Origin of the sequence: Parabacteroides caecihominis (assembly GCF_023656785.1) — a bacterium.
Lineage (GTDB): Bacteria > Bacteroidota > Bacteroidia > Bacteroidales > Tannerellaceae > Parabacteroides > Parabacteroides segnis.
Window position 1 is genome coordinate 1 of sequence record NZ_JAMOKS010000008.1, and the last position, 230686, is coordinate 230686.

Here is a 230686-nt window from a genome sequence, read left to right on the forward strand (position 1 = left end):
TTAAATTATTGTAATTTTACGCTCGTCGGGACGGGTGGTCTCGCCCCTTGGCGATGGCCGTTCCCCGACCGATGAGTTTTATAGAGAAAAATAATGCGTGACACAGTTTATTTTACACTACCTTTCACTTGCTTAATAGCAATCAGCGATTTGAGAACCTCTTTCCTCATAAGTTTTCCTTTATTTTAGGACCAAAAAAACATTTTCTTTCCTAAAATAAAGGAAACTTTTTTCATACGTCCCCCCTTTCTCTTTCAATCAGGTAATCCCCTATTTACCATTTTTAATTATTCAATCACCGGTCTGTCATCATCCGGATTTTCTTCTTTTTTAGGTTTCGTGTCTTCATCCTCTTCAAACTTCACGATCTCACTCATCCACCGTAGACTAGTCCCCGGCAAGAATATCACCCGTGCCTTTTTTATCAGGGAAGCATTGAAAGCATCTGCCGTCTCCGCCCCTTTCGAACGAATCGAAAGACGAAAACTACCGAACTCACCCACCTGTACAATACTACCCGAACGAAGCTCCAGGCTCATCGCCCAGTTTAACGAATCGAGTATTGCCTTCACATCAGCACTCGACATCGCCGAGCGGCTGGAGATCAATTCACACAACTTATCCATATCGCAATAGTTCGACGACCGTGCCATCGCATAAGTCTTCACCTTGTCCTTATCGTCACCGCTAAGAACCTTGCGCTGCACCTTTCTAAATTTCAGTGTCATAGCTTTTTTATTTTAATGATTAATACTACTGTTTCCAGGGGAACGATACAAAGGTACAGGTAGGAATATATGCAAAGATCGGCGCGGTAGCATCGTGTAAAACAGTATATAATAAGACTTTAGGAACATCCAAAATCTTAAAACACCATTTTTCACGAACTATCACACCGATAGGTACAGGTTCTTATTTAACGTTTATCAGGGAAATAATGATTATTACGTGAGATTCTTAGGGATAGATTTAGGTTATTTAATGACTTCTCTTAACAAATCTGATACCCCTTCGGGTACTCTTTTTAATATAATCACGTAATAAATACCCGAGAGGGTATCGAATAACAGAATATAAGTCATTTATAGAAAACAAGTGATGCCAGTACACTGTATGCGGAGATTAGCACTTATATTCTCCGCATATTATACGGTAAATACAGACATTAATCTCCGCAAACAATCACATTACAAGTTCATAATTGGTACTTCTTCCACCTTCATCCGTTTTATGCAACACACCTTTTGTCATCAAATCCTGTATATCACGTAAAGCCGTATCAGCAGAACATTTTGTAATCTTACCCCATTTAGAAGAGGTTAATTTTCCATCAAAACCATCCCAAAGCAAATTCACCATTTTTATTTGCCGTTCATTCATGGAGACTAACCGATACCTATCCCAGAAAGCCGCTTTCTGTAAAACCGTACTGATTGATTTTTCAGTATTGACCAATGCCGCTTCCAAACAATCAAGAAACCATTCAAGCCACCCCGTTATATCTACACCACCTTTTTGTGTTTTCTCCAATATCTCGTAATAACCTTTACGCTGTTTACGTATCTCTGCCGACATACTATAAAAACGATGTGGCATTTCATCGGCACGGGCTAAGAATAAATCCATTATAGTACGAGCTATACGTCCATTTCCGTCATCGAACGGATGGATAGTCACAAACCACAAATGAGCAATAGCAGCTTTTAAAACCGGATCTATCTTCTGATCATCATTCACCCAATCCAAAAACAATTTCATTTGGAAAGGTATATTATCCGAATCAGGAGCTTGATAATGAACTTTCTCTTTTCCCATCGCACCCGATATAACCTGCATAGGTTCTACACCTTGCCTCCAATCTGCAACCGTAATTTTATACATGCCACTTCTACCTGTTGGAAACAACGCTGCATGCCAGTTAAAAAGACGTTCATCCGTTAACGGCTTCATATAATTTTGAGTCGCATCCATCATTAGCTGCACTACTCCATCGACATAACGATCAGCTTCAGGTAGCCCTTCAGTTTCTATACCCAAATGACGAGCTACAGAAGAACGTACCTGATCACTATTCAATATTTCTCCCTCAATTTCTGAAGATTTGGTGATATCAGCCGTCAATGTATCAAGTATTGCACTATTTTTCAGATCAAAGCCTAACGCACTCATTTTACCTACAAGTTTACCTTGTAGCCCTCGTACCTTACCTAATTTATAGGATAGCTTTGCATCATCCCAAGTAAAGTTGGGCCAGTCTGTTTGTTGCCAAATGTAGATAGCATTCATATTCTCCGTATATTTTGCGGTAAATATAATAATCAAAACAGACATTACAACATAATTTATAGAAATTCGCATAGTCGTATATAACTTAGTCTTTTTCCAATCGTTTTAATTGTCTGCCTCAATTAATATCATCCATAACTGTTTACATTTTCAACAACGTATATCTCCCATTGGAGATAACCGACAAGATAAAATAGTCATTACCATGCTTTCCGAGCCGTACATCCATTGTCCACAAACAATTCGATATACTATTCAAAATAGTTTTTCTACTGTCCATAGACTGCCCTTAATGAGATTTTAATAGACTTGATAGTAACACAAAAATCAAAATCTATGTAGATATCACAATAAAATGACCTTTTTCTAATAAATTTATCTATTACAAATTGAAAACTGCGTACAAAGTTTTGCCTTTTATTCAATTATAATTACTTTTGTCTATAGAAATAATGGGATATACTTATGAATAAAGACTATAGTTGGCTCAATAGAAGATATGATCGATCTGTAAATCAATTACGGTTATGGGATGAAAACCCACGACTTGATCCATCCGATTCTTATATTTATCTAAGAGATTTTATAGAAGGTATGCTGATAAAAGAAGCTGACAAAACTAGTTTCATCGATTTAGCTCAATCTATTGTTGAAAAATCGTTCATTCCAGCTGATCCTATTGTTGTGTGGCAAAATAGAGAAAATAATCGTTTTTATGTTGCTGAAGGGAATAGAAGAGTTGCTGTCCTCAAATTGTTATTAGATCCAACTAAAGCTCCTAAATCTATTAAAAGAAGCATGGAATTACTTTCTAAAAAAATAAAACCATCATTAATAGAAAAAATTCCTGTCGCAATAGCGCCTTCTTTTGAAGATGCTATATGGTATATAAACCAAAGACATACCCCTAGTAGTAATCAAAAAAAATGGGTTAGAGAAAATTATCTTAAATGGATTGGAGATTTATATGAAAAGTTTAACAAAGATATCGAAGTCATAAAAGAATATACAGATGTAACAGAAAGTGAATTAAACAATGCTATATGTGTATTAAAATTTAAGGAATTATTTGCAGATTTTGGCAACAGATTAACCACAGAAGAACTTACAGAAGCAAAATCAAAACGTTTCCCTATATCGACATTAGAACGTTTTATATGTAAAGATTTTGTTCAAAAAAAAATGGGCTTTTATTTTTCTGGAACTAATATTATTTTAAATGCTAAATATGAAAGTTTTCTTGATTCTTTAAGTGTTTTAATAAAACGTATGTTACTTCCTAAAAAGGATTCCAACAGACTGGATTCTCGTCAGTTAAATACAAATGAAGATATCAATAAGATTTTAGAGGAACTTCCTATTGTAGAAATGAAAGAAAATCCACAGGAAAAAGACTCTAATATCTCAGATAAAAAAGATAATAAAAATTCTAATTCAGACAATAAGAATCAAATAAAAAAAGAGAATCAATCTGAGCTTGCACTACCTATCGATGATCCTAATAGAAAAAATGTTATCCCGTCTATTTATTCGTTAACAACAGTCGATTATCGACTACATTCTTTATTTCTTGAATTGAAAAAATTACCTGTAAAATCCTATCCTAATATTGCAGCAGCATCTATTAGAATATTCTTAGATATTGCAGTAAGAAATTATATTGTAGGAAAAGGATGGGAATCTGCTATTTCAACAAAATTCAAATGTGATTTTAAAAATGTAAAACTTAGCGGACGACTAGATTTCATAAAAGATAAAATCAGTCAATCAAAATCTAAAAAAGCCGTTACAATCCTGCTTGATGCTAATCACATGTATAGTCTTGATACACTGAATGGATATATTCATGGAAGCGATAACTACACTATAAATAGACAGTTTATAAATTCTTTCTGGAATTTCTTGTTTCCTTTATTTGAAGAAATTTTAGATATTCATAAAGAAGAGGAATAACTAATGATAACTAATACACCTTTAAGGTATCCTGGAGGCAAATCTGTAATGAGTTCTTTTTTTAAAGAATTTATTACTGTTAATCATATGCAAGATATTATATATGTAGAGCCTTACGCAGGAGGTGCAGGTGCTGCATTAAACCTTCTTTTTAATGATGATGTCAACAAGATTATTATTAATGACGCTAGTATTCCTGTATTTTCATTTTGGAATAGTTTAATAAATCATTCTGATGAATTTATGGAAATTTTTGAAAGTACAGATATTAATCTTAATGAATGGTATCAACAGAAAAATATATTTATAAATAGAAACCAACAATTCTCCATTGAATTAGGATTTGCTACATTTTTCTTAAATAGATGTAATAGATCTGGTATATTAAGTGCTGGTCCAATTGGAGGAAATACTCAAGAAAAACAAAATATAGCAACATATAAAATTGATGTAAGATACAACAAAACTCTATTAAGATCTAAACTTAAAAAAATAATAAGTAGAAAGACTCAAATAATAGTAAAAAACGAGGATGCTTTAAATCTATTAAAACAAATTGATGCCTTACCTGAACACGCAAAAGAAAATTATCTATTATACTTAGATCCGCCTTATTACATACATGGCTATGAGTTATATTTAAACTCTTACACTCATCAAAATCATGTAGAGTTAGCTGATTTTTTAACAAATATGCCTATAGTAAAATGGATTTTATCATATGATAATGTTCAAGAAATTTGTGATTTATATAACCATTTTCAACTATATAGATTTAATTTAGCGTATAGTGTTCAAGAAAAGAAACAAGGTAGAGAGCTTTTATTACATAGTAAAAATACAATACTTCCTAATTCTTTAGCAATTAAACGTTCAAGTAAATCTATCCCATTAGTTCCAATTTAACAATATTAATTTAATAAAAATTTCGGGATACTTGATATGTATATACCAATCCGCATTTTGGTATGATTAGGATACAATTATAAATTAAATTTCAAAAACTATAACCTATAGCCCCTATCCCTAAACATTAAAATCCCGATAAAAAATCTCATCTACATCTCCTGTATATTTATTGACAGCTAACGGCAAACAACTGTTATTTCTATATCTTTCTGAATTCATAACTAGATTTTTTATATCAATCGAAAAATTATCTTCTTCCATCTGTTTCTCAAACAACATATCCTTTGAGACAAAGGTCTTTGCTAAGAGTTGAGTTTTATCACCTACATATTCACCCAGGACAATTCCTTGATCGATATGCATAACAAACTTATTCTCTTCCGGTGGATAATAATAGGTGGGTAATTCAGTATTCCTGAATAAATGACAAAAAACTTCATCCACAGAAAATTTACATTTATCATCTTTCAAATATCTTTCACGATAACGTCTGATACAATGTGGAGTAAAAGTTATTGTCATAACCCCCTCTTCCATTCGTCGAACATAGAAAATTCCCGTTCCGTAGGATTGATATCTTACATAAGGAATTATTTTAGGAATGGTTTGTTCTTTTTTCTTTCTAGCTAATATAATAATATTCCACTCAATCTGTGTTACGCGAGACTTCCAACTAAATATTTTATATATTGGAAATTTCTTTGATTTAACGAAAAAACGTCGATTTTCTGCAAACAAATAATATATTTTTGTATATAATGAATCAATATCTTTTTTGACTTCCTTTTGCATTTCCTCAATACTCATGCTATCTATTATCATATCTGTCTTAGATTTTAGATTATTGTTGGTGGAACAAAGATACTAACAATATAGATCAACTCTCATTCACATCTTGTGTTTTATGGCAGATAGAAACCTTCTATTTTTTTGTACAAATTAAATTCCACCATAATTATACTGTTTTACTAAAAAAAGCAGAAAACTCCCCCACCCTCACCTTCCCCGCCAACACCAGTACCTCTTCGCAAGTAAACCCTCCTTTACTGATATGTCCGGCAAGCGTGCCGATCTTGCCGCAAATTAGGAAACAGATAAGAACAGACATCGATAAATGATTTATTGAAGTTTGCGCAGTACGCTCTACTACTTCCGTTAAATGGAGCATCCGGATAAACAAGACGGGAAACTGGAGGGGGTAACGGAGACAGGTCATCACTGTTTTTTCAATGATGAAATCAACATATGACTGGCGATCATGGACGATTACCTCTTCGATAAACTTCTGATGTTTTTTAGGCAAGGTTGACCATACAGTAAATGCAATTTTGTAAATCTTTTCTAGCAAATGGTTACGACCTTCCTTCGACATTTTATCAAGACTGCGGTTAAACTCGTTTACGTCTGGGAGTTTTCCGTTGGGGAATAAGGCTTCTAATTTGTTTTGTTTCTTCATGATGTATCTAATAGGCGTTAATACTAATTGAGGGGAAAATCAAAAACAGAAACATGGAGGCACAAAAGCGATTTCTATAAGGCTAATCACCTCTGTATCTCCATGCTATTCGTATTCAGGCGTTCAAATCCCTTAGCAAAAACTTTCCAGGTTTGAACTTGACACTTGTACGTGGCGGTATCACACAGGAAATACCTGTTTTCGGGTTTCGTCCTTCACGTTCTTTTTGTATCCAGGGAGTAAAACTTCCGAAACCTTGAAGCATAACAGGGTTATCCTGCTTAATCGCTTCGGTCAACACATCCTGAAAGGTGTTTAGAAACTCTCGCGACTGGGTCTGAGTTATATGCATTTTTATTGCTAGCTTATTCACTAAATCTGCTTTATTCATAATATGTCGTATTTAATAGTTATGTGCCTTATTTATTTTTATTTCAATAATTTTACGACAGCCTTGGATTATCTAATCCGGACACAGCGAGCAATGTTGCTGTTACCGTCTAAATCACTGCCTTCAAGACCATTAGTAAAGATCCGAATCCAACGATCGTAGTTACCACCAGGAGTACTACTCCAGTGGTAGTAATCTGTTCTGAACGGAGTAAAGCCAATTACGGATTGTAACGAAAGTCTATAAGTAAATATAGTACCTAGTTCTCCCCTTGTAGGTAAACGCCAATCACTATGCCCTTCCGCAACCAAGCTACTACAATAAATATTGTTAGCTGAATTAAAATTCATCAAACCGCCATCTGTCTTACAAACTTGGAGGTTACCAACACAAGCCGGGATTTCTGCTACTTGTGTAGCCGTAACCGTAACTGTACGCACTGGGTTTGTTCCTGTTACTGCCACAGTAAATGAACCCACACGTTCTGCACCGGTATTGACGGAAGCCATAAACGTTAATGCAGCATTACCCATTCCACTGGTTGGACTCACGGTTATTCCATTATCTGTTTCCGGAGATATAGTCCATGCCAAACCGGTAGTAGCAGTAACCGAACCGGTTGAAGCAGCAGTAGCCGCAGCATCTATTGTTGTAGTTGCATTAGTTGTACTAAATTCCGAAGCATCCTGGTTTATGGTGATCGTTCCTATTGGACCATCAATCACATCACCCGCACGAATAGAGATTTCACCGGTCCGTGAGGTTGATAACAGATTTAAAGAAACATCAAAAGTTATGTTCTGAATACTACCTGTTGTCGGATAACCTGACGTTGTTCCAGTGAGTGTGAACCAATCCCCATTCGTTATACTGGCCGCCCAGTCCAAACCGGCTGTGGCAGTAAATGCCGATAACTGATTACTTGCTACCTCCGCATTCATATTAACAGTAGAGCTACTTACCACAGCCCCCATCTGTTCGACAACGATCTCCTGTTTCAGATTTGTATAACCGGCATCTCCCACCGAAGCACCAGCTTTCACCGTGATTTTACCGCTACGCACCTGTGCTCGCGGATTAACGGCAGTAGTTTTTACTTTTAGCGGTTGCGCTTCGTCCTGTGCTTCAGTTCCCGAAGAACCCGGATTAGATGCAGACCAGTCCAACCAGCCATCACCACTTAAAGAAGCCAACCACTGCAAACCTTCGGTAGCCGTAAAAGAAGAAGCCCCTTCAGAACCGGCTTCCGCATCCAGTGTAATATCATTTCCTTTTGTCAGGATAGAACCCGCCTGAACGATCATTATCTCCTGATCGACTCCATTGACTTCAATATTAAAAGAAACAGACCTGCTTTCTGCTCTTGGATTCGCTTCTACAGCTCTAAACATCACATTGGCAGGCCCCTGATGCGTAATGGTTGCACCCGAAGGAATATTTTGGCTATCCAGCAAGGCGGACAACCAAGCAGGCATGTCGAACACCCACGGCTGACCCGGACGGGCTGTGATCTGTATCTCTTTTTCACCCCCTTTTTTAGCAGGCATTTCAGTAGGATCGACTTCGATAGGGGGTATCTCACCGACGGTTATACGCTCGTCCGAAACATCTATACCTATCAAAGTAACATTCATCGTGTAACGGGAGTTACGCACAATATCGTAATTGTTCTTATCACTCCCCGGATAAAACCGGAAAGTAACATCCCCATACGTCACACCTCCTTGTACGGCTGTTCCTGTCAGCTCGATACAGGTTGCATTCGTTACCCCTCTACCGGTCTTCTTTTTCTCCGAATCGACAGCGTTTGCATCAATGACAGTACCCGCCATATTCTCCGGCAGATACCAATAGGTAGTAGCGCCTGTCTGGTTAACCGTACCCGTATATGTATTATAACTGATCCCTCCTGTTGTCAACTGTTCCGTTGGCGCTTCCACCTGCGATACGGTCGGGGCATTTTTCAAAACTAAGGAAGTAGGCCTAAATGTAAAATCAGCACTTGTTGAATAAGTAAACGTAATCGCAGCGATAAGGCGGGTCAATTCCACCATTATATTTCTTACACCACCGGCCGCCACTTCACCTTCCCAATATCCCATCATTTTACATAAATTATTGTCAGGTAATCCCTCGGCCGTAGACGTATAAGCCAATGTATGTTTTTTCAAGATTGCTTCAGTAGCTATCGCCCCCAGGTCACCGGCATTCGACACGAAATAGACACGACTCCTGCTGCCAGTCTGACTCTGTTTCAGTTTCAGATTGACTGTTGTACCGGTCATAGAAGGGATATACTGGTTGAACAAACGCATACCCGTTTCTACATCATACTGCCCGACCCACAGGCTAGCGATCTGGCTTTCCTGCATTTCTGACAACGGAGCAGCAGCTTTCGTTCGTACTGAGTCCTCTGCACCTACAGCCAGCGTATCCGACTCGAGCGTACCGTCGGGAGTAAAGGTGATGCTACGGGTAACAGGAGTCCGGTTAGCCAGCACATTCAGGATAAACCCGGCATCCACTTCTTTCAGGGCATGAAGCGGAATATTATCTTCTTCCACATCCGTCTCCGTACAACCGCCTGCCACCAGCAGAAACAACAGTGCAAACAGCCTTGTTTTACTTACTCGTTTCATTATATTTCTTTTTTAATCTATATTCGTTCAACTATCTCCACCGATATTTCCGTTGCCGCTCCAGAGTATTTCCGTCCATCGGGCAACAGTAATGGTTGTGCCTATTCCTTCGTTAATATCAGGGTCGGGATAAGGAGTATCGGGGCCTCCCACATTCCCATCTTCAAAAACGATCACATTCCAATCGAGCGCCCTCATTATCAGGCTACTTTCATTATTCTTCACTTCGAGGGTAAAAATATACCGCCTACCTTCGTCGAAAGAGATATTCCGGTCGATAGTAGCCCTGAGGATCGCTGTCTCATTGTCTCTTACCACAGTTATCTCCACATCGAAAGGCTGGTTGTCTTTGGGAAGGACGACACCTTTTGTTTTGTTCAATCCGCAGTTATCCGGATCAGAACCAGGCTCGACCGGTTCAAATTCTTCTGTGGCAAATGTAACTTCCGCATCCGCTCCGGCGCCGTCTCCAGTAGGAGGAATGCCGGTATCCGTACCTGCCAGCAGGGCAGCACCCGAAGAAGATATCTTCTTTATTACCAGAGAAGTTCCATATAACCGATCGAAAGGAAGGGCATTACCGGGTGAAGGAGCCACATTGAATACCAACATCGCACATTTCCGGCTAAAAGTTCGAAGCGTCACTTGTCGGGCAGTCTTCGTCACAGTCACACCACGGACAAAGGAAGTCATTACATCCTCCTTGTGAGGAATACCGGTTATCTTATAGAAACCGTCATTCCCTTGCAATAGCGGTCGTGCCGGGGAGACTGCATAGAAATCGTACACACCTCCCCTGACACTCAAACCTTTGGCTGTACCCGCCGTTTGCTCTCCGTTCCCATTCACGCAGCAAGGGGACAAACTGCCGTCATCCCCTACCACGTAGGTCGCTTCAAACGAAGGGGCTGCCGTAGAGAAGGAAGCCTCTGCCGGCATATCTCCTACACTACCGGTGAAGTAAGCCCCGATACGTACGGTTGCCCCGGCTGGCAAAGGCGTTGGAGGTGGAAACTTCTTTTCCGTCCGCCAGTTCCATATCCAACAGGAGACTGACCGGACTGTAACCAGCATTCTTTTCTGGCAGACTGAACAGATTCTGTATCGTGGTATACACCCCGGAAGAGGTTAGCTCAGGCTCGAATACCATAAAGGCAGACGTACCGGAAAAAGGTTTGCCACTTGAAAGATATACGCCCGGAGATAGACCGGTGAGCCGCCCGGTCAGTGTTTCACATTGAACCACCTCACCCGTCTCTCCGCTTGTGATCTTTATATTCAGCTCCAGCCTACGAACCAGACTGGCAGGACTTAACTCCCGTACCGCAATTTCTTCGCCCCCGATATCGACTTGTTCACAACCGGTACTGTACAAATTACCCGGTTGTGCGATCAAGACCGGTGACGATTTCAGGGAAGATACCTGCCGGGCCCTCCCACAAGCCCCGTCATATCCGTTTTCCGTCTCCAGCAAAACATTCTCACAGTCGGTATTACAAACAACCACTTTATAATATCCCGCCGGAAGTGTTCCTTCATATCTTAAGGCATCCCCACGCCGCACAACGGGACTACCTGTGCCATCTTTATAGAAATGGTAAGTCATGACCGAAGGTTGTGCCCGGGTTTGCCAATCGAGAAGCAAGCGTACCCTCCCGTTTTTCTCCCAGTCTTCATCCGGCGTATGATAAGTACATGCCGACAAGGCTAAAACGCCGACAAGGTATATTACCCATTTCTTTATTCTATCGTTTTTATGTTTACCCATATTCCCCCCTTTCCTTATCTGATTTGAAAACGATATACCAAGCTGACATTCAACCCAATCATAAAACCTGTCGACGAAAAACGGGTTTCCAGATAATTTTTGTCATCTACTTTATCGTAACGGTATTTCTTTCCCTCCGACACCGAACGATAACCTGCCCGCACCCCAGCCTCCATACAGAAACCTTTCCCGAAAGGAATCAGACAACCAACACTGGCTCCTGCCGTCCAGAAACGACCGGTCCGACCATAGAGAGTATCCTTATCCGGATCGATCGCACTGCCCCGTATGTCAAAATCGCCGTACTCGCCGAACAATCCGGTATAAAGCCATGCAAACTCACCCGGACGCAATGGCCACACACGGGGTTCGATGGAAAAAGAAGAGACAGACCAGTGGTCGCGTACCTTATTCTTATAAGAGAAATCGGAATACATGCCTGATACGGCGATCGACCAACGGTCGGCAAAAAAGCATTCCAGTGCCAGATTCGGCATAAAAGATCCGGCTTCTATCTTTGTTTCGCCGGTTCCCAGACGCACCGAAGGGACAACAGTGCACCACGGAAGCAGGTTGGTTTTGACGGCAAGATATGCAGCTTTGCGTTCCGTTTTCCCTGCAACGACAGGCTGTTCCACCGGTGTCACTCTTGTTTCTTCCGGTACAATTATCTTATGCTCTGTTTTTACCCGCAAGGTATCCGCAACCGATGCCAGCCGGTAATCTTCCAGTTCCGTCCGGTCAAAAAGAGGATCGTCTATACGATACACTTCACGGTCATAACCTCCCTTCTCTCCACGACGGTACAGGTCGACATAAGGAACGGCACCATATCGGTCGATCGCCGCTTTTATCGCAACCGGGTAACGGCTCTCACTGTAATGGATCGAGGTATTGGCAAACCACGGAAGCGGCTTATACACCTCATACACATGCACCCGGTCACGGTAACTGCCACTATGGTCGATATAAAAAGCAACACATTCGTGAGGAATATCGAAACGGATCTTCAGATAGGCACGAATACGGTTCGCGCGCAGGGAAGCTTCGTTGATCACCGACTCTTCTTCACCGGTATAGGCATCCACATGCGAAACGATTAAAAGGTGGGAGTTGCCTTTCAGCAAACGGTTGCGGGAAGCATCGAGTAATCGCCCCATCCGTTCCAGTTGGTAAGCATTGTCGCCATAATCAGCCAGGAACATATCGCTGTTCTCTTTAAAAGAAAATAAAAAGGACTCCGCCTTATGATAAGTCGTTGTCTGCGCAGTCACACCTGTCTTTAGCAAACAGTAAACCAGCAACAGAAAGATCCGTTTCAACGGGATTTGACAATATGGTATTTTTATCCTATACATATATTATATCAATACTAGCCTTTGATTATCCGTTCGACCTCTAAATAGCTTCCTTATTTATATAATAAGGAAAAGGATAAAAAGCACCTCGGTTTTAAGTGGGATTTAATGAGTTTTGCCCCTGGGATATTTTGGATTGATGTCTTATTTCAATATTTTGTGGAGTAAAAACATGTAAAAATGATAACAGTTTTTTTCAAACGGATATTAATAAGACAGCAGTCTTCACCCGCCTTATGTCTTATTCTTTGAAAATTATGATTTAAAGGTCACAAGCAGGGAACTAGGTTAATTAATACAAATTCTATATGTTTTTTTTAGGATTTTACCCAAAAGCTTTGTTTTTCCATAAGATTCTTCCTATGTTTGCAGAGCATTCAAACTCTTTTGCGAAATCCACAAATTGTAAAGGCTTGGATATGAAACAAAAAGAGAGGAAATTACCTTATTATATAAATAAGGATAATTTATGCAGCCATCAGTTCCTTCACACCTTCAGAAACCCTTTTATTTGCTTCTCCTACCTTACCTGCATCAAAAGCAGACAAGTAAATGCGTGTCATTTTCTCGGAAGAATGCCCCAGGGCTTGGCTGATGATAGCGATCGGTATACCCAGATGATAAGCCGCAGATGCCCAGCTATGGCGAAAAACATAGGTCGTCAACTTTGCAGATAAACCCAATAAGACCTGCACATCTGCCAGATATTGATTTTCCTGTGCCAGACATTGTTTATACTGTTCATGCGTAGCTCCCTCCTGTAACACTGGAAAAAGATATTTGGAATCCGCCCGCCTGTAACGATTAATCAGTAACTGCATAGGCTCCGAAACTTCCATCTCGATCAGTGCACCTGTTTTTTGCCGGCGATACGACAACACTTTTCCCTCTTCAACCAGGTTCTCCCCGCTCAAACGAACGATATCCGCAAAAGGCATACCGCAAGCTAAAAAAGAAAACAGGGCCATATCCACCGCCAGCTTTTTCTCCGGTTCCTCTTCCAGATCGAGTGCAGCCATCTGCTTAATCACTTCCACCGGAACAGCCCGTTTAACGGTTTCCTCCCGTTGTAACTGCATCCCCTCGAACGGCCGTTCCTCAGGCCGCCCTTTCCACCCCCGGCAAGCACGGTTGTACATCGCCCGTAGATTACTAATATAACTATTCACCGAATTCACACGCAGTTTCTTTCCTTTCAAATACAAGACAAACTCCTGCACAACATCCTGCGTCACATCCCCCAGCAACCCGCTCTTTCCTCCTTCACGAATGAATGCAGCAAAATGATTTCGGGTAGCACGATACAGATCGGCAGTGCTTTCATCCCTATTACTACGCTTCTGCTTTTCCTGCTCGAGCATCAGCCTGCAAAAATCTTTATTTCTCATAACTCATTCCTTCTTTATCGTTATTAATCAAAAAGATAAAGATAAACATTCAGGGCTTGCAGATTGTTCGATTTTCGTGGTTTCCGCTAACCACACTATCTCTCAAAAATCCTGTTTCAGAAAGAAAATCACATCTTTCACCATCATTTCTTACCCTCATTTCCACCTTTACACAAATTCATTGCAATGATTCTTCCCGATCATCATAATGCCTTGGGGAAGTCATCACAATGACTTCATGCAGTTATCACAATGAATTGGGTTGATCATCACAATGAATTTTTTAACATTGCAGAATATAAGGGAATTTTCTTCGTGATTATCTCATAAAACGGGGGTAATACACCTTTCAGAAAGCTGGAAGGTATTTCCAGACAGTTTGTTTTCATATAACAGATTGCAGCAAGTTTTGTCCTATCTTTGTTACCTACTCTAAAAACATTGCGATGATTGTATTTGCAGCTATCCAAATGTCAGCACCAAAAAGAAAATCCCCTCAATCCGTCATTATTAAACTCCGGATTGAGGGGATAAATGCTTTTGAACTGTCCTTTACCTCTATATATAGCAAAGAAAGAGTATATGAATTAACAGAATGTCAAAAGGATATAAATTCTGGTTCCAACTCTTCAAACAAATTATCGATATTTCAAAAAAGATTGAGGAGAAACAAATGAAATTCATTTTTCATAAGGATCTATCGGATTATCACATAATGATATATGTTCCAATTTGAATTATATAAATCCAATCTCGTACAATGAATTATTCATCAAATAACTTTTAGTCTAAGATTAATTCATTAAAACATCTTTAATAGTCAATTCTTCAACTATCATACACAATGCCCAAAATGATCTCATCATTCATAAAAATAGATTTTCGATATTCATATTTTTTCTTAGCTATGAAATTTATCATAAATTCCGGTTTAATAGAGAATAACATTATCATTCACATTCCTTCTATAAAATAGAATTTAAGTCTTAGAACTTCACACCTAAAGCTTTACGAATACAATTTGTTATTTCATGACTTCATAGGGTTCATTTCTTTTATTCACTAACACATTTAATATTACAACATATAGTAAATATAGAAAGAAGAACACGAAAAATGTCATTGTTGTTTAAAATTAGAACAAACGTCCATACTTAATTAATGTATCACGTTCGCGCCTACAGATAACATCAGGTAAAATAGACCTAGCAGCTAATATCTTTAATTTCAATTTGGCTTTATTTCTCCTCAATTGTGATAGAATATTTGGGCTATTCATTATTTTAGCAGATTTATTAACATAACTCCAATAATTACCTAAAGATCTCCTCTTCGAATCATAAAAATAATAAGGCTTTGATTTTGATCGGACAAATATACGATGTTTTCGAGAACCTAATTTTGTAAATCGGTATACTAACTTATTTTCAAAAAGTTTACCTCTATTTTTTTTATTATGATTATGAATAGAAAAATATATACATCTTTCTGTATTTCTCTGCATCTTATAATAGTATGCTCCTAATCCACTATTTTTGATTAATATTCTATTTCCATCATAAGAAAAGCCTAAATATTCAAGTTGTTTATTAGTTCCCAAATTCTCATGTTCACAAATATTTAATCCATTCTCCAACTTCCTAAAATTAAACAAATTTGTTTTTCTTTCTTCTATTGTTAGTTTGACAGATTGTATTTGATCAATTATATAATTTTTCCAAAAGACACCATACTTTATAGGGCATACAATTATTATATCATCAGAATATCGTCTATATAAACCACCAAATGTCGCTATATCTTCAGATATATTTTTGTCAAAATAGTTCATATAAATATTTGCTAAAACAGCACTTATGGGTAATCCTTGCGGAATCCCTCTATGAGTATATCTCTGATTTTCATAATCAAAATTACCTTTCCGTATTAAATTGGCTTCCCTAATAATACCAATATCGACTCTTTCACAAAAAGCAATAGCTTTTTTATCACGCAAATATTTTTTTTTCTTTATCTTCTTTGATCTTATACCGGTTGGAGTTTGACAAATAATCTTATCTTTGAATAAATCAAATAATTTATTTTCTTCTACATATGAGTATTTTATAATATTCTTATAGATCGCATAGCTTGCTGCATCCATAGAATCCAATTGACATATCTTTTTCCATGAATACTTAAGCAATTTATGATCCAAGTTATCAAAGAAACCTTTAATATCAAAAACAATAACAGCAACATCTTCAAAAACAAGTTTCTCATTTATAAAACAAAATACCTCTTTAGCATAATCTATATTACACTTATTCCCTTTTCTATCTTTACATGATAAAGTTCGATAGGCGATAATATTATCTGCTAAATTATTTTGAACAAGAAACTGTTCATAGTAATTTGAAATTTGTTGGGCGTAAAAAGAATATATTGCAGAATCCAAATGTGTTGCATAAGATATAAAACGACATTTTGCTCTTTTTACTTTATGTTGAGTATCACCTTTAGAGACATATCGATACTTCTTCATTACTCTTCGAATCAGAGGGAAGAAAGCATGTTGAGCAACCTTATCTTTATTTCTTATGTATGATTCAACATCATGCTTTTGGCTATAAGATAAAGGTTGTCCAATATGACTATATTTTTTTATTTTGAACCAATTTCCTTTTTTGTCCATAAATTTAAAGAAAAGGAGAGTATTCTTACTCGGGGTCTTTAATAGCTTTACAAGGTGAACTGTCCAAGGTCATATAAAAACCTCACCCCTTATAGATAGAATAATATCCGTATCTTTGCAAATAGTTCACATCATTAATTTCTTAACAAGTATGAAACCAAAGAAAGAATTACTCGTTACCTTCTTAGACATATTGGTATCAGGCTCTCTATTACTAGAGGAATTCCTCCCAAACTCTTGTCTAATCAGAACGGTCATCCTTATGCACCATGTAGCATAAGTCAAGAAATTGTCCACGATAGTAAAAGCTCTGTTCAGAAATACTCTCCTATTTTGAAACAAAATTATAAAATATTTTTAAGTCAAAAAAGTAAATCCATATTTTTTTGACAGTCATCATAGTGTTTATAATCATTTAATCAATATTACACCTCCACTTATCAGGAAAAAAAGGAGTTCTAAAATAGATATGAGCAATATCTATTAAAAAACCATACCCAGCTTTCTTTGTTCGATATTCATAGACAAATTCCTCTTTTTGAACTAATATAAATTGTTTATATTCTTCAAATGTAAGTTTTTTTTCATCCAAATTTTTAAGCATTATTGTTTTTTGAAAACCATCATTAAAGAACCTTTTAGAAAAAAGTTGTTCTTCTAAATCATTCTCCTTATCTGCAAGAAAATCTTCTTTTATGCTATAATATGGAATAAATAGACCTAAATCTATATTTTTCTCAATAACAAGATCTCTAATAATTATATATTCCTCTTCCATATCTAAAATAGCTGTATATTCAAGTAGAATTGCTAACATTGGAGAAGTAGAATCACTATAATATATAGGTTTTTTACCTGTTACTTTTAATTTAATTACATTTTCAATATCGTTATTAGCATCTGGTAAATAATCAAAATGACACTTTATCCATTGGAGATAAATTAAGACTTCTTTCAAATAGAATTTAGCATTTACAAAATCGTTAGCTTTTATATAAAGATTTAGTATTAGAACTATTGTATTAACTTGTATATCTAGTATGGGAGAATACAAAACAGGATTTGCTGTAATCACATTAGTAATATATTTAGTATATTCCTTTATGCTATCAGTAGAGTCTCCTAAAAGAGCTATTAAATAGTCTATATAATCAAATGTTCGAATATTGTATCCAATCGATTCATAGCGACCACCTTTTTCATAATAAAATCCACCATAAACAAGCGAAAATTTAGATAGTTTCTCTAAATATTTACTAATAACAAAAATATAGAAACCTATTATTTCATTTATATGTTTTGAGTATTTATTAGGAATATCCAATTTATTTTTTAGTATCCAATACCAAAATTTCATAACTAAACATGTCAAATATTTTTTTGCAATAAGTAAATTGTTATAAGTAAATTCAGATTCAGAATATATAATAAAACTAATTAATTTTATAGTCTGGAATACTAGTATATTCTTTCTGTTATATTTTGTAAAACATTTTATTGATTTTTGCAATATAGAATCTAACAAATTTTCAAAATCACTATTAACTTCATTTTCATATGCATTCAAGTTAATAATTACTTTATTGAAAAGTTGAACCTGTTTTTCATCAGTCAACAAATATGGTCCAAACAAAAACTTATCAAACAATTGTGTAAGTTCAGATAACCCCCATCGTTCTGCTTCAACCTTACCTGACTGTCTAATTTCTTTATCCAAAAATTCATTAAATAATTGTTGCACATCTGATTTTAGTTCTCCATTGTGAACGACAACAACCTTAAGAGGCAGATTTTCATAGCGTTTATTAGAAAAAGAATAATCAACATACTTAGCTTCACGAAGTGATTCAACAATACCATCTTGTTTATTAAACACATGTGAATTAATATTTCTATCTTCACCTCCTTTTAATTCAAAATAAAATCGCTTTTTTATTCCATCTTCATCTATACCTACAGCAATAATATCTTTTCCATATTGCTGATAACCTTTTGTTTCTTTAGGTTTGGACAAAACAGAAAACCCCATTGCCTCAAGAAGTAATGGAAATATAACATCAAGTTCACTATCTTCCTTTAAGGAACTTAAATAATCTGATATAATAATTGATTTAATATTCATTATCAAAATCGACTTATAAATTTATTATAATATCTTTCTATAAGATATGGGAAACGATAGACTTGCATATTAACTGTCATTGATGTTGATACTTTCCCCAAAAGGGAGATATCTTTCTGGCCTATTTGCCATCCTGTACCTCTAACTATCTGTACTGTATGTATGAGCTTAAAAAAAAGATCTTCATTGCTATGTTGTAATAATTTTGAGTGCTCCTCCCCTTCTAATTTAAAATATAGTTTTCTCATTTTGCTATCATTCACACAAGAATTAAGTTCATTTATCTTTTCTTTTTCTGCAATAATAGCCTTTTGCTCTTTTAAGCTATTATTTATAGGTTCTAAAAAAAAATCTGACACGCCATAGTTTTTTATATCTTCATATAATGAACCATAATAGCAATAACTAACATAATAAGATAAACATTGCTGCAAATATGTAATAACATTTTTATACGAAGAGTTCCATAGCTGTAATACTAACTTTAGTCTTTTCTTATAATCAGCAAGCCAATTCCACAACAATACTTCAAGAGCTCTAAGTTGCTCTAATTCATTCAGGACAGTTAAATTTAAGTTATTTATATTGTATTGACTGTCAATTATTAGATGTACTGCATCCATTCGTATTTCGGGGTCATTCTGTGTAAGCATCCATAATATCCCATTATTTGTTTCTTCTTCGTTTTTTCTTTGAAAAGAACATAAAGATTGAGCAAATATATGTATATCAGGTTTTTCTCCTTTATCCCTAATAAAACAAGATAGTGAAATAATTAGATCAAAAATGTAATGAATACTTTTAAATCTACAAAAGTATTTATCCATCTGCTCTATTGCAAAATCTTTACTTATAAAATGATTGATATATAAATCAAATCTCTCTTGCTCATATCCTGATAAAGATGCTAAACTAAAAAATATTTCTCGTTCCACTTTTTCATCTGAATGCGAATTAAGTATTGACACAAAGTATTGAAAGCACTTATTTTGTTGCTTTTCACTACAATAAAGGTTATTCAAAATTTGAGAATAAAATAATATATAATCTTTCAAAATAAAGATATCTCCTTTACTTTCTACATAGGAAAAGGCCTCCTCTAGTTGTATTCCAGAACTATATTTTAAGTAAGATAATACTCGAATCGAAATCTCTCTATTAATTTCTATTGTAAACCTTGCTTCCTTATATGCCCATTCAAAATCACTCTCTGCTATTTCTAATAGTATCAATACCGAAATATCAACCAAAAGACCTGTAAATATTTTCCCCTCAATGATGGAATAAAAAAGTTCTTTAGCTTTCACATTATCATGATGACATAAAGATTTTATACTATCATGATATTCATAACAATATATATCATCACTATTTTGATTTAAAGCCACTAGAGTTGAGTATATATCTTGTACACTTAACTGCAAGAGATTATCTTCTATTAAATTGCTCATTTTATAATATTCCAATTTTGATGCAAGATAGAAAAAATATGTACAACAGTTATAAAAATAATAATACTAATTTAACAAAAAGAATAGTTTTTTTTATAAAAGGGTTGGGATTTTGTCCTTCTTTATCAAAAAAGATGTATTCATAGGATTTTACAGTAATATAGTGAACTTTATAACTAAATCTACTCACACAGATAATGCCTTATTAATCATTACTCTACTTTCCACTCCTCTATATTGCGAGTCTTTGCACTAAAATTCACTCCTATCTTAAATAATTGGCGGGGATCGGATGCAAAAGGAAGCGCATAGCCTTTTTCATTGATCTGGCGTAGAGCCTCGTCTGCTGTTCCATTCAGTTTGAATTCCATCAAGTAAATAAAACGATCCGTTTGCAATACCAGGTCGATACGGCCTTCCGAAGTATGGTATTCTGCTTTTACATAGAAACCAATCAATTTGAACACAATAAACAGGACATTCTGATAATGTAACTCCAAATCACGAACCAACTCATAAGGAGTATCGGCAAAAAAACTTTGCAGACGGCGGAAGAAGGAATCATAATCACCGGAACGTATCTCACGAACAAACTTCTGAATATGGAAAGAAGAATCGACTTTATCCGTATTGGCATAGAAAGGAAGCAAATATTTCATAAAGCCCTCCTCCACTTCACGATTAGGAAATCCCAGACGATAAATACCAAATTCACGATCATATCCTTTGATTGTCAGATATCCACTCTGATAAATCACGGGTATTGGATTAACAGATGTGGAGTCAATGCTATTCAAGACATCGGCATCCGTTTCCGTATGCGCCATGTTATACAAGTTATAATGAGAGTGTTTTAACAATTTTACCAGATAGGTTGGTGTACCTGTTTCAAACCAGTAACTACCAAACTGCAAATACTTGAAGGTATTAAGTAAACTGAAAGGATTATACATACCGGGACCATTCGGCACAAAATGATAACCGTCATAACATCCTTTTAATTCAGTACAAGCTTCTTCATTTGTTAAGGAAAGAGATGAAGCAAGCGCTTTAATATCTTCATCAAAATATTCGTGCAATTCCTCTTCTGTAATGCCGCAAATAGAAGCAAAAGGTCCTTTCATCGAAATATCGTCCAAATTATTCAGATCGCTGAACACACTCACTTTCCCAAACTTGGTTACCCCTGTTAAGAAAGCAAACTTGATATCCCCGTCCATACTCTTCATCACACCATAAAAAGCTTTCAAAGTATCACGATATATCTCTTGCAGTTCATCATTATCCAATGCCTGTAACATTGGCTTATCGTATTCGTCAATCAAAATTACAACACGTTGCCCGGTCTGTTTGGCTGCCCTTCGGATTACTCCTTTAAAGCGAAGCGAAAGTGTTGTTTCATCTTTTCCACGGCCATAAAGATCTTCCCACTGTGTCAACTGATTGCTTAACAAAGCATCGAGACGTTCAGGACTATCGAATTTTTCAGCATTCAAATCTAAGTGAAGTACAGGATATTCCAACCAATCTTTTTCCAGCTTTTCGATAGCCAACCCTTCAAATAACTCCTTTTTCCCCAGAAAATAAGCTTCCAAGGTAGAAATAAGCAAGCTTTTCCCAAAACGGCGTGGACGACTCAGAAAATAATAGCGTCCAGTTTTCACTAATTGATAAATCAGCTCTGTTTTGTCAACATAGATATATCCGTCCTGACGAAGACTCTCAAAATTCTGTATACCGATAGGATAAAGCTTTGCCATAATTCATCTGATTGAAGTAATACCTTTTACGCAAAGTACGCAATAAAGATCGGCATTTACAAAAAAAAGAATAGGTTAATTGGTTATCCACTGTACGTCTTATGCAAATAGTTGTTGCATCCGTTGATATAACAAGTAAGACTTTTCCACTCGCCAGAAAGTCTATTTTTGTTTTATACACAAAACAAAAATGCACACTTATCATTTTATTGGCAGAATAAAACTTATCCTATTCTAAAGTAATTATCTCAAAAAAGATACTAATTCACAATATGACAGCAACACAAGACAACCTCTTTGGATATATCTTCTCTATATTTGCATTATATAATTCGAATAGTTAATTATGGAGTTGGAAATAGAAAAGAGATATTGCCAAAGTTGCGGAATGCCATTAGATATAAATCAGGAAGAACTTTTTGGAACTAATGTCGACTAAACGAAATGTGATGAATATCGTGTCTACTGTTATCAAAATGGACGATTCAAATATAATACGGTGCAGGAATCCGAAGACACCTGCACCATAAATATAAAATCAGGAATCAGCCTTGCGCCTCTTCACCTCTTCCACGAGCTTTGTAAAGGATTTTTCCTTTTTACGTTTTTCATGCTCGGAAGCGGAGAAATGCCAGGCTTCACGCTTTAGTTTCAGATAGCTTTCATACACTTTGATGTCCAGCGAACCTTCTGCAACTGCTTCCAGAACAGCACAACCGGGTTCATTGGTATGTGTACAATCCTTGAAACGGCACGATTCTGCATAGTTGGAGATTTCCAGCATTTCGGCTAATGAATCGGGATTATCTACAGTCAATCCAAACTCACGGATACCCGGAGTGTCGATTAAAACACCAGAACTGTCCATCAAGACCATTTCTCGCCGGGTGGAAGTATGCCGTCCTTTTCCGGTGGACTGACTTATATCCGACGTCTGCAGCACCGACCTTTCACAAAGCGCATTAACAAGAGAACTCTTCCCTACTCCCGAAGAACCGACAAAGACAACCGTTTCGCCTTCCGATATGGAATCCCGTAACCGGGAGACCGTTTCAGGGTGATGGATACTTGTGAAGAACACCGGCATCCTACAGGTAAGGTGCCTGATTGCTTCCTCTGTCTCCTGTTTATCAAAAGGCAAATCAGCCTTATTGAGTATCAATACAGGATGGATGTTTTCTTCCAATATCTGAACCATGAAACGTTCCACCCTGCGCATATTGAAATTATCATCGAGACTCTGCACGATAAACGCCTTGTCAACATACGAAGCAATTGCCTGTTTTCCGGCTACCGTTCCATTTCTCTTGCGGTATAAAGTCCGTTCACGAGGTAACATACCGACGATAATGCCTTTGCTATCGTCGAATGGTTGAAACAATACCCAATCGCCTGTACAGGGCAGTTCAAAGTCAGATTTCCCATACATCATATTTCCCGTCAACTCGCATTGGTACAGTCCGCTTTCGGATACAACCTCGTAACAGGTACGATGCACGATGGCTATCCGTCCGTGAGACAATGTATTATATGCCGATTCTTGTTTTAGTTGGTTCAACCGGTCATTCCAACCATACATATTTAAACGAATCATAGCGTTATCTTTTTAGCGATATAAAATACATAGCCGTAAAACCCTTTATACTTGCGGTATAACTCCTCTTCGTGATGTGACATCGCGACAAGTTCTTCGGCAGTTTTATTTCCCGGATATTTGGCCAGAAACTTTTCCCGGGCTTTAACCAACGGTGCAAAATAATGGTCTGTCCAGCAAGTTTCAGGTAAAATAAAAGAAGCGACAGGAAGATACCCGGCCTTTTGTATCAGGGCAACCTGATTGGGTATCGTATCTATTTGCGGATAAGCTTCCATCCAGAAATCATGAATCTCTGCCGGACGTTCTTCAGTAAACCAGGCACTTTCAGAAACGGCGATATATCCTCCTGTTTTCAGATATTTGCGCCATTCGTTCAGTCCGCGTTCAAAGCCTATATTATAAATGGCACCTTCCGACCAGATCAGGTCTAACTCTCCCTCTCCGAAAGGAAGGTTGTCCATCGAACCGACGATTCCCTTCACTCTATCCTGGAGATTCAGCCCTCTGGCATTACTGTTGAACCTGTCGATGAATCCCGGAAAAAAGTCAAGACCGGTAATATGTCCCGGTGCATGCTGTGCCAATACCAATGTCTGGCCTCCTGTACCACAACCCAAATCGGCGATAAGGGATTGATCGGTAAGGTTGTCTATAAAGCCCAATGCTTTAAGAGTCACTTCAGGACTTCCGGGCCCCTGACGTTCTGTATTTAAAAAGTATTCGCAGATTAAATTAAAATCGAATTCGTGAATTGTTTTATTTTCGTTACTCATTTCTTTATGTATATAGTATACCCGTGAAAGCATAACAATGCCGTCATCATTATACACTGATTAAAATTGAATTAATACAATAGGAATTATGCCCGGATAGAATTACCCGAGAATAAACAAAAGGACAACCTGTACAAGGAATACAGATTGTTTACTACACCAAATCCGATTTAAATAGTTTGTTTAACATGCGGCAAAGATACATAGTAATTATCAAATATGCAAAAACTCTACTATAAACACCATTCCATCATCCTAAAAGCCTTAAAACCATATAACTATTACTCTTCCGACAAGCTAAACTCCTTATTAGAGAATAATTCCGCCAAACCTGATATTTGTTTCAAACGCAATATTTCATCTCTGTCCATACCGATATTACGTTGTATCCAGGCATCAGACATGCCGCATTTGGAGAGCTCGGAGACGATATGGCTCATTAATTCAATATTGTGGGTGCCACGTGCCCTGTTATGACGGATGGTCGAAGCCATTCTGTTGGAGAGGTCTTTTTCGATGACAGTGACGGGGAGCAAGCCGCGTTCACGCTCATAGATACGTTTTGATGTCTTCATCACCATATAGCGGTGATAGCCGTCGACCAGTTCATAGATGTCTTCCTCCGGAATATAGTAGCATACACACGGGGAAGTAAATCCGTCTTCCCAGATAGAGACTTCCAGCAGTTTCATTTCCGGGGGCGCTACGACATTGGGGTTATAGCTGTTGGCTACCACCTTTTCCACAGGGACAGCCCTTACCTTGTACACTGGACTAGTATATTCCTCCATATAATTCAGAGTTATAAAGTTTTAATATGTCTTCCTTTTGTTTCCTCTCATGAATATTCAGTGAGAAGCCCATATATTTACAATAGTAGTCATTCTTCAATATGCAGATACAGACACGCTTATAGGTTGGGAGTTCGCGGAATTCCGGAATATCGATATCATCCAGATATTCCATCCGAACCGGTTTCTTTATCGTCTTGTAATTTGTACGGCCTTCAACCCGTATCGGGATTCCTGCCTGTATCAGCTTCTCGATGGTACTTTCTGCCAGGCAACCACCTTTTTCACGCCAGAATTTTATGCTGACGGAGAGTTTCTGTAAATATCCTTCCCGTGTCTTCTCCGGCAAAGTTCCCAATAGAAATTCCATATAGGACTTCCAGGTCATTCCCTGCGGCAATTTGACAGACTGCCATCCCAGTGCGGAAGTGCCGCCATACAACCCGGCGAAACCGACTCCGTTAACACGCCCGATCATCTTCCCCCACATATCCGGGTCTATTGCCCGGTATAATTTCAGGCTGGCTATGGCCTGGGAGATAAAAGGGCTTGCCACTCTCTGCATTTCTAACGGGACTCCTGCCTGGTAAAACAAATCGTACAAGTGATTATAATCCCAACCGAACCTGCCGTTGGCAATCCATATATCTTTTGTTTTCCAATCGAATATAGGATAAGCATTATATATACGTGGTGCCAGCTGGTGAACCCATTTCAGCCGGCGGTAAGTCTGCACTTTATTCTTTATATGGATAGCCCGCCATCTGTTGAAACTTTCCTGTGTCCGTATTCCTATCAGGCAACAGGTGCGTCCGGCATCCTTTTTTTCATGCAACCATTCCGCAAACTTTAACTGAAACTGGTAATCCCACATATTCTCATCATAAAACGAGAAGTCCTCCACACAAAGCGAGTTTTCGGGCATCTTATTCACCCATAAATCCTGCAACTCCCTGTCCCACGGGCGCCAGTAGTTCTGGAACATCGAAGTACATGTAGGAACCTTAAAAGGGACGCACACCCGGTAGACCTCCAGGATATCGGAATTGGAAGACAATACACGATCTACATAGGAAGTGGTTTCCCGGTACTGTACCTCATAGTCCATGTGAAAGACTCCCAGTTTCCGTTTCAGGCGATGTTCGCGTATGTAGTCAATACATAAATTCAGCAAAACACCACTGTCTTTACCTCCGGAAAAGGAGACGTATACGTTGTCGAAGTCGGAAAATATCTTATCCAACCGAACTTGTACTGCTTCGTACACATTGAGCTTCTCTCTCATCATCACATCTATACTCCATTTTATTATATAGTTTCCATTCTTGAGTTACGAAAAAATGAGCTGAAGCAAAGAGCTCTTTATGCCGGGTATGGGCAACGGCCCGGACAACCGAAATATTTTTGAAATGTTCCAAAACAGCATCGATCAGGGATGCCAATACCGCGTTGTCCTCTCCTTTCACATAATAGTTATTAATAACGACACAGGTACTTTTGATTTCAACGGGTATAAACCCTATCACCGTGTCTCTTTCCATAGCGACAAACCATAAATAATGTTTTGATGTTTTGAAAGGATAATTATTATTCTGTCGCAAAACGCTGCAACTCATAACTAGTGGAGCTACTAATTCATATAGCCTCGGGGCGATTCCGGATAACACTTCTATATTCATATTCCAAAGAGACTAAGATTATACAAATCCTTCGAAACACAAAAATAAACAAAATACTATACCAAAGAGTATTAACAGCTAATATTTTAACTTAAAATAAAGAGTTCACCCTTTAATTTTCAGGAGCAGCAGAAAACAGAGTAGATATCCCATCCATATCATATATCACAAAAACTTTCTACTTTCAGACAACAAGAGCGAAGTTCCTATTGTTATTCAATAAGAAAAACGAAAAATCATGAGAAAAGCATTGAATATTATTATCCCTATCCTAGTTTGTTTCCTTGTAGGGTTTTCCGCCAGCTATTTCCAGGCTGACGCAATAAAGAACTGGTATCCAACCCTTATCAAACCGGCGGTAACTCCTCCGAATATTGTTTTCCCGATTGCGTGGAGTATTATCTATGTATGCATGGGATTATCCATCGGACTACTTATCAACTCGACCATAGAGCGAAGAAGGTTCTTCATCAAAGCATTTATCTTTCAGCTATTTTTCAATTTCACCTGGAGCATCAGTTTCTTTTATATCCAGAACCCGCTTATCGGATTTATCAATATCCTGTTGCTCGACATCTTCGTTATCAATTACACATTGAAGAGTTATCAGGTAAACAAAGCCAGCTCAATACTTTTCATACCATACGTAATATGGTTGTTATTTGCAACCTATTTGAATGGGTATATATTGATGTATAACTAAATATGATATACACATTAATTTCAGATAATGAGATCAACTAAGTAAAAAACAAAAATCCGCAAACAGTGTCTGCGAATTTTCTAAACAGTATCTAGAAAATCCGAGAAGAATAGGTTTATAGCATTGCCGCATGTTAACGAGATTCTGCTCGGTTATCATACTAAGATTTTTATTAAATAAATATTTTATTTCAACTAATCCAAATTATAAAGCTTCAGTTTATTATAAAGCGTTTTCCGGTCGATTCCCAATAGTTGGGCGGCACGGGTTTTGTTGTTGCCGGATTCCTGGAGAGCGCGTTTGATGAGTTCGCATTCATGGGTTTCGTCTTTCAAGAGGATGCGAGTGTCTTTTTCCGGGGCTTCTGTCAACTCTTCGGGGAGTTCACGACGGGTGATGTACCGGCCGGTTGCCAGAAGGGTGGCATATTTGATGACATTCTTCATCTGACGCAGGTTACCCGGCCATGAATAAGACTGGAAAAGACGGATCGTCTCGTTATCAAAACCGATAATATCTTTCTGGAGCTCGGCATTCGCCTGATCGAGGAAATTATTCGCAAAAAGCAATAAGTCTTCCTTCCGCTCTTTCAAATCCGGGATACGGACAGTAAACTCATTGATACGATGATAAAGATCCTCACGGAAATCACCTTTATCGATGGCTGTCCGCAGATTCTCGTTTGTGGCAGAGATCAACCGGACATTGATAGCAATCTCTTCATTTGTACCGATCGGCTTCACTTTACGTTCCTGCAAAGCACGAAGAAGTTGTACCTGCACTTCGTAGGTAAGGTTACCGATCTCGTCCAGAAAAATCGTTCCTCCGTGAGCAGCCACAAAAGCACCGGTCTTATTATCTATCGCCCCGGTAAACGAACCTTTCACATGACCGAAAAACTCAGATGCCGCCAGATCTTTAGGGATCGCTCCACAGTCGACTGCGATAAACGGAGCCTTACTGCGATTACTCTGCTCATGGATACGGCGGGCTATATATTCCTTCCCCGTACCGCTCGCCCCGGTGATCAGTACCGACATATCCGTCGGGGCAACCAAGCGGACGTGGTCGAACAACTGACGGGCGGCAGGACTTTGCCCTTCAATATAAGTACTGGCTTCCGACGGCTTAGATACCGGATGTTCGGAAGGAGCCGTCTTAACCAATTCACGTATTTTCCCTAATAACTCTTCCGGGTTCAAAGGCTTGGCTATATAATCAGATGCACCCAGTTTTATTGCCTGTACAGCTGTCTGTATTTCCGCATAACTCGTCATCATGACCAACGGTAAAGAGGCATATTTCTCTTTGACCCATTTCAATAAGTCGATCCCGTCACCATCCGGCAAACGCAAGTCCGACAATATCAGATCGTAAGGAACACTTTCAATCTGACGTTTTGCATCTGAAACAGAACTCAGTGCTTTCACTTCGAAACCTTTTTTACCCAACCAGGTAGTAAGCATCAAAGAGAAAGTTATATCATCTTCTACTATAAGAATTGACGGCATATACTTTATTAGATTAAAACCTCTGACAAAGATATATATTTTAACGGAAAATCAGGAAAAAATCCAGGTAGCTTTACGCCAGGCTCCTTCGAACGGCCCCTGTTTATGATTCTTTAACCACCAATGGCAGAACCCCAGCTGAAGGATAAACAACAGGATGCCGACTCCAAAACTAGCCGTAACTCCCAGATACTTATAGAGTCCTAAGCCATAGCCGAAATAAATAAATGTACCTACAATAGACTGTGTCAGGTAATTAGTCAAACTCATTTTTCCATAAGGCACTAAACCGCCCAGTATCTTATGGCCGGAAACCTGCTGCCAAAAGAAAACAAAACCGGCTACCAGCACACACATAAATGCGAAATTACGGAAAGACGAAATAATCGTATTCATCGGAACAAGCATACTTTTATTCATCAGCAGATCGGGTAAAGCCGCCGTCAGATAATATAACGGAATAAAACAAACCACCCCCACCAACAACGTGCGAAGCCAGAACCGGCGGTTTTCTGCCAGATTCGCGAAATACCGGCAACGTCCTAACAACATACCCAGTAAAAACAAAGAAGCAGTCTGGAAGAAACGTCCATGCCCCCATCCCCATAACAGGCTGAAAAGTTGTCCGTCCCAAAGGTTCGACTTCACCATCGCCAAAAAATCCGGCTGACTTAAATAAGGATACATATTTTTATGATGCACCAACCATTGTCCCGGAGCAGCAACATACTCCGGATTATTTAAAGCATAGAAGAACTTTCCCCACTCCAGCGGTTGAAGCATCAGGATTACAGCCGTGATGAGCACAGCCTTATCACTCCACCTGCAAACCAGAATCAGTACGACCCCGACAATTGCATAAAGCACCAGAATATCCCCCGGAAAGAAAGCACCGTTGAAACAACCAATCAGGAAAAGCAGGAACAACCGCCACAGAAAACGCAACCGGAAATCTTTCCCCTTCTTTGCCTGATTATTATGCTGGATAAAAAAACTGAATCCGAACAACAGCGAGAAAATCGCATAAGCCTTTCCGGCAAAAAGGAAAAACAACGTATCCCATACATTCTTATCCAGACTTCTGACAAAAGCAGAAGCCGTTTCCGGAAATTCGTAGAAATTAAAATGCTCGATATTATGCAAAAACATAATCGCCATAACGGCAAAACCTCTTAACGCATCAACTACTTCAAGGCGTGCCGACTTAAGTTGCATTTCGTGTTCCATGGTGTAAATTGGTCTTTTTTAATAATGGGCACAAAGGTAGGCAAACAAACGAAACGAAACAAAAAAAGCATCCCCAACAGATGCCTTTTTTGTTTCGCAGACTTAAATAGAATACTCAGAAATAATCTTTCTTTGTTTTAAACGGTTTAAATGTAGAAACGTCCACTTACGATTCTGTAAATATGAAAGCGAATACCGTGCCAGAATCTGCAAAAGGTCTTCGTATGTATCATAAACTCTTACTACTTAACAGAAAAGGAAGATAAAATGTTTTAGACAACGGAGAGATAAAGACAAAAAAACGGGGAAAACAGATACCCAACTGGGGAAAAATTCCACAAAGATATTCCACAGAATTATTCCACTACCGTTTACTTCGAAACGGTCATTGCCTGTTTGATGATTTTTTTCACTTCTGCGATTACTTCCGAAAGCAGCGATTTCCATTCCTCCACAGGTAAAATGGTAGCATTCTTTTCGATAACTCTCAATTTCTCTACCAATGAGGTAGCACCAAGCATGGTAAACAGCGGTACCATCTTATGAGATATCTTTGCAGATTGTTCCCGGTCGTCATCCTGCAATGTACCTTCGAGTAAGGCATTGCTTTTGGTTGTCTCTTCCACAAATGTTTTCAGGATGGATGCGGAGGCTTCCTTGTCCTCACCAGCAAAGGCTGTCAGCGAATCAAAGTTGAAATCAGAGGTAACAACCAGTTCTGTTGACAAGAGTTTATTTAACAGGGTAATCAACTGCCGGGCCGTAAAAGGCTTATTCAAAAATCCTGTGAAACCGGATTTCAGATAATGGTCATGCTCGTTCTCCACGCTGGCGGAAAGGGCTATAACCGGAAGATTCTCTGTTCCCGGAATACCGGAATTACGTATGCTTTCCAGTAATTGATAACCATCCATTCCCGGCATCTGTATATCCGTAATGACAGCATCGAAAGAGGTCTTCTGCAACAAAGTAACAACAGAGAAGGGGTCAGTGCAGCTACTCACCTCCACATGGTTCTGTCGCAAATATTCTTCCGTAAGAGCGAGTTGTAGCGGATCGTCATCAACCAGGAGACAGTATACATCGCGACCAGCAAAAGAAGGTAGCTCCGGTTCAGACACGGCTTCCTCTTCCGCAGCAGGAAGCACCTGCACATCGGCTACTGTAAGCGGCAGCTCTATTGTGAAATCACAACCTTGCCCCACGACACTCTTTAAAGAGAGGTTTCCTCCCATCAAAACCGTCATCTTCCGGGTTATGGATAGGCCCAGTCCAAACCCTTCCGCCTTTTCTGTTGCTGAAAGACGGGTAAATTCACCGAATATACGTTCCTGTTCTTCCGGCGGAATACCCGGACCGGAATCGCTCACCAAGACATTCAGCAGTGCACTGTTGTCTGCCAGAGCATTGATAGACACCACCATGACAACCCGTCCTTCACGGGTAAATTTAAGGGCATTCGACAATAAATTCCCCACTATCTGACGGATACGAATCGGATCACCGATATATAACTTTTCCGTTCCTTCTTCTTTCAGATTCAAGACAAAAGTCAGATCTTTCGATTCGGCTATCGGTCTGAAACTGGTAAATATCTCATTGAATAGAGCCGATACACTGAAAGCAACCCGCTGTATCTCCATTTTTCCGGATTCAAGACGGTGGAAATCCAACAAGTCATTGACCAAAGACAAGATATGGCTGGCCGAACCGGACATATTATCCAGGTAATATTGTTGCCTTTCATCCGGATGCCTCCGCAGCAAAAGGTCTATATACCCGATGATCGACGAAAGCGGAGCCCTTATATCATGACTGATTGTCAGCATCATTTTCTCACGGCTATGCAACAGGTCTTCGGCATATTGTTTCGCCTTTTCCAGCTGCATTCTGTAATATTTACTTTTCGAAATATCACGAGTGATCATGAAGATAAAAATAATCACGATAATAACAGAAACAATAGCAATGCCGGCAATCAGCAAGGAAGTCTCACGCAGAATCTTCTGTTTGTTCTGCATACGTTCCAGCGAAGCATTCACTTCCTCCTCTTCGATATCGCGCAAAATCTGGTTAATCTTACGGGTAACTATACTATTATTATAACGCAGATTGGCAGCACGTTCCAGCAACTGATCAGCCAACAATTTACGCTGCCCTGCAACACTGTCCTGCAAGTTTTTCAACACACTGGCGATGGTATCCGCCGGATTGAATACATTCACCAAAGTGTCTGTCACTATCTGGCGGGTCGTATTGACAATGATGCTCGTGTCTTCACGGCTGGGTGAGAAAGCATCTGCCAAACGGCGGAAAAAGCCACGGGGTTTCTTTTGAGAAAGGATCGTATCCTGCTTGACTACAACATGTTCTTTTATTTCCTTCTGTTCGATAAACGTATCTTGTTCGGCAATCACCTTTTCGATATTAATCGTATAAAGATGCTCCGTATTCGTTTCTTTCCAGGTTTCAAGCAGACGGCGGGTATTCAGTCGTTTCTGCCTCAAAAGCATATCGATCGTATCAATCTTTAGCAACTGAACGGAGTCGGTTATCAGGACACGCAGGGAGTCCATATTGCTGTGAGCCTTATTCAGCGTCCGGTTAAAATGATTCACATTATTCTGCGGCATACCGACCAATTGCCCCAACGCCTCGCTTTCATAAAGCAAAGACAATGTATTGGTTACGAGATAAACTTTCTGACGGGCTTTACTGTCCGGTTCTTCCTCACCGGCAACCTGCTCGATGATTTGGTAGATATATACGACAGAACATACTGCTATTGCAACCAACAACAGATAACCTAAAATAACCTTGAGAGTGATGTGTCCACTTTGTTCTGCCATAAAACAAAGGTAGAAGTTTCTATCAAAATATCAATCTTTGTCGTAAACAATTCCCCATTTGTCCAACATCTCGAAGTCGGCATTCTTCAATCCGACTTTCCAGAAAGGAACCGGTTCGTCATGATCGCCGAGATACATGCGGTCGCGCACCGTAAAAGCCGGATTGGAAACGGCCAGGGTAGAATCGGAAACTGCCGTATGTATTCCTGCCAGGTCCAATACGGTATGGAACACACTATTCGTGCTGATCGGGAGAGTCTGATGAGTCATTGCCGTCTGGTATTTCTCCGGATAAGTAGTCCGGTAAGCCTCCGAAAACCAGATAATATAAGGTATATGTAACTGATAATAAGTCGGGATTGGAGACGCATGCAAATAACGGGCACGGGCATCGTCAAAAATATCTTCCCCGTGATCGCTCAGATAAAGCATCGACACGCAAGCGTCCGTTTTTTTCATCATATCCGCAATCTCACCTAGCACATAATCGGTATAATGTATCGAATTATCATAAGAATTACGCAGTTGCTTCTTATAAGAGGCACGAATTCCTTCCGCTTTATCCGGGGTATAAAATGCAAAATCTTTCGGATAACGTTCATGATAGTTGAAATGCGAACCATAAGTATGAATCACAAAAAACAAATTACCATCCGTCTTATCCACTTCTTTCTGCAAATAAGGGAGCAATTCACCGTCATGCAAAGAAGTCAGATAAGCAGACTTCGGTTTAAACTGGCTCATATCTATAAATGTATCCGCTTCCCGGTAAAACGAACCGATCATCGACGTGCTCAGATTCTGGTTCGCAATTACAACCGTATGAAAACCGGCTTCCTTAAAGGCAGTCACAATACTTTTCTCATCATAAATCACCCCATAATCTTCAGCACTGGCGGCAGACAAAATGATAGGCACACTCTTATGAGTATTATTGGATTGGGTAACCACATCGGTAAAATGAACCAACCCATCCAGTTTCTCCATCCGGGGAGTCGTTTTACGTTCATAGCCATACAAACTCCATTCCATCGCACGAGACGTCTCTCCCACCACCAACACATAAATTTCACGTTTTCCCTCCGTCTGCACGTTCTTTGTCGCATGGAAGGTAAAATCGGATGAGGTAATATGATAATTACTATTTTTTTCCGCTTTATTGATTGCAAAATAAAGGTTGTAAAGCGCATTTCCCGGATAGAAATCATTTTTCAGCGAAACCATATGGCCTTGTATCGGAGCTAACATACAAAGAATGATCCCCAGTATAAACACACCTAGACTTCTTACCGCCCATTTTTTTCGGAAAGAGTTTGTCAGCTTCTTTTTCATCCGGACAGACCAGACAGCCAGCAGCAGAGTTGGCAATGTATAAAAGAAGAAGACACCTATAATGACAAGAAATATATTTCCAAGTAATTCGCTGGCTTCAGATGCGGTCGAACTGGTCAGGTTCAGAAACATATCTACCGCAATCACCGATTCGCCAAAAAGATAAAGCAGCACAAGCTGTCCCCCGTCCAATATAACTTTCGGTAACAGGCACCAAACAACGATACCTGGTTTGCGTGCCAACAAAAGCAGACCGACCCAAAAGGCATAAGGCAATATCAAAGATGCAATTCCAACTGTGACAGGCAAAGGTTCCGTAAAGAACAACACACAATTAGGAACAATAAACAGCAACGCAAACAAGAACAACAAATGTTCCTGGGAAGTGAACCAATTCCTCAACTTTATAAAATAACTCATCGATATACCGTATATTCCTGAAAAACAACTACTCTTTTATCTTCTTCCGGCTTTCATTTCCGGGCGAACTGCAAAAGTAGTTGTTATTCAGCATATACTTATACAAACCACATACAAAAAAAGTTATTTCACACAATTCCGACCGTCTTTTCCTATTGAACAGTTACTTCATCCAAGAAAAACCAAGCTGGATAACCTACCCCATAATGCCAGGAAGGACAGGTCTTGATTCCTTCAATCTCGACCTTTATGTAACGAGTTGTCACGGGAGAAGGGGCTTCACACTTCACACCCACGAATTTAACTTGTACGGAACGATCTTCCGCCAAACTCTTTTCACCAAACGGTTGATAGGTTTTATTATCCGACGACGTGGAATAGGTCACTTTCTTCGGAAGCAATATCCAGGCACCCAACTGGTGAAGGAAATCGCTTTCTATCGAGCTGACCGGCGTCTCTTTACCCAGATCAAGGACAAACGAACCGTCAATGCCCTCCCATCCGATCCAACTTTCCACAAAAGTAGTTCCACCGAACAGTTCATCAGTCAGGGCGGTTTCTCCCAACGTTTTATATTTACCGGACGGCTCTTGAAGCCAGATCACTTTCGCACCTTTTGCCAAGTTCTTTGCTTTACCAGGCAGATAACGTTCGGTATATAATTTGCAATATTCAGCCGGAGGATTATTCCGTTCGTTCAGGGTCGGTATATTAAATTCGCGCGTACGTTCTTCAAATAAAGCCAGGTTAGCTTTGACTTCTTCCAAATCGTGATTTCCTTCGGCGCGTGCTATTTCAAGTCCGGCATATTGTAACGGCAAACGGGACAGCTGCACACGTTTCAACAGGATGGGATCGCCGGCTACTGCCTGTTCCGCCTGATCGAACAACTCATTATAGCGCTTGCGGCAATTCGCATTCAACATACCGTCTTTATGCGTAACCGGTGAATCGTATATCCAAAGACGCTGTTTGCTGGCAAGCAAACCACCCTCCAACAACTTCTCATACTGATAAATATAAGGAGAGGCAGCCCCATAATAGCCATCCATGAAAGCACGCATCAGCGAATCGGCATTCTGGTAAGGATTCCACATCAACTTACTAACCATATAAGCACGCATCTCCGGGAAATCACCTCCTTTGGAACCTCCTATCTGGGAAAAATGCATGGTTGCATGATGTTCTTTAAACAATTGGATATTCTTTTGCAGGATCGGGAAATTGGGGAACGGAGATACAAAATTATCAAAATTAATCCCGTAATCCCACACGAATATATTATTACTAATAGCAGCCCAGCCTTTCATTGCTTTCATAAAATCCTGTCCGGAAGCATTGTCGGTCAAAGGAACTTCACGGTCGCAATCGATATCGCACAGCATGATATTCACATTCGGCAATGGCTTCACATGCTTAGGTGGATGCATCGTATACAGATAAGCCAGCGTGGAAAACTCTTTGTCCGGGAAGCGGGCAGCCAACTTGTTCAGAAAATGAATCAGACTGCCGGAAGGGCCTCCCTCCTGTTCATCCAATGCTTTACAGTCCGGACAACTGCAGTTAGTAAAATTACCATCGTTTTGGCTGACGGAAATCATATTCTTCCCTGGGTTCGCCTTAAATATGGAATCAATCTTCTGCGAGGCCAATTCAAATACTTCCGGATTAGTCAGACACCATTGGCTGGCTTTTCCGGGACGGCGTTCACCATTAATAAAGGAATAATATTCCGGATGAGACTTTCCATATATATCGGAGGGCATGATACGGTCGAATGTATGTACCCACATGCCGCCGGCAAATACTTCCGAAGGTTCTTCGAAGCGGAACCATAATTTATAAACCGGGTCTTCACGCAAAGCGTAACACTGGCTTTGGCGGTAACGGAAAGCCGGATTCTCCGCCCTGTCCAATTCCGGAATAACGACAGTAGAACGTTCTGTTAACGTATAGGCGTTTGCTCCATAATAAGCAACTCCCAGATAATCTTCCAACAAAGTTACTACACCATAGATATTTCCTTTATCACCACCACTGCTGATAAAAACAATGCCATTATCAGTCTTCAGACGAAAACCGTCTTCGGTCAGTCCGGATACATCGTTCCCACCTATGACGATATCTCCTTTCCGGGGCGATTTATCATTCACTACGGGCAAGGAGGCGCCGCTTATCCGTTTCACAAAATCCTGTAATAAAAGGGCCGCCTGATTATCCACCGCTTCCCCTTTTTCCACCAAGATACGGGAAACAGGCTTGCTGTCCCTCACCACAGTAATCTGTGCATTCAAACAATTCATTCCCAACAACAGGAATAAGGCACATAGATTTAGGCTTCTCATATATTTCAAGTTTAGAATTATCGTGTAAGTATAAGTATCAACAAACGAACTATTCCCGTTTGTTATAATTTCCGGATAATAGCTATAAATTCCTCATTCGTTATGTCCGGTTCCGGTTCTTTATAATTGACAAAATCTTCAAAATAATCACTGGCGATATCCGCCACAATCTCTTTTCCGTCCAAACCATAAGAAGAAACCAGCTCTTCCACTTTATTTTTCACCTGCCGAATCACCTGCAAACGGTCTTCGTAGCGTTCCGGCTTTTCCTGGTCCGTCACATGCTCATTGCGAATTATCAGATATACCACCGTGTAAAATTTATCTACACTTCCGAACACGGGGATAAACAATGCTTTCTCATCTTCCGGCAGAGCAGCCAGATATTCCTGTATTTTTGTCATAAGATTTCGTTTTAATTGATAGAATTTATGACAAAGATAAAAAATATTATCACAAGCCGCCTCCATTGTATCATGGAAACTGTTAACTTTACGGCATTAGAATAAAGATGTCTTACAAAACAAGATTTAAAACTCAACGATTATGCTTAAAAGAGAAAAAAGTATTGAACTGCTAAACAAAGCAGTAGCCGATGAAATGACAGCTGTTAACCAGTACATGTATTTCCATTTCCGTTTGGACGATATGGGATACGACCTTCTGTCCAGCCTTTTCAAACGTACGGCTATAACAGAAATGATGCATGTAGAACGCCTCGCCGAACGCATCTTGTTCCTGAAAGGTGAAGTGGAAATGAAATGTTCCGGTCCGGTAGAAAAGATCCACGATGTTAAAGCTATGCTTGAAAAAGCCGCAGAAATGGAAACTGGTAGCGTAGATGACTACAACGCATGGGCCAACGAATGTGCACAACACGCAGACTCAGCCACAAAGAAAGTATTCGAAGGCCTGGTGGTAGAAGAAGAAGGTCATCTGGACCAGTTCGAAACAGAAATCGAGAATCTGGAAAAGTTCGGAGACAATTATCTGGCATTGCAATCTATCGAACGCAGTAAAGTGATCTCTTCCGGCGGCACTCCTGCTGAATAAAAAGAAAACAAAGAAAGAATTAACGAGGGCGTTGCAAAAGTATCACTGTAGCAACGTCCTCGTTTTATATCAAAGCACTGATAAAACAATAAACAAAATACCCGCAAAGAGCCATCTTTACGACAACACTTAACAAGAATCCGATAAAAGCTCCTATCCCAGCTTTAAAAGCTTCCATTGATTTCTTTCCTCCCAACAATTCGCCGATCACTGCTCCGGCAAACGGACCGAATAAAATTCCCCAGGGCGGGAACAGGAATATTCCGGCTACGGTTCCGATGACACATCCCCAATTTCCCCATTTACTGCCTCCACCGTATTTAGTGCCCAACACTGGTGTCAGATAGTCCAGCAACTGTACGACAATAACCAACACACCCCATATCACCAGTTGGGTTACAGTAAACTGTATTCTATTTGTAAAATGAAGCAGTATCACCCCCAGATACGACAACGGTGGTCCGGGAAGGACCGGCAGAAAACAACCGGCAAACCCAACCAACAGACAAATCGCTCCTATTATGATTAATAATATATCCATCTGTTTCCATTAAAATTGTTCCAGAATCTGAATACGCTTTTCAATCGGCGGATGCGTCGCAAACAAACCGCTCATTCCGCTCAAAGCACTCTCAGCTTGTTTTCCGGGATGCTGGATAAACAACTGGGCGACATCATCACGCTTCACCGCCTCGATGTCCGGATCAACCGATATCTTCCTCAACGCACTTGCCAAGGCTAGCGGATTCTTCGTCATCTCTGCCGAACCGGCATCCGCTAGATATTCCCTTTTACGCGAAATAGCAAACCGCATCAAAATGGAAAAGAAATAACCAATCGCAGCCACCAGCAAAACGAGTACGATCAGCAAAGCGGCCCCATTCTTATCGTTTTTTCTTCCGGAAAAAGAAGAATAATAGGCCGTACGCATAGCTATCTGTGCAACCATAGCAAAAATACCGACAAAGACGATCGATATAATAAGCAACCGCACATCATGGTTACGGATATGCGACAACTCATGGGCTATTACCGCTTCCAGTTCCTGATCGTCCAGCTTATTGATGATTCCTCTGGAAAGCGTTACTGTATAAGTCCGTTCATTGATCCCGCTGGCGAAAGCATTCAGGGAATTATCATTGATCACATTAATCCGGGGCATTTTCATTCCCTGGCTCATACAAAGATTTTCCACCAGATTGTACACCCGCTTATTTTCCTGACGACTCAATGGTATGGAACCGGTTGCCGAATTGATAATACTGGTATTGGCAAAGTAAGCGATCAGGAACCAGACCAATACACCTCCCAGCACATACGGGGCGATTTGAACAAAAACACCCATCGCTAACTGAGTAAGGGTAACTTCGCCCTGTACCTGGTTACTTGCACCCGAAAACATCACATACAGATAACAAAAAAGCAGCACCAGCACACAAACCAACAACGGAAAAAGACAGAGCAAAAGCAGGGAGCGAAAATTATTCCGGCTCTTCTGCGTTTGTATCCCAACGTATTGCATACTTAAAACTCAATTTTAGGAGCTTCTTCAAGCGTTGCACGCTGCGTACCCAAATCAAACATGATCTCTTTATGGAACCCGAACATGCCGGCAATCAGGTTGGAAGGGAATGTCTCTACCGCATTATTCAATTCTTTAGTAGCCGAATTGAAATAACGTCTGACAGCTGAGAGTTTATTTTCCAGGTCGGCAATCTCTTCCTGCAACTGAAGGAAATTTTGGTTCGCTTTCAGATCCGGATAAGCTTCCAGCGTAATCTTCAATCCGGCCAAGGCTGAACTCAATGCATTTTCCGCTTTAATCTTTTCGTCAATCGTATGGGCGCCCATCGCACCGTTACGAGCATTGATAACCCGTTCAAGCGTATCCTTTTCATGGGCGGCATATCCTTTTACCGTCGAAACCAGCTGGGGAATCAAATCGTGCCGCTGTTTCAGCTGTACATCGATATCCGCAAACGCATTTTCCCGGTTATTCCGCAATTTCACCAACGAATTATACAACGAGATTATCCACAAGGCCAAAAGGACCAGAACAACAATAGAAACAATTAGTACCATAGTTTTATTTTATATAAGTTAGAATCCGCTCAAAGATATAAAAAGAATTTTGTCGGGATAATTATTCCTCCGATATTTGTGATACGATTGAAAATAAAAACAGAAGATGACAAAACTAAAAAATCTAAAAAAGATATATCATAAAAATTCTCATATATTATGATATTGTATTATCATATATTATACGAATATAATATCATAATATATGATACAATATATAATTTACACTTTAATTATTTAATCAAGATTTAATAATCTATTCATCCTTTTCCCGGCAATAATTTAATATCTTTGATGCCACATAAAAATAAAAGTTGGAGATGATACAAAAAGAATTGACCGGCGATCTGCAATTGAAATGGGGTCGTATGCAACAGGCAATGCAAAAGATAAATGCGGATGCATGCCTGCTAAGTGTAGATGTAAACCTGTATTATACAACCGGACGTGTATATAGCGGATATTTTTATCTGCCCGTAGAAGGCACGCCCTGGTTCTTCGTCAAACGCCCTAACGGATTAAGCAACAACCAAATCGAATATATCCGCAAACCGGAGCAAATAGCCGAGATATTCGCTGCCCGCGGAATAAAAATGCCGGAAAAGCTGCTCCTTGAAGCCGATGAGCTGACATACAACGATTATATCCGCCTGCAATCAATTTTCAATCCCAAAGAAACCGGCAATGCAACTACATTGATGCGGACCTTGCGTGAAATTAAAACACCGTGGGAAATTGCCCAGTTTCGTATCTCGGCGGCAAAACATGCCAAGACATACGCTGAAGTTACGGAATGTTTCCGTCCGGGAATGACCGATCTCGAATTTCAGTACGAAATAGAAAAACGCATGCGCCAGAACGGTTCCATCGGACTATTCCGTGCATTCGGTGCTAATATGGATATTTTTATGGGAAGCATACTGGCCGGTGAAAACGCCGAAGCCCCTTCTCCTTTCGACTTCGCCTTGGGTGGCAATGGCATGGATGCCTCCTGCCCGCTCGGAGCCAACGGCACGGTCCTAAAAGAAGGCACGGCTATCATGGTCGATATGGCCGGAAACTATACCTCTTATATGACGGATATGACCCGCGTATTCTCTGTCGGCAAACTGACCGAAGAAGCCTACCGCGCCCATCAGGTAGCCCTGACAATACAAAATGAAATCGAAAACACAGCCCGTCCGGGTGTCGTTTGTTCGGAACTGTATACTATCGCTGCCGGCATTGCCGAAAAAGAAGGGCTGGCCGCCAACTTTATGGGAACCAAGCAACAGGCCAAATTCGTAGGACACGGCATAGGTATCCAAATCAACGAACTACCGGTACTGACGCCCCGCTCCAAAGAAGAACTGCAACCGAACATGGTATTTGCCCTCGAACCCAAATTCGTTATTCCGGGCGTGGGAGCCGTCGGCATTGAAAACAGTTTCCTGGTGACAGAAACAGGATTGGAAAAACTGACACTTTTCGAAGAAGAGATTATTCAATTACATTAATTTATAAACATACAAGCACATGAAAAAGACGATTACTTTTCTGCTTCTACTGGCAATCATCATCATGCCGGCAAAAGCTGCGGATGTAGAAAACGTAAAACCGGTCAAGAATGTTATTCTTCTGATACCGGACGGAACTTCACTGGCTACCGTTTCTATGGCACGCTGGTTGCAATGGTACACAAACCCCGACAAACCTAATCTGAACCTGGACCCGTATCTATGCGGAACCGTACGTACCCACTCTTCAAATGCCCCTATCGGTGATTCCGCTCCGACAACTTCCTGCTACATGACCGGCTATCCGAGCCGTACCGGTTATGTATCTACTTATCCGGAACACGACGGAGACAATGATATCTACCCGACCGACCCCGAACGCGCTTTCCAGCCGCTTACCACCGTTTTGGAAGCTGCTAAGATGACACAGGGCAAATCGACCGGTCTTGTTTTCACCTGCGAATTTCCGCATGCAACACCGGCAGACTGCTCTGCCCACAGCTACAACCGCGGTAAATACGAATGGATTGCTCCGCAAATGGCTCACAACGACCTGAATGTTGTAATCGGTGGTGGCGCATCCCTTCTTCCGGAAGAAAGCGAAGCTTATCTGAAAGGTAACGGATATGGTGTGTTTAAAAACGACATCAGCGGTATGCGTAACTACAGCGGTGACAATATGTGGGCCTTATTCGGTGACCGCGAAATGGCTTACGACATCGACCGCGACCCGGCCCAGCAACCGGACCTGGAAGAAATGACACGTATCGCCATCAAGAAACTGTCTAAAAACCCGGAAGGTTTCTTCCTGATGGTAGAAGGCAGTAAAGTAGACTGGGCTGCCCATGCAAACGACCCTGTCGGTATGGCAACAGATATGCTGGCTTACGACCGTGCCTGCGGTGCCGCACTTGAATTTGCCCGTCAGAACGGAGAAACAGCCGTTATCATGGTTCCCGACCACGGGAACAGCGGTATCAGCATCGGCCGTTATTCTTGCGGAGGTTATGATAAACTGACAAAAGATCAACTGTTCCACCAATTCTCTCTCTATAAACTGACGGCAGAAGGTTTCGCCAAGAAAGTAAACAGTGAACCCAACTCCGAAGTACAGAACATCTTCCGCGAATATGCAGGTTTCGAACTGAGTCCGGAAGAACTGGATGCATTGAATCATTGCAAAGATTACAAGAACAGTCCGATTCCCAAAAATGAACGTACTACCGAAGGCAAAGGCTCCCTCTACAGCGGTTCGCTAACCTCTTTCATGTCTAAGCTGCTTACATCAAAAACCTGTTTCGGATTTACAACCGGCGGACACACTGGCGAAGATGTTTTCCTGGCAGCTTACCACCCGGACAAAGCCAGCCTTCCCATCGGTATGCACACCAACATCGAACTAAACGCATATCTGTGCGCCCTGTTCGGCATGGACCGTGACAAACTGGACGAACTGACAGAAGAGAACTTCGCTCCTCACACAGAGGTATTTGAAGACTATAAATGTGAGATTATCCCGGCAAAAGACGAAAAAGGTTCTCCCTCTCTGGTCGTGAAAAATAAAAAGAAACAAATCAACATCACCCCGTTCAGCAATATCATCACAATCGGTAAAAAAGGACAGGAAGAAGTCCGGCTCAACTCGGTTGTAGTTTATGTAGATAAGAACAATACATTCTACCTTCCGACGAAGCTGGCAGAATATCTGAAATAAATACAAGCGGAGGCTATTCAGTCTCCGCTTTTTTTATACTTTTGCAAGAAAGACAGATTATACACAAAATGAAAAGTAAAAGTTTAGTTTCTATCGATCAATGTTCCAAAGAGGACATTCTTCGTATTCTGGATAACGCCAGGAAGTTTGAGGAAAATCCGAACCGAAAGCTACTGGAAGGCAAAGTGGCTGCCACCCTGTTTTTTGAACCCTCTACACGCACGCGATTAAGTTTCGAAACAGCTGTCAACCGCCTGGGCGGACGAGTGATCGGATTTCAGGATGCTTCTACCACCAGTTCTTCCAAAGGGGAAACGCTGAAAGATACCATCCTGATGGTCAGCAATTATGTCGACCTGATCATTATGAGACATCATCTGGAAGGCGCTGCCCGTTATGCATCCGAAGTAACGGACATACCTATCATCAATGCGGGCGACGGTGCCAATCAGCATCCCTCGCAGACTATGCTCGATTTATACTCCATTCAAAAGACACAGGGAAAACTGACCGACCTGAACATTACCATGGTGGGCGACCTGAAATACGGACGGACAGTGCATTCGCTGATTGTCGGCATGTCACATTTTAATCCAACTTTTCATTTCGTGGCTCCGGACGAACTTCGCATGCCGGACGAATACAAGAATTTCTGCGACGAGCACGGCATCAAATATTACGAACATACGACATTCGATGAAGATGTTATCAACCAGTCCGATATTCTTTACATGACCCGCGTACAGCGCGAACGCTTTACCGACCTGGAAGAATACGAACGAGTAAAGAATGTGTATATCCTGCGCAATAAGATGCTCGAAGGAAGCCGTGAAAACCTTCGTATCCTTCATCCCCTGCCCCGCGTAAACGAAATCGCTTACGATGTGGATGATAATCCGAAAGCCTACTATATCCAGCAGGCACGTAACGGATTGTTCGCCCGTCAGGCAATTATTTGTGAAGTTCTTAATTTATCAATTGAAGATTAATCAGTCATGTCAGTAGAAAAGAAAAGAGAATTGCAGGTTGCCGCTCTGGAGAACGGAACTGCTATCGACCATATCCCCCCCAGCCAATTATTTAAAGTGGCCAAATTGTTGGGACTTGAAAATATGGATAACACAATCACGATCGGAAACAATTTCCAAAGTAAAAAAATGGGATGCAAAGGCGTGATTAAAATATCCAACAAGTTTTTTGAAGAAGACGAAATCAACCGCATTGCCCTGATTGCTCCCAAAGTAATCCTGAACATTATCCGTGATTATGAAGTTGTGGAAAAGAAAACAGTTACATTGCCGGACGAACTGGTTGGATTGGTTAAATGCAACAACCCGAAATGTATCACCAATAACGAACCGATGCCGAGCCGTTTCGAAGTAATAGACAAAGAAAAAGGAACAATCAAATGTCGTTATTGTGAACGTAAAATCAATAAGGAAGACATCATTATTAAATAATTGAAAATTGAAAATTGAGAATTAGTTTCTTCTCTTCTCAATTTTCAATTTTCAATTCTCAATTTTTAATTCATATGAAGCAAGACTGGAAGCCCGGTACCATGATTTATCCTTTACCCGCCGTAATGGTTAGTTGTGGCAGCGAACCTTCAGAATACAATATTATAACGGTGGCGTGGGTCGGTACAATCTGTACCAATCCACCCATGTGTTATATATCCGTACGTCCCGAACGTCACTCTTATCCCATACTGAAAAAGAATATGGAGTTCGTCATCAACCTGACAACACGCGAACTGGCCTATGCCACCGACTGGTGCGGTGTCAATTCAGGTAAAGGGCATCATAAGTTTGAAGAAATGGGACTGACACCGGGTAAAGCCACGTTAGTAAACTGTCCCACTATCGAAGAAGCACCTCTTTGCATTGAATGCCGGATCAAGGAAGTGATTGCTTTGGGCAGTCACGATATGTTTATTGCCGACGTCCTGAATGTTCAGGCAGATGATAAATACCTGGACCCGCAAACGGGAGCATTCGATATGCAACGAGCCGACCTGCTAGCTTATTCACATGGGAAATATTATGGATTAGGTGAATTTGTCGGTAAATTCGGCTGGTCTGTAAAAAAGAAAAAATAAACGTATGAAAAAGATACTTCTTCTATTGCCTGTGTTTTTTCTCTGTATATCAGCCAACGCGCAGAAATTTATACAGATTGAGGACAAAGCGTTTAACTTCGGAGCAAAGGTTGGTGTCAACTCTACGTTTCCAATCGTTAATTCGCTTACAATAGATGATGTCAAAGCAGAGAATATCCGCCTGCAATATAAGGTGGGCTATCAGGCTTCTGTCTTTTGCAGAATCAATATCGACCGTTTCTTTATCCAGCCGGACCTGTCATGGTATCACACGAAAGGAGACATTCTTTTCTCCATGCCACAAAATACCGAGTCCAACTTAGCCGATAGCAATACACCGGAAACAGACCTGCTTCAATTAAAAACCACCTCACTCGAAATGCCTGTTATGATTGGCTATTACCTTGTCAAAGAAGGACCTTATGCCCTCAGTATGATGGTAGGCCCTAAAGTGAAGTATAATTATAAGGTACGCTATACGACACATTTCTCTGAGGTCACGAATGAATACATCAACGACAGCACCCCGTTTGAGTTGGGTATTGCCACCGGGTTGGGTGTCAGCATCTGGAGGCTCTTTTTCGAATTCACCTATGAATTCGGACTCAACAAAGTCGAATCCGATTTCAAAGACAAATCCTCGCAAAACCCGATTGAAAGAAACATCTCGATCGACAAACGGACTAATATGATGAGTTTCTCACTCGGTTTCCTGTTCTGACCTGTACTATTTTCCACAGATATCTTTGAAAGGACACCAGGCACAGGCTTTTTCCGTTGTTGTCTGTGTAAACGGTGTTTCACGTCCGAATATCTCATCCAGACAACGGCGCAATTCTCCTTCAAACGCTTCGGAATATGCCGAGAAATCGGTTACCGGTTCCGTTTTCGTCCGTTCAATGCGTCTGCTGACTGAGGCGTCGAACGAGTCGGAGAAAAGCGTACGCATATAATAGATTCCCGGCTGAATTGTCTTTCCTGCAGGAGCGGCTCCAAGCATCCACGAATACATGAAAACCTGCATTACGGCTTTGGCACGGTCTTTATCTTCCTTATCGAACAAGCTTTCGACCGAAGTGAAAACAGATGTTCCGCTCCCACTCTTATAGTCGATAATACGAACCGCATCACGCACCTCGTCAATACGGTCGATAAAACCTTTCAGCTGAATCTCTGTCCGGTTGTCACCCAACGTAAACAGACGGTTAATCTTCCTTTCCGATTCAATATACCGGAAAGGCGTCAGTTTACTGTCACGTTCCAATATCTTCTCCACATATTTCCGAATCATCTCGCCTATCAGGAAGTTCTGCCCCGTCAGAGGACGTACGACGTCCGACATAAAGAAAATTTCTGCAAATGCCCGGGCGATGGCACCCGTCAGGACAGGCGTATCTTTCTTAATTGCTTTCAGCAGGTCGGCTGTCACTATCTTTCCACAGAGAGGCATATAGAGTTCTTCCATTACCTTATGCAAGATGCTACCGAACACGTTACTTTCAATCGTTTCGCTAACCTCTTCTTCTTCCTGTATACCTTCGACTACCGAGAAATAGAATTTCAACGGACAGTCCAGATACGTATTGACGGCACTGGCGGAAATAGCCCGGTTTCCCCCTTTGTGGAAAGCATTCAAGCGCTGCATCACTTCGTCCGTCTTCTTCACCTGCAAAGCCGGAGTCTTGGCAGACGATACATTATATACGACCAGTTTGTTTTGCAACGGCACTTCGTAGTGATAATGCAATTGATGGACAAAACGGCTGACTTCTCCTGTCTGTAAACCGTTACTGCGGGTATCATAGAGTAAACTGACATGGCTCGCCCTATAAATTAAACGGTAAAAATGGTAGGCCCAGACACTGTCCTGATGTTCATAGGTCGGTAATCCGAATCCTCTTCGCAGATTATACGGGATAAATGAGTTTGCCGCCTTACGCAACGGGAAAATCCCTTCATTCATGGAAAGGATAATCAGTCGGTCGAAATCCAGTGCACGGGTTTCAAGTACTCCCATAATTTGCAAACCGGACAACGGTTCTCCCCGGAAAGGAATGGTAATCGTATCGGTTACCCGCTTGAGCAGACGGAAATAGGTATCTATCTTCATTTCTATTCCGGCATCCTGCATAATTTCTTTCATCCGGTTGACAGTCGTGAAATAATGGAAGATAAATTCCTGCTCGAGGTCATTGGTCCGTTGTGTAGCATCCTCTTCTTCTTCATCGGACGACAAGGCGTGCATCACCTTGTTCAACTCCTGCAAGACATTAATGAGGTAATCGGAAAATGTATTCACATCGGTCACCGGGAGAAAGAGGACCGACAACAAATCGGTCTTTCCCAAATCAACAGCAGAAATATATATCCGGTTATTTTCCGCAATATCTTTCACCAGGGCATTCACTATTTCCGGGCAGGTCGAACTGATATACCGGTGATTCAATATAGGTAATACATCCCGGAAATAAAAGACCGGTTGCCGGTCTACATAGCGTACGTTTTTCTGTAACGCAAGAATATATTCCATCAACGAAGCGACAGGCGTACCCGCCAACGGGTATCCCATCGTCACATTAATCCGGCGAATCTGTTCAGGAATTGCGTTCAGTACCGGAATAAGCAAATGTTCGTCGGGCAGAATGATCGCTGTACGCAATGCATCCTCGGGTGACATCTCATCCTCCTTGCACAGTTCATTTAATAAGGTATAGACCTGTTTCGCCTGACCGATACCGGACGGAATACCGATGACTTCAATTTCCGTATCTACTTTCTCTTCGGCAGGAAGCGAATATTGAGAAGGGAAGTTTTTGAGGTTGCGCTCAACAAAATAAGAGGCTTTGTTGTTCGGGTCGGTCACCTTGTCAGAAGCATAATCCCAATAGAAATCGGCAATGCCCTGTTTCTGCAACTGAATCAGAAAACATTCCTCTGCCACAGACAAAGCATTCAGTCCGACAAAGACAACCTTCGTATAAGGCAGGTCACAACAGTTGTTCTGCTCCATCAGTTCGACTACTTCGCGGAATATCATTCCTTCATAGCCTCTTCCTTCTGCGGCTAATGCGTCACGCAAGTCATTATATAATGTATACAAGATTTTCCACACGGCAAGAAACTCTTCCTGATTCGGAGAATCTCCTTTCGGATAAAACGATGACCAGAAAGTACGGATAGCGGCAATCTGCTCTGCATCCAGAAAGCTGAAATCATTTTCTATCTCCCGCAAGTCCGTTACATTGGTAAACAGCATGCGGGCGTCGGCCATGTATTTATCGACATCATCGAAATCGTTCAATAACATTTCTCCCCAGTACAGGAACTCGTCGAAAGTTTCTGTCGAACCGCTATGCCGGACATAAATATCATACAGCATAAACAGCATACTGATTCTGTCGGCCGTCTGCTTACCGCTCAACTGTACAAACAAATCGTTAATGGTCAAGATTGTCGGGGAGAAAAGCGGTTTGTCAGCTACTTCCGAAAGATATTTCTGAAAGAACAATCCCGTTCGGCGGTTAGGAAAAACAAAGGCCAGCCTGCTGACCTCCGCTCCGTATTGCTGATAAAATAAAGAGGCTATCTGTTGTAAAAATGGTGTCATATAAATAATAATGTATCAATAAATCCGGAGCTTCATTTCAAAATAAACTCTATCCGCTCTAACTCTTCATCGGTGAAAACGGTATTACGCAATGCTTTCAGATTATCCAGCAGCTGTTCAACGGAACTGGCTCCGACAAGGACACTGGTTACACGGTCGTCTTTCAGCAACCATGCCAAAGCCATTTCAGCCAATGTCTGTCCACGTTCCATTGCCAATTCATGTAGCTGACGAATCTTATTTATCTTATCATCCGTCACCTGTTCCCGTTGCAAATGGCCGGTCGACTTAGCGGCTCTTGAATTCTCAGGTATCCCATGCAGATATTTATTGGTAAGCATTCCCTGTGCCAAAGGAGAGAAAGCAATCATGCCGACACCTTTTTCTTGCAGCAAAGGCAGCAAATCCGGCTCCGTCCAACGATCGAACATAGAATAACGGGCCTGATGGATCAAGCAAGGAACATGATGCTCTTTCAATACAGCCAACGCCTTCTCCGTCTGTTCCGCATTATAATTTGAGATACCGACATACAGCGCTTTCCCCTGGCGAACGATATCTGCCAAAGCCCCCATCGTCTCTTCTATCGGCGTTTCCGGATCAGGACGATGGGAATAGAAGATATCCACATACTCCAATCCCATTCTTTTCAGACTTTGGTCAAGACTTGCCATCAGATACTTACGACTTCCCCAGTTTCCATACGGTCCCGGCCACATATCATAACCGGCCTTAGTCGAAATAAGAAGTTCGTCGCGGTAAGCTCCCAAACCTTTTTTCAATATCCGACCGAAGTTCTCTTCTGCCGAACCATAGACCGGGCCGTAATTATTTGCCAGGTCAAAATGGGTAATGCCGTTATCGAAAGCCGTATAAGCTATCTTTATAAAATTATTGAAGACATCCACACTTCCGAAGTTATGCCATAACCCCAAAGAAATGGCCGGTAACAAAATACCGCTACGTCCGCAACGACGATACGTCATGCCGGCATATCTGTTTTCATCTGCTGTATATATACTTTCCATGGTTTGTTTTTATTTCCTACAAATGTAAGTAAAATCACCATAAAATAATCATCTTCTTCGCTTCCGTTGCCTCCTTTGAATTATTAGTGCTTATCGCAGCCCTGTAAATATAAACTCCGGGACGGACATGGCTTCCTGAATTATTTCTCAAATCCCAATCTATCACATAATCTTTGAATAATTCGGACGAACCAGTCTCCTCATGTTTCCAATGCAGCCGGCCTGCAATGTCGTAGACCATGATACCGACTTTCATCTGGGATTCGGGACGGTTGTGTGTAAGATGGAATTCAACATTGCCTTTTGCCGGTGTCGGAGTTGCGACAATATTGGTGATGAAAGGTTTCAAGCTCTCATCTACTTCGAACCGGAACGTGTAAGTTGTTGGATTTCCCATGACATCCCAAACTTTAAAGACAGCCTCATGCATTCCCGCACTTAATTGCGGAATACCGAATCTCACTTCACCTTCTCCTTTCCGGCCAAATATATTGTCATAGTAAGAATTCAGATTATAGCTGGTAAAAGGTTTATTATCTATCATAAGCATCACATCATGCCCGACACCGCCTTCTGTTATATCCACCCCCGTCTGATCCCACAACCGGGCATAGAAAAACGGAGTCGTATTTACTTTGTCACCACTCACAAATGTCGAATCGTTCAAATAAAGTTTTACTATTTCAGGACCTTCGTGATCGTCCAAAGGATCATCAGAAGTGCCTTGTACCTTATAATTCGTAAAGTTACCTTTTGCTTCTATTTTCTGCTCGCTATCCGAAGCATACAGAATCATCTTTCCGGCCTTACCGGAATAAGAAATATTGCCCGGGACATAAAAAGAGAAGCTGAATTTGCCGTTCTGAACTTGGGTTGAACCTTTATAAACAAGGTTTTTATAATCCGTATATTTAAAAGCAGTATCATTTCTGAAGTTATTCCGCGTCGTAATTTCGATTTTACTATCCATCACTTTCACTTCCAGCTTTCCGTTGAAATTATCAATTATCGAATTATCCGGAGCTAATATCTCTCCCTCTACAGTCACTTCATCATAAGCTCTGAAATTAGTTGAATTCTGAACCGCATCTTTTCCATTAATCGTATTAATACGTATTTTATGGGAAGGTAAAGTCAACTTTAAAGCAGGATCACCAATAAAGGTGAAGTTTAGGTTTTTCGATCCTAATGATTTATTATCAGACTTAACACTTCTGACCACATCACCCAAAGCCGGATACAAGCTTTGATCGAATAACTTCCCTAGAAAACTATTATTTATTCTATCATTCTCAGAACCGTAAGCCACTCGAACAGTTGTATACAATGCTATGCCTCCACTTTTTTCATTTAGAAAAATGCTCTCTCCTGCCGACGTTGCCAGTGCATCAAAACGACAAAAATCACAGGTAGCCGTAATCCATAATGGTAATTTGGGATAGGAGAATTTATCTATCATCGGTTGTGTAAGAACATTCTCATCAGACCACGAAGTCGTGCTTCCATGCCCAGTATAATTAATCAGCATCAATCCCTCTCTTAACTTCTTATTCATTTCGTCTGTTACGGCCGAATATGAATTTGAACTAGAATAGTCTTTGGCATAATTATCAAAAAACAATCTGCTTGCCAGAACATCCGGAGCTTTATCTTCAACCGTTTGAGCTGCTCCATTTGCATATTTCATATGATCATTCGCATGTTTGTTTGTTTTATCCGCATTACTTCCATCATCTGCCACAAAACAAGTTTCACTTTTCCAAATGCCCAGCTCTTCATTATTCATATAGCGAATAACCTTATTGACCATCTTCCGGGCATCCGAAACCGAACGGATAGGGAAACGCCCTATCCCTATATCCACCGGACACGATTCTATACTTTCCCCATTAGAAGCATCATCCAGAAAACCAAAATAATCATCTGTCACATAAGATTCTTGATTTAACGAATTTTCTGACTGAAAGGTAAGCAGGAAATTCTCTCTCCCCTTCTCACTCATCTTACTCCATGATTCCGTAACAAAACGGTTATCGTAAGCACCATCTCCGAAAAGCAACAAGTATTTCGGACGATCCTCTTTTGAGGCCGCTTTATCATACAACATCTTCATAAACCTCCTATAGGCTGTTGCGTCGGGAGTTCCACTTGAAAATTCATTATATATTTCTTCCGGTGTTACCACTTCTACACGTAAACCATCTTGTGTTTCATGTGCTTCTTTCAATCTCTCCGCTTCTTTTCGTAAAGTAGACGGAGAGATAATAATCATATCTTTATTCGACCAGCCATGAAGGTTCCTGCACTCAACCGCACCTTTACTGACAGGGACAGGAAAATCCGTGCGATCAGTCCTTATCAAAACAAATTCTCTCAATGAATTACTTTCCGGAATAGTAAAAGACATGGTAGAGCCGGTCAGTTCTGTTTCTATTATTTTACAGTTTGCAGGATCTGTTATATCCATAACCATACAGGCTGAATTAGCGCCTTCTATTACAAATCGGGATGCATGATTCCGGGATTTTATTGAACGGAAAAATGTATATGGTTCATTGTAAGTCTTCAATTGACGTTTGACATTCAAACGGATATAATCTACATAACCATCAACGCTCGGTTTTTCCTGTTTGTTATATTCCAATTTAACACTCAATTTATCACCAGACTTATAAGCATACTGTACTGTAAAATTTACTTCTTGACCTTTCACATATGCATCGTTTTTTCCATCCGGCGTTATAGGGACACTTCCACCTACCTGGCCATTCAATACCACATTATTAGATACTTTCGTGAGTGCTACAAACCTGCAATCGGCATTAATATCACCTTCTATAATACCTAACACTTCCGGATCCCCAAAATCATTAAATACTTGTCCCGTCTTAGATAACTTTTCAAACAACTGCCTTCCGGAAAAATTAATCGAAACCAAATCTTTCTCATGCAGCAAATAGTCATCAAAAGTTTCTATCCTTTCACTGCTCGTTTTACCACTACTTTTAATTTGCTCCGGGACTTTAACTTCTGCCCCGTCCGTCAGAAAATAATAGCTGTATTCAGAATAAGGGTTATTAGTATGGACAAAAACTTTTTTCTTGTCTTTATTCGTATATTTTACTTCCTTATACTCCCATTTCGTCGTTCCCCGCCCATAAAAAAGGATATAATCATCCTTTCTCAGCACCGGGACAGCAGGCAGATCATCCACATAAGGTTTTGTGAAATCTTCTTCCAAAGGCCAGCCGCCATATCCATAGACAGCAACTTTCGAAGGATCGTCAAATCCCATCTTCTTCAATTCAGAATAAGTGAGTTTGTAGATTCCATCCTGCTCAATCTGTATTTTCACCCAGTTTCCTTTGCTCAATACAGAGTTATCCGTATACCGTTCACCGGCCTTCACCGAGAGCGAAAAACAGAGGCAAAGCAAAGTCGCGATACCACTTATCAGAAATGATCTTGTTTCGTGTAGTTCCATATTTTCAACTATTCAATGATCTTTTAACGCTTTCTGTTTTGTTTTATTATAAAAGAGCGTGAGAATCAAAAAATAAGTTCATTAACTTTGCTGAAACGGAAAATAACATAAACAAATAAATCTGATGAAGAAAACAGTATCGAATAATCAGCTCACCATTCAGGTGTCATCACATGGAGCCGAACTAAGCAGCATCGTTGCCAACGCAACCGGTAAGGAATATTTATGGCAGGCCGATCCAACCTTCTGGAAACGCCATTCGCCAGTACTTTTCCCTATCGTAGGTAGTTTATGGAACAACGAATATCGCCATAACGGAAAGACTTACAAGTTATCACAACACGGTTTTGCACGGGATCAGGAATTTAAACTGATAAAAGAGACTGATACGGAATTGCGGTTTCAACTACAGGATAATGAGGATACATTACAATTATATCCTTTCCCCTTTTGTCTGGAGATAGGATACAAACTGGCCGGAAACCAGATAGAAGTCTTATGGACAGTGAAAAATACCGGAGACGAGGAACTGCATTTCCAGATTGGAGCGCATCCGGCCTTTTATTATCCTGATTATGATAAAGACAGCTGCTTAAGAGGCTTCTTTGCCTTCGACCGGCATGAGGGACTTTCCTACAAACTCATTCAGGAAAAAGGTTGTATCGGAGACAAGGAATATCCGCTTTCACTTGACAAGGAAGGATTATTGCCCCTGGATATACATACTTTCGATAAGGATGCATTAGTACTTGAAAACAGCCAGGTAAAACGGGTGGATTTACTGAAACAGGATGGCGGCTCTTATCTGACGGTATATTTCACAGCCCCTGTTGTCGGCCTTTGGTCGCCTCCCTCAAAGAACGCACCCTTCGTATGTATCGAACCCTGGTATGGCCGTTGCGACCGTGTTAACTACACCGGGGAATATAAAGACAGAGACTGGATGCAACATTTACTGCCGGGAGAGACGTTTGATGCGTCCTATATTATAGAGATACATGGATAGAAAATATTGAACCGGCCTGTTTCATTATGACGGCGCCTGTAAAGGCGGTTCGCGAACCGCCCCTACCAACGACGCTACATTTGTCTTTATTTCAACCCCCTGTTCTTCAACAACGGTTCCGTGTTCGGTTCTTTGCCACGGAAATTTTTATACATATCCATTGCGTCGTCGATACCGCCAGGGGTAAGAACGTATTCACGGAATTTGGCAGCTACTTCCTGGTTGAAGATATCTCCGGTTTCCTTATAAGCCTGGTAAGCATCTGCATCCAGGACTTCGGCCCAGATGTAACTATAATAACCGGCTGTATATCCGCCGCCCATCGTGTGATTGAAATAAGTAGTGCGATAACGGGAAGGTATCTGTTTCAATAGTCCGCGTTCACCCAGAACAGTTTCTTCAAACTTCATGACATCTGCACCCTCATGTACTTCCTTCAATACATGGAAATCCATATCGAGTAAAGAAGCGGCCAGATATTCAGTCGTAGCAAAGCCCTGTCCGTACTTTCCGCTCTTATCCAACTTTTCAATCAGTTCGGCCGGAATCACTTCGTTTGTCTCATAATGTTTCGCATATTCTTTCAGTAACTCAGGTTCGAACACCCAATGCTCCATCACCTGTGAAGGCAGTTCGACGAAATCGCGGGGAACACCCGATACACCATAATAATGTACGTCCTTAAACAAGTTATGCAAACCATGTCCGAACTCATGGAACAATGTTTCCGCTTCATCCGCACTCAACAAAGCAGGTTGCCCCGGAGCCGGCTGAGAGAAATTACATACAATCGTTACGACCGGTCCCTGACGTTTACCGTCTTTATAAGTCTGCGAACGATAGGTTCCGCACCATGCACCGCCGCGTTTGCTGGCTCTCGGGAAGAAGTCCATATAAAGAACACCCAGATGCGTGCCGTCTTTATCCTTACATTCGAAAGCCTGTGCATCCGGATGAGGCAACGGTATTTCCTTGATGGGTGTAAAGGTAATACCATATAATTTATTGGCTAACAGGAAAGCACCGTCACGCACATTCTCCAGTTTCAGATACGGGCGAACCTGATTTTCATCCAAATCGAACTTAGCCTTCTTCGCTTTTTCGAAATAATAACGCCAGTCCCAGCCTTCCGCTTCGAAGTTGCCGCCTTCCTTTTTTATTTCGGCATTGATATCAGCCAGTTCTTCTTTCGCTTTCCCCAGGGCAGGTTTCCATATTTCGTCCAACAGAGCATATACTTTATCCGACGTTTTTGCCATACGGTCTTCCAGGACGAAAGAGGCATAATCGTCATATCCCATCAACTTCGCTTTTTCCAGGCGAAGCGTAACCAGTTTAAGCACGACATCTTTGTTATCGGCATCATTGCCATTATTTCCACGGTTGATATAACCTTTGAAAATCTTTTCACGCAACGCACGGTTATCGGCATATTGCAAGAAAGGCATCACGCTCGGATTATGCAAAGTGAAAAGCCATTTGCCTTCCAACCCCGCTGCACGGGCAGCAACCTCCGCATTCAGTATCAGGCTTTCGGGCAGGCCGGCAAGGTCGTCTTTATTCTCAATAACCAATTGGAAAGCGTTTGTTTCCTTCAACATATTCTGTCCGAATGTCAACTGAAGCATAGATATCTCACTGTTCAGTTCACGTAAACGGGCTTGTTGCTCTGCATCCAGGTTCGCACCGCCACGGACAAAACTCTTATAGGTTTCTTCCAGCAGCTTCTTCTGTTCCTTATTCAGGTTCAGAGATTCCCGATTATCATACACAGCCTTTACACGGGCAAACAAATCTTTATTCAGACGGATATCATCACTGTTTTTTGATAATAACGGAGACAACTCACGGCTTAACGCCTGCATCTCATCATTTGTGTTGGCACTGTTCAGTCCACTGAAAACGGCATTGACCTTACGCAGCAGGCTACCGCTCTGGTCAAGGGCAACAATCGTATTCTCAAAATCGGGAGCAGCCGTCTGACCGACAATATCATCTACTTCCTTTTGTTGTTGCGCAATCGCCTCCTTAAAAGCAGGCATATAATCATCCAGTTCGATTTTATCGAAAGGAGGAACTCCGAACGGAGTAGTGAACTCCGTTAGTAAAATATCCCCTGGAGCTAAGATTTCAGACTTTTTCTCCGGCGAACTGCAAGCACTAAGTGCAACAGCTATGCCGGCTGTCATAATCATTTTCTTCATATTGTTCTGTTTAAGCATGTTACATGCGCAAAGATAATAAAAAAATCTTATTTTAACCCCCTGTTCTTTAGCAACGGCTCAATGCCCGGCTCTTTGCCACGGAAGTTTTTATACATATCCATTGCATCATCGATACCACCCGGGGTAAGGACATATTTACGGAATTTGGAAGCAACCTCGGGGTTGAAGATATCGCCGGTTTCTTTGTAAGCCTCGAAAGCATCGGCATCCAGCACTTCTGCCCAGATGTAGCTGTAATATCCGGCAGTATAACCACCTTCCATCGTATGGCCGAAATAAGTAGTACGGTAGCGCGGAGGTATCTGGCGGATTAATCCGCGTTTGTTCATCGCTTCAGCTTCAAAGGCTTCGATATCCATGTCGGGCTGCTGTTCTTTCAAGGTATGATAATCCATATCCAACAAGGAAGCGGCCAGATATTCGACCGTAGCAAAACCCTGTCCGTATTTGCTGCTTTTCACAATCTTGTCAACCAGTTCCTGCGGAATCACTTCTCCTGTCTGATAATGTTTGGCATATACTTTCAACACTTCCGGTTCGAACACCCAATGTTCCATTACCTGCGAAGGCAATTCCACAAAGTCGCGGGGAACACCGGCTACTCCGGTATAATGAACATCAGCAAACAACCCATGCAACGCATGACCGAACTCATGGAAGACGGTTTCTGCCTCATCCGCACTCAGCAATGCGGGTTGTCCGGCAGCCGGTTTACTGAAATTAAATACGGTGGTAACGACCGGCAGCACCTTCTTTCCATCTTTATAACTCTGATCACGGTATCCGCCACACCAGGCACCGCCACCTTTACCCGGACGAGTATAGAAATCCATATAAAGGACACCCAGTGAAGAACCATCCTTATCCTTACATTCGAAAGCAAAAGCATCCGGGTCCGGCTTCGGTATATCCTTGATTTCCGTAAAGGTTATTCCATACAACTTATTCGCTACATAAAAAGCACCTTCACGCACATGGTTCAGTTCCAGATAAGGGCGGACTTCGTTTTCATCCATATTGAATTTTGCCTGGCGGGCTTTATCTGCATAATAACGCCAATCCCAACCTTCGGCTTCGAAGTTACCACCTTCCTTCTTTATTTCGGCATTGATATCGGCCAGTTCTTCCTTCGCTTTTTTCAGCGCCGGAGTCCAAATCTGGTCAAGCAGGTTATACACATTCTTCTCGTTCTTTGCCATGTTCTCATCCAGCACAAAAGCGGCAAAGTCTTCATAACCCAGCAGTTTGGCCTTATCCAGGCGGGCGGCTACTAGTTCTTTGACAACGTTCTTATTGTCATTCCCGTTGCTATTGTTTCCACGGTTGATATACGCCTTGAATATCTTTTCCCGTAACGCACGGTTATCGGCATATTGCAGGAAAGGCATTACGCTCGGATTGTGAAGCGTGAAAATCCATTTGCCTTCCATTGAATCGGCAGCGGCAGTTTCGGCGGCAGCGGCAATCAACGATTCGGGAAGTCCGGCCAAATCCTCTTTGTTATCCACAACCAGTTTGAAGGCATTCGTTTCTTTCAGTACGTTCTGTCCGAAAGTCAGCTCCAGAACAGATATCTTTTCATTCAGTTCACGCAACCGGGCTTGCTTGTCAGCGTCGAGATTGGCTCCGCCACGTACGAAACCTTTGTAGGTTTCCTCCAGCAACTTCTTCTGTTCCTTATTCAGATTCATTGAAGCCTGCTTGTCGTACACTGCCTTTACACGGGTAAAGAGAGCCGGATTCAGGCTGATATCATCCGAATGGGCGGAAAGAACCGGATACAACTCCTGCTCCAGAGCTTGTATTTCGTCGGTCGTATTCACACTCGACTGGCCGCTGAAAGCATACATCACTTTAGTCAACAATTCACCTGAGCGGTCAAAGGCGACAATCGTATTCTCGAACGTCGGTTCTTCCGGGTTATTGACAATAGCGTCGATTTCCTTTTTCTGTTCTTCCATCCCTTTCTCAAAGGCCGGCTTGTAATGAGCCACTTCTATCTTGTCGAAAGGAGGAACACCGAACGGAGTCGTATATTCTGTAAAGAACGGATTGGGTGCGGCATCGGCCACATCGCTTTTCTTCGAGGAGTTGCAGGCTCCTAAAACTACTGCCAGACTGGCAGCCATAAGCGCTTTATTCATAACTGTTATATTGTAAGAATTAATTTATATCCACATTATTTATAGAATCAGACACGCAAAGATAGGTAAGTTTTATTTTACTTTGTTCCCCTAACATTATAAATAGATTAGCCATGAACAGAATATGTAAATTGTTTGGTATTAAATATCCTATTATACAAGGTGGAATGGTTTGGTGCAGCGGCTGGCGGCTGGCTTCGGCGGTGAGCAATGCCGGAGGACTCGGATTGTTGGGAGCCGGCTCCATGCACCCCGAAGTATTACGCGAACATATCCGGAAATGCCGGGCTGCCACCGACAAACCATTCGGGGTTAATGTACCTTTGATGTATCCGGAAATCGAAAGCCTGATGAACCTGATGGTCGAAGAGGGAGTAAAAATCGTTTTCACCTCTGCGGGAAGTCCAAAGAAATGGACTCCGTTCCTGAAAGAACACGGCATAACGGTCGTCCATGTGGTGAGCAGTTCCCTGTTTGCCGTCAAATGTGAGGAAGCCGGTGTGGATGCGATTGTAGCCGAAGGTTTCGAAGCCGGAGGACATAACGGACGGGAAGAAACAACCACACTTTGCCTGATTCCCGCCGTACGCCGTGCCACTTCCCTTCCGCTCATGGCGGCCGGGGGAATAGGAACCGGTGATGCCATGCTGGCCACTTTTGCTCTCGGGGCCGAAGGTGTACAGGTTGGAACACGTTTCGCACTGACCGCCGAAAGTTCCGCCCATGAAAACTTCAAGCAGCTCTGCCTCAGCCTCAACGAAGGCGACACGAAGCTGTTGCTGAAAAAGCTCGCCCCCACCCGCCTGGTGAAAGGCGGTTTCACAACAGCCGTAGAAGAAGCCGAAGCGCGGGGCGCATCGGTCGAAGAAATGCGTGCCTTATTAGGTAAAGGCAGAGCCAAGAAGGGTATGTTCGAAGGCAATCTGGAAGAAGGAGAACTGGAAATCGGACAAGTCGCCGCCCTGTTCAGGAAAGAAGAGACGGTTGCCGAAGTGATGGAAGAAATCAGTACCGGCTACCGGCAGTCTCTCAGCCGGTTAAAGGACGAGACAATTTAAAATCTTCGTCCGATTTCAGACCTTATTCAAATCCTTAAATTGCTTTTGTTTTGAAGTATTCCAAAAAGAAGGAGTGAGCAGCAATTCAAGAAACGATCCGGCACTGTTACCCTGGCCAAATGCATATTCCGGCTTTTCTTCTATGTGCTCTATGGAAGTTATCGTATTCAGTATTTCTGCAGAATCTTCTTTGCAATTATGGATGAAAGGAGAAGATGCCCGGTTCTCCTGGCGGCTGCCTATATTTATACAAGGGATCTGATAAGCAGGGGCTTCGCGGATACCGGCACTGGAGTTCCCTACTATAATATCAGCATTCTTCAGCAACGACAGGAAATATTCGAAACGCATGGAAGGGATCAACCTGAACCGGGGATTCCCTTTCATCCGGCGGTAAGCGTTCAATATGATCTGCGACCCCAGATCATTATTCGGATAGATCACGATATAATTACGGGTATCAGCCAGTAATGCATCCACCAGTTGTCTGACATGAGACTCCGTATGTTCAAATTCCGTCGTTACCGGATGATACATCACAATACCATAGTTATGGTAAGGTATCTCATAATATTTTTTTACAGTTTCTATTTCCGGTAACTCATCCGAGAACATAATATCCATATCCGGCGAGCCGATCACAAAGACCGATTCCCCCAACTCTCCCATCTGCATCAAACGCTTCCTCGCCTTTTCATTGGCTACAAAGTGCGTATGGCTCAGTTTACTGATCGCATGTCGTATCAGTTCATCGATCGTTCCTGATAGTTCCCCACCTTCAATATGGGCTACCAGTCTATTATTCAGGCTTCCGGTTATTGCCCCGGCGAGCGCCTCCACCCTATCCCCATGAACGACAATCAGATCGACAGGATTCTCTCGCAGATAAGTCGACAACCCGTCGATGGTTTTGCCCAAGGTCAGATCCATCGTTGTTTCGGAAGTCATATTCATATATTTAAATATGTTTTTACAACCACAACGTTCTACCTCTCTGTAAGTGGCTCCATATAAACTCTGCATGTGCATGCCGGTAACAAATATGGAGACTTCAAAATCCGGATGATTATCCAATATCTTCACCAATGATTTCAACTTTCCGAAATCGGCGCGCGTTCCGGTTACAAATAAGACACGTTTCATATAATATCAATACTATTCAGAATGCAGCAGGAAGAACCTGCCACATTCTCTAAATTATAAAATCTAAAACAAAATACTACGTTTCCCCTCTACCATACCGACTCCGACTTCAAACTTTTCATGCCACACTCCATCCCGATCCTGATAAAACAAATCGCGGTTGTACCATTTATCCATGATCCGCCAGAATTCACGGGGAGTCATACCTGTATATTGCAGATACCCATCCACCATTCTCTGGTCCAGCTTCTTATCATGCTTTTTCACCAACGGGATCATTTCCTCACGGGTAACATGCCCTGCCCGAATCCAGCGCGAAGCCATTTCCGTAGCTGCCGCATGACCGAATTTCAGATATTTAATGTATCCGCTTAAACCATAAGCACTGGAATCGATATGATTATAATTTTCTAATGCACCTTCGCGCATATGTTCATGATCCATATGACGGAATCCGAACCGTTTGGCTACTTCATAATTATGATGAGCATCCCAAGGTACGTAATAACTCATATAAATGGCTTCCAAACCGGCAGCATCATATTCATCCAGAGTCATCATCCGGGCAGAATCCATTTCTTTTTCCGTTACAGAACCATCTTCCAGTAATGTATTCCAAATCGGCTTAACCACATCATTAGCCATTTGCATCCGGGCTGAAGGTGTTTCATAATTATGTTCCCCTCCATAAGTATAGTTGATGTTTTCGCCATATACCAATAATTTCAACCCCAACTGAGCCGTCATCCGATACGGAAATGCATAGATCAAAGCATCTATATACCATGCTGGAGAACCAAATTCTTCAAATGTTTTACGGGCCATCAACTTCGAAAGCCGTGTATTAGGCTGCAAATAAAGCAGATCCACACTGAATGCTTCCGCTATATTTTCCAGGTTCTTACGTCCGGCATCAGTCCAGTCATAATTACCGACGGATAACAGTACCGGATTCATCTTCATTACTTCCTTCATGTAATAGACCTGATAGATCGAATCCTTTCCTCCGGAAGCTGCAATAGCGCAATCATACGATTTACCGTTACAACCACGGTACTTATCACAAAGGACTTCCAGTTCTTTCAAACGTGCATCCCAGTCTGTGTATTTTTGCTTTTCAAAATTGTTGCAGGCAGCACATACACCATTCTCATCAAAAACAATACCCGGACGGGTATCGGGCATCAAACATTTTTTACAATACCTCATATCAATAATTTTTAATTAAAAATTATTGACTCATAGTTCTATGAGTCAATTTATTACGCTCTGATTTTTTCATTTTTCAATCATATCATACAATAGCTGTACATCACTCTCTATATCCACAAGAGCTTTCTTTCCCAGCAAGCTGTCATACGATTCCGCCAGGATACCATCCATGCCCGGACGCTTTACCCAGATGTTTTCCCTTGTGAAACATTCCCCCTTTTTTACCGGACGAATCGTAACAACAGTTGCGTAGGCAAAGTCTATCGTTACTTGTTCTTCCGGAAGAGGTCCCTTATGCCCTCCACGCATCGAATGGATGATTCTGCTTTGCTCAATCAGTTCGCGCACGGCCTGTTCATCCATCGAGCAGCAGATATCCGGACCTTTACGATCCATACGGTCGGTAAAATGTCTTTCAACAACAGAGGCACCAAGAGCTATAGCAGACAAACAAGCCAGATTGCTTGTCGTATGGTCGGACAAACCATACACACAACCGGGAAAAGCCTCTGCCATTTCCTGCATCGCCCCTAAACGGACAAAATTGGATGGTGTCGGATAAAGGTTTGTCGTATGCAAAATGGCCACCGGCACATGATACTGCCTGAATATATTTACCGCCTTGCGGATACTCGATATAGTATTCATCCCGGTTGAAAGGATGACCGGCTTATGCGCCTGTGCGATATGCCTCAGCAACGGATAATTATTACATTCTCCCGAACCGACCTTAAAAGCCTTCACATCCATACGCATCAGCCTGTCGGCAGCAGCACGCGAAAAAGGAGTACTGAGAAATATCATCCCCTTCGACTCCACATATTCCTTCAATGCAACCTCTTCCTCCTCCGACAATGCACATCGTTTCATAATCTCATAGATCGAAACATCCGCATTGCCGGGTATTACATTTTTAGCAGCCTTACACATTTCATCTTCAACAATATGCGTCTGATGTTTCAGTATTTCCACCCCTGCACGGGCCGCTGCATCCACCATCTCGAACGCAGTCTTTAACGAGCCTTCATGATTAATCCCCATTTCGGCTATCACCAAAGGAGGATAATCCGGTCCGACAGGACGACCGGCTATCACCAATTCTTTCTTTGTTTTTCCATTCATAAAAAATCAGATTTTAATATGTATCAAATCAATTTGTTCTTCAAAAGAAGCAGCCGGCAAACCTTCCCCGTTTACCAAATTAGCTTCAACCGGATATTCACCAAAAGCATAATGTACCCAACAGGGAACGGGTACCTCCGGACAAGACAAAACCACTTCATTTCCTTCAATCCATGCTTTTGCCGGACAAAAACTCCGGTCTACCCCGGCAACCTCAAATGTTTTCGGTTCATCGCTATCCTTCGTACAAAGACCGTCCGACCAATCGAACTTTATATATATAAAGTTATCACGAAGCGAGGCTTCGTGATAAAGCGGGCCGCAGGGTATAATATCTTTATCATAAGTGTTATATAAAGCTAAACGGGCCAAACGTTCACCCACAGGTTTACGATCCGGAAAGTGTACACTATTTACCACCGACAAATCACAAGAAACAGCCATACCGGAAAATGGAATTCTTTTTAATAACCGGCGCTGACTGTTACGGATTTCCGGGTAATAATAATGTAATCCCTTACCAAAAGCCTTCTCATAATTCATCCCGTGCAATTGTACATAATAAAAAGGGACACATTTTCCCCAGGCTTCACGCCAGTTGTTTATCTGCAACTCCTGTAACTTTTCAAACAAATCCATATCATCCAACTGCGCGCTACTTTCACCGGAAAACCATATTACCCCTTTTATGGCATAATCCTTGACCGGACGAATAAATGTTTCAAAACAATAACCCGGATGATAAAAGTGCAATTGCCGATGATTCTGACTGTCTTTTCCCAGATTCAGAATCACACGTTCTTTCATCCATACTGTTACTTTTTGATTTATGTACCAGTCTGTCAGAATCTCAGGACATTCTCGTTGAAGGATACGACGTTCTATCCAGCAATATTCCGAGGTTCCTCCCATAGGATTTACAATCAAACCGACCGGTTTCTGCAACTGCCGGGATAACGACTCTCCATAGAAATAAGCAATGGCGGATAAAGAATGGGGCGCATCCTTTGAACAATCATTCCATCCTCTTGTCTGTACACAATGGTAAATGTTCATGCAACGATTTATCCACCGATTCCACTTTACCGGGTAAGGAGGTTTAATAGCTTCCATACCCAAATACCGGAAAGGCTGATTTCCGGATTTTGAAAAAATAGTATCATCATCTAATGCATGTTCTTTCAGGTATTTTATCAGAGTGATCCCCATATTACTTTGTCCCGAACAAAGCCAGACTTCACCGGCATAAACATCTTTATAGATCAGCTTCTTTTTTCGGGATGCTATCATCAAAGTATAAGGACCTCCTGCTGTTAAAGATTGGAGTTCTACCTCCCAACACCCATCAGACTGGCAATAGGTTTCTTTTTCCTGCCCGGCAATATGCACGCTAATCCACTCACCAGGCATCACCTCTCCTTTTATATGTATCGTTTCTTCACATTGCAGAATCATCCCGTCTCCATATAAAAAAGACATGCTAAGTTTCTTTCTTATCCTTAACTTTATAAGACCCTTCAAATAATAAATCAAATAAGGAAAAGACTCCATCTCTCTTTTTAAAGGGATAAGTAAAGAAAATAATTTATAGCTTTTCAGCCTTTGCTTAACTGTTCCTGTATTCATTACTTAATTTCTCCATATTACAATAGTGAATAATATCCTGGAATGCATTTTCCTGCATAGCCGCCAATCGGTAAGCATAATTCAATGCGGCCTGTTTCTTCCGGTTGATCGTTTCCATGTCAACCGATCGATAAAATTCCCCTATTGCCTGATCATAATTTTCTGATTTCCGGATCAGCCAGATAGCATCAGGAAACATGCAATATCCTTCCGACCGGTCGGAAGCGTTATACAGCACCGGGCTTCCGGCACAAATCGCACTGACTACTTTTGACGGTACACAGACATGGTCCCAACAAGGTAATAACGATGCCACATTGATATCGGCAAAAGCAAGTTCTTCCGCCGACACATAATCTGTTAATACAACCCCGGGGATTACTCCCGCTCTTCGCAATACATTTTCGGCTTTTGCCCCGTAAAGGGCCAGTATCATGACAAACTTCCCGGAATCCAGCATTTCTATCAGCCGGATCAAAAAAAGATCATCATGTGCCTCACCGAGATTGCCGGCATAACACAGAATAATTTTGTCCTTATATTTTTCTTTCCACCACGGTACGGTTTTCCCTTGTTTTATCGGATTGATACCGCAAGGAAGTACGGTATGCGGTATTTCCCTTCCATAATTACGCTTCAAATAATCATATTGCTGTTCCCCCAAAGCAATCATAAAATCCGGTGTATGGTGATAAACAAAACGGTGAATAAGCCCGAAGAGCGGATTCCCGGAATTGACCAGCTTTGCCGAGCAAAAGGCATCCGGATACAGATCCATCGTCCAGCATATCCAACGCGAACGGCTGAATGGTTTAAAAAAGGTCGCCCAGAAATTAATCAGCGGCGGGTCCGTAAGAAAAATACGAATATCCGCATCCCCTCTTATGCAAGAAGAAAAGATCAGACGAAAACCGTCCAGCAAACTGACCAGCAACCGGATCAGTTTATTATTCCCGTCGTAAACCGGTTTCAGTTCATGAACTGAATAAGGCAATTGTACCTGGCTTGCAACCTGCCCCCTATAAATCGTATCGATTGAGAATGTATGTACCTCCTGTCCGTTAGCACAGAGGAAATCTGCCAATATTTTGACAGATTTCCCGGTTATAGACGAATGGCGGGGACCATATTTATTTATGATATCGATCTTCTTTGCTTCTCTTTTTCCATCCATAGTTGAAAATTCTCATCTACTCTGCCACCCTTCATAAATTTCACTGAAAATCTGATCCAGCGAACGCGTTATATCCCAAAAGGGATAATGGGCTTTCATCTTTCTCAAATCACTGTAATAGCAGATATGGTCGCCAATACGGTTTTCATCCGTATAATCGTAGATCATCTTTTTTCCTGACAACTTTTCTATTTTATCGAAGGCCTCCCAGATCGAACAGGTATTCTCCTTACCGCCTCCGATATTATAAACTTCCGCTATACGGGGAGCCTTGATAAAAGCCTCCATGAAACACGCCACATCATACGAATGGATATTATCACGTACCTGTTTGCCTTTATACCCAAACACATGATAAGGCTTCTCTTCCAGATTACATTTGATCAGATAACTCAGAAAACCGTGAAGTTCCACAGCCGTATGGTTCGGGCCGGTCAGGCAACCGCCACGCAACACACAACTCGGCATACCGAAATAACGGCCATATTCCTGTACCATCACATCTCCGGCCACCTTTGAAGCGCCAAAGAGGGAATGTTTGCTCTGATCGATACGGAATGTTTCGGAAATGCCATGCAGATAAGTCTTATCCGCATACTCCCAGCGGGTAGCCAATTCTTTCACCGGAATTTCATTGGGAGCATCCCCATACACCTTGTTTGTCGACATATGCAGGAAAGGAATATCCAACCGGTAACGGCGTGTTGCCTCCAGCATATTCAACGTACCTACCGCATTCGTATCAAAATCGTCAAACGGGATCTCGGCTGCCCGGTCATGGCTCGGCTGAGCCGCCGTATGGACAATAGCGTCCGGTCTGATTTCAGAAACCAGACGGATAACACCCTCCCGGTCACGAATATCCATCTCATGATGTACAAAACCCGGAATCAATCGTTGCAGACGTTCCTGATTCCAACGCGTATCACCCTGGGGACCAAAGAATACGGCACGCTGATCATTATCAATCCCATGTATTTCCCATCCCAGTTCAGAGAAATGCATACACACTTCCGAGCCGATAAGCCCGGAAGAACCTGTTACTAAAAGTCTCATAATTTACTGATTTATTAAAAAGTTATATTTTCAGACATACTGCCCGTTCTCTACTTCCCTCTTAGCTAAAATTCCCAACCGGAACAATACCCCCCGGTATTTCCCTTTCAAATACTCTTTGGTAGTTGGTTGTCCCCTCTCTACCTCCTGTTTAGCTAAAAGTCCCAGCCAAAACTTTAAAACCCTGTATTTGCCCTTCAGGTATTCCCAGAAAGTCGGCTTTCTCCGCCAAATTATAGAACTTCTGTCTTCTTCTATTATTTCACTGCTTATCAATCGCATAGTCGAAGTATCCAATGCAAGGGACGGATATATTCCTTGCACAAGTATTCCATGCTTCGCCATATATTCGAAATCATCGGCAACAAGAAAAGGCCTTTCAATCGACAACAGTCTCCGGGCAGCCTGTTTATTGACAAGGTATGCACAGGTTCCATAAGCACTCCATAGCCGGTACAGGGTATATGTACCTATCCTGGAGGAATTCTTCGGATAATAAATCATATGACGGGTAAATGTAATTATACATTCCTCTTCTAAAGGAAGTAATCCGATGACTCTTTTAAAAACATATTCCACATCTTCGGGACTCAAAAAACAGACATCGTCTTCGAGTATCAAAGCGTATTCGTTTTCCGAACAAAGCAACCTGCGATAACACTCCTTATGGCTCAGTGTACAACCGATTTCTCCGGGTAACGGCTCACGATGGTATCTGGAACAAAATTTTTTCCGGTTAAATAACCGGGCTGTCTCTTCCTCTGTCAGTTTCTTCCCGTTAACAGCTTCCACCCATTCTATATCCATAAAAGGATACCGTGAAATCTCCTCCATAGCCCGTTCCCGGCGTTCAGTCGAATCTTTTAAATTGATCAAATAAGTCTTGACTTTCATTTCTTTTTCCCGTTATTATTTCCGTACCCGTAACCATATCCATATCCGTAACCGTACCCATAATAACCATATCCGGCCTGTTGGTAACAGGCATCATTCAAGACTACAGCCATATGCGGCAATTTACCGGTAACATACAATTTTTCAATTTCCGGCAACAGCCGTCGATCCATACGTCCTTCCCTGACTATATAAATACACAAGTCCGCCGCACGGCTGATCACCTGGGCATCCGCAACCATTCTGTACGGAACGGTATCCATCAGAATATAATCATACTTGCCTCTCAGCTCCGCCATCAAATCATCCAGCCGGCTGCTCAGTAAGAGTTCTGCCGGATTCGGAGGTATAGGTCCGGATGCTATTACATCAAGTCCTTCATAATGGCTGCTTTTCATAATAATATCCTCCGTTTTCTGCACATTCCCCGATAAATAATTAGTCAGGCCGGGGTGAACTTTTCTGTCCTCACCTTTCTCCGAGCCTTTGCGAATATCCATTTCCACCAGGATGATCCGTTTGCCGGTCAATGCTAATGCCACAGCCAGATTGGAAGCAACAAAAGTTTTTCCCGACTCGGGATTAAAGGAAGTAAACATGATAGATTTCGTTTCCGATTTCTCCTGCAACATAAAATCCAGATTGGAACGGATGATACGGAACGACTCGGATATAGGATCACGATCCTGTTCACGAACCACAACAAAAGGCGCTTTTTTCGATTTGCGGGGAATTTCTCCCAAAAACGGGATTGTCAGGTTATCTTCTATATCCTTACGTCCCCGTATGGTGACATCCAGCAATGGCTGTATATAGAAAACCATACCCGGAACCAGTATGCCGGCAATCAAAGCCCCCAGTAATATCACCAGCGTTTTCGACCCGGCTTTGCCTGCATCGTAAGCACTGTCCACAATACGAAGATTGCTGTCGGCAGTTGCCAGTGTCAGGGCATTCTCTTCCCGCTTATTCAATAAATAAATAAACAGTTCTTCTTTGATCTTCTGCTGCCGTTCTACCGATAAAAGATATTTCTCCCGTGTCGGAATCGTACCGATCCGGTTCATTTCCAGCATTTGCGAGTGACGGGCATAGGCCTGCTTCATCTCTATCGTCTCCTTCATATTCCTCAAGCTCTGGCTGATCGTCGTGCGCAAAGAAGCCAGTTCCATACTCCGTTCCTTAACAGCCGGACTGTTTTCACCTGCATTCACTTTCAGCTTATCCCGGTCCAGTAGAGTATTGTTATACTTGCCGATCAGCTCTTCTATATTGGCACTTAATATGCCGCTGTTCACCGGTAGCAAATGTTCGTTTTTCAACGGATCATGTAAAAACATCTGTACCAGTCCGATCAGTTCCACCTGATTAGTCAATTCCGTAACATCCTGGTCATACCGGTTCTTATTTTCAAGATATAGCTTAGCTTCTATACCAAAATCGGCCGATTTGCTCTGCTTCCGGTAATCTTCGATATGGTTCTCGACGTCACCGAGTTCTTCATTGATCAACTTCAACCGTTCGTCAATAAAAAATGCCGTATTCCGGATAACCAGATTCTTATCCTGCATCGACTCATCCACATACACCTGTATTAAGGTATTCAGTATATCGTCTCCCCTTTTTTGATTAGTGTCCTGATAGGTCAATGTCAGTAAATTGGCATCTTTTACCGACCGTCCCACTTCAAGGTCTGCCAATCGCGAAGTAATAAGCGATTCTCTTTCTGCACAAGTAACCTGAACAGGAATATTCAGGCTGCTCTCATCGAAAAAAGAAGTCCGGCTCACAACCATGCGTCCGACCGGACTATCCAGCAGCTTGTCGAATGTATATTCCATGACACCGTCCGGATCGTCTTCCAATCCTTTTATCCGGAAGCGACTGTCCGACAAGGGGACCACAGAGAAAAGAGTCGGTTTGACAAAGGAAGAATCAGGGAAACTGATTTTCACAGGCGAATCGGCATACAGGTCTCTGTCCTTCAACCCATCATCCATAGAATAGTTGATATCCAATCCCAACCGGCTGATCACCTCTCCCATCATCAAACGCGATTTGAAGATCAGTATCTCTCCGTCCACATTATTATTACTGTCGTCAAACATCTGTTTTTCGTTGAAAGCCTCCTCTGTTTTGACTTTGTTTTTCAACTGGACGACAGCCTCCCGTTTATAGACAACAGGGACGGTCCGTACATAAACATAAGCGAGTCCCAGGCATAAAAAAACAGACAAAGCGAACCAGTGCCACCTGGCAATCAACACCTCCAGAACGACCCGGATATTAAACTCGCTTTTCATAGACCAGTGTTCTATATAAGGCTTTTCCTCATTCATACGTTTTCATTTAAAAATAAGTACACTTGCTGTCATAAGGAACGAGATCATAGATATCCATGTTCCGATATTGGTAAACTGGTTCTGCGCACTCGCCTCCGCCTTTATCCGGTTGGGTTCTACATAGATCATATCATTCTGCTGCAGGAAAAAATCAGGCGAATTGAATATATCTCTTGAACGAAGGTCATGATACAGGATCGTACGTTCCCCGTCCGTCTCCCGTATCACGGCAACCCGGTTACGGCTCCCATAAATTGTCAGGTCCCCGGCAAGACTCAATGCCTCAAATAAGGTCACACGCTCAGATGATATATTATACGACCCGGGGCGGACAACTTCACCCAATACCAGAATACGAAAATTCTGGAAACGGACCGTCACGATCGGATCTTTTATATAATCACCTTTTATCAGCTTATCCTGTATCAGTTGTGTCAGTTCCCGCCGGGTCAGGCCGGTCACTTTTATCTTTCCCAGCAAAGGGAAATTGATCGTGCCGTCTATTTCCACCAGATATCCCCGGGTATTACTTCCCGAACCTCCATTGTAATTATTACCTCCTGTATTCCACGACAGAAGTGTAAAAGGTTGTAATAACTCAGGATCTGCACAACTGACAGCGATATCCAGAATATCATTTTTCACGATCTTCATTTCAAACGTGTCGACGACAGCCATCTTGTCAAACAACCCGCCTCCCTGTAAATAAGCGACATCCTTTACCGAACCGCAGGCCGATAGCAAACAAACGAGCAATAGGCTGCTCAATAAATAACCGGTTATTTTCATACACCCCTTCCTTCCTCTTCATCATTCAACTTTTCCAGAAGTCCTTTCCCCGGTTTAAACTTAACGCTTAATCGTTCCTGTATCGGGCATATTACACCGGTACGCGGATTCCGTCCGGTACGCGGATTCTGTTTCCAGGGTTCAAAATGTCCGAAGTTCTGAATGGTTACCGATTCCTCTTCAGCAATAGATTCTCCCACTACTGCACAAAAGGTATCTACAAATTTCAATGATTCGGTAACAGTGGCCGACATACGACCTGCTATTGCTTTAGCCAGTTCACATTTGTTCATACGTAATACTTGTTTTTATTAATAGGTTGTTTTATTTCTCAGGAAAAGAAAGAGGTATTTTATCTCATAAAATAGAAAAAGCAAAACAGGCATTCTAAAATATACAGCCATCGATTTATACCCCAAAATATCCGGTCTGAACATACTCTTTTTGAATTTGTCACGGTCGGCACGGATTACCAACCATTTCATCCGTTCGTATCGTTTCCTCCACGGTACCTGTTCATGTACGCAAAGGACACCTGATATTGTCCGGAAAAAGAGAAGTACATAATAATCGACTATGTGAGCTTTATAAGCCGGATCATCCAAGCTTTTTGCTTTTGAAAAATCGAAAACACAATCACATAGCCTTTGATTCACATCCGTAAGAAAAAAATCATAGATCGAATTCTCCGTTAAGGATACCTTTTGTTTAATGACATGATATAAACTGAGCGGTACACCTTTCAATTGGCTTATATGCAGATAATAAGTACAATTGAAAATCAGATCTTCCCCCCAACGGATATCCGGCGGAAAAGAAATATGGTGCTTCTCTATAATATTTCTATTGTATAATTTACAGACCGGCCCCGTCAATACACCACCAAACAAATGTTCGATCAGCAGGCCGGGCAGATGATGATCGGAACGATCCAACCGATACGACCGATCACTTTTTACAGGCGCTTCCCTAACAAACGTTCCAAAGGAATCCTTCACCTCCTGACCGCAAAACGGCATCGTATTCTCATCTGCAGAATCATATAACAATTGCAAATAATCCCCTTCCACCCAGTCATCGCTGTCGATAAAAGCGATATATCCACCTTGTGCCAGTTCCAATCCCCTGTTACGGGCTACCGATGCTCCGCCGTTCGGTTGGCTATATACCCGGAAGCGGGAATCCGCTGCTGCATAACGGCGGCACACAGATAATGTCTGATCTGTCGAACCATCGTCTACCAGAATACATTCCCAATCCGTAAAACTCTGGGACCGTACAGAATCCAGGCAACGGGTCAAACAATAATCCCTGTTGTATACAGGAATTATCACTGAAATTAAAATATCCATCTTTATTAATTTGTTTACCAATTCATCCTTCTTCCGATCAGTTCAAAGAATTTCTCATTCCACGGATCAAAAAATTTTTTTAAAGCATGTTTACACTCAGCAGGTACCTGCTGAGTGTAAACTCCAACATTGGAGTTTACCAGGTCTTCATCCTTCCAGTCGATATGAGGAATATTCAAAAACGTTTCTATTTCATACAAGGTTTCCTTCTTATGCTCACGCAACTCCCGGTCCTCCAGAACCAGGATCTGTTTCGGAGCAAAAAAAGTATAAAATCTCTTCAAATGCACATAATATATTCCCTGGCGGATAAAATCCGGATAATAAAACGCAGACGATAAAAAAGAACCGGCCTGTTCTATCTGGCTAAACTCTTTTTCAACAAACCAGGAAAAAGGATACTGCTCCGGATCCTGCAAATACTCATAATAGGCACATTCCACGTCTTCTCTCGGACTTTCACCTTTCTTTACTATTTCACAAACCATATTATATTCCGAGATAGCCCGGCTTACAGGTTCGCGCACCAACATGATCAACTTTGCTTTCGGATTATGACGGTAAAGGCGCTCTGCTACATGCTCCAGAAAGGCATAGTCGGGAGTTGCCTCAAACAATAGTGCTTTCCTGTTTTTCTTCAATAACCTGCGACTCCGGAAAAAAGATAACATATCCCACTTGTTAAAATCCGGCTTGTATTTTGAAGTAAATAATAACGGTTCCTTTTCCATGGTCCCCAGACATAACGGATGCATATCCAGGTAATGAAATAAAGATGTCGTCCCGCACTTTTGAAAACCGACAATAAAAAAATCCAATTTATTACCATGTTGCCTGTATAAAGAACAGCATAGATATTTCGCATAAGACTTTAAACTTTTCTCCATGATCATTCCTGATTTAACTCTGATATAAAACCAGGAGTATTTATTTTTCCTGTTATCCAATCATACATCTGCACCAACTGCAATGAAACGGCATCCATTGTATACTTTCGAAGTATCAGTTGTCTCCCCCGTTTTCCCATTTCATGTAAAAGATCCTTATCCAGTTCCAACGCCTCCCGGACAGCTTCTGTCAGCGTATCCGTATCATTACCTACCCACCAGCCGCAACGTTCCGTTTCCAACTCCTGCCACGGAGAGCCCGTCGTTGCGATAACAGGCACCTCCTGGAGTAACGCTTCCGCTACAATCATCCCGAAATTCTCAAAATCGCTGGGCACGACCAGGCAACTCAGGGATGCCAGCAATCGGTTCTTTTCCACTCCGGATACCCACCCTGAAAAACGGACAGACGATAACTCCAGGCGTTCCGCCTCCTGTTGAAGAAAAGAGACATAGTCAGGCTCTCCGTCACCCATAATCAGCAATTCACCCGGTTCCCGCAGACGGCTCCATACTTCCAGCAGACGTTCCACCCTTTTACGGGGATGCAGGCGTCCCAGATATCCCACCTTCCCGGGTTTATCCGGACAAAAAGTTTTTCAGATCAACAGGCCTGGCAAAAGGAGTATAATAACTTTTGTCCGATATGGCAAATACCACTAAATCGCCATTCCCATTAAAAGACAACATATATTCATGACACTCAGCATAAGCCGGGATCTTCCATTCTTCCTTTTCCTTATATAGATTTATACCAGACAAAGCAACCGGTTGCTTTGTCTGGCTTATCTGTACGTACAGATAAGTTTCATATTTTTCCATGACTATATTCCCGAAAGGCAGGAAATCCAACGTCTTGAAAAAGAATCGGGGACAACGTCTGCTCAGAGACAAAAATAAACGATAGTATCCAAAAGCCAGGCAAGCAGATATCGTCTTTCTTTTGACTGGTAAACTGCGATAAGCATCACAAAGGCGGATCATCCGTTCCGGGAAATAGATCTGGTCCGCATCTATTTTCATCGCATAGCGATAAGTTGCCTTCGATAAAGTATAATTATAATAATTGCTCAATAAATGAATCGAGTCTTCCGGTAAACTGCAGGCATAGCCATACTCCTCTTCCGATAAATCATGTGAAAATACCGGAGGCGCATAAAAAAAGACCTTGATCTTATCCGGATACTGACGCCTTTTCTGTTCAATGATCCAGGGAGTCTCATCCGAACAGGATTGATAGCAAATGATCAGTTCGTCCAGGGCATCGATACAGGTATCTATACTTTGCGCTACCCAACGGGCCTCATTCTTTACACGCATCAAACCGCTTACTCCCACCGGACGTTCCTTGGCAAAACCGGCAATATCAACCATATATTCAGATGGATCATATTCACCTTTCCGACAAAACGAACATGTACAAACTGTTGTCTTCATATAAATAAAAGATTATAAAATTAATATGGAATCCAGATCATGCCCCAGCCGGCGGCTAAGCCAGTCACCCCCTTTACTGTTCAGATGTATATCATCTTTAAATAACGCAGGATCCGATGATTCCGGCACCTGTGAATAATCCAGAAACGGAATATCCCAGACTTTAGCCAGACTGTCGATCGCAGCATAAGTTATTATATAAGGATCATAAAACTTTCTGAACGGCGCATATACCGGACTATAATAAAATATCACCTGAATTTTCTCCCGGCGACACATTCGGAGAAAATCTTCGGTAGCATCAAAATTACCTGTCTTAAAATCGTGTCCTAACCTCCACTCCTGTTTTGGCAACCGGTCATCCACCCGGATATATCCTCTTTTATAAGATAAAATGAAAGGGATACCATAATCCGATTCTGAAATGCCGGTATATTCACCAAAACCTTTTATCAGTAAATCACTTCGTCCCACATATTTCCAGCAAGGAATATATTTATCAAAAAAAGAAAAGCCGGCTTTTTCTATGATCTGTTTCCAATCCGGGTCATTACACCAGGGTAAATATTGTGATTTTCTTCCCGATAAATCATCCTCGTCACTTAATGTACCCCAGTCCACGTTCCACACAATAGTACGAGGTTTCTGATTTCTTTTTATATAAAGCTGCCAGATATGGAATTGTAAAGGCAGTATCCCTGCATGCAACCCTAAATTATAAGAATGTACCGGCAATATACTATCCAGAATATCCGGATTAATATGACAGGAAGCACGCGAATTTCCCATTATCAGCAAATCAGCATCTACATTCCTATCTTCATCCAGACGGCTCCACAGCTTATAATCTATGAGTTTTGTTCTTTTCAACCCCGAATCAGCGATATAGCCGGCCAATTCAGCAACCCCCAATAAGAGTAACAAAAAAACACAAACCTTGACCAGTAAATATTTTATCGGGTTATGCATAACTACCTTATATTTTTTAATCATTCCAAACATAAATAAAACCGGCTGCTACAGATTCCATTCTGCATCTCCGGACACCGTACTAATTTTTTCCATAAATGTAGAAGCCGGCAACATTTCACCATTCACTAAATTTCCATCTGTATAATCTTTCCAGGCATAGCGTACATATCTGGGTTCCATAAGTATTCCGGAATAGTCTATGATTATCTCATCTGCAACTATTTTAGCATCCACCGGAATAAACAAAGAGTCGACACCTGCAATCTCAAAACTTCTCAATGACTCTCCGTCTGATGTGCACAAACCTTTTGACCATTTGAATTTTATTCGAATAAGATTACCAAGAAGCCTGGCTTCTTGGTAATCAGGTCCGGACCTGATTATATCTTTATCATAGACATCATGTAAAGCCAAACGGGCAAAACGTTCGCCAACCTCTTTACGGCGAACCGGATGTAAGAGATAATCTTTTTCTTTTTCACATGTATCATGATAAACAACCATTCCTGTTCTTTCCAAAACCTGCTCCATCTGACGCAACAAGTCACGTAAACAGGGTAAAATGGGAAATCCCGGTTCTCTGAATAGTTGCAGATAAAATACAGGTAATTGCTCTCCCCAGTTATTTCTTAAAGACCGGACAAACAATGTAAAAAGAGGTTTCAGGTAAAATTCCATCTCGTTCCCCCATGGAAATCCCCCAAAAAGAACACCTTTCACCGGAAATTTGTCCAATGGTCTTATCTGGCTTTCAAAACAAAATGCCGGGTTATAATAATGTTTTTGATAAGGGTCTTTGCTTTTCTTTATATGCACTGGTATCTCATTTCTTGAAAAACCAAACTGAGACTTCCTCCCTTTAAACAAAAGTTCAGGAACCTCTTCTGCCAAAAGTTCCCTCTCAACCCATGCTTCGATCGGCGTACCGCTTATTGCCATGCAAACCATACCTACCGGAACATCAAGCGTACAGGATAGTTTTTTACTAAAATAATAGGCATATGCCGGCAGGTTGCGCAATTTGTCTTTTTCAACAGTCTGCCAGGGTGAAAAATTCAATATCGTATATTTGTTGATATACCTGCAAAACAGAGAAGACCATACATCCTTCCCACCTTTAACCACTTCCTTCCTGATAAAAAAGCGTATGGCTCCCGTAGCTTCTTTTTCATAATTTTCAAATTCTTCCGCATATGTCACTGCTTCATTCAACCTCATCAGCATGACGGAGGCCCCTGCAACCAACCAAACTTCTCCAATCATTACATTTCTGAACACCAACAGGCGCCGTCCGTTCCGTACCCGTAGATCATATGTTCGGTATCCGGCTCCGAAAGGAGGAAGTACCACACACCAACGGCCATCCGAACCGGTAAATGTATCTCTTTCCACCTCCCCCAATGTAACGACAATACGATCTCCCGGACAAGCATTCCCTCTTATTTTCAACCGAACATCACTTTGCAGGATCATATTATCCGCATATATGTCGGCCATATGAAGAGAACTGTCTCTTCTGAAATGTCTCCAATTATATTTCAAAACAGCTTTCCATACGACATAATAATTCCATTTATAGTAATCAATATGCTTTTTCAGAAATTTGTAAACAGGAATCAACAAAATAGATTTCACCCTATTACAAAAGATGTTCACTATCATAACTACTTTATATTCTTTCATCAAAATTACCTGTCTTAAAATCGTGTCTTAACCTCCACTCCTGTTTTGGCAACCGGTCATCCACCCGGATATATCCTCTTTTATAAGATAAAATCACTTCGCCCCACATATTTCCAGCAAGGAATATTGTCATATATTTCTTAGTTATTCAATCTCTCCACAAATGTAGAAGCCGGTAGTCCTGCACCGTTTACCAGGTTAGCCTCTGTAAAATCTTTCCATGCATGACGAACATAGACTGGTAGCGGAAGGGATTCAGGACAGGATATTATCACCGTATCATTTTCTATCCAGGCATTCACCGGGATGAAGCATTCATCTTCGCCTGACACTTCGAACTCGCGCAAAGTCTGACCGTCAGAGGTATGAAGACCTTCAGACCATTCGAACTTTATACGTATAAAGTTATCACGAAGCACAGCTTCGTGATAGAGCGGCCCTTCGGGAACAATCTCTTTTTTTCCATACTGGTAGTATAAAGCCAGACGGGCAAAACGTTCACCCACCGTCTTTCGTTCCAGAGGATGCATGTAATCTTCTCCTTCCGCCGTCCGTATATGCGTATCGTAACCTACGAGCATTTTACACATATCCGACCCTTTCAATGAGACACGTAACTGATCCCGGTAGAACGGTAATAACGGAGCATTGTTCCACCGTCCGGGTTGTAGAAAATAAATGGGAAATTTTTCTCTCCACAGACGATACCAACTATCCGGCAACAAAGGGAATAACAAAGGGAAAAACGGAAGAAATTCCTTTGTCGACCAAAAAATCCCATAAATAGCTCCTCTGACAGGAAAAGCATCCAACGAACGGATCTGTGATTCAAAAGCGAATCCGGGATCCAAAAAATAATTCTGCTTTTTATGATCTGTATTCCCCAAATTACGGTCCCTTCTCCCCCTAGCACCCGTATCCAGCGTAAAACGATTTGAAGTTCCGGACAAAATATCCGGAGCCTTTTCCATCAATAATTCACGTTCGATATATCCTTCCATCGGGCAACCCGGCAAAGCCGTACACAACACCCCTACAGGTACTCTCAACTCTGATGCCAGCATTTTAGCAAAATAATAAGCGTAAGCAGGTATTTCACCCAAATTTGCCGGATTCGCCTTCTTCCACTTATCATAAAAAGGTATTTCAAAACGTCCCATCAACTTACACAGTGCCCGGGGGAACGACCTGTCAGGCCATCCTTTGGGAAGCCGCTTCTTACAATATCGCACTATAAAACGACTCTCATCTTTCTGACTTCCCCACCATTCCTGTTCCTCTTCCCATGAATTACAGCCGGTCAGCCCCATCATCATCAAAGAGAGCCCGGAAACAAGCCATACCTCGCCGACATATACATCTTTAAAGACCAATTTATGGCGACCTCCTTTTACGACAAACAGATATGGACCTCCGGCCGGAATTGCCGGAAATATGCAGCACCAATTACCGTCGCTTCCGGTAATCGTCCGTGCAGTATGATTCGCAAAAAACAAAACGATATGCATACCTGCCGATGCATGTCCGCGTATTTTCAATACCTTATCCCGCTGCATGACCATATGATCCGAATAGATACCCGCCATCCATATTCCTCTTTTACGCAGAGATAAGTAATTTCTATATATATCTTTATAAAATACCAGGTCCCGCTTTATACCTCGTAACCTGCCATATCCCCAGGATTTCAAAAAAATCAAAGATTCCATCCCTTTTCTATCTAATGAGATCACCGTAACCTTTTTATAACTCTACGCAATAAATTCATATACTTCTCTTTCAACAGCCGTTCCGGAGAAAGAGAATACCTTTTCATGGTCAAATAATACAATTCTGCATTTCCGTATCTTGTTCGTCTACGGGCTTTTTCCAGAGGCTGTTCAAAGATATTCCGGAAGAAAGCCAACATCCGTTCGACTCTTGCCGCATAAAATTCTTCGAAACTATTTCCATACAGCCAAAAAGGAGCGGTCATCTTTTCCAGGTAGGCGTCATCATCATTATCCAGGCGGATAACCTCTTCTACCGCTTCTTCCACAGAGGAATAGTCCATAATATTGACAAACGAATTTGGATTATAATCCAAACTGATATGGGGGTTCCCCCAGTAAATTGGCAACGATTGACTCATGAACGGATCACATATTTTTTCTGTCGTATATCCGGTAAAACTCGAATTTTCTATCGCCAGCGTAAATTTATACTCTTTCAGGAAAGCCCGTTTATTAACGACCCTTTTACCCATATTATTCAAAAAACCACCACCGGCATCTATCCGTTTATAGTTGGACAAAGCCTTAAAAAAACGTTCACGCATCGGATCTGCACATGTATTATTGGTATAAACAAAATTACAGAATTTACGATGCAGCAGTTGTTCTGTATCCAGTTCCGGAATATACCGGTTATTTATTTCCGCCAGGTAGATAAACTCACGTAAAGTCCGGTCTCCACTCTGCAGGTCGAATGAACCCACTGCATAGTCACACAAATTCAAATCCGGGATCACATTCTCGGCACTCCAGAAAATTTTTATGCAGTCATTATAGTCCAAATGATTATTTCCATTACAACTATAAAACAGGTAGTCCGGATTTTTTTCATCAAGCAGAAACTCATATTCCGAAAAGAGAAACCTGAAGGTATATTCATAATTAAAACCGTTCCAAAAATCAGTAAAATAACAACGAATCTTTTTTTTCATATCTTTCTATCTATGATCGCAAAACCTATTTTTTAATTTTCAATCGAAAAAGAATAACTTTTTTACAAACCATCCTCACGCAAGATTTATAGTTCTTCTTTATAAGCCTGGCAAAAGTCGGCTCGATATTCTTTTCCTGCATATCCCTGGTGTAAACACCCATCCATCCGTCACTTGTCCGGCGGAATGCGTTTTCTTTGGGTTGTTCAAATATATGCCGGTAAAAGGCCAGAAGACGTTCCGTCTCGCTTTGCTGAAACGATTCAAAACTATCGCCATTCCAGAAAGGGGTATTCATTTTCTCCAGATAGGCCGCATCATCGTTATCCAGGCGGATCACTTCTTCGATCGCTTCCTCCACAGAAGAATAGTCCATAATATTGACAAACGAGTTCGGATTATAATCCGAACTGATATTGGGAGCCCCCCAATATATCGGCAATGACATTGCCAGGAAAGGATGTAATATTTTTTCCGTAATATAACCGGGGAAAGAAGAATTCTCCATGGCAATCGTAAATTTATACTGCCGCTGGAAATCCATCAGGTCATCATTTGTCGGCAGACTGACCGGACCTTCCATATTATTCATCAGGGAACTGGCAGAATCCACCTTCTTATATTTGGACAACTCCTGAAAGAAACGGACACGTATCGGATCTGCATTCGAATTTCTGTAAACAAAATTACAAAAGCGGCGGTTTAGCAGCGTGTCAGCATCAAGATGCCTCTTAAGCTGTTCATATTCATAAAAGTTGGGAATGCGTATCCGAAACGTACGGTCGGCATAATCGATAGTCGATAAACTCAACGCATAATCACACAAATTAAAATCAGGCAAAATATTCTCACCACATAAAAAGATCTTTATACAGTTATTATACTGCAAATGTTTGTTCCCGAAACAAGAATAAAAAAGATAATCGGGATTTTTCTCATCGATCACCAGATCATATTCAGATAACAAAGGAGCTATCCAGCCTATCTCCAAAGGATTTTCCCACAAATCGACAAAGTTACAACGGATTGTTTTCATATCTTTTCACTTTTTGTGATATCAATTCCATAATTTCCTGCGCATCCTTATGATCCCGGAGCCGTTCAAACGCCTCTTTTCCCAGTTCCACCTTTTCTACCGATTCACCGAACTGGTGACTAGCCGTCGAATTAAACGATATAGCGGTTTTTACCTTCAGTCCGGTCAAAACCAACAACTCCATCGGGCAAAAGCCACCTATGATCATCGCATCGGGAAAGCAGACCGAATAGTCCGTTCTCTCGCGGGGATGGGACTTTATGATCAGTTTCTTTTCCTCGTAACCGATGGCCAGTGCTTTATAAATGCTTATCTTTTCAGATTCTGTGATAAGCCCGTCTTCAGAGAAAGGTTGTGTCATCAAAATAACCTCTCTCCCGGAAGATAACAGGACATCGGTGCCGCCGGGTAAAAACAAGCCGGTTATTTCCTGTTTCTCTTCTGCACTCTTTTGCTCCCATAACCGGCGGATATCGATCACTTCCGCACGTCCGGCCAGTGCTTCCGGTATAGGACATATGCCGGTCAGATAGATCTTTCCGATTTTTTCAGAATAACCGTAATCCGGATACATCGGCCCGAACAACAGATTCTTACACGCATTGCTACGCGGAATTATCCGAAGATCCGGATCATAGATGTAGTTGATCAATCCGTCCTCTATTCCGGTCACCCTTTCGAAGAAATGGAGAAAATAATGGTTACTCACCAGATAAAAAGGAGTCTTTTTATATAGAAAAGCCAGAAGACGGATTAAGAATATATCATGCAGCATATTCACAGCTTTGCGTAATCCACTGGTCCGGTCATTCGCCAGCATTACATAGTTTATTCTTTTTTTCAGATGCTGCGGTACTTGCGGAATAGCCGTAAATAAAAACAATGTTTCCTCCGTTTTGCAGGGTTTGACCAGCAAATAAAGAAATAAAGTATAGGCTCCGCTTAAGTAGAAGAGCGCCTTATAACGTTTGTTGAATACTCGTAGGATTTTCATTCAGTTAATTTCAATCTCAGCTCTTAATCAAATTATTGCGTACTACCGGAGAATGCCCCAGTATCTGGGTTACTTTTGCCAGACGTTTATGCAAAGTGATCATACGGGCAAATAAATCGTTGCGTTCGGTTATTGTCAATGCAATTTTTAAATCCGACAACAATTGCTCTATCTGTCTGAGCAAATCCTTTTCATAAGCTTCCAGACGACCGAAACGGGTTTCCGATTTTATATAACCGGTAAAATTCTCATACGTCATCCTCCGTAACAAAGAATCCGGGTCTTGCTCCGGTTCCAGGAGGATCTGTCCGACATGAAAACCTTTTCCGACCAGTAACCGGGCCGATTTAACGCCGTTCACCCGGCCAGCCGCATCACCGTCGAGCATAACGACAGCATGCCGGGTATGTCTGCCCAGTAATACTGCATGCTCCTCCGTCAGGGTTGTTCCGCACAAAGCGACTGTGTGGCAGAATCCGGCGGCATGCATGGCAAGTACATCTTTATAGCCTTCGGTGATATATACGAAACCATGCTCACGGATCGCCTCCTGTGCCTGGTATAGCCCATACAACAGTTTCCCTTTATGGTAAATGATGCTATCCGGTGAATTGATATATTTACGGATATCCGTATCCTTCGTTTCTCCCCGGTAACGACCGGCAAAAGCAACCAGTTCGCCCTGCTCATTCCGGATCGGGAAAATAAGACGGTCGCACATATCAGCATAAGAAACAGGTAAAGCGACAGGAGCTATCCCGACTTCAAACTTCTTATATGTTTCACGAAGAATTTCTTCTTCCGGAATATAGGCTTCCAATAAATCCAGAATCATCCGGTGGCTGCGAAGTAAATAATCAATATGTATCGGACTAATGACAGTTTCCGCTTGTGGCGCGGCCTGATGCCATTTTTTCTTTGGCTGATAAGCAATAGGGATATCATTTGTCTCCGACAACCCATACCAACCCGCCAGTATTTTTAATGCACCGCGAAAGTCACACCCCTCCATTTCCTGTACGAATTTAAAGAGATCTCCCCCTTCGCCACAGGCAAAACATTTATAGTACTGTTCTTTCGTATTCACATAGAACGACGGATGATGGTCGGCATGGAACGGACAAAGGCCGACCCACGTTTTTCCCGAATTACTCTGCCGCCTCAGAGGAAGGTAGCGTTCCACTACCTCCTCCAAACGGACTCTTTGCTTTATCTGATCTTTCAGGTTCATAGCACTCTAGGATCATAATCCGTCAGGCAAGTCATCGACGGATTATAACGGAATTTGGCAACGCCTGTAGCTCCGTTACGGTTCTTGGCTACCAATAAAAGGCCCACTCCGCGAAGGTCTTCCTTTGTTTTCGGGTCATAGAAGATATTATACTTCTCTGCACGGTACACAAAAGCTACCACATCGGCAATCTGTTCGATCGCTCCCGAATTGCGGAGATCGCTCAATATAGGGAAATGGGGAGCCGGACGGCGGTCGCTCTCCCGGTTCATCTGCGCCAGCAATACGATTGGGATTTGCATTTCTTCGGCCATTAATTTGATCTTACGGGCAATATTACCCAAAGCCAGGTCGGTCGTTTCCTGCAAGTCATTTTTGGAGACCACTACATTGATCAGATTCAGATAATCAATGAAAAGCAACGCCAACTTCCCTTGTTTATACAACGCCTGCGCTTTTGCACGGATATCCTCGATCGTGTCGGAACCGCAATACTCAATCGTAATAGGCAGGCTTTCGAGTTCTTTTTGTGCCGCTTCCAGGCGGTCGCGTTCCCCCCGGGTAGTTCCTTTGAAGCGAATACGGTCGGCCTCGATGCCGCTGATCATCGACAATAAACGTATCACATTATCCTCCTTACTCATCTCCACACTGAAAAAGGCAACGGCTTTTCCCTGGCGGGCGGCATTCAAAGCCATCCACAAAGCAACCGCCGACTTTCCCATGGAAGGACGCCCCGGTATCACAACCAATTCACCGGGATACAATCCGCCTGTTAACGTATCGAACTCACGCAAACCGGTACGGATACGCGTACTCTTACCCGATTCGCGTTCCGTCTGCTCCTGATAAGACCGTTCCAGTACTCTGGCGGCCACCTTACCTGCCTCTTCCATCGACGACGAACGGGTCAGTTCGCCACGCAAAGTCCCTGCCAGCTGCTCCACTCCGGATAGCAACGCCAACACATCCGCTGCCGGCTGCTCCGCCTGTACTTCCGTCTCTTTCAACCCGCTCACCAACCGGCGCAACGTATAGCAGCGTACCAATTCATCCGCATGGATACGGATATGCTTGTCATTACGCACATCGAGCAACATACCGGAAATGAATAAAAGCCCGTCCAGCTTGTCATACATTCCGGAATCGAGGCGCCGCATCTCATTTTCTACCGTCAGCATATCCACCACCTTACCGGATTCTACCAGCGACAGGATCGCTTCATATACAAAACGGATACCACTATGGCTGAACATTTCTGCCCGCAAACGGTCACACACATCGAAGATGGCGTCCGGACTACTGAGTAGTCCGGCTATTACCGCCTGTTCCATCGGAAGATTCACATTCGGTAGGACCTCCCGCTTTACTTTCGGATTCTCATTCATCAGTTCACTCCTCCTTCCTGTGTGTTGGTCGGTTGATAGAAACACATTGCCTGGCTAAAGAAATCACCCTCCGGTTCATTGCCGGAAGATTGTGAAGGAGACGAAGGCTGATTAGTCTCATTGGAAACCTGTACGATCTGCTCATAGTTGGTCAGGGAGATCAGTTTATAATTCAGCAGGTCTCTCACCTGTAAAAAATGTCCTGCTTCCAATCGTCCCAGGCATTTCTTTACCGATTTGCGGCACAACCCCGTAAGATCTGCTATTTCCGAAAAGGAAGTGATCCATTCACCTGCATGGCAGGTGTACGTAAATTCATTCAGACAAACCATCCCGTCACGGAAGTACGCAAAGGTTTGTACGCAAAGTAACACCTGAGACAGGTGACGCTGTTCTTTGTCACTGCCGAAAAAAGCTTTCAGCACATTTCTGCCCACTTTCAGATAACCGCTTTTACGATAACCCGGAGTCATGTTTTCATTACATTTCGTCATGATTTTCTCGTTTTTTATTAATATTTGAAATGTCACAGGCAAAGTCACAGCAGAGTCACATCTGAAAGTTGTTGATATTCACCCAATACAGACCTATTACGATCAGTAAGGATTGCAGTCCCGGTTGCAGCTCTCTTTAATATAGAATGAATATTATATTATTATTAATACAAAAAGGGACCGATTAAAAAAAATTGAAGGATTCGCTTATCCGTTTACCTGATACAGGCAAATATAATGTCAACATCTATAAAGGCGGAGTACAATCTTTTCGGAAGTTTTCCCAAAAGGCAGGCTCATTCCCAGCCTGTTAATAATTTATTCTTCTATTTTCCCTGTACTTTTTAAATCATTAAAATAACTTAAAAGAAATTCGTATTGAGGAAGAATATCGTAAAACAACCGTCTGTCCGTAGACCGGCTTTTCTCCAGATCGAATGACAAGTAAAGTGTATCGACCAATCCTCGCAAAGAACAACCGAATATTCCGATTTTAAACAAGGCAGACATGACGGATAAAAAAAAGAACGGCTTAGTTACATGCCTGCGGGGCACCTGAAATTCCGCTTCTTCATATCCGTAATAAGAAAGGATTGTTTTACGGTAATACCTAAAAAATTGTTCGGCAAAAACTTTCCATGATTTCTTGTTCACCACCCCTGATTCACGCAGAAAAACAGCACATTCCATGACTATCTTATCAGGATCAGCCAGTCGTTTCATATTCTCTGAAAATATAGAAAATGTAAGATGTTCTCCTCCGGCCATTGTATAAAAAATTTTTATTGATCTTCTGTATCATAACTTATTTTTTATTTAAATGCCGGGAATGGTCCGCCTTCCTCAAAAAAGTTATATCTTTTGAATATAAAAGTCCCTTACTTTGAACTCAAAAGTCCTGTCTTAACATTTCAAAACACCCTTATTTTATATCGCTTTTACCGATAATCCCATTTGACATTCTCCCGGATCACTTTAGCCGGATTTCCTCCCGCCAGACATCGGGGAGGAATATTTTTAACCACTACCGAACCGGCTGCAATAACAGAGCCTTCATCGATTGTTACCCCTTTCAGAATAGTCACATTCAGTCCTATCCAAACATTTTCTTTTATAATTATCGGTGCCGTACGTTTACTTTCCTTGCCCGGATATTCTAATGTATGCGCATCATAATCCCGTATAACCGTATTCGAACCGATAATCGTCCCGTCACCTATCTCTATACGCATTCCACAATATAATGTGCAGAAAGAATTAAATTTCACATTTCCCAAAATCAGTTCTCCTCCAATCCTGAATATCCCTCCGGTGGCAATCAGGACCTGGTCTCCCGTCAGTTCTATACGACTACCGGGAAAAGTGACAAAGACTGTTTTATATAAAATATGCCTGTAGTTTTCCCAAGGATGGCCAATATGTAGAGATTGCGGTTTCGGGATATCTATTTTACATGCCGGATGTATGGTTACCGATGCTTTTTTATAAACAACTATTTTTCTTTTATAGTGAAGAGAATCCAGGATATTGATATCCTGGATTCTTACGATTAATCGTAAGAGACTTTTAATTTTCTCCATATACTATTTTTAAATTCTCACGTGCTAGACGGGGATTCTGAGACATATACTTTCTAAAATAGGCAATGGCCGATTCTTTATCGCCGTCCATCAGCGACAGGACTCCTAAATTATTATATGAGCGCAGGTCACCGTTCACCTGTTGAAGAAAATAACGGGCCGATTCCTTATCTCCCAAAGCCAGAGCTGCAGCTGCTGCATTCAGTTGGGCTACGGTACACGACGGATACGTATAGGCTGCGATTTCGTAAACCTCACGATATTGTTCCGTTCCGGGACGGTAGAAGGAAGCGACACGAAGCAGTTCGGGCAGGGATAACTTTTCCGGCTGGGCATATACCTGCTCTATCAGGCGGGAATTATCGGCAGCCGCAACCGGCAATTCCATTTCCACTGTCAGTTCCATCCGGCGCAAGCGGGAAAAGAAACTCTTTTCAATATCCTTATACACGGTGCCCTTATCCATAGCCTTGATCTGTTTACGGCGGCTGTCAGGATCGTCGGTCAGTTGGAATATGGCCAATACCTGGCTGGCGTATTTCTTATCCGATGCAACGAGCAGACGCTTCAGGCCCTCCCAGTCTTCTCCCGCCCAATCGACGGAAACCTGACAGGTGGCAGGTAGCTTGAATTGCTTCTGCAAATAATTTTTAAACTGGATGGCACGGTTTCCTGCCAGGCGGTCGTTCTCCTTTGTGTTACCGTCCGGAGAGGCATACCCCATGATACGTATATTCCTGACATTTCCGTCCGCCGACTGCATCAGACTTCCCAGACGTTCACCCAGCTTTGTCAGGACGGCGCTGTTATTGCCGTATTTAGGATTGACCTGAATACCATTGGCCGGAAAATCGACATAAGCCGTCAGCTTTTCTTCCGACACGACCGGAGCCGTTTCCTCTTCCGGCGTAATATAAGTGATCATCCGTTTATAAACAGACAGGGCATCTATCTGCAATTGGGGCACTACAATATTCCTCGACAATTGTTCAGACTGTATCTCTGTCTCTTCGTCCTGTCCGGGTCCGGATTGTGTGGTACGTGCAATTGCATATACATCATTACCGGTCGTTTGTTTTTGAGTGTTACAAGACGGTAGGAGAACCAGTAAACCTACACCGGCAATCCCTTGAATTAATCCTTTCTTCATGATTTTATTTTTGTTTTTAATGAATCGCATAATAGCATATCAATGCCCTTTATCATATTTTTCAACCAACGAATCATCCTGCCATTGGACCTGTCCGTTATAATCTTTCCTTCGTCTTTCCGTTTCATTTTTTATTTTAGGAGTGATCTCCGTTCCCAGTAAAACCCTCTCGACACTATCATCGAACGTATGGATGGATGAAGAACTGACTGTTATCGCTTTTTTTATTTTCAATCCTACCAGGAGGAACAATTCCATTGGAGTCGGTGTATCGATGACTAACGTTTCCGGAAAGAAATGACGATAATCCGTACGTTCACGCGGATGTGTTTTTATGATCACTTGCTTTTCATCATATCCTTCCAGTATCGTCTTATATAATTCTATCTTATCCGCCTCCGTGAAGTTTTTCTCCGGATAGGTATAACAATCTTCATTCCAAGGCTGGGTCAGCAATAGTATTTCACGGCCGGATGCCAGCACCGATTCCCAATCGGCAGGCAGGTAGGCGGAACAGATTTCCCGGCGTTGTACTTCGGTTTTATTTTCCCACAACTCCTTTAAGGATACCAGCCGTACTTTAGGCGCCACAACCGCCGGAACAGGTAAAAAGCCTGTAAGATAGATTGTCCGGACCTTTTTATCCATCCCCAAAGGCGGAAACGACGGATTTATGAAACGTTGGCGGAACTTCTGTTTCGGCAACGCGGCAAGAGGTCCCGGATCTCTCAATAAATAATTACCAAGTCCATCTTCCAGAAAGATCACATGACTGAAAAACAATTGAAAAAGCCGGGCATGACGTTCTCCGCCATTCACATAAACAGGTATATTCTTATACCGCCGGGACAAACACCAGATAATAGAAGAAATCAGATAAGCATGTAAACGGGAAAGTTTATAGTTCTTTATCACCTCTTTTATCTCCCAATAATCCGGACAGATATTTCTTCCGAAAGGAGCAAACAGTTCCCTGAAAATAAAAAGTGTTTCTTCCTTTTTATACAACTCCATCATTTCGTATAAAAACAATGAATAAACAGATGTAGGATAGACTATCGCTTTATATTTCTGCCGGGGAAAAAATAATTGATACAGATTCATAAGATATATGTATGTAAGTAACCGTTTTGAATTTGTTATTTGATTCATTTATTATCAGATGTGAACTACTTGTATCTCTTTAATGGGGCAAAGCCCCATGCCGCAGGCTCTCTTTTGCCGTCAGTTTCAACTGACGGATAGATAAACCTTCCGGTTTTACCGGATTCCTCTGTGGGTTTCAACCCCTTTATCTGGTATCATATTATGAAAGGGGATAAATCCCACAGAAGAAGAGGCTTTGCCTCCTGTATTTAGAACCGTTGGTTGAAACCAACGGCAAAAGAGAGCCTGCGGCACAAGGCGAGCCTCGTTTTAAAAGACACCATAAATAGTTCAAATCTTTCTAAATTGGAACCAAACAATAAATTCAAAGTAGTGTCTTTAGTTTTATAGTATAAATTCCTCTCCTTTTGGTCTCTGCGGCCAAGGCAGGGGTAACATCATGCCCGCTAATGGTTTTCCCTATCGAATTATCCAGATTAAAGATGGCTGTTGAACTTACGGATATCGCATTTTTAACGTTGAACCCTAAAAACAATAACAGTTCGAAAGGACAGCAAATATCCAGTACAAAAATGTTCGGAAAGTAATGCCGGTAATCTGTCGTTTCCACCGGGTGAGGTTTTATAATTACTTTCGATTTATCGATCCCTTTTAATAATTTACGATACACTTCGATTTTCTCTTCTTCTGAAAAATGTCCGTCAGATTGTTCACTGAAAGGTTGAGTCAATAAAAGCACTTCATACTCATTCATCCGTCTGCAATCAAAATCCGGAGGTATAAACAACCGTTTTATTTCCTGTTGTTGTACAGGAGTCTTTTTCTGCCATAGCTGTTTCAGGTTTATAATCTCAACTTTACCGGCTATGATAGCCGGTAAAGGTAATATACCGGTAAGGTATATTTTTCGGACATTATCGGCAAGTCCCATCTTGGGATGTATATCTCCGGAAACAAATCTTCTCAATGCTGATTTTCGTTTATGAAAGACTTGCTTTGCCCCGTTATTCACCAACACATAAGAACCGACTCCGTCTTCCATATAAAAGATATTCTTAAAACGGGATAAAAACAGATCGGAATAGACAAGATCGCCTCCCAGAAAAACAGGAATATTCCGATAAATGAGAGCATAGTAATGGATTTTCAGGAGCGAAAACAAATGCTTTTTTACAGGTGCGTTACATACATAAACAGTGTTTTTCATACGGGATGAAACTTTTGCGGGAAACTTGCTATGAATAAAAAACAACGTATCATTTTTTTCCGAAGATTCCAACAGCAGATATTGGAACACACCATACAGGTTAGGCAAGTAAACGATCGCCTTATACCGTTTGAATAGTTTCATAATCTACGACATTTATATTTTTCAAAATAGTATTCCACCTGTTCGAAATCTTCCCGGGTATCGATATCCAACGATCCGAACGGGTGGTCTACAATCAGTGAATACAAAGAATCGCCCCGTATACGTCCATTCAGGATCAGATCCCGGTGGCTGATATAGAGCAAACCGTTTTCGAAATAGAGAGTATCCATATCTTGACTGCGCTGGCCGAATACAAAATTCCAAGGAATAAACAGACCCTCGAGCAAATGTCCCAGTTTCCGTAATAACGGGCTGACCGTAAACAGGCTGTCATACTTTTCGGAACCGATAATTTGCAGAGCTTCTTCCATCATGCCGTCCGGACGAAGAGGGTTGGTTGCCTGTATGTGGATCATATAATCGAACTCCTTCCCCGCTGAAAGGAGTTCGATTGCAGCATGCTGCAATACAGGATCACTCGGACACAGATCTCCCGATAGTTCTGCCGGGCGTACTATTACATAGGCTCCATACTCGCGGGCTACTGCGGCTATTTCTTCGCTGTCTGTCGAAACATAGACATCCACATCCGGTAGTACCCGCCGGGAATACAAGATAGAGTGAGCCAGCAAAGGCTTTCCGCACAAAGGAAACAAATTCTTACCCGGGAAACGCTTGGACCCCCCGCGTGCCGGAATCAATACTACATATTTCATAAATAAAAAAGATTAGGATTTTCTTTTGCGCATATTACGAACAGTCTCTTTCAACAACTGCTCCGGGCCGGGTATATTTCTCTCGTATACTCCAAAAAACAACCACATTTGTTTTCGGAAGTAAGACAAATCAGAAATTATATTCCACTTGAACTTCAAAGTCAAAGTTATCCATTCTTTCGTTTTTTGAGACGAGCTCACCTTCATGCATTGCAAATGATACCAAAACCAACCTCCCGGCAAAATTCGTTTATTGTATCTCATTATCTCAATCGGATTCTTATATCCGGTGAAAGTTGTATAAAAAGTATCTTCCGTTATACAAAAAATCAGATGGTCAGCCTCTCCATTAAATAATAAATGATCCAATCTGCAGATTTTTAAATTCCCCTGCTCATACCCTATATTAATACCGGACATAGATACGGCATACTTATTATTTATAACCTCTTTTATTACATATTTCTCATATTTCCGGATAATCAGATGACGGATATACGGTATTTTTGAGAACAAATCAAAAGAATGCAAAACGGGATATTTTATCATTAATCGTATATAGAAATCTTTATAGTATTTCGCAAAATAATCCCCAGAGGAAATAGTGACTTTATTTTTCTCCCGATAAGCATCGCAGTATCGCTTCAGTTTATCCGTAAAATAAATCTGATCGCTGTCTATTTTCATCACATACCGGTAAGTACTCTTCGACAAGGTGTAATTGTAATAATTACAGAGTTTATGTATGGAAGAATCAGGCAAAGAAAAGACATTTTTCTTTGCCTCTTCTGTCAATCCATGACAGAAGACCGGAGGGGCATAATAATAAACTCTGATCTTATCGGGATATTTCTGCTGCTTTTCGAGGATTATCTCCGGTGCATTATCCGTACAATCCTGATAGCAGATAATCAACTCATCCAGGGCATCAATACAGGATTCCATACAATCCGACAAGAATTCGGCATCATTCTTCACACGCAACAATCCCGATACGCCAACAGGGCGTTCTTTTTTCAGAAAGGACATATCCACATAATAGTCTTCACTATTATACTTACCTTCCCGGCAAAAAGGACAAGTACATCTATTATCCATTTATTTTTTCTTTTATTTCTGACAACAGATCTTCCGGATCAGGCAAGCATTCTTTTTCATAAGAAAAAAATACCGGATAAAATAAATACAGGCTTTTGTCTAATGTTTGATTTTTCAATATTGAAAAATCAAACAATGTACATTGTTCCGGATATTTAAGGCCCTTCAAATGATACCAGAAGACTCCGCCATTGATATGTTCTTCGCAATCCATTAGTTCAATAGGATTGCCATTGCTGTCACTTGCTGTATAATAATATGTTTTTTCGGATATTTCAAAGATAAGATGATCTCCACCTCCATTAAAAATACTCTTTTTTCTATCATTCTCCTGTAAAAAACACACTTTCCATCCGTTAATATCAAGACCTAAATTAATTCCTTCCAGCGTGAGAGGCATATGTTCCTTCATTATTCTTTGGAATAAACAGGTTTCATACATTCTTATTACTATTTGAGGTTTCCATAGAAAATAAGGAGAAGTCACTTTTATGAAAAAAGATAACAATCTTGAAAGGATTAATTTAGCTCGGGATATTTCTTTCATTCCTCTATAAGCATCACAATACCGTTTCAGTTTATCCGTAAAATAAATCTGATCACTATCTATCTTCATCGCATACCGGTAAGTGGCTTTCGACAAGGTATAATTGTAATAATTACAAAGTTTATGTATGGAAGAATCAGGCAAAGAAAAGACATATTTCTTTTCTTCTTCCGTCAATCCGTGACATAACACCGGAGGGGCATAATAATAAACCTTTATTTTATCCGGATACTTCTGCTGTTTTTCCCGGATTATCTCCGGTGCATTATCCGTACAATCCTGATAGCAGATAATCAACTCATCCAGGGCATCGATACAGGATTCTATACAATCCGACAAGAATTCGGCATCATTCTTCACACGCAACAATCCCGATACGCCAACAGGGCGTTCTTTTTTCAGAAAGGACATATCCACACAATAGTCTTCACTATTATACTTACCTTCCCGGCACAGGTTACAAGTACATTTTGCCATATATCACAACTTCATCGGGGATCTTCCCACACAATATTTTCTCTCAATACACGTGCCGGAGTTCCACCAGCCAAACAAGCAGGCGGCACATCTTTTGTCACAACAGAACCGGCAGCAATAACAGCACCCTTGCCTATCGTTACCCCCTTCAGAATAATACAGCGGGTTCCGATCCAGACCCCGTCTTCTATTATTATCGGTTTACAAGCACTTTTAGAGTCATCACTTTCACAATAACCGTCCCTTACAACATGTCCGTCACCATCCATGACAAGCGTATAAGGGCCAATCATCACATCACGACCCACTTTTACAGAACAACAACATGATAACTCGCATCCATGTCCCATTTTCAATCCTCCAATCTGCAAAGTCGCATCTTTGTGTATATTCACTCTACAGCCGGTAAGTACCAGAAACAATGTATCTATTTCGCAACGACCTCCCCTTTTAATATAAAATTCGGTAGTCCGGCAACATTCACCACTCCAAGGATATCCTATCAACAACTGGCCTCCATCTTTTATATGCAGAGTCCCTTTCGATATACGTCTTAAAACTTTTCGGAAAATTAATATTTTCCCTTTGGAATGATAATATTGTATCATATCCACTTTAAGCAAGAGCTGAATACCTCTAATTAATTTATTATATATACGATTCATACAACATATATTAATTTAGCTGAACTAAACGATTCCGTACTACAAGCCGCCAAAATAACCGGCATAGAGAAACCGGTTGTTCTTTCCGAAATTACTTTTGAATAATTTATTTTGATTGCTTCATCGATATAATCAGAGGAAAGGTTTTGGTGTAAGATTTGACAGATATGAATGTTTGTTTATAGCAACTGGTTGTACCTGGCTCCCCTCTTGAGAGGGGGAAGGGGGTGTGTTATTGTTTCGCCCTATAACTAGCTTTAACACACCCCTTATCCCCTCTCAAGAGGGGAATTAGTTACTCCCGTCACTATAAACTGATAGCTCAATTCTTTTTAAATTCGCACATTGCCTCCGGTTGCCAGCCTCTGTAGACTGCGGCAAGGAGACGCAGACGGGTGTTACCGGTACTGCTCTTTACCCTTTCATCGGATGCATATTTATGCAATTGCGCTTCTGCTTCCTGCATCAACGATTCAACTTTGGTTGTCGTATCATCCCGTTTCAGAAACTTCAACTCTATCAGGTAAGAATATTGCATGTCCGGATAATTGGCCAGATTAGGCATCAGGTAAAGATCTGAAAAACCACGCCCAGCTTCAAACTCAGGCCAGATGATAAAATAATCCGTTAAACCCATATAGGCCAACATAAGTGTTTTGATAGTCGATTCCTGATAGATCGCATCACGAAGGACAGCTTTCTTATCCACCTGATCAGCAAAAAAGCCCAACGCAGCTTCCCATTCTCCAAAATAAGCCATGCGGCGCATACGGTCGGACAATTCCATAAACGGGAAAACAATCGAATCGCGTTCTTTCATCGCTTCCACCAGGTAACCGTAAATCTGTTCGCGAACAGCCAGATTCGGAACTTTCATTATCGTCTCCCCATATTCTATCCGGTCATAAGTCAACAAACCGAAGTAATACAGCAAGGAAACAAAATTTCCCGGATCAGCCAGGTTTTCAGCAGGGAAACTTTCCTTTATCACATTCCCGTTTACTTCTCCTGTATCGATCAGGCGGGTTATGACCGAACGTCCCTCTTCCTGCATCTTATCGATACGGATAAAATGACGCAATTTGCTGTAATCGGTACGGATATTACGGTCCAACATATCGGAAGGGGCATGTCCATCCAATAAGTAGTTATTCAGAAAATAAAGTACCATGTCAGAATTATACATGGTCTGCCCTATACATTCTTTAGCAAAGCAATAATTATCATACCAGGGCTTCATCATACGGACTATTTCATCAATAGGATCAGCCAGCATCTCCTCCTTCTGATAGTAAGACAACATATCTTGCAATTCAGATTCACTGAAACCTACCATATCATTGAAATTACGTTTCGTCGTGATATTCGTCCCGATATTAAATCCACTCGTTACATCATCCAGGGTTACAGGCGACACACCGGTAATGAACATTCGTTTTACAGGAGCTTCCGGACCCGTTGTAATTGCTTTGACAATATTGAAAAATCCACGGTAAAAACCGGAGTCATGTGTCAGGGCACGATACACATTATTACCCTCACTGGATAATATCGTATTTGTAAAATTATCATATTCGTCGATCAGCAGGTAAATAGACAAGCCTAACATACCGGCACGTTTCCCTATATAATTCAACTGGCTGGCTGCCGACTTCAATTCCCGTATGCCCTGTGAGAAACCGGGTTCAAAATATGAAGCATACTGGTCGGCGAACGCTTCCATCTGTATTTTAGCATACATGTTGAAGTTTTCCTCCAACGCCTCTCCCGTTCCACGAACGGCACTGAAATTGAAATAAAGTACCAGATACTTTCCTTGCTCAGAAGTTGGATGTTTACCGATATATTGATTACCGAATAACTCGTCAAATTTATCTGCATATCTCACATCATAATAACAGTAAAGCATATTCAGGAACAAAGACTTTCCGAAACGACGCGGACGGATCAGAAACAGAAAGGCTGCCGTCTTTTCCAAATCCTCAATATATCGTGTCTTATCCACATAATAATAATCTTCTGTAACAATACGAAGATAATCCGTCAATCCGTAAGGTATTTTCTTTGCCATATCTTTCTTCTGTTTTAGAAATTCATCGTTAATTAAAAATCACTTCCCAGCCTGCAATATTCCGTTCATCCGCACTAAAAGAAGCACCAACTTTTACTAACCGCCGCCCATCTGCCTGATAAGGGATCAGGTAACCTTTATCATCAATCTGCTGCAAAGCTTCTGCTGTAGTCCCATTCAATTTAAACTCAAATACATAGATGTAATCACTGGTTTTTACAACAGCATCGGCACGGCCACGGGCACTATGAACTTCAGCATCACAAAACTGCCCCATCAGTTTGAATACAAGATAAAAAACAACTTGGTAATGACGTTCTGTTTTTTCATTCAACTCATAAGGGAAATCTGCAAAAAATGCTTTCAACCTGTTCATAAACGCATCTACATCTCCTGCACGCAATTCACGAACAAACTTACCGATGTAAAAACCGTTTTCATCTTCAGTGACAGCAGTATAAAAAGGGGTAATAAAATCGACGAAGCCATATTTTACTTCTTCATTCGGGAAACCCAATGTATATAAAGCAAACTCTTTATCATATCCTTTGATTGTCAGATAACCGCTTTGATAGAGTAGCGGTATTGGATTATTCGCCTCCATACGATATTCCGAAAAAGCAGAAGCACGCATTTCCACACCTTCCAAAAGCAACCGCAAATCATAATCACTCTTTTTCAATAATTCAACCAGAAAAGTAGGAGTACCTGTCTGAAACCAGTAATTATCAAAACGACGCGTACGTAAACAATTTAAGACACTGAACGGATTAAATATGCCTGGAGTTTCTTCCCGGAAATGATAACCGTCATATTTAAGCTTCATCTGATGGATAGTCTCATCCAATGTAAAATTCATTTCAAGACTAAGGGCCTCCAGTTCCGGTATAAAATTCGAACGCAATTCCTCGGATGTTATTCCGCAGATAGCCGCATAATCCGAATTCATACTGATATCTACCAATTGATTCAAATCACTGAATACGCTTACATGTGTAAACTTAGTTACTCCTGTAAGAAAGACAAATTTCAGGTGGCCATCCAGACTTTTAAGAACGCCATAAAAAGCTTTCAATGTATTACGATATTCTATCGTCAAAGTCTCATTACCCAATGCTTGTAATAACGGTTTATCGTATTCATCTACCAATATGACAACCTGCATACCTGTTTTTTCTTCTGCACGGCGAATAATACCGGCAAAGCGGGTGGAAAGGGTTTGTTCATCTTTCCCTTTCCCGTATAAATCTTCCCACCGTGTAAGATGAGAACTCAGAATAGCTTCAAGAGCTTTAGGAGAATCATATTTTTCAGCATTCAGATCCAGATGCAATACCGGATATATTTTCCAGTCCTGTTCCAGTTTTTCAACCGCTAAACCTTTAAACAGATGCTTTTTACCTTGAAAATAGGCTTCTAATGTCGAAAGAAACAAACTTTTACCAAAACGCCGCGGACGGCTTAAAAAATAGGGATTACCGGACTGAACCAATCGATATAACAAATCGGTTTTGTCTACATATACAAAATCTCCTTCACGAACCTTTTCGAAGCTCTGTATCCCGACCGGAAGTTTTCTGGTTTTCGTATTCATATCGAAACTATTTCCTAATTATTACTTGTCATTATCGGCAACTATCACACAAAGATAAATAATTATACCGTACGTACTGTCTAATTTTCAATTTCTAATTTTCAATTCTCAAGGCTCTCCCAGAAACCTGAAAATCTGTTGCGTCTGTAGCGGTGTAAACTTGCGCTGACCTTTGCGCCAGCCGGATTGCTGCAAGGCGGTTGTCAGGTCTTTGTTGAAGGCAATCCAACGCTTGATGGCTTTCGCTGCCGAATCGGGCTGCAAGGACGGGTTATATAACAAACCCAACTCTGTTAGTCCGTAACTGCGTACTTTTACATGTACTTCCGATTGTTCCGTTTCCTTATTCATATCCTGCTGTTTCTAATTGGTTTATGCTTTAAATTTACAAAATAAACAACAGAAAAACAAGCGTTTACCTCTATATATTCCAACTGAAATCATTTTATAACCAGACATATCAGCCTTTATCCATACATAACCGTACATAACCGGAGTTAACCGGAAACGACACTCTCCTACCGTCGTACCTTTGAGTTGTTATCGATAACCAATCAGTTAATCGTCAATAGCTTTCGGAACATTTCCATTAGCATATTGGCACATTGTCAAATTAAAAAATTATTTCCCATGGCTTTAAATTATCACCTCGTAAAACGTCCCGACATGCGTAAAGACGCTGCCGCAGGCTCCGAGCTGTATTATGCACAGGTACGGGCATTGAAGAAAGTCAGTTTCGAAAAGTTATGCAGCATGATCGCCATGCGAAGCACCGCGTTTATCGGTGATGTCATGCTGGTGATCGAAGGCTTGCTTTCGGTCATGCAGGAACGCCTCGAAGAAGGCGATATCATCTGTATGGGCCGCCTCGGCAACTTCCGCATGGTAGCGGGAAGCAAAGGGGCCGCCACAAAGAAGGATTTCGATACCTCCCTCTTTAACGATGCACGCATCGTATACGTATCGGGCACTATGCTGGCCGATATCAAGAAAAATGCCAAATTTGAAGAACTGAAACCGATCACCGATCCGGATGCCAACAACAATGGCGGCAGCGGTTCCGAAGACCGTCCTGAAATCGAATAGGCATGGATAAGCAAGTATTCTTCAAACAGTTCCTTCCGGCTGCCCAGGCGGCCGGGGAACATTTCAAGCTGAATCCGGATATCATACTGGCACAAGCCGCCATCGAAAGCGGCTGGGGTGAAAGCGTTCTTTGCCGGACGTTCCACAATTACTTCGGACTTACCGGATACGGACAACCTACCCTCTACTGGAAAGGGGCAAAAACCCTCCGGATAGAGGACGGAGGACTCTCTCATCTGCAATTCAGGATCTATGAATCGGATCAGCAAAGTTTTTTCGATTTTGCTCGGTTGATCCGCACAGTTTATCCGACGGCTGCTGCTGTCAGCATTTATCCCGAGGCTTATGCCAAGGAAATCGCCTACAGCCGCTACATCAGCGAACAGAACGGCGACAACCGCGAAGCCTACCGGCAACTGCTGATTACGATCTGCAACTATATGAAATAAATAACCGCTCATTGGCATATTGGCATATTGGCACATTAGCACATTAAAATTATTCCTATGAAATATCTTGAAGCTATCCTCGGTTTCCTGACAACGATCGCCCGATTGATTTTTCGGGGCAAAGGGAAACATAAACCTGGTCAACCTATGGTTGACGATACTGGCCATCCTGGCTGTCCGCCATCAGAATACGGAAGTGGCGCTGGCAGCGATCGGGGCGATACTCTCAATCTCAGGGAAACCTTCCCTGCACCCGAAAAAATAATGGGTACGGCACTGATTCTCTGTGCAACGGGAGGGTATTTGCTGAAATTGCTGGCATAATCTTTTCCTCTTGGGGGGAGGTATCAAAAGTCACTATCCTGTCATCCCGGGCTTGACTCGGGATCGCATACTAAACAGTGTATATCAACTTAGTATAAGTTAGCGTATCAAGTCCGCCATGACAAAACGGACTTTTGCTCCCCCCTCCTACAGACGACCTATACACCGGATTTTCCTGATTACCTTTTTTATAAAAGCACCTCCGGCATGAAAATATAATGCAATTTTTCCCGAAATAGGTATTGCTGTCCAATCTTCAGGGCACAGATCTTTCACATTCAATAATTTCCTATAATAAGGTCCGAACCACGGAGCCGGATAAATAACTTTCTTCTCCGGATTCGAATTCAGCCAGGCGCCCCACCAGGAGTAAGATGAATTACTTATTATATGATGGCTGCACATTGTCTGCAAATAAAGATCGACCACCGGGGATTCGTTTTCAGAAAAATAAAACCGCTCCCCTTTAAAATGTTTTTTGCACCATTTTATATCATTACTGATCACAAGAAACGAGGAGTCTGGAGCAAAGCAGGAGATTGCTTTTTTGAAATAATTCATACGGCATACCGGATGTTTATATTCCGACAACAAATAATCACCCCGGCGGACATGTATGCAAACCGGATTTTTCGCAAGAACATCATGATACTTTTCCCGAATATAAAATTCTGTTTCCGAATCTATCTCAAACAACGAACGGACCGTCTCTTTATCAAAATATTTCTCCGACTGAAAACCACCCTTCAAAAGCAAGTCTTTTTTCAAAGGAAGAATAGAATAAGTAAAATAAGGTTGTTCATATATCTCTGTATCTTCCGGCTGTTCTATCTGAAAATCAATCTTACGCAGAATTGACTGCCGAAATGGCTTTACATATTCATCGATCGTTCCATTCAAAAAAAACGGATGGCATGATATGGCCTTATAAGGAACTCCTGCACGCTTCGCTAAAGAAGCACCTGCTGCAATTTCAAACAATATATTTCCCAGTTGTCCGTCTAAATATGAGTATATCATAATTTTAAGTATAAATATTTCCTTTCACCCGTGTAAATGCCTGATAATCCCAATCGTTCTCAGGAAATAATATCCCAGTTTTTCGTAAGCCATACGACATTCGATCAATGAACGCGGCAAAATTCTTTTTCTCCCTGAAGAACGTTTTTCGTCCAGAATGGACGAGTCGAACGTATCCCATTGCTGAATAACGACAGATGGATATAAGCTATAGACCCGGATACCCCACCGACGGAACAAGAGCCAGTCGTCTGCCACCCAATAGGGAAATTTTTCCTGTAACAGCAGGTTAGCAGCCTTTTTATTAATCAGATAAGCTGTTGCGAACAAGGCGCTATATACAGGATATAAATAAAAGTTTCCGTAAAAGGGGGATTTCTTTCCCATAGACTCAAAATCGGCATGCAATAATAAAACCAAGGGTTTATCATCCTTCATGAAATCCATAACGGATTCTGAAAAATCTTCCTTAAAAACACCTTCCACAAAACGGGCATCATCTTCCAGTATCAGGGCAAATTCCTGGTCTGACTCCAGCATACGTTTATAACATGCGCGATGACTCAAGACACAACCGATTTCCCCGGGCAATACGGATCGCCTGTAGCGCCGTGTATAATCTCCGGTATTGAACAAACAGCCTTTCTCCTCATCCGTCAATTCTTTTCCATATACAGCCCTTACCATTTCGACCTCCAGGCAAGGATATTGCCCGGTTTCATTCAGGATATTTTCTCTGCGTTCTTGATCTTTGGGCAGATTAATTATATAAGTTTTTATCCGATCCATATTTTTTCTTTTTACATTACCTGTTACTGTATAGTAGAGATATCCACAATCCTCCGGCAAATCGCTAACGATTCGGGCCGATGGGAAATAAACAGTAAAGTCAATCCCGGACATTCTTCCGATAAGCGGAGGATGGATTCATTGATGGCATGTTCGGTATTTTCATCCAATGAAGAAGTCGCTTCGTCGAACATAAGGATCTCCGCCTTTTTATATAAAGCCCGGGCTATGCCCAGCCGCTGGCGCTGACCGCCCGACAACAGGCTTCCTCCCTCGCCCACCGGTGTATGGACCCCTTTCGGAAGAGTATCTACAAAATGATCCAGTGATGCCAGACATAAGACCTGCCGGATTCGTTCCATATCAGGCAAACAGTTACTGTCGCCCATCACGATATTGTCCAGCAACGTTCCTTCAATCATAAACAGTTGTTGCGAGACGTATCCGATCCGGCTTCTCCACGATACCAGTTTATCGGACGACAAAAGGACTCCATCGACAAAGATCCCACCCGAATCAGGCTGCAGGAATCCCAACAATAAATGGAATAAAGTAGACTTACCGGAGCCGGATTCCCCCCTGAATCCTACAAAATCGCCTTTCCTGATCTCCAACGAATATCGGCAGAAGACCATTTTCTCTTTATCGTATGAAAAAGTGATATCACGAATCTCTATTAAATGATGGAAATCGACCGGATTTTGTACTACCGGTTCACCTTGAGCCGGTTCCGATTCGATATCCGACAGGACTTCAAAAATAAATGAATTTCCTTTCATTTGAAATACACATCCGGTAATCTTTATTATACTCGGCAATACCCGGTAAACAGCGATGGCGAACACACCGACAATGAGTCCCAACGACGGAAGTTCAAACAGTTGCGTAGCAACGATCAATACGACAACCGAACTGACAATAGCCACTTCCAGCACTTTTTGTAAAGAACCGCCAAGCAACATATTACGAACCATAATATGATTTTGTTCTTTCAACAGACCTGAAAACCTGGCGGCGCTTTCCGGAAACGTATTGTTCATCTCCATGTCCGTAAAACCGATAAAAGTTTGTTGCAGCAACTTCCCTTTCAAGGGGACTAACTGATACAATCTTTTCCCGTACTCTTTTATTCTGGAACGTGAAAAAAGATAATAAATCAATGTGATCGGAACAAATGTAAATACCACCAATAAAAAAACATAGATATTAAAAGCAATCAACCCGATGAGGATAGATATTGTAACAAAAATTTCGCACGCCAACTGTGTGAAAGGTACAAAATAGCCCTGGATTAAATTACCAGCCACACCATTTACCTGATTAATCAGCCTATGGCTGTTATTTTGCTTGATAAACAAATATCCCCTGGAATAATAACAACGATACAACCGCATGGATAAATAAGATGATATCGATAACAGCCGCTTATCTTTCAGATACTGCAACCAGGCTGACAGGCAAACACGCACGATTGAAAAGACCAGTACCGCCATACAAATAAAAAACACAAAGGAACGAGTACTGTCAAAACCGGCCCAATTATAAAGTAAAGCCAGATATTTATTTTCCAACACCACATTATCGTTCAATACCAGCAACAGTATCGGCAACAAAATACCCGTTCCTATCAAATCTATAACAGCCATGACAAAAACAGCCATCGCGATTCCCCATAAACGCAATCTGTACAGGCCCGGTAAAACCTTATATAAACGCATTATCTCAAGAGGTATCAATCGAATCATATCAATTAATCAATTATTTGTATTTACAAGTTTATTGCATTCCGATAATAATAGCCACAGGAAAAAACAGAGATAAGCACCCGAAGCCATCAGATATCCTTCAAAAAACAGATGAAAAAAAAACAGAAATAAAAGGGAGCCTAAAAAATAGCCGTTCAATCCAACCGACTCTCTTCGAAAAAGAGAATACATTGAATAAGTAAACGGAATGAAAAAAGACAGAAATCCCACGAGGCCCATCGATGATAGTAAAAACAACCAACCACTTCCCGGCTCCACCATACCCGACTTTTGGTTCACCTTGTCTTCGGCCCGTACATACTCCATATTCACCGTGGAAAAACCTACTCCGAAAACAGGAAAAGCTTTGAATTCCCGGATACGGTCTTGCCAAAGGCCATTTCGTGTAAGAGTCAGGCTTCCCGACTTTTTACTGCTATCCATCTTCGAGCGCAACCGTTCCGTATAAGGCCACCAGATACCTGAAGTCAACACCGACAGACAAAGTACCGTCAATAAGATCCTTCCTAACCTCGTTATATGATGACGATAAATCCGGCTATATAAAAAAACAGCAGCCAAAAAGGTTGCTCCCAAAGCCGAGCGGGAACCTGCCAACAGCAAAACGACTATCGAAACAATTGCAATTCCCATTTCCTTATACCGGTCGAAAACGGTAGAAGACAAATAATACCGATACACGCTATAAATAAACGAGATCCCACCTAACGGGCCTATTAACATGGATTGATTGGTAAACCCCTGAAAACCGCTATAACCATGCACGTATCGTAAACGGCATGCCCAGCCGATAAATGAAGCCAGCACGATCCAGCGTATTGCTGTCAGTGTATAGACAAAAAGCAGACGCCTCCACGCTATCATGACCGGATTGACAAAGAAAGGTCCTATCGCCAGAACTACCGATGCAAAAGCCATCACACGAAACCATACCCTGAAATAAGCCGGTATTTCATTTACCCACACCGACAAAATGATAGCAATCAGAAATGGCAAATAAGTATACGACAACATAAGACCTTCCCGCAAAATCAACCAGATAAGAGCTCCCAGCAAACTACCGTAATAAATGGTATCAGGCACCACAGGAAGAAAAGGTATCGCTTTGGTCAGAGAAACCAAAAGAATACAAAACAATAGGATACGGGATATACTATCTATTCTTCCGATAGTCATTTCAATAGAGTTAAAATGCGTTCAGCTACTACAGACGGAGTGATCAGATAAGATAACTCCCGGCTTTTCTTTCCCATCTGCAACCATTCCGGCTCCGGCAAATGAATAAAACGTTCAATAACCTGACGGATGGCACGTTTGTCTCCGGGTGTAAACAAAAAGCCATTCTCCCCGTCTTTTACAAAACAACTAACAGCACCACAACAACCGGAAGCCAGTATAGGCAATCCGCTGCAGGCCGCTTCATGGATCACTAAAGCCCAGGGTTCGAAAACCGATGGCAGGATAAATGCTCCGGATTGTTCCAACTCCTTCATTAATTCCTCCTGCGGCATAAAATCCTTTATCTCCACATCCGGATAGCCTTGCAGCTTCGGATATTCGGGACCATTTCCTATCAAAGTCAGTTTCCAGCCGTTACGGTCCGGCAAAGACTTCCAGGCTTCCAGTAAATAATGTAATCCTTTCGCCTTCGCAAAGCGTCCCATATATAATAAACGCCGGGGATAAACATGTTCCCGGAACCCCGGATCTATTTGATGGAACAAATCCACATCGGCCGACAGGTTATTCATCAGGACCTGTTCCGGACGAAAACCCAGTTTACGGGCATAAACGACCTGCGGTTCGCCCGAGACAAACAGATGACTGAACCACCGACGATGACGGAAACGGGCAGTCAGGACATTCAGCCATTGTTTACCACCCCGCCATTGCGTATCGCTCGAGGCAATTATCGGAATCCGGAAATTTTTACGAATCCAAACACATGCTTCATTGTACATGGGGTCGATCCAACCGGCACACCAGACCAGATCAGGTCTTAATCTTTGTACCAATATATTCAGATGATCGACATTCCAAAATGAAGAACGGTTATAATAGGTTATCCCCTGCTCCATAGGAGGATGATAGGGCGTTAACTTATTAGTGTCCCATAGAACGACATGCATCCGGCAACCTCTTTCTACCAATGCTCTGAAAACAACTACGTTGTAAGGCATCAACTCCGTATATAAAACTAGTATGACAGCCATTTTCTCAATGTATTATAAGCATCCGGAACCTCCGGTAAAGAAATTCCATACGATATCTGAAAAAAAACAAGCAGGAATAAAAGAACTCAGCAAACCACGGAGATGCATAAAGCAATAAATTCCGGAACATCTTCTGATAGATATCTTCTATAGCGGTTTCCCTAACTATATTCTTTAGCTTGGACGAAGAAAAAAATTCAACATGTAATATCCGTAACCGCTCCTTTCTTGATAGATTTGCATTTTGCCAGTATAAACTATGCAGATAAATACAATAATCACTGACTTTCATTCTTTTCAGGTAATCATCAGAAAGAGCTTTATCTACTTCAAAATGATAAAAAAAAGATTGAAGTACTTCTTCTTTTTGTTTGTGTGCTTCCAGAAAACCAGCCCTGTAAGAGGAAAGGATCGTGATCTCTCCCCGGCGGATATAATGGTAATAAGCACCCGGTACTATACTCACTGTTCCGATTTCTTTTAATACCTGCAGATTAAAAGAAATATCTTCAAAAGGAGCTTCTATCTCAAATATCAGCATCCGGTCTTTGAGAATCCGGGTACGGTATAATTTATTGCAGGCATAATTAAATAAGCACAATTCGGAAAGCTGCACAAAGAGAGAATAAAAATTCATTTGATCCCGTTCCGTATATTCCTCTCCTATCTTATCCAAATGAACACGATTCTCTTTCGTAAATTCAACAGTAACGCCACTTATCACAACATCTGCCTCTTCACGCAATGCCACTTCATACATGGATGAAAACATATCAGATTCTATCCAATCATCCGAATCAATAAAGGCTATATATTCTCCTTTTGCCACTTGCATCCCGGCATTCCTCGCAGCACTCAGATGTGCATTTTCCTGGTGAACCACGCGAATACGGGAATCTTTAGCCGCATACCGGTCGGCTATCTGCCCGCTATCATCCGTCGAACCGTCATCTACCACAATAATCTCGATTTCCTGCAAATGTTGGTTGATGATACTGTCCAGACAGGCCGGAAGATATTTTCCGGCATTATATACGGGAACTATTACTGAAACCAGGATCATTCCGGATGATTCCTTTTCCATATATTCAATATTTTACTGAACAAAATACCCAGTGACAGATTGATCGCCAGCAACAGGTTTATATTACAAATACCTGTAAGCCAGTTATTCAGAATCAATAAAGCGATTGTAAAGACCAGAATAAGTACCGTTGCCTGCAAATGACTCATGCCGGCAGCCAAACATTTATGGTGCAAATGATTCTTGTCAGCAATAAACAAGGGACGGTGGTGCATAGCACGAACCACCATCACCCGAAAAGCATCAAATATCGGAATGAATAATAAAGTGAAAGGAATAACCAGATTCTTTATATCCAGTTCTGTCTCCGGTACATATATAGCATACTTAATTATCAAAAAGGACAACAAATAACCTAAAAATAGCGAACCGGCATCCCCCATGAACATTTTAGTCCCTCTGGTGGTACGTCCACATATATTAAAATAAAGAAAGGGAATCAAACTACCGGCAGCCGAAAAAGACAGCATAGCATACAACCATAACTCTTCATGAAAAAACATCAGACCGATCACCAGAAAAGAAAATGTACTTCCTCCGGCAGCCAATCCGTCTATACCGTCAATCAAATTTACAGCATTCGTTATAAACACAATCACAAGGACAGTCAACGGTATTGCCAGATATACCGGCAGGATATACAAGCCGAATAGTCCATACAAATTATCCAGATAGAAACCTGAGAGTGGAAGTAAAGAGGCAACCAGAAACTGTGTAATGAACTTCTTACGATAACGAACTCCTATCAGATCATCTTCAACTCCCAGCATATACAGGAAAAGACAACCGACCGACAAAAATAAAAACTCTAACAGGATATTGCCAGTCAACTGCTCGTCCAATGGAAATGCTATCAGATAACGATAGCCTATCACAAGCGACATTGAAAGAACTGTGGAAGGAAAAAAAGCAATACCTCCTAACCGCGATATTCTTTCATGATGGGATTTGCGGCTGTTTGGAATATCATATAAATGCTTACGCTTGGAGATATTAATAATTTGAGGAAGAAAAATCAATGAAAAGAAAAAGGATAAAACCAGGCAAAGAAACATAGACATTTTACTTTTCAACGGTTCTCCGTAGACAACCTCTAAAACAACTAATAATGAATTAGTTAACATGTAATTATTATTTGATGGTTGATATAACAAAGGTCGTCAGTCCCATTTCTGGAGGTGACATACTAGTGCTTTTTATTTTGACCCTTATTTATGGAATAAGGGTCATTGAGTTTAAGTCGCTATATATCAATACAGTACCAACACCTTTTATATACAGAGTAAGTAAAAAGTCACTAATGATGTCTATTTATGATCTATATATGACACGGAAATAATTCGTTGTCTGAATGAGGAAAGGATAAGAAACTGGAAATGGAAAATGATAGTGTTTATTTAGTAAAATAATATTACAAAACTCAGGATTCCTTAAATAAATGTCAATTTATTTGTTTCTGATAATTGGGATGTTCTGCTAAGATCAGTTAATGGTTTTATAGCAGTTGTCCTTGAGTTTCATAACAGTTTCATTTTTAGGACATTTAGCATTGTTTTTTCATGAAATTCTGCTATTTTGTTTTAAATTTAATCTTTTTTAAGACACAAATATCCTTCCGGCTCAAGTTTTATCAATTTTAATTTTTTACTTTTGCGGCATAATAGATTTTCAAGCTATTTGGTAGTTTAGGGTATAGATTACGCAACTTTAATTCTATTAGTATATAAGCAATGACCCTTATTCCATAAATAAGCGTCAATTCTTACACGGCTTTCCATTTGCCCACTTTTCTACAAAGTTTATGATTTTCAAATTCACTTGATCAATGACCGTTTGATCCAAACTACTTAAATAAAATTGAGTTGTTTTCTCCGATGTATGCCCCAAGGCCTGACTGATTACCGATATGGGTACCAAGTTTACTTTCGCACGCATTGCCCACGAATGACGCGCCACATATGAAGTCAATTTTACAGGAGTGGACAACTTATTTCCGATAGTAGCCAGGCGACGGTTATAAGTTCGTAAAGCCACCTTATAGTTCTCATAAGAAGCATCAGGAGATTTTAAAACCGGAAACAACAGGTCTGATCCCACATCAGCATATTTGTCAAGCAAACGACGCATACCCGAAGTAATTGTAACACGGATCTCTGTTTTTGTCTTGACACGATAATACACCAGTACGTTACCACGGATATTAGCACGGGTCAGATGAGCCAGGTCTACGAAAGCCATACCGCAAGCCATAAAACTAAACAGGAACAGATCACGGGCGAAGTCCAGTCTTTTATTACTTTTCAGATTCAGATTAGTGATCTCCTTGATCACATCCATTCCAACCGACCGTTTATAAGTCTGTACAGGACGTAAATAAACTTTCTGAAACGGATTTTCTTTGGGAGTAACCAGTTTTTCCGAAACCGCCGCATTATAAGTTGCACGAAAAATACTCGTATAGTTACTAACCGAATTCTGACTGAGGGACAGTGATTGTAAATAGGTTACAAAATCTTGTACCAGATGACTGTTCACACGCTTCAAATGAAAGGTTCCTTTACCCCAAAACTGCTCCAACTGGTGGTGGGTTGCCTTATACAAACCAGCCGTACCTTCTTTCCCGGAGTCATATTTCTCTTTTCCGAGACAATCCATATAACTCAATACATCTCCGCAGACATGTACCTTCTTTTCTCTCTCTTGCAGTGTTACCATAACTATCATTTTTTTAATCGAAATATAAATAACAAATATAAGAGAAATGTTGTTGCAAATCATTGGTTTTGGAGGAATTACAATATCAAAAATTCCCTTTGATTCAGTAACCGAGAGAATAAGAAGGACAACGCAATAAGGGACATATATTACTTCAAAACTCAATAAACATAATGAATTTCGAAGGATCAGCTCATTTTTGTTTAAAGAATATAGAGAAGATATTTTAAGCGGAAAACTCATATTCTTCATGACAAAGTTTGAAAAAACTAGAGGTAACTAATTGTATATTAAAAAAAGGATTACTTTTGCAAAACAATTTAAGATTAGAGTATATGAATAAAGAACAATTAGCTGAAAAGCTATATCCGGGATGGAATACGCAAGATGAAACAAGCATTCATCAAGACATGAGTACCGCAGAGCGTTCTGAAACAAGTGATTACAACTTTTATTCTGAAGTTAGTGATATAATGGATAGATCATTGGAGAAACCTTCTATGAGTCGTTCCAATGATGTATTTTATTTTGTATAATATAAATATTAGAAATAGGGTGTTCAAATGAACATCCTATTATATTTTATATCCACCAAGCTAATCTCCGAGTGTATAATCTTTCGCTTTTAGAATAAAACCTCTCCCCTCCTTTTCTTATAATCGCCGGGAGTGATTCCGTAGTGCTTTTTGAATACCCGGCAAAAGTAGGCGTCATCTGTGAATCCCAGCTCGTAAGCTATTTCCTTTATGGTATATTTATCATTGATTAATAGTTGTAGAGAGGCATTCATCCGTAATAAAGCGATATAATTGTTCGGAGTCGTATTCAGCAGCTTTGTAAATATCTTATGAAAGTAATTCGGAGATAGACAACACAAATCGGCAAGCATTTTCAGATTCATCGACTCCGTAAAATGCTTATTGATATACCGTACTGCCGGTTGCAAACGTTGTATATTATAGGTTTGTTCATTCTCATCCAAAGGATATCGCTCAAAAATACGTATGATAAAGGCTTGTATAAACGTCTGGAGCTTCAGTAATTCAAAAGTATATTTATAGCATGAAGCCGCACTCTGAGATTGTAATTGTTCTATATCCGGCATGAGTACATTTTGTTCCTTAGCTACGTCAGGCAGTTCCACAACAAGCGGCAAAGACAATAACCCCTGATAAACAACCAAATCTTTCGGTATAAAATGCAACCAGTGAGTAGAAAATGAAGAATTACAGTATTGACGGGTCAGTTTATTGCCATTAATAAAATAAGTCTTATCCTTCTGCAAAGTAAATTCCTGCTGTTCATCGCAAATACGGACCTCTCCTTCTGTTAACTGATAGATTTTAAAACAATTATCCACCTCTGTCCGCTTTTTATTCCATGAAACGCTTCCTGTATAAAAGCCTCCGGTAAGAATCTCGTATGTCTGGGATAAATAAATCATATAAAATATGCATTATGATAAGATTGTACAAATATAAAGTTTTTTTTTGCAAGATTGCCGCCACACAAATAGCTAAGTTTGTCCAAACTTTAAATCAGAATAACATGAAAACATTTTTTACAAGCCTTTTAGGGCTATGCTTGTTGGCTGCAACCTCTTGCCAGTCGACAAAACCGTCTATCAGCAAGGAGGTTATTCCTAACGATACCAGGGCACAAGAGATGAAGGATATGAAATTCGGTATGTTCATTTGTTGGTCTTTAAGTACTTTCTCCGGAAAAGAATGGACCGGAGAAGAACTGCCTGTCGAATTTTTCCGTGCTACGGAATGCGACACGGACCAATGGGCCAGAACCGCGAAAGAAGCAGGCATGAATTATATCTATTTCCTGACCAAACATCATGACGGCTTCTGTTTGTGGGATACGAAGACTACCGATTTCAAGATTACAAATGCCCCGCTGGGAAAGGACGTAATGGCAATGCTTCGCAAATCGTGTGACAAATACGGTATAAAACTGGGGATTTATTTCTCGGAAGGCGATTGGAACTGGCCGGAAGCCGAACGCGGAAAAGGAGGTCGTGGCGGTAATAATCCGGAAGTTAAGAAGGCTCAATTGAAAGAGTTGCTGACAGAATACGGTCCCATAGAACTTATCTGGTTTGACCATGCAACGGGCGACGGCGGACTTTCGCATGCAGAGACAACCCGTTGGGTCCACCAGTTCCAACCGAATTGTTTTGTAGGCTATAACCACGGAGAACCATCCGGACGTTTATGTCTGCGGGAAATGGGAAAACCCGGACGATTGGGTGACAGCGAAGCCAGTAAGTACAATAAGGAACAGGAAGCTAATTATAACGGATACCTGGTTGCCGAATTTACCTATCCTCTCCTTCCGCCGCATCAAGGTGGTGCCATGTGGTTCTATTCTCTACCCAAGCACGATAATTTGTGTCACCCGGCTTCCAAAATATATGAAGATTACCTGAAAGCCGTAGAGTATGAAAATATATTTTCCGTCAATATAGGTCCCGATTACAAAGGCCGTATTCGTGATATAGATGTGAAAACGTTGCAAGAAGTAGGGACGATGATTAAAGAAAATAATAAATAACATGAAAAATACACTGTTTAAAAAGAGCGGGCGGATTGAGCGTTTACATAAACGGAATCTGGAACTGGCACAGCATCATAAGAGAGATATTTATGTGGATAATCCTGAGTTTCTGGTATATCACTGGTCAGGCAAAGCGGCGACTTTCAGTCCCGCTACGGGAGATACTGCCGCTTCGGAAAGCGAACGAATCAATCTGGGTGACCATAATTGCCGTATTGATGTCGGAGGCCCTTTTCCTTTTGCCAAAGAAATGCCTTCCAAAGTCTCAGGCTTTTCCAATACTCCGATAAACTTTGCGACGGATTATGCCTTCTTTCTGGACCACAGCCCGGTTGCAATTCACCCTTATGAGAAAATAGTGGGAGAATTTTACTGGCAGCTGGACGAGGCGCGTTATTTCAAATATCCGCAGGAAAACCAGGATTTAGGTTTTAAAGCAAGAGAAATGGGGGCCGGTGGCATGAGTCTGACCCATACTTGTCCGGATTTATCCATTGGGCTCGACTTGGGTTGGAACGGTATCTTAAAGAAGATACGTCATTATAAAGAACAATACCAATCATTCGACAATCAATATAGTTATGAATATCTCTGTGCAGCAGAAATTGTGTGTGAATCCATTATCCGTTATGTAGAGAGATATGCGGAGGAAGCCAAAATACGGGCAAAGAACGAAAGCGACCCGGAGATAAAAGCTATTTACGAATCGGTTTCCCGGAGTTGCCGAAACCTGGTGTCTAATGCTCCTTCCACCTTCCTGGAAGCATTACAATGGATTAACTTCTTCCAGATAGCGGAACGTATCATTGGGCATGGAAATGGTTACGGCCGCATGGACCAGCTGCTACTGCGTTTTTACCGGGCAGATGTAGAAAAAGGCATTTTAAATAAAGAGACTGCCCGCGAACTGATTGCCGAGTTGTATCTGAAATATGGCGGTAACTATTTTTGCTTCGGCGGACGGGATAAGGAACTGAAAGATGCCACCAACGAAGTAAGCTGGATTGGAGTGGAAGCATACGATATGCTGGGTGGATACAACCAGCTGGGAGTGATGTGGCATAGCGATATCGACCCCGATTTCTGGGAATATGCCTGTGATGTAGTCGGACGGCATGGTTGCGGCGCTCCTACGCTGGTAAACTATGATGTGATGCGGGCCAGCGAACTGCGCTCCGGATATAAGGAAGAAGATGCATGGAATATTGCCTATTCGGGATGCCAATGGTATTGTTCGGTAGGAAAAGAATATAGCGACCAGGATACCAATTCCCTGGTTCCCATCCAGCCGCTACAACGCACGATACGGTATGCCGCTCAAAACAAGCTGTCCGACTGGGATGCTTTCATGGCTCATTTCCGTCGGGAACTGGATGCAACGACGGACGCATTGGTCGAATTTAAGAACAATACCTACAAATGGCAGCCCAAAGTATGGCCGGAAATAGTAACGTCTTTCTGTATGCATGGCCCGATAGAAAACGGCAGAGATGTAACGGACGTCAGGGCTGTGGCAAACAATTATACTTCGGTGAATGTATTGGGTGTTCCTAATTTATGCGACAGTATGTTTGCTATACGTGAGCTGATATTCAAAGATAAAAAATATACTTTGGATGAGTTGGAAGAAGCTTTGACTACAAACTGGGAAGGCAGGGAAATCATGAGGCAGGATTTTCTGAATATGCCAAAGTTCGGGAATGATAATGCTTCCGTCGACGATATGACCGTTGAAATATGTACATTGATACGTAAAATGCTGGAAGAAAAGCATAATATAAAAGGATTCCATTTCCGTCCATCTCTATTCCAGTTCATGGGACATACATATGCCGGACCGATGCTGGGAGCAACACCCGACGGACGAAAGGCGGAGGAACCGCTGGCACATGGTATGAATCCGATGCATGGACGGAACAAAGAGGGGATTTTACCCACGATGCGTTCTTTCACCAAATTGAATTACAGCGAATACCAGGGCGGTTCATTCCAGATAGAACTTCATCCGAGCTTCTTTCCCGAAGATAAACCTCGCGGAACTTTTGTCCGGGCTTTTGCCAATCATTTCTTTACCTGCGGTGGTGTACAAATCAATTTGAATGTGGTAGATATAGCGACCCTGGAAGACGCAATGCATCACCCTGACAAAGATGAATATAAGGGAATAGTCGTGAAAGTGACCGGCTATTCTGCACATTTTGTATTCATGGATAAACAATTCCAGCAGGAATTTGTAAAAAGGGTCAATTATCAGAATTTGTAATGCAGGAAAGAGAACTGGCAGCGAATCTTGTCAAGATTACTCCGCTATCTTCACATGACGGTCCGGGGTTGCGAACGACTGTTTTCTTTAAAGGTTGTCCGCTACACTGCCGCTGGTGTCATAATCCGGAAACGATTCATCCGTTTCCGGAACTAAAATGGACTAAGCGCGATTGCATCGGTTGCCGGCAATGTGAAAAGGCATGTAAAAACGGAGCGATTGATTTTTCCCTTAAAAGAGAGTATGTAATCGATACGGATAAATGCATCCGGTGTTTTTCCTGTGTAGAACATTGCCCATCAAAAGCATTAAGTATCATCGGTCATAAATATTCACCCCAAACGTTATCGGCCTGTATCCTGAAAGATGAAGCGTTACTAAAAAGCATGGACGGAGGAGTTACATTTTCCGGAGGTGAACCTGCCCTGTATCCGGATTTTATAACCGTTCTCGCGAGAAAGTTGAAAGAGCGGGATTTACATCTGGCCCTCGATACATGCGGACAGGCTTCCTCTTCAGCCTATGAACAGATGCTGCCGTTCCTGGACTTGTTACTATTCGATATTAAAGAGATAAATCCGGAGAGACATATTACTTTTACAGGGAAAGATAACAGGAGAGTAATTGATAACCTCCACATTATTGCCGGATTGATTCGGAAGAGCCGTCTGCATACACAAATATGGGTCCGCACCCCCTTAATTCCGGGAATGACGGCCTCTGTTGAAAATATAGCAGGCATCGGAAAATTACTCAACGACTCTTTTTCAGACCTTATTGATAAATGGGAACTTTGTGCTTTTAATAATATGTGTGCCGATAAATACACAGAATTGGGATTAAACTGGTCATTGGCAACAGTTCCTTTACTAACAAATGAAGAAATGGCAGCTTTGCTTGACACGGCAAAAAAATCGGCTGGCGAAATAAAACAAATAACAGCCTCCGGGCTTATAAAACAGAACTCTTATGATGATTGAAAATAAAACGAAAATGGTTAATCGAAAATATCTGATACCTTTTATCTTAATCACCTGCCTGTTTTTTATGTGGGGGATTCCCAACAATTTAAACGGTATACTGATAAAACAATTTATGAAGTCTTTCGAACTATCCATATTGGAGGCGAGTTTGATTCAATCTGTTTTTTATATCGGTTATTTCGTTTTTGCTTTTCCGGCTGCTACAATCATGCAAAAGTATGGTTATAAAACGGGACTGATCGGGGGACTATTACTTTTCTCCGTAGGTTGCGTGTTATTCTGGCCGGCGGCAATAGCCGGTAGTTATGCTTTTTTCCTTTTTTGCCTGTTTATTATCGCTTCCGGCCTCACTTTCCTCGAAACAGGAGCCAATCCTTTTATTGTACAGTTGGGAGATGAAGAAACGGCTGAACAACGGCTGAATCTGGCACAGGCATTCAATCCTCTGGGTTCTATTTTCGGAGTAATCATCGGTACGGTTTTCATTTTCTCCGGAGTAGAGTTAAGTGGAGAAACAATCGCAGAAATGAAAGAGGCAGGCGAATATACCGCATATTTAGAGGTGGAGACTTTACGTGTTGTCACTCCTTATCTATTTCTGGCTGTATTTGCCTGTATATGGGCAATCCTTTTGTGGAAAATAAAATTACCGGAGCAGCAGACGACCAAGGAACAAGCCACCCGTATAGGAGACTCCCTGAAAATCCTGCTGAACAATAAAGAGTTCATGAAAGGAGCCCTCGCCTTATTCCTGTATGTCGGCGCCCAGGTCGGGACATGGAGTTTCTTTATATTATATGTACAACAATATGCAGGAATGACAGAAAAAACAGCCGGCTATATGCTCTCCGCCACTTTGGTTGCTTTTACATTAGGCAGATTATCCGCAACCTGGTTGATGAAGCTGGTTAAACCGGTCCGGTTGATGGCCTTTTACAGTCTGATTAATATCATTCTGACAATCTGTTGCATATTAATGCCAGGTGTATTCGGTACATGGTGCTTATTATCGACCAGCTTCTTTATGTCATTGATGTATCCCACTATTTTTGCATCAAGCCTGAAAGGGTTGGGAGAACACACAAAGATTGGCAGTTCGGTAATGGTAATGACTATTTTAGGCGGGGCCGTCGTTACCCCTCTTATGGGAGTAATCCAGGAAATATCCAATGTTGCCGTCTCTATGATTCTTCCTTCAATCGCCTATATGTATATTTTTTATTATTCAATTAAAAAGTCTTCTTAAAACAAGATATTAAATCTGATGTAAAATAATAAAAACAAGAAATTTACCATGAAACAGTTTTTCCTTCTTTTATTGCTTTGGGTCAATATAGTTTATGTACATGCCAATCATATCATAGACCAGATTGATTGGGAGACATTTCTATCCCGCCATGATTTAGTATGGGATAAAACACCCGACAGTTATTTCAATGCTCCATTTCTGGGTAACGGATTGCTGGGTGCAATGCTTTATCAGCCATCTGGAAATATGTTGCGACTGGATATCGGTAGCAGCGAAGTATTGGAACACAGAAATACGAATGCCAAAAGCATTGTGGATAACGGGCGGCTTCCCATCGGTTATTTCGAATTTGCCACTAATTACCGGATAAAAGGGAGTACCGGAAGATTGGATATCTACAATGCGGAAGCCCGCTTCAACCTGGAGATGCATAGAAACCAAACGGTTGAAATGAGAGTCAAAGTATTACGAAATACAGATATTATCGTACTGGACTATCAACCGACAGAAAACCTGAAAGGATATTGGGTATACCGTCCGTTACCATCGGTCGTTCCCCGCCAGAACCCCAACAGAGGACATGTTTACCTGAATCCCCCCGCAGTTCAGCGTATCATAGGGGATGTAAATTTATCCATACAAAAAAGAGATGGTGGAGGCGATTATGTAACGGCCTGGAAAGAGGTACAATTAGCTGACGGAAGCCGCCGTCTGCTAATTACGGTACAGGACGATTATCCCAAAAATACCGATTTGAACAGAGTTGCTTCATTGCTTAATGAATATGCTGATGAAAACAAAATGAAAACAGCCTTCAATGCGCACAGAGACTGGTGGAATAATTTCTATACCCAAAGTTTTGTCTCCATTCCCCACCCGCAGATGGAATCCTTATATTGGGGATTACAGTATAAGTTAGCTTCCATGATGCGTAAAGGAGCTCCCCTATGTGATTTGATGGGCCCCTGGTATAAAGAAACGAACTGGCCCGGAGTGTGGTTCAATCTGAATACACAAATGCTGTTCAGCTCCCTTCATATATCTAACCAGCAGGAACTGGCTTCTACCCTAAGCGATTATATACACGATAACGAACAGAATCTCATCAACAGCATTCCGGAAGAATATCGTCATAACGCCGCAGGATTGGTTCGTTGTACCGGCCGGGAACAGATAGACCCGGTCTTTGAATGGCCGAATGCGGAATATCCGGAGCGTTCAAACCTGATTTATTTGATGTATTATATGTGGGAACATTACCGGATGACAATGGACGACACTTATTTACGCAAGCAATATTTCCCATTATTAAAACGAGCCGTCAATTTTTTATTGAATGTACTGGAAAAAGACGATGCGGGAAAGCTGCATACTCCCAAAGCCCATTCCCCGGAAGCTATCAATGATTCTGATACAAATTATGATTTGTCGTCTTTACGATGGGGTTGTCAGACTTTGTTGGAAATAAACCGGCGTCTGAAGTTGAAAGATAAACAACAAAAAGAATGGGAAAACACACTGAACCATCTGGTTCCCTATCCGACCGATCAAAATGGTTTTATGGCATCAGCACATCAATCCGCACCGCTGGGACATCGTCATTGGTGTCATTTATTTCAGATATACCCTTATTATCTGGTAAACGTAGAACAACCGGAAAATCAGGAGGTGATAATGCGTTCTTTACAATACTGGGGAGATCCTAAAATACCTAATACCTGGACACAGGCTGTCATCAGTTCGATGTATTCGTCCATGCAACAAGGGGAAAAAGCGTTAGAACACATGAATTACGCATTAGCTACCAAAAATTTAACTGCTAATTTCATGCATTCGGAAGGTGGTAGTCCTTGTTCGGAAACTTACGGAGGTTTGAGCCGCATGTTACTGGACATGTTGATACAAAGCTGGGGAAACAAAATACGTATATTTCCGGGAGTGAGCAGAGAATGGAAACAGGCGGTGTTCCATAAACTAAGGGCAGAAGGCGGTTTTTTAATCTCCGCCAATCGCAAAAACGGCAGTACTGAATGGATAGAGATTGAAAGTCTGGCTGGTGAACCTTGCATTTTACAGCATGGTTTTAACGGTAATTACAAAATATCCGGAGCCAAAATAAAGAAAATAGATGATTCGTCTTGCCGGGTATATTTGAAAAAAGGAGAAAAAGCTCTTTTATATACCGATAACGCAAAACCGATTATTACCCCGATAGTTATTCCTCAGGGACATTATAATTATTACGGAGTATCAGCCGCTAAACATTAAATCAAACTCTCTGATAATAAAAAAGGGTAAAGCCAACTTCCTGTTAGTCGACTTTACTCTTTTCTTATTTATCTGAGAATATTTGAATACTTCTAATCAAACATATGTCTGAATTTGCTGAAGATCTTCTCTTTCATTGTACGGTTCGGCTGGAAGTTCGGTGAATTATCCAAACCGGTCAGCGTTTCTTTTTCTGACGCTGATAATGTTTCAGGAATATATACGCTGACATTTACCAGCAAATCACCTGTTCCATAACTGTTCACGGAAGGAAGTCCCTTATTTCTCAGGCGAAGGACTTTACCCGGTTGCGTACCCGGTTCGATCTTCACTTTCGCTTTACCGTCGATGGTCGGAACTTCTACGGTTCCTCCCAAAGCAGCCTGGGGAACACTCAACAACAAGTTATACAGCAAGTCATTCTCGTCACGGATCAGTTCTGCATGCGGTTCTTCTTCAACCAAAATCAGCAGGTCACCGTTTATACCTCCGTGGCGGGCTGCATTTCCCTTTCCGCTCATGGATAACTGCATTCCTTCAGCTACGCCGGCAGGTATGTTGATCGTAATGATCTCTTCATCACGCATAACACCCTCACCGTCACATTGAGCACATTTTTTAGTGATGATCTTTCCTTCACCGCCACAAGTCGGACAGGTAGACTGTGTCTGCATCTGACCCAAAATTGTATTGGCAATACGGGTAACGACACCACTGCCATGGCAAGTCTCACAAGTCTTGGAGCTGTGATCGTCTTCTGCTCCGCTACCGTGACATTTGCTACAAGGTACATATTTCTTAACCTTTATCTTCTTCTCTACTCCGTTAGCGATCTCTTTCAGATTCAGTTTTACCTTCACACGCAAATCTGATCCGCGGTTCACACGACGGCCGCCACGTGAGCCTCCGCCAAAACCACCGAAACCGCCAAAGCCACCAAAATGTCCTCCAAAGATGTCTCCGAACTGAGAGAAGATATCTTCCATTGACATTCCGGCTCCACCAAAGCCACCTCCCTGGGATGCACCTCCTACTCCGGCATGCCCGAACTGGTCATAGCGCTGGCGTTTCTGAGGATCACTCAATACGTCGTACGCTTCGGCAGCTTCCTTGAAGTTTTCTTCTGCCTGTTTGTCACCGGGGTTCTTGTCCGGGTGGAATTGGATTGCTTTCTTTCGATATGCTTTCTTAATTTCTTCTACTGTGGCGGTTTTTGACACCTCCAGCACTTCGTAATAATCTCTTTTAGCCATCTTTGTATTGTTGTTATTTGCCCTCTAGCATGTTGCTTATTCTCCTACTACTACTTTAGCGTGACGAAGCACTCTGTCATTTAAAGTATATCCGGTCTGTACACAATCCAGGATTTTACCCTTCATGCCAGGTTCCGGAGCAGGAATAGTAGCTACAGCTTCAAACATTTCGGTGTCGAAAGGTTGGCCTACCGCTTCAATAGCTTTCACTCCCTGCTGGGCCAGATAAGCCATAAATTTGGAATAGATAAGTTCTACCCCTTCTTTCACGGCTTCCACATCATCCGAGTTACGGATATTCTGTAATGCACGTTCGAAATCATCGACTACAGGAAGTAAGTTTTTCAGGGCTGCCTCACCGCCGTTCTTAATCAGGTCTGCTTTTTCACGCAGGGTACGTTTGCGGTAATTATCAAATTCTGCCATCAGGCGAAGATGAGAGTCGTTCAATTCGTTATACTTCTTTTTCAACTCATCCAGCTCTTCGGTCACATTGTCAGTTTGCGCACATTCTTCTGCCGCATTTTCCTGTTCCTGCTGCAAATTTGTCGCTTCTTCGTTGTTCTGACATTCATTCTTTTCAGCCGTTTCCTTCTTTCCGTTAAAATTCATCTTGCTCATAACTATCTTAATTTTTTTATTATTACCTAATTGTCAGCATAATACGACAACTTTCATCTACTAACACTTTGGATGCAGAAAAAGTTATCCTTACGATCATACACCGGAATAACATCAAATATGCTGCCAACTATTCATACTCAACAAAAATATCTTTACCTTTGCCTATAGATTTAGGTATAAACAGGTATTATTAATACTATAATAGAATTACTGGCATTATGAAAAGAATTGTTTTATCCATATTATTGTTATTTGCATTCTTAACCGGTTATGCACAGAACCGTAGCGCGTCAATCTGTAGATTAGGATTCACATATGATATCAGCCAAAGTAACAACTGGGGAAAGTTCAAACCTGTCATTACAGGAGTTATCCCTTATTCTTCGGCAGAACTTGCAGGAATTAAGCAAGGTGATATTGTAGAAGCGATAGACGGGGTGCAGTCGGCAGAAGTTTCTCCTCAGGAGATAGCCCAGTTACTGAATCCTGCCGGTAAAAACGAAGTGATACTAACCATCTCCAATCTTTCCATCCCGACCAAACAGGTAATGGTTAAGAAGGATTGCAAGAAGGTCAACTCGATCACTGAAGACCAGTTGGCTTCGGCTTTCTCCATGTACAGTCTGGAGACTACCAGCGAGCGCACTTTTACCTGTCCGTTCAAGACAGTGGTGACACCCGATTCTATAAGCTTCGGCAAATTCAAGACATTTGCTTTCGCAGCGATAGATGAGAACAACCGTAAACTGGAAAGTGCCATCAATGATTGCATCGAGAAAGAAATGACTAAAAAAGGACTGGTGCTGGATATCGCACAACCGGATATTCTGATACAGACATTCTACTTCTTCGATAAGAATCCGAACTTCAAAGGAGCCAATAAGATCCAGATAGAGAAAGAGCCTACTTTCCGTTATAATTTTACTCAGAGTAAGATGGATTCTTTCCCGTTCCTGGGTAATTCGGCGGCAGAGGCTGAAGCAGAATACCTGTTACAATTCGGTTTCCGAATGATCGACCAGGCATTTGTTCCGGGTCGCATCCTTTGGGAATGCGAGGCGAACGAATTGCTGGAAGACTCCTACAAGTTGGAAGAATATGCCCGTATCCATGTGCCGTTGATGCTGATGCAGTATCCGTATGTAAAATATGGTCGCAATGTACAATATAAGGTAAACCAGAAGACTTATAATTACACCGGGATCTGTTATGACATCGACCGTCTGGAACTCATCACGGATGTAGACCGCAATTCGCCGGCTTACGCATCAGGACTTCGTCCGCGTGACGTGATCGAAAAGATCAATGACAACAAAATGAATTATTCCGCCGAAGAATTTACAGCAGGCTATAAGAACTTCATTTCCAAAACAATGAAATTCCGCGATCCTAAAACACAATTCACGGACGCAAACGGCTTCAAACGCTGTATGTTCTGGGATACATTCCAATACCCTCAGGTTGCCGACGCTCTACAAAAGTCAGGCAATGTAGGAGGTTTCTCCTACCTATATTATTATGCTCCTTATGTCAATCCGACCGGCAACAATGCCTGTACGTTTGAAATTAAACGGGGCAAAAACAAAATGGAAATAATCGTCCGCCCTACTATCCGCAGAGAGATTACGGTGGAGATAAAATAAAGCATATAAATTAACGTGATATACCCACAAAACTTTGAACAAAAAACGGGGTTCGATAAAGTACGCCGTTTAATTTCCGATAAATGTTTAAGCCCGCTGGGACAAGAGCGGGTTGCAGAGATGGAATTCTCTGCCGACTATACAACCGTTATTGAACGTCTGGAGCAGACAGATGAGTTTGTCCGTATCCTGCATGGAGAGGTAGAGTTTCCTGCCAGTTTCTTTTTCGATGTCCGTTATTCGTTGAAACGGATACGCCCGGAAGGAACCTGGCTGGACGAAAAGGAATTGTTCGACCTGAAACGTTCGCTACAGACAATCAATGATATTGTCCGTTTCTTCCGGACGGAAGAGGATGAAGAAATAGCTTATCCGGCTTTGACAGCGCTGGCTGGTGACATTCTTGTTTTCCCCCAGTTGATCGGAAAAATAGATTCCATCCTCGACAAGTTCGGGAAAGTAAAAGACAATGCGTCTCCTACCCTGGCACAGATCAGAAAAGAAATTTCATCCACGATGAGCGGTATTTCCCGCAGCCTGCAATCCATCCTACGGAATGCACAGTCGGAAGGCGTAGTAGACAAAGATGTCACCCCGACCATGCGCGACGGTCGTCTGATGATTCCCGTAGCTCCGGCTTTCAAGAGAAAGATAAAAGGTATCGTACACGACGAATCGGCCAGTGGAAAGACAGTTTTCATTGAACCGGAAGTTGTTGTGGAAGCCAACAACCGGGTGCGTGAGCTGGAAGGTGACGAACGCCGGGAGATCATGAAGATCCTGACGGAGTTTACCAATATTGTACGCCCGATGGTGCCGGATATCCTGCAATCATATGAGTTTATGGCGGATATTGATTTTATCCGTGCCAAAGCGCTCTTTGCCGAACAGGTAAAAGGGATCAAGCCGGTTGTGGAGAATGTACAACAGGTGGATTGGGCGCGTGCCGTTCATCCGCTGCTTTACCTGTCATTGCAGAAACAAAACAAGCAAGTCATACCACTCGATATCACACTCGATGAAAAGAAGCGTATCCTGATTATTTCAGGACCGAACGCCGGAGGTAAATCAGTCTGTCTGAAAACGGTCGGACTGCTACAATATATGATGCAATGCGGATTATTGATTCCATTGCACGAAAGTTCACGCACCGGTATATTCTCCAGTATTTTTATTGATATCGGTGACGAGCAAAGTATTGAGAACGACTTGAGTACTTATAGTTCCCATCTGACCAACATGAAGTATTTCGTCAGAAACTGTAATGAAAAGACAATCATACTGATCGATGAGTTCGGTAGCGGTACGGAACCCCAGATAGGTGGTGCCATTGCCGAGGCTTTGCTGGATCGTTTCAACCGGAACCGCAGTTTCGGTGTAATTACGACGCACTATCAGAACCTGAAGCATTTTGCCGAAGATACGGAAGGCATCGTAAACGGCGCCATGCTGTATGACCGCCATCTGATGCAGCCGTTATTCAAATTGTCTATCGGGAATCCAGGTAGTTCGTTTGCCGTCGAGATCGCAAGGAAGATCGGTTTGCCGGAAGATGTAATAGCAGACGCCTCTGCCAAAGTCGGCTCCGATTATATCGATATGGATAAATACCTGCAAGATATTGTCCGCGATAAACGTTACTGGGAAAGCAAACGGCAGAATATCCGCCAGCAGGAAAAGAAACTGGAAGATATCACCTCCCGTTACGAAAAGGATCTGGAAGAGGTAAACAGACAACGAAAGGAGATCATGCGCGAAGCGAAAGCCGAAGCGCAACGAATACTGGCCGAAGCTAATGCCAGGATCGAGAATACGGTTCGTGAAATCAAGGAAGCACAAGCAGAAAAGGAACAGACCAAACTTGCCCGTAAAGCGTTGGAGGAGTTTAAGGCTTCTGTCGAATCGGCTGGAGAAGAGGATGACAAGATCGCCCGCAAGATGGCGAAGCTACAGGAACGGAAAGAGCGTAAAAAGCAAAAACAGAATGCACCTGCCGCCAAACAGACATTCAACCGCGATGTGATCGAGGTGGGCGACAATGTCCGCCTGAAAGGACAGGTTTCTGCCGGAACAGTTATGGAACTTCAGGGCAAACAGGCGGTCGTAGCATTCGGCATGATTAAAAGTACGGTTAAACTGGAACAACTGGAGAAAGTCAGCAAAGGACAGATCAAGAAGGAAATCCAGAAAAGTACATTTGTCAGCTCGGATACGACCGACCATATGCACGAGAAGAAATTGAACTTTAAGCAGGAAATAGATGTTAGAGGTATGAGGGGCGATGAAGCACTGCAAACTGTCACCTATTTCATTGACGATGCCATCCAGGTCGGAGCATCAAAGGTGCGTATCCTGCATGGTACGGGTACAGGCATCCTGCGGCAACTGATACGCGACTATCTGCATTCAGTTCCCGGTGTCCGTCATTACCACGATGAGCATGTTCAACTGGGAGGTGCAGGCATCACTGTTGTGGAACTGGATTAAACAAGGGTATCTATGAGACGAAAAGAAGCTACACATGTGCACAGAAAAAGACATATTTCTAACCGGCATCTGTCGGATAAGTATTATTATGCCGGTGAGCATGAGACTGTAACCGACATTCGTCTCACCCAATACAATGCCGATGTACTCCATACGACCGAAGTAAAAAAGGGTACTTCTTCTTTCGGCAAGCTGGTCGATCCGAACAAAATAAACTGGTTTCAGGTAAGCGGGCTGACCGACTCCGATACCATTACGCGTATTGTAAAAGAGTTTGGCCTGCACAATCTGGATGCCAAGGATATACTGACACCTCAGCATGTCGTAAAGATCGAGGAATATGCGAACCATGTGCTCATTATCCTGAATTCCAGCTATTATGATGCCAATATGGAGATACATTCCGAGCATATCAGCTTGTTGGTCACCGGAAATGTAGTCATCACTTTCACTGAAAGTAATAATCCGGTATTCGCCAACACAATGAAAGCGCTGGAATCCGATATGCTGAACCTGCGAAAAAAAGGCAGCGGACTGCTGCTTGCTTTCCTGCTGAATACGATCATTGCCAATCTGGTAGAAACAGCCTCCAAAGTAGAAGAAATGCTGGAAGATATCGAAGAGACACTGCTCGACATCAAAAGCGACCAGGGAAACATGGGTTCGATGATCCAGCAACGCCGGCATGAATATATGCTTATCCGCAAAAACAGCCAGCCATTGAAGGAACAATTCCCCAAACTACTGCGTACGGAGAACGGAATAATCAGTCCCGATATGCTTCCGATCTACAACGACCTTGCCGACCAGTTACAATTCGTTATCCAGACAACAGAAAGTTGCCGGGAAATCATTTCTTCATTGGTGGACCTTTATATTTCCAACAATGACCTGCGAATGAATGCGATCATGAAACGGTTGACGGTCGTATCTACCCTGTTCATCCCGCTGACATTCCTGGTCGGCGTATGGGGTATGAACTTCAAGCTGATGCCCGAACTGGACTGGAGATATGGCTATGGTATTGCCTGGGGAATCATGTTCCTCACAGGCATACTAACCTGGATTTATATGCGAAAAAAAGACTGGTTCTAAATCCCGTAATTCCTTTTGAACTGGTAATAAGTATTTCTGGACACGTTGAAATGCTTGCAGATCATGACAACAGTGTCCCCTCTTTCAAGCATGTTCATCACTTCATCTTTGTTGGCATCCAGCAAAGATTGCTTGGCATCCGTTCCTTTCGGACGTCCCAATTGCAAGCCCTCCTTCTCTTTCTTATGGTTCAACGCCTCTTTCGTACGGACAGACATCAGGTTGTGTTCTATCTCCGAAACCAGATTACAGGTTGTCGATACGACCTCCGTATTCAGGCTGTCATCCAAAAGATAACGGTCATTTATACTATATACATGAACCCCCAGGGTCATACATTTACTCAAAAGGGTCATTACTTCGGACAAGGTACGACCAAACCGGGCAATATCCGTTATAATAACTTTATCACCTTTTTTCATTCTGTCCAACACACGGAACAGAGTCGGTTCACTCTCCTTTCTTTTTCCGTCTACTATATCAGTGATCCATTTACTGATTTCCAAACCATTTGCTGACGCATAACGAGTAATTTCATCTTTCTGTCTTTCAAGATGTTGCTTGTCAATAGTTACTCTCAAATAAGCTATTACCATAAAACTTCTGCTACTTACTATTTTGAATGTGCAAAATACATTTTCGTTTACGCGGTGAAGATACAATAAAGTAATGACAGGTCATACATTATTTCCCGTTTCCTCGCATAAAAAAACGCTAAAAAGAGAAGTATAGCAATTTAAAAAACAAGGCGTTACACATAATGCTAAACTTTCCCTTTTATTTAAAGAAAATGTTATTGAAAACAAGATGAAACATTCTTTAATAAGCGCTGCATACATTTTATGTTTATATCCGGTAAAACAATCGTATCTTTGCGTTCATGAAGAAATATCTTTTAGTCATACTAACGTTCCTGTATCTCGGGGTTTCCAGCGGAATAATCCTGAATATCCATCATTGCATGGGTAAGATAGTGGAAGTTGACCTGTGGCAAAATGATATATGCCCTTCATGCAAGGAGAAGAAACAAACACATCATTGCTGTTCTACAGATACGCAGTTGGTGAAGATGACAGTCGACCAGAATATCGACCAGATACCGGTGATAGATTATACTCCGGTTGCTTTGTCCTTGCTGTTCGATATAAATGACCTGTTGGCCCTCTCCGAAACGGACGGCTCAACTCTATTCAATCCTTTTTATAATACCCCACCCGACGAATGTAGTGGTACAGAACTATGCATTCGAAACTGTTCTTTTCTGATTTAGTGAATGCCAGCTACCTGTCGGTAGTCTCTTTTGTTCACATTCCATAAACAAAAAAAGATTATAATCTGTTCCTTTTGTGTAACACGAGAGGAAACTTCATATGCATAGGCATTCTTTGGAAAACAAAGTTTGCCTGTTGTAAGAAGTTGTATGCAGCAAATAAATCCATCAGAATAAAAAACAGTACTCTATGCTAAATAAAATAATCCGTTATTTCCTTGAGAACAGGGTGATAACCATGCTATTATTACTATTGGTCGTTGTCTGGGGAATATCCACATCTCCTTTCAACTGGCACGGTGGTATCATACCCCGTAATCCAATCCCGGTGGATGCCATTCCCGATATAGGCGACAACCAACAGATTGTCGCTACCGAATGGATGGGACGGTCTCCCAAAGACATACAAGACCAAATCACCTATCCGCTGACAACTTCCCTACTGGGAATACCAGGGGTTAAAAGTATCCGGAGCAGTTCCATGTTCGGAATGTCATTCATTTATATCATTTTTGATGACAATATAGAATTTTACTGGAGCCGTTCACGTATCCTGGAGAAGTTGAATTCACTGCCTCCCGGCACATTGCCGGAAGGTGTACAGCCAGCCCTCGGGCCTGATGCAACGGCTTTGGGGCAAATATATTGGTATACGCTGGAAGGTAGAAATCCGGAAACGGGTAAACCCACCGGAGGCTGGAATGCCGAAGAGTTACGCACGATACAGGACTTCTACATCAAATATAGCCTTTCGGCTGCCGAAGGAGTATCGGAAGTGGCTTCTGCCGGAGGTTTTGTAAAGGAATATCAAATCGAACTGAATCCGGATGCCATGCGGGCTTTCAATATATCGGTTATGGATATTATGAATGCCGTCAAGAAAAGTAATCTCGATATCGGTGCGGAAACGATGGAGATAAACAAAGTAGAATATCTGATCCGGGGGTTGGGATATATTAAAGATGTATCCGACCTGGAAAAGGCTGTCGTCACTGTGCGCGACGGTGTTCCAGTCCGTATTTCAGATGTTGCTTTCGTAAATATAGGCCCGGGAACACGTCGGGGCGGACTGGATAAGGAAGGTATCGAAGCTGTCGGCGGAGTGGTTATCGCCCGTTACGGTGCTAATCCGCTGGAGGTGATTGACAATGTTAAGACGAAGATAAAAGAAATTGAAGCCGGACTTCCCCAAAAGACATTGGAGGACGGGACAGTTTCGAAAGTAACCGTTGTTCCGTTTTACGACCGTACCAACCTGATAAAAGAGACAATCGGGACACTGGAGACTTCACTTTCGCATGAAATATTGATTTGTATCATTGTAATTATCGTACTGGTACTGAACCTGCGTGCCTCGGTCATCATTGCCAGCATGTTGCCGATAGCCGTACTGGCGACTTTCATCCTCATGAAATATACCGGGATAGAGGCAAATATTGTCGCATTATCGGGTATTGCGATAGCAATCGGAGTTATGGTCGATGTCGGGGTTGTTTTTGTGGAAAGTATTATCCGGTATATGGAGATGCCGGAGAACAAAGACATTAAAAGAGGTAAAGCCTTCGTAAGCCTTATTTACAAAGCAGTAAGTGAAGTGTCCGGTGCCATCGCGACGGCGATGATAACAACCATTGTCAGTTTCCTGCCGGTCTTTGCGATGGAGGCACAGGAAGGGAAGATGTTCTCTCCCCTCGCCTATACAAAAACTTATGCGCTGGCTTCCGCTTTTATTCTGGGGTTAATAATATTGCCTACGCTCTCTTATCTGCTGTTCTCCGTCAGGATAAATTCAAAAATGATACGGAAGGTGGCTAATTATTTGTTAGTTGTAGCAGGTATCGTATTACTGGTTATCTATGGAAGCATACCGGCACTGGGACTTACGGCTGTCGGTGTGAATAACCTGCTCGCTTCTTATTGGAAGAATCCCAAAATGAGTACCTATATCAATATAGGCATTACGCTGCTGGTTGCTATTTATTACCTGTCGGAAGAATGGTTGCCGATGGGACCGCAAGCCGGATTATCGGCCAATATATTATTTGTTGCTGCCTGTATCCTTATTATCTTATCTCTTCTGTGGATATTGGTTATTTACTATGAAAAGATACTGAGATGGTGCCTCAGCCACCGCTGGCAGTTTATGATTATCCCTGCCGCTACCATCGTATTCGGTTTTATGATCTGGAGAAAAATCGGCGAAGAGTTTATGCCCAGCCTGAACGAAGGCTCCTTCCTGCTGATGCCGACCAGTATGCCTCATACCGGGATTGCACAGAACCTGGATTATATCGAAGCACTGGATAAACGCCTGGCGGCCATTCCCGAAGTAGAGACAGCCATCGGGAAATGGGGACGTGTCAACTCGGCTCTCGACCCGGCTCCGGCACAGATGTTTGAAAACACCATCAATTATCGTCCGGAATATATATTGAATGAAGACGGACAGCGTGAACGGTTCAAGGTAAACGGGAAAGGAGAATATCTTTTAAAAGACGGTGGTACTTATAATCCAGCCGACGGTTTCCGGCTTATCCCCCGCGACAGCCTGATACCTGACCGGAAGGGAGATTATTTCCGTCAATGGCGTCCGGAAATTAAAAACACAGACGATATCTGGCAGCAGATTGTGAATGTCACTCATTTACCGGGCTTGACCTCCGCTCCTAAATTACAGCCGATAGAGGCACGCCTGGTCATGCTTTCCACCGGGATGCGTGCACCGATGGGACTAAAGATATATGGTCCGGACCTGGAGACAATCGAGCAAAGCGGAAAAGCGATAGAACAGGCATTAAAAGAAGTTCCTTCGGTTATCCCCTCTTCCGTCTTCTACGACAGGGCAGTCGGTGCCCCTTATCTGGAAATAAAGTTGAACAGGGATAATATGGCCCGCTACGGAGTAAACGTAGAAGACTTACAAGAGATATTGAGTGCAGCTGTCGGTGGAATGGTATTGACCACTACGGTCGAAGGCAGGGAACGTTTCCCGGTCCGTCTCCGTTATGCACGTGAACTGCGGGATAATCCGGAGGCTTTATCCATGTTACTGGTTCCTACCGCTACCGGCGCACAGATTCCATTGAAAGAACTGGCGGATATCGACTATACCCGGGGAGCACAGATGATTCAAAGTGAGAATACGTTCCTGGTCGGTTATGTCATATTCGACAAAACATCCGGCAAAGCCGAAGTAGATGTAGTAAAAGAAGCGACACGCGTACTGGACCAAAAGATAAAAGACGGAGAACTGACTTTGGCAAAAGGTGTCTCCTATAAATTCGCCGGCAATTACGAACAACAGGAACGAGCCACCCAGCGGTTGGCGATTGTTGTTCCATTGGCATTGCTAATTGTTTTACTGGTACTCTATTTCCAGTTTAAAACAGTAACAGCTTCCCTCATCCACTTCTCCGGCGTATTTGTCGCTTTTGCAGGAGGTTTTATCCTGCTTTGGTTGTACGGGCAGGATTGGTTCATGAACTTTTCCGTAGGGGGAGAAAACATGAGGGACCTTTTCCAGATGCATACAATCAACCTGAGCGTCGCTGTCTGGGTCGGCTTTATCGCCCTGTTCGGAGTCGCAACCGATGATGGCGTGCTGATGGGGACATACATCCACCAGACTTTCCTGCAACAGAATCCGACTACTAAAGAAGCGATACGGGAAGCAGTCGTTACAGCCGGACTCAAACGTGTACGTCCCGCCGCCATGACGACAGCAACGACATTAATCGCTTTACTGCCGGTACTGACTTCTACCGGAAAAGGAGCCGATATCATGGTACCGATGGCAATACCTACTTTCGGAGGTATGCTGATACAATCCATGACTATGTTCGTAGTCCCCGTGCTGCAATGCTGGTGGCGCGAAAGTGTGATAAAGAAAGAACAAAAGAAACAGAACATTCAAATGAACACAAGCGATGAAAAATAAGATAAAAATACAAGCATATATAATAGGAATAGTCCTGCTGCTCGGTTTCCTTCCGGCATTTTCACAGCAGGCGGACAGCCTGGCGTGGTATCTGGAGACAGCCGCACGCAACAACCCGTTGGTAAACTCCAACTTTGCCCTCTATAAGGCTTCACTGGAAAAGATTCCACAGGCAGGAGCTTACGAAGACCCGGAGCTGGATATCGGTGTTTTTGTCAAACCGATGGAGACACTGAGCGGTAAACAGATTGCCGACTTCACCCTGATGCAGATGTTCCCCTGGTTCGGAACGCGCAAAGCGGCCCGCAATGAGGCGACCGAAATGTCACGCATGGCCTACGAGCAATTCCGTGAAGCCAGGAACAATTTGTTCTATGAAGTAAAGAGCCAGTGGTACCAGTTATGTAACCTCAACGAACAGTATAAGAACACGCAAGCTAATCTTGCTTTATTGGAACAATTGGAGAAATTGGCTCTCAACCGTTATTCCGCGCCGTCGCCCAATGCACCCGTCTCCACAGTTACCCCCATTACAGGTAATGTCGTTACTCCCCCCGCTTCCAATGGAAACAGCATGGATAACATGGGAGGAATGGGAAGCAGCTCCCAGGCAACGCCACAAGGTAGTCCAACCGGCAATTCCTCTATGCAGGGAATGGCTTCCGGTCCTATGGGTAGTTCCATGGGTACCGGCAGTTCTTCAGGCACCATGTCGGACGTACTGCGCATACAGATAGAAAAAGCGGAACTTCAGAACAATCTGGAGCTCATAGCCTCCAACAGAACGGCAGCCGAAGCACGTTTCAATGCCCTGTTAAACCGCAGGCAGGATATGAGGGTTGCTGTTCCCGATTCTTTGCAACAACTGCATTTCCTGATTGACGACCAGGCCATGACCGACAGTATCATTATAGCCAACCCAATGTTGTCGATGCTCGAAGCCGAAGCGAATGCCTACCGGGCAAAAGCAGAGATGGATAAAAAGATGAGTTATCCGATGTTTGGAATCGGCCTGCAATATTCACTGGTCGGGAAATCGAATAACAGTATGGTTATGGATAACATGAACGGTATGGATATGGTCATGCCTATGTTTAAAATCAGTATTCCAATCTTCCGTAAAAAGTATCAGGCACAACAAAAGGAAAGCCGGCACTACCGCCAGGCAAGCGAACTGAAATACGAAAATACGCTGAATCAGCTGCAATCCGAATACCAGACAGTTAAACAACAATTGGCGGATGCATCCCGGAAAATAGCTCTTTACCAAAAGCAGCAGGAACTGTCATTATCCACCTGGCAACTGATTGTCCGGGAATTTTCCGCCGGAACAACCAGTCTGACAGATGTCATACAGGTAGAACGCCAGCTTTTGGATTACCGCCTCAAGAAAAGCGAAGCTATTGCGGAATACAATACAAGGATAGCCGGCATGGAAAAATTAGTAGCAACCTCAATAAACGAATAAAGATATGAAAAAGATAAAAGAATGGTTTAAAGCCAAACAAGTACAATATATCCTGTTTGTAATGGCCGGTTTATTTCTGGGCTGGTTATTCTTCAGTCCGTCCTCCACAACACCCCAGGTAAACGACGAACACCATAGCCATGACAGCATTGCGGAACACACCCACAGTCATGACCTGCAACAGGATGAAAACGGCGTATGGACCTGCTCCATGCACCCTCAAATCAAACAGGATAAACCGGGAAAATGCCCGATATGCGGTATGGACCTGATTCCTTTACGCAAAAGTGGTAATAGCCACGAGAATGTAGACCCTTCCGCCATCCAGTTATCGGAAGAGGCAATAGCACTGGCTAATGTGCAAACCTCACGTGTCAGCAAAGAAAACCCGGTTAAGGAAGTGCGCCTGTACGGTAAAATAGCACCGGACGAACGGAGCCTGCAATCGCAAACCGCCCATGTGGGAGGCCGCATAGAAAGTCTGGCCGTCGATTTTACCGGCGAAACGGTTCGTGCCGGACAAACGTTGGCCACCCTATACTCGCCGGAATTATTTACGGCACAACAGGAATTACTGGAAGCGATCAAAATGCAGCAACCCGCCTTAATCAAAGCTGCCCGCGAGAAACTGCAACTCTGGAAGATGACGGATGCTCAGATAACGGCTATCGAACAATCCGGCACCACCTCTCCTACCGTAGAGATTAAATCGAATACAAGCGGTATCGTTATGTCGAAACGGGTCAGCCAGGGGGATTATGTTTCGCAGGGAGCCGTACTATTCGATGTTGCCAACCTTTCAAAGGTATGGGCCATGTTCGATGCCTATGAAACAGACCTGCCCTTCCTGAACAAGGGAGATCCGGTCTCATTCACCATGCAGGCATTCCCCGGCAAAGTATTTAAAGGGCGTATTGCCTTTATCGATCCGATTGTCAATCCGACCAGCCGTACCTCCCGGGTTCGTGTCGAAGTAGCAAATCCGGGTATGGAACTGAAACCGGAGATGTATGCGACAGCCATCGTCGACGCTCCCCTGAAAGGATATAAAGATCAGATTGTCGTTCCCCAGACAGCCGTACTCTGGACAGGCAAGCGGTCTATCGTTTACGTCAAACAACCGGACATGTCTACCCCGACATTCCAAATGCGTGAAGTGGAACTGGGTCCGTCGTTAGGCAATGCCTATGTGATACTGAAAGGGCTTTCGGATGGAGAAGAAATTGTAACCAATGGCGTTTTCTCTATCGATGCCAGTGCACAGCTGGAAGGAAAAACATCTATGATGAATAATGACGGAAACACGGCTCACCCAACTCAAAGTGAACATGCCATGTTCGGAGTAAAAGGAGCCTGCGACATGTGCAAGCAACGAATTGAAGAGGCCGCCAAAAGCGTAAAAGGAGTCACTTCCGCCTCATGGGATAAAGAAGCGCAAATGGTCCATCTGCAATTCAACCCGGAACAGACTTCTGCTGACGCCATTGCCAAAACGATAGCCAAAGCCGGACACGATAACGACAAGTATAAAGCTGACGACAGTATTTACAACAAGCTCCCGGCTTGCTGCAAGTACCGTCAATAGAAGAGTGAAGCGCAAACAAAAAGGGCTACAATTCATTTTGTATCCCTTTCCCGTTTGCGCTTCAAAAATTATCCTCTTCCTATCAATAATACGTCTCTGTTAGCGGAATATTTACTTCGACGGATAGCATCCCACTGCCATCACTACAAAAACGTACTTTGTTTTCACGGGCTAGCCAACCCAATGCAAGAAAAATAACAGACTCTTTACAATGAGTCATCTCTCCAATCTTTCTGACAGACATGTTACCTCTCTCTGCAAGCAAGCGCCAGATCTGACCAGCACTTGAACCAACGTCATTCTTATTCATAACACTCCATTTTTTGATATGTGACCTAAAACTAATAATAATGGATCAAACGGACATGTTCCATTTGACTCCTATATTAGTTACTTATACCATTTATTACTCAACTTTCGCACAAAACAAATGACTTTGCTTTATAAATGAAACAACCTTGACACTAAAAATGTTTCATAAAAACCATACTTATTCAATATAAATTGAAAGATAAATAACCTTTAGGCTTACAATCAGCAACTTCCATCATTCATTTTTCTGATAAAAAGAATTGTAGGAAACCGTAAACAAAGCCTTTCCCTAAACTGTTTGAATTATATAGAATCAAATAAAACAATTAGGCGATATGGACGATTATGAATTAATTGATAACGAAGAGAGACACCAATACGAATTTCACATTGGCAAATACGTTCCGAAAATTGAGTATATAAAAACCAAGAACGGCGAAATATACCTTACACACACCGAAGTGCCCGTAGCCCTCGAAGGGAAAGGTGTCGGCAGCCAACTGGCTGAAAAAGTGCTGAAGGATATAGAAAAACAAGAATTGCGCCTGGTTCCGTTGTGTCCTTTCGTTGCCGGATACATCCAAAAGCATCCGGACTGGCGACGCATAGTAATGAGAGGTATTAACATAGGATAAAGCGATTATAGATATGGGAAAGAAAATTGAATATTCAAACGGTGAACTGACAATTATATGGCAGCCTGACCTTTGTCAGCATTCGGGTATTTGTGTAAAAACATTGCCACAGGTATATAACCCCAAGGAAAGACCCTGGGTGAAAATAGAAAATGCAACCACTGATGAATTGATCGCACAGATCAACAAATGCCCGTCGGGAGCGCTTAGTTACAGGCTTAATAAAAAAGAAGAAGAATAGGTAAATAAATAAATAAATAAATGCTATAACTTAATTACTGACTTCCGTCGGGCTCGTTCACAGGCCGGCGGAAGTTTTTTATTTGAGGCGGCCTTCTATCCCTAACTGGTAAAGGAATAATCCCCAGTTTTCTTCACGTATTTCTGTATTCAACCGGACTTGCTCCACATTGATATTTACCGGATAACTGTCATTCAGATAGTATTTATCCTCAGCAGTATCATGATACAACACCAGGTCGTTATAAACCGTACTCACACTCGCCATCACATCGGAGACATTGGTCGCCGTAAACAACTCCGTATCGGCCAATATAACAAGTATCTTTTCATACTGCTCCAGCTTTTCCTTAAATGACGAATGGTCGTAGAACCTGATTTCTCTCGTATCTCTGTTAAACCATTTTATATCGTTTCCTGTAAAAAGGATTTCATTTCCTAAAGGCAGGTTATAAACCTTATGACCTAAACCGACCACAACTATTTCAGAGTTTTCATTCAGCGTGCCGTCATTCTCACAGCCGGCAAACGTCAGCAATAAGAACAAAAATGATATGAAGTAACATAACTTTTTCATCAGACTATCATTTAGACTACTGTATCTGCACGGAATAAATTCAGGAACAGAGAAATAGCAGTCTCAAAATTAGCATTTTAAATTGGATGCACAAATCATTCCGGAAGAAAAAGTAAACCTGTCAGGGCATGGCATTATAGTAACGCCAGGTATCATCACGTTTACGGTTCCTCCGCTTATTCCTTTCCTCTTTTGAAAATATCCATTTCAAGATATCGTCCAGAGAAAAATAGAGTTTAACGGACCCGCCCACGGTTCCCCGCTTCTGTCCGTCTTTTACCACATCTGAAGAATACAGGTTCCTCCCCCCTGCCGCAGCCGTTACCGGCAGCTTGCCTATCTGTATCTCTTTTTTGTCGATAAGCCGTGTGGGAGGAGGCGTATAGGCTTCTTTGTTTATTTTCGGAATTGTATCCAGTTCCATCTTATAGAGACGGTAAACACTTGGAGGCATCGACTTATAATCCACGTTATTATGTATGCTATCCGTATCTGCATGCAGATATTCGGAGAAATCTTTCAGGAGAGGCAACTCAGAGGGGGCCTCCAGTATCTGCTGTCCGGGTTCATCTTCCATATGGATCAATTTACCTTCGCGGATAGCTTTCTGAAACTCCGGATTAATGCGTATCGTATCCTTTCCGGATAAAACACGAGACAACCACACCGAATCTTCTTCACTCCAATGCTGTGCATAGAGCTGAACCGGCAAAATACCTGTCAACATCAGAATAAGTAAACACTGCTTCAACTTCATACTATAGAAACGGTGAAAAGAGAATTATACTGCATGACAAGAATAGCCATTAAGTAGAAAAATAGTTGTTTACCGGCGATGAACTTTGTAAACTTCGCGAATATTCATACTTTTACTGCCGGTTTCAGAACTGTTTGTCACAAGGGCGAAATATTTATAAACTACAATATATTATTTATGAAAAAGATTATCAGCTTATTTTTAGCAGCTACCGCATTTGCCTGTACACAGGAACAAAGCGTAGATGTAACGGTTACGAACCCGTCTGCCATCGACCGTTCAAAGGAGGTCACTGAAATTTCAATGGATGCCATTGCCAAACTGAATGGCGAATCTTTCATCATTTCCGACAATAACGGGGCACAGGTTCCTTATCAAATCACATACGACAAGAAAATTATTTTCCCTGTTGATGTGAACGCAAACAGCAGTGTTACTTATAAGATCAAACCGGGCACTCCCGAGGCTTTCGCCACAGTTGCCTGCGGTAAGTTCTATCCGGAACGTGTGGACGATATTGCCTGGGAAAACGACCGTATCGCTTTCCGTACCTATGGTCCGGCTTTGCAAGCTACCGGCGAACAGGCTTTCGGATATGATATCTGGACTAAATGTGTTTCCGAACCGGTTGTAGACATGCGTTATAAGACTGAACTGGACCCGGAATCGAGAGCCAAAATAGCCGAACTGCGCAAAACAGACAAGAAAGCAGCACAGGAACTCGCCAATTCGATTTCTTACCATATCGACCATGGCAACGGATTGGATTATTATAAAGTGGGCCCGACACTGGGTGCCGGTACTTCCGCCCTTCTTTCTAACGATTCCATCGTTTATCCGTATTGCTACAAAGACTACGAGATTCTGGATAACGGTCCGTTGCGTTTCACCGTTAAGTTGGTATACAATCCGCTGAAAGTGAAGGAAAATAACAATATCATCGAAACACGTATACTTTCATTGGATGCCGGTTCGCAGTTGAACAAAATTACGCTTACGTTTGCCAATCTGAATGAAGCGACACCGCTTGTAACCGGTATCGTACTACACGAGCCGAGCACAGACTATCAGGCTGATGCCGCAAACGGCTACATTGCATACGCCGACCCGGAAGACCCGACAAACGGACAAATCTATATCGGAGCCGTCTTCCCGGAAAAACTGAGTGATGCGAAAGCTGTAAACTTCTCCGACGAAGAGAAAAAACAACGGGGAGCAGACGGTCATGTACTGGCTTATGCTACTTATGCACCGGGCAGCGAATATACGTATTATACCGGAGCCGGATGGAGCAAATGGGGTTTCAAGAACTCTGCCGAATGGTTCAAATATATCCAGGACTTTGCCCAAAAGGTAAAACAACCGTTACAGGTTACAGTCAAGTAAAAACATATTACATGTAAATGTACCCAATAACACCGTTCACCTTTCACCTGCTATTCATATCGCATTGTTATATGAGTAGTTACGTTCGATACAGAGGGTGAATGGTTGGTGAAAGGAGGTGAATGGTTTGATTTAACCATTCACCTCCTTTTCTATTAAGGCTTTTCCAGTAAGGAAGAATGCTTAAAGTCCTTAGCTATTAAGGTAAAAGATATAACTTGTTATCTTAACGACCACCGTCATTAAGCTTACCAACGGCCGCCAATATGCTTAACGACCTACGTCGATAAGCATAACGAGCACCATCGCAAAGCTATCGGATTATATCTTTCAGGTTAAAAAGAAAGGGCTTATGGATTAATAACTAATAGGTCGGCGGTTAGTTGGGCACTTCACGGAACAAAGGATATCTCCTCCAAAGGATTCCAAAAGACCTTTTTCCAATCTTTTATACGGTTGTTTTCAACCCGGATGCCTTCCTCTTCCAGTTTTTCCTGCATTGCAGTCGGCGTGCCGAAAGCATCTTTGCCGGATAATATTCCTTGACTGTTCACCACCCGGTAAGCCGGAACTCCCACTTCCGAACAACCTCCCAACACTCTGCCGACCATCCGCGACATATTCGGATAACCGATGGCACGGGCTATCGCACCATAACTGGTGGCACGTCCGTACGGAACCGTTTTCACCATCTGGTAGACAGCCCCCACAAAATCCTCTTTATCAAAATCAAACATATAATATCATAGTTTTCCTGCCAGTTCCTTCAATAAATCATCGCCACCGGCAACCGTATCTCCATTCTCATTATAAACGCCAATCAGGTAACTCCCTTTCCAAAGTACCGGAATGTCCCCGTTATAACGGTCCTTAACCAACAACGCACCCTCTTTTAATTCATCCGTCTGTTTGGTGAAAGTCATATACTGGGCCAATATATTTTTAACCCCGGCAGAAGAACCGCCGTCCAATACAAACAACTGGAAAGCCTGCCCTTCTTTTTCATACTTCACCGTATATACGGCACGCAGAAACTCATGGCCGATAAAATTTGAAGTAATATAAGCAGCCGAATAAGGAACTTGCCCCTCCGCAGGGAATAAACGGATAACAGAAGGATAGCCGGCATCGGCATCCAACCTTCCGGCAAGCGCCTTGCCTATCGCCTGCAATTCTTCCGACACATCGCCGGATGCATTACTCCACATCTTCAAATACATATTTCCAGCAAAGAAATACAGATTCGTCTTATCTCCCTGCGCCTCTCCCCCGACAGGTAAATATGCCAGGTCGGATGAACGTTCGGCAGTATACATTCCGAAAGCATCCTCCGGCGTTGCATGGCGATAAGCCTGTATCGTAATGTACTCGCTTCCTTTTTTATACTCCATGGAAGTCATTTCCCTGAAGTTATTCTCGATGAAAAGCGGAGCTGCCCCGTTGATACGGTCAAAGAGATTATCCGGATTGAAGACTTCCACCTCGCCGGATATCTCCCAGCCGTCCACTGCCGGCAGCCACGATTTCAACTCGTCCGATGTCTGCGCCTTTAAAGGACAGAGGGACAACAGGAAAAAGAGTAACAAATAATTGCTCTGTTTCATACGTTCGTTTTATTAAGTCAGAAATTCGTCAGGCACCTGCATCACCGGCGTTATCGCAGCAATCTTCGTCGAGACATCGAAGCCGGAAGGACATTTTACCTGGCAGGTTTCGCAATTGGAACAAATATCCGCCGAAAGATTCAGTTCTCCAAGTGTTTCCTTCGACATTCGCGAATATTTATAACCGTAAGCATACATATAAGCCCGCATAATATCAGGAATAGGAAGATGTTCAGGACATTGCGCCCGGCATTTTCCGCATTGCTGGCAATACAACATTTCCTGTCCGCAAAGGGTAGCCAGATATTCCTGGTCGCCGGCAGTCAGTTCCGGGGAACGGGCAGCAACCAGGCATTCATCCAGTTCATCATAATTGGAGAAACCGGGGATGGCAGTCGTGATATGTTCGTTCTTCCAGGCCCATTTCAGGCAGGCCTGTGCGTTAATCTTTTTCTTTCCCCCAGCGTCTTCGGTACCACCGGTCATCGTCTTCATGGCAACCAGACCGACACCGGCTTTAGCGGCACGGGCTATGGCCTCTTCCGTCTCTTTCAGATTCGACAGTTTGAAATTATAACTCAGCAAGACAACATCGTAAATACCGGCTTCAACGGCAGCATCTAGCAATTCCGGCTTGCCGGCATGAATGGAAATACCCAGGAAACGGGTTTTGCCATCCTCCTTAAACTTCTTCATGACGGCAACCACGCGTTCATCCTTTATTTCTTCCACTTTGTCCAAAGCATGAGCGTAGAAAACATCGACCTGTTCCATATTCAAGCGCTTCAGACTCTGGTCAATCAATCTTTCATACGCATCTTCGAAATCATCCCTCAAAGGATAATCGAACTTTCCTTTTGTAGCAATAAAGAAGCTATCACGCGGCTTCCCGGCAAAGAACTTCCCTAGCATTTCTTCATTCTTTCCGCCCTGATAGCCGTGGGCCGTATCAAAATGGAATATACCGGAATTATAGGCAGCCCTTACCACATTCGGATTGTCGGCACGCATCACACCCATACTCAGTATCGGCAGTTTTACACCTGTCCTGCCAAGCGTACGGACAGGGATTTCATTTTCATTAGCAGTCACCTGGGGAAGACCTGCAGCCCTGGCCCCCGGAATTAACATCGCGCTCACGCCGGCAGTGGCTGAAAGCCGAAAAAAATCTCTTCGATTTACATGTTTGGTTTTCATAAGATAATATATTAGTATATGTAATTGTCCGACTGAGCCTTACAAATATAGAAAGATTTATCAAAATAATTCACTTTTTCCATAGGGTATTCATTTCCTGAACGATCTTATAAGTACAAACAAGATTATTCACCATTAAAACAATACAAAGATGAAAACACTGTGTAGACAATCCATCGGTTTTTTGCTGATCTTATTATTGGTGGCAGGTAGTAGTCCGTTGCAGGCGCAGGACCAGTTGGTACGTGACGATGCCGATCCGGAATTTATCACCATCAGCGGAGTTGTCAAAGACAAAAATAATAAGAAACGGCTGGAGTATGTGAACATTTCCATCCCCGGCAGTACTTCGGGTACTATCACCAACGAAGACGGGGAATTCTCTTTCAAGATAAAAGACGCTTCCCATGTGAAGGCTGTCGAAATATCCCATATCGGATACTATAATAATAAGGTAGAAGTAAGCGGCAAGAACCTCTCCGACCTGACTGTCTGGATGACCCCTTACGAGAATATGCTCGACGAGATCATCATCCATGCCAAAGAACCACGTTACCTCGTGGAAGAGGCTATCAAGAAAATCCCGGAGAATTACAGCAAGAAAACGAATATGCTGACCGGCTTCTATCGTGAGACGGCACAGAAAGGCAGACGCTACATCAATATATCAGAAGCCGTGATCGACGTTTACAAAACGCCTTATCACGAAGCCATAGACCGCGACCGTGTACAGATTTACAAGGGCCGCAAGCTATTGAGCCAGCGAAGTACCGATACGCTTGCCGTCAAACTGCTCGGCGGTCCCAACCTGTCAATCCTTTGCGACATCGTGAAGAACCCCGATGTATTGCTCGACAGGGAATGTCTGCCCTACTATCTGTTCAAAATGGAAGAATCAACGAATATCGACAACCGTCCGCAATATGTAATCAGTTTCAAGCCGCAGGTCATCATGCCGTATGCCCTGTATTACGGAAAACTTTACATAGACAAGGAACGACTCTCATTTACCCGTGCCGAATTCAACCTGAGTATGGACGACCGCAACAAAGCGACCCAGGCCATCCTCAAGAAGAAACCGTTCGGATTACGTTTCCGCCCGCTTGAAGTAGCCTATCTGGTTAACTACAAGGACCGCAACGGCGTAACTTATCTGAATTACATTCGCAACGGGGTACGTTTTAAATGTGACTGGAAACGCAAATTATTCTCTACCAACTACACGATCATCTCGGAAATGGTCGTAACGGACGGAAAGGAAGAAAACGTAACCAACATTCCGTACAAGATGGCATTTAAGGAAACACAATCGTTGTCCGACAAGGTGGAAAACTTTATGGATGAAGATTTCTGGGGAGCCTACAATATCATCGAACCTACGGAATCACTGGAAAGTGCTGTCAACAAATTAAAAAAGCAACAGAAATAAATTTCAATATCTTTTCGTACATTTGAAGGACTCTAATCATTAAGATCCACGGCATGCTGAACGATTTATTCGTACTAACAAAGATTAAAGAGGGGGACGTCAAAGCTTTCGAAGGTATCTTCCGGCTCTACTACTCCCCTCTTTGCCTCTACGCCGCCGGTATCACCGGCAGCATGGACGTCGCCGAAGAGATCGTGCAAGAGTTGTTCTACGTATTCTGGAAAGAAAAGGAGAAACTGCAAGTGTTCCGTTCCCTGAAAAGTTATCTGTACGGGGCCGTGCGCAACCAGTCTCTCCAATACTGCGAACATCAGGAGGTGCGCAACCGTTACCGGGAAAACGTATTGTCAGGTAATCAGGAAAGCAAGCCGGCCGACCCGCAGGACCAACTCGAATACAAAGAACTGGAAGCTCTGATAAACAGGACTCTCAATAAGCTGCCCGAACGCCGTTTACGCATCTTCCGGATGCAGCGTTTCGAAGGTAAGAAATACGCGGAGATAGCCTCCGCACTCTCTCTGTCCGTCAAAACAGTGGAAGCTGAAATGACCAAGGCACTTCAAACACTCAGGAAAGAAATTGAGAATTATACACAAACAGTATGACTCGTAAAGAAAGGGACAACAGAAAAACGGACCGGGCATGGGAGAATGTCTACCAACGCTTGGAAAAGGATGGCTTACTGGACCATAAGGAGAAGAGCAGTATCATTCCTTATGGAGACATGCGCCGTCCTCCACTCTGGAAAATTATTTCGGCAACAGCAGCAATGCTAGTATTCTGCATTTATCTGTCTACAATTTATTTTAATCGAACAAATAAGGAAACCGACCGTAACCTGCTTACCCGGCAGAACATGGAAACAACGACACTTGCCACCACGCTTGAAGACGGTTCTATCGTCTATCTGGCAGGCAACGCCGCCATCCATTACCCGGAACATTTTCAAGCGGACAAGAGAGAGATCACCTTACAGGGAAATGCTCTTTTCGACATTGCAGGCAACCGCCAGCGTCCTTTCCTTATCGAAACCGAAGATACACGTATCGAGGTGTTGGGTACGGCGTTCAATGTAAAGAGCGACAATACCCAACCGTTTGAACTGTCCGTACAAAGGGGAATGGTGAAGGTGACGCTGAAGCAGAACGGACAAGATGTTTACGTCAAGGCAGGTGAAACCGTCACCCTCTCTTCACGAAAGCTGGAAGTAAGCGAAACAAAAGACCACGGACAATTTGCAACCTATGTCCGGCAAATACGTTTCAAGGATGAAAGGCTGGCCGATATCCTCCGCATTATCAACCTCAATACGGGAGATATCCGTTTTCAGACAACACCGGAACTCGAGGACAGGCAACTCACCGTTACCTTCTCCGACAATTCGCCGGAATCAATGGCAGAGTTGATCTGCTTTGCCCTGAACCTGAAATGTACACGTGACAAAAATCTGATTACTTTGCATGAGAACTAACGGGATAAAAAGGATACAAGGTGAAACTGAGCGCTACATATCGTCTATTATTGATCCTCATCGGGATGCTGCTGATGACAGCTACCCCTTTGCAGGCAGATGATAAGGGCGATAAAGATGTGCTCGAACGCCTTATTCAAATTCCGCGAAGCAAGGAGACTGTTTACCAGTTACTTGGAAAGGTTTCCGAACGTTCCGGCTACCTGTTCATTTACGACAGTAAAATCATCGACAACGAACAGGTAGTAAAAATACCGGGAGGCAAATACACCATTAAAGAGGCCATCTACCATATTATCGGTAACCGTGACCTGGGTCTCCGCGTGATCGGCAATCATATCCTGATCTCCCGCCCGGTAGAACCGCTACCCGTAAAGGAGGCACCGCAACCAGCCCTTCCGGATACAGTTCCGTATTTTACCCTCGAAGGCATTCTGCGAGACAAATATACCAACGAACCGATACCGTTTGCCACAGTCAGCGTCAGCGACGACGGCTCCATCGGCAATGTCACCAACCAGGGTGGCGAGTTCAGGCTGCGTTTGCCCGACAGCCTGCGCCAGTCACAGATCAATTTCTCGCATGTCGGCTACCTGCCTTATGCAATAGAAAGTTCACTGTTGGCAGAACGCTACAGTATGCTGACACTGGAACCGAAAGTGATTCCCATACAGGAAGTGGTTATCCGTATCGTGAATCCTTTGCGCTTGTTACGGGAAATGCAGGAACACAAAAGCCTGAACTATTCCCAGGAACCGGTCTACCAGACTACTTTCTACCGGGAAGGCATCGAGCGGAAAAACAAATTCGTCAGTCTGACGGAAGCAGTTTTTAAAATATACAAAAGTGCGTACACCAACCGTCCGGTCACCGACCAGGTTAAGCTGTTGAAGATGCGCCGTATCACCAACAATCAGGAAAAAGATACGATTATCGCAAAAATGAAGTCCGGAATCAATGCCAGCATACAGCTGGATATCATGAAGGATGCACCCGACTTCCTGCTGCCGGAAAGCGACGTGAATTATCCCTATGTCTATGCCCATTCCGACATCACGGTAATAGACGGCCGGATGGCAAACGTGATCTCTTTCGAACAACGTGATTTCATCAACAGCCCTCTCCTGAAGGGAAACCTGTATATCGATTCGGAAAACAGTGCGCTGTTGCGGGCCGAATTCGAAATACATCCTAAATATGTAAAAGATGCAGCCGGCATGCTGGTTGAAAAGAAAAGCCGTAACCTGAAAATAATCCCGCAAAAGGTTATCTACACCGTTTCCTATAAACCCTGGAACGGTACTTATCACATCAGTCATGTAAGAGGAGACCTTCATTTCAAAGTAAAAAAGAAAAAACAGCTGTTCGGCAGTTCTCCCCTTCATGTATGGTTCGAGATGGTGACATGCAAAACAGATACTTTCAATGTCAGCCGTTTTGACCGGAAAGAAACATTATCGACCCGGACAGTGTTCTCTGAAACAAAATTTAATTATGATGAAGGCTTCTGGGGTAACTTCAATGTGATTCCTCCGGAAGAAAAACTGAATGAAGCGATTGGTAAAATATCGTCAAAAATAGAAGAAACAGGTTACTAAGTGGTTAAAAATCATAAAGAGGGCCTTTTCTCAAAGGCCCTCTTTATAGGTTTTTAATAGGTATTAGTCTTTAAGGCAAAAAGATTGTTTAGGTTATCTGCATGCAAAGATGCGGGATTTTATGTTACTGAACAAATAAAAAAAGATATTATAAAACACATTTTTAAAATTATCGAAACTTATTTGCAGCTTCTTCTATTTTTTAACAATTGAACTTCACCGTTTAATTATCGGTTTGTCACGAAAACGAACATGGTTCTCCTTGATTCATAAGCAGTAATAAAATCCACCAACTGCTTATTGTTCCTGTATATCGTTTTTAGCATTCCTAAACGAAAAAATTCAACTTTCTAACACATGCAAAAATATAAATCTTTTTTTAATAAATCCTATAATACGGTATAGTTAACGGCACGGGGATTTTATGTACTTTTGCACCCGTATCGAGGTGACATTAGATACGATATATAAACGTCTTAAATTGCATAATTAAGCATGTACACTGTAATTAAAAGGATGGAGATCTCCGCAGCACATAGCCTGCGTCTCTCCTATTCCAGCAAATGTGAGAACTTGCACGGTCACAACTGGATCATCACTGTTTACTGTCGCTCGAAAGAATTGAATGCCGATGGCATGGTCGTCGACTTCAGTCACATCAAAGAATCAATAAAAAACAAGTTGGACCATCAGAATCTGAACGAGGTCCTGCCTTTCAATCCGACGGCCGAGAATATGGCCCGCTGGATATGCGACCAGTTACCTAATTGTTATAAAGTTGAAGTTAAAGAGTCAGAATCAAACACTGCGATCTATGAGAAAGATTAATCAAATTTTCTACAGCCTGCAAGGGGAAGGCTTTTATACCGGCAGAGCCGCTGTTTTCATCCGTTTTTCCGGATGCAACCTGAAATGTTCGTTTTGCGATACCGAACATGAAGAAGGTACATTGATGTCGGACGAAGAGATATTGGAGGCAATCTCCGCTTATCCGTCAGACATGGTCATACTGACCGGTGGGGAACCTGCTTTATGGATCGACGAAGCATTTATCGACATGCTTCACAAAGCGGGTAAATATATATGTATAGAAACAAACGGCACACGCCCGTTGCCTAAAGGCATCGACTGGGTGACTTGTTCGCCCAAAGAAGGGGCACCGCTCAAAATTGACCATATGGATGAAGTCAAGGTTGTTTATCTGGGACAGGATCTGTCATCCTACATCAAACTGCCAGCCAAATACCACTTCCTCCAACCCTGCTCCTGCCGGAACACGATGGAGATAGTCAATTATATCCTCCAACACCCGGAATGGCAACTCAGTTTACAGACACATAAGCTGATTGATATAGCGTAAAAACACTCAAAATATAAATGCCCCTTTTAGTCGGGGCATTTATTATAATATACAGAGACTATAATCCGTTTATTTCTTCGATTGACAGGCCGGTGCATTGAGATATTATTTCGATATGGACGCCCTGCTTTTTTAAATTTGCAGCAATCTGACGTTGTTCTTCTGCTTTTCCTTCTGCTTTTCCTTCTATTTTACCTTTCTCTACCCCTTTTTCCAGGCCGTCTTCAAAACTGGTGTCAATAGCTGCCAAAAGGTCACGTTCGACAGAAAGGCTCAGTTCGTATTCCAGGCGTTGATCGGGAGTCATGCGCTCTACTTCCACTATACTTTTTAGCTTGCGGAATATCTGATTGTTGAGTTCTTCGGGTAATCGTTCCATGATCTCGATATTGTTTAAGACGTATAACCACTTCTTATAAAGCGTGTCACATGCCTGCAAAGGTAATACAAATTTCGGCATTTCGAGATATATCTCGTTGAGTGTTTCACTGAACGGGACCTTCAACTCACGGTCCATACGCACGATATCCCAGCGGTATTTTTCCGGTAGGGATACGTCCATGATATAATTTAAAACACAAACTATGTACACTTTACTGATGTGATAGTTCCAACGTTTGCGGATCGTTTCAGAGTCTTTGTCCTGCTTTTCTTTTGCGATCATGGATTGTTGCTGGATAGCAAACGAAGCATAATATAACACTCTGTCGGAAAAGTACTTCTGACGGCTTTTTTGCATCTCGCATATAAAAACTTCTCCCTTTTCGTTTTCACAGAAGATATCGAAAATGGCACGTCGCTGATCCTGTTTCACTCCAAGCATTTCCACATTCCTGAAGGTGATGTCTACTATTACTTCATGTTGGAGTACTTCGTTTAAGAAACTGATGATAAGATCTTTGCTTACTTCACTGCCGAAAATTTTCTTCCAGCCATAATCTGAGAATGGATTAATAAATTTATTCATAGCATATCGTTTTTAGTTGCCTCTTTATAGTAGAGGTGGACAAATGTAAACAATAATTTTCAATTAGTTTACCCGGATCAGGTTATTTTCAATAAAATAATCGGGGGTCAAAATTAACGTCTCCCTTAAACGCCGTGCTGCGTCTCGATGAGACGTAACGTTGCGTTTAGGGGAGACGATGGGTTGCGTCTCGATGCGACGCGGGAAGGCTATTCGATTTCGGGACGGTCACCACCGCCACTTCCACCCGTGCCTACGGTAAGAGGGCGTTCGTACTCGATGGTACGGGGCTCTTTCAACAGGGTGGTTGTGTTGGAAAACTGGGTGACGATACGTAAGGTGTACTGACCGTCTGCCAGGTCCGAAGGGACACGGGCCAGAAGGCATTTCGGGTCGTTCGTTGTCAGGCGGCGGGTGACGGGATGCTCCGTGCCGTCGCTGGCTATGAAGAAGACACCAACACCTTCGGCTTCACCGATGATTTTGATCTTATCGCCGTCAATACGGATATCATCACCGGGAGTGATGACATCATTGGAGAGGCCGGTAAACGTATTTATAACCAGGCCGATGTTAGCTCCGCTATCTTTTACCGTTAAAACCTCTACTCCGACATGGCTCAAGGATTCGCGCATTTCGGATGCAAGAATAAGATCCAGCGTTACCTTATGTTTCTCCGGGTCGAATTTGGCACTCGAGCCGATCCATGAACCTGCCACACGCGGCGTGTACTGGCAGGTTTTCGTGAGAACACTATAACCGTCCATGACCGCTTCACGAATGACACGGTCGTGTTGGTTAATGATTGATAACAAGGTGTCGTACTTGTATTCCGAACCTTCATCTACTATACGCTGCGCGATATCTTCGTTACGCAACGTGTTTTTCATGGTGGATACTTCGGCTGTATAGTCGTTATCCACATCTTTCGTCAGAAGGTTCAGGCGTAGCCAGACCTTCCAGAATTTGGTGTAATTTGCCATAATTAATTAATTTATAAATTATTAATAAGAGATATTTTTCACACAACGAGCATATGCATTATCCTTATATAATCCTCCTAGATTATAAAGATTAGAGTATCCAGCCCAACCATCAAGATTAGGACTGAATATATTATACCAGACAGATTCGTCAGAACTAGTAGGCTGAACTTCATTGACAAAATATCGACTTTCAGTAAATGCCGCACGAGCAACATCTCTTATTGTTGTATTACTATACTGATAATAAGTATTGTTAACAGGCCCTACGTTATTAGAAAATACATAGTTAAAATCATAAGAAGTAGGAAGATACCAACCCGAAGGACAACAAGATGTTCGGATACTATTAAAAGTAGAACTATTCATTGCTCTTCCTCCGTTTACTGACATAGGAGCCACCCACCAATCCTGACGAGCAGTTGTTATTGATTTAGGTGCCTGGCCTGCAACACCCGGATATGTCGGAGCTTCTGTTATTACAGTTACAACTTTATTAGCACAACCCGACACATTATTTTGCGTTGTCAATCTACATGATTTCCGATCTATATTCATGATACTCGTCGATGTCGAACCCATTGTTACTTTTATTGTATTCAGGACATCACCATTTGAAGCCGTTGATGTTCCACTTACAGCTGCATTAATCCACTGACTTATAGCTCCATTTCCTATTAAATTTTTACTCTCTGATATATTAAGTGAAACACCTTTAGGAGAACGTACCTGAAATGTAAAATTATCAGAAGTTGTGGGATAGTACTTGATTTTTGGATCAGATGTCGAAAAAGCATTTACTATAGCAGTACTCGGAGCATTAGAAGCCGTTATATTTGTCGACTCGAATGTTACATTTTTGTTTCGATTATTCACTTTTAACTCTATGTATTTATTTTCATCTAGTTTGTTACGTATTTTCAACGTTCCAGTAGCATTCTGATTCAAAGAGTTTTGAGAGAATGTTAAAATCATCGTATTAGTAGTAGATCCCGAAGTGACAGTCACCCAACTTGGTTTATCCTCATTATTTACAATACATCCACCAATTGAAAATACAGTTAATTTCACAGAAGAAGCATCATTAAACAGATGTATCGTTTTATTAGTTGTATCGTAGTAGGATAGACTTCCTGACGAAGCCGAGGAAGTAGGTTGAGCTGACGCAAGTTCAGGATTATTAATCGTCATTTTCAACGTATAAGCTTCTGTTTGTGTTGCATTGCCTTTATTTACAATATTCATTTTTATGCCATCGGTCGAGTATGGATCAGGAAACCCAGTACCAGTCATATTAACGGTTAACTTGTAATCCCCTTGTATTTGGTTTAATTCTTTTCCTGTCGGATCAATGGTAAGCCAATTGCCAGTTACATTGTTGTCAGGGAATTCTATTTTACTGCCTCCGAATGCAAAAACATTGAACGTTACATTCGGAGTCGTTATGCCAGTCGTTTGAGAAAACATAATTATTTTGTTTAGTTTATCAAATGTGCTACCCGAACTTGTAACTTTGGAGGTTACAGCAAAATCAGACTTGAATATCAAAACAAACTCTTCTACCATACTTTCATTTCCAACATTCAATATCTTTATTTTTGCTCCATTCGTAAAAATATCCTCCGTGAAACTTGGATCAAGCGTATTTACTTTTAATGTATAATTCGTCTGCGATTGGGTAACAGTAAGCCAATCCTCGGGAGTTTCAGCATCGCTGTCACCAAACAACAATTTGCTTCCGCCGGAAGCGAATACATTAAACGTAACCTCGGGAATAACCGCATCGGTATTTTGGTGAAACGTGATTTTTTTATTCTCTACATCAATAGAGCTACCACTAGATACACTCACTTGTTTAACCACTGGTTTTGCTAATGGCTGTACCATCACAATCGATTCCTTTGCTGTTATTTTATCGGTGAAACGAAAGGTGGCTACGGGGTATTTCCCAATATATGGAGAAGCTAATTTTATTGTGTACTCTATCTTTGAGTCAACATCTGCCTTTGTCGGCATATAGTCAGGAGCCGGAGTTATATCCAGCCACTGGTTATCTTTATCACCATTTTCGTAATACAAGGTTACGAAATAGCCGGAGGTGGAAGCACCGGTCAAGGTAAATTGTTCAGTGCCGGTTAGACCCATTGTTACTGTGCGGGTAACCGCATCATAATCTGCGTCACCAGTACCGGTATTGGCAAACGTCAAACCATCTGCATCCACATCGCCACCCGGCTCATAATCATCTATATTACCTTCGTCCGTCCAGTCTTCCACGTTGATTGTGAAGTCGAGATGGTATTCATCAGCTTTTGTTATATTGACCGTATAACGGTGGTTCTGGCTGACCTCGATGTAGTTGCCGTCGCTTTCGGGTTTGAAGAAAACTTTGTAGGTGACAGGGACAGGATCGGTCAGGTTGGCGGCATAAGTTCCGCTAAGAATGAGGTTACCACCATCCCCCATCGGGCTGGGCCAGCTGTAGAAGGCACCGATACAGTTTCCTTCATTCGCTTTATCACCTTCAAATTTGCGGGCAGGATAAGTGATCAGTTCACCATCGGCGGCGGGTTGCGAACCATAGACTTTCAACGGGAAAAAGCTGACTCCCTGTCGGCCGTTCGCCATGCTGACGGACTGGATGGTGAATTTCGACAAGGCGGCATCGTTCACGATATCGAAACGGGCCACCGATCGGGTCAAACGGAAACCCAGCTGCAAACGGGCCGATACGGAGAAATCCGTCAGGTCGAGCGGCGTGGTATAGGCGCCGGTCATCGGTAGCGGGGTAAGCAATATATCGGTGTTCGACCAGGCATCGAGCAGCGGACTATGATATGTCAGAAAAGCTGTTTCCAAAGGGCTGCCTTCCGTGACGGTATTGGTCGCCTGCCCGGGAGTAGATTGTTGCAGGGCTACGAAGTTTGTCACGATATTACCATCGGCATCCAGTAGCTTCGGCTGGTTGGCTATGCAATAGAGTTTGACGAACAGACCTTTTTTCAAAGAAAGCAGGGCGGTTGTTTCTTTTCCGTCGGCATCTTTAGCTGTCAGATCAAGGGCTGTCACGTCGTTACCGACTGGCATGTCGGCAGCTTTTTCGCGGTAACAAAAGCGTTCTTGATAGGAATAGGTGCCATTTTCGGTGGTGCTACCAAAGACGTAGATGTCGAGCGACGAGATTTTGTTTTCGTCGGCGGTGGCGATCACGTCACCAGCTTTGGTCTGGACGACTGAAAGTTTATTTTTCAGTGTTAACAGGACTTCACGACGGGCGGTGCCGCCGCCTTCCGGGTCCGGCAGAGGCTTATCGTGTCGCTCTTCCGTTTCACTGGTACAGGCTGCTACCGAAAGGAGGATCGAGAGCAGGGAGATACCGTATAATTTATTGAATGTTCTCATTACTGTTTAATTTTGTTGGTTGATCACTTCTTGTTTTCCGGGTTCAATGTTTTCAGAAGCAGTTTACCCGGTTTGAATTTAACGCTTACACGAGGGGCGATCAGGCAGGTCTGACCTGTACGGGGATTGCGTCCCTCCCGCTCTCCTTGTACCCAGGGAGAAAGGTTTCCGAAACCTTGAAGGACTACAGATTCTCCCTTCAAAAGAGCTTCGGCAAGTACTTCCTGCGAGGCATTGATAAATGTCTGACATTGCGACAGAGGCAATGAGAGGCGTTCGGATAGGGATTGTATCAGTTGTTGTTTGTTCATTTTTTTTGATGTTACGATGGTACATGTTTATTCAGGTTTGAATGTAGCGTCGTTGGTAGGGGCGATTCGCGAATCGCCCCTACAGGCGCCATCATGATGGAACAGGCAGGTTCAATTTTTTCTATTACGGAGTCGAAACTGCTTCCGCCGCCAATACGACCTTTACCTCCGTGGTTGCATTTGTGGCGGCCGAGGTGAAGGTGATTTTATTGGTGGCTTCGGCCGCTTGGGCCGCTGTCAGCGTGAATGTGTAAGTGGCTTCGGCATCGGCATTACTGGAGGCATCAGCTGATAGCCAGCTGCCGGTTTCAATTGCCACGCTGCTTCCTGTTGTTGCAGCATCGCCACTCAGCTTCACGGAGGTTACTTTCAAGCTGACTGTATGGTCCGCTTTGTTAGCGATAGTCAGCGTTTTAGTAGCTGGGGCATAGCTGTTACCTTCTGATGGGACCAGTTCGATCTCCGGACCGGTCAGGGCAGTCGGGACGACGATGACGTCGAGGTTCTTACCGCTGGCCTGGTTGGTCAGACGGATGGTTACCGGGAGGCATGTCATGTCAGCAATACCTTCTTCCGGCAACTTATATTTGAACGTTGTGACCTGCGAGGCCTTTGTCGTAGTTCCCGGTTCTCCATCCGCTACCAGCCATTTATCATCGTTGGCATATTGCAGGGAGGCTTTTATGGCTGAGTTCGTCTTCATTTCGAAAGACAAAGTGCTTCCGGTTACCGCTTTCATGGCAATACGGTGGTCATCCAAAAGTTGCACATTTGTATTACCGGCAGCCGACAGGCTTAAATCGTCGAATGAAAGGTTGTTCTCCGGTTTATAATTATCCACGTTGCCTTCGTCCGTCCAATCGTCTACATCGAGGGTAAAATCGAGATGATAAGGGTCGGCATCGGTAATCTTCACCTTATAGCGGTGGTTGTAAGCCACTTCGATATAGTTACCTGTTTCAACGCCAACGGGTTTGAAGGGGACTTTATAGGTGACGGGAACCGGATCAGTCAGGTTGGCGGCATAGGTTCCGCTCAGGATCAGATAGCCTTTGTCTTCGACAGGACTGGGGTATACATAGAAGATGCCCAGGCCATCGGGGCTGTCGGTTGTCTGAGCGGCCAGATAGTCACGGGCCGGATAGGTGATCAGGTTACCATCGGCATTCTTTACCGGTTTGACAGGGAAGAAGCTGGCTCCGGCACGACCGTTGGCCAGGCTGACGGAAGTGATGGTGAACTTTGACTGGGAAGCATCGTTTTCCACATCGAAACGGGCAACCATGCGGGAGAGTTTAAAACCCAACTGGGTACGGGCCGAAACGGAAAAGTCGGTCAGGTCGAGCGGCGTAGTATAAGCGCCGGTCATAGGTAGCGGGGTGTTCAGCACATCGGTAGGCTCGGTTGCCTGCAAGTCGACGGTGTGGAATTTCAGGAAATTCTCTTCCGTCGGGATACCGGCAGTCACAGTGTTGTCCGCCTGGCCCGGCTTGCTTTGAAGCAATGATTGGAATCCGGTAAATTCGGCGCCGGCAGCATCGACCAGCTTGGTGCAGTTGGCGATACAATAGACCTTAACGAACAGGCCTTTCTTCATACGAAGCAGGGCGGTAGAGTTATCGGCCCCGGCGTTCAGGGTGAAGCTGGTGGCGTAAGGTTCACTGATCACATCCCGGGCATCTTCACGGTAGTAAAACATTTCCTGAAAGGTATACGGGCCTGCTTCGTCTTTAGAGCCGAAGACGTAGACATCTAAGGTATAGATATGGTTCTCAGGAGTTGTGGCAATCGGATCGTCAGCGGCTTTTGTCGTGACAGGGATTACATTCAGCTTGTTTTTTAACGACAACAGAACTTCACGGCTGTTTGCGTCATCGGCTCCGCCCTGGTCGGGGGGAATCAGATTGTTCAAGGTGTTCTCGCTAGTACAGGCGACCAGCAGGGCGCCCAACAGGAGGGTTGATAGATTATGTTTTATATTCATAATGATTATTTTTTAGTGATCGTTATAGTTATGCCTTTACCGTCAGTGACTGCGTTATCCAACGTTAGGGTAAATGGAGTATCAGCAGTAGAACCTTTTTCGAAGGTATAAACTTCAGCGACTCCGGCTTCCAAGGTGTCATCTCCGGCACTACCTGTATTTAACTTTACACAACCATCTACAACTTTTTCAGCAGCCCAATTCTTTGCTGTCGCACCTGTCGGAGCAGTGACTGTTAAGGTGAAAGAGTCATTCAAACTATCATAATCGACAGTATACGTTCCGTCGGAACCTTCTTCTACAACACCGCCAACATTATTTGACAGTTCTACTGTTGGTTCCGTGCTCTTCGGAGTGATTGTTAAAGTAGAGGTAACCGTTTCCTCCGCTTTGTTCTTAAAGGTTACTGTGACCGGAGTTTCGGCTGTCAGCGTGGTTGCATCGGCTATCTCGATCTTGAAGATTCCGGGAACGGCCGTTTCTTCTGTTACCGTCAGATTAGAACCTGTAGCATCAGCAATAATAGCTTCAGCTTCTGAACTTTCCGTACAAGTTACCTTTACATACATGGTACTTCCGTTTATCATATACATAGCGGAAGTGGCGGCTGTAGCAGTTCCGCCAATTGTAGAAATAGTATTGTAGCTGCTATTTGTATAGCTACCATTGTCGTTTACGACAATCTGAGGTTTGGAGGCTGTCTTATGTTCGATGGTTAGTGTCGCTACCTCCGACTCTTTCGCTTTATTCTTAAATTCGACCGTTTCATTATTGGCGGCAGTTGCAGCATCTTTTATTGCAATCCGGTAAGTTGTTGTGAAGCCTTTTGTTGAAACGGTATCAACAGAGTAACCGGTTGGTACTGTTACCGCTGCCAAACCGTCCGGAGAGAATACATCCAGGGAAACATAGCTGCCCACTTCTTTTATCATGACGGCTTTTAATGCTGACTGATCGGAGAAATCAACGGTATTACCTTTACTGTTTCCTTTTACGACTTCACTGACAACAGGGGCCAGTTCCGGACCGAAGAAAGTAAGGGTTGTTTGCAGGTCGGGATCGTAAGAGGCGGCCTGGTTGATGAAGGTCAGGGATACCGGGTGCTTGGGAGCGACGGGGTCAAGAGCTGCTGTAGTAACTTCGTAAGTGGTAACTGTCAGTCCGTCTTTTTGCTCTTCCGTCACATTTCCTACCGTCAGCCAGTCTACGTCTGTATCGCCTGCCTTAGTTGCCAGACCTTTACTGCATTCCAGCTTTCCGGTAGAGGTCAGGGTGATTTTGAATGTTCCGGCATCAACTGTGCGGTAACTTACACCTTTAACGATCTCGGTCGGAGCGTCTGCATCTGCCGTTATCTCCTTTATTTCCGGTTTTGCATTGTCCGGTTTGATGATCACACCACCACCAGAGGTCCAGTCTTCCACTTCAAAAGAGGCGAAGATGTTCGATTCGGTAACATCGGTGATATGCAGTTTGTAACGGCTGTTAGAAACAACAGGAATGTAGTTGGCCGCATCAGCGGGATCGGCATCTTCCGGAGTCTTTACGATCGGGATATTATAGGTTACGTCTATGCCCTGACCGGTTGACGGACTTTTGTATTTGCCTTTGATGATCAGGAAACTTTTGTCGGTTTTATGTGTCGGATACACATAGAGGGCGCTTTCAAGGGTTCCCAGGTTGGCATTCTCACCCAGGAAATCGCGATCTTTATAAGTGAGCAGCTTGTCTGTCCTGTCAACGTCAGCTATCTCTGTCAGTTCCCCACCAAAAAGTGAACCGTTCGGACGGCCATCGCCAAAAGCTATTTTCTCGATTGTCAGATTGGATGTGGCTGTCGTATTGTCGATATCAAAGCGGGCAACAATACGTTTCAGGTTGATCGTCACTTTCGATACACTGCCGCTGATCTTCGTCGTTCCTGTTCCGGTCATGACCAACGGGGTGGTCAGAGAGGTGGAAGCTCCTGTCAGCTTAGCGGTATATGCTTTCTTAAAATCAGACAACAGCGTACCGGCATTCTCGACATCACCGGTAGCGGCGCTAGTCGTTACCGGAGTTAAAGTAATAGCAGCTCCTGTTTCATCCGGTACATCATCCTGATTGGCCACGCAGACCAATGTCAGATAAGGAAGGCCTTTCAGCTCGCCTGGTTTGATGAAGGCTTTCCAGGAAGATCCCGACGACTGGAGGTTAAAATCTTTCGAGCCTGCACCAGGGGCAGCATCAGTCTTTGTCCAAGTTTCCAGATAATGCCAATTCGCATCTGTGGCATTCGCTGCGGCAGATGCAAAGAGATAGACTTTCAGGGTGCCAATCTTGCTCTCCGGCTCCGAAGCGATCGCCTTGGTATACTCCTCACTATCGCCGCTTCCGCTAAATAACAGCTGAATCTCACCGGCTGTACCCAAGGTGGTCTGACCCTGGGAGTCGTCTTCATTCGTACAACTGCTTCCCAACCCGGCAAGGGCCAGAAGCAACATGAAATACATCTTTTTCATAACTTCTTTTTTTAGTGAATACTATAATGTTTAAAAATCTGTTATCCGATCGTGCCTCCTTCGTCCCAATCGGATTCGGTGACTTCGGAGACGATTATTTTATCTTTATATACCGTTACCAGTATCTCAAATTCCTGTTCGATGTTCTGATCCATATTCATTGCCTTTTTGGAAAAGAAACGGTAGAGGTCGAGGTCACCGATAATCCGCTCGTCGTTCCGCCAGAGGCTCCAGTACTGATGGGTGTCGCTGGTGTAACGGAAAGTGACAAACTCACCGGTCACTTCTCCGTCATAATTCATCGAGGCACGTGTTTCATGATTGAGCAATGAGGTGCTGATGTAAGGGACGGTATAGGAGCCGCCACCAGTCAGCGGGTCGCTCTCCCACCCTTTGACGAAGCCGTATTCGGCAGGAAGCCCTTTCATTCGCATACGGTAAGTACCTCCTTCGGGTGGCGCGTCGGCCATCCACTGTACGGTGACGTGCAGCGAAGCATGTGCGTGCGAAAGGTAGACCTGTTGCCGGAGCGACTGCCCGTCTTTCACATGGAAAGCATAGTTGCCATAATAAAGGCGGCTGGTATTGCTCCGGTAGCCCGCCACGGCGGCATCGGCACTGAGTCTCATGCCGGACAGCTCCGTGCCGGAAGGTGGAAGGACGGACAGATTGTCGCTGCCGTTCTCCGCACAGTTCCCCCAAAGCACGACCGTATAATCACCTTCGGGCAGGTTGGTCTGCCACGAACGGATACTGTCGCCGCGAAGAGTTGTAATCCCCAGCAGATTGCCGGTACCGTCGAACAGATATTGCCGCAGGTTGTCTACATAGACCGGCAGCACGTTTTCACTGCCACTTCCCGCATACCAGTAATCGAGCCGCAGGTTGTAAGGACAAACACCGGGTTCGTCGCCAAACGTGCAGCCGGCCAGAATTATTGCCTGTATCATATATATTAGTCTTTTTACCGGGTTCATTCATCCTCCGTTTTATCATCCTCATAGCGCACGATCACTTCGATGCGGCGCAGCCTGGGGAAGAAATGTCTCAGCATATCTTTATAGGGCGATCCGCCCTGTAACTCCATCAAATGCCTTTCCCGTCCGTTGAAAATACCATAGCGTGTGATCACCCGTAAGGCTGCCTCCCGGTAAGGTGGCTGGTCGCGTTCCAGCAAATCGACCAAACCTTCCCAGTCTTCCGCTACCGACGAGACCTCAACCAGTCCGCGAGGAATGCCGTACACGCCGCACAGATAGATCGAGAAGAAACGCGACCGGGCTTCGGCCAGCCGCTCATTATCTCCATAATTGCCATCGGGCGAGCAATAACCGCAGATACGGACACTCCTGACCGAGACAAAATGCTCCCGCTGCAACGGGGCGAACAGACGGTCGACCTTATCGATCTCATAACGGTTGTTTTTCAAATCAGGATGGATATCGTCTTTACCGATCGGATAGTCGAAATAGAGAACCAGGCTTTCAGTGTTCACGGGTTTCCGGACAGGCTTTGCAGGGATACTAACCGGAACATTTACTTGTTCCTGTGCCTGACACGGGACCGCATTGGCACTATCGACTGTGGCAATCCTCTTTTTGACAGGGAGAGGCCTGTTATCTTGCAATCCCGCGTCAGGCACGGGAACGGGACGGTGTTTCGGATCATATGCCGGGCAGTCTTTCAATACTATATGCTGCACCAGGGTATCGACACCCAGCAGTTGCAGGTCGCAACAATCTTTCACCTCCTGCCGGAGAAGCAGCCTTGCATGCTGCATCCAGGAGGCATAGGGTATGGATATGCGGTACTTTATATTCTTGGAAACGGTCTTATGATTGTCTATCAATACCAGATAAGGAGTTGGAGCAACCTCTCCGGAAGCCAACGCCCTCTCCCTGCGTTCAAAGCGGAACCGTTTGCTGCCACTGATGATAACAGGAGGTAATTCCACCAAAGTGTCCTGTTTTTTCACCGCCTGCAATACCAATGTGAAAGATACGGATGTCAGGTTATTGACATGTACATCGTTCAGGTCCATTTCAAGAAATAGTTGCAGGCTGTCGTTCCTAACAGAGATTTCCTGCGGCGAAATGCGGATACCCTGTAGCATTGCCGGGAAAAACAGCGTTCCGGCAAGTAATACATATATATAATGTAGGATTGTATGTTTCATTTATCAGAATATGTTAGCGTAAGAAATAGACGATAGAAAAACCGATACGCGTCGGACCGAAATAACTACGGGTGTAGGCCCCGACAGGTTCGGCACATTCAGCACATTTATATTTGGTGTATTTCATCGAAACATAACCGCCGCCGACCATCGCCTCCATACCCCAACGATCTCCCAAAGCCCAGTGGTAGCCATAAGTTAGTCCGCCACCGTAAAGGTCGCCTCTCAGCACATAATCTTTCAGACCGGAGATAAACGGAATCATGCCGATATTGAAATGACCGTAATGACCGTGCACTCCGAAGAAATGCCCTTCAAACTTGCGGCACGGCCAGAAGCGGACTTCCGGCTGTATCAGGTACAGGTTCAGACGCATATCATCCGGAAACTTCCAGGCGTTATAGGCACCCCAGATATCCATGGTGAATTGACGTCCCATCCCGAACTCCACTCCGGCATTCGGGGTCGTGGTCGCCCAAAACAGGAGATTCGTTTTCAATGCGGTTTGTTGTCCATACATATTTGTCGTTAGCAACAAACAACCGGTATACAGCAGCGATAAGTAAAGAACCCTATACATTATATTAATACTAGATTTGGTAACCATCAGTGCGGTTCTGTCTCTTGGGAAGAGACGGAATGGATAAAACAGAAGACACGATAAACCGGGAGTTCCGGGCGGTTTTGTTATCCCATCCAGAGGGAAAAGAACGCTCCGAATCAACATTCCGAAAACAAAAATGGAAGAGGTAAGACGGGATGGATTAAAAAGTGCTTGTTTTTCAAGTTATATCGCCAAGCACTCCAAACCGGATAGAGGGCAGCAACAGGACAACAAAATATAAACATCAGATATTCAATAGCTAACAGACAGAAAAAGGAGTAGAAAGAAAGACATAAAAAGACTGGAAAGAAGACTGGACAAGAAGCCTTCCTTCTTAAAAGATGTAACAATATTCAAGAAATACATGAATATTAAGGCTAGCCATGTGGAAAAATACCCTATTACATGGTGCAAGTATAAAAAAGAGTTAGTACATTTGCCAAGTTTTAACACTGACTGTCACACCCATTCCGTCTCTTCCCAAGAGACAGAACTTCCTTCACAAAGCAGATTTACAAACAGGTTTTGATTTACAAGTCCTCTTATGTACTACAATTTCATTGGCACGATCCACTTGCGAAGTATCCAGGAACGCCATATAAATATGCGTGGTTTTAACCGAATCATGCCCCATGCCTTGGGAGATGAGTTGCTCGGATACCCCCTTCTGTGCCGCCACACTTGCCCAGGTATGACGCGCCACATAAGTAGACAGATCCACACCGACCATCTTGCCCAGTTTCTTCAGACGCTTGTTCTGAAGACGTAATGCACTCTGATAATCGAGATAGTTGGGATACGAACCTTTTAGAACGGGAAACAGGTAAGGACCGGCATTTTTATATCGCGCAATCAGTTTCTTCATTTCAGGAAGCAGGCGTATCTGCAACTCCTGTCCCGTCTTGCGCCGGATATAAACGATACGGTCCCCCACGATATTCTTCTGCGTCAGATGTGCGATATCCACAAAAGACATTCCCCGGGCATAATAAGAAAACAGGAACAAATCGCACGCCAGCAACAACTCTGGTGACAGCAGCTGCAAAGCGACAAGGCTAAGGATCACCTCCTCATGCACCGCCCGTTTGCGGGTCTTCTCGATACGGGTAGTTACATCTTTGAAAAGACCGGGATAGCTTTCCACCAGTCCGTCACGGACGGCATGGTTCCGGATCGCACGGAAGCTACGCATATAAAAAGAAACGCTATTGGCACAAATACCGGAATCAAACAGATACGTCTCATATTCTTTCAGAAGGAAAGGGTCGATCTCGTCGAGTCGCAGATCCACTCCGCCACGATACTTCATAAAGCTGTTCAGCGTGCTACGGTAATGACGAGCGGTTTCCGGCTTATCTTTCTCCTCGAACTTCCCGACCAATTTCTCCACATACTGCACTAAGCAGGAGACGGAAAAACGTTCTTTGCAGGAGGCTACGATCCCATCCAGGGTGAAAGCTCCTTTTTTCTCCATCGAATAGATTACAGACCGGACCGTCCGGCAATCGCGGACCAGTTGTTCGCGGATCACACGCAACTCTTCATTACGTCCGCCCATCATACCCCCGGAGATATTGATGTCTTCTTTTGCACCGTCCCACTCTTCTTCGGACAACAGGTACGGCAACGCCATCTTACGGACTTCACGACGATAGATTATCTGCACATAGAGCGGCATACGCTTCCCCACCTCTATCGACTTACGCCTTTTTACTTTTACTGATACGTTATACATACTATTCTCATTTTGTTATCCAATATAACAAAATGAGAACAAGTTTGTATCTGTAGTTTACTCAGTCAGTTCACACACATCCAATTCCCAACCTTTAAAAACAAGGGTAATCAAACGAAGTTGAGTATCTCCTTTCGTTTGCTGCACTTTAGGATCGCCAGCATAACGACGAAGTTGTTCGGATGCTTCCATTTTTAAAGTAGCTATTTCCGCATTGGAAGCATCCCGGCGGGCATACTTTACTTCAACAATATAACTGAATGCTATTTCCGGCTGGTGAAGCAGGTCAGGCATCATATAAAAGTCTGCATATTTTTTATAGGGTTCATGTTCTGGATGAATAATATATGTACGATTAAGACCTAAATAAGCTAACAAAAAGCCTCTAATATGAGCTTCTCCTTCAATAAACTCACGGATAGAACTCTGCCGTTTTAATTCTGAAGCAAAATATCGAAATGCAGGCTCCCAAATGCCATCATAAGCCATATCCTTTACTAAATTATTTAAATAATCCAGCTCTAAAACAAACATTTCTGCTTCACGATATGCTTCAACTAAATAACCATATAATTGCTCACGTACTGTCAAATTAGGAATACCTAAAATCGTATCACCACGATCTATCCCACAAATAGAAAGTAAACCATAATAATAAAGTAAACTTTTAAAATTGTCCGGCTTAGCTAAATCTTCTGCAGGAAATGCAGTTTTGATTTCAGCGACAATATTTCCATTAGCTACAATATCATGGATAATTGAAGCATTTAATCCAAAAGACTTATCCAAACGAATTAAATGACGTAATTTATTATAATCTGTACGGATATTATTATCTATCATGTTGGATGGTGCTTCCTTTAAAGGCAAATAATAATTCAAAAAATATAAAATCATATCCGAATTAAAAATCCGTTCACCCAATGAATCCATAGAAAAACAATAATTATTATACCAAGGGGCCATCGTTTCAATTAAATGGTCAATATCCTCAGATATATCTCCTGTTTCTTTATAATAAGTGAGCATCTGCCTTAATTCACACTCACTAAAACCGATAATATTATTGAAACGAGCATCACAACTCATATTGGTTCCAATATTAAACCCACTCGTCACATCATCCATCGTAACCGGCGAAACTCCTGTAATGAACATCCGCTTGATCGGTCCATCTCCTGTCGCCCCCTCTTTTATCAAATTGAAAAAGAAACGAAAGAAACCTGCACCATGAGTCAATGTCTTATAGTGAGTAGTTCCGGCATTGGCAAGAATAGCATTACTGAAATTATCATATTCATCAATCACCAGATAAATGGGTAGTTCCAATTCTTTCGCTTTCGATATAATATATGAAAATTTAGCTGTGGCTGACGGAGCATTTTTTATTTCTTCTGCAAAACCTGATTCAAAACAGGAAGCATAAGCATTGGCAAATTCCATAAAACGTAAATGGCAATGCCATTCAAACGATTCCATCAATTTGTCAGGATCAGGATTAACAGCTGAGAAGTTAAATGAAAGAATCAGATATTTACCTTGTTCTTCTGTTGGATGCTTACCTATATATAAATCTCCGAAAAGTTCTTCAAATGAATCTTTCCGGTTTATATCATAATACCAGGAAAGCATATTTACAAATAAAGATTTTCCGAAACGACGGGGCCGTATAAGAAAAAAGAATCTTGCCGCATTCTCCACTAAAGCTATATAGCTCGTCTTATCCACATAGTAATAATTATTCGCTCTAATCAACCTAAAATCGGTAACTCCATAAGGTATATTTTTCGCTGCCATAATCCTGTCTTTTTATTGTTGAAGCAAATATAGTCAATATATTTTAAGCTGTGTACCTATGGTGCTAATGATTTGTTCCTTCAAACAAATCATGATCTTCCCGTTTCTGTGAACTCTTCGCTTTGAAATTATTAAAGGTATAACTTAACGTCAACGTGATAAGCGGATAGTTCGGACGGATCCGGGTAATGGATTGCAGGTCGGACGTGGTGATCTTGCTGACATAACGGGCCGAATTGAAGACATCGCGGAAAGCCAGCGTAGCAGACAATTTGCGGTTCATCAACTGCTGCCGGAGAGCCAGATTCACATACCAGAATGCATCGGTCCGTCCCTGCGTAGTCACGGAAGGGCCGACAAAATTACCGTCCAACTGGATACGGGTCGATTTGCCCAGGTCGAAGGCATTATTCCAGATAATATCGTAATTCGTGCTCTTCTCGTTCGTTCCGTTCAGTTTGTACTGGTTCTTTACTTTGTAATGATACAGGCTGCCATTCAGGTTCACATTCCACCAACGGGTAAGCTGAACCTGGCCGCTCAACTCCAGTCCGGTCGAATAATCATGACCGACATTCGCCATCGAATCCAACGTCACACCCGCTTCATAAGGGACACGCAAACGCTCGATCTTATCTTTCCGGCTACGATGGAAAACCGTAGCGGAAACCGTATGCTCACCGATATTCTTCTTATAATTAAGTTCGAAAGAGTTGATATATTCCGAACGGATATCCGGGTTACCGATTTCTGCCGAATAATAATCGCGATAGGTAATATAAGGTTCCATAAAGAAAAGTTCCGGCCGTGTGATACGCCGTGAATAGGAAGCCATCAGCTTATGATCTTTCGGGAACGTATATCCCAGATGTATCGAAGGGAAAAACTCAAACTTATTATATTCACGGTCTTTGCCGGGAATGGAACTGCGAAGCACACGATGCGTATGCTCTCCTCTTACACCTGCCTGGAAATCGAACGATTTATAGCTGTCACCGACAATCGCATAAATCGAATTGATCCCGTGCTGGAAATAGAAAGTATTGTAGATATCGTCCCGCCAATAAAACTCCTGCTTTTCAGGACTCCAGAACTGCATGCTGTAATCGCCGTCCTCCAGGTAAGAGAAATACTGGTAACCCGCTTCAATATGGCCGGTCTTGCTGTACGGATAGATATAATCCATATTACCGCGAACCGTCCAGCGATGTTCGTCCTCCCAGGCACGGTGCCCCTGTTCGCGCTCATTCTTTTTATTAAACAAGTCGCTCTGGAAATACTCCATGGCATCCCCTCCGTATTTCAGATAAAAACTACCGGTCAGCTGATGTCCCTTATCATTAAACTTATGGTCGAAACCGACACTCCCCTGAAAATAAGTTTCATGCAGGTCATAATCGTCGCGACTATAATAATCGCCATTGGCAAAAGGCTGGCTGCCGACCACCCGTTCCTCCGTATAATCCAGGTCACCGGTACGGGTACGACCGCCATAACCGCCTTCCAGATCGGCATTGAACGTCGTATGGGGTAATGTATACATCCACCCAGTTTTCAGGGAATAGTTGAAATTATTACTTTCACGAGGACCGTTCGAATGGGATGTCGTTGCGGTATCGGCAACGATCGTAGTCTTTTCCTGATCAAAATCACTTTTCCGCAAACGGTCAGTCCAGCCTCCGCCAAAATACCAGCGGGATGATTTGTTCTGTTGCGTCAGCAGGAAATCCACCCCTCTCGACAAAAATGTGCTACCAGTCAGGTTGACCATTCCGCTGAATCCATGCTGTGCATGCTTCTTTGTAATGATATTGATGATTCCGACATCGCCCCCTGTATCATGGCGGGCGGAAGGAGTCGTTATGATCTCGATATTTTCAATATGGCCGGATGGGATCTGTTCCAGAGCCTGTGTCCCACTGAACACGCTCGGCTTACCGTCTACATACACCATAAACCCCGTACTTCCACGGAAAGATACTTCGCCCTCGGCATCCACGCGGATAGACGGCGTATTCTCCAGAATATCGACAGCCGTTCCTCCGCTTGCCAGCATATTCGAAGAGGCCTCGATCACCTTCTTGTCCAGTTTATAGATGACCTGTTTCTTTTGCGCCACGACTTCCACCTCGGCAAGCCCGACCTCTAGCGGTTTCATAGGAATCGTCCCCAAGTCGACTACTGCCGACGATGATGCGAGCACAATATTCTGCCGGGTAAACAAATCATAGCCTACCAAGCGGATCATCAGGCTGTATTCCCCGTTCTTCACATCTGCAATTCCAAAACTTCCGTCCATATCGGGCAAAGCATGAAACACAGGATTATCATCTCCCTTTTTAAAAAGGAGAACGTCTGCAAAATCCAAAGGCTTATTTGTTCCGGCATCCACAATTTTCCCTTTGATACGGGTTAACGGAGCGGCAGTTACAGACAGACTAAAACACAATAAGGCCACAATGAGACAAAAACACTTCTTCATTTCTTTACATCAGTCGTTGTTAACAATTTCGCGAAGATAGTATATTCATTACTGCCATGCAATTATTTATGTAGGTTGTATCCTGTTTTCTACTATTTTTGCATAAAAATTGAAGTATCGGGTAAACATATGGGTGTCTTTTTCAGTTAACTATACTGGAGGGATTCGTTTTTAGTAAAAACCATTTTAAGTACATTTTATGATAACAACTCTTATTATTCTGGCCCTGTCGGCAGTCTTTTTTGTCAATGGAAAAATACGTTCAGACCTTGTTGCACTTTGTGCACTGGTCTTGTTAATGGTGTTTAATATCCTCACACCGGAGGAAGCGCTTTCCGGTTTCTCCAATTCCGTTGTCATCATGATGGTCGGTTTGTTTGTCGTAGGCGGAGCTATCTTCAAAACCGGACTGGCAAAAATGATCGGCAGTAAAATACTTCATCTGGCAGGTACGAGCGAAATCAAGCTATTCATATTAATCATGCTGGTAACAGCTTTTATCGGTGCATTCGTCAGCAACACCGGGACAGTCGCGCTGATGCTCCCTATTGTTGTCAGCATGGCGGTCAATGCTAATATCAGTCCGAGCCGTTTCCTTATGCCGCTTGCATTTGCAAGTAGTATGGGAGGTATGGCCACCCTGATCGGTACGCCTCCTAACCTTGTGGTGCAGGAAGCTCTTTCCAATGCCGGATACAATGATCTCTCTTTTTTCTCGTTCACCCCGATCGGAATAGTCTGTATAACGGTAGGACTCATTGTTCTGATCCCACTCAGCAAATGGTTTCTGTCAAAGAAAGAAGATACCCAAAAGGATACATCTACCGGACGTTCACCACAGGAACTGTCAAAAAAATACAGCCTTTCCGATAACCTGTACCGTGTACGTGTTCACAAAGACTCATTGGTAAAGAATAAGAAACTGCATGAATTAAATATCACCAGCCTGTACAACCTCACCATTCTGGAAATACGGCGCAAGTCTTCCTCACAAAGCCGCTTCATGAAGACAGTCGACCAGAAACTGGCAGGTCCCGAAACGGAAATTCAGGAAGAAGATATATTATATGTATTCGGAGACTACCATAATATAGACAAATTCGTAAAAGAAAACCGGCTGGACCTGACGGAATCGAAAGTTTCGGAATTTACCGGAGATAACGAGAAACTGAGCGTTCGTGAAATCGGTATTGCCGAAGTCCTCTTGATGCCCGACTCCAAACTGATCAACAGAGCCGTTAAAGACTCCGGCTTCCGTGATAAATACTCCGTAAACATTCTGGGAATAGAACGCGGAAACGAATATATCCTTTCCGATGTGAAAGATATAAAGATGCATGCCGGCGATATCCTGCTGATACAAGGAACCTGGGACGATATTGCCCGTATGAGCAAGAAGCAGTCGCAATGGGTAGTACTCGGCCAGCCCGTCGAAGAGGCCTCCAAAGTGACACTCGATTATAAAGCCCCCGTTGCAGCCGGTATCATGGTCCTGATGATCGCCGCCATGGTGTTCGACTTTATCCCTATCCCTCCTGTCGCAGCCGTATTGATAGCTGCCATACTGATGGTACTTACCGGATGCTTCCGGAATGTGGAAGATGCCTACAAGACAATCAACTGGGAAAGTATCGTTCTGATAGCCGCCATGCTGCCGATGTCGCTGGCACTGGAGAAAACAGGAGCATCGTCGCTTATTTCCGAAAGACTTGTCGGAGGACTGGGCAATTACGGTCCGTTGGTCCTGATGGCAGGAATCTATTTCACAACTTCGTTGCTGACAATGTTTATCAGTAATACGGCAACAGCCGTGCTCGTAGCCCCCATCGCATTACAGTCTGCCATATCCATCGGTGTAAGCCCCTACCCGTTCCTGCTTGCCGTTACAGTAGGTGCCAGCATGTGTTTTGCCTCGCCGTTCTCCACACCGCCCAATGCGCTTGTGATGTCGGCCGGTAAATATACTTTCATGGATTACGTAAAAGTCGGGCTCCCGTTACAAATTATTATGGGAATTATTATGATATTTGTGCTGCCTTTATTATTTCCGTTTTAAACATTAACGGACATTTATTAGTTTTATATTTGTACGACAAAAAGAAAAGTATGAAGATTCCTTTTAAACCAATTACAATAGAGGATAAAGAACTTATTACGTCATTTATCTATCCTCACAATTATCGCAATTGCGATTACTCGTTTGCCAATATCTGTAGCTGGCGTTTCCTGTACGACACGGAGTTTGCCGTTGTCGACGGTTTCCTGCTGATCCGTTTCTGGATAGAAGACAAAAGCCGGTTGGTCTATATGACACCTGCCGGAAAAGGAGACCTGAAACATGCGTTGGAGTTACTCGAAGCTGATTCGCTGGAACACGGACACCCGCTCTGTATGCTAGGCGTCACACCGGATGCCAAAGACATCCTGGAGGAAGCGCTGCCTGGCGGATTTTTCTATATCCCCGAACGTGACTATTTCGATTATATCTATCTGCGTGAAGACCTGGCATTGTTGAAAGGCAAGAAGTTCCAATCCAAGCGTAACCATATCAATAATTTCAAGAAAAGATATGAATACGAATACGCCCCCATCACTCCGGAACTGATTCCACAGTGCCTGAAGCTGGAATGTAAATGGTATAAAGCCAATGAGACGGAAGATGATGCGGAAGACCTGAATTTCGAACGTATTTCGATGACTTACGCGCTCAACCATTACGACGAACTGGGCCTGCTCGGAGGAGCATTGCTGGTGGATGGTAAAGTAATAGCTTTCACCTTCGGCGCACAGATCAATCACGACACCTTCGGGGTGCATGTGGAAAAGGCGGATGTGAACTATGAAGGCGCTTACACTGTTATCAATCAGGAATTCGCTTCACGCCTGCCGGAAGAGTTCGTCTACGTCAACCGCGAAGAAGACCTCGGCATCCCGGGATTGCGTCAAGCGAAACTTTCTTATAACCCGGTCATACTATTGGAAAAAAGTGCCGCGATTAAGAAAACGCTAAACAATAAACAAGATGAACAAGCAGCAAATAATCGATCTGTGGCGTCTCTCCTTCAATGATACGGAAGAGTTTATACGCCTTTATTTCGACCGGGTATACAAAGAAGAAAATACCCTCGTCATCGAAAAGGACGGACAGGTAGTATCTGCCTTGCAGATGCTGCCTTATACCATGACTTATTATGGTACGGAAATATCCGTAGCCTATATTTCCGGAGCTTGCACCCTGCCTTCCATGCGGGGAAAAGGCCTGATGAAACAACTGATGCAAAAGGCTTTCGATGAAATGAAATACCGTTCGGTTGCCGTAGCGGCACTGATTCCTGCCAATCCCTGGTTATTCGATTATTACCGGGAACTGGGATATACGGAAACGTTCGACTGCTCCGAGGATACGTATATACGTCCGGAAACACCGGTCTACGCTCCTCAGATAACCGTTGTACCACCGGAAGTTCCTTCCCTGGATCAACTATACGACTATTTCAACCGTAAAATCCGCGAAAGACAATGTTGTGTCCTGCACACTAAAGATGACTTTGTCACCATTCTTCGCGACTTGCAACTGGATGGCGGACAGATGCTGACAGCATTAAACGAAAAAGACCAACCGATAGGGATGGCCTTCACTCTTCCGCCGGATCATACACCTGGACTTTCCGAAGACAAGAAACAGGTGTACGTAAAAGAATTCTTTTATGATGATGACCGGGTAGCCAACCTCTTACTGCAAGAGGCCACTTTGCAAAACAACGTGAATAAGGCTATCTATAAAACACCTCCGGTCGTACCGGCAACCCGTCCGGTCGGAATGGCCCGCGTAATCGACACCGAGCGCCTGATACATCATTGGCTGTCCACCCATAAAGACAGTCCGTTTACAGAACAGAATCTGAAGGATATGGACATTCAGACACTCACCCGGATCGTTATGGGATACCCGAACCGGGAATCATATATGAGTCTGATGCTGGATTAATCCGGCATCAGACTGCTGTCTCAATCGTAAGTTACTTCAAATATATCTCCTTTTTGTAAATCGATCCTGACAATACCGTAAGGAAGAAGGATAGGGTCGATTTGTTTCTTATTTTTATAATACTTTTCATGCCCGGTCCGTTCGGGTAATTTCAGCTTTAAGGTATTATTGACCTTAGCAGTAACCAAAGCATGTTTAACAGCCTTATCATTCCAGGAAAGGTCGATTTGAAAACCTCCGCGGGCACATAATCCTTTGTAACTACCGGAACTCCACTCTTCGGGCAGGCAAGGTAAAAGCTCTGCATATTCTTCATGACTCTGAAGTAACATTTCAGCAATCCCGGCTGTTCCCGCCTCATTCCCGTCGAAGACAAATATATCCGTCGGCGCACCAGCAATACCTTTCGGGGAGATAGTCAGCATGTTTTCGCGGCTCAACTCATTGATAAGCCCCAGCACACTTCCATAAGCCTTTTTACTGTCCTTCAAACGGGCAAAGAAATTAATCATATTCGCCCGGCTCCACTCCACATCTTCCCAATCAGCGGCATTCAGGCGCCGGTCGATAGAAACAGCGGCCGCCTTCGCCAACTCCGGCGTATCGTCCAAACTGATTTGCGAATAAGGATACAACGCCAGCAGATGGCTGGTATGACGGTGATTCGGAACCGCCTCCTCATAATCCTCCTGCCACTCCTGAACCTGTCCATATTTTCCTATTTTGAAAGGAGGCAACCTGTCGATAGCATCTATCACACGTCCTCTGAACTCTTCATCCACCTGCAACAACTCCGAAGCATTCTGGCAAGCATTCAGTATCTCATAAACAATCACCCTGTCGCATGTCGGCATCATAGAAAGCGACAACTGCTTCCCGTCCAAAAGGAAAGCATTCTCCGGAGAGGTAGACGGACCGGTCATCAGGTAACCGCTATTCGGATCTTCTATCATATAATCGAGGAAAAACAAAGCCGATTGTTTCAATACAGGATAAGCTCTCAATAAGAAGACCTCATCGTTGGTAAAACGGTAATAATCCCATAAATGGGAAGCCAGCCATGCCCCTCCCGTCGGATGAAGTCCCCAGCCTGTCCCCCAACCCGGAGCAGTAAATCCCCAGACATTCGCCATGGTATGAGCCACCCAGCCTTCGCAACCATACACAGTCTTAGCAGTCTTTGTTCCGGCTTCGGCCAACGCTCCTATATAATCGAACAAAGGGACATTGCATTCACTGAGGTTACAGACATTGGCCGCCCAGTAATTCTGCTGCGTATTGATATCCAGATGATAATCGCAACTCCACTGCATATTGCACGCCAGATTATCATTCCATATCCCCTGAAGATTAGCCGGCAGCGGAGAATTTTCTCGTGATGCGGAAATCAATAGATAACGCCCATACTGGAAAAATAAAGCAATCAGGTCCGGGTCTTCATTTCCTTCCTTCAACAACTTCAGGCGTTCATCGGTAGCCATCTCATTCTTTCCTTCTCCCAACGAAAGAGCAACGCGGTTGAATAACCGGCCGAAATCTGTTTCATGCTCTTGTTTCAACGTGTCAAATCCTTTCTTTTCAGCACCGTTCAAGGCAGACGAAGTCATTTCTTCCATATCCCCCGGAACGAAATCGGTGCGAAGGTCAGCAATGAGCACTACTTCATCCGCATTCTCCACCGACAAACTTTCTTTGTTCTGCCTGATGCTTCCACCTTCCGCCAGAACCTTTATCCCACCGTAAAAGTGAACACCTCCGGGACCGAATGTAGGAAAATCGACCTGTCCCGAAAAACTGATGGTATTCTTATCCGTCGTAACGGCAGACTTTCTCAATACATTCAAACCAACCTCGAAGTTCTGTTTTCCCTTCTCCGAAGCACTCAACCGTATCACCAGGACATTAGCCGGATTGGAACAGAAATACTCACGGTTATAAGTCACACCATCCTGCCGATAAGAGACCGATGCAATACCTTTGGCCAGGTTAAGCGTACGTATATAATTTTCGACAGTTCTGTTTCCTTGTGCGAAAGCCAGCTCTATATCACCGAACGGCACATGAGTTCCAAAAGAATTAGGAACACCGACCAACTGCTCCGAAGCCTGTGCATTCCCTTCCTCCAGTTTACCGTCCAGGAACAGTTGCTGTATATTTCTCAAAGCCTCTTTTCCAAAAGGCTTCTCCTGCCCCGCATCCTGTTGTCCGGACCAAAGCGTAATCTCATTAAAGGCTACCTTTTCTTTCTCAACGCCACCGAACACCATACCGCTCAGCCGTCCGTTCCCTATCGGCAACGATTTCATCCAATCGTCCGAAGGCTCGTCATACCACATCTTCACCGGGTTTTCCTGGGCAAACCCCCCCTGCACGACAAGACCTAAACTAAAAAAGAGACACAACCATTTGTTTTTCATAATAACACAACTAAATATTTATATCATGACAAACCGCATCAACACGATTCGTTCTTTTTCTTTTCCAGCGCCTGTTTATAAAGTATGTCCTGAAGTACGGTATACTGGGCAACATAGCTTTCTTCCATCATGCCATTAGCCTCACTCGCCCCGTCTGTCTCCACAAACAGACTGATTCTTTTACTCATTTCTATATACTCGTCGAAACCTTCATTAGAAGAGTTCAATACACTGATAATCGTTTTGTATCTCGGGGTATCCATAATTATCTATTAAATTTTAATTCAACAATAAGACACAACCCGTTTATAAATAAAACAGGTTGTACAAAGATAGAATAAACAAATTGGATATCCTAGTTGCACAACCTGCGTTTCTTTTATGGAAAATGTTCAGAGATGATAAAAGCACAAATGCACTAAATCCAAGGCAATAATGAGGTATTTTTGCACTAAATCCAAGGTTATACTAGTTTATGGAGCCTGTAGTAACTCTTTCCATTAACTTATAATGGCTCAGACTCTATCGAGCCTATCATTTTCTCCAATAGAATATCCGGACGCAGATAAGTTTCCGCATATCTCCGGTTCCGTATTCCAACCCGGCTGCGCTCGGATTCATCCATTTCGACAAAAGCCACTATTTTCCGCACCAACAAATCCGAATCGCCGTGGGAGACGGATATATTTCCGAGACAATGACACAGGATATCCGTTATATGGGATCGGTCAGGACCGATATACAATACAGGCTTACCAATGAACATCGCTCCGTATATCTTATTCGGATGCGTAAAACCTACACAACCCTCCCCTAAAGAAACAACCTGGATATCTGCCGATCCCAATGACAAATGAATCTTTTCACGCGGTTGATAAGGCAAAATCAGGATGTTATCCAACCGATATTTTTCTTTGTATTCACATACTTCTTGCAGACGGACTCCGCCTCCGATATGGACAAATAAAAAACGCTTGTCCTCTTTCAGCCTGACCGCAGCCTCCAACAACGTAGTCAACGGATGCATGACAGAATGATTACCGGAATACATAATCACGATCCTGTCCCCAAAACCGTTTTCTCTCCGGAACGGATTCTCCATCCGCCCGCCTTCATAAACGGCAGTCATCACCGGCCATACCGGAATCACATCGATACCCATCTCGTCAGTATGCAAACGTTCGGAAATATGCCGTTTCATATAATCATCCAGGACAATAATCTTATCGGAATGACTGAATATATAATCTCCGCACTTCTGCATAACCTTCGCCGGAGTCGCATCAGTTTTAATATAACCGGCAACCATTGAAAGTTCAGGCTGCAAATCCATCGTCCAGTATACAAAACGTATTTTCTTCATCCGGGCTATCTTTATTCCGATATACGACAACAAAGGCGGACTGGTCAAACCGAGCATCACATCGCATGCAGACCGTCTCAACGCCAGCAGCCGGCACATTATCAATACATTGAAACTCAGAAAATCCGCCAGGCGTCCCAGTTTCGTCCTTTTGCCAAATCCGGTATTAAAAATACGGCAGATACGGACCCCGTTACAGTACTCCACAGCCGGATAGATTATTTCCGGATGCTCATAATTATGACGGCTGGTAATGACAGTAACATCATGTCCGTGGTCGGACAGAGCTTGCAACAAATCAACCAAATGTTGTGCCACGGAAGCAGTGTCCGGCCAGTAGACCTGTGAGATACAGACTATTTTCATTTATTCTTTTCCTGTACTTGTTCATTTATCCATCGGTAGGTCAATGCCATCCCTTTAGACAACGGCCAGTTAGGCGCCCATCCCAGTTTCTCCTTAATCAGACGGTTATCGGAATTACGGCCGACAACACCCAGCGGACCGGGAATATGTTTTATATCCAAATTCTTGCCCGCAATCTCCATCACCATTCCGGCCAGGCCGTTGATACTGATCATCTCGTCCGATCCGATATTTACCGGTCCCATAAACGCATCCTGACTCATCAGGCGGCGCACACCTTCCAGGCATTCATCGATATAAAGAAACGAACGGGTCTGGTTTCCGTCCCCCCACATCTCGATCGTTCCGCCATCGGGCGTTTCAGCCACCTTACGACAAAAAGCAGCCGGCGACTTCTCACGTCCGCCCTCCCAGGTTCCTTCCGGACCGAAAATATTATGGAAACGGGCAATACGCACATCCAGCCCCTTATTACGATGGTAAGCCATATACATACGTTCACTGAACAGTTTCTCCCAACCGTAGTCACTGTCCGGTCCTGCCGGATAGGCCGAATCCTCCGAAGTAGTCGGATGCAAAGCATCCATCTGGTTACGTTCTGGATAGATACAGGCAGAAGACGAATAGAAAATTCTCCCCGCATTCCGTTTATAAGCCACATCCATCATATTGATGTTACACATTACCGAATTATGCATAATATCGGCATCATTCTCACCGGTAAAAACAAAACCGGCACCCCCCATATCGGCAGCAAACTGATAGATTTCGTCAAACTTACGATCGACGGCACGGTTACATACATCCATGTCGCGCAAGTCACCGATCATAAAATCATCGGCTTCCGTCGGTGAAAATTCCGGATACTTCAAATCGACACCTTTTACCCAATACCCCTCATTTTTGAGGCGTTTAACCATATGGCTACCGATGAAACCACCGGCGCCACAAACTAATGCTGTTTTCATGTTAATTGTGAATTAAATTAATAATGAACTTATATTCTATTTACTCTGAGAATTAACAAAAGATTGGAATAGCATATCCCATTTTTTATAAACCGCTTCGGAGTTATAGTTTTGAAATACGAACGATCTCCCATTTTCCCCATACTCATTTCTCCTATCGAGACTATCCATCAACTTTAAAAGAGCCGTCTTTAATCCGGAAATATCCTCCGGTGGAACCAGGATTCCTCTATCCTCTCCTATTATATCGGCAGGCCCTTCCGGACAATCGAAGGAAACAACCGGTAGTCCGCAGGAAGTCGCCTCTAAAAGACTCATTGGAAACCCTTCAAAACGGGAAGACATGACATAAATGGAAGAAGACAAATATTCAGAAATTACATCTTGCGTATACCCTTTCAGGAATACATATTTTTCCATATTACACATCTTTATCTTTTCCGCTAAAAAAGCATGCATCTCTCCCTCCCCGAAAATATCCAGATGCCAGTCGGGATAATCTTTCCATATATATTTGACAGCTTCCAGTAATAAGTCATATCCCTTCTGGTTAGAAAGGCGCCCTATCGAGAGGATTCTTTTTAATGTCAGATCAGCTTCCCCTTTTGGTGTAAAAGTCAACATATTAGGTATGACTTCGACATTTTTCAGCCTCCGCCTGAATTTATCGGCATCCTTCTCAGTGAGAGACACCAGTTTATAAAACGATTTATAGACATATTCCCGAAAAAAAAGGATGGGCAAAGGATAGATATTATATAAGTTATGTTCGCAGGCAATCGATTTCTTAGAAAAACCGGAAAAATATAAATACAGGTTAACTAAGAAGTTCTGCCCTATAAACAGGCTGGAATCATTTTTACGTATCATTTCCCGAAAAGAAAAGAAAGACCGGATTATCCGCAATAAACGCTTAAATGGACTACTGTGAATAGAATACGCTTCACTGGTTACATAAACGATACCCACCTCTTTTTCAAGAAAGAAAGCCGGCGATATATTCTGACGGAATAGGGAAATGATCCGCACCTCATGTCCTTTTCTCACCATAGTATTCGCTAATAAGGTTGTCGTTCTTTCTGTCCCGGCTTTGGCTGTGATATCTACCACTATAAATGAAATTTTCATCTGATTATTCTTTACTGTCAATACTCCTATACTTTATTATCCTGGCAGGATTTCCGGCAATCACCACGTTTTCCGGAAATTTGCCACACACCACACTACCGGCTCCTACAATTGAGTTTTTTCCGATAACGGTTCCCTTTAGAATAATTGAATTCATCCCGACAAAGCAGTTCTCGCCGATAGAAACCGGTTTCATTTTCAGATGAAGAGGATCGGTCGTAAAATTCAGTCCCGGCTCAAATGCATGGAAGTCATTATCTACGATCTTACAGTTGGCTCCTATAAACGTATTATCTCCTATCCGTATCTCTTTCATGGCATAAATCGTCGAACCGGATATACCGACATTTTCCCCGATATGTATAGTTCCTCCATGCCTTGCCACCAGTATCGTCCTTTGATACATGCCTAACAAATTATATACTGGCGTACTACAGAGTCCGGACCCTTTACCTATCGAAATAGACGAATTCCTGAATGCAAGGATTATGCTGAACCCGACCAGATTAACCCGGCCCAGATATCTGATTTTCTGAAATAAGTAAAGTAGATATAATGCTAACAAACGTATCATCCGATCATTTCAATTAATGTGATAGCCCACTTACAATCTGAATTTCACGATCTTCAACCTCCATAATAAACCATATAATTTGTAATCAAAAAATCTGGTCATTCTGTATTTAAAGGAAGTCTTTCGTATCCCGGATGATTTGCGATCCTGGATTATTTCCGACTCAACCAGTTGTTCGGAAGAAGCTCCAAATGCCAGATACGGATATATCCCTAACAGATAAATCCCATGCCTGAACATATATTCAAAATCATCGGCAACAATAAACGGTTTGTTGACCGATAATAATTTTTCAGCAGCATGCCGGTTCACCAAATAGGCACAAGTCCCCACGGCTTTTATGAACCGGTAAAAAGAATAACTTCCTAACTTAGAAATATCTTTCGTGAAATAAAGCTGATGGGAAGCCAGTGTGATAATACAACTTTTATCAGAAATCATTACCTTATCCATATTTCCAAATATCCAATTAACATCATCGGGATGCTGAAAAAAAACATCATCTTCCAAGATCAACGCATATTTGCAATCCGACCAAAGCAATCTGCGATAGCACTCCCTATGGCTTAGCGTACAGCCAATTTCTCCAGGTAGCGGTTCACGGTCATATCTTGAATAAAATCTTTTCCGGTCAAATAACTGTCCTATCTGTACCTCCATAAGTTGCTTCCCGTTCACAGCCTCCACCCATTCGATATCCAGGAAAGAATAGCGGGAGACCTCCTCCAGAACCCGTTCTCTTCGTTCGACGGATTCTTTCATATTTATTATATAAGTCTTTATTTTCATCACTATTCCTTTTTATTTCCGTATCCATAGCCATAATAACCATAATAGCCGTAATAGCCTGCCTGCTCATAACAGACTTCATTCAGAACAACAGCCATATGTGACAATCTGCCATCCGTATAAAGTTTCTCGACATCCGGCAATAACCGTCGGTCGAAACGTCCTTCACGGATCACATAAATGCATAAATCGGCAATCCGGTTAATTACCTGTGCATCCGCCACTACTCCATAAGGGACAGTATCTATCAGAATAAAGTCATATTCCCTTCTTAATTCCTCCATCAGCATGTCCAGACGATTGCTGAGCAATAGTTCTGCCGGATTGGGAGGAACTGGCCCGGAGGTAATAACATCCAGGGTATCATGCCATTCACTTTTCCGGATAATATCCCTGATGCCCGACACCTTGCCGGATAAATAATTAGTTATCCCTGCCGGCACAGTTCCATCTTCACTCTTTGCCGAACCTTTACGAATATCCATTTCCAACAAAATAACCCGCTTACCGGCCAATGCTAATGCCACAGACAAATTGGCTGAAATAAAAGTTTTCCCCGAACCCGGATTAAATGAAGTAAACATGATCGACTGTACTTCTCCTTTCTTGCTCAGCATAAAGTCCAGATTGGAACGAATGACACGGAACGCCTCCGAAACAGCGTCGCGCCCTTGTTCGTGTACCACCACCAAACCTGATTTTTTCGATTTACGAGGTATTTCCCCCAGAAAAGGAATGGTCAGATTCTCCTCAATATCTCTACGCCCACGTACTTTTACATCGAGTAACTGACGGATATAGAAGCATAAACCGGGAACCAATAAACCAACCAGAAAGGCTACCAATAAAACAATCAAGGCATTTGCTCCCGCCATTTCGGCCGCATAAGCACTATCCACAATACGCAGATTGCTGTCGGCCGTAGCCAGCGACAATGCATTTTCTTCCCGTTTGTTCAATAGATAAAGAAACAGTTCTTCTTTGATTTTTTGTTGACGTTCCACCGACAAAACATATTTCTGCTGAGTCGGAATACTACTGATCTTCCCGATTTCAAGCATCTGCATTCTACGGGTATAATCCAGCTTCATATCGATCGCCTCTTTCGTATTTCTCAGGCTTTGGGCGATAGCATTCCGTAAGGAGGCCAGTTGGCTGCTTCGCTCTTTTACGGCAGGACTATTGTCACCCGCATTCACCATCAACTTATTCCGTTCCAATAATGTCGTGTTATATTTATCGATCATTCCCTCCACACCGACACTCGTTATACCAGTGTTAGCCGGAAGCAAATGTTCGTTTTTCAACGGGTCATGCAGATACATCTGTACCAATTCAACCAATTCCCTCTGGTTGGTCAATTCGGTGATCTCCATATCATGCCTGTTCCGGTTTCCCAAATAGATTTTAGCTTCTTCAGCCAAATCCGCCGATTGATTCTGCTTCCGGTAATTTTCAATATTATTCTCCACATCGCCCAATTCTTCATTGATCAACTGCAAACGTTCGTCAATAAAAAGTGCCGTACTGCGAATAATCATGTTCTTATCCTGCATCGACTCATCCACATACGCTTGTATCAACGTATTCAGGATATCTTCTCCCCGCTTTGCATCTGTATCCTGGTAAGTGAGCGTTAATAAATTGACATCTTTAGCCGACCGCTCGACTTCGAGCCCGTCCAGATATAAACTGATAAGCGATTTACGATCACTACATGTTACCTGTATCGGAACATTCAGCCATTCGTCATTGAAAAAAGAAGTACGCCTGACAATCATCCTACCCAGCGGGCTATTCTGCGGCTTGCCAAAAGTATATTTCATCACACCATCCGGATCATCCTCCAGCCCTTTTATCCGAAAGCCGCCTTCCGGCAAAGGGATAACGGAGAAAATAGCCGGTTTGGAAAAAGAAGAATCCGGAAAACTGATTTCCACCGGAGAGTCGGTATATAAATCCCTGCTTTTCAACCCGTCATCCACAGCATAGTTGATATCCAATCCTAACCGCCGTATAACTTCGCCCATCAACAAACGGGATTTAAAAATCAGAATCTCCCCGTCGATATTATTGCCATCCTCAAACAACTGTTTTTCATTGAAGGCTTCCTCCGATTTCGCTGTATTTTTTAACTGAACAACTGCTTCCCGTTTATAAACAACCGGGACAGTACGTATGTAAACAAAAGCCAGCATGAGGCAGATGAACACCGACAATGCAAACCAATGCCATTTAATAAGCAATACATCCCAGACTTTACGAATATTCAACTCGCTTTTCAAATGCCATTCTTCTATATAAGGCTTATCATCATTCATAAGTATTTTATTTAAAGATAAGTACGCAGGTTGACATCAGGAACGAAATCAAAGACAACCAGGTGCCGACGTTGGTGAACTGATTCTGGGTACTTGCTTCCGCCCGTACCCGGTTAGGTTCCACATAGACCAGGTCGTTCTGCTGCAAATAAAAATCAGGAGAATTGAAAACATCCCTCGAACGCAGGTCATGATACAGAATCGTCCGTACGCCATCCGTTTCCCTGACCACGGCAACCCGGTTACGACGTCCATGGATTGTCAAATCACCGGCAAGCGCCAAAGCCTCGAACAGAGTGACCTGATCAGAAGTGATGTTATATGAACCGGGACGATTCACTTCGCCCAACACTTGTATCCTAAAATTCTGAAAACGAACTGTTACTACCGGATCTTTTATATAATCCCCTTTCTTCAGCTTGTCCTGAATCAACTCTATCAGTTGGCGCCGGGTCAATCCCTGTATTTTGAGCCTTCCCAACAGAGGGAAATTAATGGTCCCGTCCTGTTCTACCAGATAACCACGGTTATTATATCCTGCTCCGTAATTTCCGGAATAATTATTTCCCCATGACAGGTTGTTAAACGGCTGTAATAACTCAGGTTCGGCACAACTGACGGAAATATCCAAAATATCATTTTTCCTGATTTTTATTTCAACGGAATCGGAGACATCCATCCGCTTAAACAGGTCATCTCCTTGCAAGTAAGCGATATCTTTTACTTTTCCGCAAGAAGAGAATAAAAGAGAACAAAACAATACAGCAAATAAATAATTGATTATTTTCATATATCTAATTTTATTAATCGGTTATCTCACAGACAGTATATGTAATAAGAGCAATAATCGCCGGCAACCGCCTCTGAAGAAATTCTGCAATCTATAGCGCACGGGGATATCCGTCACGTATTCTATATCTTGCTTGCCCTGTTGAATATCCGTCCCCATACTGTCACCTGTAGAAAAAAGCGGGAATAATCCATACACCTTTATTCCTTTCAAATTCATATACTGATAATCGTCAGCCAATACCGACGGGAAATCCGTCAGCAGTTTTTTCGCCACATTCCGGTGTATCAGATAGACATAAGTTCCCAGTCCGAACCATACCCGGTACATACTATATCCGTTTCCCATATCCCTCCCTCTGGTAGAACTCACCGACAAAAGAGAATAGATAAATACACCGCCTTTCTCTTTTTTCAGCATCTCGCAACATTCAGTCATGACAGCATCCACAAGCTCGGGTTTAAGAAAAACAATATCATCTTCCAATATCAATGCGACCTCTTCGTCCGAATTTAATAATCGGCGATAACATTCCTGATGGCTCAGGGTACATCCGACCTCGCCCGGATACGGATGCCGCTTATAACGATAAGTAAAGCGTTTGACATCAAACAGTCGCTCCGTTTCTTCCGGTAAAAGCCGGTATCCGTCTACCGCTTCCACCAGCTCGACATCCATACAGGCATACCGGGCGGTCTCTTTCAAGATATACTCCCGGCGATCTGCGGATCGCTTCAAATTAATCACATATGTCTGTATCTTCATGTTTCTCATTCAATAGTTCCAGTAACCCTTTTCCCGGTTTAAATTTCACGCTCACTCGCTTACGAATCGGACATTCCACACCCGTACGCGGATTGCGTCCGAAACGTTCTTTTTGTTGCCAGGGTTGAAAGTGCCCGAAATTTTGTAACAACACAGACTCATCCTTCCGGATCGATTCTCCAACTACGGCACACAGGGTATCCACTAATTGAGAAGCCATAGTAACCGTTACCGACATGCGGCTCGCTATTTCTCTAGCCAAATCATTCTTATTCATATCCTTCAATATTTATTAATAGATTATTTGATTTTCAAAAAGAGATATTTGATTTCATAAAACAAGAAGAGGAGAACCGGTAGTCTGAAATACACAGCAACAGACTTATAGGCCAATGATCCCGGCCGAATGATATACTTCTTGAATTTACTCCGGTCGGCACTCATGACTAACCCTCTCATCCGTTTATAACGTTCTATCCATGACAATCGGTCGTGTACAAAAATCGAACCGGCAGTCGATTCACAAAAGAGGTAGATATAATAATTATCCGCAACCAGCATCAGCCTGGGATGATTAAGACCTTTCTTTTGTAGAAAATCAGAGAAACCATCCCATCTTTTTTGTCTCGAATCAGAAAGGAAATAATCATATTTCGCCTCTGTCGTCAATGAAACCTTTTGTTTCATAACATGATATAAAGTAAAAGGCACACCTTTCAGCTTACTGACATGACTATAATATGTATAATTAAAAATCGTATCCTCTCCCCAATCGATACCGACAGGGAAACGAATGTGATAGTCTTCGATGATCTTTCGTGCATACAATTTATTCACAGGTCCAAACAAGAGCTTCGAATCAAAAAAATAATAAGCAATCAAGTCCGCTCCACTATTATCCAACAAAAACGATTCGTCACTTTTTACCGGCATCTCCTTGCTTCGTACTCCCTGGCTGTCAAATTCATCCTGTCCGCAAAACGACATTGTATCTTCGCCGACTGCATCATATAATAGTTGCAAATAAGTCCTTTCCACCCAATCATCGCTGTCGATAAATGCAATGTATTGTCCCCGGGCCAATTCCACCCCCCGGTTGCGGGCAACGGAAGCGCCACTGTTCGATTGACTATATACCCTGAAACGGGAGTCTGTCTCTGCATAATGGCGGCACACCGATAAGCTCCCGTCGGTAGAACCATCATCTATCAAAATACATTCCCAATCTGTAAAAGTCTGGGACAAAACAGAGTCCAGGCAACGGGCCAAACAATAAGCTCTGTTATATATGGGAATTATTACTGAAACTTTTATATTCATTTTATATTCGTTTTTTACCAATCCACTAATAGTATATAAAATCAGGTTTATCCATTTTCCCGGTTACCCAGTCATACATTACTTCCAGTTGTCCGGATACTTTTTCCACAGTATATTTCTTTAGCACCAGTTGTCGTCCCCGCTCGCCCATTTCATCCAGCAAGCCCTTATCACACGCCAACACTTTACGCATCGTATCAGTCAATGTCTCCGTATCATTCTTCACCCACCAGCCACACCGGCATGTTTCCAGTTCCTGCCACGGAGTGCCTGTCGATGCAATAACCGGAATGCTCTGCATCAAAGCCTCAGGTATAATGCGGCCGAAGTTTTCAAAGTCGCTGGGAACAACCAGGCAGGAAAGGGAAGCGAGCAGACGATTTTTTTCATTACCTGTCACTAACCCGGTAAAACGAATCCGTTTTAACTGTGCTTTTCTGACTTTCTCTTTCAAGGAATCGACATAACTATTATCCCCGTCTCCCATGATCACCAATTCGCCAGGTTCGTCCAGCCGTTGCCAACAATCGATCAGCCGTTCTATATGTTTTCGCGGATGAATACGGCCGAGGTATCCAAAACGCTTGATATCATCTGTTTTCGAAACATCATTTGCAAGCGGTTCCAATTCTACCGGATTAGGTATAATAGCGACCGGATTTGTAAACCCCATCTCACGGTAATAGTGCATCTCTTCCTCACAAGTGGCCTGCACACATGTCGCCTCCTGTAACTGCCGGCGCTGGAAAAAAGATAATGCCAGTTTTTTTATGACAGCCGACTGTTTCAGCGCTTCCGGATAAAGCATCCCGCGCAAAGTAATGACATAAGGTATCTGTTTTTTACAGGCCATATGCGCAGTCAGGTAAACCGGATACTGCCAAAGTCCCTGTATATGATAAACATCCGTATCAGTATCTTTCCCTAACATCTCTTTTAAACGGGAAGAATAACTTACACGTCTCCGCCAACCTTTTAGCTCCGGCAAATAACAGATAAATGACTCTTCAGATAAGACAGTCTCCCCGGAAGGAGGACGGAATGTCAGAATTTTACTATTTTCCCCCATTCTATTCAAATATCTGACCGGTAACAGCGTGCTGACAGCCGGTCCTCCGCTTTCTACACTCAGGAAAGGAATGACATGTAATATTTTCATTTATACGAAATATTTCTATTGATTATTTATTTTCATACATCAGAAATAACTCCCAGTCTTCCGGGTATAATTTTTCAATCTTCTTCCGAATATCGTCCGGTATCGCATAGTCCTTTGCTATTGCCAAACGATCTTTATACGCAGACAAACCGAAAGTGTCCAGCAACTTTTCCCAATCGCTTTCCGATTCATACCGTAATATTTCTACTTTGTCAGCCATATAGTTACTTTGGGGAGCTATCCAGGGAATTCTTTTGTTTCTCAAAAAAACATCCTGTTTACTACGCTTTAATGAAGAAATATATTTACAAGAATCTTCTGGTGAAGCGAGATTCAGCTTCACCAGAAGACCGGTATATGTCCCAGGACATATACTTCGCAATAATTCGTATATTTTTTGGTATTTGTTCAAACTTAACCATTCCTTTTCATAAAAATATCTGAAGTTTTTTATGGAACAAAAGTTAAAAGGAGCCAGTTGTTTTTTCAACTCTTTTATTCCGGAATAAAAACGATTATAAGGATTCCGGATCATCGTAACAATCCTGTAATCTTCCCATTCCGTTATAAAACGAGGCAAATCATCATACGTTATATGCCCCAAATCTGTTCCATATTCTTTTGAAAAAAGTTTCCACCATTTCGTAGCATCTGTTTTTCCATACTTCTCGATATAAATATCCCTCAAAAATGTTCCGCCACATTTCGGATTATGCAAGTATATTATTTTACGTTCTCGGTCAACAATCATATATTCTATTTTAGAAATTGTTTTGAATTTATTTTCAACGACTAATCCAATAACCATTCCGCCTTCAATACCGGAGAATGCGCCAGTAGCTGCGTAACTTTCTCCAAGCGTTTATGCAGGGGGATCATTCCGGCAAATAAGTCTTTTCGCTCCGTTATCGTCAAAGCCAGGTGTAAGTTTTCCAACAAGCGTTTTATCTGCCGAAGCAGGTCGGTTTCATAAACTTCCAACCGACTGAAACGGGTTAATCTTTTTATATATCCGGTAAAATCTTCGCGTCCCATCATACCAAGTAGGGAATCCGGATCATGCTCCGGTTCAAGAACGATCCGTCCGACCGAAAAGCCTTTTTCAACCAATAAGCGTGCCGATCGTATCCCGTTCGTTTGCCCGGCTTCATCGCCGTCGAGCATAATAATGGCGTAATGGGTGTATTGACTGAGTAACGTTATATGTTGTTCGGTTAATGCCGTTCCGCATAAGGCCACCGTATTCCGGAACCCGGCGGCATGCATGGCCAGCACATCTTTGTATCCTTCGGTGATATAAACAAAATGATGTTCACGGATTGCCTCCAGGGCTTGATATAAGCCATATAAAATTTCGCTTTTATGGTAAACCGGACTATCCGGCGAATTGACGTATTTACGGATATCCGTCCCTTCCGTTTCTCCTTGGTATCGTCCGGCAAAAGCAATTAGTTCTCCCTTTTCATTCCGTACCGGAAAGATAATACGGCCACATAAATCCGCATAAGAGACGGGCAGAGCAGCCGGAGCAATTCCAACTTCAAACGTTTTATATGTTTCGCGGAGAATATCCGTTTCCGGAATATAGGTTTCCAGCAAATCGAATATCATCCGGTGGCTACGGAGCAGGCTGTCTATACAGAGTTGGCTGACCGGTTCTACCAGTGCCGGCTGTCGCTTCGGTCGTACCGGAGGATATTTGACTGGTTGGTAATCTTCCTCCGTATCCGGCAAACCGTACCACGCTGACAGCTTCTTCAATGCCGTACGGAAATCGCAACCTTCTATCCGCTGTACGAATTTGAACAGGTCGCCTCCCTCGCCACAGGCAAAACATTTATAGTATTGTTCTTTCACATTCACACAGAATGACGGATGCCGGTCATCATGGAACGGGCAAAGTCCTACCAGCGTCTTCGCCGAGCTTCCACTCCGTTTCAGAGGCAGGTAGCGTTCAACTACCTCCTCCAAACGAGCCACTTGTTTGATGCGATCTTTCCGGTTCATAATATATCAGATATGAGTGTTTGTTTATAGCAACTGGTTGTACCTGGCTCCCCTCTTGAGAGGGGGAAGGGGGTGTGTCATAGTTTCGCTCTATAACTAGCTTTAACACACCCCTTATCCCCTCTCAAGAGGAGAATTGGTTACTACCGTCACTATAAACAGATAGTTCAATTATTTCTAAATTGGCACATTATTTCTATGATTTCATTTCTTGCCTTTCAAATATTCCTTTAGCTTCCTGTATTCATCTTCATATCCGAAAGCGATGAAATCTTTTTTGTATTTCCGGTAGACGAGCCATGCCGTAAACGGAGTGTAATAATCCATCCAACATTTTCCGGTCAGCGAAGCAGCCCGGTTCGTATGAGATAACGGAAGAAGATTAAATCGTTCACGGATCGGTTCATATTCCTCTTTTATATTTTCAACCTTACCGACAAAATCGACCTGGCATTTATCACCTTTGTCATAAATCAATCGGTACTGCCCTGCAAAATGAGGTTCGTCCAGACAACCGGGAAGTAAAAAAACCCTACGTACAAATTGACTAAAATCCTGTACGCGCAACAAACTACTAAACAAATAACTATCCCAGCAGATATCATCCGGATGCTGTATGCATTTATCCTCAAAACAAGAAACCAAACGTTTGAAAGGATTTCGCACAAACGTGAATTTATAATACCGGCCGGTCTCCTGATCCAACTCTACCTCTGTATAAACTCCCGCAAAAACATGGATATCCGGCTGTTCTCCGAACATTGAGATTTTAATCGAAGAACAAGCCACTTTCGGATTATTCAAATACACCAGTTTCCGGTCCGAATCGATAATAAACTTTCGAGGTAATCTTTTTGTATTTTTGATATACAGGCGATAGATTACAAACAACTTACTAATCCCAGGGATAACCATTTTTAATAACTTCTTTAAATTTAGAGAGCCACCTCTCACGTTTATATTTGTTAACATTTTCCGTTATTTTAAATGCTTTTCAATTATCATTATATCATATCACTCTCGGATCATAATCCGTCAGGCAAGTCATTGCCGGATTGTAGCGGAATTTAGCTATACCTGTTGCCCCGTTACGGTTTTTAGCAACCAGCAACATGCCCACTCCCCGCAAATCTTCCTTTGTCTTCGGATCATAAAAAATATTGTACTTCTCGGCACGATAAACGAATATGACCCCATCCGCCACCTGTTCTATCGCACCGGAATTACGCAAATCGCTCAGCATCGGGAAATGACTCCCCTGGCGGCGATCGACATCACGGTTTAGCTGGGCCAGCAAAACCACCGGGATTTTCATCTCTTCCGCCATCAGTTTCGCCTTACGGGCGATGTTGCCCAAGGCCAGATCTGTCGTCTCCTGCAAATCATTTTTTGATAGAATAATATTGATCAGATTCAGATAATCGACATATAAAACTCCCAACCAGCCTTTCTTATGCAAAGACTGGGCTTTGGCACGCATATCTTCGATCGTGTCCGATCCGCAATACTCCAGCGTGAGCGGTAACCGCTCCAGTTCCTTCTTTGCTTCTTCCAACCGGGCACGATCAGAAGCTGAAGTACCTTTAAAACGCAAGCTATCCGCATTGACTCCGCTGATCATCGAAAGCAGTCGCATCACATTTTGCTCTTTACTCATCTCCACACTGAAATAGGCGACTGCCATACCTTGCCGCGCCTGATGGAGTGCCATCCACAAAGCCACTGCCGATTTTCCCATGGAGGGACGTCCGGCAATAACCGTCAATTCCTCTTTGTAAAGTCCTCCCGTCATCGCATCCAGGTCATGCAAACCGAAAAAGACACGGCTGATTTCCCCGGATTCACGCAAAGCCTGTTCACGATACGATTCATCCAACACACGGGCGGCTACCGCACCGGCATTCTCCATCGACGAAACATGTGCCATGCCATCGCGCAAGGAACCGGCCAGATCTTCTATCCCCGTCAATAACGCTGTAACATCGGCGGAGGGCAACTGCGCCTCCGTCTCTTTTTTCTTCAACTCATTCACCAATTGGCGCAAGGTATAACAACGAATCAGCTCGTCGGCATGGATACGGATATGGGCATCGGTGCGTACGTCCAGCAACATGTCCGACAGAAACGACAATCCGTTCAACTGCATATACAAGCTATTATCCAGCCGTCGCATCTCATTCTCTACGGTCAGCATATCGACAGCTATCCCGGAGGCCATCAGCGAAAGAACCGCCCGGTAGACAAAACCGGTCCGGTTGTCGCTGAACATATCCGGCTGTAACCGGTCCGCCACATCGAATATTGCTTCCGGACTTATCAACAGGCCGGCTATCACGGCTTGTTCCAGCCGGAGGTTCGTGTTCGGCTGAGACTGCATGTTCTTTTGTGCATTCATCAATTCACCGCTCCTTTCTGATTATTACCCGGATTATAAAAATTCATCGCTTCGTCCCAGATACTGCCACCGGAATTATTCCGGTCGATTTCGTTCGTTTTATTTGCCGCCGGTTCCCCATGTTGCACCTGTACGGATTGTTCATAATTGACCAACGCGATCCGTTTGTAAAAACCGACATTCGACACCAGTACGAAATGTTGCTTTTCCAGCTTCACCAGACATTTCTTTACCTGGCGGCGATCGATACCGGTCAGTTCCTCGATCTCCGTGTACGAAGTGATCCACTCTCCCGGATGACAGAAATAAACCTGGTCGTTCAAACAAACCTGTCCTTCGCTGAAATAGGCAAAGGTTTCGACACAGAGTAAAACACAAGCCAACTCATGAAGATCCCGTTCTCCCATAAAAAATGCGCGCAACACACTTCTACCCACTTTCAGATAGCCCGACTTCCGGTAATCCGGAGTCATGTTTTCCTTACGTTTTTTCATTTTTACAACCTTTTTAGTTACTAATTCAAACGTGACAGGTAAAAGCGCGCTTTTGTGACAGATTACGAATTTTGATTATCAAACGGTAGAAGATGGTTATAAGACATTACCTTGACAACGGTTCGTACGGCCTCTTTAATATAGAATGAATATTATTATAACTAATACAAAGAAACGTGCGATCAAAAAATCATTCAGGACACTCCTGCCCGCTTACCCTATGATGTAAATATACACCCGGTATACCGCTGGGCGGAGTACACTAAAAACCGGGAAAACGAGAAGAAAGCAAACTCATTCCCAGCTGATTAATAATTTATTTCTTGGTTTTTAGTGTGTGAAACGAATCTTTAAACTTTGTTAAAACCTCTTCATATTCAGGAGGCATCTCATAAAACCATCGGCGGATGGTGGAAAGTTCCTGGTCAAAACGAAACATACCGCAAAGCGTTTTAACCAATTGCCCTTTTTTAGCTCTGATGATTCCCAGCTCCAATAAAACCGACATGACTGCAACAAAGAAGCGTGGGTAAACCAGTTCCCTGGGTGGCGTATAATACAGCTGGCTTTCATAACCGTAATACTGTATGATCGTATCGCGATATTCCGTAAAGAAACGATGGGAAAATTGATGCCATTGTTCACTGTCGATATCACCCGATTCGCGTAAAAAAACAGCTGTCTCCATAACCGTCCGTACCGGATCCGGTTGTCGTTGAATATTCACTTTAAAAGTCGGAAAAGATAACGGATCTCCTCCCGCAAGCCTACATAATTTTTTTTATCCATTGTTGTATGTATTAGGCCGGGAATGAGTTGCTTATTTCCTAAAAAAAGGTCATGACCTTTAACTGTAAAAGTCCCTTATTTTGAAGTTAAAAGACTGGTCTTAACATTTCAAAACACCCTTATTTTTTTCCCAGTAGCTTTTTGGTCATAGATTTTGACAATTCAAAGAATGTCGGAGCATCATATCTCCTTCGTCTCATAATAGTAAATTTGTTACAGCCATAGCGTACCCGGCGACCGGCTTTATCCAGAGGTTGTTCAAAAATATGCCTGAAAAAATCCGTTATTTTTTTTATTTCACTATCCCAAAACTCCTCAAAATTAGCCCCGTAAGGCCAGAAGGGCGTCATCACTTTTTCCAGATAAGCAGCATCGTCTTTATCCAGGCGGATAATCTCCTCAACAGCTTCTTCCATAGAAGAATAATTCATCAGATTAACAAACGAGTTCGGATGGTAATCCGAACTGACAGTGGGGCTACCCCAATATAGCGGTAACGACTGGGCCATGAACGGTTCCAGGATTTTTTCAGTCGCATATCCCGGCAAACTCGAATTCTCGATCGCTAAAGTGAATTTATAATCACGCAGGAACTGTCGCTTATCACCAACCCTTTTACCCATATTATTCAAAAAAGCACCACCTGAATCGATTCGTTTATAACCGGATAAAGCATTAAAGAACAACTCCCGATAAGGGGCGACACAAGTATTGTTGGAATAAACAAAATTGCAGAATTTACGGTTTAGCAACGCTTCTTCTTTTAAAACCGGTAAAACCAGGTGAGAATCCTTTCTATACAGAAATCCGCTATATTTCCGAAAAGTTCTGTCATCACATTGAAGATTACTCAAACTTAGGGCATAATCGCATAAATTAAGATCGGGCATGATGTTTTCGTCACTCCAAAAAATCCGGATACAGTCTTCATAAAACAAATGTTCATTTCCAAAACAGGAATAGAATAAATAATCCGGATGTTCTTTATCTATCAGAAACTCATATTCATCCGATAAAAACCATAAGTAAAATTTATAATCAAAACCCGGCCAGAAATCAACAAAATTACAGCGTATTTTCTTTTTCATATTCGAATTCATTTAGTAGATCCAAAACTATTCATTTATCATTCTCAGATTTTCACGGGCTAACCTCGGATTCTGAGGAAGAGACTTACGGAAATAAGAGGCGGCTCCATCTTTATCCCCTTCTATCAGCAACAAAACTCCCTGATTATTATAAGCGCGCGGATCATCGCCTACCTGTTGGAAAAAGTGGCGGGCCGATTCCTTATCGCCCAATGCTAACGAAGCGGCAGCGGCATTCAGCAGGGCGACTGCACAGGAGGGATAGGTATAGGCGGCTATCTCATATACTTCACGGTATTGTTCGGTACCCGGACGATAGAAAGAGGCCAAACGGATAAAATCTGGTAATGAGATTTTTTCCGGATGGGTATATACTGCTTCGAGCAATTGAGAATCAGTAAAGACAGGTTGTTGCACTTCTGTTTCGACAGTCAGTTCCATCCGGCGTAAACGGCTGAAAAAACTCTTTTCGATATCTTTATAAACGGCACCGTTATCTATGGCTTTTATCTGTTTGCGACGGCTATCCGGATCGTCAGTCAGTTGGAAAATAGCCAGTACACGGCTACCGTATTTTTTATCTGCCCCGGAGATTAAACGTTTCAAACCGTCCCAGTCTTCTCCCACCCAATCGACGGAAACCTGGCAGGTGGCAGGCAGTTTGAATTGTTTTTGCAGATAGTTTTTAAACTGAACGGCACGGTTGCCTGCCAGACGTTCGTTTTCCTTTGTATTTCCATCGGGAGAAGCGTAACCGGTAATACGAATGTTTTTTACATACCCGCCAGCAGATTGCAACAAGGTTTTCAAATGTCCTTCCAGCTTTGCCAGTTCGGCAGAATTATTTCCGTATTTAAGGTTCACCTGAATACCACCTGCCGGAAAATCAATGTAAACAGCCAGTTGTTCCTTCAATAACACCGGAGCCAATTCTTCTTCCGGAACGATGTAATTAATCATCCGGTTATAAACTGACTGGGCATCGACCTGTAACTGGGGTATTACCATATTCCGGGATATTTGCCCCTGTTGCTTGTCAGCTCCCGTTTCCTGCACCGTTCCGGTTTGTACGGTACGTGCCACAGCATACACATCTTCCGGAATAGTCGTTTGTTTTTGAGTACTACAAGCCGGAAGAACAGCCAGTAAACCAATACCGGCAATTCCTTCTAAAATTCTTTTTCGCATGATTTATGTAAGTTTTTAATACTAATTATTCAAGATCAAAAAGAGATAGATTGTCCCGTTGATATAATCAGAGGTAAGGTTTGGTTCAAGATTTGGCAGATATGAGTGTTTGTTTATAGCAACTGGTTGTACCTGGCTCCCCTCTGGAGAGGAGGAAGGGGGTGTGTCATATCTCCGCCATACAACCACCATAATCAGAGTCACTTGACTATTACAGGTTCATTTGCCGTTTGCTTCAGCTGACGGTTTACAAGTTGTTTCTCTCTTTTGGCTTCAGCCACATTTCTCCTAGATAGAAAACTGTAAGAAATGGGACTAAAGTCCAATGAGATAGACCCTTTACTAATCCGTCAGCTGAAGCAGACGGCAAATAAACCTGTAACAAGGCTTGTTTTATTGACTGGCTTTAACACACACCCTACCCCCTCTCAAGAGGGGAGCCAGTTACAACCAGTCAATAAACAGATGATTCAATTATTTCTAAATTGGCACATTGGCATATTGCCACATTGGCTCATTTTCTAAATACGATTGTAATTCTCTGACCTTCGGACTAGAATAAAGAATGTATCAACATCACTCAAATTCCTGCATTGCTACCGGTTGCCAGCCTCTGTAGACTGCGGCAAGGAGACGCAGACGGGTGTTACCGGTACTGCTCTTTACCCTTTCATCGGATGCATATTTATGCAATTGCGTTTCTGCTTCCTGCATCAACGATTCAACTTTAGTTGTCGTATCATCCCGTTTCAGAAACTTCAACTCTATCAGGTAAGAATATTGCATGTCCGGATAATTGGCCAGATTGGGCATCAGGTAAAGATCTGAAAAACCACGTCCGGCTTCAAATTCGGGCCAGATGATAAAATAATCCGTTAAACCCATATAGGCTAACATAAGTGTTTTGATAGTCGATTCCTGATAGATCGCATCACGAAGGACGGCTTTCTTATCCACCTGATCAGCAAAAAAGCCCAACGCAGCTTCCCATTCTCCGAAATAAGCCATGCGGCGCATACGGTCGGACAATTCCATAAAAGGGAAAACTATCGAATCGCGTTCTTTCATCGCTTCCACCAGGTAGCCGTAAATTTGTTCGCGAACCGCAAGGTTCGGCACTTTCATTATCGTCTCTCCGTATTCTATCCGGTCATAAGTCAACAAACCGAAATAATACAACAGGGAAACAAAATTTCCCGGATCAGCCAGGTTTTCAGCGGGAAAACTATCTTTTATCACATTCCCGTTCACTTCGCCTGTATCGATCAGGCGGGTTATGACCGAACGTCCCTCTTCCTGCATCTTATCGATACGGATAAAATGACGCAATTTGCTGTAATCGGTACGGATATTACGGTCCAACATATCGGAAGGGGCACGTTTTTTCAATAAATAATTATTCAGAAAATAAAGTACCATATCAGAGTTATACATGGTCTGTCCTATGCATTCCCAGGCAAAACAATAATTGTCATACCAAGGCTTCATCAACCTGACAAGTTCTTCTTTTGAGTTAACCAGCATTCCTTCTGATTCATAATAGGATAACATCTCTTGCAATTCAGATTCACTGAATCCAACCATTGAATTAAATTGTTCATCCGTCGTGATATTCGTCCCGATATTAAATCCACTTGTCACATCATCCAGGGTTACAGGCGACACACCGGTAATGAACATTCGTTTTACAGGAGCTTCCGGACCGGTTGTAATTGCTTTGACAATATTGAAAAATCCACGGTAAAAACCGGAGTCATGTGTCAGGGCACGATACACATTATTACCCTCACTGGATAATATCGTATTTGTAAAATTATCATATTCGTCGATCAACAGGTAGATAGACAAGCCTAACATACCGGCACGTTTTCCTATATAATTCAATTGGCTGGCTGCCGACTTCAATTCCCGTATGCCCTGTGAGAAGCCGGGTTCAAAATAAGATGCATACTGGTCGGCGAACGCCTCCATCTGTATTTTAGCATACATGTTGAAGTTTTCCTCCAACGCCTCTCCCGTTCCACGAACGGCACTGAAATTGAAATAAAGTACCAGATACTTACCTTGTTCTGAAGTTGGATGTTTGCCGATATATTGATTACCGAATAACTCGTCAAATTTATCTGCATATCTCACATCATAATAACAGTAAAGCATATTCAGGAACAAAGACTTTCCGAAACGACGCGGACGGATCAGAAACAGAAAAGCTGCCGTCTTTTCCAAATCCTCAATATATCGTGTCTTATCCACATAATAATAATCTTCTGTAACAATACGAAGATAATCCGTCAATCCGTAAGGTATTTTCTTTGCCATATCTTTCTTCTGTTTTACTATTTCCTACTTATTACTTGTCATTATCGGCAACTATCACACAAAGATAAATAATTATACCGTACGTACTGTCTAATTTTCAATTTTCAATTCCTAATTTTCAATTCTCAAGGTTCTCCCAGAAACCTGAATATCTGTTGCGTCTGCAAAGGTGTAAACTTGCGCTGACCTTTGCGCCAGCCGGATTGCTGCAAGGCGGTTGTCAGGTCTTTGTTGAAGGCAATCCAACGCTTGATGGCTTTCGCTGCCGAATCGGGCTGCAAGGACGGGTTATATAACAAACCCAACTCTGTTAGTCCGTAACTGCGTACTTTTACATGTACTTCCGGTTGTTCCGTTTCCTTATTCATATCCTACTGTTTCTAATTGGTTTATGCTTTAAATTTACAAAATAAACAACAGAAAAACAAGCGTTTACCTCTATATATTCCAACTAAAATCACTTTATAACCAGACATATCAGCCTTTATCCATACATAACCGTACATAACCGGAGTTAACCGGAAACGACACTCTCCCACCGTCGTACCTTTGAGTTGTTATCGATAACCAATCAGTTAATCGTCAATAGTTTTCGGAACATTTCCATTGGCATATTGGCACATTGTCAAATTAAAAAATTATTTCCCATGGCTTTAAATTATCACCTCGTAAAACGTCCCGACATGCGTAAAGACGCTGCCGCAGGCTCCGAGCTGTATTATGCACAGGTACGGGCATTGAAGAAAGTCAGTTTCGAAAAGTTATGCAGCATGATCGCCATGCGAAGCACCGCATTTATCGGTGATGTCATGCTGGTGATCGAAGGCTTGCTTTCGGTCATGCAGGAACGCCTCGAAGAAGGCGATATCATCTGTATGGGCCGCCTCGGCAACTTCCGCATGGTAGCGGGAAGCAAAGGGGCCGCCACAAAGAAGGATTTCGATACCTCTCTCTTTAACGATGCACGCATCGTATACGTATCGGGCACTATGCTGGCCGATATCAAGAAAAATGCTAAGTTTGAAGAACTGAAACCGATCACCGATCCGGATGCCGGCAACAATGGCGGCAGTGGTTCCGAAGACCGTCCTGAAATCGAATAGGCATGGATAAGCAAGCATTCTTCAAACAGTTCCTTCCGGCTGCCCAGGCGGCCGGGGAACATTTCAAGCTGAATCCGGATATCATTCTGGCACAGGCCGCCATCGAAAGCGGTTGGGGTGAAAGCGTTCTTTGCCGAACGTTCCACAATTACTTCGGCCTTACCGGATACGGACAACCTACCCTCTACTGGAAAGGGGCAAAAACCCTCCGGATAGAGGACGGAGGACTCTCTCACCTGCAATTCAGGATCTATGAATCGGATCAGCAAAGTTTTTTCGATTTTGCCCGGTTGATCCGCACAGTCTATCCGACGGCAGCTGCTGTCAGTAACTATCCGGAAGCGTATGCCAAGGAAATCGCCTACAGCCGCTACATCAGCGAACAGAACGGCGACAACCGCGAAGCCTACCGGCAACTGCTGATTACGATCTGCAATTATATGAAATAAATAACCGCTCATTGGCATATTGGCATATTAGCACATTGACACATTAAAATTATTCCTATGAAATATCTTGAAGCTATCCTCGGTTTCCTGACTACGATCGCCCGATTGATTTTTCGGGGCAAAGGGAAACATAAACCCGGTCAACCTGTGGTTGACGATACTGGCCATCCTGGCTGTCCGCCATCAGAATACGGAAGTGGCGCTGCCAGCGATCGGGGCGATACTCTCAATATCAGGGAAACCTTCCCTGCACCCGAAAAAATAATGGGTACGGCACTGATTCTCTGTGCAACGGGAGGGTATTTGCTGAAATTGCTGGCATAATCCTTTCCCTTTAGCAAGAAGGTGTCGGAAGTCACTATCCTGTCATCCCGGGCTTGTCCCGGGATCGCATACTAAGTTGATATACATTGTTATTGTATATTACATATATCCACGATCCGGCGACAAACAGATAACGATTCCGGACGATGGGAAATAACCAGTAACGTCAATCCCGGACATTCCTCAGAAAGCCGGATGATAGAGTCGTTGATCGCATGTTCCGTTGTCTCGTCCAGAGAAGAAGTCGCTTCGTCGAACATCAGAATCTCTGCTTCCTTGTATAAAGCCCGGGCAATCCCCAACCGTTGGCGCTGACCTCCCGACAACAGGCTTCCGCCTTCACCCACCGGCGTATAAACACCTTTGGGCAGAGAACCGACAAAATGATTCAGCGAAGCCAGACGGAGAACCCGGTCGATCCGCTCCATATCCGGGTGTTCACTATTATACCCCATTACAATATTATCGAGTAACGTACCTTCCACCATAAACAATTGCTGCGACACATAGCCGATGCGGCTCCGCCAGGAGACCAGTTTATCGGCTGACAAAAGAACATCATCCACATAAATTCCTCCGGAATCCGGTTGCAAAAAACCCAGTATCAAATGAAACAATGTGGATTTACCCGAACCGGATTCTCCCCGGAAACCGACAAAATCACCTTTATGTATTTCCAGAGAATAATGAGCGAATACGGGAACTTTGCCATCATAAGAAAAACAAATATCCCGGATTGTTATCGAATGGCTGAACTCAATCGGAACCTGTTCCGTTACAACCTGGGTTACATGTCCGGATTCAAGATCGGACAAAATGTCCAAGGCAAACGAATTACCCCTCATTTGAAAAATATATCCCGTCGTTTTTATAATGCCCGGTAACACTCGGTAAACAGCGATGGCGAATACACCGACTATCAGTCCTATAGCAGGCAATGTTAACAACTGTGTTGCAACAATCAGAACCACCACCGAAGAGACAATAGCCACTTCCAGTACTTTTTGCAGTGAATTATTCAAAATAAAATTACGGACGGTTAAACTGTTTTGCTTATTCAACAGAGTAGAAAAAAGCGAAAAACTGTTTGAGAAAGTACTATTCATTTCCATATCTGTAAACCCGATAAATGTCTGTTGCAATAATTTACCCCTCTGAGGATTCAACAGATATAACTGTTCCCCGTATTCCTTTATTTTAGAACGCGAAAAACGATAATAGCTCCATGTTATAGGTACAAATGTCAAAAGGACCAATAAAAAAACATATACATTAAAGAGTATCAATCCAACCAGAATGGAAGTTGTAACAAAAATCTCACAAAGCAATTGGGTATACGGCACAAAATAACCTTGTATTAAATTACCGGCTACGCTATTAATCTGATTAATCAATTTATGACTGTTATTCTGCTTGATAAATAAATACCCTTTGGAATAATAATACTTATAAAGCTGCAAGGACAAATAACTGGAAATAGCAAATAACCGTTTATTTTGCTTATACTGTAACCAGGCAAACAGACAAACACGTATAATTGAAAAAAGCAATACTGCCATACAGATAAAAAACACAAACGACCGGATGCTGTCAAATCCCATCCAATTGTAGAACACGGCCATATACCGATTTTCAAGGATGATATTTTCATTAAGCACCAGTAATAAAACAGGCAATAAAATACCGGTCCCCACCAAATCCAAAACAGCCATGACAAAAACAGAAATACCGACTTTCCATAAATGCAACCTGTATAAACGAGGTAATACTTTATATAAACGTTTCAACTCCGAAGGTATGATTTGTATCATATCAAAAAACTATTTTACATTAATTACTTTATTACACTCCGACAACAGCAACCACAGGAAAAAACATAAATAAGCCCCCGAAGACACTATATATCCTTCAAAAAACAGGTGAAAAAAGAACAAAAACAACAGAGAACCCAGAAAATAGCCGTTTATACCGACCGATTCTCTTTGGAACATCCGGTACATTAAAGACAGATACGGAATAAAAAAAGCCAGGAACCCCGTTATCCCCATTGAAGAAAGGAGAAATAACCAACTGCTCCCCGGTTCAACGGTTCCAGTCTCCAGATTTACTTTGTTTGTCTTCGCGTAGTCAGGCCTCACCGTAGCAAATCCAACACCAAAGACGGGGAATCCCTTAAATTCAGTCATACGGGCTTCCCATAAATCATCCCGTGAACCGGTCAAACTACCTGCTATTTTACCACCTTCCATTTTAGAACGTATTCTTTCCGTATAGGGCCACCAAATACCAGCAGTCAATACTGCCAATATGGCTAGCATAAAAACGAGCCGTGCCAACCGTTCCACACGATGACGATAAATCCGGCTATAAAAAAAAGCTGCTGCCATAACAGAACTCGCCAATGCGGAACGGGAACCGGCCAGTAATAATACGACCAATGAAATAACCGCTATTCCAATTTCCTTATATCGTCCACAAATTCCGGAAGACAAATAAAAACGGTACAAACTATATACCATCGAAATCCCTGCTAACGGACCGACCAGCATGGATTGATTTGTCAATCCGCGGAAACCGCTGTACCCATGTACAAAAGGCAATCTGAATACCCACCCAAAAAATGAAATGACCACAATCCACCGGATAGCCGCTAACGCATATATAAAAAGCAAACGCCTCCATGTAACCATATACGGATTTACAAAGAAAGGACCGACCGCAAAGACTACAGACAAAAAGGCCAGAACCCGGAACCATACTTTAAAATAAGCAGGGATCTCATTCACCCAAATAGAGATAAACAGGGCAACCAGAAAAGGTATGTAAGTATATGATATTTTTAAGCCTCCCCGTAAAACAAGCCAGATAAAAATAGCTAAAAATACAGCATAATATACATTATCCGGAATAGGATGAAAATAAGGTATAACCTTCGTCAGTGTCAATAAAAGGACACCGGGTAATGCAATGCGGGAAAGAATATCCGTCGTGGCAACCATCATTTCAATACGGTTAAAATACAATCGGCTACTTTCGACGGTGTAATCCTCTCTGACAGTTCCCTGCTTCTCCGTCCCATTTGTATCCACTGCAACTCCGGCAAACGGATAAAACGTTCAATCGCTTTTCTGATAGAACGTTTGTTTGCCGGTTTAAACAAAAAGCCATTTTCCCCGTCTTTCACAAAACAACTCACGGCACCGCAACAATCGGATGCCAGTATCGGCAAACCAGCACAAGCGGCTTCATGTATCACCAACGCCCAGGGTTCGGTAACAGAGGGTAAAATAAACGCTCCGGCCTTTTCCAACTCTTCCGCCAGTTCTTCCTGCGGCATAAAATCTTTTATTTCGACATCCGGGTATCCTTTCAGCTTAGCATAATCAGGCCCATTCCCTATCAGCACCAATTTCCAATTTTGACGATCCGGTATTGTTTTCCAGGCCTCCAAAAGGTATAACAAACCTTTTTCTTTCGAGAATCTGCCTATGAATACTAAACGACGCGGATATTCATTTTCCGCTTTTTTCAAATTGATGCCAGAGAACAAATCCACATCGGCCGACAAATTATGCATCAGAATCTGTTCCTGATGAAATCCCAGTTTACGTGCGTAAGTAACCTGCGGTTCGCCAGATACAAACAGATGGCTGAACCACCTACGGTGACGAAAACGGGATATCAGGACATTGAACCATTGCATTCCCCCTCTCCATTGAGTATCGCTGCTGGCTACTACGGGTATATGTAGTTTCTTACGAACTTTGCCTGCCACTTCGTTATATAAGGGATCTATCCAACCGGCAGTCCAGAGCAGGTCCGGTTCCAACCTTTTTACCAAGCGGAACAAATGGTCGGGGTCCCAAAACGAAGAACGGTTGTAATACGTGACTCCTTCCAACTGGGGAGGCAAATAAGGCGTTTTCTTGTTTGAATCCGACAATACAACATGTACATGGCATCCCCTCTCGACCAAAGCCTTTATAACTATTACATTATAAGGCATTAACTCTGTATACAAAATTACAATGGTAATCATATGTTATTTAGATATAAGTCGTCTGAACATACGGTAAACACCATCAAAATGATACCGCATATAGAATAAAATCCGATAATAGCTGTCTGTTATTCCGCGAGTCGTTTTAAACAGAAAGAAATAAAACATTCTTTGCTGGAAACCGGCAGGACGTGACAATATGAGGTCCCGTTTTAATAAGCTGTTTTGCTTAAATTCCTTTTCCAGACATTCGATACGTTCCCTGCGCGTAAGAGGACAATTCTTTTTATAAAGACCTGCCGCATACGCAGAATAATCGGTAATTCTTTTGGACCTCAGATAGAATTCCATATCACAGCTATTCCAGTCATGTATTTTGAAAAATTGACGGAACGCATCTTCCGTCAGTTGACAAGCCAGCAAATGGTCTGGTGAAAAAGAACCGGCTGCACTCATCCCATCCCGGCATAAATAATGATAAGGACTGCTATCCGGAATAAAACCGATTCTTTCGGCAAACGAAAATGCACGCAGGTTGAATACCAAATCTTCATGGGGTAACATTTCCATAAACCGGACTTTTTGTTTTTTCAGTAATCCGGAACGGTATAATTTATTATAGGCTACCGCAAACATTCTTTTTTCTTTCAAGAATAGAAAAGCATCCAGCGGTGTTACCGCCGGCCATTCTGTAATCGATTCTACAATCCGGTTTTCTTTTTTCCGGTTATCACGCAGCCATTCTGTTGTTACTCCTGTAACGACAATATCCAGGTTATCCGCTTCCGCCTTCGCATAAAGAGAAGCAAACATCTCCGGTTCAATCCAATCGTCCGAATCGACAAATCCGACATATTCACCGGTGGCCAGCTCTAACCCTACATTGCGTGTCGCACCCGGATTTCCGTTTCTTTGATGCACCACTCTGATACGTTTATCCTGCAAGGCATACTGTTCTGCAATACGCCCGCTGTTATCGGTCGAGCCATCATCTACCAGTATAATTTCCAGTTCTTTCAATGTTTGATGGCAAATACTGTCCAGGCAAGCCGGCAGATATTTCTCCACATTATAAATCGGTACAATGATCGATATCACTTTCTTTTCCATATTTTCAATGATTTACTCAACAGGATACCGAGCAGCAGGTCGACTATCAATATGATAGTTATATTACATACGTCTGTCAGCCAATTATTCAATGCCAATAATACGATTGTAAATGCCAGAATAAGTTCTGTTGTCTGTAAATGGGTCATACCCGCAGCCAAACATTTATGATGCAAATGATTCTTATCGGCAATAAATAAGGGACGGTGGTGCATAGCGCGTACCAGCATAACACGAAGGACGTCGAACATCGGAATGAATAATAAGGTAAACGGAATTACCAGATTCTTTACATCCGGTTCCGTTTCCGATACATACACAGCATATTTAATGACCAGAAAAGACAACAGATATCCCAACGACAACGCTCCGGCATCTCCCATAAACATCTTGGTTCCTTTGGCAGTACGGCCCCATACATTAAAATATAGAAAGGGTATCAGGCAACCCAACGCCGAAAAAGCCAACATCGAATATAGCCATAGCCCTTTATAAAAAAACATCAGTCCAATCACCAGGAAAGAGAAAGCACTCCCTCCCGCTGCCAATCCGTCGATACCATCGATCAGATTGACCGCATTTGTTATAAAAACGATCAACAAGACTGTAAACGGAATCGCGATATATTCCGGCAATATGTACACCCCAAACAATCCGTATAAATTATCCAGATAAAAGCCGGATACCGGAAGTAAAGAAGCCACAGCAAATTGTATAAAAAATTTCTTACGATAACGAACCCCTATCAAATCATCTTCTACTCCGGTCATATACAGGAACAAACATCCTGCCGACAAAAACAAAAACTCCAACAATATATTGCCATTTAATTGGTGATTCATCGGAAAACCAATCAAATAACGGTAACCGACTACTAATGACATAGACAAAACAATGGAAGGAAAAAATGCCAGACCACCTAAACGGGGTATTTTTTCATGATGACACTTCCGCCTATTCGGCGTATCATATAATTGTTTGCGTCGCGATATATTCAAAATTTGAGGAAGAAACATCAGAGAAAAGAAAAAGGACAAAATCAAACAGAGAAATAAAGATATCTTGCTTTTCAATGGTTCTCCGGTAACAACATCCAAAACAACTAAAAATGAATTAGTTAACATGCATTTATTATTTGAGGGTTGATATAACAAAGGTCGTCAGTCCCATTCCTGAGGGTGACATACTAGTGCTTTTTATTTTGACCCTTATTTATAGAATAAGGGTCATTGAGTTTAAATCACTATATATCAACACAGTAACAGCACGATTTATATAGAGAGTAAGTAAAAAATCACTAACGATGTCTATTTACATTCTATATATAACCCGGAAATAATCAGTTGTCTGAAAAAGGAAAGGACAAGAAACTGGAAATGGAAAAATGATAGTGTTTATTTAGTAAAATAATATTACAAAACTCAGGATTCCTTAAATAAATGTCAATCTATTTGTTTCTGATAGTTGGAGTGTTCTGCTAAGATCAGTTAATGGTTTTATAGCGGTTAATCTTGAATTTCATAATGGTTTCATTTTTAGGTCTTTCCGTATCGTTTTTTCATGAATTTCAGTAAGATTATCTTAATATTAATCTTTTTTAAGACACAAATTTTCTTCTTACTACAATTTTATCAATAGTAATTTTTTACTTTTGCACTGTCAAAGATTTTCAAGCTATCTGGTAGTATGGGGTATAGATTTCGTAATTATAATCCTACCAGTTTATAGACAATGACCCTTATTCTATAAATAAGCGTCAATTCTTATAACTTCTTTTACTTACCCATTTTTCCACAAAGTCAATGATTTTCAAATTAACCCTGTCAATGATATTTTGATCCAATTCTTTTAAATAAAAGAGTGTTGTTCTTTCGGAAGTATGCCCCAAGGCCTGACTGATCACAGCAACCGGAACAGAGTTTTCTTTTGCCTGCATAGCCCAGGAATGACGGGCCACATAGGAGGTCAGTTTTACCGGACAATCTATCATATCCCCTATCGTAGCCAACCGCCGGTTGTATGTTCTTAAAGCGACTTTATATCTCTCATAAGAAACATTTTCCGATTGTAATACCGGAAATAGCAGGTTGGAATTATCCCTGGCATATTTTTCCAATAAACGACGCATACCCGAAGTAATCGTCACGCGGATTTCTGTTTTTGTCTTCACACGGTAATAGACAAGTACATTGCCACGTACATTATTTTGTGTCAGATGCGCCAAGTCAACAAACGCCATTCCGCATGCCATAAAACTGAACAAGAACAGATCGCGGGCAAAATCAAGACGCTTCTTCCCTTTTAAATCCAATTCCGTCATATCCTTAATGACCTGTATCCCCACTGAACGCTTATAAGTGGATATGGGGCGAAGATGTATTTTTTGAAAAGGATTTGTTTCAGGTGTAACCAGATTTTCAGATACAGCACTGTTGAATACGGTTCGGAATATACTGGTGTAGTTGGTTACCGAATTAGGACTTAAATTGAGGGATTGCAGATAAGATACAAAATCTTTCACCAACAGGGGGTTCACTTGCTTCATTTTTAAAATATCCGTACCTACGAACCGCTCCAAATGCCCCTGGGTTACCTTATAGAGGGAAGCTGTACTTTGAGCTGATCCACTTTTCTCTTTTTCAAGAAAACTCATATAATTCAATAAGTTTCCCCGAAAACTTCTTTTTACTTCTTTTACATACGATGTTTCCATAAAGTTGTTTTTTTAATTAGATTATATAGAACAAATGTAAAAGATAATTTGATAATGAACTTCTGCTAAAACCAAACTTGATTCAGTCTTGTTTTTATCGAGCTTATGAAGGTAAACTGGAGGATATTAAAACTGAAACTAGTGGATGCCAGGCTCTATTTCGTGAGCCTCATTGTAGGGTTGCTGACCGGGTTGGTGGCAGTTCCCTATCACTATTTATTACAGTTATTCTACAATTACCGGAAGGATTTCTTTGAATCGTCGCCACCCTGGTATCTTCATATTATTGCTTTCCTTACCTTCTGGGGGGTCCTCCTGTTTGTCGCCTGGATGGTGAGGCGATGGCCTTATATATCGGGCGGCGGTATTTCACAAACACGCGGGGCGATCAACGGAAGGATTGTATATAAGCATTCTTTACGGCAACTGCTGGCTAAATTTGCCGGTGGAGTACTGACATTAAGCAGCGGCCTTTCCATGGGGCGCGAAGGGCCGTCCGTCCAGATGGGATCGTATATCGGTGACCTGGTCGGTAAATGGGGACATATCCTGAGCGGTGAACGGAAACAGTTGCTGGCAGCCGGTGCCGGAGCCGGACTGGCGGCTGCCTTTGCCGCTCCATTGGCGGCTGCTACGCTGGTTATCGAATCGATCGAGCGGTTTGATGCGCCCAAGACGGCTATCACAACCATACTGGCCGGGGTGGTTGCCGGAACCATTGCCAATATGATCTTTCCCATAAATCCTTATCATGAGATAAATGCCGTAGCACCGGATTTGTCATTCTCGTTACAGATCAAACTATTCCTCTTGTTCGCCGTCATCGTCTCCGTTTTCGGAAAGTTCTATTCGCTGCTGATGCTTTACGTGAAAAGGTTATATCCGGCCATAAAGCAACCGGAATACATCAAGTTGCTGGGATTACTGATCATGGCCTATACCATCTCACTGACGTTAACAGACCTGACCGGAGGCGGCGAACAGTTCCTGATGGAACAGGCTTTAGGCGGAAAAGAGAGCATCCTGTGGATAACCGGGATGATGTTGCTGCATATGGTGTTCACCGTCTATTCCTTTTCATCCGGACTGCCGGGTGGCAGTTTTATTCCGACACTGGTAACAGGGGGATTATTAGGAAAAATCTGTGCCTTATTGCTGGTGCAGCAGGGTATCATCGCACCGGAAAATATAAGTTACGTCATGTTGATCGGGATGGCTGCATTCCTGGTTGCCGTGGTACGTACTCCCATCACCGCCATTCTCCTGATAACAGAGATCACCGGCCATTTCGAAGTGTTCTATCCTTCGATCGTTGTCGGAGGACTGACGTATTATTTTACCGAGTTACTGGAAATAAAGCCTTTCAACGTCATGTTTTATGAAGAGATGATCAAGAAACCGATCTTTCAGGAAGAAAAACGGCTGATACTCGATGTTGAAGTCATGGCAGGTTCTTATTTCGACGGGAAGCTGGTCGATACGCTTCACCTGCCCAACAACTGCATCATCATCAATATCCACCGCGACCGCAAAGACTTCCCTCCTGCCGGACAAACGATCCTGCCCGGCGACCAACTGACCCTTGAAATTGATGCCCAGGACATCGAGAAGCTGTATGAGCCGCTGGTTAGTATGGCAAATATCTATTAATCATACAGATAGACCTCTCCTATTGTCCATTTTTTAGACAACAGTGTCTATTTACTTTACATTACCAAACAGGGACGTATCAAGACAAACAACTACATATCAACGCATTATACCAGTTGGCATATTTTTTGTACTATTCAGACTGAAAACTAATACTTTATACAGATGAGTAAAATGCTAAATGAATCACTAAAGAATTTATCACGTTTTAGAGCCTCGACTATTTTAAATATTATTGGGCTAACTGTTGCCTTCAGTTCCTTTATCATCATTATGATACAGGTAAGGCATGATCTGTCATTCGACAAACATTATCCGGACGTTGAAAGGATTTTCGAGTTACAGGTCAGTGATTTCCCGGGAAAGGAATTCAGTCCTTTTGCTTCACGGCTGTTTGCCGACGAAAGCATAGGAATATCTCCCGAAGTTGAAAAAGGAGCCTACCTGCTATACCTCGGAGAACTTCCTTTTTCCTTATCCGAAAACGCGGAGAAAGAACAGATATCTGAAATGGCTGCAATAACATCTACGGATATTTATGATATTTTCGGCTTCAAATGTCTGATGGGGAATTTTTCCGATTATGAGACACCTAACAGCATCATGATATCCCTGGATGCAGCGCGTCATTTCTTCGGCAACGACAATCCTGTCGGTCAACGGTTAAAAATCGACCTGCCCGACAAGACGGAAGAACTGATACCCAAAGAGATGATGATAGTTGCCGTCTACGATAATTTGCTCAAAAACTCAAGTATTCCTAACGGAGTGCTGATAAACATAGGTGATCTCCTGCTCGGAGACAAAGCGTCTACCAACTTTCGGACTTTCCTGAAAACGACTACTACCCATACAACAGATGTGGAGACGCTGATCGAGGCGGCTGCCCCCGGTATGCTCTATCATCCGGTCGATGATCCTAACCATCGGTTTGTCCGCTTAACCAATATCCATGACAGTTATTTTCTGGGAACAAGCGTGAGACTGCCGAAAGGAAATAAAGTGACTGTCTTTTCACTTCTGGCCGTCGGCATACTGATAATACTTATCGCAATAGTCAATTTCATCAACTTCTCCATGTCGTTGATTCCCATGAAGATGCGGTCGATAAACACCCGAAAGGTACTGGGCAGTAAAAACGGTATCCTGTGGTTACAGCAACTCCTGGATGCCACCGTATTAACGACTGTCGCTTTCTTACTGGCTATACTAACGATATACTTACTGTCCCACTCATCTTTTACCGTATTGCTGAGTGTGGATATGTCTTTATCAAATAATATGATATTAATAGCCATTACTTTCTTTATAGCCATTTTTACCGGTATTATCTCAGCGTTATACCCGGCTTTATACAGCACGTCGTTTCCACCCGCCCTGGTACTAAAAGGTTCTTTCGGCTTGTCTGTAAAAGGAAGAAAACTAAGGACATCGCTTATCGGATTACAGTATCTGATATCCATTACTCTCATCATCGTCGCCTTATTTATACGGGTACAATACGAATGGATGCGCAATCATGATACGGGAGTCAATAAAGAAAGCATCCTCAAAGTCGAATTACCCGAAGGACTGGCAAACAAAAGGAAGGTTATAGAGGCCGAAATGAAGAATATACCGGGAGTCAGCGATATCGCTTTTCTCTGGGGCGACATTTTCAATTACAGGACGATTAACTGGAACAGGGATATTCACGGAGAAACAAAAAACTTTACCGCTCAAATCGTAACACCGAATTTCCTTTCCATGATGGACATACAGGTAACGGAAGGAAGAAATTTCCTTGAATCGGACAATTCAGACAACGGTGTACTGATATTCAATGAAACAGGCCGGAAAATGTTCGACTTATCCGTTGGAGAGAAGATCTGGACGGTTACCGGAGAAAGTGCCATAGTCGGTTTCTGCAAGGATTTCAACTTCCTGCCGCTTGTGCACCCCATCACTCCGATAGCACTCTACGTTTATGGTAAAGAAGAAGCCATAGGCCCCTTGTCGATGGCTTATATTAAAACAAATCCGACCGACATCTCTATAACGATCAGTCAGATACGGGAAACTCTTTTCAGGCTGGACCCCACTTTCAATGCATCGCAGGAGATCGAATTTCTGGATAAGAGTTTTGGTAATCTTTACCAGAAAGAAAAGAATCTTTCCAATCTGGTCACCTTGTTCAGTTTGCTGGCAGTACTTATATCTACCATAGGAGTACTGGGATTAGTCATGTTTGAAACCCAATACCGCAGAAAAGAGATAGGAATACGCAAAGTCTTCGGAGCAAGCGTCATTGAAATTCTCGGAATATTCAATAAGCGGTATGTTAAGATCGTCACCGTATGCTTTGTCCTGGCAACCCCGTTGGCCTACTACATTATAGTAAACTGGCAATCGAACTTCGCTTACCAAGCTCCGGTCGTTGCCTGGATATTCGGGGCGGCATTGTTGATTACATTACTTATAACAATGCTGGCAGTGACTATCCAAAGTTACCACTTTGCCATCGAGAATCCGGTCCGTTCCATAGAGACGATATAAAGAAAAAGGTGTCTGAAATAGCTTCAAATATTTCAGACACCTTTTCTATTATTTATGAAACGATTCCTTATGCAAAGAATAAGATCAGCAACTGGGCTGTCAGCACTCGCAGGAACATCGTCAACGGATAAACAGTTGCGTATCCGACAGACGGTGCATCGTTACCTGCCGTTGCGTTTGAATAGGCCAGTGCAGGCGGGTCGGTCGTACTACCGGCAATCAGACCCATCAGCGTGAAATAATTCACTTTGCAGAAATAGCGACCGATACAACCGATAATCAGCAAAGGTACGGTAGTGATGATAAAGCCGTAACCGATCCAGGCAAAACCGCCATTGTTCACGATCGTGTCGACAAAACCGTCACCCGCACTGATACCGACACAGGCCAGGAACAACGTTATACCGATCTCACGCAACATCAGGTTGGCACTCTGAGTCGTATAAGTCACCAACTTATATTTATAACCGAAACGGCTGATCAGGATAGCCACGATAAGCGGACCACCGGCCAATCCCAATTTTACCGGCTGGGGAATACCCGGGAAAGTAATAGGAATACTACCCAATATAATACCTAAAGCAATACCGATAAAGATAGTGATAAGGTTCGGCTCGTTCAAACGTTTCATCGAGTTACCCAATACCTTCTCTACATTCGTTACGGCAGTTTCAGTACCTACTACATTTACACGGTCACCCACCTGAAGGGTCAGATGCGGCGTGGCAACCAGGTCGACACCGGCACGGTTGATACGGGTTATATTGATACCATACAGTTTACGCAGTTTCAACTGGCCCAGGCGCTTACCGTTCAGTTCCGGTTTTGTGATCAGGATACGGCGGTTGATAAACTGGCTTTCCATACGGATCCACTGTTTACGCTCCATATCGATCTCGTCACCGATGAAAGTTTTAATCGTTTGGGCATCCTGCTCCGTAGTAATGACAAAAACCTTGTCGTTCTCCATCAATGCTGTATTAGCGGATGCGATCTCGATCTGCTTGTCGCTATCGTGCCAGATACGTGAAATAACGAAATCACGGTGTTCGAGGAGATTCGATAACTCACTGACAGTCTTACCAAAGACAGCCGGGTTCTTCACGATCAATGAAATAGGTTTAGCTTCGCTGGTATGGGAAGCATCTTCCTTGTTCAACTGTTCGTTTTCCTTGTCAAAGTTAACCCGGAATACGTAACGGATAAATATAATCGACAGAATAATACCGATAACACCCAACGGATAAGCAACTGCATATCCTAACGCTATCGTATTGTCCGTTGATCCGTACATATCGGAGAATGCCTGTTGTGCAGCACCCAGACCCGGGGTATTCGTTACAGCTCCTGACAGGATACCAACCATCGTCGGCATCGGAATGCCGGTTGCATAATGCAGGATAATAGCTGTTACCACCCCCAGGAATACAATCCCGCAAGCCAGCATATTCAACGTAATACCACCTTTCTTAAAAGAGGAGAAAAATCCAGGTCCCACCTGCATACCTACCGAGTAGACGAACAATATAAGACCAAATTCTTTAAAAAAGTGAATAACATTGTGATTGATCGTAAAGCCGAAATGCCCTAAAATGATCCCCACAAACAGTACCAGTGTGATCCCTAACGAGACACCAAATACTTTAATTTTTCCCAATTGAATACCTGCCGCAATAACGAAAGAGAGCAACAGGATGGAGTGGCCAATGCCTTCGCCCCATAATAAATCATTGATCCAATTCATACTATTATATTAAAAAATCTTTTTGCCATTAAATAAAGTTCGCAAAGGTATACATTTAGTTTGTGTTTAACAACATAAACAGTATCTTTACCCGGGAAAAATAAAAAGATCATGAAGAAAATATATAGTATAACACTCGCTTTGTTATTTGCCGCGACAGGGCTTAATGCTCAAAGCCCTGAAAAGACAGTGACTATCACGACGAATGTAGGGACCATGAAAGCCCGGCTGTATGACGATGTCCCGAATCATGTCCGTACATTTATCGCCCGGGCCAGACAAGGCGATTTCAACGGGACACTTTTTACCCGTGTCATCCAGGAATTTATGATCCAGGGAGGAGCGCCCGACTCAAAGAATGCACCAGCCGGAGCCCGTTGTGGTTTCGGTGATTCGTCGGCGGAGATCATGCCGGAGTTGAACGATAAATATTTTCACAAGAGAGGTGCGCTGGCTGCCCCGCGTCAGAACGATGATGTCAATCCGGAAAAGAAATCGGATATGTCGCAGTTCTTTATCGTACAGGGGAAAGTCTATCGCAACGGGGAACTGGATACGTTGGAACTGATTGCCAACCAGGACATACGAAAAAAAGCGCTGGATAAGTTCTACCGTCCTATTGCCGTCGACTTAAAAATGCTGAAACAAAGCAACAAGCGGGAATACAACAAACGGGTAACAGCCGTCAACGCCCAGATAGATTCCATGATCCTGGCAACACCGGGACACCTGATCTTTACAGACGAGCAACGGAAGGCATACACCACAGACGGCGGATGCCACCACCTGGACGGTATTTATACCATCTTCGGCGAACTGACCGAAGGGTTCGATGTGCTGGATGTCATTGCCAACCAGCCGAAAGATCAATATGACCGTCCTAAAAAAGATATCAGAATCATAAATGTAACTGTAGAATAAAATTCATCCAATATGTTAAAAAGAGATTTAATCATGGTACAGATAGAAGAACTGGGCAAAATGGTTGCCCAAGTGATCTTCAACCGTAATAACAATGCGGCCGGTAAGAATCCGGAGCTGATACAGACCGTTTTCGAGAACCTGAAACTGGATCAGGATTTCCTGATGACAACAGCACCCGACGATATCCTCCGCTTCCTCGACAGTGAAGAGAAAAGCGGTATATTACGTCTTGAAATAGCAATCAAGACCCTAATCGAAAGCAGTTATCTTCAACCCAAAAACCAACCGGAAATACTCCTGCGGGCTAAAGAATTGCTGGAATACCTGCAAGCACATGATAGTACGTTCTCGCTGGAAAGGGTTAATTTGCTGAACGAGATCGAGGAACGGCTGAAAGAATAATTCTATTTACTGGAATTTTTTATTTTCTTCTATTAATTCTTCGCTATATTGTTCTGGAGCTAAGGGTGAAAAAAGTTCTATTAAATTATCTTCGGGATCACGCAGATGTACTGTGCGCGCTCCCCAATCAGCCATATCGGTTGGTTTATTAATGAATATCACACCCTTATCTTTCAGAGCCATATAAGTGTTATCGACATTATCCACACTGAATGAAACAAGTGATTTCTCTCGAAATCCTACAGGTAATTCTTTATCCGCATTACCTACTGACGGAGCCATCCAGTCGGATACAAAAAGAGCAAATCCTTCTATTCCATCTGCTACTTTAAAACTTGCATAACCACTGTTTTCATCTCCCCAAGCAGGCTCTAAACCAAGCTGCCCGGCATAAAAATTAAAACATTTTTTGTAGTCTTTGACTAATAATCTTACATTATTAAACCTCATAATTGTTCTTTCTAAAATTTATCAAATAGTATTTCTTTATCCAGTTGGCGACTGAGTTCCAATAAATTATAACATGAGGCACTTCCTTTCTTTTCGTTGACCGCCTGGAAGGGATGGTATCCTTCGGGTAACCATTTCGGGTCCCGGTGATAGATATATTCCAGAAGGGAATCCACAATGTATGACTTACCCTGGGTATGCAATGTATCGTAGTACGAACGGATATAACCGTTAATTGCCCCCAGTTCTTTCAGTTTATTATAAACTTCCGAACCATAACGCCCTAGCCGTTCGGCCGTGCTTTCCACACAATAAATAATAAATTCCAATTGCTTATCTTCGGTAGTCATATGCTTTATTCTCTATAATTTCGCTCATAATAAACACCTCGCACAATAGCTTGGTATCACAAAGATAAGAATGTTTTCCGTTATTTCAGCAGTGCAAATTAGATACATCACCGATGAGGTAACTTTACAGCCCTGTTTTATCGCGGACAGTCCGCGATCCCTATCGCGCGAAGTCCGTGATGGCTATCGCGGAAGGACCACGATTACTATCACGGGCTATCCAGCTTTAATCGACGACCTATCCACCGTAACAGTTACAGCCGGATCATTCACCCTGGTTTGCACCGTTCCTTCCAACTCGAGTTGCGCTTTCAGAGTCAGCGGCAAGGCCACAAAAAGCATTAAAACGAAGCGCATCACCTTATTTATAAGGGACATACAGGGTATCTCACCGGTAGAAATCCGGTCACTTTTAAGGGGTAAAAACACATTTTCAGCACAAGATTCAATGTTTTTGTCAGAAGTTATCTGGAAGAACTGTAAGCTTTTATATTTCATAAGCAGCATTGACTTTGTTTCTGTAGAACTACAGAGACTATGTCGCTAATGTCGCCACTCCTTCCGCGCAACGTTCCCCATCGATCGCAGCCGACACAATACCACCTGCATAACCAGCTCCTTCTCCGCAAGGGAAAAGTCCTTTTATCGTAACATGCTGATAGGTGTCACGGTCCCGAAGAATACGGACGGGAGAAGAAGTTCGTGTCTCCACACCGATCATCAATGCTTCATTGGTGAGGAAACCTTTCGACGTCTTTCCGAAATAACGAAAGCCTTCACGCAAACGGCTGGTTACAAATTCCGGCATCCAGAAATGAAGCGGAGAAGCCAGCAAACCGGGAGTATAAGAGGATACAGGTAGATCGAAGGAGTTTTTCTTGTTTACAAAATCGTTCATACGCTGTGCCGGCGCCGTCTGTTTCATGCCTCCGTTCAACCAACAGACTTCTTCCAGCCGTTCCTGAAAGGCCATCAAAGCCAGTGGCGAATCGGCCGGGACCGTCACTTCTTCATGTTTCATCAGTTCGGTATAATCTTCCGGACGGATTTCGACCACCATTCCGGAGTTGGCCCAACGGGAACCACGGTTGGAGGGAGACATCCCATTCACGACGACCTGCTTCGGACCGCTCGCCGCCGGAACGACAAACCCACCGGGACACATACAAAAAGAATAAACTCCCCTCCCGTTCGACTGAGTAACGAAACTGTACTCGGCAGCCGGAAGATAGTTGCCTCTTCCCTCTCTGCGATGATACTGTATCTGGTCGATCAGTTCCTGCGGATGCTCCAGGCGGACGCCTACTGCAATACCCTTCGCCTCTATCGGAATCTGCTGCTGATAAAGGTATCTGTAAACGTCACGTGCCGAATGTCCGGTTGCCAGGATTACCGGACCGTAAAAAGTCTTTCCGGTATTCGTCTCCACGCCGATCACTTCGTTCTCTTTCAGGATCAAAGCATCCATACGGGTTTCAAAATGCACTTCGCCGCCACAACGGATAATCTGCTCACGGATATTTTCTATCACCCGGGGGAGCTTGTCCGTACCGATATGCGGATGGGCATCGGCCAGAATAGAGGTACTCGCTCCATGCTGGCAAAAGACATTTAATATCTTGTCTACCGAACCACGTTTCTTGCTGCGGGTATATAATTTGCCATCGGAATAGGCTCCGGCACCACCTTCACCGAAACTGTAATTCGATTCACTGTTTACCGTATGTTCGCGACTGATCAGGGCAATGTCTTTCTTCCGTTCACGAACGTTTTTCCCCCGCTCGATAATCACCGGACGCAGTCCCAATTCAATCAGGCGAAGGGCAGCAAACAAACCACCCGGCCCGGCACCGACAACAACAACCTGTTTTCCTCCGGATACATCTTTATATTCTACCGACTGATATTCCGGCTCTTCCGGTTGTTCATTAATAAATGCACGTAGCTTGACATTCACATAGATCGTACGCTGACGGGCATCGATAGAGCGTTTCAATACACGCACGGCCTGAATATCTTTTGGCTGAGCGCCGGTTTCACGCGCCACCACCTGTTTTAATGATTGCTCATTCACAGCCTCCTCCGGCAGGATGCGGAGTTGTAATTCTTGTATCATATCTGTTTATTTGCTTGTTAATGGGATATAATAGATAATACCTCCCTGAAGGCGCAAACCACTCCAATCAGGAGCTATCGTAAGCGACTGGCCCTCATATTTGAATTTCTTACTTATGTCAAATTCATAACCTACATTTACATTCAATGCAAATCTTTTATGTACCCGTATCTTTGCACCGACAGCCGGTTCGATAAAAAAATTCGCACCATCCAATGATTGAGATGCTTTGTCGTCCAAACCGTTGGAGAACTCGACTCCCTCACTGAATTTTCCGTCGTTAAACACTACACCTGTAGATAATTGCAAATAAGGTCTCACCAAACTCTCCGAAAAATCAGGAAGGGCGAAACGATAAAAGCCTCCCAGGCGGAGTCCTTTGACACGAAAAGTTATATTATAGGATGCGGAATAATCGGAAACTCCTTTATTACTTACCGTATTCATATAATCCAGCAAAAGACCGGCCTGGTGCAACTTTTTCCATTCCACCCCCAGTTTCGCCTGATGGGTGATAAAACCAGGAAAATTGTCTGTTACCTTCACATTATTCACCTGCAACTGTGGAGTGGTATTCTCCATAAACTCTTTCAGATTGCCCATTTTATAGGTTCCGAACCCTACATTATATTCTACGGTCAATTCCTGTGCCAATGCCGAAAGAGCCGTAAGCTGGCAAAAGAGAAATAAGATCAAATATCGTTTCATTGCGGTAAATACTTTTCAATGTTAAACACAAACCCATCAAAAGAGACCAGTGTATTCCCCAACAGATGAACCCACGGGAAAGTAGCTGCGTCCATCGCCAGTAATTCCTGTCCGGATTGACTGTCTACAATCTTCAACCTCTTGCTATTATAAAACAACAGGTTACCAGTAGACGGATCAATATCTTCAAGCGTCATTTCATCCTCCCGCTTTATCTCTTTCAACAACGTAAAATCAGGGCTATGGTAGATATTTAACCTGTCACCGAACTGTACCAGTATCTGATCGGGAAAAGCCGGATTAAAACGGTAAGAACTATAATCCGCATAAGATAACGGAAGGATTTTGCGACCGGTCTCCTGATAGTCTTTCAGACTCAGCAAGCATACATCGAACGAATCCTGATACAGGAGATATTTACCATCCTGCGACATTTGCAGATTAGTTCCTTTAAAAGAAATTTCTCCTATTTTGGTCCCGTCCAGATCGTAAACCGAAACAGTGCAGGTAATTCCGTCAGGTGCATAAGAATAGCATAGCAACTTATCATCATTGGTTATTCCCAGTATCCGGGAATATCTTTCATAGCGAATACTATTTACAGGAGAAAGCGTATTGCCATCCAATACCAATGCCTGTTCTCCAAAAACAACGACTTTATTTGAAACAGGAGAGGCGATAACGTTATCCCAGTTTGTATCCTGCCGATAAGTTTTTTGCAGGCGGACGTCTTGCGGTGAATAACTATTCAGGGTCATATTATTTGTCGCATACAACAAACCGGTTACCGGACTGTAGGCCCATGCTCCTCCCCGCTCATCAGGCAATTCAATGCCCGGTGAACCGACCTCAAACTCCCTGCGCAACATAACCTGCGAAGGATTGTCAACCGGTGAAAAAGAAACAACCAGTTTACTCAAATCCCACCAGGCAGAGGAACCGAAGCGAGTGACCGGTATCTCGAGTGTTCCCTCCAAGCCATCGGGTGTAAAAGGAATATCTTCATCTATCCGGAAAGACAGGTAAGATTTATAAGGAGCCTTCCAATAAACTGTTACCGTCTTTATATCCGACTCGACAATACGAAACTCAAAATCATTGGAAACATCCAGATTGCCGAGCGGCCAGACCAACTCTTCTTTTCCTTCGTAATCCAACAAGGCTTCCACATAATAGTTCGCTGTTCCTCCCAGCATCTCCTTATCCACAAAATAGTTTTTATCGGCTGCTACGATAATTCGGTCATAATTTCCTTGATAATTACGATAAACAGCATACGATTTCAATTTCAAATGTGTGGGAGCAAGCTGCGGCCAGGTTAATTCAAAAAAGCCTTCTTCATTGGTACGCGACGTAAACATTCCGGGAACTTCCAGTCCGTAATCGACAACAACCGGCCAGCTCTTCTTTCCGACAGCCCCTTCCGCACCTATCTGGTCGGCAATGCTCCCACTGCCGGCACGGACAAACATTTCACAATCGAGCGTATAAGTGCCGGATGGAAAATCGACCGAATTGATATAGATAGCACCATTCGGTTTTATATCGTCACCCGACCAGACTTTATTTCCCATCTTAAAACGCACGTCCTTAATCTCCTTACCGAAAGCCGACAAGGAGTAATTCAAGGCAGTTTCCTTATTCAACAAGATAGTCTGACCATCCGTCAGCGCATTCAGGTCAATGCTTACGTAAAGTGAATCCTGTGGTTTTTCTACTTCTATAAAATTTTCATGTATCTTATACTCGCAACTGCACAGCAACCAGATACAACAAAAAGCACACAACAGTCTTTTCATATCAATTCATATATGTTTAACCGAACAAATGCCGGAAAGCCTCTTCCACTTTCTTCACCTGTATGATTTGTATCTTACATTTATCAGTATCAAACCCTTTCAGGTTATTGTGAGGGATGATGATGCGGGAAAAGCCCAGCTTCTCTGCTTCCAGAATACGTTGTTCGATGCGGTTGACCGGACGGATTTCGCCTGACAAGCCGACCTCGCCACACATACAAATGCCTTGTTCGATACTAATATCGAGGCTCGACGAAAGGATAGCGCTGATAACAGCCAGGTCGATAGCCGGGTCATTGACCTTCAGTCCTCCGGCAATGTTCAGGAATACGTCTTTCTGTATCAGCTTGAATCCGGCACGTTTCTCCAACACAGCCAGCAGCATATTCATTCTTCTCAGATCAAATCCCGTCGCACTGCGTTGCGGAGTTCCATAGACAGCCGAACTTACCAGCGCCTGTGTTTCAATCAGGAAAGGACGTATGCCTTCGATGGCGGCAGCAATTGCCACACCACTCAATCCTTCATGGTTCTGCGTCAGCAACAATTCGGACGGGTTGCTGACTTCACGCAAACCGTTCTGGCGCATCTCATAGATACCCAGTTCCGCCGTGCTGCCGAAACGGTTTTTGATACTCCGGAGAATACGGTACATATAATGCTGGTCTCCTTCAAACTGAAGAACCGTATCGACAATATGTTCCAGAACTTTCGGTCCGGCAATACTCCCCTCCTTATTAATATGTCCTATCAACAGAACAGGGACACCGCTCTCTTTGGCATATTTAAGGATTGCAGCACTACACTCACGGACCTGCGACACGCTGCCGGGAGAAGATTCTACAATCTCCGTATAGATTGTCTGGATAGAGTCTATAATCAATAAATCAGGCTGTACGTTACGGGCCTGGACAAATATCTGTTCCAGATTCGTTTCACTCAGGATGAAACATTCCGGATTTTCGTGGGCAATACGGTCGGCACGCAGTTTCAGCTGGCGACTGCTTTCCTCACCCGATACATATAATGTCTTGAGATTGTTCAATCCCAGAACTGTTTGCAGGACTAAAGTCGACTTACCGATTCCCGGCTCACCGCCAATCAGTACCAACGAACCTTTCACCAAACCACCTCCCAGGACACGGTTCAGTTCTTCATCTTTCAAATCAATCCGGGATTCTTCTTCGGAAGTAATATCACGTAACAGGACGGGACGTACTTTACCCGTTTCTGTTATACCGGGAATAATACGTTTTGCAGAAGGTTCTTTGGTTGCAACGATTTCTTCCACATAGGTGTTCCATTCGCCGCAATTAGGACATTTACCGACCCACTTAGGAGAGTCTGCTCCGCAATTGGAGCAGACATATACTGTTTTTGTCTTAGCCATACATCTTTAAGATTTGGCGTAAAGATAGGAAAAGTTAGCCAAATAAGTCGAGTGTAAGTTGTTTCTTCTCCGCCTCCAGCTTACGCAGATGGCGCTTGCCTTGCGGAGTAACGATTTCCAGTTTGTCGAAACGGGTACGGATTACAGTCGTTACGGTATAGCTGATGTTAATCGTCTCGCCCAATTCACTTAGCTTACGAGCGATTTCCAGCACACAGTCGATACACATGCCGCTGGTGAAAGAAATCTTCTCGTCGAACATCTGTTTCTTGAAATCTTCATCGCACATGTAGAAGTCGATTGTCTCTCCGCCTTTATTATAGATACCTTTCCAACGGTAACGGCTGTCTTTCAATACCGGCGAGATAATTTCGATGGTCGCTTTATTGTCCTTGATGGTCGGCAGGTCGTCCGAACGAAGGATGAAATAATCGAACTGTTCACGTTTCACCTCCAAGGAACCGGAACGGCTACGGTTATTTTCATTCAGTTCGCGTACATTAATCTTTGTCACTTTCGGATACCCGCGCAACGCTTCGTAGAAATTGGATTTATATTTACAGAACTTCGGCCAGGAAGCCAGCAGTTCCACCAACTCACGGGGTATCAGGGCACCGGCCTGTTTCAGTTTAAGCGAACGCTTCAAAAGCGAGATTTCCTTCTGCATATTCTCTTCATCCGCATTGGTCCGGTCAACCAAAGGCTGCCCTCCGACAGACAAAGTAGGCCGGGTCAGTACCTGCATCAGAATATTTAATACGACGGAGATAGAACGCGTACTTTCGCCTGCTATCGGCCATACGACGCGGTATCCACCTTCTTGTGAAAAGGGTTCGCAATGAGCAGTCATCTTCACATCCAGCAAATCGGCTAGGACACGCAGCATGGAGAGTATCTCTTTTTCACACCGGTGCTTAATCCAGGCATCCATATAAGCGGATTTATCGTTAAATGAATAACGTATCTCAAGTTTGTTGTCAAACTTTATCATAGAGTCATCGAATTATTTGTCCAAATTCCAGCTAATTATTTCACAGGTTGTTCTTTGGGTTTGCGGTCAAAGAACGGGTTCTTCGAAGAAGCACTGACAGGGATAGCCATTACGCTCTTGCTTTCGCCCAGCCATCCCAGACGTTGGGCAGCCATCCCGGCACTAAACATCACACGGGTATCCAGGCGCAAATCGGAAGCTGTCGCACAGGCAGAACCGATGGCGATTCCCAAATCGACCGAGTTGATTGCACAAGGTACTTCTGCCGGCTTCTCCACACACGTTTCAAAACCGCAATGAGCACAGTTCAGTCCCTGCACCTGCTGGCGTGTACCCAATATCACGATAGCCTCCGCACTCAAAATATTATCCGCATCACGCAAAATAAACTTAAATCCGGTTTCTGCTGCCAGTTTCAGCATCTCGTCAGACAAACGTTGTATATCTTCACCGGTAACCATTGCAATCTCTATAATGTCAATCCCCTTACCTTTGGGAGCCGTACGAGCAGCCGTCATCATCTGACGGACAGCCTCTAACACATGTTCGTGCCGTATTTCTCTTTCGTTTTGTATCATTTCTTTATTGGTTTAGCAGGAACAAAGATACACTTTTACTCGTTTTCGAGTTCAAGATTAGTCATCTTTTCTGTGATGGCGAACGGATAATCCGGATATTCGTACAGACTGAAACGCGGTTCGGTCACACCTTCGCAATAATTCCAGATACTACGATATTCTTTTACATCCTCTCCCATTTCTTCCAATTGACGCAAATAAGCGGCCACCGACTTGTTCTCTACGATATATACTTCTCCCATCTTATTGATGATAGGGCTATGCCGGCGTCCGGTATCATGGTCAAACTTCAGGATTCGTTTTCCTTCAGCGGTGAGGCCTACTGTTTTAAAAGTCATACTTTTGCCTATAGCCGGCAGATTCAATACACTACGGTCTGTTGCAGCAAACAACAAATGATTCTCTCTCAAGAAATTATACAATTTTCTTCCTAACGGGCGTTTATTGGTGACAATATCATCCAATTCGGCGAGCTTATCTTCGGGAACCAGGCCAAAAATCTTTTCTTCATATTGTTCCTGAAGCGAACGGCTGTTCGGGGTAAACACGGCATAGTTTTCATTAAACCCTTTTACCGAGAACGTATAATAGCAAATCACACCGACGGAATTAAGCGTCTGCCGCAGCTTGGCAGTATGTCCGCGCCGGGAAGCTGCAACCGTATAAACCAATTGGTTCGTTATCACCCATCCGGCATCCAATATCGCTTTTATAGCACGTTGGGCTTCGGGAGTTACTTCCAAAGGAGATTGGAAGTGGGTTTGAATAATAAACTGGGAGACTCCGATAGCAGAAGCCTTCTCTTTAAATTCTTTCAAAATCCCCACAAGTTCATCTGTAATGCGCAACGGCAGATAAGCCAGCAAACGCGAACCTAAGCGAACCCGCTGCAACTCGGCATATTTTTTACCCTCAGGACGTTCTTCATTCGCTTTACGTTTACGAACAGCCATTTTATAGACAGCTTCCAATATCTTACGCAAAGTAGCATTCTGGCTCATCAGGGCGTCACCTCCGGTAATCAGAATATCCCGCAACTGGGCATCTTCTTCAAAGTAATGCATCAAACGACGGAGTTTCTTATCCCAGGTTTCCTTGGGTTTCAATGCTTCAAAATCGAAATTAAGGCGTTCGCTCTGGAAATCATACATGCGCTGACAAGAAGCACATAAGCCTCCGCAAGCTCTTCCCATCGAATCAGGAATAAGAATGGCCACTTCCGGATAACGGCGGTGGATATTATGGCCTTCAGGCAAAAGCCATCCGGCGGCATTCGGTTTACCGGTTTTCACGATATCCTCTTTTTCCCAGGCTTTTATATGACCGTATGTGTCAACCAGCTCATCAGAATAAAGGACATACGAACGAATCGTGTTGTCATCATAACCTTCCGTTCCCGGATTCAACAAGGACAAGTAATAAGGCGTAACAAAAAACGGCATACCTTTCTTTCTGGCACGGGCCAACAGCTGCATCATCTCTTCCGAGAGGGATTCACCCAGAAAATAATTCAGTTCCGTCGGACTCTTGATAGCCAATGCCAGATGGAAACGGGCAGTGTTCCACCATTCCTGTACCTGATTATATTTTTCTTCGTAAGTCATCTCCGGTGAAAACTGATAACGGGACGACGGTGCATTCCTGCGCTCTATCTTCCGTATAAGCCGTTTTATAATACGGTCTTTATTTGCTTCACGGATTGCCACTACTTCTTCATCCAAACCAGTCGGCCAACGGTTCATTTGACGCTTAACCAGGGAACGGTCCGGTTCGATGCTCTCGGGATACTCCAATAACTTGAACTGATGATAAAGGTCTATAAACAGGTCGGGGGAAACTTCGTCTGCCAGCTTTCCCGTCAGTAATTGCCAGAAATAAGTGATTGTTTGCACAGACAACTCCTCACCCGTTGAAAGTTCATCAATAGGAGACCCGTCATATTCAATTAAAAGTAAAATACGCTTCGCCACGGCATTTCCCATATTACTGCCACCTCCGTTGATTTCAATCCGGGAAGAAACGAATGAGCGTAGAGCCTCCCTGAACAATTTTATGTTCTGACTCTCTTCCGCCATTGTCACCAACTGAGGAAAGTCCCTGTTAAACACTTTTAGTAAATAAGAATTGTCGTACGTTAGTTCTTTTCTTTTAATCATAAACATCGCTGCTTTTTATATTGATTAGAGTAATATTACAATCATGCCACTCACATAGGGAGAGATCATATCCGGGGATATACAGTTACACTTGTCCACAAATATAATATTTTTAATCGGAAAACTATGAATATTCACTTTTAAAACATTCTAATAAGAGAAAAATTTAAAGCAAAATGATATTTATGTGGCTATTTTACTACATTTTGATTTCATTTTTAGCATTCCACAAGAAACCGGCTATTTAGCACCTCATAGAAACCTTGAAAAATATGAGTTATCATTTGCTTTTCTCAAAAACTATTCATATCTTTGTGAAAAGTAATATTAGAGGCTTAAGCCTCACATTTTTAGGTAAAGGTATTGGTCATTATAAGTATTAAAAAAAGTCTACTTGTGAAAGTAGACTTTTTTATTTTGCCTTCTTTTTGAGAAGCCATACGGCGAACAGGTTTATTATATCCATTGAAAAAGGCTTATTACAAAGATATTAAATGAAACACACCGATCATATTTACATCAGTTCGTCATCACTTTACACCAACCCATCTCCCGCATTGAAAAATAAAGAATACAGAAATTACAAAAAAAGTTTCACAGGTAATATTTTTCACTAATTTTGCACCAGTATTAATCATTTAAATAAAATACCTATGAACAAAGCAGAACTTATTGTAGAGTTGGCAGAAAAAGCCGGTTTAAAAAAACAAAAGGCTAAAAAGGTCCTGGAGGCTTACATGGAGATCGTAACAGAAAAAATGTCCCAGAACGAAGAAATATCGATCGTTGGTTTTGGTACATTATTACCCAGACCGCAAAACAGTCGTTTGGCTCGTAATCCCAAAACGGGTACTCCGGTACAGATCCCGGCTAGAACAACAGTAAAGTTCAAACCTGGTAAATTCCTGCTGGAAGCTATGAACGGTAGCAAATAAAACCAAACCGCTCCATATGGTAAAATGAACGTCCGGACTATTCCTATAGCACGGACGTTGTTCTTTTCCTCCCCAGACAAAAACGGCCGATGTAACAGAATCGTAACATATATTTCATTCAACCGAAATACCAAATGCCTTCCTTTGCAGAAAATAATTAATTTTGTAAACAAAGGAATGAATTATTCATTTTAAATAAAAAAGACTATGGATATGCCCCGAATTCTTGTTGTGGATGACGAAGAGGACTTGTGCGAAATCCTCAAATTCAATCTTGAAATAGAAGGTTATGAAGTGGATACGGCTTTTAGTGCGGAAGAAGCATTAAAAAAGGACCTGTCTGTCTATCAGTTGCTTTTGCTCGATGTTATGATGGGAGAAATCTCCGGATTCAAGATGGCGAGTATATTAAGGAAAGAAGAAAGCACGGCTGATATGCCGATCATATTTCTGACAGCCAAAGATACTGAAAACGATATGCTGACAGGCTTTAACCTGGGAGCGGACGATTATATTTCAAAACCTTTTTCAATCCGCCAGGTTGTCGCACGTGTTAAGGCTGTATTACGGAGAACGACCGATAAAGAGAAAAACGAGACGAACGAACTTCTCGAATATGAAACATTGGCACTCGATCCCAAACGCATTAAAGCATCGGTAGACGGCAAGGAAGTCCCACTGACCAAAAAAGAATTCGAGATTCTGAAATTACTGCTGGAGAATAAAGGAAATGTTTTCTCACGTGAAGAGATCCTGTCCCGTATCTGGAAAGATGAAGTATATGTGCTGGATCGAACAATCGACGTAAACATTACCCGTCTGCGTAAAAAGATAGGCCCTTACGGAAAAAACATCGTTACCCGACTCGGCTTCGGTTATTGTTTTGAGTACTAATCCTGTTATTTAATCATGGTAAGAGTAGAAAAGATGAAAAACCGGATACCTTTCAGCCAGCGGTTATTCTGGTCGATTTTTGTGATGTTCCTTGGATTTACAATTTGCTTCCTGTTGTTTCAATACCAACGGGAACGGGAATTTTCGCAGGAGAAGTTGAATAATGTATTGAGTAACTATAATTACCAATTATTTAGCCGTACCCAACAGGATACCGATATTAATAAGACGGTAAGGCAATTTATCGAAGATATTCCGCAAAAAGAATTGCGTGTCACCATTATCGATCCCAACGGAAAGGTATTGTTCGATAATAGCGGGACAGAAGAATTCAACAACCATAACGATCGTAGCGAAGTGCGCAAAGCCCGTTTGTATAATGAAGGCTTTGCCATCCGCACCTCGGGATCGACGGGCAGACGGTATTTTTATTCGGCCAGCAATATAGGCAGTTATATCTACCGTTCGGCGCTCCCTTATGATCCTTATGTGCAAAGTGCCTTATCCACGGATAAGGACTTCATCTATTTTATGATACTGATGACATTGATCTTTTTCTTTGTCCTCTCCCGCTTTACATTCAGTATCGGACGGACCATATCCAAACTACGGGACTTTGCCCTGAACATAGAAAAGGACCGGATACCGGAAAACGATTATATCTTCCCCAATGACGAACTGGGAGATATCTCAAAGAACATTGTCACACTGTATCACCAGCAACAAAAGGCCAAAGACGAGCTTTCCATGGAACGTGAAAAGCTGATAAAGCATTTCCAGTACGCCAAAGAAGGATTCGCCATGTTTACCGCCGAAGGGAAAGAAATTTTGTCGAATATCCTTTTCATACAGTTCCTGAACGTTATTTCCGACAATCAGATCCGTCAGGCTGAAGATGCCCAGGATATCCGGGAACTTGAACCCATTAAGGCTTTCCTGAATAAAAATATCCCTAATATGAACCGGAAACGGAAAGTATTACGCGAATCCGTAACGATCGATAAAAACGGGAAAATATTTCTGATCGAATGTATCCTGTTCCTGGATAACAGTTACGAAATATCCATCAATGATATTTCACGTCAGGAAGAAGAGAGCCGGATGAAACGCCAGCTTACCCAGAATGTCGCCCACGAACTGAAAACACCCGTCAGCAGCATTCAGGGATATCTGGAAACGATTATCAGCAATCCGGAACTTACTCCCGACAAGCGCCAGTTCTTCCTGGAACGTTGCTACTCGCAGAGTACACGCCTGACCGGATTATTACGTGACATCTCTGTACTGAACCGTTTGGACGAGGCGTCCGAAATGTTCGACTTGTCCGACATAAATATTCCGAAACTGATCGTCGAGATCCAGAAGGAATGTTCGAAAGAGATGGAAGAAAAACAGATCACATCTGAAGTTATTCTGCCGGGCGATCCTACGATACATGGCAATTACTCCCTATTGTATTCCATTTTCCGTAACCTCTACGACAATGCGATCGCATATGCCGGGGAAGGAAGCCAAATAACCGTGAACTGTTATAAAGAAGATCCGAAATTCTATTATTTCAGTTTCGCAGATAACGGTGTGGGTATTTCGGAAGAACATATCAACCGCATATTCGAACGGTTCTACCGCGTGGATAAAGGACGTAGCCGCAAAGTCGGCGGAACAGGACTGGGATTGTCTATCGTCAAGAATGGGGTTAATTTCCATAAAGGACAGATTTCGGCAAAGAGTAGTCCGGGCAAAGGAGTGACCTTCTTCTTTACCCTGAAGAAAAAATTATAAACATAAATTACAGGTATATATAGTATAAAAATGTCTCGTATTTTATATCTTCGCGCCCTATTTTCCTATAAAAAACAAGGCAAAGATGAATATAAACGAGTTGACATGCGGTCTGGACTTCGGAACATCAAATTCCATTATATCGCTGACAGACAAAGCAACACGGAAAGAAGTATTTTCGTATAGCGAAAGTTCCATCCTGTATTTTCCGGACACAAATGAGATGAAATACTATGTGGGTAAAGAGGCCCACGATAAATATATTGAAGAAGAGATGACCGGGCGTCTGCTGAAATCCGTCAAGACGCTGCTCCGCCAGGACAAGTTTCTTTCTACCTGGATATTCGGTAAAAGAATGACGCCCGATCAACTCGTGACCTGTATCATCCGCCATTTGAAAGAGAAAGCGGAAGCCTTCGCCGGAGCGGAAATCACGGATGTGATACTTGGAAGACCGGCCGTTTTTTCGGAAGATCCCAAGCAAGAGACTTTGGCAGTCAACCGCCTGACGCTTGCCGCCCGTAATGCCGGTTTCAGAAACATCAAATTGCAATTGGAACCGATTGCCGCTGCCCTCTCCTATGAGCAACGGCTCGATCATAGCGAAAACGTACTGGTTGCCGACCTCGGTGGCGGTACTTCCGACTTTACCATCATGAACCTTTCTCCCGACAAAATCCGCAAGGAAGACCGCAAAGACGATATCATCGCTCACGGTGGTGTCTATATCGGTGGCGACTTGTTCGATTCGGAAATCATGTGGTACAAAGTGACTCCCCATCTGGGCCGGGGCGTAAAATACCAATCGTACGATAAAGAGATTGAAATACCTTCCATTCTCTACCGCGAACTGAAAAACTGGGAAAGGACATTTATGTTGAAGGAGAGCAAACTGCGCCGTTCGATGGATAACTACTACCATCTCTCAGGCAACAATCCTAAGATAGATAATGTAAGAGTTTTGATTGATAATAACTATGTCTTCTCCCTGTTCAAAGGAATCGAGCAATCCAAAATAAACCTCTCGACCGGAGAAGATACAACAATCGACTTTGAAAAAGAGACAATCCATATACATGAGCCTTTCACGCCCGGCGAGTTTGCTACGATCATTGAACGACATACTACCGAGATCGAACGATATATCCTGAAACTATTGGACACAGCGCAATATAACGCAGCAGATATAGACTCCGTCTTTATCACAGGAGGTAGCAGCCTTGTCATTCCGGTAAGGGAGATACTTTACCGCATCTTCGGAAAAGATAAGATACGTACAGGGAATACTTTTAATAGTGTAGCTTACGGGTTATCCTTGAGCTATTAACTTCCGCAGCCGGAGACCGTCTGGTTTCCTAAGCAGGAAACGCGAGTTTCTTCAGGAGGAAACTGGAGTTCCCTGCCCAGGAAATTGCAGTTCCCTCCGCAGGAAACTGGAGTTTCCAAAGTAAGAAACTACGAGGAAACTGTAATCAACTGACCAATAACTAAGTAGCTATAAAATAAGAAAAGGCATTGTAAAAGCTACAAATGACATGCAAATGAAACTTTTACAACACCTTCTTATTTTATAGATCAGCGTTCCTTGATCGGAACATAGGTAGTATCTTCGAGCACATTCTTATAAGCCGGACGGATAATACGCTTACCATCGAAATGTAATTCTTCAATGCGATGGGCAGTCCAACCTACGATACGGGCCATAGCAAACAGCGGTGTATAGATTTCCTGCGGCAAACCGATCATTTCATACACAAAGCCTGAATAGAAGTCCACGTTTGAAGAAACACGTTTCTTCGTTCCTTTATGTTTGGCGAAACATTCGATGGCACGTTCTTCCAGCAGTTCGAGGAAGGCAAATTCTTCTTCACGTCCTTTTTCCTTGGCCAGGTCACGAGCCAGTTCTTTCAAAACAACGGCACGCGGATCGGAAATTGTATAGACGGCATGACCGATACCGTAAATCAGGCCGGTCTTGTTATAAGCCTCTTTGTTCAGCATGCGCATGAAATAAGTATCGATTTCATCCACATTCTTCCAGTCGCCAATGTTCTCTTTCAAATGATGGAACATATCGACAACCTGGATATTGGCGCCACCGTGCAACGGGCCTTTCAATGAACCGATGCCGGCTGCAATAGAAGAATAGGTATCCGTTCCGGTCGAACTGGTTACACGAACTGTAAAGGTCGAGTTATTACCGCCACCGTGCTCAGCCTGCAAGACAAGCAACAGGTCAAGTGTACGGGCATCCAGTTCCGTAAAGTCTTTTTTCAGCATATGCAGGAAGTTTTCCGCAAGCGAAAGGTTTTCGTGCGGATGACGGATATGCAGGGAACGACCGTGTGTACTATGACGATAAATATTATAAGCATACGCTATAATGGTAGGGAAACGCGAGATCAGTTCGATAGACTGGCGCATCAGGTTGTCACGGGAAGTATCGTCCGGATTCGGATCGAACGTATACATTTCCAAAACACTACGGGCAAGGATATTCATGATATTCTGCCCTTCCAGATCGAGGATATTCATCTTGGTTTTCTGCTCCAACGGCATATTATCGCAGATCAAGCCTTTGAAAGAGGCTAACTCTTCTTTATCGGGCAATTTTCCGGAAAGCAACAGGTAAGCCACTTCCTCAAAACCGAAACGTTTTTCTTTGATCAGGGCATGAGCCAGGTCCTCCACATCGTAACCTCTGTAAAACAGTTTACCGGGAATAGCTTTCAGGCCACCATTATCCGGCAGGCGTTCGTAACCAACTACATTACCGATCTTAGTCAGGCCGACCAACACCCCGCTGCCGTCTTCGTTACGCAGACCGCGTTTCACGTTGTACATCGGGAACAGTTCGTTATCAATCTTGCAGGCATCTTTTGACGCATCCGACAGTTTGTAAATAAGATATTCTTTTTTCATCACGAGTTATTTTTACGAGGTTACAATAAAGATATGATACAATCACCAAATTCTTTGGTGCCAAGAGATTTTCCTTCCGGCATAAAACGTGCCAGGTCATTCGTTGCTTCTCCCTTCGAGAAAGCCTTTTCCATGGCGGCCGTGATCAGGTTGGCAGCTTCGTTCCACCCCATATATTCAAGCATCATCACGGAGGAGAGTAAAAGGGAAGACGGGTTCACGATATTCTTTCCGGCAATATTAGGCGCCGTGCCATGCGTCGCTTCAAAAATAGCATAACCGCTGTTGTAGTTGATATTGGCACCCGGTGCGATTCCGATGCCACCTACCATGGCGGCCAATTGGTCGGAGATATAATCGCCGTTCAGGTTGAGCGTCGCAATAACGGAGTATTCTTCCGGGATCAATAAGGTATTTTGCAGGAAAGCGTCGGCAATCACATCTTTGATGATGACCTTTCCGGTAGCCGATGCTTCTGCCAGCGCTTTGGCGGCTTCGGCTTCCCCCTTTTCCTTTTTGATCTTTTCGTATTGCGGCCAAGTGAATGTCTTGTTGCCAAACTCGCGTTCCGCCAGGGCATATCCCCAGAGTTTGAAACCGCCTTCGGTGAACTTCATGATATTTCCTTTGTGCACCAGCGTTACACTCGGCAACTGATTGGTCAGGGCAAACTCGATGGCGGCACGCACCAGCCGTTCGGTTCCTTCTACCGATACAGGTTTCACACCGAATGAAGATGTTTCCGGGAAACGTACTTTCGTCACTCCCATTTCTTCCGTCAGGAACCGAAGGAATTTTGCTGCTTCAGGTGTTCCTTGCTGCCATTCGATACCGGCATAGATGTCTTCCGTATTCTCACGGAAGACATACATATCGACCTTCTGCGGTTCACGTACCGGAGAGACGACACCTTTAAACCAACGGACAGGACGCAGGCAAACATACAGGTCGAGTGTCTGCCGTAAAGCCACGTTCAGGGAACGGATACCGCCGCCGATAGGAGTAGTCAGCGGACCTTTGATACCGACTATATATTCGCGGAAAGCATCCATTGTTTCGTCGGGCAGCCAGCTGCCTGTTTGATTGAAAGCCTTTTCACCAGCCAGTACTTCTTTCCATTCGATAGAGCGCCGGCTGCCATATGCTTTTTCGATGGCAGCGTTTACAATCTTCTGGCTAACCGGGGTGATCTCCGCTCCCACTCCGTCACCTTCGATAAAAGGGATGGTTACTTTGTCCGGGACGATCAAATGGTCGTTTTGTTTTGTTATTTTATTCATGATGATAGTTTATTAATTTTGTTCAGTCTTTGTCAAAAGTGAATGAATGTGGCATCGTTGGTAGGGGCGGTTCGCGAACCGCCCGTACAGACGCCGTCATAATGGAACAGGCCGGTTTGATTGAAGGGGCGGGGCTTCCCGATCCTGCAAAACCTGTTATTGGGGTTCATTATTTCCTATACATGTGCCATATTCAATGCTGATCCGGACTTGAACCATCGGATCTGCAAATCATTGTACGTGTGATTTACAGGGAATGATTCCTGTGTGCCATCCGCATGCAATACGATAGCAGTTAATGGCTTGCCCGGTGTAAACTCTTTCAGACCGATGATGGAGATGTGATCGTTTTCACGAATCTTATCGTAATCGTCCTTGTCGGCAAAAGTCAGGGCAAGCATTCCCTGCTTTTTCAGGTTCGTTTCATGGATGCGGGCAAAACTCTTGGCAAGGATCACTTTCACATTCAGGAAACGGGGTTCCATTGCGGCGTGTTCACGGGAGGAGCCTTCACCGTAGTTCTCTTCGGCAACCACGATGGATGAAATGCCTTTCGCCTTATACTGTTTGGCAACGGCGGAGACTGCTTCATATGTATTATTCAACTGGTTCAATACGGCATTCGTCTGACCGTTGAAAGCGTTCACCGCCCCCATCAGCATATTGTCGGATATATTTTCCAGATGACCACGGAAGCGGAGCCACGGACCGGCCATTGAAATATGGTCTGTCGTACATTTACCCGAAGCCTTGATCAAAAGAGGCATTTCCAGCAAATCGTTTTCATCCCACGGAGCAAAAGGATGCAGTACCTGCAAACGGTTTGAATCGGGACTGATCTTTACTTCCGCATCTTTTCCGGTCGGAGCCAGATAACCGTTATCTTTTACATCAAAACCTTTGGGCGGGAAATCAGTTCCCTGCGGCTCACGGAGTTTTACTTCGCGACCGTCTTCGGTCTTCAATGTATCCGTCAACGGATTGAAACAAAGGTCACCGGCAATAGTCAATGCAAGCGTCAGTTCCGGGGAAGCGACAAAAGCATGTGTATTCGGATTGCCGTCTGCACGTTTGGCGAAATTACGGTTAAAGGAGGTTACGATTGAGTTCTTGCGGGTGTTATCGTCGGTGTGACGTTTCCACTGGCCGATACACGGACCGCAGGCGTTTGCCATAATGGTCGCGCCTAGTTTTTCAAAGTCACCGATGATACCGTCACGTTCGGCTGTATAACGGATCTGTTCCGATCCCGGGTTGATGATCAACGGGGAAGCAA

The 230686-nt window shown here is 42.8% G+C and carries 193 protein-coding genes and 1 pseudogene (1 of these 194 cut by a window edge); 52 read left to right on the plus strand and 142 right to left on the minus strand.

Annotation, left to right across the window (positions count from 1 at the left end):
* Positions 1-287: 287 nt before the first annotated feature.
* Together NBH14_RS07945 and NBH14_RS07950 are read right to left on the minus strand one after the other, a co-directional pair.
* Entirely contained in the window at positions 288-728 is a 441-nt protein-coding gene (locus tag NBH14_RS07945; protein WP_186960680.1) for an HU family DNA-binding protein, read from the minus strand.
* A 454-nt stretch (positions 729-1182) separates the two neighbouring features.
* Positions 1183-2286 carry a Fic family protein gene (locus NBH14_RS07950; RefSeq protein WP_186960681.1) on the minus strand — a complete coding sequence of 368 codons (1104 nt, stop codon included), beginning with the start codon at positions 2284-2286 and terminating at the stop codon, positions 1183-1185.
* A 465-nt stretch (positions 2287-2751) separates the two neighbouring features.
* Between NBH14_RS07950 and NBH14_RS07955 the strand changes: the two genes are divergently transcribed.
* Both NBH14_RS07955 and NBH14_RS07960 read left to right on the plus strand, forming a co-directional pair.
* Positions 2752-4239 carry a hypothetical protein gene (locus NBH14_RS07955; RefSeq protein WP_186960682.1) on the plus strand — a complete coding sequence of 496 codons (1488 nt, stop codon included), beginning with the start codon at positions 2752-2754 and terminating at the stop codon, positions 4237-4239.
* A 3-nt stretch (positions 4240-4242) separates the two neighbouring features.
* On the plus strand, positions 4243-5145 hold the full coding sequence (locus NBH14_RS07960; RefSeq protein ID WP_186960683.1) for a DNA adenine methylase: 903 nt from the start codon (positions 4243-4245) through the stop codon (positions 5143-5145).
* Positions 5146-5265: 120 nt separating this feature from the next.
* Here the strand turns inward: NBH14_RS07960 and NBH14_RS07965 are convergent, their stop codons facing one another.
* The 12 genes from NBH14_RS07965 to NBH14_RS08020 form a co-directional block, all read right to left on the minus strand.
* Positions 5266-5970: a hypothetical protein gene (locus NBH14_RS07965; RefSeq protein WP_186960684.1), complete on the minus strand. Its 705-nt coding sequence runs from the start codon at positions 5968-5970 to the stop codon at positions 5266-5268.
* Positions 5971-6103: 133 nt separating this feature from the next.
* On the minus strand, positions 6104-6604 hold the full coding sequence (locus tag NBH14_RS07970) for a hypothetical protein (RefSeq protein WP_186960685.1): 501 nt from the start codon (positions 6602-6604) through the stop codon (positions 6104-6106).
* A gap of 115 nt (positions 6605-6719) precedes the next feature.
* Positions 6720-6995 carry an HU family DNA-binding protein gene (locus NBH14_RS07975; RefSeq protein ID WP_186960686.1) on the minus strand — a complete coding sequence of 92 codons (276 nt, stop codon included), beginning with the start codon at positions 6993-6995 and terminating at the stop codon, positions 6720-6722.
* A gap of 68 nt (positions 6996-7063) precedes the next feature.
* On the minus strand, positions 7064-9634 hold the full coding sequence (locus tag NBH14_RS07980) for a BACON domain-containing protein (protein WP_186960687.1): 2571 nt from the start codon (positions 9632-9634) through the stop codon (positions 7064-7066).
* Positions 9635-9661: 27 nt separating this feature from the next.
* Positions 9662-10675: a BF2992 family fimbrillin-A clan protein gene (locus NBH14_RS07985; RefSeq protein ID WP_250817322.1), complete on the minus strand. Its 1014-nt coding sequence runs from the start codon at positions 10673-10675 to the stop codon at positions 9662-9664.
* Entirely contained in the window at positions 10584-11402 is an 819-nt protein-coding gene (locus NBH14_RS07990) for a DUF5119 domain-containing protein (RefSeq protein WP_250817295.1), read from the minus strand. Before NBH14_RS07990 ends, NBH14_RS07985 begins: the two co-directional genes overlap by 92 nt.
* A 14-nt stretch (positions 11403-11416) precedes the next feature.
* Positions 11417-12724: a DUF3575 domain-containing protein gene (locus tag NBH14_RS07995; protein ID WP_250817296.1), complete on the minus strand. Its 1308-nt coding sequence runs from the start codon at positions 12722-12724 to the stop codon at positions 11417-11419.
* A 503-nt stretch (positions 12725-13227) separates the two neighbouring features.
* A complete protein-coding gene (locus NBH14_RS08000; protein ID WP_186960689.1) occupies positions 13228-14148 on the minus strand; it encodes a tyrosine-type recombinase/integrase in 921 nt (306 codons plus the stop codon).
* 1135 nt (positions 14149-15283) lie between these two features.
* Positions 15284-16822: a reverse transcriptase domain-containing protein gene (locus NBH14_RS08005; protein WP_186960690.1), complete on the minus strand. Its 1539-nt coding sequence runs from the start codon at positions 16820-16822 to the stop codon at positions 15284-15286.
* Positions 16823-17237: 415 nt separating this feature from the next.
* Positions 17238-18944: a hypothetical protein gene (locus NBH14_RS08010; protein ID WP_186960691.1), complete on the minus strand. Its 1707-nt coding sequence runs from the start codon at positions 18942-18944 to the stop codon at positions 17238-17240.
* Positions 18945-18946: 2 nt separating this feature from the next.
* Positions 18947-20395 carry a hypothetical protein gene (locus tag NBH14_RS08015; protein WP_186960692.1) on the minus strand — a complete coding sequence of 483 codons (1449 nt, stop codon included), beginning with the start codon at positions 20393-20395 and terminating at the stop codon, positions 18947-18949.
* A 212-nt stretch (positions 20396-20607) separates the two neighbouring features.
* Complete coding sequence (locus NBH14_RS08020; protein ID WP_186960693.1) at positions 20608-22155, minus strand: PD-(D/E)XK nuclease domain-containing ATP-binding protein; 1548 nt, start codon at positions 22153-22155, stop codon at positions 20608-20610.
* A 346-nt stretch (positions 22156-22501) separates the two neighbouring features.
* On the opposite strand from NBH14_RS08020, the gene NBH14_RS28780 reads away from it, so the two are divergent.
* Positions 22502-22594: a zinc ribbon domain-containing protein gene (locus tag NBH14_RS28780; protein WP_186960694.1), complete on the plus strand. Its 93-nt coding sequence runs from the start codon at positions 22502-22504 to the stop codon at positions 22592-22594.
* Positions 22595-22693: 99 nt separating this feature from the next.
* Here NBH14_RS28780 and rsgA read toward each other — a convergent pair whose 3' ends face one another.
* From rsgA to NBH14_RS08045, 5 genes are all read right to left on the minus strand, one after another.
* Positions 22694-23749 (minus strand): ribosome small subunit-dependent GTPase A, encoded by a 1056-nt coding sequence (gene rsgA, locus NBH14_RS08025; protein ID WP_186960695.1) that lies wholly within the window; start codon positions 23747-23749, stop codon positions 22694-22696.
* The gene (locus NBH14_RS08030) at positions 23746-24525 is read right to left on the minus strand and encodes a class I SAM-dependent methyltransferase (RefSeq protein WP_186960696.1); all 780 of its coding nucleotides are present in this window, start codon (positions 24523-24525) and stop codon (positions 23746-23748) included. Before NBH14_RS08030 ends, rsgA begins: the two co-directional genes overlap by 4 nt.
* Before the next feature lie 281 nt (positions 24526-24806).
* Complete coding sequence (locus tag NBH14_RS08035; protein WP_007659314.1) at positions 24807-25316, minus strand: IbrB-like domain-containing protein; 510 nt, start codon at positions 25314-25316, stop codon at positions 24807-24809.
* Positions 25300-26604, minus strand: coding sequence for a DUF3440 domain-containing protein (locus NBH14_RS08040; RefSeq protein ID WP_186960697.1), 1305 nt, complete (start codon positions 26602-26604; stop codon positions 25300-25302). Before NBH14_RS08040 ends, NBH14_RS08035 begins: the two co-directional genes overlap by 17 nt.
* Positions 26552-26857, minus strand: coding sequence for a hypothetical protein (locus tag NBH14_RS08045; RefSeq protein WP_232430092.1), 306 nt, complete (start codon positions 26855-26857; stop codon positions 26552-26554). Before NBH14_RS08045 ends, NBH14_RS08040 begins: the two co-directional genes overlap by 53 nt.
* Before the next feature lie 376 nt (positions 26858-27233).
* On the opposite strand from NBH14_RS08045, the gene NBH14_RS08050 reads away from it, so the two are divergent.
* Positions 27234-27698, plus strand: a complete 465-nt coding sequence (locus NBH14_RS08050) for a TspO/MBR family protein (RefSeq protein ID WP_186960698.1) — start codon at positions 27234-27236, stop codon at positions 27696-27698.
* A 194-nt stretch (positions 27699-27892) separates the two neighbouring features.
* On the opposite strand, the gene NBH14_RS08055 is transcribed toward NBH14_RS08050, so the two are convergent.
* The 6 genes from NBH14_RS08055 to NBH14_RS08080 all read right to left on the minus strand — a co-directional run bounded on the left by NBH14_RS08055 (position 27893) and on the right by NBH14_RS08080 (position 37786).
* Positions 27893-29209 carry a sigma-54-dependent transcriptional regulator gene (locus NBH14_RS08055; RefSeq protein WP_186960699.1) on the minus strand — a complete coding sequence of 439 codons (1317 nt, stop codon included), beginning with the start codon at positions 29207-29209 and terminating at the stop codon, positions 27893-27895.
* Positions 29210-29260: 51 nt separating this feature from the next.
* Positions 29261-30436 carry a DUF418 domain-containing protein gene (locus NBH14_RS08060; RefSeq protein ID WP_186960700.1) on the minus strand — a complete coding sequence of 392 codons (1176 nt, stop codon included), beginning with the start codon at positions 30434-30436 and terminating at the stop codon, positions 29261-29263.
* A 371-nt stretch (positions 30437-30807) separates the two neighbouring features.
* Positions 30808-33285, minus strand: a complete 2478-nt coding sequence (locus NBH14_RS08065; protein ID WP_186960701.1) for a hybrid sensor histidine kinase/response regulator — start codon at positions 33283-33285, stop codon at positions 30808-30810.
* Between the two features lie 30 nt (positions 33286-33315).
* A complete protein-coding gene (locus NBH14_RS08070) occupies positions 33316-35037 on the minus strand; it encodes a phosphoethanolamine transferase family protein (protein WP_186960702.1) in 1722 nt (573 codons plus the stop codon).
* 152 nt (positions 35038-35189) lie between these two features.
* Positions 35190-37382, minus strand: a complete 2193-nt coding sequence (locus tag NBH14_RS08075; RefSeq protein WP_186960703.1) for a glycoside hydrolase family 20 protein — start codon at positions 37380-37382, stop codon at positions 35190-35192.
* Between the two features lie 62 nt (positions 37383-37444).
* A complete protein-coding gene (locus NBH14_RS08080) occupies positions 37445-37786 on the minus strand; it encodes a hypothetical protein (protein WP_128135283.1) in 342 nt (113 codons plus the stop codon).
* Between the two features lie 142 nt (positions 37787-37928).
* On the opposite strand from NBH14_RS08080, the gene NBH14_RS08085 reads away from it, so the two are divergent.
* Entirely contained in the window at positions 37929-38435 is a 507-nt protein-coding gene (locus NBH14_RS08085) for a bacterioferritin (RefSeq protein WP_128135282.1), read from the plus strand.
* A 64-nt stretch (positions 38436-38499) separates the two neighbouring features.
* Here NBH14_RS08085 and NBH14_RS08090 read toward each other — a convergent pair whose 3' ends face one another.
* Genes NBH14_RS08090 through NBH14_RS08100 form a run of 3 tightly spaced genes read right to left on the minus strand, consistent with a single transcriptional unit; the run spans position 38500 to position 40517 of the window.
* Positions 38500-38976: a DUF456 domain-containing protein gene (locus NBH14_RS08090; protein ID WP_186960704.1), complete on the minus strand. Its 477-nt coding sequence runs from the start codon at positions 38974-38976 to the stop codon at positions 38500-38502.
* A gap of 9 nt (positions 38977-38985) precedes the next feature.
* Positions 38986-39957, minus strand: coding sequence for a M48 family metallopeptidase (locus NBH14_RS08095; RefSeq protein WP_186960705.1), 972 nt, complete (start codon positions 39955-39957; stop codon positions 38986-38988).
* Between the two features lie 2 nt (positions 39958-39959).
* On the minus strand, positions 39960-40517 hold the full coding sequence (locus NBH14_RS08100) for a LemA family protein (protein WP_186960706.1): 558 nt from the start codon (positions 40515-40517) through the stop codon (positions 39960-39962).
* A 320-nt stretch (positions 40518-40837) separates the two neighbouring features.
* Between NBH14_RS08100 and NBH14_RS08105 the strand changes: the two genes are divergently transcribed.
* The 6 genes from NBH14_RS08105 (at position 40838) to NBH14_RS08130 (ending at position 46549) form a co-directional block, all read left to right on the plus strand.
* Positions 40838-42013 (plus strand): M24 family metallopeptidase, encoded by a 1176-nt coding sequence (locus NBH14_RS08105; RefSeq protein ID WP_186960707.1) that lies wholly within the window; start codon positions 40838-40840, stop codon positions 42011-42013.
* Between the two features lie 19 nt (positions 42014-42032).
* The gene (locus NBH14_RS08110) at positions 42033-43727 is read left to right on the plus strand and encodes an alkaline phosphatase (RefSeq protein ID WP_186960708.1); all 1695 of its coding nucleotides are present in this window, start codon (positions 42033-42035) and stop codon (positions 43725-43727) included.
* A 68-nt stretch (positions 43728-43795) separates the two neighbouring features.
* Positions 43796-44716 (plus strand): aspartate carbamoyltransferase, encoded by a 921-nt coding sequence (gene pyrB / locus NBH14_RS08115; protein WP_007659291.1) that lies wholly within the window; start codon positions 43796-43798, stop codon positions 44714-44716.
* 6 nt (positions 44717-44722) lie between these two features.
* Positions 44723-45187, plus strand: coding sequence for an aspartate carbamoyltransferase regulatory subunit (pyrI, locus tag NBH14_RS08120; RefSeq protein WP_007659289.1), 465 nt, complete (start codon positions 44723-44725; stop codon positions 45185-45187).
* Positions 45188-45261: 74 nt separating this feature from the next.
* Positions 45262-45828 carry a flavin reductase family protein gene (locus tag NBH14_RS08125; RefSeq protein ID WP_128135240.1) on the plus strand — a complete coding sequence of 189 codons (567 nt, stop codon included), beginning with the start codon at positions 45262-45264 and terminating at the stop codon, positions 45826-45828.
* Between the two features lie 4 nt (positions 45829-45832).
* Positions 45833-46549, plus strand: coding sequence for a porin family protein (locus tag NBH14_RS08130; RefSeq protein WP_007659285.1), 717 nt, complete (start codon positions 45833-45835; stop codon positions 46547-46549).
* Positions 46550-46555: 6 nt separating this feature from the next.
* Here the strand turns inward: NBH14_RS08130 and NBH14_RS08135 are convergent, their stop codons facing one another.
* From NBH14_RS08135 to porU, 3 genes are read right to left on the minus strand one after another with little or no spacing between them, the layout of a single operon-like run.
* Entirely contained in the window at positions 46556-49435 is a 2880-nt protein-coding gene (locus tag NBH14_RS08135; RefSeq protein ID WP_186960709.1) for a PD-(D/E)XK nuclease family protein, read from the minus strand.
* A 32-nt stretch (positions 49436-49467) separates the two neighbouring features.
* Positions 49468-50463 (minus strand): L-glyceraldehyde 3-phosphate reductase, encoded by a 996-nt coding sequence (gene mgrA, locus NBH14_RS08140; RefSeq protein WP_186960710.1) that lies wholly within the window; start codon positions 50461-50463, stop codon positions 49468-49470.
* A 34-nt stretch (positions 50464-50497) separates the two neighbouring features.
* A complete protein-coding gene (porU, locus tag NBH14_RS08145) occupies positions 50498-53947 on the minus strand; it encodes a type IX secretion system sortase PorU (protein ID WP_186960711.1) in 3450 nt (1149 codons plus the stop codon).
* 124 nt (positions 53948-54071) lie between these two features.
* On the opposite strand from porU, the gene NBH14_RS08150 reads away from it, so the two are divergent.
* Positions 54072-54953 carry an aldose 1-epimerase family protein gene (locus NBH14_RS08150; RefSeq protein ID WP_186960712.1) on the plus strand — a complete coding sequence of 294 codons (882 nt, stop codon included), beginning with the start codon at positions 54072-54074 and terminating at the stop codon, positions 54951-54953.
* 86 nt (positions 54954-55039) lie between these two features.
* Here the strand turns inward: NBH14_RS08150 and NBH14_RS08155 are convergent, their stop codons facing one another.
* A complete protein-coding gene (locus NBH14_RS08155) occupies positions 55040-57157 on the minus strand; it encodes a M3 family metallopeptidase (RefSeq protein ID WP_186960713.1) in 2118 nt (705 codons plus the stop codon).
* Between the two features lie 47 nt (positions 57158-57204).
* A complete protein-coding gene (locus tag NBH14_RS08160; protein WP_186960714.1) occupies positions 57205-59322 on the minus strand; it encodes a M3 family metallopeptidase in 2118 nt (705 codons plus the stop codon).
* Between the two features lie 113 nt (positions 59323-59435).
* Between NBH14_RS08160 and NBH14_RS08165 the strand changes: the two genes are divergently transcribed.
* Complete coding sequence (locus tag NBH14_RS08165; RefSeq protein ID WP_186960715.1) at positions 59436-60380, plus strand: NAD(P)H-dependent flavin oxidoreductase; 945 nt, start codon at positions 59436-59438, stop codon at positions 60378-60380.
* Between the two features lie 15 nt (positions 60381-60395).
* Here the strand turns inward: NBH14_RS08165 and neuC are convergent, their stop codons facing one another.
* The 36 genes from neuC to NBH14_RS08345 all read right to left on the minus strand — a co-directional run bounded on the left by neuC (position 60396) and on the right by NBH14_RS08345 (position 98584).
* Entirely contained in the window at positions 60396-61523 is a 1128-nt protein-coding gene (gene neuC, locus NBH14_RS08170; protein ID WP_186960716.1) for a UDP-N-acetylglucosamine 2-epimerase, read from the minus strand.
* A 63-nt stretch (positions 61524-61586) separates the two neighbouring features.
* Positions 61587-62732: an N-acetyl sugar amidotransferase gene (locus NBH14_RS08175; protein ID WP_186960717.1), complete on the minus strand. Its 1146-nt coding sequence runs from the start codon at positions 62730-62732 to the stop codon at positions 61587-61589.
* A gap of 69 nt (positions 62733-62801) precedes the next feature.
* Complete coding sequence (locus NBH14_RS08180; RefSeq protein WP_186960718.1) at positions 62802-63857, minus strand: N-acetylneuraminate synthase family protein; 1056 nt, start codon at positions 63855-63857, stop codon at positions 62802-62804.
* Between the two features lie 6 nt (positions 63858-63863).
* The gene (locus NBH14_RS08185) at positions 63864-65336 is read right to left on the minus strand and encodes a hypothetical protein (protein WP_186960719.1); all 1473 of its coding nucleotides are present in this window, start codon (positions 65334-65336) and stop codon (positions 63864-63866) included.
* A 127-nt stretch (positions 65337-65463) separates the two neighbouring features.
* A complete protein-coding gene (locus tag NBH14_RS08190; RefSeq protein WP_186960720.1) occupies positions 65464-66657 on the minus strand; it encodes a glycosyltransferase family protein in 1194 nt (397 codons plus the stop codon).
* A gap of 12 nt (positions 66658-66669) precedes the next feature.
* Positions 66670-67713, minus strand: coding sequence for an NAD-dependent epimerase/dehydratase family protein (locus NBH14_RS08195; protein WP_222622128.1), 1044 nt, complete (start codon positions 67711-67713; stop codon positions 66670-66672).
* A 30-nt stretch (positions 67714-67743) separates the two neighbouring features.
* Complete coding sequence (locus NBH14_RS08200; RefSeq protein WP_186960721.1) at positions 67744-68607, minus strand: glycosyltransferase family 25 protein; 864 nt, start codon at positions 68605-68607, stop codon at positions 67744-67746.
* Positions 68604-70946 carry a GumC family protein gene (locus NBH14_RS08205; RefSeq protein WP_186960722.1) on the minus strand — a complete coding sequence of 781 codons (2343 nt, stop codon included), beginning with the start codon at positions 70944-70946 and terminating at the stop codon, positions 68604-68606. Before NBH14_RS08205 ends, NBH14_RS08200 begins: the two co-directional genes overlap by 4 nt.
* 6 nt (positions 70947-70952) lie before the next feature.
* Positions 70953-71738: a polysaccharide biosynthesis/export family protein gene (locus tag NBH14_RS08210; RefSeq protein WP_186960723.1), complete on the minus strand. Its 786-nt coding sequence runs from the start codon at positions 71736-71738 to the stop codon at positions 70953-70955.
* Positions 71735-72031, minus strand: coding sequence for an HU family DNA-binding protein (locus tag NBH14_RS08215; protein ID WP_186960724.1), 297 nt, complete (start codon positions 72029-72031; stop codon positions 71735-71737). Before NBH14_RS08215 ends, NBH14_RS08210 begins: the two co-directional genes overlap by 4 nt.
* Positions 72032-72049: 18 nt before the next feature.
* On the minus strand, positions 72050-73090 hold the full coding sequence (locus NBH14_RS08220; RefSeq protein WP_186960725.1) for a glycosyltransferase family 2 protein: 1041 nt from the start codon (positions 73088-73090) through the stop codon (positions 72050-72052).
* Between the two features lie 14 nt (positions 73091-73104).
* Complete coding sequence (locus tag NBH14_RS08225) at positions 73105-73977, minus strand: sulfotransferase domain-containing protein (RefSeq protein ID WP_186960726.1); 873 nt, start codon at positions 73975-73977, stop codon at positions 73105-73107.
* Positions 73978-73979: 2 nt separating this feature from the next.
* Positions 73980-74546, minus strand: coding sequence for a glycosyltransferase (locus NBH14_RS08230; protein ID WP_250817297.1), 567 nt, complete (start codon positions 74544-74546; stop codon positions 73980-73982).
* A 10-nt stretch (positions 74547-74556) separates the two neighbouring features.
* Positions 74557-75414 (minus strand): hypothetical protein, encoded by an 858-nt coding sequence (locus tag NBH14_RS08235; RefSeq protein WP_250817298.1) that lies wholly within the window; start codon positions 75412-75414, stop codon positions 74557-74559.
* 12 nt (positions 75415-75426) lie between these two features.
* The gene (locus tag NBH14_RS08240) at positions 75427-76407 is read right to left on the minus strand and encodes a hypothetical protein (RefSeq protein WP_222622130.1); all 981 of its coding nucleotides are present in this window, start codon (positions 76405-76407) and stop codon (positions 75427-75429) included.
* 24 nt (positions 76408-76431) lie between these two features.
* A complete protein-coding gene (locus NBH14_RS08245) occupies positions 76432-77883 on the minus strand; it encodes a hypothetical protein (protein WP_250817299.1) in 1452 nt (483 codons plus the stop codon).
* 172 nt (positions 77884-78055) lie between these two features.
* Complete coding sequence (locus NBH14_RS08250; protein ID WP_186960735.1) at positions 78056-78202, minus strand: hypothetical protein; 147 nt, start codon at positions 78200-78202, stop codon at positions 78056-78058.
* Between the two features lie 7 nt (positions 78203-78209).
* On the minus strand, positions 78210-79655 hold the full coding sequence (locus tag NBH14_RS08255; RefSeq protein WP_186960736.1) for a hypothetical protein: 1446 nt from the start codon (positions 79653-79655) through the stop codon (positions 78210-78212).
* 143 nt (positions 79656-79798) lie between these two features.
* Entirely contained in the window at positions 79799-80773 is a 975-nt protein-coding gene (locus tag NBH14_RS08260; RefSeq protein WP_186960737.1) for a glycosyltransferase family 10 domain-containing protein, read from the minus strand.
* A 25-nt stretch (positions 80774-80798) separates the two neighbouring features.
* Complete coding sequence (locus NBH14_RS08265; RefSeq protein ID WP_186960738.1) at positions 80799-81809, minus strand: glycosyltransferase family 10 domain-containing protein; 1011 nt, start codon at positions 81807-81809, stop codon at positions 80799-80801.
* Positions 81790-82803: a glycosyltransferase family 52 gene (locus tag NBH14_RS08270; RefSeq protein ID WP_186960739.1), complete on the minus strand. Its 1014-nt coding sequence runs from the start codon at positions 82801-82803 to the stop codon at positions 81790-81792. Before NBH14_RS08270 ends, NBH14_RS08265 begins: the two co-directional genes overlap by 20 nt.
* Before the next feature lie 16 nt (positions 82804-82819).
* Entirely contained in the window at positions 82820-84034 is a 1215-nt protein-coding gene (locus tag NBH14_RS08275) for a DNA primase (RefSeq protein WP_186960740.1), read from the minus strand.
* Positions 84031-85422, minus strand: coding sequence for a replicative DNA helicase (locus NBH14_RS08280; protein WP_186960741.1), 1392 nt, complete (start codon positions 85420-85422; stop codon positions 84031-84033). The genes NBH14_RS08275 and NBH14_RS08280 overlap by 4 nt, the downstream gene beginning before the upstream one ends.
* Positions 85422-85916, minus strand: a complete 495-nt coding sequence (locus tag NBH14_RS08285; protein ID WP_186960742.1) for a hypothetical protein — start codon at positions 85914-85916, stop codon at positions 85422-85424. The genes NBH14_RS08280 and NBH14_RS08285 overlap by 1 nt, the downstream gene beginning before the upstream one ends.
* A gap of 318 nt (positions 85917-86234) precedes the next feature.
* Positions 86235-86639, minus strand: a complete 405-nt coding sequence (locus tag NBH14_RS08290; protein ID WP_186960743.1) for a hypothetical protein — start codon at positions 86637-86639, stop codon at positions 86235-86237.
* Positions 86640-86854: 215 nt separating this feature from the next.
* Positions 86855-87496, minus strand: coding sequence for an acyltransferase (locus tag NBH14_RS08295; RefSeq protein ID WP_222622131.1), 642 nt, complete (start codon positions 87494-87496; stop codon positions 86855-86857).
* Positions 87483-88646 carry an OmpA family protein gene (locus NBH14_RS08300; RefSeq protein ID WP_186960744.1) on the minus strand — a complete coding sequence of 388 codons (1164 nt, stop codon included), beginning with the start codon at positions 88644-88646 and terminating at the stop codon, positions 87483-87485. The genes NBH14_RS08295 and NBH14_RS08300 overlap by 14 nt, the downstream gene beginning before the upstream one ends.
* A 39-nt stretch (positions 88647-88685) precedes the next feature.
* Positions 88686-89750: a glycosyltransferase family 52 gene (locus tag NBH14_RS08305; RefSeq protein WP_186960745.1), complete on the minus strand. Its 1065-nt coding sequence runs from the start codon at positions 89748-89750 to the stop codon at positions 88686-88688.
* 367 nt (positions 89751-90117) lie between these two features.
* A complete protein-coding gene (locus NBH14_RS08310; RefSeq protein WP_186960746.1) occupies positions 90118-91104 on the minus strand; it encodes a glycosyltransferase family 52 in 987 nt (328 codons plus the stop codon).
* A complete protein-coding gene (locus tag NBH14_RS08315) occupies positions 91101-91781 on the minus strand; it encodes an acylneuraminate cytidylyltransferase family protein (protein WP_186960747.1) in 681 nt (226 codons plus the stop codon). The genes NBH14_RS08310 and NBH14_RS08315 overlap by 4 nt, the downstream gene beginning before the upstream one ends.
* Before the next feature lie 12 nt (positions 91782-91793).
* Positions 91794-92879, minus strand: a complete 1086-nt coding sequence (locus NBH14_RS08320) for a hypothetical protein (protein ID WP_186960748.1) — start codon at positions 92877-92879, stop codon at positions 91794-91796.
* Entirely contained in the window at positions 92872-93903 is a 1032-nt protein-coding gene (locus NBH14_RS08325) for a hypothetical protein (RefSeq protein WP_186960749.1), read from the minus strand. The genes NBH14_RS08320 and NBH14_RS08325 overlap by 8 nt, the downstream gene beginning before the upstream one ends.
* An 11-nt stretch (positions 93904-93914) precedes the next feature.
* Positions 93915-94568 (minus strand): acyltransferase, encoded by a 654-nt coding sequence (locus NBH14_RS08330; protein ID WP_186960750.1) that lies wholly within the window; start codon positions 94566-94568, stop codon positions 93915-93917.
* A gap of 322 nt (positions 94569-94890) precedes the next feature.
* A complete protein-coding gene (locus tag NBH14_RS08335) occupies positions 94891-96639 on the minus strand; it encodes a PD-(D/E)XK nuclease domain-containing ATP-binding protein (RefSeq protein ID WP_250817300.1) in 1749 nt (582 codons plus the stop codon).
* A 28-nt stretch (positions 96640-96667) separates the two neighbouring features.
* Positions 96668-98233 (minus strand): PD-(D/E)XK nuclease domain-containing ATP-binding protein, encoded by a 1566-nt coding sequence (locus tag NBH14_RS08340; RefSeq protein WP_186962101.1) that lies wholly within the window; start codon positions 98231-98233, stop codon positions 96668-96670.
* Positions 98234-98341: 108 nt separating this feature from the next.
* Positions 98342-98584, minus strand: coding sequence for a DUF4248 domain-containing protein (locus NBH14_RS08345; RefSeq protein WP_250817301.1), 243 nt, complete (start codon positions 98582-98584; stop codon positions 98342-98344).
* 279 nt (positions 98585-98863) lie between these two features.
* Here NBH14_RS08345 and NBH14_RS08350 point away from each other — a divergent pair, with 279 nt between their 5' ends.
* The 3 genes from NBH14_RS08350 to NBH14_RS08360 are packed head-to-tail and all read left to right on the plus strand — an operon-like array spanning position 98864 to position 100092.
* Positions 98864-99319, plus strand: a complete 456-nt coding sequence (locus NBH14_RS08350) for an HU family DNA-binding protein (RefSeq protein WP_250817302.1) — start codon at positions 98864-98866, stop codon at positions 99317-99319.
* 2 nt (positions 99320-99321) lie between these two features.
* Positions 99322-99768: a glucosaminidase domain-containing protein gene (locus NBH14_RS08355; RefSeq protein ID WP_186960889.1), complete on the plus strand. Its 447-nt coding sequence runs from the start codon at positions 99322-99324 to the stop codon at positions 99766-99768.
* Between the two features lie 57 nt (positions 99769-99825).
* The gene (locus NBH14_RS08360) at positions 99826-100092 is read left to right on the plus strand and encodes a hypothetical protein (protein WP_186960890.1); all 267 of its coding nucleotides are present in this window, start codon (positions 99826-99828) and stop codon (positions 100090-100092) included.
* Positions 100093-100239: 147 nt separating this feature from the next.
* On the opposite strand, the gene NBH14_RS08365 is transcribed toward NBH14_RS08360, so the two are convergent.
* From NBH14_RS08365 to NBH14_RS08400, 8 genes are all read right to left on the minus strand, one after another.
* Positions 100240-101112 (minus strand): alpha-1,2-fucosyltransferase, encoded by an 873-nt coding sequence (locus NBH14_RS08365; protein WP_186960891.1) that lies wholly within the window; start codon positions 101110-101112, stop codon positions 100240-100242.
* Positions 101113-101136: 24 nt separating this feature from the next.
* Complete coding sequence (locus NBH14_RS08370; protein ID WP_186960892.1) at positions 101137-101901, minus strand: glycosyltransferase family 25 protein; 765 nt, start codon at positions 101899-101901, stop codon at positions 101137-101139.
* Between the two features lie 23 nt (positions 101902-101924).
* Positions 101925-103646, minus strand: coding sequence for an ATP-binding cassette domain-containing protein (locus tag NBH14_RS08375; RefSeq protein WP_186960893.1), 1722 nt, complete (start codon positions 103644-103646; stop codon positions 101925-101927).
* Between the two features lie 9 nt (positions 103647-103655).
* Positions 103656-104843: an O-antigen ligase family protein gene (locus NBH14_RS08380; protein ID WP_186960894.1), complete on the minus strand. Its 1188-nt coding sequence runs from the start codon at positions 104841-104843 to the stop codon at positions 103656-103658.
* Positions 104840-105880 (minus strand): glycosyltransferase family 4 protein, encoded by a 1041-nt coding sequence (locus tag NBH14_RS08385; RefSeq protein WP_186960895.1) that lies wholly within the window; start codon positions 105878-105880, stop codon positions 104840-104842. The genes NBH14_RS08380 and NBH14_RS08385 overlap by 4 nt, the downstream gene beginning before the upstream one ends.
* A gap of 4 nt (positions 105881-105884) precedes the next feature.
* On the minus strand, positions 105885-106964 hold the full coding sequence (locus tag NBH14_RS08390) for a glycosyltransferase family 2 protein (RefSeq protein WP_186960896.1): 1080 nt from the start codon (positions 106962-106964) through the stop codon (positions 105885-105887).
* Positions 106940-108088 carry an MraY family glycosyltransferase gene (locus NBH14_RS08395; protein ID WP_186960897.1) on the minus strand — a complete coding sequence of 383 codons (1149 nt, stop codon included), beginning with the start codon at positions 108086-108088 and terminating at the stop codon, positions 106940-106942. The genes NBH14_RS08390 and NBH14_RS08395 overlap by 25 nt, the downstream gene beginning before the upstream one ends.
* A gap of 631 nt (positions 108089-108719) precedes the next feature.
* Positions 108720-109679 carry a site-specific integrase gene (locus NBH14_RS08400; protein ID WP_186960898.1) on the minus strand — a complete coding sequence of 320 codons (960 nt, stop codon included), beginning with the start codon at positions 109677-109679 and terminating at the stop codon, positions 108720-108722.
* A 335-nt stretch (positions 109680-110014) separates the two neighbouring features.
* Here NBH14_RS08400 and NBH14_RS08405 point away from each other — a divergent pair, with 335 nt between their 5' ends.
* Entirely contained in the window at positions 110015-110215 is a 201-nt protein-coding gene (locus NBH14_RS08405) for a hypothetical protein (protein WP_186960899.1), read from the plus strand.
* Between the two features lie 89 nt (positions 110216-110304).
* On the opposite strand, the gene NBH14_RS08410 is transcribed toward NBH14_RS08405, so the two are convergent.
* The gene (locus tag NBH14_RS08410; RefSeq protein WP_186960900.1) at positions 110305-111123 is read right to left on the minus strand and encodes a helix-turn-helix domain-containing protein; all 819 of its coding nucleotides are present in this window, start codon (positions 111121-111123) and stop codon (positions 110305-110307) included.
* Between the two features lie 104 nt (positions 111124-111227).
* Between NBH14_RS08410 and NBH14_RS08415 the strand changes: the two genes are divergently transcribed.
* Genes NBH14_RS08415 through NBH14_RS08435 form a run of 5 tightly spaced genes read left to right on the plus strand, consistent with a single transcriptional unit; the run spans position 111228 to position 119007 of the window.
* Positions 111228-112241, plus strand: a complete 1014-nt coding sequence (locus tag NBH14_RS08415) for an alpha-L-fucosidase (protein ID WP_186960901.1) — start codon at positions 111228-111230, stop codon at positions 112239-112241.
* Between the two features lies 1 nt (position 112242).
* A complete protein-coding gene (locus NBH14_RS08420; protein WP_186960902.1) occupies positions 112243-114507 on the plus strand; it encodes a pyruvate formate lyase family protein in 2265 nt (754 codons plus the stop codon).
* Complete coding sequence (locus NBH14_RS08425; RefSeq protein ID WP_186960903.1) at positions 114507-115487, plus strand: glycyl-radical enzyme activating protein; 981 nt, start codon at positions 114507-114509, stop codon at positions 115485-115487. Before NBH14_RS08420 ends, NBH14_RS08425 begins: the two co-directional genes overlap by 1 nt.
* Positions 115477-116736, plus strand: coding sequence for an L-fucose:H+ symporter permease (gene fucP, locus NBH14_RS08430; RefSeq protein ID WP_186960904.1), 1260 nt, complete (start codon positions 115477-115479; stop codon positions 116734-116736). The genes NBH14_RS08425 and fucP overlap by 11 nt, the downstream gene beginning before the upstream one ends.
* A 48-nt stretch (positions 116737-116784) precedes the next feature.
* Positions 116785-119007: a glycosyl hydrolase family 95 catalytic domain-containing protein gene (locus tag NBH14_RS08435; protein ID WP_186960905.1), complete on the plus strand. Its 2223-nt coding sequence runs from the start codon at positions 116785-116787 to the stop codon at positions 119005-119007.
* 92 nt (positions 119008-119099) lie between these two features.
* Here the strand turns inward: NBH14_RS08435 and dnaJ are convergent, their stop codons facing one another.
* Complete coding sequence (gene dnaJ / locus NBH14_RS08440; protein WP_010803395.1) at positions 119100-120260, minus strand: molecular chaperone DnaJ; 1161 nt, start codon at positions 120258-120260, stop codon at positions 119100-119102.
* 36 nt (positions 120261-120296) lie between these two features.
* The gene (locus NBH14_RS08445; protein ID WP_007659266.1) at positions 120297-120881 is read right to left on the minus strand and encodes a nucleotide exchange factor GrpE; all 585 of its coding nucleotides are present in this window, start codon (positions 120879-120881) and stop codon (positions 120297-120299) included.
* 221 nt (positions 120882-121102) lie between these two features.
* Here NBH14_RS08445 and NBH14_RS08450 point away from each other — a divergent pair, with 221 nt between their 5' ends.
* Genes NBH14_RS08450 through corA form a run of 3 tightly spaced genes read left to right on the plus strand, consistent with a single transcriptional unit; the run spans position 121103 to position 126109 of the window.
* Positions 121103-122527, plus strand: a complete 1425-nt coding sequence (locus NBH14_RS08450; RefSeq protein WP_186960906.1) for a PDZ domain-containing protein — start codon at positions 121103-121105, stop codon at positions 122525-122527.
* Between the two features lie 15 nt (positions 122528-122542).
* Entirely contained in the window at positions 122543-125014 is a 2472-nt protein-coding gene (locus NBH14_RS08455) for an endonuclease MutS2 (protein ID WP_186960907.1), read from the plus strand.
* Between the two features lie 12 nt (positions 125015-125026).
* The gene (corA, locus tag NBH14_RS08460; protein WP_186960908.1) at positions 125027-126109 is read left to right on the plus strand and encodes a magnesium/cobalt transporter CorA; all 1083 of its coding nucleotides are present in this window, start codon (positions 125027-125029) and stop codon (positions 126107-126109) included.
* On the opposite strand, the gene NBH14_RS08465 is transcribed toward corA, so the two are convergent.
* Positions 126106-126705 (minus strand): recombinase family protein, encoded by a 600-nt coding sequence (locus NBH14_RS08465; RefSeq protein ID WP_128133502.1) that lies wholly within the window; start codon positions 126703-126705, stop codon positions 126106-126108. The two genes, corA and NBH14_RS08465, sit on opposite strands and share 4 nt — an antisense overlap.
* A gap of 284 nt (positions 126706-126989) precedes the next feature.
* Here NBH14_RS08465 and NBH14_RS08470 point away from each other — a divergent pair, with 284 nt between their 5' ends.
* The 4 genes from NBH14_RS08470 (at position 126990) to NBH14_RS08485 (ending at position 134369) form a co-directional block, all read left to right on the plus strand.
* The gene (locus NBH14_RS08470) at positions 126990-127379 is read left to right on the plus strand and encodes an HYC_CC_PP family protein (RefSeq protein ID WP_186960909.1); all 390 of its coding nucleotides are present in this window, start codon (positions 126990-126992) and stop codon (positions 127377-127379) included.
* A gap of 190 nt (positions 127380-127569) precedes the next feature.
* Complete coding sequence (locus tag NBH14_RS08475; RefSeq protein WP_186960910.1) at positions 127570-131316, plus strand: efflux RND transporter permease subunit; 3747 nt, start codon at positions 127570-127572, stop codon at positions 131314-131316.
* Positions 131306-132784: a TolC family protein gene (locus tag NBH14_RS08480; protein ID WP_186960911.1), complete on the plus strand. Its 1479-nt coding sequence runs from the start codon at positions 131306-131308 to the stop codon at positions 132782-132784. The genes NBH14_RS08475 and NBH14_RS08480 overlap by 11 nt, the downstream gene beginning before the upstream one ends.
* 4 nt (positions 132785-132788) lie before the next feature.
* Positions 132789-134369, plus strand: coding sequence for an efflux RND transporter periplasmic adaptor subunit (locus NBH14_RS08485; RefSeq protein WP_250817303.1), 1581 nt, complete (start codon positions 132789-132791; stop codon positions 134367-134369).
* An 82-nt stretch (positions 134370-134451) separates the two neighbouring features.
* Here the strand turns inward: NBH14_RS08485 and NBH14_RS08490 are convergent, their stop codons facing one another.
* A complete protein-coding gene (locus NBH14_RS08490; RefSeq protein WP_186960913.1) occupies positions 134452-134679 on the minus strand; it encodes a winged helix-turn-helix domain-containing protein in 228 nt (75 codons plus the stop codon).
* Between the two features lie 337 nt (positions 134680-135016).
* Between NBH14_RS08490 and NBH14_RS08495 the strand changes: the two genes are divergently transcribed.
* Positions 135017-135316 (plus strand): GNAT family N-acetyltransferase, encoded by a 300-nt coding sequence (locus NBH14_RS08495; protein WP_046146902.1) that lies wholly within the window; start codon positions 135017-135019, stop codon positions 135314-135316.
* Positions 135317-135329: 13 nt separating this feature from the next.
* Positions 135330-135557, plus strand: coding sequence for a (4Fe-4S)-binding protein (locus tag NBH14_RS08500; RefSeq protein WP_007659254.1), 228 nt, complete (start codon positions 135330-135332; stop codon positions 135555-135557).
* 78 nt (positions 135558-135635) lie between these two features.
* On the opposite strand, the gene NBH14_RS08505 is transcribed toward NBH14_RS08500, so the two are convergent.
* Both NBH14_RS08505 and NBH14_RS08510 read right to left on the minus strand, forming a co-directional pair.
* Entirely contained in the window at positions 135636-136133 is a 498-nt protein-coding gene (locus NBH14_RS08505) for a hypothetical protein (protein ID WP_186960914.1), read from the minus strand.
* Positions 136134-136254: 121 nt separating this feature from the next.
* A complete protein-coding gene (locus tag NBH14_RS08510) occupies positions 136255-136890 on the minus strand; it encodes a hypothetical protein (protein WP_007659251.1) in 636 nt (211 codons plus the stop codon).
* Between the two features lie 177 nt (positions 136891-137067).
* Between NBH14_RS08510 and NBH14_RS08515 the strand changes: the two genes are divergently transcribed.
* The gene (locus tag NBH14_RS08515; RefSeq protein WP_186960915.1) at positions 137068-138276 is read left to right on the plus strand and encodes a BT3233 family polysaccharide utilization protein; all 1209 of its coding nucleotides are present in this window, start codon (positions 137068-137070) and stop codon (positions 138274-138276) included.
* A 392-nt stretch (positions 138277-138668) separates the two neighbouring features.
* Here the strand turns inward: NBH14_RS08515 and NBH14_RS08520 are convergent, their stop codons facing one another.
* The 3 genes from NBH14_RS08520 to NBH14_RS08530 are packed head-to-tail and all read right to left on the minus strand — an operon-like array spanning position 138669 to position 141077.
* Entirely contained in the window at positions 138669-139013 is a 345-nt protein-coding gene (locus NBH14_RS08520; RefSeq protein WP_186960916.1) for an MGMT family protein, read from the minus strand.
* A 6-nt stretch (positions 139014-139019) separates the two neighbouring features.
* Positions 139020-139880, minus strand: a complete 861-nt coding sequence (locus NBH14_RS08525) for a DUF6599 family protein (protein WP_186960917.1) — start codon at positions 139878-139880, stop codon at positions 139020-139022.
* Between the two features lie 12 nt (positions 139881-139892).
* A complete protein-coding gene (locus tag NBH14_RS08530) occupies positions 139893-141077 on the minus strand; it encodes an aldo/keto reductase (protein ID WP_128133494.1) in 1185 nt (394 codons plus the stop codon).
* 151 nt (positions 141078-141228) lie between these two features.
* On the opposite strand from NBH14_RS08530, the gene NBH14_RS08535 reads away from it, so the two are divergent.
* The 6 genes from NBH14_RS08535 (at position 141229) to NBH14_RS08560 (ending at position 146935) form a co-directional block, all read left to right on the plus strand.
* Positions 141229-142506: a carboxypeptidase-like regulatory domain-containing protein gene (locus NBH14_RS08535; protein WP_046146898.1), complete on the plus strand. Its 1278-nt coding sequence runs from the start codon at positions 141229-141231 to the stop codon at positions 142504-142506.
* Between the two features lie 53 nt (positions 142507-142559).
* Complete coding sequence (locus tag NBH14_RS08540) at positions 142560-143111, plus strand: RNA polymerase sigma-70 factor (RefSeq protein ID WP_010803411.1); 552 nt, start codon at positions 142560-142562, stop codon at positions 143109-143111.
* Positions 143108-143977, plus strand: coding sequence for a FecR family protein (locus NBH14_RS08545; RefSeq protein WP_186960918.1), 870 nt, complete (start codon positions 143108-143110; stop codon positions 143975-143977). Before NBH14_RS08540 ends, NBH14_RS08545 begins: the two co-directional genes overlap by 4 nt.
* 20 nt (positions 143978-143997) lie before the next feature.
* Positions 143998-145575 (plus strand): STN and carboxypeptidase regulatory-like domain-containing protein, encoded by a 1578-nt coding sequence (locus tag NBH14_RS08550; protein ID WP_436277984.1) that lies wholly within the window; start codon positions 143998-144000, stop codon positions 145573-145575.
* A 495-nt stretch (positions 145576-146070) separates the two neighbouring features.
* Positions 146071-146403 carry a 6-carboxytetrahydropterin synthase QueD gene (gene queD / locus NBH14_RS08555; RefSeq protein ID WP_128133491.1) on the plus strand — a complete coding sequence of 111 codons (333 nt, stop codon included), beginning with the start codon at positions 146071-146073 and terminating at the stop codon, positions 146401-146403.
* Positions 146390-146935, plus strand: coding sequence for a 7-carboxy-7-deazaguanine synthase QueE (locus tag NBH14_RS08560; protein ID WP_010803415.1), 546 nt, complete (start codon positions 146390-146392; stop codon positions 146933-146935). The genes queD and NBH14_RS08560 overlap by 14 nt, the downstream gene beginning before the upstream one ends.
* A 58-nt stretch (positions 146936-146993) precedes the next feature.
* Here the strand turns inward: NBH14_RS08560 and NBH14_RS08565 are convergent, their stop codons facing one another.
* The 12 genes from NBH14_RS08565 to NBH14_RS08620 all read right to left on the minus strand — a co-directional run bounded on the left by NBH14_RS08565 (position 146994) and on the right by NBH14_RS08620 (position 165877).
* Positions 146994-147902 carry an Rpn family recombination-promoting nuclease/putative transposase gene (locus NBH14_RS08565; RefSeq protein ID WP_186960919.1) on the minus strand — a complete coding sequence of 303 codons (909 nt, stop codon included), beginning with the start codon at positions 147900-147902 and terminating at the stop codon, positions 146994-146996.
* Between the two features lie 209 nt (positions 147903-148111).
* Complete coding sequence (locus tag NBH14_RS08570; protein WP_186960920.1) at positions 148112-148885, minus strand: DNA-binding domain-containing protein; 774 nt, start codon at positions 148883-148885, stop codon at positions 148112-148114.
* A gap of 21 nt (positions 148886-148906) precedes the next feature.
* Positions 148907-152287, minus strand: coding sequence for a hypothetical protein (locus tag NBH14_RS08575; protein WP_186960921.1), 3381 nt, complete (start codon positions 152285-152287; stop codon positions 148907-148909).
* 23 nt (positions 152288-152310) lie between these two features.
* On the minus strand, positions 152311-152616 hold the full coding sequence (locus NBH14_RS08580) for an HU family DNA-binding protein (RefSeq protein ID WP_297595052.1): 306 nt from the start codon (positions 152614-152616) through the stop codon (positions 152311-152313).
* A gap of 106 nt (positions 152617-152722) precedes the next feature.
* Positions 152723-154582, minus strand: coding sequence for a fimbrial protein (locus NBH14_RS08585; protein WP_186960923.1), 1860 nt, complete (start codon positions 154580-154582; stop codon positions 152723-152725).
* Between the two features lie 5 nt (positions 154583-154587).
* Entirely contained in the window at positions 154588-157083 is a 2496-nt protein-coding gene (locus tag NBH14_RS08590) for a hypothetical protein (protein WP_186960924.1), read from the minus strand.
* Positions 157084-157124: 41 nt separating this feature from the next.
* Positions 157125-158033 (minus strand): FimB/Mfa2 family fimbrial subunit, encoded by a 909-nt coding sequence (locus NBH14_RS08595; protein WP_250817304.1) that lies wholly within the window; start codon positions 158031-158033, stop codon positions 157125-157127.
* 23 nt (positions 158034-158056) lie between these two features.
* Entirely contained in the window at positions 158057-159259 is a 1203-nt protein-coding gene (locus tag NBH14_RS08600; RefSeq protein WP_186960926.1) for a DUF3868 domain-containing protein, read from the minus strand.
* 13 nt (positions 159260-159272) lie between these two features.
* Positions 159273-159839 (minus strand): DUF3575 domain-containing protein, encoded by a 567-nt coding sequence (locus tag NBH14_RS08605; protein WP_186960927.1) that lies wholly within the window; start codon positions 159837-159839, stop codon positions 159273-159275.
* A 523-nt stretch (positions 159840-160362) separates the two neighbouring features.
* The gene (locus tag NBH14_RS08610; protein WP_186960928.1) at positions 160363-161598 is read right to left on the minus strand and encodes a tyrosine-type recombinase/integrase; all 1236 of its coding nucleotides are present in this window, start codon (positions 161596-161598) and stop codon (positions 160363-160365) included.
* A gap of 57 nt (positions 161599-161655) precedes the next feature.
* The gene (locus NBH14_RS08615; RefSeq protein ID WP_186960929.1) at positions 161656-163395 is read right to left on the minus strand and encodes a PD-(D/E)XK nuclease domain-containing ATP-binding protein; all 1740 of its coding nucleotides are present in this window, start codon (positions 163393-163395) and stop codon (positions 161656-161658) included.
* Between the two features lie 64 nt (positions 163396-163459).
* A complete protein-coding gene (locus NBH14_RS08620) occupies positions 163460-165877 on the minus strand; it encodes a TonB-dependent receptor (protein ID WP_186960930.1) in 2418 nt (805 codons plus the stop codon).
* A gap of 199 nt (positions 165878-166076) precedes the next feature.
* On the opposite strand from NBH14_RS08620, the gene NBH14_RS08625 reads away from it, so the two are divergent.
* Genes NBH14_RS08625 through NBH14_RS08635 form a run of 3 tightly spaced genes read left to right on the plus strand, consistent with a single transcriptional unit; the run spans position 166077 to position 169865 of the window.
* A complete protein-coding gene (locus NBH14_RS08625) occupies positions 166077-167933 on the plus strand; it encodes an SLC13 family permease (protein WP_186960931.1) in 1857 nt (618 codons plus the stop codon).
* A gap of 50 nt (positions 167934-167983) precedes the next feature.
* Positions 167984-168946, plus strand: coding sequence for a DUF2156 domain-containing protein (locus tag NBH14_RS08630; protein ID WP_186960932.1), 963 nt, complete (start codon positions 167984-167986; stop codon positions 168944-168946).
* Positions 168900-169865, plus strand: a complete 966-nt coding sequence (locus tag NBH14_RS08635; protein ID WP_186960933.1) for a GNAT family N-acetyltransferase — start codon at positions 168900-168902, stop codon at positions 169863-169865. Before NBH14_RS08630 ends, NBH14_RS08635 begins: the two co-directional genes overlap by 47 nt.
* 20 nt (positions 169866-169885) lie before the next feature.
* On the opposite strand, the gene NBH14_RS08640 is transcribed toward NBH14_RS08635, so the two are convergent.
* The 23 genes from NBH14_RS08640 to NBH14_RS08750 all read right to left on the minus strand — a co-directional run bounded on the left by NBH14_RS08640 (position 169886) and on the right by NBH14_RS08750 (position 194473).
* Positions 169886-172282, minus strand: coding sequence for a glycoside hydrolase family 95 protein (locus tag NBH14_RS08640; RefSeq protein WP_186960934.1), 2397 nt, complete (start codon positions 172280-172282; stop codon positions 169886-169888).
* 38 nt (positions 172283-172320) lie between these two features.
* The gene (locus NBH14_RS08645; protein ID WP_007659224.1) at positions 172321-172545 is read right to left on the minus strand and encodes a hypothetical protein; all 225 of its coding nucleotides are present in this window, start codon (positions 172543-172545) and stop codon (positions 172321-172323) included.
* Between the two features lie 242 nt (positions 172546-172787).
* Positions 172788-174011 (minus strand): glycosyltransferase family 4 protein, encoded by a 1224-nt coding sequence (locus NBH14_RS08650; RefSeq protein ID WP_186960935.1) that lies wholly within the window; start codon positions 174009-174011, stop codon positions 172788-172790.
* Positions 174008-174979 carry an NAD-dependent epimerase/dehydratase family protein gene (locus NBH14_RS08655; RefSeq protein ID WP_186960936.1) on the minus strand — a complete coding sequence of 324 codons (972 nt, stop codon included), beginning with the start codon at positions 174977-174979 and terminating at the stop codon, positions 174008-174010. Before NBH14_RS08655 ends, NBH14_RS08650 begins: the two co-directional genes overlap by 4 nt.
* A 36-nt stretch (positions 174980-175015) precedes the next feature.
* Positions 175016-176107, minus strand: coding sequence for a glycosyltransferase family 4 protein (locus NBH14_RS08660; protein ID WP_128133485.1), 1092 nt, complete (start codon positions 176105-176107; stop codon positions 175016-175018).
* A gap of 4 nt (positions 176108-176111) precedes the next feature.
* Positions 176112-176513, minus strand: coding sequence for an acyltransferase (locus NBH14_RS08665; RefSeq protein ID WP_284705595.1), 402 nt, complete (start codon positions 176511-176513; stop codon positions 176112-176114).
* A gap of 198 nt (positions 176514-176711) precedes the next feature.
* Positions 176712-177470 (minus strand): glycosyltransferase family 25 protein, encoded by a 759-nt coding sequence (locus NBH14_RS08670; protein WP_128133483.1) that lies wholly within the window; start codon positions 177468-177470, stop codon positions 176712-176714.
* A gap of 2 nt (positions 177471-177472) precedes the next feature.
* On the minus strand, positions 177473-179791 hold the full coding sequence (locus NBH14_RS08675; protein ID WP_186960937.1) for a GumC family protein: 2319 nt from the start codon (positions 179789-179791) through the stop codon (positions 177473-177475).
* Positions 179792-179798: 7 nt separating this feature from the next.
* Complete coding sequence (locus NBH14_RS08680; RefSeq protein WP_010803427.1) at positions 179799-180581, minus strand: polysaccharide biosynthesis/export family protein; 783 nt, start codon at positions 180579-180581, stop codon at positions 179799-179801.
* 21 nt (positions 180582-180602) lie between these two features.
* Positions 180603-181346, minus strand: a complete 744-nt coding sequence (locus NBH14_RS08685; RefSeq protein WP_010803428.1) for a glycosyltransferase family 25 protein — start codon at positions 181344-181346, stop codon at positions 180603-180605.
* Positions 181321-181623 carry an HU family DNA-binding protein gene (locus NBH14_RS08690; protein ID WP_010803429.1) on the minus strand — a complete coding sequence of 101 codons (303 nt, stop codon included), beginning with the start codon at positions 181621-181623 and terminating at the stop codon, positions 181321-181323. The genes NBH14_RS08685 and NBH14_RS08690 overlap by 26 nt, the downstream gene beginning before the upstream one ends.
* A 23-nt stretch (positions 181624-181646) precedes the next feature.
* Complete coding sequence (locus NBH14_RS08695; RefSeq protein WP_186960938.1) at positions 181647-182666, minus strand: glycosyltransferase; 1020 nt, start codon at positions 182664-182666, stop codon at positions 181647-181649.
* Between the two features lie 25 nt (positions 182667-182691).
* On the minus strand, positions 182692-183825 hold the full coding sequence (locus NBH14_RS08700; protein WP_186960939.1) for a glycosyltransferase: 1134 nt from the start codon (positions 183823-183825) through the stop codon (positions 182692-182694).
* Between the two features lie 22 nt (positions 183826-183847).
* Entirely contained in the window at positions 183848-184576 is a 729-nt protein-coding gene (locus tag NBH14_RS08705; protein ID WP_186960940.1) for a sulfotransferase family 2 domain-containing protein, read from the minus strand.
* 41 nt (positions 184577-184617) lie between these two features.
* On the minus strand, positions 184618-185832 hold the full coding sequence (locus NBH14_RS08710) for a DNA primase (RefSeq protein ID WP_186960941.1): 1215 nt from the start codon (positions 185830-185832) through the stop codon (positions 184618-184620).
* A 204-nt stretch (positions 185833-186036) separates the two neighbouring features.
* Complete coding sequence (locus NBH14_RS08715) at positions 186037-186804, minus strand: sulfotransferase family 2 domain-containing protein (RefSeq protein ID WP_186960942.1); 768 nt, start codon at positions 186802-186804, stop codon at positions 186037-186039.
* Positions 186805-186841: 37 nt separating this feature from the next.
* Positions 186842-188227: a replicative DNA helicase gene (locus NBH14_RS08720; protein ID WP_186960943.1), complete on the minus strand. Its 1386-nt coding sequence runs from the start codon at positions 188225-188227 to the stop codon at positions 186842-186844.
* Complete coding sequence (locus NBH14_RS08725) at positions 188227-188721, minus strand: hypothetical protein (protein WP_186960944.1); 495 nt, start codon at positions 188719-188721, stop codon at positions 188227-188229. The genes NBH14_RS08720 and NBH14_RS08725 overlap by 1 nt, the downstream gene beginning before the upstream one ends.
* Before the next feature lie 316 nt (positions 188722-189037).
* On the minus strand, positions 189038-189448 hold the full coding sequence (locus tag NBH14_RS08730; RefSeq protein ID WP_250817307.1) for a hypothetical protein: 411 nt from the start codon (positions 189446-189448) through the stop codon (positions 189038-189040).
* Positions 189449-189629: 181 nt separating this feature from the next.
* Complete coding sequence (locus NBH14_RS08735) at positions 189630-190598, minus strand: glycosyltransferase family 10 domain-containing protein (RefSeq protein WP_186960945.1); 969 nt, start codon at positions 190596-190598, stop codon at positions 189630-189632.
* A gap of 27 nt (positions 190599-190625) precedes the next feature.
* On the minus strand, positions 190626-191786 hold the full coding sequence (locus tag NBH14_RS08740) for an OmpA family protein (protein ID WP_186960946.1): 1161 nt from the start codon (positions 191784-191786) through the stop codon (positions 190626-190628).
* A gap of 576 nt (positions 191787-192362) precedes the next feature.
* Positions 192363-194105, minus strand: coding sequence for a PD-(D/E)XK nuclease domain-containing ATP-binding protein (locus tag NBH14_RS08745; RefSeq protein WP_250817309.1), 1743 nt, complete (start codon positions 194103-194105; stop codon positions 192363-192365).
* Positions 194106-194230: 125 nt separating this feature from the next.
* Entirely contained in the window at positions 194231-194473 is a 243-nt protein-coding gene (locus NBH14_RS08750) for a DUF4248 domain-containing protein (RefSeq protein ID WP_010803438.1), read from the minus strand.
* A gap of 279 nt (positions 194474-194752) precedes the next feature.
* Here NBH14_RS08750 and NBH14_RS08755 point away from each other — a divergent pair, with 279 nt between their 5' ends.
* Genes NBH14_RS08755 through NBH14_RS08765 form a run of 3 tightly spaced genes read left to right on the plus strand, consistent with a single transcriptional unit; the run spans position 194753 to position 195981 of the window.
* Positions 194753-195208, plus strand: coding sequence for an HU family DNA-binding protein (locus NBH14_RS08755; RefSeq protein WP_250817310.1), 456 nt, complete (start codon positions 194753-194755; stop codon positions 195206-195208).
* A 2-nt stretch (positions 195209-195210) separates the two neighbouring features.
* Entirely contained in the window at positions 195211-195657 is a 447-nt protein-coding gene (locus tag NBH14_RS08760) for a glucosaminidase domain-containing protein (RefSeq protein WP_186961526.1), read from the plus strand.
* A 57-nt stretch (positions 195658-195714) separates the two neighbouring features.
* Positions 195715-195981, plus strand: a complete 267-nt coding sequence (locus NBH14_RS08765) for a hypothetical protein (RefSeq protein WP_186961527.1) — start codon at positions 195715-195717, stop codon at positions 195979-195981.
* A gap of 89 nt (positions 195982-196070) precedes the next feature.
* Here NBH14_RS08765 and NBH14_RS08770 read toward each other — a convergent pair whose 3' ends face one another.
* The 6 genes from NBH14_RS08770 to NBH14_RS08795 form a co-directional block, all read right to left on the minus strand.
* Positions 196071-197792: an ATP-binding cassette domain-containing protein gene (locus NBH14_RS08770; RefSeq protein ID WP_186961528.1), complete on the minus strand. Its 1722-nt coding sequence runs from the start codon at positions 197790-197792 to the stop codon at positions 196071-196073.
* 9 nt (positions 197793-197801) lie between these two features.
* Positions 197802-199070: an O-antigen ligase family protein gene (locus tag NBH14_RS08775; protein ID WP_250817312.1), complete on the minus strand. Its 1269-nt coding sequence runs from the start codon at positions 199068-199070 to the stop codon at positions 197802-197804.
* Positions 198980-200020, minus strand: coding sequence for a glycosyltransferase family 4 protein (locus NBH14_RS08780; protein WP_186961529.1), 1041 nt, complete (start codon positions 200018-200020; stop codon positions 198980-198982). Before NBH14_RS08780 ends, NBH14_RS08775 begins: the two co-directional genes overlap by 91 nt.
* A gap of 3 nt (positions 200021-200023) precedes the next feature.
* Complete coding sequence (locus NBH14_RS08785; protein ID WP_186961530.1) at positions 200024-201091, minus strand: glycosyltransferase; 1068 nt, start codon at positions 201089-201091, stop codon at positions 200024-200026.
* Positions 201076-201975, minus strand: a complete 900-nt coding sequence (locus tag NBH14_RS08790) for an MraY family glycosyltransferase (protein ID WP_250817314.1) — start codon at positions 201973-201975, stop codon at positions 201076-201078. The genes NBH14_RS08785 and NBH14_RS08790 overlap by 16 nt, the downstream gene beginning before the upstream one ends.
* 872 nt (positions 201976-202847) lie before the next feature.
* On the minus strand, positions 202848-203804 hold the full coding sequence (locus NBH14_RS08795; RefSeq protein ID WP_186961532.1) for a tyrosine-type recombinase/integrase: 957 nt from the start codon (positions 203802-203804) through the stop codon (positions 202848-202850).
* Positions 203805-203909: 105 nt separating this feature from the next.
* On the opposite strand from NBH14_RS08795, the gene NBH14_RS08800 reads away from it, so the two are divergent.
* Positions 203910-205454 carry a ClC family H(+)/Cl(-) exchange transporter gene (locus NBH14_RS08800; RefSeq protein WP_128134975.1) on the plus strand — a complete coding sequence of 515 codons (1545 nt, stop codon included), beginning with the start codon at positions 203910-203912 and terminating at the stop codon, positions 205452-205454.
* A gap of 174 nt (positions 205455-205628) precedes the next feature.
* Complete coding sequence (locus NBH14_RS08805; RefSeq protein ID WP_284705597.1) at positions 205629-207989, plus strand: ABC transporter permease; 2361 nt, start codon at positions 205629-205631, stop codon at positions 207987-207989.
* Positions 207990-208056: 67 nt separating this feature from the next.
* Here NBH14_RS08805 and NBH14_RS08810 read toward each other — a convergent pair whose 3' ends face one another.
* The gene (locus tag NBH14_RS08810) at positions 208057-209733 is read right to left on the minus strand and encodes a putative transporter (protein WP_186961534.1); all 1677 of its coding nucleotides are present in this window, start codon (positions 209731-209733) and stop codon (positions 208057-208059) included.
* Positions 209734-209844: 111 nt separating this feature from the next.
* Here NBH14_RS08810 and NBH14_RS08815 point away from each other — a divergent pair, with 111 nt between their 5' ends.
* On the plus strand, positions 209845-210654 hold the full coding sequence (locus NBH14_RS08815; RefSeq protein WP_186961535.1) for a peptidylprolyl isomerase: 810 nt from the start codon (positions 209845-209847) through the stop codon (positions 210652-210654).
* Positions 210655-210687: 33 nt separating this feature from the next.
* The gene (locus NBH14_RS08820) at positions 210688-211059 is read left to right on the plus strand and encodes a hypothetical protein (RefSeq protein WP_233567409.1); all 372 of its coding nucleotides are present in this window, start codon (positions 210688-210690) and stop codon (positions 211057-211059) included.
* A gap of 6 nt (positions 211060-211065) precedes the next feature.
* Here the strand turns inward: NBH14_RS08820 and NBH14_RS08825 are convergent, their stop codons facing one another.
* The 10 genes and pseudogenes from NBH14_RS08825 to NBH14_RS08870 all read right to left on the minus strand — a co-directional run bounded on the left by NBH14_RS08825 (position 211066) and on the right by NBH14_RS08870 (position 221597).
* Positions 211066-211509, minus strand: a complete 444-nt coding sequence (locus tag NBH14_RS08825; protein WP_186961536.1) for a VOC family protein — start codon at positions 211507-211509, stop codon at positions 211066-211068.
* Positions 211510-211580: 71 nt separating this feature from the next.
* Positions 211581-211859, minus strand: a pseudogene (locus tag NBH14_RS08830) (DUF3791 domain-containing protein); the annotation flags it as partial.
* Between the two features lie 216 nt (positions 211860-212075).
* Positions 212076-212357: a hypothetical protein gene (locus NBH14_RS08835; RefSeq protein WP_186961538.1), complete on the minus strand. Its 282-nt coding sequence runs from the start codon at positions 212355-212357 to the stop codon at positions 212076-212078.
* Between the two features lie 37 nt (positions 212358-212394).
* Positions 212395-213975, minus strand: coding sequence for an NAD(P)/FAD-dependent oxidoreductase (locus tag NBH14_RS08840; RefSeq protein WP_186961539.1), 1581 nt, complete (start codon positions 213973-213975; stop codon positions 212395-212397).
* Between the two features lie 6 nt (positions 213976-213981).
* Positions 213982-214683, minus strand: a complete 702-nt coding sequence (locus tag NBH14_RS08845; RefSeq protein ID WP_186961540.1) for a hypothetical protein — start codon at positions 214681-214683, stop codon at positions 213982-213984.
* On the minus strand, positions 214680-216482 hold the full coding sequence (locus NBH14_RS08850) for a hypothetical protein (RefSeq protein ID WP_186961541.1): 1803 nt from the start codon (positions 216480-216482) through the stop codon (positions 214680-214682). The genes NBH14_RS08845 and NBH14_RS08850 overlap by 4 nt, the downstream gene beginning before the upstream one ends.
* Before the next feature lie 16 nt (positions 216483-216498).
* Entirely contained in the window at positions 216499-217872 is a 1374-nt protein-coding gene (radA, locus tag NBH14_RS08855) for a DNA repair protein RadA (protein ID WP_186961542.1), read from the minus strand.
* Between the two features lie 34 nt (positions 217873-217906).
* Complete coding sequence (locus NBH14_RS08860) at positions 217907-218863, minus strand: hypothetical protein (RefSeq protein ID WP_186961543.1); 957 nt, start codon at positions 218861-218863, stop codon at positions 217907-217909.
* A gap of 35 nt (positions 218864-218898) precedes the next feature.
* Positions 218899-219441 (minus strand): ferredoxin domain-containing protein, encoded by a 543-nt coding sequence (locus NBH14_RS08865; RefSeq protein ID WP_007659143.1) that lies wholly within the window; start codon positions 219439-219441, stop codon positions 218899-218901.
* A gap of 35 nt (positions 219442-219476) precedes the next feature.
* The gene (locus NBH14_RS08870) at positions 219477-221597 is read right to left on the minus strand and encodes a KamA family radical SAM protein (protein ID WP_186961544.1); all 2121 of its coding nucleotides are present in this window, start codon (positions 221595-221597) and stop codon (positions 219477-219479) included.
* 653 nt (positions 221598-222250) lie between these two features.
* Between NBH14_RS08870 and NBH14_RS08875 the strand changes: the two genes are divergently transcribed.
* From NBH14_RS08875 to NBH14_RS08890, 4 genes are all read left to right on the plus strand, one after another.
* Complete coding sequence (locus tag NBH14_RS08875; protein ID WP_007653559.1) at positions 222251-222532, plus strand: HU family DNA-binding protein; 282 nt, start codon at positions 222251-222253, stop codon at positions 222530-222532.
* Between the two features lie 207 nt (positions 222533-222739).
* Positions 222740-223426 carry a two-component system response regulator PhoB gene (gene phoB, locus NBH14_RS08880; protein ID WP_186961545.1) on the plus strand — a complete coding sequence of 229 codons (687 nt, stop codon included), beginning with the start codon at positions 222740-222742 and terminating at the stop codon, positions 223424-223426.
* Between the two features lie 15 nt (positions 223427-223441).
* On the plus strand, positions 223442-225208 hold the full coding sequence (phoR, locus tag NBH14_RS08885) for a two-component system sensor histidine kinase PhoR (RefSeq protein ID WP_186961546.1): 1767 nt from the start codon (positions 223442-223444) through the stop codon (positions 225206-225208).
* A gap of 85 nt (positions 225209-225293) precedes the next feature.
* Positions 225294-226535 carry an Hsp70 family protein gene (locus tag NBH14_RS08890; protein WP_186961547.1) on the plus strand — a complete coding sequence of 414 codons (1242 nt, stop codon included), beginning with the start codon at positions 225294-225296 and terminating at the stop codon, positions 226533-226535.
* 248 nt (positions 226536-226783) lie between these two features.
* Here NBH14_RS08890 and NBH14_RS08895 read toward each other — a convergent pair whose 3' ends face one another.
* The 3 genes from NBH14_RS08895 to NBH14_RS08905 form a co-directional block, all read right to left on the minus strand.
* Positions 226784-228130, minus strand: a complete 1347-nt coding sequence (locus NBH14_RS08895; RefSeq protein WP_186961548.1) for a citrate/2-methylcitrate synthase — start codon at positions 228128-228130, stop codon at positions 226784-226786.
* 20 nt (positions 228131-228150) lie between these two features.
* Positions 228151-229410 (minus strand): NADP-dependent isocitrate dehydrogenase, encoded by a 1260-nt coding sequence (gene icd / locus NBH14_RS08900; protein ID WP_186961549.1) that lies wholly within the window; start codon positions 229408-229410, stop codon positions 228151-228153.
* A 176-nt stretch (positions 229411-229586) separates the two neighbouring features.
* Positions 229587-230686 carry the end of an aconitate hydratase gene (locus tag NBH14_RS08905; RefSeq protein WP_186961550.1) on the minus strand. Its footprint extends 1150 nt past the window's final position, so only the last 1100 of its 2250 coding nucleotides appear in the window; the start codon falls outside the window, past its right edge — the gene reads right to left on this strand; its stop codon occupies positions 229587-229589.

Coding starts and splice junctions, on each gene's coding strand:
- NBH14_RS07945 (WP_186960680.1), bottom strand. CDS start 728: ATGACACTGAAATTTAGAAAGGTGCAGCGCAAGGTTCTTAGCGGTGAC.
- NBH14_RS07950 (WP_186960681.1), bottom strand. CDS start 2,286: ATGAATGCTATCTACATTTGGCAACAAACAGACTGGCCCAACTTTACT.
- NBH14_RS07955 (WP_186960682.1), top strand. CDS start 2,752: ATGAATAAAGACTATAGTTGGCTCAATAGAAGATATGATCGATCTGTA.
- NBH14_RS07960 (WP_186960683.1), top strand. CDS start 4,243: ATGATAACTAATACACCTTTAAGGTATCCTGGAGGCAAATCTGTAATG.
- NBH14_RS07965 (WP_186960684.1), bottom strand. CDS start 5,970: ATGATAATAGATAGCATGAGTATTGAGGAAATGCAAAAGGAAGTCAAA.
- NBH14_RS07970 (WP_186960685.1), bottom strand. CDS start 6,604: ATGAAGAAACAAAACAAATTAGAAGCCTTATTCCCCAACGGAAAACTC.
- NBH14_RS07975 (WP_186960686.1), bottom strand. CDS start 6,995: ATGAATAAAGCAGATTTAGTGAATAAGCTAGCAATAAAAATGCATATA.
- NBH14_RS07980 (WP_186960687.1), bottom strand. CDS start 9,634: ATGAAACGAGTAAGTAAAACAAGGCTGTTTGCACTGTTGTTTCTGCTG.
- NBH14_RS07990 (WP_250817295.1), bottom strand. CDS start 11,402: ATGGGTAAACATAAAAACGATAGAATAAAGAAATGGGTAATATACCTT.
- NBH14_RS08000 (WP_186960689.1), bottom strand. CDS start 14,148: ATGAGAAATAAAGATTTTTGCAGGCTGATGCTCGAGCAGGAAAAGCAG.
- NBH14_RS08005 (WP_186960690.1), bottom strand. CDS start 16,822: ATGGACAAAAAAGGAAATTGGTTCAAAATAAAAAAATATAGTCATATT.
- NBH14_RS08010 (WP_186960691.1), bottom strand. CDS start 18,944: ATGAATATTAAATCAATTATTATATCAGATTATTTAAGTTCCTTAAAG.
- NBH14_RS08015 (WP_186960692.1), bottom strand. CDS start 20,395: ATGAGCAATTTAATAGAAGATAATCTCTTGCAGTTAAGTGTACAAGAT.
- NBH14_RS08020 (WP_186960693.1), bottom strand. CDS start 22,155: ATGGCAAAGCTTTATCCTATCGGTATACAGAATTTTGAGAGTCTTCGT.
- NBH14_RS28780 (WP_186960694.1), top strand. CDS start 22,502: ATGGAGTTGGAAATAGAAAAGAGATATTGCCAAAGTTGCGGAATGCCA.
- rsgA (WP_186960695.1), bottom strand. CDS start 23,749: ATGATTCGTTTAAATATGTATGGTTGGAATGACCGGTTGAACCAACTA.
- NBH14_RS08030 (WP_186960696.1), bottom strand. CDS start 24,525: ATGAGTAACGAAAATAAAACAATTCACGAATTCGATTTTAATTTAATC.
- NBH14_RS08035 (WP_007659314.1), bottom strand. CDS start 25,316: ATGGAGGAATATACTAGTCCAGTGTACAAGGTAAGGGCTGTCCCTGTG.
- NBH14_RS08040 (WP_186960697.1), bottom strand. CDS start 26,604: ATGATGAGAGAGAAGCTCAATGTGTACGAAGCAGTACAAGTTCGGTTG.
- NBH14_RS08045 (WP_232430092.1), bottom strand. CDS start 26,857: ATGGAAAGAGACACGGTGATAGGGTTTATACCCGTTGAAATCAAAAGT.
- NBH14_RS08050 (WP_186960698.1), top strand. CDS start 27,234: ATGAGAAAAGCATTGAATATTATTATCCCTATCCTAGTTTGTTTCCTT.
- NBH14_RS08055 (WP_186960699.1), bottom strand. CDS start 29,209: ATGCCGTCAATTCTTATAGTAGAAGATGATATAACTTTCTCTTTGATG.
- NBH14_RS08060 (WP_186960700.1), bottom strand. CDS start 30,436: ATGGAACACGAAATGCAACTTAAGTCGGCACGCCTTGAAGTAGTTGAT.
- NBH14_RS08065 (WP_186960701.1), bottom strand. CDS start 33,285: ATGGCAGAACAAAGTGGACACATCACTCTCAAGGTTATTTTAGGTTAT.
- NBH14_RS08070 (WP_186960702.1), bottom strand. CDS start 35,037: ATGAGTTATTTTATAAAGTTGAGGAATTGGTTCACTTCCCAGGAACAT.
- NBH14_RS08075 (WP_186960703.1), bottom strand. CDS start 37,382: ATGAGAAGCCTAAATCTATGTGCCTTATTCCTGTTGTTGGGAATGAAT.
- NBH14_RS08080 (WP_128135283.1), bottom strand. CDS start 37,786: ATGACAAAAATACAGGAATATCTGGCTGCTCTGCCGGAAGATGAGAAA.
- NBH14_RS08085 (WP_128135282.1), top strand. CDS start 37,929: ATGCTTAAAAGAGAAAAAAGTATTGAACTGCTAAACAAAGCAGTAGCC.
- NBH14_RS08090 (WP_186960704.1), bottom strand. CDS start 38,976: ATGGATATATTATTAATCATAATAGGAGCGATTTGTCTGTTGGTTGGG.
- NBH14_RS08095 (WP_186960705.1), bottom strand. CDS start 39,957: ATGCAATACGTTGGGATACAAACGCAGAAGAGCCGGAATAATTTTCGC.
- NBH14_RS08100 (WP_186960706.1), bottom strand. CDS start 40,517: ATGGTACTAATTGTTTCTATTGTTGTTCTGGTCCTTTTGGCCTTGTGG.
- NBH14_RS08105 (WP_186960707.1), top strand. CDS start 40,838: ATGATACAAAAAGAATTGACCGGCGATCTGCAATTGAAATGGGGTCGT.
- NBH14_RS08110 (WP_186960708.1), top strand. CDS start 42,033: ATGAAAAAGACGATTACTTTTCTGCTTCTACTGGCAATCATCATCATG.
- pyrB (WP_007659291.1), top strand. CDS start 43,796: ATGAAAAGTAAAAGTTTAGTTTCTATCGATCAATGTTCCAAAGAGGAC.
- pyrI (WP_007659289.1), top strand. CDS start 44,723: ATGTCAGTAGAAAAGAAAAGAGAATTGCAGGTTGCCGCTCTGGAGAAC.
- NBH14_RS08125 (WP_128135240.1), top strand. CDS start 45,262: ATGAAGCAAGACTGGAAGCCCGGTACCATGATTTATCCTTTACCCGCC.
- NBH14_RS08130 (WP_007659285.1), top strand. CDS start 45,833: ATGAAAAAGATACTTCTTCTATTGCCTGTGTTTTTTCTCTGTATATCA.
- NBH14_RS08135 (WP_186960709.1), bottom strand. CDS start 49,435: ATGACACCATTTTTACAACAGATAGCCTCTTTATTTTATCAGCAATAC.
- mgrA (WP_186960710.1), bottom strand. CDS start 50,463: ATGGAAAGTATATATACAGCAGATGAAAACAGATATGCCGGCATGACG.
- porU (WP_186960711.1), bottom strand. CDS start 53,947: ATGGAACTACACGAAACAAGATCATTTCTGATAAGTGGTATCGCGACT.
- NBH14_RS08150 (WP_186960712.1), top strand. CDS start 54,072: ATGAAGAAAACAGTATCGAATAATCAGCTCACCATTCAGGTGTCATCA.
- NBH14_RS08155 (WP_186960713.1), bottom strand. CDS start 57,157: ATGAAGAAAATGATTATGACAGCCGGCATAGCTGTTGCACTTAGTGCT.
- NBH14_RS08160 (WP_186960714.1), bottom strand. CDS start 59,322: ATGAATAAAGCGCTTATGGCTGCCAGTCTGGCAGTAGTTTTAGGAGCC.
- NBH14_RS08165 (WP_186960715.1), top strand. CDS start 59,436: ATGAACAGAATATGTAAATTGTTTGGTATTAAATATCCTATTATACAA.
- neuC (WP_186960716.1), bottom strand. CDS start 61,523: ATGAAACGTGTCTTATTTGTAACCGGAACGCGCGCCGATTTCGGAAAG.
- NBH14_RS08175 (WP_186960717.1), bottom strand. CDS start 62,732: ATGAGGTATTGTAAAAAATGTTTGATGCCCGATACCCGTCCGGGTATT.
- NBH14_RS08180 (WP_186960718.1), bottom strand. CDS start 63,857: ATGAATGGAAAAACAAAGAAAGAATTGGTGATAGCCGGTCGTCCTGTC.
- NBH14_RS08185 (WP_186960719.1), bottom strand. CDS start 65,336: ATGTCTTTTTTATATGGAGACGGGATGATTCTGCAATGTGAAGAAACG.
- NBH14_RS08190 (WP_186960720.1), bottom strand. CDS start 66,657: ATGGATGGAAAAAGAGAAGCAAAGAAGATCGATATCATAAATAAATAT.
- NBH14_RS08195 (WP_222622128.1), bottom strand. CDS start 67,713: ATGAGACTTTTAGTAACAGGTTCTTCCGGGCTTATCGGCTCGGAAGTG.
- NBH14_RS08200 (WP_186960721.1), bottom strand. CDS start 68,607: ATGAAAGTCAAGACTTATTTGATCAATTTAAAAGATTCGACTGAACGC.
- NBH14_RS08205 (WP_186960722.1), bottom strand. CDS start 70,946: ATGAATGAGGAAAAGCCTTATATAGAACACTGGTCTATGAAAAGCGAG.
- NBH14_RS08210 (WP_186960723.1), bottom strand. CDS start 71,738: ATGAAAATAACCGGTTATTTATTGAGCAGCCTATTGCTCGTTTGTTTG.
- NBH14_RS08215 (WP_186960724.1), bottom strand. CDS start 72,031: ATGAACAAATGTGAACTGGCTAAAGCAATAGCAGGTCGTATGTCGGCC.
- NBH14_RS08220 (WP_186960725.1), bottom strand. CDS start 73,090: ATGGATATTTTAATTTCAGTGATAATTCCTGTATACAACAGGGATTAT.
- NBH14_RS08225 (WP_186960726.1), bottom strand. CDS start 73,977: ATGGAGAAAAGTTTAAAGTCTTATGCGAAATATCTATGCTGTTCTTTA.
- NBH14_RS08235 (WP_250817298.1), bottom strand. CDS start 75,414: ATGAAGACAACAGTTTGTACATGTTCGTTTTGTCGGAAAGGTGAATAT.
- NBH14_RS08240 (WP_222622130.1), bottom strand. CDS start 76,407: ATGATTAAAAAATATAAGGTAGTTATGCATAACCCGATAAAATATTTA.
- NBH14_RS08245 (WP_250817299.1), bottom strand. CDS start 77,883: ATGGCCGACATATATGCGGATAATATGATCCTGCAAAGTGATGTTCGG.
- NBH14_RS08250 (WP_186960735.1), bottom strand. CDS start 78,202: ATGACAATATTCCTTGCTGGAAATATGTGGGGCGAAGTGATTTTATCT.
- NBH14_RS08255 (WP_186960736.1), bottom strand. CDS start 79,655: ATGGCGGGTATCTATTCGGATCATATGGTCATGCAGCGGGATAAGGTA.
- NBH14_RS08260 (WP_186960737.1), bottom strand. CDS start 80,773: ATGAAAAAAAAGATTCGTTGTTATTTTACTGATTTTTGGAACGGTTTT.
- NBH14_RS08265 (WP_186960738.1), bottom strand. CDS start 81,809: ATGAAAACAATCCGTTGTAACTTTGTCGATTTGTGGGAAAATCCTTTG.
- NBH14_RS08270 (WP_186960739.1), bottom strand. CDS start 82,803: ATGAAAATCCTACGAGTATTCAACAAACGTTATAAGGCGCTCTTCTAC.
- NBH14_RS08275 (WP_186960740.1), bottom strand. CDS start 84,034: ATGAACCTGAAAGATCAGATAAAGCAAAGAGTCCGTTTGGAGGAGGTA.
- NBH14_RS08280 (WP_186960741.1), bottom strand. CDS start 85,422: ATGAATGAGAATCCGAAAGTAAAGCGGGAGGTCCTACCGAATGTGAAT.
- NBH14_RS08285 (WP_186960742.1), bottom strand. CDS start 85,916: ATGACGAAATGTAATGAAAACATGACTCCGGGTTATCGTAAAAGCGGT.
- NBH14_RS08290 (WP_186960743.1), bottom strand. CDS start 86,639: ATGAAACGACTGGCTGATCCTGATAAGATAGTCATGGAATGTGCTGTT.
- NBH14_RS08295 (WP_222622131.1), bottom strand. CDS start 87,496: ATGGAGAAAATTAAAAGTCTCTTACGATTAATCGTAAGAATCCAGGAT.
- NBH14_RS08300 (WP_186960744.1), bottom strand. CDS start 88,646: ATGAAGAAAGGATTAATTCAAGGGATTGCCGGTGTAGGTTTACTGGTT.
- NBH14_RS08305 (WP_186960745.1), bottom strand. CDS start 89,750: ATGAATCTGTATCAATTATTTTTTCCCCGGCAGAAATATAAAGCGATA.
- NBH14_RS08310 (WP_186960746.1), bottom strand. CDS start 91,104: ATGAAACTATTCAAACGGTATAAGGCGATCGTTTACTTGCCTAACCTG.
- NBH14_RS08315 (WP_186960747.1), bottom strand. CDS start 91,781: ATGAAATATGTAGTATTGATTCCGGCACGCGGGGGGTCCAAGCGTTTC.
- NBH14_RS08320 (WP_186960748.1), bottom strand. CDS start 92,879: ATGGATAATAGATGTACTTGTCCTTTTTGCCGGGAAGGTAAGTATAAT.
- NBH14_RS08325 (WP_186960749.1), bottom strand. CDS start 93,903: ATGGCAAAATGTACTTGTAACCTGTGCCGGGAAGGTAAGTATAATAGT.
- NBH14_RS08330 (WP_186960750.1), bottom strand. CDS start 94,568: ATGAATCGTATATATAATAAATTAATTAGAGGTATTCAGCTCTTGCTT.
- NBH14_RS08335 (WP_250817300.1), bottom strand. CDS start 96,639: ATGGCAAAGAAAATACCTTACGGATTGACGGATTATCTTCGTATTGTT.
- NBH14_RS08340 (WP_186962101.1), bottom strand. CDS start 98,233: ATGAATACGAAAACCAGAAAACTTCCGGTCGGGATACAGAGCTTCGAA.
- NBH14_RS08345 (WP_250817301.1), bottom strand. CDS start 98,584: ATGAATAAGGAAACGGAACAATCGGAAGTACATGTAAAAGTACGCAGT.
- NBH14_RS08350 (WP_250817302.1), top strand. CDS start 98,864: ATGGCTTTAAATTATCACCTCGTAAAACGTCCCGACATGCGTAAAGAC.
- NBH14_RS08355 (WP_186960889.1), top strand. CDS start 99,322: ATGGATAAGCAAGTATTCTTCAAACAGTTCCTTCCGGCTGCCCAGGCG.
- NBH14_RS08360 (WP_186960890.1), top strand. CDS start 99,826: ATGAAATATCTTGAAGCTATCCTCGGTTTCCTGACAACGATCGCCCGA.
- NBH14_RS08365 (WP_186960891.1), bottom strand. CDS start 101,112: ATGATATACTCATATTTAGACGGACAACTGGGAAATATATTGTTTGAA.
- NBH14_RS08370 (WP_186960892.1), bottom strand. CDS start 101,901: ATGGATCGGATAAAAACTTATATAATTAATCTGCCCAAAGATCAAGAA.
- NBH14_RS08375 (WP_186960893.1), bottom strand. CDS start 103,646: ATGATTCGATTGATACCTCTTGAGATAATGCGTTTATATAAGGTTTTA.
- NBH14_RS08380 (WP_186960894.1), bottom strand. CDS start 104,843: ATGACTATCGGAAGAATAGATAGTATATCCCGTATCCTATTGTTTTGT.
- NBH14_RS08385 (WP_186960895.1), bottom strand. CDS start 105,880: ATGGCTGTCATACTAGTTTTATATACGGAGTTGATGCCTTACAACGTA.
- NBH14_RS08390 (WP_186960896.1), bottom strand. CDS start 106,964: ATGGAAAAGGAATCATCCGGAATGATCCTGGTTTCAGTAATAGTTCCC.
- NBH14_RS08395 (WP_186960897.1), bottom strand. CDS start 108,088: ATGTTAACTAATTCATTATTAGTTGTTTTAGAGGTTGTCTACGGAGAA.
- NBH14_RS08400 (WP_186960898.1), bottom strand. CDS start 109,679: ATGGTAACACTGCAAGAGAGAGAAAAGAAGGTACATGTCTGCGGAGAT.
- NBH14_RS08405 (WP_186960899.1), top strand. CDS start 110,015: ATGAATAAAGAACAATTAGCTGAAAAGCTATATCCGGGATGGAATACG.
- NBH14_RS08410 (WP_186960900.1), bottom strand. CDS start 111,123: ATGATTTATTTATCCCAGACATACGAGATTCTTACCGGAGGCTTTTAT.
- NBH14_RS08415 (WP_186960901.1), top strand. CDS start 111,228: ATGAAAACATTTTTTACAAGCCTTTTAGGGCTATGCTTGTTGGCTGCA.
- NBH14_RS08420 (WP_186960902.1), top strand. CDS start 112,243: ATGAAAAATACACTGTTTAAAAAGAGCGGGCGGATTGAGCGTTTACAT.
- NBH14_RS08425 (WP_186960903.1), top strand. CDS start 114,507: ATGCAGGAAAGAGAACTGGCAGCGAATCTTGTCAAGATTACTCCGCTA.
- fucP (WP_186960904.1), top strand. CDS start 115,477: ATGATGATTGAAAATAAAACGAAAATGGTTAATCGAAAATATCTGATA.
- NBH14_RS08435 (WP_186960905.1), top strand. CDS start 116,785: ATGAAACAGTTTTTCCTTCTTTTATTGCTTTGGGTCAATATAGTTTAT.
- dnaJ (WP_010803395.1), bottom strand. CDS start 120,260: ATGGCTAAAAGAGATTATTACGAAGTGCTGGAGGTGTCAAAAACCGCC.
- NBH14_RS08445 (WP_007659266.1), bottom strand. CDS start 120,881: ATGAGCAAGATGAATTTTAACGGAAAGAAGGAAACGGCTGAAAAGAAT.
- NBH14_RS08450 (WP_186960906.1), top strand. CDS start 121,103: ATGAAAAGAATTGTTTTATCCATATTATTGTTATTTGCATTCTTAACC.
- corA (WP_186960908.1), top strand. CDS start 125,027: ATGAGACGAAAAGAAGCTACACATGTGCACAGAAAAAGACATATTTCT.
- NBH14_RS08465 (WP_128133502.1), bottom strand. CDS start 126,705: ATGGTAATAGCTTATTTGAGAGTAACTATTGACAAGCAACATCTTGAA.
- NBH14_RS08470 (WP_186960909.1), top strand. CDS start 126,990: ATGAAGAAATATCTTTTAGTCATACTAACGTTCCTGTATCTCGGGGTT.
- NBH14_RS08475 (WP_186960910.1), top strand. CDS start 127,570: ATGCTAAATAAAATAATCCGTTATTTCCTTGAGAACAGGGTGATAACC.
- NBH14_RS08480 (WP_186960911.1), top strand. CDS start 131,306: ATGAAAAATAAGATAAAAATACAAGCATATATAATAGGAATAGTCCTG.
- NBH14_RS08485 (WP_250817303.1), top strand. CDS start 132,789: ATGAAAAAGATAAAAGAATGGTTTAAAGCCAAACAAGTACAATATATC.
- NBH14_RS08490 (WP_186960913.1), bottom strand. CDS start 134,679: ATGAATAAGAATGACGTTGGTTCAAGTGCTGGTCAGATCTGGCGCTTG.
- NBH14_RS08495 (WP_046146902.1), top strand. CDS start 135,017: ATGGACGATTATGAATTAATTGATAACGAAGAGAGACACCAATACGAA.
- NBH14_RS08500 (WP_007659254.1), top strand. CDS start 135,330: ATGGGAAAGAAAATTGAATATTCAAACGGTGAACTGACAATTATATGG.
- NBH14_RS08505 (WP_186960914.1), bottom strand. CDS start 136,133: ATGAAAAAGTTATGTTACTTCATATCATTTTTGTTCTTATTGCTGACG.
- NBH14_RS08510 (WP_007659251.1), bottom strand. CDS start 136,890: ATGAAGTTGAAGCAGTGTTTACTTATTCTGATGTTGACAGGTATTTTG.
- NBH14_RS08515 (WP_186960915.1), top strand. CDS start 137,068: ATGAAAAAGATTATCAGCTTATTTTTAGCAGCTACCGCATTTGCCTGT.
- NBH14_RS08520 (WP_186960916.1), bottom strand. CDS start 139,013: ATGTTTGATTTTGATAAAGAGGATTTTGTGGGGGCTGTCTACCAGATG.
- NBH14_RS08525 (WP_186960917.1), bottom strand. CDS start 139,880: ATGAAACAGAGCAATTATTTGTTACTCTTTTTCCTGTTGTCCCTCTGT.
- NBH14_RS08530 (WP_128133494.1), bottom strand. CDS start 141,077: ATGAAAACCAAACATGTAAATCGAAGAGATTTTTTTCGGCTTTCAGCC.
- NBH14_RS08535 (WP_046146898.1), top strand. CDS start 141,229: ATGAAAACACTGTGTAGACAATCCATCGGTTTTTTGCTGATCTTATTA.
- NBH14_RS08540 (WP_010803411.1), top strand. CDS start 142,560: ATGCTGAACGATTTATTCGTACTAACAAAGATTAAAGAGGGGGACGTC.
- NBH14_RS08545 (WP_186960918.1), top strand. CDS start 143,108: ATGACTCGTAAAGAAAGGGACAACAGAAAAACGGACCGGGCATGGGAG.
- queD (WP_128133491.1), top strand. CDS start 146,071: ATGTACACTGTAATTAAAAGGATGGAGATCTCCGCAGCACATAGCCTG.
- NBH14_RS08560 (WP_010803415.1), top strand. CDS start 146,390: ATGAGAAAGATTAATCAAATTTTCTACAGCCTGCAAGGGGAAGGCTTT.
- NBH14_RS08565 (WP_186960919.1), bottom strand. CDS start 147,902: ATGAATAAATTTATTAATCCATTCTCAGATTATGGCTGGAAGAAAATT.
- NBH14_RS08570 (WP_186960920.1), bottom strand. CDS start 148,885: ATGGCAAATTACACCAAATTCTGGAAGGTCTGGCTACGCCTGAACCTT.
- NBH14_RS08575 (WP_186960921.1), bottom strand. CDS start 152,287: ATGAGAACATTCAATAAATTATACGGTATCTCCCTGCTCTCGATCCTC.
- NBH14_RS08585 (WP_186960923.1), bottom strand. CDS start 154,582: ATGAATATAAAACATAATCTATCAACCCTCCTGTTGGGCGCCCTGCTG.
- NBH14_RS08590 (WP_186960924.1), bottom strand. CDS start 157,083: ATGAAAAAGATGTATTTCATGTTGCTTCTGGCCCTTGCCGGGTTGGGA.
- NBH14_RS08595 (WP_250817304.1), bottom strand. CDS start 158,033: ATGATACAGGCAATAATTCTGGCCGGCTGCACGTTTGGCGACGAACCC.
- NBH14_RS08600 (WP_186960926.1), bottom strand. CDS start 159,259: ATGAAACATACAATCCTACATTATATATATGTATTACTTGCCGGAACG.
- NBH14_RS08605 (WP_186960927.1), bottom strand. CDS start 159,839: ATGTATAGGGTTCTTTACTTATCGCTGCTGTATACCGGTTGTTTGTTG.
- NBH14_RS08610 (WP_186960928.1), bottom strand. CDS start 161,598: ATGTATAACGTATCAGTAAAAGTAAAAAGGCGTAAGTCGATAGAGGTG.
- NBH14_RS08615 (WP_186960929.1), bottom strand. CDS start 163,395: ATGGCAGCGAAAAATATACCTTATGGAGTTACCGATTTTAGGTTGATT.
- NBH14_RS08620 (WP_186960930.1), bottom strand. CDS start 165,877: ATGAAGAAGTGTTTTTGTCTCATTGTGGCCTTATTGTGTTTTAGTCTG.
- NBH14_RS08625 (WP_186960931.1), top strand. CDS start 166,077: ATGATAACAACTCTTATTATTCTGGCCCTGTCGGCAGTCTTTTTTGTC.
- NBH14_RS08630 (WP_186960932.1), top strand. CDS start 167,984: ATGAAGATTCCTTTTAAACCAATTACAATAGAGGATAAAGAACTTATT.
- NBH14_RS08635 (WP_186960933.1), top strand. CDS start 168,900: ATGAACAAGCAGCAAATAATCGATCTGTGGCGTCTCTCCTTCAATGAT.
- NBH14_RS08640 (WP_186960934.1), bottom strand. CDS start 172,282: ATGAAAAACAAATGGTTGTGTCTCTTTTTTAGTTTAGGTCTTGTCGTG.
- NBH14_RS08645 (WP_007659224.1), bottom strand. CDS start 172,545: ATGGATACCCCGAGATACAAAACGATTATCAGTGTATTGAACTCTTCT.
- NBH14_RS08650 (WP_186960935.1), bottom strand. CDS start 174,011: ATGAAAATAGTCTGTATCTCACAGGTCTACTGGCCGGACACTGCTTCC.
- NBH14_RS08655 (WP_186960936.1), bottom strand. CDS start 174,979: ATGAAAACAGCATTAGTTTGTGGCGCCGGTGGTTTCATCGGTAGCCAT.
- NBH14_RS08660 (WP_128133485.1), bottom strand. CDS start 176,107: ATGAAAATTTCATTTATAGTGGTAGATATCACAGCCAAAGCCGGGACA.
- NBH14_RS08665 (WP_284705595.1), bottom strand. CDS start 176,513: ATGTATCAAAGGACGATACTGGTGGCAAGGCATGGAGGAACTATACAT.
- NBH14_RS08670 (WP_128133483.1), bottom strand. CDS start 177,470: ATGAAAATAAAGACTTATATAATAAATATGAAAGAATCCGTCGAACGA.
- NBH14_RS08675 (WP_186960937.1), bottom strand. CDS start 179,791: ATGAATGATGATAAGCCTTATATAGAAGAATGGCATTTGAAAAGCGAG.
- NBH14_RS08680 (WP_010803427.1), bottom strand. CDS start 180,581: ATGAAAATAATCAATTATTTATTTGCTGTATTGTTTTGTTCTCTTTTA.
- NBH14_RS08685 (WP_010803428.1), bottom strand. CDS start 181,346: ATGAAGATACAGACATATGTGATTAATTTGAAGCGATCCGCAGATCGC.
- NBH14_RS08690 (WP_010803429.1), bottom strand. CDS start 181,623: ATGAATAAGAATGATTTGGCTAGAGAAATAGCGAGCCGCATGTCGGTA.
- NBH14_RS08695 (WP_186960938.1), bottom strand. CDS start 182,666: ATGAATATAAAAGTTTCAGTAATAATTCCCATATATAACAGAGCTTAT.
- NBH14_RS08700 (WP_186960939.1), bottom strand. CDS start 183,825: ATGAAAATATTACATGTCATTCCTTTCCTGAGTGTAGAAAGCGGAGGA.
- NBH14_RS08705 (WP_186960940.1), bottom strand. CDS start 184,576: ATGATTGTTGACCGAGAACGTAAAATAATATACTTGCATAATCCGAAA.
- NBH14_RS08710 (WP_186960941.1), bottom strand. CDS start 185,832: ATGAACCGGAAAGATCGCATCAAACAAGTGGCTCGTTTGGAGGAGGTA.
- NBH14_RS08715 (WP_186960942.1), bottom strand. CDS start 186,804: ATGTTAACAAATATAAACGTGAGAGGTGGCTCTCTAAATTTAAAGAAG.
- NBH14_RS08720 (WP_186960943.1), bottom strand. CDS start 188,227: ATGAATGCACAAAAGAACATGCAGTCTCAGCCGAACACGAACCTCCGG.
- NBH14_RS08725 (WP_186960944.1), bottom strand. CDS start 188,721: ATGAAAAAACGTAAGGAAAACATGACTCCGGATTACCGGAAGTCGGGC.
- NBH14_RS08735 (WP_186960945.1), bottom strand. CDS start 190,598: ATGAAAAAGAAAATACGCTGTAATTTTGTTGATTTCTGGCCGGGTTTT.
- NBH14_RS08740 (WP_186960946.1), bottom strand. CDS start 191,786: ATGCGAAAAAGAATTTTAGAAGGAATTGCCGGTATTGGTTTACTGGCT.
- NBH14_RS08745 (WP_250817309.1), bottom strand. CDS start 194,105: ATGGCAAAGAAAATACCTTACGGATTGACGGATTATCTTCGTATTGTT.
- NBH14_RS08750 (WP_010803438.1), bottom strand. CDS start 194,473: ATGAATAAGGAAACGGAACAACCGGAAGTACATGTAAAAGTACGCAGT.
- NBH14_RS08755 (WP_250817310.1), top strand. CDS start 194,753: ATGGCTTTAAATTATCACCTCGTAAAACGTCCCGACATGCGTAAAGAC.
- NBH14_RS08760 (WP_186961526.1), top strand. CDS start 195,211: ATGGATAAGCAAGCATTCTTCAAACAGTTCCTTCCGGCTGCCCAGGCG.
- NBH14_RS08765 (WP_186961527.1), top strand. CDS start 195,715: ATGAAATATCTTGAAGCTATCCTCGGTTTCCTGACTACGATCGCCCGA.
- NBH14_RS08770 (WP_186961528.1), bottom strand. CDS start 197,792: ATGATACAAATCATACCTTCGGAGTTGAAACGTTTATATAAAGTATTA.
- NBH14_RS08780 (WP_186961529.1), bottom strand. CDS start 200,020: ATGATTACCATTGTAATTTTGTATACAGAGTTAATGCCTTATAATGTA.
- NBH14_RS08785 (WP_186961530.1), bottom strand. CDS start 201,091: ATGGAAAAGAAAGTGATATCGATCATTGTACCGATTTATAATGTGGAG.
- NBH14_RS08790 (WP_250817314.1), bottom strand. CDS start 201,975: ATGTCATTAGTAGTCGGTTACCGTTATTTGATTGGTTTTCCGATGAAT.
- NBH14_RS08795 (WP_186961532.1), bottom strand. CDS start 203,804: ATGGAAACATCGTATGTAAAAGAAGTAAAAAGAAGTTTTCGGGGAAAC.
- NBH14_RS08800 (WP_128134975.1), top strand. CDS start 203,910: ATGAAGGTAAACTGGAGGATATTAAAACTGAAACTAGTGGATGCCAGG.
- NBH14_RS08805 (WP_284705597.1), top strand. CDS start 205,629: ATGCTAAATGAATCACTAAAGAATTTATCACGTTTTAGAGCCTCGACT.
- NBH14_RS08810 (WP_186961534.1), bottom strand. CDS start 209,733: ATGAATTGGATCAATGATTTATTATGGGGCGAAGGCATTGGCCACTCC.
- NBH14_RS08815 (WP_186961535.1), top strand. CDS start 209,845: ATGAAGAAAATATATAGTATAACACTCGCTTTGTTATTTGCCGCGACA.
- NBH14_RS08820 (WP_233567409.1), top strand. CDS start 210,688: ATGGTACAGATAGAAGAACTGGGCAAAATGGTTGCCCAAGTGATCTTC.
- NBH14_RS08825 (WP_186961536.1), bottom strand. CDS start 211,509: ATGAGGTTTAATAATGTAAGATTATTAGTCAAAGACTACAAAAAATGT.
- NBH14_RS08835 (WP_186961538.1), bottom strand. CDS start 212,357: ATGAAATATAAAAGCTTACAGTTCTTCCAGATAACTTCTGACAAAAAC.
- NBH14_RS08840 (WP_186961539.1), bottom strand. CDS start 213,975: ATGATACAAGAATTACAACTCCGCATCCTGCCGGAGGAGGCTGTGAAT.
- NBH14_RS08845 (WP_186961540.1), bottom strand. CDS start 214,683: ATGAAACGATATTTGATCTTATTTCTCTTTTGCCAGCTTACGGCTCTT.
- NBH14_RS08850 (WP_186961541.1), bottom strand. CDS start 216,482: ATGAAAAGACTGTTGTGTGCTTTTTGTTGTATCTGGTTGCTGTGCAGT.
- radA (WP_186961542.1), bottom strand. CDS start 217,872: ATGGCTAAGACAAAAACAGTATATGTCTGCTCCAATTGCGGAGCAGAC.
- NBH14_RS08860 (WP_186961543.1), bottom strand. CDS start 218,863: ATGATAAAGTTTGACAACAAACTTGAGATACGTTATTCATTTAACGAT.
- NBH14_RS08865 (WP_007659143.1), bottom strand. CDS start 219,441: ATGATACAAAACGAAAGAGAAATACGGCACGAACATGTGTTAGAGGCT.
- NBH14_RS08870 (WP_186961544.1), bottom strand. CDS start 221,597: ATGATTAAAAGAAAAGAACTAACGTACGACAATTCTTATTTACTAAAA.
- NBH14_RS08875 (WP_007653559.1), top strand. CDS start 222,251: ATGAACAAAGCAGAACTTATTGTAGAGTTGGCAGAAAAAGCCGGTTTA.
- phoB (WP_186961545.1), top strand. CDS start 222,740: ATGGATATGCCCCGAATTCTTGTTGTGGATGACGAAGAGGACTTGTGC.
- phoR (WP_186961546.1), top strand. CDS start 223,442: ATGGTAAGAGTAGAAAAGATGAAAAACCGGATACCTTTCAGCCAGCGG.
- NBH14_RS08890 (WP_186961547.1), top strand. CDS start 225,294: ATGAATATAAACGAGTTGACATGCGGTCTGGACTTCGGAACATCAAAT.
- NBH14_RS08895 (WP_186961548.1), bottom strand. CDS start 228,130: ATGAAAAAAGAATATCTTATTTACAAACTGTCGGATGCGTCAAAAGAT.
- icd (WP_186961549.1), bottom strand. CDS start 229,410: ATGAATAAAATAACAAAACAAAACGACCATTTGATCGTCCCGGACAAA.